This window comes from Paenibacillus sp. JT22N7, from assembly GCF_059383875.1.
This window is the reverse complement of sequence record NZ_JBXENY010000001.1, coordinates 1-230,686: the sequence shown is the minus strand read 5'-3', so window position 1 is coordinate 230,686 and position 230,686 is coordinate 1. Positions and strand designations below refer to the sequence as shown.

The following is a 230,686-nucleotide window of genomic DNA, read 5'->3' as shown; positions in this document are numbered from 1 at the left end:
AGGTTAGCCTATATTTTTCAAATAACATTGTTGCTGATTCCAAATTGACCTCCCACACACACTCATCGAAGGAGCATTCAATTGGAACCTCAATGTTAATTGTGGCAAGAGTTCTTGAAAGATGTAGCATCTCTAAATCAGACTCAATTTTCGCTTTAATACTTTTCGGTAAAAGGTTTAAATTACTTAGTATGCCGTCGATTGACTCATATTCGCTCAGTAATTTAAGTGCGGTTTTTTCCCCTATTCCCTTCACCCCGGGGTAATTATCACTTGTATCCCCTGTAAGACCCTTCATTTCGATGACCTGAAAAGGATGAATGCCTTTATCAACCTTCAGGAAATCTAAATCATAAACCGCATAGTTGGATCTGCCCTTCTTCATGATTATTACATGAATGCGCTCATCCACCAGCTGGAGCATGTCTTGATCACCTGTAAGAACATAAACATGTCCAAGATCACTAAAACGTTTCGATACCGTCCCGATGCAATCATCTGCTTCGTAGCCCTCAAGTCCAATGTTTGGAATTTGAAGAGCAGCAACTACATCCTTTACCAAAGAGAACTGTGGAATTAAATCTTCAGGTGCGCTTGGCCTGTTTGCTTTATAATTTGAATACAAGTCAGATCGAAAAGTTTTACTTCCCATATCCCAACAGCATACGACATGCGTCGGCTGAAATTGATTTACCGCATCAAAGAAATACTGAAAAAAACCAAAGATGGCATTTGTGGGAGTTCCATCTTCCAAACGCCTAGCGCTATACGATTGAGCAAAATAAGCTCTGAAAAGAAGAGCCATTCCGTCAACAATTAGAACTTTATTTTCGTTCATTATATATGCTCATCCTTTTCGTCTAATATCAACTTTAATATGCCTACTTTCTAGGCTTTCTCTTCTACGTTGTTGAACGTTGATGCACACGCGCTTCACCGCGAATGAAACGGCCAATGCGCTCCGCTGCCTCAAGCAGCCGCGCCTCATCCACCACAAGCGCCAGACGCACATATCCTTCGCCCTCGCTGCCAAATGCTTCGCCTGGAATGACCGCCACACCCGTCTGTTCCAGCAGTTCACGGGCAATCAGACGCGAGGTCCAAGGCCCATCCGGATGCGTCCACTCCATAGCCGGCAGCGCTGCCCAAATAAACATCGTCGCTTTAGGCTTCTCCACCTGCCAGCCTCCTGCACGAAGCGCTTCGATGAAAACATCGCGGCGGCGCTCATACAGCTGTCCTACTTTAGGAGGAGCCGCCTTGGACATCGCTTCTTTAAGCGCCGCAACGCCTGCTTCCTGCACAGCAGCAAAGATGCCATAATCAATATTATCCTTCAGCTCGCGCAGTGCGCCAACCGCTTCCCGGTTGCCTGTCACAAAGCCGATGCGGCAGCCTGCCATATTAAAGCTCTTTGATAAAGAGTGAATTTCAATCGCGCGCTCCATCGCCCCATCGGCAGCAAGAATGCTAGGCGGCTCAAAGCCGTCAAACGCCATTTCAGAATAGGCGGCATCGTTTATTACGAGCACATCGTATTTGCGAGCTTTGTCCAGCACCTTGTCAAACAGCGCCATATCGGCTACAGCAGATACCGGATTCCCTGGATAATTGAGCAAAATAAACCTAGCACGGCGCCATTCCTCTTCCGTAATAGCCTCCACATCCGGCAAAAATCCACCCGCTGCCGTGAGCGGATAAAAAATCGGCTTTACGCCGGCAATCGCAAGCGACCCTGCATATATCGGATAGCCCGGGTTCGGCAGCAGCACCTCATCGCCCGAGTTGCAGACCGCCATCGCCAAATGAGCCAGCCCATCCTGCGAGCCCATTAAAGAAAGCATTTCCGACTCGGCATCTACTTGCACGCCAAAGCGAAACGCCATCCATTCTGCTGCTGTGCTGCGAAAAGCGTCGCTTCCCCGCGTGCCCATATAGCCATACTGATTCGGGCGAAGCGCAGCGTCGCCAAGTGCCTGCATAACAGCATCTGAAGGCGGCTTGTCCGGACTGCCGATATCTAAATCAATGACATCCATGCCTGAAGCTCTAGCCTGCTTCTTCCACTGAATGACCTCGGCAAAAATAGAAGAGCCCAGCTCGTCCAGCCGATTGGAACGCCACTTTCCTGTTGTCATCCTACGCTCACCCATTCCATTCCTGAACATATTGCTCTTCTTTAAAACCAACTGTCGCTTTCGTGCCATCCGTCGCAATCGGACGTTTGATCAGCATGCCGTTCGAAGCCAGCAAGGCAAGCTGCTCGTCTTCGTTCAAGGAAGCAAGCTTGTCCTTGAGTCCAAGCTCGCGATATACGTCGCCGGAGGTATTAAAAAACTTCTTCAGCTCCAATCCGCTGAGCTTGACCAGCTCTTTAAGCTGCTCCGCTGTCGGCGTCTCCTCCACAATATGCTTAAGCTCCAGCTTATGGCCTTTCGCCTGCAGCGATTTCACCGCATTGCGGCATGTTCCGCATTTGGGATATTGATAGACGGTAATCGTCCCCGCTTGCCATGTATTTGCACTCATTCACGTTCTCCTCCATTGCTTAAACCAATCATATAATAGAGTAACTTAGCCGCATCCTGTTTCACTTATTTGTTTATTTATTTGTTTATCTATTTGTTTCTTTCTTTATTTATTTATTAAGTTGCTTCTGGCTCGCTTTCTTGCTTTTGCTCCAGCAATTGCTTCAACAGCTTGAGCTGCTCTGGCAGTTCAGCGCGCCACTCCATCCATTGCCCCGTCATCGGGTGCGTCAGGCCCAGCATCTCCGCATGCAGAGCTTGCCTGCCGGCTGCCTGCTCCCACGCTGCGCAAAGCTCGCCTGCTTCTGGCGGCAGCCCATACATCGCATCGCCGATCAACGGGCAGCCGATATATTTCATATGCACGCGAATTTGATGCGTGCGTCCCGTCTCCAGCCGCAGCCGTACGAGCGAAGCAGCGCCATCTCCGTACTCCGCCGCAATCTCATAATGAGTGACCGAGAGATAGCCATCCGGCGTCACAATACGGACATGCGGCGAATCTGGATCACGGTCAATCGGCTCATTAATCGTACCTGCCCGCTCGGGCGGAACACCATATACGAAAGCCGCATAACGCTTCGTAATGGCATCTGCTTGGAGCTGGTCGGATAATTGCTGGTGGATATACGGACTCTTCGCAACGACAACAAGTCCAGAGGTATCCTCATCCAAGCGATTTACCGGACGGAAACGCACCTTCTCGCCCCGTTCCCGCCAATGGTTCACCACGCCATTGGCAAGCGTTCCCGTGTAATGCCCATGTGTTGGATGTACGACAATACCCGGCGGCTTATTGAGAATGAGCAAATGCTCATCCTCAAACACAATTTGGAGCGGGATCGGCTCCGGCAAAATATCTTCCGACGTCTCTTTCTCCATCCGAATGCGGATGATATCCCCTTCAACAACCGTCGCGGTCGTGTAAACACGCTGCTCATTGACCGTAATTCCATGCTCAGTCAGCTTAACCCGCGACAGAAGGCTGCGCGATACGCCAAGCCTTCGCTCCACCAGGGCGCGCACGGACATCCCCGCATCCTCCGCCCGCACGACGACTATCAGCGGCTTATAATAATTAGCATCTATATCCATTATTCCATCGGTATTCATCAAATCGCCCGCATCCATTATTTTTTCCGTTTCCGGAATACTTCCTTGCTTCTAACATATTCTGTATCCGGCACGCCGAGCTTGGCGTTCGCCACCCGTGCAGCTGCAAAAAAGAAATCCGAGAGGCGGTTCAAATATTTCGTCACCTCGGGGTTAGCCGGATGATCAGCAGCCAGCGTCACGACGCGGCGCTCAGCCCGGCGGCATACGGTGCGGCATACGTGCAGCAGCGAAGAAAGCGGACTTCCCCCTGGCAAAATAAACCGAGTAATTTCCGGCGCCTCCGTAATGTATACATCAATAATCTGCTCCAGCCGTTCTGCCGGTTCCGGCGTCACTTTAAGCGGCGCTCCCGGCCTTGCATAAGCAAGGTCAGATCCGCAGTCGAACAGCTCCTGCTGAATATCGACCAGCAGCGCTGCCATCTCCGCAAGCTGCTCATGCTGTGCAGCCTCCGCAGCCGCCTGCCCAACGAAGCAGTTCAGCTCATCAATCGTGCCATAGGCTTCCACTCGAATATCATCCTTGCGGACACGCCCTCCAATTAATGCCGTTTCTCCACTATCTCCCGTACGCGTATATAATCTCATGGCTCAGCATTGCCCCTCTCATTACACTTCCGTCTGCTTTTAAAAAGCTACTATACACTATACCATAAACGGCCATTCCTGCCGAAGCATTCCCTGAGAATCTGCCCGTGTCCAGCACAAAAAAGCGGCATTCCAGCTCAAACTGGAATACCGCCATTGCTCAAAAATAGCCGTGTAAAAATGCTGCAGAACACAGCTCTTCGAATTTCACGCTTAGCCCTGCTTCAGCTTGTGCACAAAGCCGCCAATGCGATCCAGCGCTTCGGCCAAATTTGAAACCGAGGTTGCATAGGAGCAGCGCAAATACCCTTCGCCGCCGAGGCCAAACACATCGCCCGGAACAGCGGCTACGCCGCCTTCCTCAAGCAGGCGTTCGGCAAATTTCTCGGATGAAAGCCCCATCGCCTTAACCGAGGGGAACGCATAAAACGCGCCCTCCGGCTCATGGCATTCCAGCCCGATATCGCGGAAGCCCTTCACAACAAGGCGGCGACGCTGGTTATAAGCATCAACCATCCGGTCTTTCTCTTCCAATCCTCGCGTCAACGCTTCTACACCAGCATATTGCGCCATGGCTGGAGCACACATGACCGTATATTGGTGAATTTTCAGCATTGCGGCGATGAGATCAGGATGTCCGCAAGCGTAGCCAAGCCGCCAGCCCGTCATCGCGAACGCCTTCGAGAAGCCGCTGACGAGAATGGTGCGGTCCCGCATACCCGGCATCGCCGAGAAGCTGCAATGCTTCGTTCCGTAAGTAAGCTCGGCATAAATCTCATCCGAGATGACAATGAGATCGTTATCCTCGACCACTTTGGCAATCGGAAGCCAATCCTCATAAGTCATAATGCCGCCCGTCGGATTGCTCGGATAACATAAAATTAACACCTTGGAACGCGGAGTAATAGCAGCCTGCAGCGATTCAGCCTTAAGCTTGAACTTGTCTTCAGCAAAAGTCTCAATACCTACAGGAACACCGCCGCCAAGCGCAGTTATAGGAGAATAGGAAATATAGCAAGGTTCCGGGATTAAAATTTCATCGCCTGGCACAATTAACGCCCGGAGCGCCAAATCAATCGCTTCACTGCCGCCAACGGTGACGAGAATTTCATTTGCTGGATCGTACGGTGTCTGGAACTGATCATTCAAATATTGGCCGATCGCTTCGCGCAGAGCAGGCAGGCCCGCATTTGACGTATACTGCGTCTTGCCTCTTTCCAGCGAATAAACAGCCGCTTCACGAACATGCCATGGCGTAATAAAATCCGGCTCGCCAACACCAAGCGTAATGACATCTTTGCGGGTATTGACCAAATCAAAAAAACGACGAATACCCGATGGTTTAATATTTTGGACAGAAGGGGTCAAATAGTCCGTCATCGCTTGACGCTTCACCTTCGTCCGTACCAGCTCTTCCTCTTCTTTAATCATCACATTCACCTCTTACGGCGAAATCATCAAACGATCGTCACCCTCATGCTCCTCGAAGATAATTCCATCCTGTTTATATTTTTTCAAAATAAAGTTCGTCTTTGTCGACAATACAGCATCGATTGGGGACAGCTTATTCGATACGAAGGAGGCAACCTCCTTCAAGTTTTTCCCTTCGATCTCAACGAGCAGATCATAGGCTCCGGACATCAAATATACGGATTTCACTTCCGGATATAAGTAAATGCGCTCGGCTATGCCTTCGAAGCCACGTCCCCGCTCAGGTGTAATTTGCACCTCAATCAGCGCCGTTACCTTCTCGTCATCTACCTTGCTCCAGTTCACAATAGTCGCGTATTTGACAATAATATGATTATGTTCAAGCTCGGCTATTGCCTGCTTTACTTCCTCAGCGGGAGCACCTAGCAAAGTGGCGATTAATTCCGCGTCACGTCTGGCGTCTTCCTTGAGCAGCTCCAATACTTTGAGTTGCAATTCGTTCATCATATACTCCTTCCAGCAAACCTGAAGTTATTACCCTTCATATTACAACGAATCCGGGCTTCCTGCAAAGAAAAAAACAAAAGACCCCGAAGGGTCTTTACATGTAGTAGGGCTGATGGGAATTTTGCTGGTTGTGCTGTTGCTGCTGTTGCACCATATGGCCGTATCCTGCTTGCATCGCATGCGACTGGCTGCCCATACGCTGCTGCAAAAACTGCGATGTTTTTTGCTGGGTTTGCTGGTACTCCTTCAACTGCTTGTCGATCTCCTGTCTGAGCACAGGCGATGCGGTGTTGTACATATTTTGCGACTGCATCACTTGATATAGCTCGCCCTGCATTTTCAGCGTGCTGTTCAGCAGGTTCGTAAACATTTGGCGGATGGATGGACAGGCAGCCTCTGTGGCCGCCGTCGCGTATTCGCGGGTTACCCGTTTCAAGTCGCTAAGTACCGTGTAGGCCAGATCCTCTTCTGGCAAAAACGATTGCGCATATTGCTGTTGCATCTCTTTTTCCTCCTTATGTCTGCTTGCCAAATATGCTTATTGCTGAGGCTGGGTCGGCGCCATGCTTTGATGCTGCTGAAGCATGTGCATCAATGTCTGATAATGCTGCTGATGCGTATTGAGCATTTGCGAGCATGCCTGACGAAGCTGCTGGGTGCTTGCACCTACAGATACGGCTGAGCATTGCTTAATCAGCAAATCCTCGTTGGACATCGAATCGGCTATATACTCGAGTTCTTTCGCGGTCATTGGCTGTAACATCGAATTTCCTCCTCCTTAACTTTTCTATGATTGAATACATGTTCGCGAGCGAAGTTCATAGCTCCGCTCGGCTGACCGAATGTCAACCCTTACGTATTATGGATCAGTCTCCCACTAATTATGTATGGGTAGACCACCTTAATTTACAACGCCGTCCACTAGGCTTATCTTCGTGCTTGTCCACAACGTCGTTTAATCACGCAAAAGGGCCTATCCCCTCTTCGCAAGGTCAATAGGCACTTTCACCTTCATCATATAGCTTACGGAAGACAGAACGAACCTTTAAGGCAAATGAACGGTTTTCACATGGTCAAAATGTAAAAATACCGAAGCGCCGCTCGCGGTGGACAGCTCAAGCATGCTTTGATCAATCGCTTTAAGAACGCCCGTTTTATTTGAGTTTTCTCCCAAATCGAGCACGACGAATTCACCCATCAGCTTGCGCAGCTGCTGATCGAACGTTCGCGACAAAGTGACGGGGGATGGCCTTAATGGAAACTGCTCGGGAGTCAGCTTGTATGGCGTGACATCGGGGTTGTAGGGAATTAAATATTTCAGATGGTGCAAAGACACCATAACCGTGTGGTAAATCGGGGAATAAAACACGAAATAATCATTCATAACTGTCGTAACGTAGCCATGGATCGATTGATTCCCGGTAATGTACAGCTCGGAAAACATCCCTTTGGCATTCATCAAAATTTTGCGGTAGGATACCGTTTCATTGTAGGCTTCAAAGGGCAGCTCCGGCACCTCGAATGGGTCATACTTGTGATTGGACAGACGCAGCTGCTGCAAATGAATGAGCGGAACATAAATAAATTGCAAACCCGTATGCAGCACTAAAATATCTTGCCCGAATTCAATCAGCTTGCCGCGAATAGCCGCGACCTTTCCCGATATGTCCAGCTCTACTTGCTGGTCAAGCAGCGGATGGCGATTTTTCATAGTGTCTCTCTCCTTTCTGCCGACTTTTTCAAATGAATACCGGGCTTCGGCATCAAGTGCCTGACCCGGCATTCCACTAGCGCCTAATGCATGGTGATGTTCCCACTAAACGCTAATTTCTTTTGCCTGAGCGGTTTCCGTTTTTGTTTCCGCTTTTATTGTTGTTTTTGCGGTTTTTGTTTCCTCCGCTGTTCGATCCACCTGTACGGTTTTTATTTCCTCCGTTGTTCGTTCCACCTGTGCGGTTCTTGTTTCCTCCGCTGTTCGATCCACCTGTGCGGTTTTTATTTCCTCCGTTGTTCGATCCGCCTGTGCGGTTATTATTTCCTCCCGAACGGTCGCCACGGGATGTGTTTTGTCCAAGCAGCTTAATTGTTTTAATGTGGAACAATTGAATTTGAACAACTTCACGGTTTACGACCAGCAGCAAGGATGTGCTGCCAACTTCGGCGATAAAGCCTTCGATTTTCTCCGGGCCGCCCCAGTTGATTTGCACAAATTTTTGGTTGAGCGCACGGATTACGCCGATGAAGCTGGAAGCATGAATATATTGGGGAGTGCGGCCTTTGCTTTTGTCGCTAGGGAAATCCGTAATGCTCTTCACATGGCTCGTGCTCACATAAACAATGCCTTCCTTTGTCCAAAGCACTAGATAGTCATTTTTCACGGCAACGAGCGTACCTTGGAGGGATTCTGGACCACCACGGTTGATTTTCACATATTGTCCAACGAGGCCGTCAAGAAATGATTTAGTACCATTTTCTTTGGAGCTTTTGTGTTTGTTGCTTTTGTGTTTGTTGCATTTGTGTTGATTGCTTTTATGGTGTTGGTTCATGTTGCCCGAGTTGCGATCCTGTTCTCCACCTACAAAGTTGCTGCAATAATTCATAGTAAAATCCCTCCAAATGTTTAATGAGCTGTGCTAGATTTACATACAATCTTAAAAGTTATTGACCCTGTCCCTGCTTGCTGTTTCCACCTTGGCCTGAGTAGCGAGCATCCCTCCAGTGCTTGATGCCGTTCATCTGTCATGGGAGACGATTTATAATACATTTATATGTATCCCTCATATAAGAGGTACTAGATTAATAACTATTTATTTAAGGCATAAGCATATAACTAGAAAAGTTTCATAGAGTCGCTGCTCCAGCAGTAGCAAAACACCCCGCGGCAGAATAAGGTAAATCAGCAAAAGCCTATCTGAGGACGATAGGCTGATCTGCCCGCAGGAGGTGGAAGCCCTATGTCAACCCAAACGCTGCCGATTCGTGAAATTACGATTGAACCTGATCATTTGCAGGAACTGCAGGAGGATTCCTGGAGCCATACGTTCCAGCCCGTTCAGCTAGAGATGAATGGAATATCTAGAGAAGCCACTTTTGGCTATCGCGGCGGTCATACGAGGAACTATTTTAAAAAATCCTATGAAGTCAGAACGACAACCGGCTTGACGCTGCATTGGAACGCCGAGTTTGATGATCCTTCGATGATTCGCAATGCGCTGTCCTTCCAGTTTTTCAATCAGATTGGCGTGCCATCGCCGCGTACCCGGCACATTTGGCTCGTCATTAATGGCGCCCCTCAAGGCGTCTATTTAGAGATTGAATCCGTTGATCCCAGATTTTTTCGCAGAAGAGGCATTGGCTGCCGCGCCATTATATATGCGGTCAATGACAGCGCAAACTTCAGCCTGATTGATCCCATTACGGAGCGACGGAAGGAGTCTCTTTTTGACGGCTATGAACTCGTATCCGGACTTGCGGCCTCCGAGCTGCGCCTAATCCGCTTCGTCAGCGGCATTAACCGCAAGCACACATCCCGCCTGCAATGGAGCACTTGGACGTCAAGGCGCCTAGATGTCGATCAATATTTGCTCTGGCTCGCGGGAGCTGTGCTTACGGGAAACTATGATGGCTTCGATCAGAACTACGCGCTTTATGTACATGGGAAAACGGGAAAATACCGGATGATGCCTTGGGATTATGAAGGAACATGGGGAAGAAATTGCTACGGCAAGCCATGTGGAAGTGATCTGGTGCGGGTGGAAGGCTATAATACGCTGACGGACAAACTGCTGGCCATTCCGGCCTATAAACGCAAATACCGCTCCATCCTGCTCCGGCTGCTGCAAACAGCATTTACGGAGGAACAGGTGGAGCGGACGGTGCGCGCGATGTACAGCAAGCTGACGCCAGCCATTCAAGAGGATTACACGCGAAAAAGCAGCTTTGATACGTATTTGAGCGAGCCCAACTTCATATTGAATTATGTGAAGGAGAGACGCGCTCTTATTAGAAAGGCTTTAAAAAGCTGGAAGCTCACGAAGAAGACAGCTGATGTTGATGTTGCCGCCCTTAAAGTTAAAATTCATTAAAGCCGCTTTTAAAATAGCTCCATGCTTAAGTAACGCTCGCCTGTATCGGGAGCAATACAGAGCACTCTGCTGCCGGCTCCAAGGCGGCGAGCCACCTGAAAAGCCGCCCAAACGGCAGCTCCTGAAGAAGGGCCGAGCAGCAAGCCTTCCTGACGGGCCAGCGCCTTCATCATAGCGATTGCATCGTCATCCGTCGCCTGAATGATTTCATCATAGACGGAAACATTCAGTATAGCCGGCACAAAGCCGGGACTTGTGCCCACCAGCTTATGCGGCCCAGGCACTCCCCCGGACAATACGGGCGAACCCATAGGCTCAACGACGGCAATATGTAAATTCGGAAGCGCGGCTTTCAGCGTCTCACCGGTTCCTGTAATGGTGCCGCCTGTTCCTGAGCAGGCAACAAAAGCATCGAGCCGCCCTTCCATCTGCTGCAATATCTCTATTGCTGTCGTACCCCGATGGGCATCGGGGTTTGCTTTATTTTCAAACTGATTCGGAATAAAGCTGCCTGGAATACTCTGCGCCAGCTCCTCCGCCTTGGCAATCGCACCAGGCATTCGCTCGGCTGCAGGCGTCAATACCACTTCCGCGCCATAGGCACGAAGCAGCTTAATGCGCTCCTGGGACATATTGTCCGGCATAATCAAAATGAGCTTATAGCCTTTAGCCGCCGCCCCCATGGCCAGTCCAATGCCCGTGTTTCCGCTAGTTGGCTCTATAATCGTGGAGCCCGGCTTAATATGGCCGCTAAGCTCTCCAGCTTGAATAAGGGAAGCTGCCGCCCGATCCTTAACGCTGCCGCTCGGATTAAAATATTCCAGCTTTACGAAAACATCTCCGCAGCCTTCCTCCGCCAAACGGTTCAGCTTCACAACAGGCGTTTCACCTACTAAATCAATAATGCTTGATACGATTTTTGGCATAACTGTTAAACCCCCTGTTTCCCATGAATCATGATGTCTCTTGTTCCAACAATGGACGCATCATCCACCAGCCAATAACAGGTACCGAGCCGACTACGAACAGCAGCCAGACGACCGCAAGCGGAGAATGATTTTGCGTCAGCACGACCAAATAGCCGCTAAGCCCAAGCACCCGTCCAAGCGTCAGACCCGCTTCGCGCAAGACGATATATTCCTCGCGTTCTCCACCGCCGGACTGCGATTCCCCAATTAAATCAAATACTCTTGAAGTCATCGGTATAATGTAGAGCGGCATAAATATGGACGTCCCAATACCGAATAACAATAAATTCGTAAAATTCACCTCGTAAAATAGTGGCAATATGACAAGGCCATTCATGACAGTCCCAACTAGCATCGCCCGCTTGCGATTGCGCGGGGACAGCCGCTTGCCGACCAGCCAGAAGCTGATTAGGGCAACGAAAGAGGTTATGAGCGTAAAGCTGCCCAGCTTGGCCTCATTTTGCGTGGCGATATAGACGGTCAAGCCGACTAAAAAAAGAAACACACCTTCCCGTACGCCTTGAGCTACGACAGCTGGTAGCATTCTACGCCATGGATTGCCGGGAATGGCAAGCTGCTGAAAGCCATGCGTCCAGCTGTATCGCCTGCCGTCCTGCTTGCGTTTCTTCAACCAGAAGCTCAGCACAACCGAAATGGCCAGTATGACAAGCGATGCCGTAAAAATAATCTGATAGCCGCGCTCGCCGCTCATCGAGGTAATGAGCAAGCCCGATACCCACGGCGCCAAAATCCCCGCACCAGAGCCAAGCAGCCCAGACCAGCCGTTGAAGCGGTCGCGATTGTCCGGCTCGGTAATTTCAAAATAAATGACATCAAATGCGACCCAAAATAAGCCCAGCGCTAACCCATTCAATAGGCCCAGCGGAATAATATAGCTCGCCGCCAGCTTGCCCAGCATGAGCACCGTGAAATAAAAAGCCCCCGACAGCACGATGCCTGTGCGGAGACTGTTCATTTTATTATATTCTTTAACCCATTTTCCCGCCAGCCAAAAGGTAATGCCGCATGTTAAATACTGGCTCATCGTAAACCAGCCGACCAGCATATAGGAGGAACTGGCTTTCCATAAGTAGATGGGCACGAATGTTCCTGAGAGCGCAAGCGCGATGCCGAATAACGCTTGAACAGCCAGAAGCAATATAGCCTGGCGATCCAATACGCCGCCTGTAGGCGCTCTTCCCAGCATGGCTGGGCGGCCGAATGGTCCCAATTGCATCGACGTTTTCATGCGTGTTTTTGCCCCAGTACTGAATTCACCTTTGTTCTGTTTCATTTTCGTACCCCTTCCCCGGCTGCCGGCTGAATAGGCTAGCTAGCTTGCTTACTCGCCCGGCATGCTGCCCCTGCTTTTGTTTAGGTGCTATATAAGGTTCCCTACATGCGTCAGGTACATGCCGCTCATTTTGCTGGCATTTATAGGCTGGAGGTACAAGCGTAAACGGCTGTCGCTGTCCTCTGGCGGCAAAGCTACCGTTTCGCGGGTGAAATATAAGCCGTTTATAAGGGGGAAACTTATACCTGCTTATATTTCGAAAAAAAAGCCGGAGCAAGCGCAGTGACCTCGACGAATCAGGTCAAAACCGCGTTGTCCGGCTGCTTGATATTAATCTTCGGAAGCGAGTGCTTTCAGCATTCCTTCTCGGTCATTGCCGCTTAGCTGAGTAGCGGTATGGAAGCATGATGGGCACACATATAGCTTGAGTTCAAATGGCGGCTGCAGCAGAGGCTGTCCCAGTGCCGGATGCAGCGTTGGCTCGAAGGAGCCTGCCGCTATAGCCATTTTGCCTGCTTCCAGCATATATTCACGGCAGGAAGGACATTCTGGCGCCTCCTCCTGCTCATTAATGATTTGCTGCACTTTGCCTTGCGCCCCAATCCAGTCGCGATGCGTTCTGCGGAAGCCGTCATCTGCCTCATCCCAATCGCTGCCCGCTTGCTGACCGCTGCCGTCTTCTTGCTCCCACTCCGGCTCTTCTTCATCATCCTCATCGCGGTCATTATCGACGCCGAATTGCAGCGTACGATAGCCATCCAACTCATTTTCACAATGCGGACAATGCTTTTCGGGACCGATTTCTTCATCCCATACAATTTCCGTCAAACACCATGGACATACCACTTGCTCTTCCATCCTTGATTGCCCCCCATTTAATTGTTGATTACGTAATAAACCCCGATGCTAAAAAACACAACGGCGAGCGCCAGCAATGTTCCCCATAAATATTTCATGTCGATCCTCCTGCATTCTAGCTCACAATGGCACCGCCAATGACATACGAAAGTGAAACGGAAATAATCATAGCAATCAAGCCAACAGCCCGGTTGTCCCGCTCGATTTCATCATCGATACGAAATACCGGCGTTAAAAACTCAAATAGGAAATAAGCGCCTAGCAAAATAAGGAAACCAAATGCGCCCCAAATCATGCTTTGGTAAATGGAGTCATTCGCTTCAATTGAAAATCTAAAAATATTGCATATCCCGAAAATTTTACCGCCCGTCGCCATTGCGACAGCAACGTTGCCGTTTTTAATTTCTTTCCAGCAGTTGTAACGGGTAACGAGTTCGAACACCCATAAAAAAACGAGAAGCGAGAGAACCACAATGGATATATAAAGCAGCATTGCCAAATAGGAATTGCCAAGCAGCACATCGACCTCATTGCTCATGCGTTACCCTCCTTTAACCGATTTGCGAAAATGATGCAGCGGCTGCGCCTTGCAGGCCGCAGCCAGCTAATTTAGTTCAGCTCAGCAACCGTAACGCCGGCTCCGCCTTCACCATAGTTGCCCAAGCGGTATTTTTTCACATGGCTGTGCTTGCGCAAATATTGCTGTATGCCTGATCGCAGCACGCCTGTTCCGTGTCCGTGAATAATATAAACCTGACCGATGCCGGAGAGGAAGGATTCATCGAGAAATTGATCGACCTCCATGAGTGCCTCCTCTAAGTTCGAGCCTCTGAGGTCAAGCTCCATCTTCACATTTTCATCTCTGGAGCGTTTCACGCTGGCTGCCTGCTTCGGCTGCTGCTTAAGCGGAGCAGCTGGCTTGATCAGCTCCATATCGGCAATGGCTACCTTCATCTTCATAATGCCGAGCTGAACGGTCGCATCCGCCCCATGCACCTCGATGATAAGCCCTTTCTGATTCAAGCTGTAGACCATAACCTCGTCTCCGGCTTCTATTTTGCGAACTGCCTTCTGTTGCCCGGCATTAGAAGGACGATTTTGCTTCTTGTGCAGCTCAGGCACCGCTTCATCCAGCTTTCGGCGGGCTTCAATGAGCTTATGCTCCTTGACAGAAGCGCCTTCCTCCAACGCCAGCTTGCGCAGCTCCGAAATAATTTTCTCGGCCTCTAGGCGTGCTTTTGCCACTGCCTCGCGCGCTTCCTCCTGGGCCTTCTCAAGCATTTTGTCGCGCTGCTCCTCGAACTTGCGCAGCTCCGCCTCATGCCGTCCACGCTGCTTCTCCATATCCTGTCTTAGCGACTGCGCCGTCTGGCGATCGCTTTCCGCATTCAAACGGTCAGCTTCGAGCGACGCGATCATATTTTCAACACGCTGATCCTCTTCGCTCACTTCACCGCGCGCATGATCGATGATCGTTTTGCTTAGGCCAAGCCGCTCTGCAATCGCAAAAGCGTTGCTTCGGCCTGGAACACCTACAAGCAAACGGTACGTTGGGCTTAGCGTAGCAATATCAAATTCCATGCTAGCGTTGATGACACCTTTGCGGTTGTATGCGTAAGCTTTGAGCTCGCTGTAGTGGGTCGTTGCAATAATACGGCTGCCCATGCTATGAATATGCTCCAGCATCGCAATGGCTAGAGCCGAGCCTTCAGCCGGGTCGGTGCCTGCGCCAAGCTCATCGAGCAGGACGAGGCTTTTTGCCGTCATAGATTTCAAAATGCGAATAATATTGACTAAATGGCTGGAAAACGTACTAAGGCTCTGCTCAATGCTTTGCTCGTCACCGATATCGGCATAAATAGCGTCAAATACGCAAAGCTGGCTGCCGTCCTCTACCGGAACAAACAAGCCGGACATGCTCATCAGGCTGAGCAAGCCTACTGTTTTGAGCGAGACGGTTTTACCGCCTGTATTCGGTCCCGTTACGATAATGGCTGTGTACGTATTTCCAAGCTCGACATCAATCGGAACGATTTTGTCCGCCGCAATGAGCGGGTGGCGCCCTCTTTTGATTTTCAGAAAGCCTCGATCATTCATGCGTGGCAGCGTCGCCTTCATCTCATGCCCAAGACGCGCCTTGGCAAAAGCAAAATCCAGCTTGCCAAGCAGCTCCTGGTTATACAATAAATCCTCAACATGTTCGGCCGCTTTCGCGGTCAGCATTTGCAAAATTTTCTCAATTTCACGCAGCTCTGCCGCTCTCAGCTCACGCAGCTTGTTGTTCATGACAACCGTTGCTTCCGGCTCAATAAACAGCGTAGCCCCCGAGCCAGACTGGTCATGCACTATGCCGCCAAAATGCGAGCGGTACTCCTGCTTCACCGGAATGACATAACGGTCGCTGCGCAGCGTAATAATAGCGTCCTGGAGCATTTTCTGCACCGAGGAAGAACGGATCATTTGCTCCAGCTTCTCGCGGATGCGCGATTCGCCTCCACGAAGCTCCCTGCGTATAGAAGCGAGCTGGACGCTCGCGCTGTCCATAACCTCTCCTTGATCATCAATGCAATCAAAAATCGAATCCTCAAGCTCCTTGTGCTCGCTGAGCTGGTCAGACGTTTCATGCAGCAAAGGAATTGGATCATCATCATGCAGATTTTCCAAATGACGCTTAACCCGCCTAGCCCCTCTGGACGTCGACGCAATTTCCATAAGCTCCACCGGGTTCAACGTTCCACCGATACGCGATCTGTGAAGCGAGCTGCTGATGTTGGTAATGCCGCCAAATGGCGGATTGCCCTTAAGACGGTCGGCCTTATAAGCCTCGTCCGTCGCTTGAAGCATCAGCTTAACCGTTTCCAAATCGGAGCTTGGAGCAAGCTTCTCCGCTTCGGCCTTGCCAAGCGAAGTCGCTGCGTGCTGTGTCAATTTATGTATAATTTTGTGAAATTCAAGTGTTGTTAATATTTTACTATCCAAGCGTAACACTCCTCTCGCCCTTATATTATAGCCGAATCGGCGCTTTGATGCACGACATGACGTTACCTTCCATACATGTTCCGGCGAAAACTGGCTACAATACGAAGGAATCACAATATCCAGCCTGGTCGACATGCAAAATCCGTTGATTTTTCACAGGCCGTAGTGAAGGATTTCAAATCAATTGAGGAGGTTGAATACATGAGCTTTTTAGGCCATGTTGTTCGGTTCATCGTAGCAGCTCTTGTGTTAATGCTTGTGGGCTTGATTGTGCCGCAGTTCAGCGTGGGCGGTTTTTGGAGCGCTTTAATGCTGGCTATCGTCATTGCCGTGCTGGGCTGGATTATCGAAGCGATTTTCGGCAAAAAGGTTACGCCATTTGGACGGGGCATCGTCGGCTTCATCGCCAGCGTCGTCGTCATCTGGATTGCCCAATTTATCGTCAGCGGCGTTTCGGTTACTTGGCTCGGTGCCATTCTGGCTGCGCTCGTGATCGGGATTATCGACTTGTTCATTCCCGTCAGCACGCCATATGAAGCCGGACGCTCCGATCACGACCGCCGCAGCAGCGACCATTAAAGCCTTAATCGTGATGCGTCGTTAGCGGAAGCCGTATGCTTGTCAGCCCTTGCCCGTCGCTCTCTAAAGCGATGGCCAAGGGCTTTTTCATCAAGCCATTCAACAATTTGTCACCTTCTGATGCTGTCAGTTTGGGGAAATTGGGTTACAATAAAAGCGATGCGGAAAATAATTCCGTGTCATAAAGCGTGTAAGCAGAAAGGGAGCCGAACAAGATGAAAAAGTGGATTTATCTTGCTGCCGTGATGTGCTTCGTTGCAATCATTGCCGCATGCGGGACAAGCGGAGGAGCAAGCGAAGCGGGCGGCGTTATAGATACAGATGCCAGTGCAGCGGAAGTCATTGTCAAAGCAAAGAGCTGGGAATTTGAGCAAACCGAATATAAGATCAAGCAGGGCGAGGCCGTTAACCTTAAGCTTGAATCAACGGATGGCGTCCATGGCATCCAAGTTACCAAAACCGATATTACGATTCCAAATAATAAATCCAAAACCATCTCGCTGAAAGCTGGCGAATATACCATCGTATGCAACGTGCCTTGTGGTACAGGCCATACTAAAATGCAAGCAAAGCTTATTGTTGAATAAATTTGCTTGGATTGGTGCTTGTTGCATCCAGCCGCCATGCGCTCATCATAATGAGAGTGCTGGCGGTTTTTGTTGTTTATGATGAATTATAATAAAATGCGGCTGTTTTTTTAAACGATAACGTTTCTAACCATTCGGTCTAGCAGCGTCAAGTAAGAAACTAGTAATTTATACTTAATTATTGTCGGTTTTATGATCGAGAAGCGTCTGTTTTAAAGCATCGATCTGGCCAATAATAGAAATCGGATCGAAATAAAAATACGTCTTATAATCAACAGGAATCAGATTTCCATTTTTCACGGCAGGAAGACTTTTCCAAATTTGTCCATCTGTCAATTCCTTGAACTGCTCCTCCGTTGTTTCTGTGTAGGTCGATAAGAAAATATAATCTGTATTCGCGAGCTCAGCCAGCTTTTCTTCCGATATTTCCACGTACTGTGCTCCATTGTCCATGACGTTCTCCTGCACCCAATCTGGCGCCTTGAACTTCAGAGCATTGTAAATCACTTCTCCACCGCGGCCATAATTATCGCCCAAAACCGCTAGCGTCTTTCCATCTACCTCAAGCAGAACAGCTGTCGATCCTGGCTTAACAACGTCCTTCAGCTGATTTCTTGCTTTTTCGGCGTTGTGCTCATATTTTTCCAGCCATGCATCCGCTTCTTTGCTTTTGTTCAGCAGCTCTCCCATTTGCTTCACTTCTTCACGAACATTTTTTGTAGAGCCGTACTCGATAAATAGCGTTGGCGCAATCTGAGAAAATTTATCGTAATGATCGGCGAGTGTATCATTAATAACGATGAGATCAGGCTCCATTTCAAGCACTTTCTCTGGTGAAGCTGGGGAGCCGATGTCCATTATTGCGGCTTCCTGCTCCTTCAGGAAGGGACTGCCCATCCACCACTCTTTGCTGCCTCCAATAGGCTGAATGCCAAGAGCAAGCAGTGTACCATGATAGTAACCGGCAATAACTCGCTTCGGATGAAGAGGGACCTCAACATCTCCCTTGATAGTCTTGACGGTTTTTGTCGCAGCTTCATCCGTTTGTGTGCTGTTGTCTCTTGGCAATTCTGAGGCGGCAGTTGATGAGGCCGTCGTATTAGATGTACTTGGGGTATTCGAAATGGAATTACCGCCACACGCGCTAAGTATGAACATGACGCAGATGAGCGTACCGATAGATGGGAAAATTTTTTTTGCCAAAACCAACATTGAAACAGCCTCCTAATTGAAATTGATTATCATTCGATCAAATGATAACAATTCTCGGCAGCTAACGTCCATATACAAACATGACGAAAAATTAGTCCGAATGTGCGGAAAATAACCTTACAATCTCCTCGAGCTGATATTCCAGAGACAGCGTGTCATAACCATAAAACATCTCGCGATTCGGCGTATAGATGCGGCCGTTCCGGACGGCTTCAAGTTTACCCCACGCCCCATTATTCATCCAGGCCCGCTTATTCGGAAGCCCTTGCGAGCCGTAGTCGAATAAAATGATATGATCTGCGGAAAATGCCAGCAGCTCCTCTGAAGTGAGTGCTTTGTTTGGAATATTCCTGTCTATCAGCTCGCGGCTAACGCTTGCAGGAGGCTTCAATCCTAGCTCCCCGTATAGAAGAATGCCTCCCATGCTCGTGGAACGGCCATAAATGTAGAGCTTGTCTGACACGATCTTCATTATCGCTACAGTCTCGTCGCGTCCGATGAAAGAAGTCATTTTTCTTCTCCCTTCAACTATTTTCTGCTCGAATCGGGCTACCCAAGCTTCTCCCTCGCTCCGCTTCCCGACCGCCTCTGCCAGCAGGAAGAACGGCCCGCGCCAATTGTCGTCCAAATCAGGTATTTCGCACACAGAGCTAATTTCCCTTAGCCGTTCTGAATATGCGGTCTGCTCCCCGGCCAAAATGAGGTCGGGCCCAGCCTGAGCCAGCTTGCGCAATGTTTCTTTGCCCATGTGTCCCACCACCTCAAGAGCAGTCAAATCCATACCCTTGGCATGGGCTTCCTTCATCCATGGTTCAATTAGGCCGATTGCAGGAATGACACCTAGCGTCAACATGCATGAGGTCACGTAGGACGACAATGCTGCATATATTTTAGGCTTGGATCGGTAGGATGAAGGCGCCAGCCCAGTCATTTGTTTAAACTTGCGGCTAAAATAATATTCGCTTTGAAAACCGACCAACTTTGCAATCTCGCCTATACTCCTCAGAGGAGAAAGCTGCAGCAGCTGTTGGGATTTTCGAATTCTCATCCGGCACAAATAATCCAAAAAGCTTTGGCCTGTTTCCTGCTTGAACACACGCGAAAAATATTCAGGGCTAATGCCAATCATTGCCGCAAGCCGATCTCGCGTTAGCTTCTCCTCATAATGATTACGAATATATTGAATGGCGTTATCTATCCAACGACTCCCATCTTCTTCATCTTTCAGAACCGATTGTTCATTAAACACTAAGCTCAGCAATTGATAAAATATAAGCTGGCTTCTAAGCGGGTTATGCAAGCTTTTCAGGGAGGTCGCTTCATGCAGTTCTGCTCCTAGCTGTAAAGCACGCTCTGGGGCAAGGAGCGGCATCTCCCCGCCAATCCAATGCGCAACAGCTGCGCGGCCGTATACACTTTCGCTCTCTAAGCTGCCTGCATCATCAATTGGGGCAATCGCGATAAAGGTTATCCGGTCCAGCAGCAGCGTCTCCTCATAAGGATTGTTGACATGCATGCCACTACCCGCTGGCCAATAGAAAGCCGTTCCAGCCTTGAGAAAAATTTTTTTGCCGCCCATATGTATCTCACCGCGCCCCTCGCGAACGAGCAGCAGCATGTCCGTGCTGGCAACATTCCATTCCATAGGTGATTGAGGCGCATAAGTAAAGGCAACGATTTCTTGAAAAACAAACGTTGCCGAGGAAGCGACGCTAACGCTCCCGACGCTCAGCTGCCCTTGTACGGAAAGGGCTGTTCGATTCCGCAGCTCAGCCTTGACTCTCAATACTTCCTCGCTGCTCAGCACTCCCAGATATTTCTCCGTTCGATGCTTCCTCCGTCCGAATTCGTCGCGGTAGGTTGAAACGATCCGAAAGTACTCGTAAGTTTTTCCGTTTTTGCTAATCGTTTGTTTTTTAAGAAACATAGTAAGGCTCCTTGCGCTCTATAATTTAGGGACTAACTGAGGGACTAACTTTACTTTATCATATTCGATGCACTTCTAATTCATCGCGATGTATTCACGGCTTTTACGATAATGGACTGAAATATCATTTTTCTTTTGCTACCCTGTAAGAAAAATTGATAACTGCCGCACTTTCCCTTCCCGCTTCCCTTTGATAAGATGGTCATTATAGCTAAAAGTTAGCGCTTACGAAGTTTTTCTCGCAAAAGCCGAAGGGAGAGATACGATGAGCCTTTTAAATGGGCGTGTGGCAATTGTAAGCGGCGCAGGCAGTGGGCTCGGAAGGGCCGCTTCTCTATCGTTTGCAAAAGAAGGCGCAGAGGTCGTGTTGCTGGGCCGGCGATTGAACAAGCTCCAAGAAACCTTTGAGGCGATTAAAGAGGCTACCGGACGGGAAGCGCTTGTTATACCTACAGATGTCACCGATGAACAGCAAATTAAGCAAGCGGTTATACTAGCTGTCGGCAAGTGGGGCAAAATTGACATTTTGCTCAATAATGCTGCCGTGCTGGAGTCTGGACATGTTATTGAGTTGACTTCTGAAAACTGGCATACGCAGGTTGCTACTAATTTGACAGGACCCTTTTATTTATCAAGAGCTGTCATTCCATATATGCGTGCAGAACGCTATGGTCGCATTATTAATATAACATCGGGCCTTTCCTGGAACGGTGCCGGAGGTTATGGCGCTTACAGCGCGGCCAAAGCCGGGCTTGAATCGCTAACCCGGACACTTGCTGATGAAGAACATGAATATGGCATTCTCATTAATTTGTACAACCCTGGCACGCTTCGCACCGAAATGCATGCCACGGGCAAGGACCCGGCAGTCGTCACACCAGATTTGCTGCGTCTCGCAAGCCTGCCCCGCGGCGGTCCAACAGGCAGTACGGTCAGCTATGGCTAATCGGGCGAGCCGATATATATCAAAATCCCTTGAATGAAACACGGGCAATTGGCTCGCTGCTTTATTCAAGGGATTTTTTTGCGCCTCCTCAGCGCAGCAATATGCGAAAAAATCCGTTTATCATCGCAGTTCCGGGGGACCGGGCGAGATAAACGGATTTTTTGAGTAAAGCTAGCTTTGCTCGATTAGTTCAATCCATTCATTGTATTCGTTTTGCAGCAAGGAGTATTCGTGCGCCAGCTTGCCATGCTCGATCGTAAGCTTCTCGTGCTCTGCCCGCAGCTGCTCTGTCGATTGGACGGCTTCAGACCACTCCAGCTCAAGCTGCTGCCTGCGTTGATCAACTTGCTCACTCAGCTGGGCTGCCGCAGCGGCTTGCGCCAAAGCGGCCTCCAGCTGCCCCTTCAGATGCTCCTCGCCAGCTTGTCGCTCGGACTCTTCCGCAATCATCCGGTTTAATTCATCTGTCAATTGCTCAGAACGCTTGCGTTCTTGCTCCATTTGCTCATCCAGTTCCTGCTGTTTGTGTAGTAAAATGTCGAGCTGCTGAGCCGCGATACGCTCACGTGCCGCAATCAATTCAAGCTGCTCCGTAAGCTCCTGCTCGTGCCGAGCCAGCTGTCCCAGCTTTTCATCCAGCTCCAGCTCGTGGAACTCTGCCCGCTCTACTTTCTCCTGAAGCTCCTGCAGCTTGCTTTGCCATGAAGCCTGCTCATCCTTATGCTGCTGTTCCACTTTCAGCTCGCGTTCACGGTATTGCTCGTCGAACTGCTGCTTCTGCTGCTCAATTAACCTAGCATATTCAGCCTGCTTCTCATGAAGCTGCGATCTTAGCTCCGAGCAATCACGTTCCAGCTGCTCCGACTGCTCCATTTGTTCAAGCTTCAACAGCTCCAGCTGATCGGCAAAATCCTGCTTGAGCTGGTTCGCTGCATCATCCCGCTGCTGCTCCAGCATAGCAAGCTGCCGCTGATGCTCCTGTGCCAGCTCCGCATGAACAGCTTCGCTTTCCCGCTGCTTCGCTTCGAGTGCTTGCTCCAGCTCACGAAGCTTAAGCGTAAGCTCTCCTCGAGCTGCTTCGCCCTCACGCTGCTTGGCCTCCAGTGCTTGCTTCTGCTCACGAAGCTGCAGCTCCAGCGCTTCACGCTCTTCTTCGAACTGAATTTCTTGCTCCAGCTGTTTTTCTTCCGCATTCTTTTTCCATTCTTCATGAAGCTGGACTTGGGCCGCAAGCTGTTGTTCAAATGCTGTAAGCCGCTCCTGATACTGCTGCTCCTGCTCGTTTCTAGCCTGCTCATAGTGAGCTTGATGATCTTGCTGCAGCTGCTGAAGCTTGCTAAGCTCTTCCTGCAGCTCCATAACACGCAGTTCAGCCTCATCCGCTTTAGCCGCTTCATTCGCCAAATACTTAGCCTGCTCAGCGATTTGCGCTTCGGCTTCCTTCAATCTATTGCCTAGCTGCGCACGCGTTTCGGCATGCTGCTCATTAATGACATGCAGCTCGTCCAGCTGCTGGCGAATTTCGCCAAGCTCGGCGTCACGCTCCTGGCGCTCCTGCTCTAGTACTGCAAGGGAGGAGCGCAACGCTTCTTCCTGCTCCATAGCTTGCAATAAGTGGTCATCTGCCACGGAAATACGCTGTTCAAGCGCAGCTTTTTCCTTGACAGCTGCTTCTTGAAGCTCGGCAACAGCTGTTTGCAGCTTAGCCCGCTCTTCTTCCCAATTTTTATATCGCAAAGCGAGGTCAGCCTTCAAGGCTTGCTCCTGCTCCGTTAACTCTTTCATATGTGCGGAAACCAGCTTCTCGACATTAGCCGATGCTTCTGCAAGCAAGCGCTGCTCATGCTCGTCAAGCTGCTGCTGCTGCTGTTCAGCCGTATTAGACAGCTCCAGCTTCCATTCCTCTTCACGCTGTTCAAGCTTCGCCTGCCAGCCCTGCTCAAGCTGCTTCACACGCTCAGCTAGCTGATGTGCAGCAAGCTCAATCGCTTGGGCTTTAGCTGCACGCTCCGCTGACAATGCCGCTTCCGCTTCTTCAAGCAGCTCTGCCGCAGTTGCCTGCTCGCGTTGCAGTTCTACTTGAGCTGAAGCTTTCAGCTCCGCTAGCTTCGCTGCCGCTTCCGCACGTTCACGTTCGACGAGAGCTTGCGCGGCCGCCTCGGCTTCGGCGAGCTTCGCAGCTGCTTCCGCTTGCTCGCGTGCAAGTCCCTCTTCTGCGGCGCTTTTCGCTTCTACAAGCTTCAATGCTGCATCAGCCTGCTCACGCTCCATTCGCTCCTGTAAAGCTTTCTCGACTTCAGCAAGCTTAGCCGCCGCTTCCGCACGTTCGCGCTCCAGCTGCTCTTGTGCAGATGCTTCTGCCTCTGTCAACAGCTCAGTCGCTGCTGCGCGCTCTTGCTCCAGCGCCTCTTCCGCTGCTGCTTTCGCTTCCAGCAGCTTCGCTTCGGCTTCTAACCGTTCGCTCACCACACGCTCCTCGGCAGCATGTACTGCCGCTTCTGCTGCTGCCAGCTTGGCTGCCGCTTCCTCACGCTCGCGCTTCAGCATCTCTTCCGCTGCGCTCTGCGCCTCTGCGAGCTTCGCAGCAGCGGCTTCGCGCTCCCGCGCAACCTCTCTTGCCGCGATGCTTCTTGCTTCGGTTGCTTTTGCTTCGGCTTCTGCCAGTTTAGCGGCTGCTTCGGCACGTTCACGCTCCAACTGCCCCTGCGCAGACGCTTCCGCCTCCGTCAACAGCTCCGTCGCTGCCGCGCGTTCCTGCTCCAGCTCCGCTTTTGCTTCCAGCAGCTTGGCTTCCGCCTCTGCCTGCTCGCGTTCCAGCTCCGCCTTCGCAGCCGCTTCGGCCGCCGCTAAGCCTGCTGCCGCTTCCGCGCGCGCCTCTGCAAGCGCTGCTGCCGCTCCGCTCCGCAATTCCGCCTGCTTCACGGCGGCTGCCTCGCGCTCCTGCGCAAGCTGCTCCTCGGCGATCAATTCCGCCTCGATCAGCTTTTCCTCTACTTCCGCTATTTTCGCTGCAGTCTCGGAAATTTTCGCTTCCGCTTCGGTCAGCTTCGCCGCCGCTTCAGCTCTCTCGCGCGCAAGCTTCGCATCTGCTCCACTCTGCGCTTCCGCGAGGCTCGCTGCCGCTGCTTCACGCTCACGAACAAGCTGCTCCTGTGCAGACGCTTCCGCTTCGGTCAGCTTTTCAACCACTTCCGCGAGCCGCTCTGCCGCTTCGGCACGCTCGCGCTCCAACTGCTCCTCGGCGATAATTTCCGCCTCGATCAGCTTTTCGGCTGCTTCCGCACGCTCACGCTCAAGTGCCTCATCCGCTGCACTCTTCGCCTCCGCCAGCTTTGCTTCTGCTTCCGCACGCTCCCGCGCAAGCGCCTCATCCGCTGCACTCTTCGCCTCCGCCAGCTTTGCTTCTGCTTCCGCACGCTCCAGTTTAAGCGCCTCATCCGCCGCACTCTTCGCCTCTGCCAGCTTCGCTTCTGCTTCCGCTCGTTCCCGCGCAAGCGCCTCATCCGCCGCACTTTTCACATCCGCCAGCTTTGCTTCTAATACGCCAAGCTTCGCTTCCGCTTCCGCACGCTCTCGCTCAAGCGCCTCATCCGCCGCACTCTTCGTCTCCGCCAGCTTCGCCTCTAATACGTCAAGCTTCGCTTTTGCTTCTGCACGCTCACGCTCCAACAGCTCTTCCGCAACGATTTCCGCTTCGATCAGCTTTTCGGCTGCTTCCGCCAGCTTCGCAGCCGCCTCAACGCGCTCGCGCGCCACTTGCTCCTCGGCAGCTGCCTCGGCTTCCGCAAGCTTTTCCGCTGCACTGGCCTGCTCACGCGCAAGCGCGCCTTCTAGCGTAAGCTTCTGGGCAGCAAGCGTCTCCGATGCTTCCTCGCGCTGACGCGCAAGCGCTTCCGATGCTTCCTGCTGCTGCGCTGCAAGCCGCTCATCCGCTTCTGCCAGCATATCCTTCAGCTGATTTTCCGCTACTGCGAGCGCATGCATCAGTTCCTCGGCAGCTTTCTTCTTCGCCTGCTCCAGCTCGGATTCAAAAACCTCCTGCAGCTCCTGCAGATCGATTTCCGCCTTTACCTGCAAAGCCTGATACTCCTCGCGCAAGCTTGCCATCATCCCTTGGAGCTCTCCAAGCTGCTCGGCAAGCACTAGCCGCTTCGCCTCAGCGTCATGCAGCGACTCATTATCGCGGCGCAGGCGGAACACTTCCTCGGTCATCTGCACAGCTGCGAGCACTGCAATTCTTGGCAGGTCCAGCTGTGGATAACCTTTGGCAATTTTGTTCATGCTATCATCTATCATTCCGGCAATACGCCGCATATATTCTGAGTTGGAATGGCCCTTCAAACGATATTGATGCCCATATATATCAACGGTTACTACAGTTTGCTCAGTATCCATAAAACATTATCCTCCTATAGGTGTTTCTCGCTCCCTTATCAATCAGCAGGATTGTTTCCCCAATCCTTATATATAGAAGAACATATCACATAGAGTCTTATATTATAGTTGCATTATATCAAGGTGAAACGGCTGTCGCTATCCTTTGGCGGCGCGGCGCGTTTCATTCCGAGAAATATAGAGAAGGGATGGACACATCATATCCTTTCCTATATTTTAAGGTGAAACGGCTGTCGCTATCCTTTGGCGGCGCGGCGCGTTTCATTCCGAGAAATATAGAGAAGGGATGGACACATCATATCCTTTCCTATATTTCAAGGTGAAACGGCTGTCGCTATCCTTTGGCGGCGCGGCGCGTTTCATTCCGAGAAATATAGAGAAAGGATGGACACATCATATACCTTCTCTATATTTCAAAAATAACTGTAAACGACTGCTTCTGTCTCAGACATAAAGCTTGACCCATCTTTATAGTTCAACCCAAAATGCAGCACTGACTCCCAAGCAGATCTCTATCCATGTTTCGACTAACAAAAAGAACAAGTTTTGATGACAAAACGACACGGTCTTCCACTCTGGAAAAAACGCCCAAAAGCCTGCTCCAGCTTAAAAAACAAAGCAAAAAGCCGTATCGATAGTCCACAAGGAACTATTTCGATACGGCGTGGAAGGTTTCCTGCCTATTTTCTTAATTCTGCTTTAAAAGATTGTTCTAATCCAGCAACGACCTTGCCATGCAGCTCGGTCACTTCTTCATCGGTCAGCGTGCGTTCTGCATGACGGTATACAAGAGAGAGCGCTACGCTCTTTTTGCCTGCTCCCAGCTTCTCGCCTGTGAACACGTCGAACACGCGTACGGACTCAAGCAGCTCGCCAGCCGTTTGCCATGCGAGGGCAGTCAGTTCGCCTGCAGGCACTTCCATATCCAGCACGACAGCAATATCACGCTGCATCGCAGGATAACGCGGCAGCGCCTTGTAGACGATTTCGTCGCCAGCCAGCTGATAAAGCGGTGCAAGCTCGATTTCCAGCACATACGTATCTGCCAGGTCGCTCTCGAGCTGCAGCGTTGGGTGAAGCTGACCAACGTAGCCGATCACTTCTGTGCCATGCTCAGTTTCCAGTTGAACAGCTGCCGTTCTTCCCGGGTGAAAATGCTCCGGCTGCGCCGCGGCATAACTCACCTTATCGGCAATGCCGAGTACAGCAAATACAGTTTCCAGAACTCCCTTTGCATCATAAAAATCAACAGCAGAAGCTTTGCGGTTCCACTGCGGCTCTACACGGTTTCCAGTCAGCAATGCCGCAAAGCGATGCTTCTCCTGAGGAAGACGCGTCAGCTTCTCTTCTTCTGTGTGGAATACGCTGCCGATTTCAAAAATGACAGCCGATTCATTTTTGCGATTGCGGTTATAGGCTGCTGTTTCCAGCAATTGCGCGATCAGCGTCGTCCGCAGCACGCTGCGCTCCTCGCTCATCGGCATCGACAGCTTCACAGCCTTCGTCGCTTCACCCGACAAGGCAGGGAACAGCTGTGTCCGTTCAGGTCCTGTGAACGAATAGCTGATGACTTCATGCAGGCCAGCATCCGTCAGACGCTTGCGCAGCTCGCGGCGAATCGCTTGCGGCTTCGTCAGCGCCCCTGGCGTTACATCTCCGAAAATCGGTGTAGTCGGAATGTTGTCATATCCGTAAAGGCGGGCAACCTCCTCAATCAAATCTACATCATACGAAATGTCGCCTCGGCGCGATGGCACTTCCACTTGGAATACGTCATCTTCACTAACGCTATAGCCGAAGCTTAGACGATTCAGAATCGTTTGCACTTCAAGGCTGGAAAGCGAGGTGCCTAGGTAGCGGTTGATTTTAGCCAAAGCTACTTCAACGACCTGCTGCTTCGCCGGAGCTGTCGTCACTTCCACGATGCCCTCCGTAGCGAGTCCGCCTGCAAGCTCCGTAATCAAGGCAGCTGCGCGGTTCAACGCCGGAATAACGCGGCCCGGGTCCACTTCCTTCTCGAAGCGAATGCTGGATTCTGAGCGAAGGCCGAATTGGCGCGATGTTTTGCGAACCGTTCCACCATCAAATCTGGCCGATTCCAGCAAAATATTAACCGTATCGCCCGTTACCTCCGAATTGGCTCCACCCATAACGCCCGCAAGCGCGATTGGCTTCTCGCCGTCTGTAATGACGAGCATTTGCGGCCCAAGGCGGCGCTCTTGGTCATCTAGCGTAAGCATCGTTTCGCCTTCATGCGCCAAACGCACGTCGATTCGTCCGCTTTTCACTTGATCTGCGTCAAAGGCGTGAAGCGGCTGGCCATACTCCAGCAGAACAAAGTTCGTTACGTCAACGACGTTGTTGATTGGACGAATACCTGCGGCAATAAGGCGATTTTGCAGCCACAGCGGAGACTCGCCAATTTTCACGCCTTTAATGTAACGCGCACTGTAGTGGAAGCACTGCTCAGGAGCGCTGATCGTCACTTGTACATGGCTGTCTGTACGCTCGGAAGCATGAGCAATTTCCGGCTCAGGAATACGCACCTCGCGTCCAGTCAATGCGCCAATTTCATACGCCGTGCCGATTACGCTGAGGCAATCCGAACGGTTCGGCGTCAAATCCAGCTCCAGCACCTCATCGTTCAGCCCAAGCACGTCAGCGATTGGCGTTCCGATTACCGTATGCGGCGGCAATACGAGAATGCCTTCCTGCTGCTCCTTCGGCAGCAGCTTGTCATTAATGCCAAGCTCTTTCGCCGAGCAGATCATGCCCTGCGATTCTACGCCGCGCAGCTTTGCGCGCTTAATATGCAAATCGCCCGGCAGCTTTGCTCCAACGGTAGCGACTGGAACGAGCTGTCCCGCATCGACATTTTTGGCTCCGCAGACGATTTGCAGTTCTTCGCCTGTGCCTACATCTACTTTGCACACGTTCAGCTTATCCGCATCCGGATGCTTCTCGCGCGATTTGACATAGCCGACAACGACGCCTGTCACTCCCTTGTTGCGGGATTCCACCTCGTCGATCTCAATGCCTCCGCGCGTCATTTTTTCGGCAAGTTCTGCGCCCGTAAAGCCAGATAAATCAACATATTCATTCAACCATTGATACGAAATTTTCATCGCTTTGCTCCCCTTCCTTTCCTGCTACATTTTCGCGAATTGTTGTAAAAACCGAAGATCGTTCGTATAGAAATGACGAATATCGTCAATGCCGTATTTCAGCAGCGCAATTCGCTCTACACCCATGCCGAAGGCGAATCCGCTCACTTCGTTCGGATCGTAGCCGCCCATCTCCAGTACGCGCGGGTGCACCATGCCGCAGCCGAGAATTTCCAGCCAGCCCGTCTGCTTGCACATCCGGCAGCCATGTCCGCCGCATTGCGCACAGCTTACGTCAACCTCCGCGCTTGGCTCCGTGAATGGGAAGAAGCTTGGACGAAGACGGATTTGCGTTTGCGAGCCGAACATTTGCTGGGCAAATTGCAGCAGCGTGCCTTTCAGATCGCTCATGCGAATGTTAGGCGCAATGACAAGACCTTCAATTTGATTGAACTGGAAGGAATGCGTCGCATCGTCATCATCGCGGCGGTATACTTTGCCTGGACAAATAACTTTGATCGGCTTGCCTTTCATCGCTTGCATCGTTCTCACTTGAACCGGGGATGTTTGCGTACGCATCAAAATATCGTCGGTAATGTAAAACGAATCCTGCATATCGCGCGCCGGATGGTTTTTCGGCAGGTTCAATGCCTCGAAGTTGTAATAATCCGTCTCTACTTCTGGGCCTTCCGCAATCGTATAGCCGAGCCCGATGAAAATATTTTCAATTTCCTGGGCTACCTTGTTTAGCGGATGTACGGCTCCAGTTGGCAATGCTTTACCCGGCAGCGTCACATCGATCGTCTCGCCGCGCAAGCGCGCTTCCGTCTCCGCTTGCTGGAATACCGCCTGCTTCTCTTCAATAACGGCTTCAATCGCCGTACGCACGTCATTGCCGACTTGGCCGATAATCGGACGCTCCTCGGCGCTAAGTCCGCCCATGCCGCGCAAAATTTCGGTTAGTGCGCCTTTTTTCCCTAAATATTTTACCCGCAGGTCGTTAAGCACTTGCGGATTGTCTACCTGCTGCAGCTCCTGCAGCGCTTCGCCGCGCAAAGCCTCCAAACGTTCCTTCATCTGATGCTCGCCTCCTCATTCTTTTGAACAAACAAAAAAGGCCCCTTCTTCCCGCAAGGGACGAAAGAACCGTGGTACCACCCTAATTCGAACAATCTGCTTATTCCCTCTCTGTACGGACAGGGATAGCACTAGCTTGCTCCTCAATCCCGTTAACGGCGGGAACCGAAACATTCCTACTTGCGGGCATGCAGCACCTGCTGGCGCCACGCCGGGTTCAGAAGTCTGCTCAGGAGTGAACTTCAGACAGCCTGTTTTCACGAAAGACGCTCTCAATCTATGGCGACTTCTCCCTGTGTGAAGGCACTGCTTACTTTTCTCCGTCTCAGCATTTCAACTCATATGGATACAATATCTTTTACATTATAAGCAAATGAATGGCGCGATGCAATAACTGGCACGCAATTTGCCCGAGTTAAGCTCCCGAAATCGGATTTTTGCCTTTGGTAAAGCTGACGCTATCCGCCTTCCATATGCCATTCACCTTGATTATTTTAGTGCCTCGCATAATGAATTCCGTTTCCCAAGCATCATGGCCAATGTCCAGCGATTGAAGAAAGCTTCCTGTTGTTTTGGTTCTATAGCTGCCAGACGTTACTGGATCTTTAAACGTATAATTATACTCCAGGCCTTTATTTTGAATGATGACATTAATGAGTCGGTCGGTAAAATAAGGCTTGAAATAAGTGCGAATCTGCTTCACGGATGATACATCGGCTGCTTCGTTTAATTTATCAGACAGCTGCTTCAGGCGGGCTGCCGATGCTTTTTCAGCGGCCAAAAGCTTAACCGGCTCCACATATACAACAAGCTGCTTCCCTTCGAATGTAATCGTTGCGACTTGGCCATATGAATTCCAGTCTACACTTGCACCCAGCATTTGGCTGACGAACCGCAGAGGAACATAGGTCGTGTTGTTGATTAATTGCGCCGGTACGTCGAGCTCCGTTTCAGCTTGATTGACAAGCACCTTTTTTGAGTTAATCGTAAGAAGCATTTCAATACCGTCTTTTTGGATTTCAATCGTTTGAAGCTTCTGGCTCCACTCTACAGCAGCCCCCATATTTTGTGCAACATCGCGCAGCGGAATAAGCATCCGGTTGTCCTTCAATTTTCCATTCGTAAGCTCTATAGGCCGATCAGCCGCAAAAACAGGCGCCGAAAGGGCTGGAAGAGCCAGCAGTGCCGCTGCCATTAAGCCCAACGCGAATTTTTTCAACATCATCATAACCTCCGTCATCAAAAAGTAGCGGTTGTCTTATCTCTGTAAATTATTTAGACGTGGAGCATCTAAAAAAGTTACTTAGCTAGCAAAAAAGCGCCATCTTTGAAAGATGGCGCCGCCTGCTTCAAGCAGCCGCTATTCTAATAAAGTCTGCTTGACAAATTGATTGAATTTCCTGAACTGCTCGATTTCGCGCTCATGTGTCACTTTGAAATCCGATGCTTTTTTCGAGCGGCTTTTCAGCGTAATTTCCAGCCCTTCAAGCTGCAAATAATAGCGGGTGCCGATATGATAATGACGACCTTCATAGAGACAGGATGCTCCGAGATAGTTTTGCAGCCATTCAGCTTTATCCGGCTGCTTGTCCCAGTTGTCCGTCAGCCAAGCATACAAATCAGGCTGGAAACTGGCGAGCATGCCGCTGTATCCGCCGCCACCCAATTGCATTACTTCAAGTACATGAGGATTGTTCGCTACAAATATGTTAAGCGGAGTGCCTTCCGCTGCCTTGATTTTCGCTTTAATTTGCTCTAGATTGTTGCTGCATTCCTTCATAAAAGTAAATCTGCCCGTATCTGCACACCATTTGACAAGCTCTGGCGACAATAGGCGGTGATAAGGAATTGGACATTCATAAAGCCCAAAGGTCACATCAGGGAACGTCTCCAAAATCGTTTGCGCACGTTTTTTCCAAGCTTCTTCATCTTCATCCTCGGCAGCCAGACGGTTCGTTACGAGTACGAAGGCATCCACGCCCGTTGCTGAAATTTGCCTAATCTCCTCAAGCTGCTGCTGAAAGGACTCCGAAATGTGGCCTGAAGCCACGACAGGCACTCTTTCCGCCGTCTTTTCCTGCACGAAGCGCGCTACCGCTACCCTTTCCTCCAAAGAGAGATGAAGCATTTCACTGGACAAGCAAACCGCAAACAACCCATGCACACCATTGTCTATGTACCAATTAATCAGCTGTTCCAGAGCCGGATAATCAACCTCATTATCCTTGGTAAACGGTGTAAGCATAACGGGCCAGACGCCTTTCGGTGCTTGCTTCACTTGCATTTAAACCCCGCCCTTCACATTTTGATCCCCTACATGTTACAACAGATATATAGGCTTTGAAACCGCTTTAACTTATTTGCACTGATATTTAAACAACACCTCTGAAAATATATTATTTTTAAACAAAGGCTATGTTAAATTCTAATGTTGATTTATGACCATAAGAAAACCGCCTTTGCGAAAAGGCGGTTAATTGAGCTAACGTCTCCCGTTTAGCGTAATCACCTTAAGTGACAAGGTCATCTTACCGTCTGGTAAACGAGACCTATGGCTCCAGAATCAAAGGTCTTGTTTTCGATTAGCTTAAGATTGATCTTCTCCTTGAGACCTTGGAATAACGGCAATCCCTTACCGATCAGGACGGGAGAAACCGTAATTTTATATTCATCAATTAAATCAAGCTGCATAAGGTGGTGTGCGAACCTAGGGCTACCGAGGATGACCATATCCTTGCCTGGCTGCTGTTTGAGGTTATTGATCTCTTCCTCGACATCTTCTTTCACGAGTCTGGAATTATTCCATTCGACTTTCTCCAGCGTCGTGGAAAAAACGATTTTGGCTGTCTTTTCGATCCACTCGGCATGATTCCGTTCATGCTGCGAAGCTGATGGGTTCGAAGGCACAGATGGCCAGTAACTGTGCATCATCTGATAAGTCCCACGCCCCCAAATGACAGTGTCGGCAGTATTCAGAATTTCTTTCGCGTGTTTCTCCAAATCAGCATCGTAGGAAACCCAGCCAATGTCCATTTCACCATTCGGCCCTTCTACAAAACCGTCAAGCGATGTGTGCAGAAATAGAACGAGTTTTCTCATTTTCAGTTCTCCTTTGTTCATGAGGGATATCTACATTATACATTTACTACATTATTAAGGTTTAACAAAGCCTAAACAAAAGCAACGAAAAACAGCTCCGTCCATCTTTACGATGAGCAAGGAGCTGTTTTTAGACTCGCCTATTGTTGAATAATGGCTTCGGCCTCTATTTCGACCAATAATAGCGGATCAATGAGTGCTTTGACTTCTACCATCGTGGATGCTGGTTGAATCGTGCGGAAAAACTCGCCATGCGCCTTGCCGATTTCTTCCCATTTTGAAATGTCGGTAACGAACATTCTTGTCCGCACAACATCGGACATGCTCGCCCCTAGTTCAGCCAAAGCTTTCTCGATCGTTTGCAGCACAAACCGAGCTTGCTCGTATGGATCTCCTTTGCCTACTACTTCGCCATCTTTCATCGCCGTCGTTCCTGCGACCTCAATCCGGTTGCCAACACGAATGGCGCGGCAGTAGCCGACAAGCGGCTCCCATGGAGAACCTGTAAATACCTGTTTTCTGCTCAACCTGCTCACTCTCCCCACATTATCATTTGTGCTTCCTTTTAATCGTTGTCTTCATGCTAACTGTCGCTTAAAGGCTCCGTTGCTATTTCCACACAAGTTCCTTGGTCCCGCTCGCTCTTTACACGAAGCGTCCAGCCCATCTGCTTTGCTCGTTCACGCATCATGCGAATGCCATAGCGGCCTTTCGCCTCCAACTGCTCGGCGTCTGCCCCTCGCCCTGTATCCGCTACGATACAATGAAAGCTGCCCAGTGCTCCGCCTTCAAGCGGATAACAGGCGATGCTCACATGCGCCTCATGTGTATGCTTGCGAATATTCATCAGCGCCTCGCGCACAATTGCCATCAGCTCGACCTTCTCTTTGTCCGACAGCGCATGCTCAGACAATTGCCAATTAACTTCAGCAGTATAGCCCCCAGCTTCCCGCAGCTCCTCGGCAAGGGAATGAATGGCTGCTCGCCAAGGCCCTTCAGCAGGACTTGCAGCTGTTGACGATTTCAAGTTGGCAATGGACTGGCGAACATCCTCATACACGTGCCGGACTGTTCCACGAATTTGTTCAGTCGTCTGACGAACACCCTCCGGTGTATGGGCGTGCTCCAAGCTATCCAGCTTCACGGAAAGCAGAAACAACGACTGCGAAATGCCATCATGCAGCTCACGCGCCAGCTTCTCGCGCTGCTCAAATGAAGATTTCGACAGCCGTTCGCGCTGCAGCGCATCCTGCATTAGCTCTAAACGCTTGAACAAACCGCGCAGCAGCGTCAGTGTAACTAGAAACACGAGCACAGGAGCAAGCACATTGCCCAAATCCATTGAAATGTATGGCAGCAGGAACGCATGCCGGACATATTCCCAAAGCCCAATTATAAGTGTTGGAATCCACAAGATCAACCATTTCAACCATCGATATGACACTCGCTACCGCTCCCAGCTTGCATTAATAGTTTTCAAAATCGATGCTTTCTTCCACCTTTTCCCCACTCTTATCGACCACATGCAGCTCGGCCGTCCATTTCCCGGGGAATGGGATGTCCATTTGCTCTGCATGGTACGACGTTCTCACAAAACCAGGAAACGATTCATACGACTTATCCTCAAAAATCGCCAGCGGCACCTCAAGTGGCGCAAGCTGCTGTCTGTCACGCGAATGCAGCACCAGCTTTACTTCAGAAGGCTCTCCCAGCTGCTCCGGCAGCCATATTTTCACCTCGAATTGATTCGTTCCTGGCTCATTAGGCGTTATATTAACGGTAAAATGTCGCGTTTCCCCCATCTTATGAAATCGGACTGGCGTATTGTCTGGTAGTGGGCTCATATAGGTGAACACGCCGACAATGAGCGTGATCGCCAGCATTAAGCCTGCATCCACTTTCAGCATCAAGCCGTGTGGCAGCTCCCCCCGCCGAACACGGGCCCGAAGCAAAGCGCCTGTGACGATGACGAGCGCGACCAGCGCGATTTTCACAATTAGCCATATGCCCCAGCTTGTATAAAATAAATAGGACAGGCTTGGCAGCAGCAACAGCGTAATCGCCGCACCCGTAATGATAAGCAGCGCCATGGATATCCAAGCTGCTGTCGTGAAGCGTTCTGCAAACCGCCCTGCTTCCTTCCGATCAACAAACCATAAGCCCAGCAAAATCATCAAGCCCCCGCTCCATACAGCCGCACAAGCGAGATGGATAAAATCAAGCACGATGCCCAAATTCATATTCGACTGCAGCGCCGCCACATGGCCGCTCCAGCTCTCAATAGCAAGCAGCAGCAGCGCCCAGATGAGCTTGAACGTATCGCTTGCTTTGATAACAGCAAAGCCAAGAAGCGACAAGATAAGCAGCGCAAGCCAGGCTTGGCCGGTATTCGTTTCGGTGAACAGCCTCAACCATTCCGGCCCTCCGCCTCCGTAGCCTTCCATCAAGCTTCTCGCATTGGCGAATACATACAATAGGGAAGCCAGCAGCAGCGCCCGCATCATTGGCAGGCTCCATTGCTGCATTCGTTTGCGCTGTTCATCGCTTCCTGAGCGAATGCCACTGAACCACAGCATCATTCCGGCCGCCATCAGCAGCGCGGTGTAATACACAATTCTTGCTGTATAAAATAAGGCTGTGCTGACACTGAGTCCACTGTCGTGGCCGTGATCCATATTTTCCATCTGGTCATGTCCAACCTGCTCATGCGGATTAAAGCTTGCTGCCAGTGTTGGGAAAGCACCAGAAATCTGCTTAGGCTCTAAGATTCGAGCTGCATGTGCATCGGCTGGCATGAGGCCAACTAACAGCACAGCGCTAAACAGAAGCAAAGCCAGCACCGCATACAAAGATAATATTCTGACAGGTGAATGCGGTACAAGCTGTTTGCTCCGGGAGATTAATTTTAAAATCATGCTGCAATTCCCTTCCTTCAGTTATCCTCTTGTAACAGTTTACCTTACAAGACAGCAAAGGACAATTCACAAGGCACAGCTGAAACATTGTATAACCTACCCTTGGAGCGTGCATCATGAAGGAGAAGGAACGGCATCATATATGTACAATCAACTACGTACAGGAGGAGGAAATGCCTACATGGTGTTTAACAGCAGCTACACAATCGCTGATTTGAATCATAATGAGGATGCCCTTGCAGAAATAAAACAATTAGAGCAGCGGCTGTCCGACCAAACCGGAGCAGCCATTACTCTAATTGCTTATAACTATGAGCATGATATTACGGCTGAACGTACCGATTAATCATTTCAACTAGCAGATCGTTTAGCGGCTTCACCTCGTATTCCCCGGCAGCAGGCTCCAAGTGGCCGCCGCCTATTCCGCTGTCATCTGTCAGAAACAAGTACGTCCCTCCCGTCGCCACCGCCATAAAGCGCAGCAAATATTCCGTTTGTACATCTACACCGCTGGAGGCGACGGGAATTATACGGATGCCCTCGGCCGCTGCCGTTTGGATCAGCTCCTGAATTTCATTAACTACTTTAGTGTTATAATGCGGCGGAGCATCCAATACGAGGAACAACAGCCTTGCCCTCGCCTGGTCGCTCCAGTCATGTCCATGAATGGCATCGCGCAGCGCCGCATCCACCGCTTCGGGATAATCGCCGCCGCCATCAGCCTTTTCCGCTGCCAATTTCCGGACCACCTGATCGACATCCTTCGTAAACGGAAACGACTTCACCGTATAATCATCAAATTTATCCTTATAAAAGTTGGCACTGAGCCTTATATCCAATTGCTGGCCATGCTGCTCGCCTACCCTGCCGATTACATCCTTCAGCTCGGCCTCCAAATAGCGCAGCTCATCCTCCATTGAGCCTGTCGTATCCACAACAAACATAATATCGACTGAATTGGCGAGCTCAGCTTCGCCTCCAAAATCAACCTTGAGCGTGCCTTGCTCCGGCAGGCTAATCTGGTCTATGCTCTTTTGGTACTGGCCTGCCTGCACCTCGACTTTATAATGGCTTTGCTTATCGTTTTGTTCTTTGTTAAAAAGTCCGGCAAATAAATAAGCTTTTCCATCCGTATTTGTACGCGCTTCCCATTCTTGCTCGCGCTGATTGTCACTTAGCTTCACAACAGCATCGGATACTGCACGCCCGCCTGATGTCACAACGACCTCAAGACGGTTAAAAGCGTGAAACGACCAATAGCGGGCATTGTCATCGCCCTCTTTGCTATTGAGTAAATTGCCGAAGCGCTGCCATGCGGCCAAATCATCCCATTCACCAGCTGTAAGCTGTCCTGCCTTCACTTCCGCCTGTTGCGAAGTATAACGCCTGTCTCCACTTTCTCTGCGTTCACTTTCAGGAGCAGGCTCCGTTGTTTCTCCTTTGCTTGGTGCTTGGTCCCCTCCGCTGTCTTCAGCATTTTTAGTTACAGTATCTTCCGTTGTGTTATCTCCTGTTGCTGTATCCCCCGGTTTCGTGGAATTACTCCGATCAGAGCCGTTATTCATGCTGCCAGAGCAAGCTGCTGCCAGCATGAAAGCGATAATGATGACCATTGTGCGAATTAAGATGAGTTTATTTGTATTTTGCATCTTAAATCCCCCTTCTATCTTTTTCCATTAGACGATTGCGGGGCAATGATTGTTGCATAAAAGCATATTCAACATTAAAATGATTAACAGGCTGCAGCGCTGGCTTGTCCAGACCATATGCGGCGTTTTTCTTAGGAGGATAAACGGATGGAAACGATAGCGTTAACCAATATTGAAATGACCTATCAGCAGGGGACTCGTCAGCTTACTTTTACAAATGCCGACTTATTTTTAGTGACAGACTTTGGCTCGGCTTTGTGGTACGTCGATGCGAACGGCATTGCAGATGCCGATGTATTGAAATGGTTCAATCAAAGCGAGGACATCCGAATTGAGCTGCGCGTCACCTCATTGGACAATCGCAAATTCGAAGGTACCGCTTATTTCCACCCCAATGAGAAGCATTATGCGGCAGCGATTCGCGGCGAAGGCGAATTGCGTCTTATAAATAACGAACAATAATCGTGGAAATATTGAAAAAAGGAGGAATTAACTGACATGTCTATTACTACACGTCTGGTTCAAAATCAGGAAGACCGGAATGCCGTATTTGAAGTACGGCGCAGCGTATTTGTTGACGAGCAGGGCGTCCCTGCTGCCAATGAATATGATGAATTTGAAGATACGGCCCAGCACCTGCTTGCCCTCAGCGATCAAGTGCCAGTAGGAGCAGGAAGAATACGAGTAGTGGGCGGTGCAGCCAAGCTGGAGCGCATTTGCATTTTGGCAGACTACCGCAAGCTTGGCATTGGTAAAATCATCGTCGAAGCGATGGAGCAAGCAGCCGCAGCCCAAGGACTTACCGCCGCCAAGCTAAATGCCCAAACCCATGCAGAAGGCTTCTACAGCAAACTGGGCTATCGCACGGTTTCGGAGATTTTTTTGGAGGAAGGCATGCCTCATGTCACGATGACCAAGCAGCTTGTACAGCAGGCCTAAAGCCCGTCAATCCAATACAAAAAGCCCTGGACAGCCGCCTTCCAACATGGACGGACTTTCCAGGGCTTTTCAATTGTATAGCTGCTGTAAGGCAGCTATTATTTGCTATGCGATAATTCTGGCGTTGTCATACGGTCATAGAAATCAACCGCTTTATCCTTGTCCTCGGAATCGCGAAGCGCCATTGCCGAACGCGGATGCTCGTCCAAAATACCAGTAATCATATAAGGAATAATGTAGCCCCACTCTTCCTTCTCACGAAGCGGAATCATGTATTTCTCAATCATATCGAGTACTGGGCGTGTTTTGTATCTTGGGTTTTGCAGTTGGGATACGAGCAGTTCTGTGTTGCAGTTGCCTGCTGCGCGGCCCATGCCATATACGGACGAATCAAGCAGCTCGACGCCGCCCTCAGCAGCAATAAGCGTATTAGCGAATGCTAGCTGCAAATTGTTGTGCATATGCGCGCCCAGACGTTTGTTTGGAAGATACTTGCGGAACTTTTCCGTCAAGTAGCTTACATCATTCGGCTTCAGGCTGCCGTAGGAATCGACGATGTACACAACATCAACAACGCTGTCATTGATCAATTCGAACGCTTCCAGCAGTTGGTTTTCCATTACATTCGACAAGGCCATAATGTTCAGCGTCGTCTCATAGCCACGGTCACTGAATAGTTTAACCAGCTCAAGACCCTTGTCCACATCTTTCGCATAACAAGCGACACGGATAAGATCAAGCAAGCTTTCGCTGCGTGGCAAAATATCGTTCTCGTCTACACGGCCTACGTCAACGAGTGCAGACAGCTTCGTAGTTCCTTTGTTAGGAATAACGGTTCTCAGAAACTCGTCATCCAGAAAACGCCAAGGACCGGCACTTTCTGCGCCTTTGAGCAGCTTTGGCGAGTTTTTATAGCCAATTTCCATATAATCAACGCCAGCATCGTTCAGGCTTTTGTACAAGTGCTGGACAAACTCTACGCTGAAATCCCAGTTGTTTACTAATCCGCCATCGCGAATAGTGCAATCGACGATTTTACAATGACTTGTTTTTGAATTCATGTAAAGGCTCCTTCTGACTGTACGTCGCTAATCTTTAACATCCATCATACTTGAAATGCCTATGAAACGCAAAAGAAATTTGCCCGTTTCTGACGTCATAAATCAGCCTTTTTAAGCACCAAGCAACTCTTCTGCTTTCGCCTGAAAACGTTCATGAAATTGCTTGACCGCCCGGATATCCATCTGCTGTCCATTGATCCGGTTGTAAACTTGCTCATCCGTCGTCGCCAGCACATCCAAAAACTGAGACACAATTTGAGCTGTTACCGTTTCCGGGTGCTCCTTCACCAGCTTTTGATAGCTCGCCTTGACCTCGCTGAGCAGCCGATACGTTTCCATATCGAATATGGGCGTATTATTGAGGCCATAAATATACATCGATAAGTAGCTGTTTAAATAAAGCTGCTCGATTTCCGGGCGCTCTGCTGAGTTTGGGTACGTCTTAATATAGTTTTCCGACAAAACGGCGCGATTAGCCAGCTTGTCCCACGTTATGATCAGTCCGGCATCCTTCGCTGATACCTCATTGGATTCTACCGCCCGCAAAAAAATATAATCGTTCATCTGCTGTGATACGTAATTTTTGTAAACCTTTTGCAATTCAAAATCAATGATCGGATAAATGGTGCCCTCTACCATAATCAGCTTGTAGCCGCCCATCAGCTTCGTAATAACAAGCTGCTTCACAGCGGCATCCTGAATTTCGGCGGCGTTGGAAGCCGTAATCGGCCATTGCTGCTGGAGCAGCACCTCCTGCACATTATTTTCAAAAAAAGCGTCCTGCGTTCGTTCTAGATCATTGTTATAATACGCATTCAGCTCGCGTATCATCGTATCCGCCCGCTCCTGTCCCGCTTTCGACATATTTTCGTTCAGGAATGAGACTATTTCGAACGGCTCCTTCGCATTTTGCACCGTCTGGCGGTATTGCTCCAGCAAATTGTCTTTCTCTTGGGGGACACCTTGAACAACTGGCGAAACCTGAGCCCCAGCATGGGAATCCCGTCGTTCCTCTGTATTTTTATTGTTGCCGCTGCAGCCTGCAATGAATAACGCAAAAATAAGAACCAAAATATTCCATCTATAGTTACGACTACGCACGTCGTTATTCACCTCAATCGTCATGTTCACCTGGCCCTCTCACCCTAATAGTATATGCCACATTATCGTCAATATCCAATAGACGCATGAACAGAGCGGAAGTTACGGCAAAAAAGCGCGGAAGCAGGCCTCCGCGCAAACTTTTTTTAAAACACATCCGTATCCTTAACTTATCTTCAAAATATCTCCTGATCTTACAGCGCTTTGACCTGATTATCCTCATGCTGGGCTTCGGCCGAATAATGCCCTGACTTCACAACCTTTGTTGTCAAATACTTCTCATTGTAGACCGAGGTTTGGCCCCAAAGCGGAACACGGCGGGCAATGTGCATGCCAGCATCACGAAGCGCCTCCACTTTGCGCGGGTTGTTCGTAATAATCGATACGGGCTGCGAGCGAAGCAGCTTCAAGACTGCAATGGATTCGCTGTAATCGCGAGCGTCCTCGGCAAAGCCCAGCTCCAAGTTCGCATCAACCGTATCCAGTCCTTCTTCTTGAAGCAGGTAAGCCATTGCCTTGCTGAACAAGCCAATGCCACGGCCTTCATGATTGGCCAAATAAAATAAGGCACCCGTTCCATGCTCGGTAATCATTCGCATCGACTGCTTAAGCTGAAAGCCGCAATCACAGCGTTGGCTGCCAAAAATATCGCCCGTATGGCAAATGCTGTGCATGCGAATCAGCGCATCTTCGCCTTCGGCAAAATCGCCATAGACGAGCACGCTGGATTGCTGAAGCTCCGCATAATGCCCATTTGCCAGCTCGCTGTATAGATCTGCTTCGTCCTGCGCGCTATTTTTCTCACGCTTCAGCCAGCTGTACCACTGGAAAATCTTCGTCTCGCCATCAAGCTCAACCGGGAGCTGAATCGGTCCGACAACGTGGATATCGTATGAATCGCCTTCAATTGTTTTTATTTTGTCATTTATAATAGAACGAATGGATGGTTTAATCATTAGTGTGCACCTTCTTCATCTGTTTTTGATATAATAGGTTGAAAGGCTAAGCTTCATCTGCTATACATGCACCTTGCCTTATTAACAATCATAGGGGAACAAATTTTCGCTTACCATTAGTAACTAATTATATATTCGAAATTCCATTACGTCAAGTTATGAGCGTTCAAAAAGTTTGCTTGTATATAAATACTATTAAAGCTATACTTAATAGCAAGTTATAATGAGGTGATCTACATGGAGAAATCCGGGCTTTGTCCGCGCCTGCACAAAGGGATGGACATTATAAGCAAACGATGGACCGGCTTGATCATTTATCAGTTGCTGTCCGGGCCGCAGCGCTTCAGCTGCATTCAAGGCGCCCTTCCCATTAGCGGCAGACTGCTGTCTGAGCGGCTTAAGGATCTTGAAGTTGAGGGCATTGTAAGCCGCGCCGTCTTTCCAGACATTCCAGTTCGCATTGAATATTCGCTCACTGAAAAGGGACACGCACTGGAGCCGGTCATTCGCGAATTGCAGCAATGGTCATCCAATTGGGTAGCGCCTATGTCCATATCCAAGTAAAAGGTTAACGAAGCAGCCTCGGCCCTCCATCGGGCCGGGGTTGTTTTGTGTTTTCGGAGTGGGGGACGCTTCGCGGAATTATAGCAATCTACTATTAACGTCTAGTACCCTCTATCAGTAGGCCACATATAAATATATTATTCGTATCTCCCCATGATAATTGTCCTCATATGCGTTATCACTAGAAAGGAGGAAACCCGATTGCTTACTGTCTTCATTATTTGCTCATCAGGCCTGTCCCTCTATTTCATTCTTAAGCCTCCTCCACCGATTAAACAGCCTACTATTCTAACACTATCCTCTACGGCAACAGATAATCGCTATGACAGCATTAGCATAGAAACCGCTCAGCATACTGCCGCTGCCGCAAATGAATAACCCTTTGCTGCTTCACTATGAATTTAATCAAGAATTCGAGGTGATTAACATTTGATCTCGCTACCTTCCATTATCGTGTCCCTGTTTGCTTTCCTTTTCACTATTTTGCTCATTTTGTGGCGACCCAGAGGGCTGAATGAAGCCATTCCTGCTACGTTTGGCGCCATTCTCGTCCTATTGAGCGGAGTCGTCTCGTTGTCGGACCTAGCGCATATTAGCGCCACTGTAAGCGGAGCTGCCATCACTATTATGGCAACGATCGTCATGGCTATCGTGCTAGAAAGCTTCGGCTTTTTCATCTGGGCAGCCGAAGGGCTTGCTATTCGAGCACGAGGCTCAGGACTCAGGTTGTTCTGGTATGTAAACCTGATGTGTTTTCTGATGACGCTATTTTTCAACAATGACGGCAGCATTCTTATCACAACCCCGATTTTGCTCATTATGCTGCATCACATGGGACTGAAAAACCACCAAAAAATTCCATACCTACTCTCAGGAGCATTAATCGCTACCGCCTCCAGCGCTCCCATCGGAGTCAGCAATATTGTAAATCTGATTGCGCTGAAAATCGTCGGCATGGATTTGTACATGCATACCGTCATGATGTTTATCCCCGCTACACTAGGTCTGCTGCTGCTCACCTTGCTGCTGTTCCTCTACTTTTACCATCAGCTTCCCCGGGAAGTACCCCATACGATTTCAATCGTCCCTATTCACTCTGGCTACCATCCTTTACTCACTCCTGCCGGAAGCAAGCCTGCACAGCCCAAATACAGCAGCCGCTTTATGAAATCGATTCTGCTTTTCGTCTTCTCCGTTCGGCTCAGCTTATTTGCTGCATCCTATTTGCACATCCCCGTTGAGTGGGTCGCTGTTTTCGGCTCCTTGCTGCTCCTTTGTTGGCGCTGGATTTACCTGAAAATGCCACCGAACGACATTTTGCGTAAAATCCCCTGGCATATACTCATATTCGCCTTCGCCATGTATATCATTATTTATGGCCTGCACAACATTGGCCTGACGCAAGGACTCGTTCAGGTGTTCGAGCCGCTCGTTACTGGCAGCCTGATGAATGCAAGCATTTTAATCGGAGGGCTCGTCTCCGCCATGTCTACACTCGTCAACAATCATCCCGCACTCATGATCGGCACGATCACGCTTACTGAAATGAACCTCGACCCGCTTACCCTCAAAATCGCCTACCTCGCCAGCGTCATTGGGAGCGATATTGGCTCACTCATTTTACCGATAGGCACGCTAGCCTCACTCATTTGGATGAATCTTGTGCAGAAATCCAAAGTAAAAATCAGTTGGATGGATTATGTCAAAGTAACGCTTGTCATCATTCCGCCTGTGCTGCTGTTTACCCTCACTCTTCTTGCTCTATGGGTTGGCTGGATTTTCCCAATGCACTAGCTCACAACAACGTATACATGAGCGGTCAGTCTACAAATAGGTGTTTTCTGATAAATCCGCAGCTATTTCTATGGCAAACGGGCGCTGCCACCAAATGACGGCAGCGCCCGTTTGCCTATAAGGCAGCAGTACTATTTATTTTATTTACTACTAAAAGGTTTACAATTGAGGAATAACGGTTTAATATATATCCCTAGCCGAATTCTAGCACTCTAATATTAAATCGCTTAATTTTTCAATTGAAAAAGCGGGGGAACCAACAACGTGGTTGAAGCGAAAGCTTGAATCGCAAGGGGTGAATCCGGTGCATCGCGCACTGGTAGGGCAGCTCACTGGCCCGAATCCGACAGCTAACTCCGTAAGCGAACGTGAGGAGAGATGAATATGATTGTCCTTCATGCGCCGGACGCTCCGCCTAAGGCGAAGCACGCAATGAAGCTTACGGTCAAACGCATTGAGCTGTTTGTCATTCCAGCACTCAATGTAGACGCCGCCGGAAACCGTGCCTGCTTGCGGGTAACGACGGACAAAGGCATTGGCTTTGGCGAAACATTTGTCGACGAGATGGAGCGCCCTAACGATTGGGGCCTGTGGTGCAGCGCGCTGAGCAGCTTTATCGGCACCTTGTCTATTACAGGACGATCGCTTCGGAGCGAGCAAGCCGATCATCACAGTGTGTACAACCTATTCGATCATGCGATTCATCATCTCAAAAGCTGGACCGCAGACATTGAACCGGACGACAACGCTTCTGAGGAACCTATTTTACTTAGCCGCTCCTTATTCTACCTTTCAATTTTTTAGCCTATTTTGGGTCACCATAATGCAAAGGAACCTTCCCCGCCATGTTTCAGCTGGCAGGAAAGGTTCCTTTTTTTCTATCGGCTGCTTGTCCTTTCAAAGTGAAACGGCTTTCGCCGTCCTCTGGCGGCGCGGCGCGTTTCAGTCCGAGAAATATAGAGAAAGGATGGGAAAATCATATACTTTCCTATATTTTAAATAAAATCGGTCATCGAATGGACATTCAGCTCGCCCGGCGACGCAGCGCTGAAAGCCTGATCTCCTTGCGGATTTCGCGCGTAAAACGTAATCGTACGCGGTTCGTTCGGCAGCAGATCGAAATAGTTGTCGCTGAAAACACCTTCGATCGACGCAGAAAGTCGAACCTGCTTGGCCAGCGTATCCGTCTCCAGCACATAAGCGGTGCCGCCGCTGCCTTGAACCTCGCTGATCTTTATGGCCGGAGCCGCAAGCTCAAGCTCATTCATCGGCCTGAAATAATGCTCCTTTTCCTCCACGAGCAGTCCACCCTGCTTTAGCTTCGCCACAAGAACGACTTCACCTGGCTGAATGCCTTCGGAAAGCAGCGCTTCCAGCTCTAAGGAGCAGGCGATATGGCCGTTGTTTGGCTGAAGCGATACCGGAACGGCAAACTGCTTCAGCACCTCGCCCGTGAATGAACGCAGCTCAAGCGCAAGCTCGCCGATGAAAGGTTCATTTTGATCTGACAATACATAACAATCGACGCGGCCGCTGCTCGCGCAGTCAAACGACAGCATGATGTCGCGGAAGCTGCGTGCCGCATAATATTGCAGCGCCTTCCAGCGCCCGTAATAGTCCATTCCCGCCCATGAGGCGACAGGCCAGCAATCGTTCATTTGCCAATACAGGGACCCCATGCAAAATGGCTTTTTCCGCCGATGGGCTTCAATCGCTGTCTTCATCGCTTCCGCCTGCAAAACCTGGCTCAAATAAAGAAATGCCGGGAAATCCTTCGGCTGGCGCAAATACATATCCATATATTCCTTGATCAACTGGTTGCCGCGCGCGTTTTTCTGATGCGCCAGCATTACCTCCGATTCAATGGCCATGTCCGCTTCTTCCGCATACTGCTGCACCGTTTGCAGCTCAGGAAACGATTGGAAGCCGTATTCGCTCATGAATCGGCCGACGTGGACGTTGTATTTTTCAAAAGGCTCTACGTTATGCCAGACGCCCCAATAGTGAATATCGCCGCTCTTCGACAAGTTGAAAGCATGCTGCTCACCGTCTCCCGTCAGCCCCCGCATCGGTGAAGAAGGCCAATACGCAATACCATTGCCAAGCCCCGCGACCGCCTGCGGCAATATCCGGTGGAAAATCGCCTCATAATCAGCCCACAGCTGCTCGCGCTGCTCAGGCGTATAGTCGCGCTTCCAGCCCCAGCCCATATTTTCATCATAATGCGACCAGGCCGTATCGATTTCATTGTTGCCGCACCATATGGCGATACATGGGTGATTGCGCAGACGCCGAACGTTTTCCTCCGCCTCCAGACGCACATTTTCCAGAAAAGCCTCATCTCCGGGATACATGCTGCAAGCGAACATGAAGTCCTGCCAAACGAGCAATCCGTACTCATCGCACAGCTCATAGAAGGCATCCGCCTCATAAATGCCGCCGCCCCACACCCGGAGCATATTCATATTGGATAACGCAGCACTCGCAATTTCATGACGGTAACGCTCATAGGTCACGTCAGGCAGGAAGCTGTCATTCGGAATATGATTGGCTCCTTTCGCGAACACCGGAACCCCATTCAGCTCGATATAAAAGGCATGTCCCTGCTCGTCCTGATCGGTTACCAGCCTCACTGCCCGCAAACCCGTCGTTACACTGCGGCTGCTTACGGGCTGCTCGACCCCATCCTTTGTTTGCATAAGCTGCGCTTCAAAATGATACAGCTCCGGCTTGCCGAGGCCTCGGCACCACCAAAGCCGCGGCTGCGCAATAGATGCCGCCAGCTCCACCGTCTGCAAGCCCGCCGCCAGCTGAACCTGCTGCTCCCAGACCCTGCCGTCGGCATTTACCCGCAGCACCCCTTGCCAAGCTTGCTCGCATTCCACTTCTGCTGCAATCCTTAGGCTCGCATGGGCTGCGGTGATTTCCTGCTGCTCGATATACAGATCTGTCAGTCGCACCTCTGACCAGGCAACGAGCCTCACTTCCTTCCATATGCCGCTCGTCACAAATCGCGGGCCCCAGTCCCAGCCATAATGATACGGAGCTTTGCGGGCAAAAACACTGATTTTCTTGTCGCCAAGTCCACCAAGCTCTGACTGGTCATTCGCCGCCGGAAGCGGATAGCCCAGCTTCTCAAGCTTCGGCAAATCCTCGTTAACAGGCGAACGAAACTTGACTGTAATCACATTGCCTTCCGGCTGCAAAACCGGCTTCACATTCATTTTCCAGATGCGGAACATATTATCTGCCGACAGCATATGCTTGCCGTTGACGTACACATCAGCATACGTATCAAGTCCAGTGAATACCAACTCCAGATGCGATTGTGCCAGCATTTCCGGCGTTACCCCGAACGTGGTCTCGTACTCCCAATCCTGCTTATCGATCCACTGCAGCCCATGCTCATTCGTACCGTAAAAAGGGGGGGCTACTTTCTCCTGCCGCAGAAGATCCATGTGCACGTTTCCCGGCACAATCGCGGGCAGCCACTCCTTCTCGCCACAAGCTCTAAAGCTCCAATCGGATAAAACGCTGTTCGCTTCGTTCATCGTGTCCTCCACTATCGTTATATAAGTTTAAATAAAATGTAATTCAGCCTTGTCAGCGTTGAGAGCTGACACTTCCAGAGTCTCGTATTGCAGCGGCTGTCCGTCTGCCTGCTGCATGGCGACCGTGACCGCTTCACCCGGCAGCAGGTCAAAATAATTATCGCTGAAGCGAACGTTGCCCTGCTTCACATCGAGTTTCACAAGTCGCGCTGCTCCGCCCGAAGCGGCTACTGTAACCGTCTGCTCCTGCTTATTAAACGTTGCAGCAAGGGTGCTCTGCGGCAAGCTCAGCTCCAGATGGTCGCGCAAATAATAATAATTGTCCGGCGCGTCCCACTGCGGGGCAGACAGCTTCACGATAACCCGCTCCGGCATAGCACCGTTTAGCACTTCAAGCTCCGTCAGCTCGCCAATTTGAACCGCCTTGTTCGGCGGCAGGCTGACGTCAAAGCTCTGCTCATACCTCAAGCTGCCATCAAGCGCATAACACTGGAACAGCACCTTGCCCTCATACGCTTCCAGCCGGTCATTGACCGCCCATACGCGAAGCGGCTGTCCTGGCTCATAATCGAGCGACAGAAGGAGCGGATGATAGAACTTTTTCGCATAATAAAAAGAAGCCTTCGGCAGCAGCTCATAGTCAATCAGCGACCAGCTCGTACCCGGCCAGCTGTCATTATGCTGCCAGACAAGCGATCCGCTCGTGCGGTGCTTATTGCGCCTGTAATGCTCAATGCCATATTTTAAGCCTTCCGCCTGCGTGAGCATGGAGAAGTTCATATATTCTTCAATATTTTGCGGAATGCCCGTATAGCCTTCCATGAGCAAAATGCCCTTCTGATGGTTCGTATCCTTGTTGCGATGAGCCATCTCTACGCTGCCCCAATAAAATTCGCCTTCCGGGATATAGCGCTCCAGCGTATAGCGGTTAGCAGATGCGTGCATGCCAAACTCGCTGCTGAACAGGGTGAAATCTTTTTTATAATTTTTGAACGTGACGCCTTCAATGCTGTAATCAAGCAGCGGCGCCTCGCCGAATTTTCGCGGGTACACCGAACCATGCCATACTTGCCAATTGTGGCGGTCACCGACATCAGGATCGTTGGCATCATTGCCGCCATAAGGCGACGACGGCCAATACGGCCTGCTGCTGTCATACTGCTCCAGCACTTCCGGCAGCAGCTCATGGTAAATGCTCTCGCCATAGAAGGGACAAGTAATATCCCCGCCAGCCGACTTCATGTCATACAGCCAGTCAATTTCGTTGTTGCCGCACCATAAAGCAAGCGACGGATGATTGCGCAGACGCTTTACATTATCGATTGCTTCCTGCTTCACATTTTCCATGAAATTACGGTTGAAATCTGGAAATAGCGCGTTCGCAAAGGCAAAATCCTGCCAGACGAGCACACCAAGACGGTCGCATTCTTCGTAAAAAATATCCTTCTCATAGATGCCGCCAGCCCAAATGCGCAGCATATTCATATTGGAATTGACAGCCAGCTCGATTAGATCGGTGTAGCGCTTGTCCTTCACCGCTCCAATAAAGCTGTCTGCCGGAATCCAGTTGGAGCCTTTGGCGAACAGCTTGACGCCGTTCAGCAGGAAGGCAAAAGCAGGCTTTCCAGCTTCATCCTCCAACTGCAGCTCAATCGTCCGAATGCCGCAGGGCTTGCGATAGCTGTCAACCTGCTCACCGTCCGCATGCAGCTGCACCTCAAGTTCATACAAATACGGCTCGCCAAGATCATGCGACCACCACAGCTGCGGCTGCTTTACTGCCAGCTCTGCCGCTGTCTCGCTTCCTCCTTTTACGGAAAGCGCTGCGGATGCCGCAATCTCTCCCTCTCTCGTAAACAGCCTGATTTCAGCAGTCAGCTGCGCCTGCTTGTGATAGGCAACCGTATCGACTGCTACCTTCAGAACCGCTTCTTCCTTGCCAGCCGATAACGTTTGAACGAATACGCTGCCCAGCTTAGCTGCGCGCCTGCGCTCCAGACGAACGCTGCCCCAAATACCGACAGTGACCATTCTTGGCCCCCAGTCCCAGCCGAAGTTCATCGCCGCTTTGCGCAGCCATGGACGTTCCTTCGTATAGGAGGACCACTGGAACTGCTCCTTATCCTGATGATGCAGATGCAGCGGGTCAAAACGGACGGCAATGGCGTTTTTGCCCGGGCGCACAACCTTCGTCACATCAAAAGCATAAATGCGGTGCATATTTTCCGCTGTCCCTATTTCCAGTCCATTGACGAATATCGTTGCAAAGGTATCCAAGCCTTCAAAAATCAGCTCATGCCGCTCCCCTTGGCCCTCATGGACCTCATAGTCGAACTGCGCACGATACCACCACTCCTTCTGCTCGATCCAGCGGCATTTGATGTCGTTATGCCCAAAATAGGGATGCTCAATAATCCGCCGATCAATCAGTGTGGAATGCACATCTCCGGGAACCTTCGCCGTCATCCAAAAACGGTCGTCAAGTCCAGGTGCCGCCACCTGAAGAGGAGGCTTCTCCCCTACTTCAAAATGCTGCAATCGCCACTCCGTTATTTTCATATGGCTCTCCTCCTCCAATTTATCTCTATATGTGTGTTGAAAAAGAATACGTTAAGCGCGAAGAAGACCCGCCTCCAATCGCTTGCGATTTTTCAGCCGGGCCTTCTCCGCGCTATGACTTTTTCGCCGCACTTTTTAATATTTTCGTGAAGCTATACTTACTTGTTCAGCTTCGCTTCTGCATCTTTCCCTTTATCGAGCAGCGTTTGATAAGCCTCTTCCAATGTTGCTTGGCCAAACATAACCGCTTCCATTTCGGATTTGTAGGTTTTTACGAAGTCCTCCGCACCTGCAGGAGCTGGATAGAAAGGCAATGCTTTCGGTTTTGCCGCTTCAAGCAGCTCTTTAGCAAACAAGTCTCCGGACGCAAGCGTCGGCTCGAGCTCTTTGAACACCTCTTCGTTGATTGGAATACCGCGTGTCAAGCCGAGTGTCTTGCCGGATTCTTTGTCGGCCACGAACCACTTAATGAACGCTTTCGCCTGCTCCTTGCTAGCCGAGCCTTCGCTCACAGACAAGAAAATCGTCGATTGCGCCCAGCCGCCTCCAGCTTCGCCGATCGGAATGCTGTTCACCCCAAGCTTGCCAGGGAGCAATGATTCAATGACACTTGCCGAGCCGACAGATGCGGTTCTCAGCATAACTTTGCCTGAAGCCATCGAATCGAGCTGCGGATCATTTTCCTTAAAGGAAAGCTGCTGGTCCGCCGCAGGCACGATGCCATCTTTGCGGAAGTCCGCATAAATTTGCTGGAACTTCATCCAAGTATCTTTATCGAGATTAAACGTTGTACCATCTTTGAAGATCGGCCCTTTGCCTTGGGAGGTTTGGTAATATTGATAAAATTCCCAAATGTTCGTCATGTCGTCAATGCCGTATTGGCCCTTCGGCAGCTTCTCATGCGCTTCTTTCGCATAGGCGAAGAAGTCGTCCCATGACCAATTGTTCGTCGGAAGCTTGACACCCGCCGCTTCCAGCGCCTCTTTATTGTAGACGATGCCTTGTCCGTTATAGCTGAGAGGAATGCCGTACACCTTGCCGCCAATTTTAATATTTTCCAATACCTGCGGATCAACGACACCTGTCAAATCGATATCGGACAGATCAGCTAGCAGGCCGCGTTTCGCATAGCCTTGAATGTAAGCCGCATCCATTTGCAGCACGTCTGGCAGCGTGTTCGATGCCGCGAGCGTCGGCAGCTTTTCCCAATAACCGTCCCAAGCTGTATACTCAGGCGCAAACGTCACGTTCGGGTTCTTGGACGTATACAGCTCCAAATCCTTAAGCGTGGCATCATGCCTTGCCTGCGAGCCCCACCACATCACCTTCAGCTTTGCCGCAGCATCCGCATTTCCAGCAGACGAAGCCGCTGGTGCAGTGCTTGCTGTAGCTGAGCTGCCGCCGCTGTTAGAGCCACAGCCGGAAAGAACGAGGGGAACCGAAATCAGAGTAACGGGAAGCCATTTCAACCATTTTCTTTGTGTTTTCATACGTAGAACACTCCCTCTTTTATATAAATATAGTGATGCCGCTAGTTAAAACCCTTTTGACGCTTTACCCTTTGATGCCCGTAGTCGCGATACCCTCTACGAAATGCTTTTGGGCGACGAAGAACAAAATCGCTGACGGGACGACAGACAATAGAGACATCGCAAGCAATTGCCCCCACTGGACCTCGAATTGGTCAATGAACATCCGCAGCGCGAGGCCAACCGTAAATTTCTCGACTGAGCTGAGGTAAAGCAGCTGCGAGAAGAAGTCATCCCAGCTCCACAGGAAGGTGAAAATCCCTACGGTGACGAGCGCCGGCTTAATAAGCGGAGCGATGATGCGAAAGAAAATGCCGTATACCGATGCGCCATCAATTTGCGCCGCTTCATCAAGCTCACGCGGAATGCCCCGCACGAACTGGACGACCAGGAAGACGAAGAAGGCGCCGCCGCCGAAGAAATGCGGGAGGACAAGCGGAACGTAACTGTCAGTGAACCCTAGCTTGTTGAACAATATATATTGCGGCACGACGGTTACCTGAGCCGGCAGCATCATCGTGAGCAGCAATATCGAAAACCAGAAGTTGCGAAGCTTGAAGTTCAAACGTCCAAAACCGTAGCCAACGAGCGCAGCTGTAGCAACGCCGCCTATGACATTCCACACTTCCATCATTAAGGTGTTGGCGAAGAAAGTGGCAAAGGTGAACTGTGGCGAGAAATTCCAGCCATTCGTATAGTTTTCCCACATGAAAACGGTTGGCCATAGCGACGGCTCCCCAAGCTCAGCCGTGCTTTTGAAAGATGCCCCGACCCACCAAATCACCGGATAAAGCATAAGCAGCGAGAACGGGAGCAAAATCAAATGGCTGCGAAATGCAGCTAGCTTTTCTGATCTCATTTGGATTTCCCCCCATCCGATTCGTAAAATACCCAATATTTCGATACTAGGAAGTTAATTGCCGTAAAGGCCGCGATAATGACGAGCAATATCCAGGCAAGTGCTGATGCATAACCCATCTCATACTGCTTGAATGCCTTCTCGTATAGGAACAGCACGTACATATAGGTCCCGTTCGCCGGGCCGCCCTGTGTTATGACGAATGCCGAGGTAAACATTTGGAAGGCATTGATAATGCCCAGCACGAGGTTGAAGAACATAACAGGCGAGAGCATCGGAATCGTAATTTTGAAAAACTGGCGAAGCTTGCTCGCTCCATCGACGGAAGCCGATTCATAAAGGTCTTTCGGAATTTGCTTAAGGCCGGCTAGAAAAATAACCATCGTTGATCCAAATTGCCAAGCGTTCAGCAAGATCAATGTACCTAGTGCCGTATCTGGATTAGATATCCAGCCAATTCCTTCAATGCCGAACCAGCTAAGCACATGATTGACGTAGCCATCTAGGCCGAACATGTTTCTCCACAATGCAGATACCGCGATGCTGCCGCCGATTAGCGATGGAAAATAAATCGCCGTCCGGTACCAGTTGAGGCCTCTTACCTTCTTGTTAAGTAAAAGCGCAACCATTAGCGAGAAAAACAGTTTAATCGGAACGGCAAGCAAAACGAAGGTAAAGGTGACCGTTAGCGATTTTACAAACAGCCGATCTTTCGTAAAGATGCTCTCGTAATTATCCGTTCCGGTCCACGTTGGTGAATCCAGCAGCGAATAATCGGTGAAAGACAAGTAGAACGATTGTAAAATCGGCCACAGCGTCAGCAGCAGAAAGCCGATCAGCCAAGGGGAGATAAATACGTAGCCAGCAATATCGTGCCCCGTAATTTTCCAGCGGCTTTGTTTTTTATTAAGCATGGCAAGACCTCTTTTCAGCGCGGGATAAATGGTCGAACTTTGTTGAACCCTGTATATCGTAAACCAATAGTAGTATGAAAGCGTAAACATTGTCAACCTAAATTTTTGTTATTGTTATGTTTACAATAAATAATAAAAGTTTACTTAAAGCGTTTACAACAATAACAAATAGAAAAACTCAGTCTATTGCACAAAAAAGACGGTTATGCGAGAATCGTTCCCCGCCAACCGTCTTACTGAAGCTATTTTCGCTTTGCTGAGCTATAACTAAAAACCTAACAAATACATTTCTACTTATTTACAGGATCGCCTACACTCTCCCGTATAATTAAATCGCTTTGCAGCAAAATTTTCGCATAGGGCATATGCCCATTTTCCAGCCGCCATTGCAGAAGTTCAACGGCCTTAATGCCAAGCGCCTCTTTCTCTGCATTTACCGTCGTAATGATTGGCGTTTCGCCTAATATTTCAAGATTGTTGTCAAAGCCCGTTAAGGAGCATTGCTCGGGAACCTGCTTGCCAAGCTGCTGCAATGCGTTCATTGCGAGCAGGGCAATTTGGTCATTCGCACATACGAATGCAGTTGGAAAATGGCTCGCCTCCAGCTCTTTGAGACTGGCTTGCAGCAAATTCAGATTATGCGCATCCAACGTCGGTTTTACTTTAAGCAAGCCCTCGCTTGGCACATAGTCAAGCCGGCTCTCGTCCATAACCGAGCGGAAGCCGCTCCAGCGGTCAATAAAGCTGCGGGAATAGCCAAGCTCCCCGATAAATTGAATCCGGGTGTGGCCTTTGCCGAGCAAAAACTTGACCAGCTTGCGAATAATATCATAGTTGTTCATAAAGATGCTGTCGCATTCCAGCAGCTCATCCTCATGGTCAACTAAAATAAACGGAATCGCCTTGTTGCGCAGCTCAACCAGCATCGGCGTGGCGATCAAACCAACACCAATAATGCCCATTAAGCCTTCAGGCTTCATGACGAGGTTGAAATTTCGCGGCGAATCATCGGAAATGAGGACGGAGCCAAGCCCCTTCGCCTCCAAGCATTTGGAAATGCCGTCAAGCACTTTGCCCCAATAGCCCGATTCCTGATTTTGGCTGCGAATATTCGGAATGAGAATGCCGACGATTTGATGCTCTTCCTCGTCCGTCTGCTTGCTGCTTACCGTTTTTTTGGCGCTTTTCTGATTCATGTAGCCGAGCTGCGAGGCCATTTCAAATATTTTGCTGCGCGTAACGGCGCTAATGCCCGATTTTCCCGATAAAGCTTTGGATACCGCATATTTGGATACGCCTACCCGATCCGCTATTTCCTGCATCGTAATCTTTTTTTGCTTCCCCACGGCCAATCACTCCAAGTCCAAACAGCTGTAGTCAACTCGTATTTTGTAAACCAAACAATTTATTGTTTATCATAACAAATCCACTCCTCCCTGTACACAAGCTAAAATATTGGAATATTTTACTATTCAGTGGCTGCGGCGGCTGGGCGATCGATCGCCTTATCCGACTCGCCCGCATTGCGGCTCGCTTCCTCGCGGTTGCTCTGCATTTCTTCGACCGATTTTGTTTTCAGACGAGCGGCACCTTCATAGCTGCGTACCGGAATGGCAAGGCCATTTTCCAGACGTTTTTTTGCGGCAGCAATCGCCTCTCCATATTGCGGAAGCCATGGCTCCTGGGCAACAAGCATTTCATCGACCATTTGCCAAATCTCATTTGGATTGCACACCGCTCCGACCAGCGGGTCCATCATCATCGCTTGGCGCAGCAGCTTGTCATCGCCCTGAATGGCCGCTTCTACGGCCAGACGCTGAACGGAAATGCTGACATTGCAAACAGCCGCGCAGCCGAGCGGCAAATCGCCAACATGCGGCATGCTGATGCCGTTGCGATCCGCGTAGCCCGGCGCTTCGATAATGGCATCATCCGGCAAATTGGAAATAACGCCATTGTTGACGACGTTGAAGTGGCCTCGGTACACCCGTCCCGTCTCCAGCCCCTCGATAATATACGAGCCATGCTCCTGGCCGCGATGCTCCTTGGTGTACGCTTTCGGTTCTTCCTTCATCCAGTTCGGGAAGTCCGTCTCAAACCAGTTGCGCCCTTCCGTACATACGCGCAAGTAGCCGCCCGTTTCTCCGTTAATCCACGTTCCAAGGTCGATCCAGTCGCGAATTTCCTCCGGACGTTTGCGGTACCAAGGCACATATTCGCTCAAATGGCCGTTTGATTCTGTGCTGTAATAGCCGAAGCGGCGCAGCATATCGATACGGACCTTCTCTGTTTTGCTGAATTCCGGATGCTGTTCAAATGCCTCCAGCAGCTTGCCTGTCATATCCTCGCCATTATGTTTAATTTGCACATACCACGTCTGATGGTTGATTCCTGCACAAATAATGTCTACTTCTTCACGCGGCAGGCCCAATACTTCGGCAATTTGCGCATGTCCGCCTTGAACGCCATGGCACAGGCCAATCGTCCGTACGCCGCCATATTTATTGCATGCCCATGTAAGCATCGCCATTGGGTTAGCATAGTTCATCAGCAAGCAGTTCGGCTCCGCCACCTCGCGAATATCTTTGCAAATATTCATCATTTCGGCAATGCCCCGCTGTCCATACATGATGCCGCCTGCACAAATGGTATCGCCCACGCATTGGTCAATGCCGTATTTGAGCGGGATGTCGACATCGGTCTGAAAAGCTTCCAGGCCACCGACACGAATCGTTACAAAAATGTAACGTGCATCCTTCAATGCTTCCCGGCGATCGGTCGTAGGCTCGATTTCAATCGCAAGGCCATTTTCATGAATATCCCGTTGGCAAAGCTGGGTAACCATATCGAGATTTTGCGGATTAATATCCTGAAACGCAACTTTGATGTTGTTGAACTCTGGAACGGTCAGCAAATCACGCAGCAATCCCCTAGTAAAACCAATACTTCCTGCTCCAATAAACGCAACTTTAAATGACATTGATTAACGCCTCCAATGGCTTGCAATATAGTAGTGAACAATACGCTAATTGTAGCACCAGCAACGTGGAGGCGTTTGCACAATTGTAACTTCTATTTTGCTTTCTTGTATAAAATCCTAACTATATAAGATGAATGATCGACTAGATAAGTACGCCATCTCAGCGCTCCACTTCCTTGCGCACAGCGCGGCGATAAGCGAGCGGCGTCTCATTCGTATATTTTTTGAAAAGGGTACTGAAATATTGGCTGCTGTTGACGCCGACATAATGGCAAATATCGCTGACCGGAATATCGGTCTGCTCCAGCAGCATCCTCCCCTTCTCCATCCGAAAACGCATCACATAATCCATAACCGAGCAGCCCGTTCCCGCTTTAAATATGCGGTGAAAATACCCCGGATGCAGCCTTACAGCCGCCGCAATATCCTTGACCTGAATGTCGCGGTCATAATTTTGCTGAATATAGGCGATGCTCTCTCCCACATAAAACTCCGCCGCATCATGCGACTGGCTTGAGGTTTCCTGTGCCAGCCTGCCGATCTGCACGAGCAGCTGCGTCAGCTGAAGCGCTGTGAGAAGCTGCTCCGCGCGCCGCTTGCCGTCCAGCTCCAGCACGAGTGCCTTCAGCATTTGATACACATTGCTCGGATCGTAAAGCAGCAAATAATCATGCTTCACTGCGAACAGCTCCGCGAGCGCACGGTCAGTCTCCGCCAGCCGCTTAAGGGAAGGTAGCCCCACACCGGTATGGCTAAAAATAAATTCAACATTGAGCATCCGGCATGCCGTGCCCTGAGCGACGTGAAGACGGTGGGCGACCATCGAGTCGATGACGATGAAATGCCCTTTTTCCATCGGAATGGATTTATTGAGCAGCTCTACCGTACAATCGCCCGATATCACATACATAATTTCCACTGCGCTATGCTGATGATAAGCCATTTCGAAGCCATTCCACTCCTTAAAATAATAGGCTACCACTCGCGGATACTGCTCGGCCTGCATCAATTGCCCCTGAAAAATGCCTCGTCTTTCCACTTCATCGTCCCTCCTCTAATTGAACGCCTTCCAAGCTGCTACAGCAGCCTGCCGTTATCTTTAGCGAACCACAGCCGCATCGTCAACATGCTGAGCACAATAGACGTCAGCGACGATGAAGCCGACATCGCAAAGACGATTAAAATTTGATAACGCACCGCCTCAATCGGGTCTGCCCCGGCGACGATCATCCCTGTCATCATGCCTGGCAGCTGCACGAGGCCGACCGTCTTCATACCGTCCAGCGTCGGAATGAGACTGGAGCGCACGGCCCGGCGCACCGCTTGGCGAATCGCCTGCTTCGTCGTCGCTCCAAGCGCCAGCAGCGTCTCAATCTCGCCCCGCGACGCTTCAAGCTCGCGTTTCATATGGTTCAAATAGAGGCCGCATACAATCATGGAGCTGCCGATAATCATCCCGCTGACCGGAATAATAAACCGTGGCTCAGCCTCAATAATGCGGAGCGAGAGCAGGAGTGCGAGCGTTACCATCTCCGTGCCTGCCAATGCCAGCGCAATGCGCAGCCGAATGCCCTTAACCGGCAATGCGCGGGAGCCGGCATTCCACGACGCCACCGTAATCATTGAAATAATAATGAGCACAATAAAAATCGGATGATTCGCTTCAAAAATAAAATGAAGCAAAAAACCGATAAACAGCAGCTGTACAGCGGAGCGGATCGTGCCAGTAATGATTTCCTTCTCTAAGCCAAGCTTCTGCTTCATCGAGATAAATGTCGTTATGGCGACGAATACTAGCGTGCAGGCGAGCGCAATATTATTCATGCTGGTCATCCCTCTGCTCTGGCGCATGCTGACTGTCTAAAAAGCTGCGCGCCTGCTCCGACCCGGGATTGGTGAAAAAAGCTTCCGTAGCGCTTTGCTCCAGCAGCCTGCCCTCCGCCATTAACCAGATACGCTCGCTTACTTGCCGCGCCTGCTCCAGATCATGGGTAATCCAGATGAACGCCGTGCCTTCCTCTGAGCACCATTCGCTTAGAAACAGCTCCACCTGCCGCTTGCTTTTCGGATCAAGCGATGACGTCGTCTCATCAAGCAGCAGCAGCGGCGAACGGAGCAATAAGGCCCGCGCGAGCGCCGTACGCTGCTTCTCGCCGCCGGATAAGCTTTCCGCCTCCTTGCTCCATTCGATATGCCCAAGGCCAACGCCCTCCATGCAGCGCCTTGCCAGCTCTTCCTCGAAGGGCTTCCCTTGCAGCTCGCTGACCGCGCGCAAGTTGTGCTCGACCGATCCCGGCAGCATAATCGGCGTCTGTGCCACGTAACACACGCTGCGCCGCCACTCCTCGGGTCTCCACTCGATGCTTGTCCGTCCTTGGAGCATAAGCTCTCCCGCATCCAGCTCACCTAGCAGCGATACGATGCGCAGCAGCGTGCTTTTGCCCTGACCGGATGTGCCTAGCAGCGCAATACGCTCCCCAGCCTGCACCTGCGCTGTAATCCCTTCAAAAAGCCATTCGGGATTTTTTCTATATTTTGATACGTTATTCAATGTCAATAACGGGGCCACCTGTCTCTCTCCTTCATCCGTAACCTGCATTCCACCATTATACTCTGCTCCCCGCCTGCTCGAAAGAGGACAGCCTGACAGCAGTTGGGAACAGCAGCTCCGCTGTATCCGCTCTCATAGGCAATTGTGTCTTTTTCGCGACTATCCTTCGGGTATTGTGACAAGAAACAGTGGTTTTATTATTGACAACAATGGGGATCGCATGTAATGATAATGATAATTGTTATCAGTAATGAATTAAAAGATAAAGATGAGGTGTTGAGCCATGGCATTTCAGCAACCATATAGCATTTTGATTGTTGATGATGAGGAGCATATCCGCAAGCTGCTCAAGTTATTTTTGAAAAAAGAAGGCTGGATCGTCGAAGAAGCTTCGGACGGCATCAACGGCTTGTTCAAGGCGATGCAATACAATTATTCGATGATTTTACTCGATCGTAATTTGCCGGGAATGGACGGGCTTGAATTTTGCCGCGAGCTTAAGAAGAAAAAATCGACGCCCGTCATTATGCTTTCCGCCTGTGGCGAAGAGGATGACCGGCTCGACGGCTTCCAAGCCGGCTCCGACGATTATGTCGTTAAGCCATTCAGCCCGCGCGAGTTGATGTACCGCATTAAGGCGATCATCCGCCGCACCTCGGAGTTTGCTTATCGCGCCTTGCAGCGCAAGCAGACGCCCGATCTCACGCTGCCAGGACTCGTCTTCGATTATGATTCGCGGCAAGTCATTGCCGGAAACAGCAAGGTGAAGCTGACGTTCCGCGAATATGAGCTGCTGCGCTTTATGGCAGCCAACATCAATCAGCCCATTTCCCGCGAGGATTTAATGCGGCGAATTTGGGGCTATCAATCGCTCGGCGATTACCGGACGATCGATACGCATGTGAAGCGGATCAGAGAGAAGCTGAACCGCGTCCACCCCGAATCTGCCTCCTTGATTCAGACGGTATGGGGCATTGGCTATTGCCTGATGAATCCTGCGGCAGAGACCATTTAAGCGGGCGGCTGAAGCAGGCAGGCAAAACATCCCCTCCTAATGGCATGCTTTTGCCTGCCTGTTGTGGCACGCCGCTCCCCGGCTTTGACCCTCCCCGCTTCCAAGTAAAGCAAAAGCTCCGCTTGCGCCAATCAGCGCAAGCGGAGCTTTTTTAATAACCATGCTTATTACAATTACTTAGCCAACTGCTCCCGTACTTGCTCAGTCGCTTGGATCATGTTGCGCAGCGATGCCACAGTCTCATCTACACCACGTGTTTTAAGTCCGCAGTCCGGGTTAATCCAGAACAATTCTGGCTCAAGCACGTTCAGAGCGCGTTTGATCATCGATGTCATTTCCTCTACCTCCGGCACGCGAGGGCTGTGAATATCGTATACGCCAAGGCCAATACCCAGCTCATACGTGTGCTCCTCGAAGCTGTGAATCAGCTCGCCATGGCTGCGGGACGTTTCGATGGAAATAACGTCGGCATCCAGCGCGCGAATGGAATCAATGATGTCATGGAACTCGCAATAGCACATATGCGTGTGAATTTGCGTCGTATCCTTAACGTCAGAAGTGGACAAGCGGAAGGCAAGCACAGCCCAGTTCAAATAGTGCTCCCAATCTTCACGTTTTAGCGGCAAGCCTTCACGAAGGGCAGGCTCATCCACCTGAATCATTTCAATGCCCGCTTCCTCCAGCGCCTTCACTTCTTCTGCCAAGGCAAGCGCGATTTGGTAAGCAACCTGCTCACGAGTCAAGTCGCTGCGAACGAACGACCAGTTCAAAATCGTAATCGGGCCCGTCAGCATGCCTTTCACCGGTTTAGAAGTCAGCGACTGCGCATAAACGGTTTCTTCGACAGTCATCGGCTTGCTGAACTGCACATCGCCGTAAATGACTGGCGGTTTTACGCAGCGCGAGCCATAGGATTGCACCCAGCCATTTTTCGTGAAAGCAAAGCCTTCCAGCTTCTCTCCGAAAAACTCAACCATATCCGTACGCTCAAACTCTCCATGAACGAGAACATCAAGGCCGATCTCTTCCTGCAGCTTGATCCAATGCTGAATTTGCTCCTTAATGAATACGCGGTATTGCTCCTCGCCCAAATCACCACGACGCCATTGCCGTCTCGCTTGGCGAACTTCCGCCGTTTGTGGGAAGCTGCCGATTGTCGTTGTCGGCAGGAATGGCAGCTGCCAGCGTTCCTTCTGGCTCACTTGGCGCTCTGCAAATACCGCTTTGCGCTCCGATGGCTGCGCATCAATGCTCGCTACAGCGGCATGGACGCTCGCACGGCCACGGGACGGCGATGCGGCAAGTGCAGCCAAAGCTGCTGCATTGCGATCAAACGCCTCTTTTACCGCTGCTTCTCCTTCATTCAGCGCAGTTGCCAGAACGGCAATTTCCTCCAGCTTCTCATTGGCATACGCCAGTGCGCCTGCAAGCTCTGCCGGCAGTGCCGTTTCAAGAGCCGCTGACACAGGTACATGCAGCAGGCTGCAAGAGGAGCTTACAATCAGTCGGTCGTTTGGCACGACTTTAGCAATACGGGCAAGCAGCGCTTTGCGCTCCTGAAGATCCGCCCGCCAAATGTTGCGGCCGTCAATAACGCCTGCACCCAGCACTTTGTCCTGCGGGAAGCCGATTGACTCCAGCTGCTGCAGGTTCTTTTCAGCGCCAGCTGTGAAGTCCAGACCTAAGCCCTGTACAGGCAAAGCCGCAATTGCAGCATAATGCTGAACCGATTCAAAATACGTTTGCAGCAGCAAATTGAGCTTAGGTGCCGCTTCATGAAGCTGGGCATAAATGCTTTGCACAAGCGCCAAATCTGCTTCGGAAACGTCTGTTACAAGCGAAGGCTCATCCATTTGCACCCATTGTACGCCTTCTTGCTCCAACTCGCGCAGCACCTGTGCATACAGCGGAACATACTGAGCAGCAACTGTAGCAAGCTCAGAAGCGGCATAGCCTTTAGACAGCTTGAGGAATGTATAAGGTCCAACAATGACTGGTTTGCCTTCGATGCCCAGCTTTTCCTTTGCTTCGCGGTAAGCGATCAACGGACGGTTCTCGGTCAGCGCCGGCGTAATGCCTTTCAGCTCAGGAACGATGTAGTGATAGTTCGTATTGAACCATTTCGTCATCTCGGATGCCGAAGCGGTTTTGTTGCCTCGCGCCATTGCATAATAGGTCATTACCGATACGGGGCTGCCTGTATAGCCAAAGCGCTCAGGCACGACGCCAAACATCGCAGCTGTATCAAGGATATGGTCATAATACGAAAAATCATTTACCGGAATGAGATCAATGCCGGCCTGTTTTTGCAATTGGAGATGGTTTAGACGAATCGTCTCCAGCTGCTTCAAGAAAGCCGCTTCCGCAAGCTTGCCGCTCCAGAATGCCTCCAGAGCTTTTTTCCATTCTCTGTTTTCACCGATACGCGGATATCCCAAACTGCTGCTTTTTACTTGACTCATTGTTATTGCCTCCTGTTTTTCATTATTCATCCTTGTGGATGGATGTTATAATCCTTTGTTATTTCATCAACAAACTCAGATATATACTTATGGCAGTGCGAGCGAATTTCTTCGCGGCGGCCTTTCCCTATACATCCAATTTGCTGCCAGCCAGAAACTGCAAAAAGGGACGTCCTACCCTGTACAGAAATGTGGGTAAAGACGCCCCTCGTTTCAACAAACGATGGCTGCCATCTTTAACACCTCCCTATCTCCCGTAGGTACTGCAGTGTATAGAATAAGGCAGGTCTCCTGGCTCCAGCATCATCATCGCTGCGCTCGCCTTCCCGGCATCATGCCAGTGGCTTTATTGCGCAAAACTCCGCTGTTACAGTGGCGGGACCGCGCCGGTATTGCACCGGACTTCCCTTTTAAGCTCAAGACGTTACGCAAGAGCACCCTATTCCTCGCTATTTAGTTGGTCGATCTTTATTTATACAAGGTGAAACGGAGAAATATAGAGATAGGATGGAAAAATCATATCCTTTCCTATATTTCAAGCAACATGTATAAATATACGAATTTTTGCGTTTTTATACAACAAAAGATTTTACAGCCGCTTTAAATTGCGCGAGCGTACGCGGCGCCTGCTGTTCTCCTCGCAGCTCAGGCGGCAGTGCCTCCCAAGCTTCCAGCACCATTGGCAGCGTGAGTCCAAGGCTTCTGAGACGCTCGCCTTCGCGAAATACCGTCTCCGGCGTACCCTCCAATATACAGCGGCCCTCATTCATGATGAAAATCCAATCCGCCCAAGCATAGGCCATATTCATGTCATGCGTCGCCATAACCGGCGTTATGCCGCTGGCATGAATGCGGTCCAGCTCAGCCATCAGCCGCTGCTCCGATATCGGATCGAGATAAGCAGCCGGCTCATCAAGCAGCACTAACTCCGGCTCCAGGGCCAGTACGCCGGCAAGAGCGACTCGCTTCTTTTGCCCAAGGCTGAGATGATGCAGCGGCTTATGCGCCAGTTCCTGCAAGTTCAGCTGCTGAACGATGCGCGCCGTACGTCTGTCAATTTCCACTTCTTGAAGCCCCGCATTGCGCAGCCCATAGGAAATATCCTCATAAGCGGTATTCAAAATGAGCTGATGCTCCGGGTCCTGAAAAACAAGGCCGACGCGCCGTCTCAAGCTGGCAAGCTCTCTGGGCTTGTAAGAAAGCGGCTCGCCGCGCCAGCTGACAAAACCGGATTCCGGACGATTAATGCCAATAAGCTGCAAGAAGAGCGTCGACTTGCCCGAGCCATTATGCCCGCACAGCGCTATCTTCTTGTTCGCCGGAATACGCAGCTCTAGCCCGTTTAAAGCGGTCTTGTCCGTTCCGGGATAAGCATAGCTCACTTGGTTCATTTCCATAATGGTTGATGCCCGATCGTTATCCGCCAGCTTATTCACCTCCATACCGAAGCCATAGCTCTGCTGCCAGCAAAATCGTTAAGCCGAGCCCCGCTTCCGCCCAATATCGGAGGCGAACCGTCCGCTTTACACTAGGCGCAAGACGGATTTCATTCGTAAATCCTCTTGCCATAAGCCCATTCGAGAGCCCCTTGTATCGATGCATCGTTTTGACGAAGAGCCGCACAGCAATCGCCGCCGTACCCTGCAATTTGCCTTTAAAACCGTGTTGACCGCCGCGTGCACGCTGCGCGACCAGCATAGCCCCCGCCGTATCCAGCAGCAGAAAGATGAAGCGATACATAATAATCATGAGCTCCAGTACAATTTGCGGCATTTTCAACCGCTTCAGCACTTGCAGCAGATCCGGGAAGGGGGTCGTCAAGGTGATAAAAAACATACATGCCAGGCAAGCAAGAATACGCGTAAAAATATGTCCGGCCAGCCCTAACGATGCCTCTGGCACATACAGGCTAAGCGGCTCCCATGAAACGAGCATCCAGCCTGCTTTCGCTGCCGCTAAGCTTCCCGCTTCGCTGCTGCTATTGCTGAATTCAATGAGCAGCGCGGGCAAGCTGAGAATGAACAGCAGGCAAGAGGAGAAAAGCAGCGCCGCATAAAGCTTAGCGGGCACTTTCGCATAGCCGACCGTCCACAGTGCAAGCCATCCGAAAATGACAAGCTGTACGAGCGGATGAGCGATATAGGCAAGCAGCAGCAGAAGGGCTGCAAGCCCGCATTTCCAAATGGCGGGTAAATCCCGCAGCTTATTGGAATAAGAAATCGTATCAATCCATTTCATCATTGCTGCTTTGATTTCCCCGACTTCCCTTTAAAAAGGCCAATCACATAGCCGATTACGCCAGCGCCAATCGCAGCTTGCAGCGCGAACAGCATGCTTTCCGTTTCTCCCGGCACCTCAGTCAGCGGAGACGCCCAAGGCTCATAATGGGGCGCAATCGTCTGGATCATTTCCTCCGCCGCGCCATCTGCGCCGCCAAACTCGGCGTTAATGAATATTAAAGGCGCAACGGCAAGCAAAACAACAATGGCTAATATCCAAATATTTTTGGCACTGCGGCTCATTACACGCGATCCCCTTTCATTCTCCGCTTCAAAATAGACAGCTCGTCCGTATTAAAAGATTGCAGCCAGTTCCAGATCAATACCGTCAGCAAGCCTTCGCTAATAGCAAGCGGAACCTGGGTAATCCCAAAAATACCGCCAAATTTCATAAAGGATGCGAGAATGCCGCCCTCAACCGCCGGAAAAGCAACAGCCAGTTGAATCGAAGTAACGATATAAGTGGCCAGATCGGCAACAGCGGCAGCAGAAAAAATCGCCACGCCTTGCTTGCTGCCTGAACGCATCAGCAGCCGATAGACGGCATAGCCAGCAGCGGGACCTGCAACCGCCATTGAAAAAGCATTCGCCCCAAGCGTCGTCAGCCCGCCATGTGCAAGCAGCACCGCTTGAAACAGCAATACCATAGAACCTAATACGCTCATGGGCAGCGGCCCGAACATAACCGTTCCAAGCCCCGTTCCCGTCGGGTGCGAGCTGCTGCCTGTAACGGAAGGAATCTTAAGCGCGGACAGCACGAAGGTGAAAGCTGCCGCCAAGCCCAGCATCAGCTTAAGCTCTGGTGCTTCCTTTGTAATTTTCCGAATGGCGCGTACACCCAGGATGAAAAAAGGAATAAAGGCCACCCACCAAAAAATCGCCCACCCCACAGGCAAAAACCCTTCCATAATGTGCATCGCATAAGCGGATTGCGGCTCATTCACCAGTAAAAAAAGCGTGAAGCCAATAACCAGCAAAGCGGTGCTAACTGCTGTCTTTCTTTTTAACTTGACCATTCGTTTCAATACCCTCCCCAATGAGTTCATGCCTAAAGACAACAAAAAATGACCGCTTTCCCTTCGCTGGGAAAACGGCCATGTGTACGCAGAAATAGACGGTTGCGCCAGCAAACAGACTGGTAGCAATCGCTTTCGTTCGTACACCTATCCTTTCCGCGAAGGCACTGTGGTGCTGGAACGAGGTAGGTCTCCTGGCTAGCGGATCATTATTTTCCTTCGTCTTCCCTGGCTGCCCTAAAGCTTAGGCCAAGTGACTCCTGCTGGTGAAGGAAAACTCCCCGATTACAGTGGCGGGACCGCTCGGGATTTGCACCCGATTCCCTGTTACCCTTTGACGTGCGCAAAGGCACCTCGTTCCATGTCAATCATTTTTCAAAATCCTTGTATTCATTGGTCATTTTGTAGTTTGATCTTATCACAAAAAATTCAGGCTGTCCCCTATAAATGTAAATGGCTACCTTCCTGTTAGAAGAAGGACAAAATAACGCCCACGACAAAACCGCATAATGCGCCGTTGACGCGAATCCACTGCAAATCGTTGCCGACCTTTTCCTCCAGCATGGAGACGAGCGCCTTGTCATCCATCCGGTCGAGATTATCCCGAACGAGCGCACCGATGCGATAGTGATTATTTTCAATAAGTCGAACGAGATAGCCGCGAATGCCATCTTCCCAATTGGCGAGCATTTCCTGCTTGCCATTCAAATAATCCGTTGCAAAACGGTATCCCTGCACAATGGCGCGCCCTCCGCTGCGATGCTGCTCCTCCAGCTTGTCCAGCACGAGCTGTCTCAGCTCCTCCAGACGCAAATGGATGAAGCGCTCCGTTTCAACGCTGTCCACCCCCTGTTCAATGAGCTGCTTCAGCTTGAGCATCAGCTCTTCGTTATCGGCAAGCTTCTCCGCCTGGGCTCTCACCTCAAGCAGCAGCTTCTGCCGATGCGGGCTTCCAGGATGGGAAAGCTCCTGCATCGTAGAGAGCAGCATGTTCTGGATCAAACCGCCGAGCTTCTCCTCGTTCATAAAGCCGACGAAAGCTTGCAGTGCAAACCCCATGAAGCCGCCTACCTTAAGCTCCTCCAGCTTTTTGAAGGCGAGCTTGCCGAGCATTTCCTCGGTTTCACGCTTGCGAATCCAATGGCCTACATGCTCCAGGCCGTAATCCAGCGCCCGTTCATCCCAACGCTCATGGACGAAACGATCCGCCAGCTTGCGCACGATTGGCGTAAAATCCTGCTTTTTCACATAATCCGCCAAAAATCCATGCAGCACACCGCTAACCCGCTCCAAAGGCAAGCGCTCCACTGCCGACTGGGCAAAATCAACCGCTGCCAGCCTGAACTTGCGCTTGCCAATCAGCCGAGTCGCCGCCGATGCTGCCCCTGCGAACAGTTGAAAGCCAGACAGCTTGCGGGTAATGCTTTCTTTATTCAGCAGTTCATTTTCCATAGCGCTGATGAGCGAGTTCACGATTTTCGCCCGGTTTTTGAGCAGCAAGGACGTATGCGGAATGGGAATGCCCATCGGATGGCGGAACAGCGCCGTCACCGCAAACCAGTCGGCAATTCCGCCGACCAGACCCGCTTCAAAGCCGCTTTCCAGTAGATGCGTCCACGTGTTGTCTGGCAGCCACCATCTCGTAGTAATAAAGCCTGCCCCCATAACGGCAAGCGAAATACCTGCTATATATCTTGATTTCATCGTTGTCCTCCTAATCGCGGGCCCCAGCGCCCTCCTGTTGCATATTGCCCTATTATACCAGATAATGAGGTGGCAAGCGTAAACGGCTGTGCCTGCCTTCGGCAGCACAAGCTCGTTTCGCGTAGAAATATAAGCGTTATAATAATAACAATATTTATGCATCCTTATATTTCAAGCGTAAACGGCTGTGCCTGCCTTCGGCAGCACAAGCTCGTTTCGCGTAGAAATATAAGCGTTGCAATAAGAATCAAACTTATTGATCTTATATTTCAAGAGCAAACGGCGTTGTCGGGTATTGGCGACAACTGCTCGTTTCGCGTAGAAATATAAGCGTTATAATAATAACAATATTTATGCATCCTTATATTTCAAGCGTAAACGGCTGTGCCAGCTTCGGCAGCAACAGCTCAACTTTCAACTACACCATTGTTTCGTTACATATAAAGGAGATTACCTGCGTGCTCAAACTACGAACCATTTTTCTAAAAATGACTCCGCCGCAAATTCTTACGCTTGGCTTTCTCGCGATTATTGCGGCGGGTACCCTATTGCTTTCTCTGCCTCTGGCTTCGTCTACCCATCAGGCAACGCCGCTCATTGACGCATTATTCACTGCCACATCCGCTGTTTGCGTAACGGGACTTGTCGTCGTCGATACCGGCATCCACTATTCAACCTTTGGCGAGCTCGTCATTCTCGTGCTTATGCAGGTTGGCGGACTCGGCTTTATGACGATGTCTACGCTGTTCGCCCTTGCCCTGCGCAAACGGATATCGCTGCGCGAGCGGCTGCTGCTGCAGGAATCCATGAATCAATCTTCGCTGGAAGGGATCGTCCGCTTCATACGGCGCGTGCTCATTTATGCTTTTGCCATCGAAGGAATAGGCGCCCTTGTTCTGGCACTGCGCTGGTCAACGGAAATGCCTTTCGGCAAGGCGCTGTATTTCGGCATGTTCCATAGCGTGTCGATGTTCACCAACGCCGGATTTGATGTTATGGGACCGATGAACGGTCCGTTCAGCAGCTTTGTCAATCACGTCAACGATCCCATTATTAATGTGATCGTTATTGCTCTCATTTTTCTCGGCGGGATCGGCTTTATCGTACTGGCGGAAATGTGGGATTACCCAAAAACGCGCAAGCTGTCTTTTCACTCCAAGGTTGTGCTGTATGCGACAGGCATTTTGTTTGTCGCAGGTGCTGCCGTTATTTTTATTTTCGAGTTTACAAATACCAAAACACTAGAGCCGCTTAGCATAAGCGGCAAGCTGTACAGCTCGTTGTTCCAAAGCATATCGCCGCGCTCGGGCGGCGCAAATACGCTGGATATTGCTTCTCTGCGCCATGCGACGCAGTTTCTCATTATTTTGCTCATGTTCATCGGCGCATCTCCGGGCTCTGCGGGCGGCGGCATTAAGGTGACGACGTTTGCGATTCTCATCGGTGCGGTGTTTGCAATGATTCGCGGCCGCGAGGATGTCGTCTTTTTCCGCAGAAGGCTCGCAAAGGACCGGGTGTACAAAGCGCTGACGATTACGATTGCCTCGCTGGCGGCGATTATTTTATTTACGATGATTTTATCTACTACCGAGGATGTCGATTTCCTCGTTCTGCTATTTGAAGTAACGTCCGCTTTCGGTACAACCGGATTGTCGCTTGGCTTAACGCCGCATTTGACGGTGATCGGCAAGGTGCTGATTATTATTATGATGTTCGCTGGACGGCTCGGCCCGCTGACGCTGGCGTTCACACTCGTTCCTGCTCAGGAGAAGAAGGAGCTGTATCGCTATCCGGAAGGGAAAATTATGATCGGATAACATGCGGCGAGGAAAAATCATTTTATAAGGAAAGGGCAGTTCATGAAAAAGAGGCTTGTTTCGAAAAAAATCAAAACGCTGTTGCTTTGCGTCTTAGCATTTGCCGCAGCGGTACTGTGCTGGTTTTCCTATGAAATTTGGTCATTTAGTATGAAGGATGAAGCGAAGCCTGCTGATGCGATCCTTGTGCTGGGCACGGCGGTCTGGGGCGATCAGCCATCCCCTGTGCTGCGGGAACGCCTGAATCATGCTATAAAGCTGTACGAGCAAGGCTTTGCCGAGTATATTATTTTTACCGGAGGACGCGGGTCTGCGAATGAGCTTGCAGAGTCAGAAGTATCACGGAGCTATGCGATTGAAAAAGGCGTGAAGCCTGAGCATATTTTGATCGAAGTCCAATCTCTTATTACAGAGGAAAATTTCGAATATTCGCTAGTCGTTGCGAAGCCATATGAGCTAGGAACCTTCATCATTGTCAGCGATCCGCTTCATATGAAGCGCGCACTCATGATGGCCAGCGAGCTGGGAATGACGGCATACTCTTCGCCAACTACGACCTCCGCATATAGCAGCATGCGCACGAAACTGCCCTTTTTCTTCCGCGAGCTGTTTTATTATACAGGCTATCGAATTATATATGCTCTGAGCTAGCTGAATGCCTTCAGCCCTCAGAGTATTTTTTTGCGCTGAAAAACTAGTATTATACATTTTTGGCATGCGAATTCCGATAAAAAAGGATAGGATTATTTTACTAAGATGCTGTAAGGGAGATTGCTGGAATGCCTGATAAGTTGAAGAACATGTTAAAGCTGCTGCAGGAGCTATGGTTTATGCCTTTCGTCGTCTATACCGCCGGACTTGTGTATGTACAAGGCTCTTTTCAACCTTATTTCGGTGATATGTTCATTTTCAAAGATATTTTAACATTTTATCCTGTTTCTCAAAGCCTGTATTGGATAAACGGCATTTATATTTCCTTCTTTTTATCAATTCCTGTTGTAACAATAGCTGTACTTGCATCCCGCAAGGATCGGAGAAAGCCTCGTAGGGCACCTAATCGGTCAAATGTGAGGATTAGACGTTTTCGGTATTTCGTTTTACGAAATCGTATGCATCCCTTATTATTATTAATTCATGGCCTTTTATTTCTTAGTTTTATTATTACTATGATAGTTTTTCAAATTTTAACCTTGGATAAAGATTCAAATCTACCGCTGGCCGTGCAGAATATATTCTTCTATGGCGCTTTTTTTCTTATTTTTTATTTTTCGTATCAAACCGCTTCCTATTTCAAAATGAATGCACCGGCAACAAAGATAAGCATCATTTTCGTTACAGCTATCATATTGATTTTCTCCATATACCTAAGCGGCATCCATGCGCAATATATTAATATTTCAAAATACGAAGCTCAGAAGAGTACAATTGAAATGTCCAGAGTCTCATTGGATAATGAAACGCTGACACTCATTAAAATGGATATTTCAGCTGATTATTATATCGGATACCATACAGGTACTAATCGAACTATTTTTATAGCAAAAGATAATATTAATAAAATCGAAAATTTTCAAGCCTCCTATGCAGGAAAAAAACAGCTCGCTGATCCTTCTGCTTTAAACGATGAAGAGGATGTTATTATTAAAACGTTGCAAAGCTATTATGATTTTAAGATTCATTCGGAGAAACTCACGAAATCATGTACGCAATCATGCCTCATTCGACGCCTTTAAGAAACTGCAATCAAATGCCTACTTACGCAATGCATCAGATTCCATTCGGTTAAAATATTTGCAGAATAACCCCTATCGTGGCAAGGAGGAGGAAGACTATTTTGGTGTGGACATCTCCTTGCCAGAGCGGATTAAAGGGGACGCGGCCTTAAGAGCCGTCTATGTCAAAGAATATTGGAAAGACGATATTTTCTATATAAAATATACGCTGCAAAACGTCGCTGATTTGGATAAAAACGCGTGGATCATTATTAAAGATGAGGAAGTATTTTTTGACTTTCAATAAAGGAGCTCAAACGAATCGAGTGTAGCGCGGACGGGTACTGATGAAGGCTGTAGTAACAACAGAAAAGCAAATAGAAATTTGGCGGACACAGCAGCAGCTATTTGTTGCAGATAAAGGGGAATGAGCAGGTTCGCGGACTCAGCAGCCGCTAATCACCCCCTTTATGATCATTTATAGCGAGAAAAACCGCATTAACGGCTTTCCTGTCCGCTTGCCCGCCAAAATCGCCTGAAAATGGGCAAATAGCTGCTGCTGAGTCCGCCTAGACCAAGTGTAAACGGCTGGCACCGTCCTCTGGCGGCAAAGCTACCGTTTCGCGGGTGAAATAGAAGGCAGCCGATTGTCATTCTCCTTGCTCATGACAATCGGCTGCCTTTTTCAATTTTAAGTTAAGCGCTTTACCAAACATGAAAAAATGCTCCTATGAGCTAATGTTTTCGACCTCGACGGAGACGACATTTTTATAGCGCCGAAGATCCTCGTAGACAGAGGTTGTCGGGTGCAATTCCCGCGATGACAGCACGAGCTGAATTTCTTTGCGGCCGTCGCCAATATCTTTGATTTTCGTATGCTTGATCTGGTGCTCCGATCGAATTTTCGTCATCAAGCCGTCCAGCTCAGCCGAACGGTCAAACGTCATGCAGACCGATAGGTCGCGCTCGCGCAGCTTTCTCGGTCCTAATGCCCGAACCACGAACGGCACCAGATTGACTGCCATGATGATGAAGCCTACGGCAGTGAACGCTTCTTTATAGAAGCCTGCTCCTGCCGCAATCCCAAGCGCCGACGCCGACCAGACCATTGCAGCTGTCGTCAGGCCGGAGATGACATCGTTATTTCTTCTCAGGATGACGCCTGCGCCGATAAAACCGATGCCGCTCACAATTTGTGCCGCCAGCCGCATCGGGTCCATGTTAGTCATGCCTGGATGGGCAAGCTCAGTCGACGCTTCGATCGACACCATCGTAATTAAGCAGCTTGCGACCGCGATCACCATGCTCGTCTTGATGCCAAGCGGCTTGTGCCGAAGCTGGCGGTCTACACCGATCAGCAGCCCAAGCAGCAAAGCCGCCCCCAATTTAAGTACAAACAATATTGTAATCACCCCTTCTGGGGGAGCATCTTCCTGAAGCGCGATAGTCAATCAGTTAGCTGCAACTCCATATATACGGTTACTGCCCGTTTGCCCCATTCCCATCGCTTGGAGACAAACGGATATGAAACGTCCGATCATAAGGTGTCAGCACGTTGACGACCAGCGTCTGGCAATCTGCCGGGAATGCAGCCCCGCGGATCGATTTGGCCCAATGCTCGTGCGCACCGCCCTCCATCTCAATCCAGTCGCCGCCAGCTGTAAATTTTACAGTGCCTGCTTTCCAAAATTGCGTACCTGTCTCGGCAGGAGCCAATTCGCCGCCAGCGAATTGCCCTTCCTTCCCGAATACGAAGGAAATTTGGGTTAGCAGCACATCCGGCTTGTCGCATTGAACACGCAGCTGCCAGCCATCATACGTTTCCGTCAACTCAATTCGCACATCATGCTGCTGCAAATGTGTTACCTCACGCAGCTGATGCGGCAGCAAATACCATGGGCTGACGGAATGGCTTGCTATTTCAGGCAAACGATCAGTTGAGATCGGCCCGTAGTAGCCTTTTGATTCCGTACCCGTCAGAACATAGCCGGATTCGAGCTGCTCCAAATGGTTCATCTTGATGAACCCCGGATCAAACGAGCTGCTGACCTGCACACCAAGCAGCCGTGCCGCCCCATGTCGAAGCGCGAAAAACGAATTCGTCTCCGTCATGACCGTAACGCTCGTTTCCCCATCCCGCTGCCGGGCAACCGGAGCGCCGAAATCAGGATGCAGACGGCTGTGATAAATCCGCCCGCCATGTCCAGCCGACTCCATCTGACTTAAATAATGCTGCCGATTAAATTGCCCGTTGATGACAACCCGGTAATGATCTGGCAGACTGCCGCTTTTCACACGTAGCTCTCTCAGCTCCGGATGAAGCAAAAATCCGAGCAAAACATTGTTTGGGATTGGTCCCGGATGGTTAAGCGCTGCGATTCCCAGCTCAGCCAAGGCAGCGAATAAAGCATTCTGATCGCGCTGTGCCATAAGGCAGGAAGCGAGTGTATAGCCGGACATATCGAATGCTTGACCAAAGTCCTGGCGTCCAGAATAATCCGTGACGACTTCTCCGTCAGGATGGATCAGATAGGCCATCATTCGCAGATTGCGGCGAACCGGCTCCAAGAGCTCAGGCCGGCCAAGCAGCTCGGCCGCATGGAACAGCATAATGTCGCTGACGCCGTTATAAATGCCGTTGCTGCGTTCCGTCCATTCCCCATCCTCCGTGCAATCCATGCCTTCAGCCAGCCATTGGTCGGCACGAGCTACAAGCTCGGCATTGCCCGTCAGCCTGTGCAAGAAGGCAAGCGCCGCTGTCAGCACCCAACGATGGTTCGGCGTATGGCAGCCACCGGTCAGCAGCGCAGGTACAGACCGTTCTAGAAACTTTCTAATGTCCGCTCGAACACGCTCAAGCTCCGCCCATTCATGCTGCACCAGCAGTTCATGCAATTGAGCAAGTCCAACGACCGCGAACGCGGTATCGGGAGGTGAATGCATATTGGTCCAACCCGGCGATATCGTCCCGTCCTCATGCTGTTCGCGGACCGTGAAGGCCGCCGCCAGCTCCAAACGCCGCAGCAGCTTTTCGTCATGATAAAAGTTGGAGCTTTCATCAACAAGTGAGCATGCCCATATCGCCATAAACGTTGGCGTTCCCATGTGGGTCGGCCAAGCAACCCCGTTGTCCGGATCGGCTACACCGCCGTAGAAGCGGCTGCCGCTGTCCATTATTTGATTATCGATTCCTTGCTTGACCCAGCCATCGTTGACGGCAACCAGCTTCTCATGCATGTTCATCTTCCTTCCTCATTCTCCGTTGATCCGCTAAGCGTATGCCTAATCATAGCCAGCTCCGCCTCAATTCGCTCAGGTATTTCTTCGTACAGCGTTTCCCACGGAACGAACAACGGCTCACGCTCCGCAAGCTCGTAAGGAACGAACTCAAACGATGGCGTGAACCGATGATACGCCTGCTGATAGGCTCGAACTAGCACATTCGTCTCTTCATCATACTGCCCCAGCGCCTTGTACCACTCCGGCAATGTAAGACCATCCAGCCCGGCATCGCGGTCTGTAGCAGTGCGCACGTTCGGCAGCAGCTCGAAAATAATCGGCAGAGGCGAGAAAGCGTGCTTTCCAGGCTGCGAGTACAGGCTTGCTGTTTTCCCCTCCAGATTGGAGCGGTCAGGCAGCAGCGCCTTCATGTATTTGCCGTGAAAGCTCGCTTCCGCATCCACTACGGCGCCGTCCTTGCCTACATAAATCCATACATGCTCCAGCTCGTACAGATGCTGAATGTCATAATCCCAATAAATCGCGAATTCGATCACATAATCGACAATAGCATCCAGCCGTTCAAATTTACGCCGAAACGACGGCGATTGCTCTCCTTCGCGCAGGACGGAAACACCGACCCGCACCGGATAAAACGGCTCTTTTTGATCAAAAAAAAGCCGTGGGGCATAGGACGCCAGATGCTTAATGTCCATCATCCTACACCTCGCGCTCGGACAGCTTGGCAAGCAGCAGCTCATGGCTCTGTTCGATTTCCTCCGGTGTACATGCCGCTTTTAGCTCATACACCTTCACAGGAGCTGCTGCGATAATAGGCAGGAAACGATCGAAATAGCTCATGTCGCCGCTGTGTACATACGGACACCAGTGATCCGACAATCCAACCGTCTCATGAATGTGAATGCCGACTACATGGTCCTTAATGGCTTCCATATCCCGCGCATTATCGTACAAGCCCATACGCTCCATCATCATGCCGTGGCCAAAATCATACCACAAGCCGACCGGTGCACCCTTCAGCCGGTCAAAAACCGATTTCGCCTCGCGCAGCGTCGGCATCTGATAGCAGCGCGAACGCGTTTCGATGCCAATCGATACGTCCCAGCCCTTAGCCGCGATCTGGTCGCAAATATCATCCAGACTATCGCCTATGCGCTGCAGGTAATGTTCCGACAACGATTCCCTGCGCTCCAGCATCTCGTTCCACAGCTTTAAGTAAGCAGAGGATTCCGGGCCTTGGTCGTGGTAAATTTTTTTGAGCTCGTTATCGATGTTATAGTCGAACGGCACCTCGCCCGGATGCACGACAACCGCCTTCGCTCCATAGCGATTCGCATATTCCGCCGAACGGATCAGCAGCTCGATTGCACGCTGCCGCTTTTCCTCGTCTTCAAAGCCGAGCAGCACAGAATCGGTACCATAGTCGGGGTCCGCAACATGCGGAAACGTATTGTGGACGCTCGACACTCCAATTTCTCCCCGTTCAATCATGGGCTCAATCGTCGACAGCAACTCCTGCGTGACGTTATAGTTCAGCTCAACGTAGCGAAAGCCGAGCTCCCGAATTTCATCGATCATGCTGCTGCCGACGTTGTGACGTTTAATATTCCAGCATGTCGAGAACGAATATTGGCCTTTGTCGTTTCCCATAAGCTCCTCCTGAAAGATAGATTCGGTTAACCTTTGACCGCACCGAGCATAACGCCACTAACGAAATACCGTTGAAGCCACGGATAGACAATCATAATTGGCACAGTTGCGAAAATAACGCTCGCCGCCTTCAAGCTTTCCGGCTGCAGCTTTGCCTGTCCATTTGCGCCTTCCATTACCAGCAGCTCGCTGACCATGTTGTTTTGAACCAGCTGATAAAGCTTCAATTGCAGCGGATACATCTCTGGACTCGTAATATACATGAGCGTATCCGTAAAACCGTTCCAGCGGCCTACTGCATAAAACAAGCTCAGCGTAGCAATAACGGGCAGCGACAGCGGCACGATAATGCTAACCAAAGTGCGGAGGTACGAGCTTCCGTCAATCTCTGCTGACTCCTCCAGCGAATCGGGAATATTTTGAAAAAACGTGATCAAAATAATCAAATAAAACGGACTAACGAGACCTGGCAGCATAAGCGCCCATATCGAGTCAAGCAAGCCCAAATTGCGTACGAGCATATACTCTGGAATAAGTCCGCCGCTGAAAAACATCGTAATGATAATAATGAACATCACCAGTTTGCGGCCTTTTAATTTCGTTTTAGCAAGCGGGTAAGCCGCCGCAATCGTCATTATCATGCACATGATTGTAAATAAAACCGTCAGCATAACGGTAAAACCGAGTGACCGGATCATCGACGCATCTGAAAATACCTTCTTGTAGGCATCCCAGTTGATTTCGACAGGAATAAGGCTGACCTCACCAGACATGATGGAACGTGTTGAGCTGAGCGAGATAGCGATTATATGAAGAAACGGAGCCAAACATAGCAGCACGAATAATAAAATGGCGATCGTATTGACAATATCAAATGATCGGCTGGCCTGTTGATCTCTCATGTCTTATCGCTCCTTTCCAATTTTCATAGAAAATAAAAGTTTATATTTTAAATAATGCTTTGGTCCGCCAGTTTTTTGGATAAGTAGTTGGCGCCTAAGACGAACACAAGTCCGACAACTGCCTGGAACAAGCCGACGACCGTAGCAAGCGTATATTGTCCAGATTCAATGCCGATACGGTATACGAAGGTGCTGAGCACGTCCGAATAATCACGTACAGCGGTATTTCCGATAATATAAGGACGTTCAAATCCGATGGCGATCATATTGCCCACGTTAATAATGAGAAGCGTAACAATCGTTGGTTTTAAGGATGGCAGCGTAATGCTCCAAATTTTTCTCAGTCTGCCTGCTCCGTCAACGTCAGCCGCCTCGAACAATTCCCTATTGATGCCTGTAAGAGCCGCCAAATAAATGATCGTCCCCCAGCCGGCACTTTGCCAAACTCCGACGATTAAATACGTAATTAACCAATCGCTTTTGTCCGTAAGAAAAGGAATCGCTTCAAAGCCTAACGAAGTTACGAAATTGTTAACCATACCGGATTGCGTACCAAACACTTGGTAGACGATCCCGCCGATAATAACCCACGAAATGAAATGCGGAATGTATAAAATCGTTTGCGAAATCTTTTTGAACCAAGCTGATTTGAGCTCATATAGCATAATGGCGATAAACAAAGGAGCCGGGAAAGAAAAAAGCAGATCCAAAAAATTAAGCATGAGCGTATTGCGCAGTGTCTTGTAAAAGTCCGACATGGCGAATACTTCCTTGAAAGCATCAAGCCCGATCCATTCAGAACCATTAATCCCTTGGAAAAAGTTAAAATCCTTAAACGCAATAATAATGCCGTACATCGGTCCGTATTTGAAAACCAAGAAATAGGTAACCGGTAAAATAAGCAGCATATATAATTGCCAGTATCTGCGTAAATACACGCGCATGTTCAATATTATCCACTCCTATCTGCTTACGATTAAGCCCGGAGACGGGACTTAAGAAATATCGATCGTCTCCGAGCTGCTTAATGCAGGCGTTATTTTTATTTCATGGCCTCATAAGCTTTTGTGCGTTCATCCAAAATCGCTTGACCGCCGTTTGCCATATAATCCTTCATGATCGATTCGAATGTGCTTTCGAATTGATCCGGCTTCACCATCGTTGCTTTAACGACAATTTCATTGAACTTGTCACGCAGCGCCGAACCATATTTGGCTTGGGCTTCGATCGGATGGTCGAATAAGACCGGCTTGATCGTATCAGATCTGGAAATCGTCAGTGCTTTGCGAGTCTCTTCTTGGAATTGCTCAGGCATGCCTAGTACATAAGCCTCTACGTTTTTCTCCGTATCACCCAACTGTTTGCCGTTGGAGATAATGGCCATGTCACCCCAGTTGTATACGCGATTTTTGATATCATCAGGAGCATCGGCTTTAGCTACCGGGATACCGTCTTGAAGATCATAGTTTTCGCCAGCTACACCATTTTGAATGTTAAGCAGGTTGTCTCCCGAAGCCATCCAATCCAGGTACTTAATTGCCTCTACTGCATTTTTGCTGCTTTTCGGGATCATAAGGTACAGACCAACTGGCGCATATTCCGGCTTCGGATGCTTGCCCTCGGAGTTCGAGTAAACATCAACAGAGGAAAGCTTAGCGTCAGGAATGTTCGTTTGCAGGGTCGAGTACAAACCATCTGGATAGAACGGGTTCATATCGTCTTCACTGAAGAAACCGACCAAGCCTTTAGCTGCGTCTTCGTTCAGCTTTTTCTTGTCTTCATCAAGGCTGAAGTCTTTGCTCATTAGCCCTTCATTGTAGAGCTTGTTCATGAATTGCAAAGCGTCTTTAAAGCCAGGAAGCAAGATCGGGAAGTCATTGGATCCGAGCTGCTGTGTCAGCGTGTAGCGCTGTTCTTCAGTAACAGGCTGGATGAAGGACCACAGAAGCGGCTCATATTGAGCAGATGCTAGCGCCATTCCGAGCGGAATAACTTTGCCGCCAGTTTGACCCGGATCTTTTTCTTTAAACGCTTTCAAAGTCGTGTAAAGCTCATCTGTCGTTTGCGGCACAGGCAGGCCTAGCTTATCGAGCCAGTCTTGACGGACGAAAGATGAATATTTCCCTAAATGCGCACGTTTCGCTGGCAGTGCGAATTGCTGACCTTGATAATTACCATAAGCTAACGTATCGTCGCCTAGAAATTTTTTGAGGTTCGGGCCGTATTGATCAAGCAGCTCGCCAAGGTCAGTCAAACCGCCTTGCTGCGCATAACGATAAAACGTACCCGAATCATAAGTGAATACGATATCCGGAACATCGCTTCCGCTCGCCATTAGAACGTTAAGCTTCTGTACTTCCTCTGACCGTGGAATCGGTACAAATTGCACGTCAACGTTATTTGGCTTCCCGAAGTTATCCTGAACATATGTCGTCAAATAGTTTTTTGTAATAGTCGAACCAGAAGGAGAATTGCCACGATCGAATACTTCCACCTTAAGTGTTACTGGCTTACCGGAGGCTGCTTCGCCACCTGTCGTTTTGTTTCCAGTTTCATTGTTGCTGCCGCATGCACCAAGAAGCATAGTACCTGCAAGCGTAAGTGCTAGCAAAACGCTGGTTTTCTTTTTCCCCTTCACAACTTTCATCATTTGATTCAACCCCTCTTTCTTTTTCGTTAATTTGTTTCCTGTACTCGATTATGAACCGAAGAATGAAGCATGTTTGAACGCGCTTTCAATCGTCGCTTGCAAACCGTGATTAGGAAGTGGCCTCAGTATGACACGGCTTGTAGTGCGCTTGCAATAAACCAGTTTCGGCGCGGCAAACCGTTAAGCCGAACCCTTGCCCAGCAAGGCTTTTGGCGATTAGAATAGATCATTTTCCCGACATAAACCGTTTTCCATCAACGCCGAAAAAGCCCGTCATAAAGCCATTTCCGCAGGTAAACTATATTCCGGCTAAACAAATAGAGCAGCAGTCCGAACATCTTTCCTTGTTCGGACTGCCGCTTCAACAAACAACTTTTCAATTCGCATGAACATACATGTGAAAGAACTAAAACCCTATTGCTTCGCACACCTTAGTTCAAAACAGAAGGCCGCATTTTGAGCTTTCGGAATTCGCCTGGCGTTACACCGGTTATCCGTTTGAATACCCGTCCGAAGGTGATCGAATTGGCGTAGCCAACCTGAAGAGCAATTCCTTGAACGGTCTCATCAGTATTCGCCAGCAGACGCTCAGCCTGCTGTATTCGAAGCTGCACAAGAAAATCGACGAACTTCATATCGTACTCCAGCTTAAACAGATAGCTTGCATACTTGCCCGATATTTGAAAGCGGTCACTCAAATGATTGAGCGAAAGGTCTGGATCGGCAAAGTTTTCCTGAATGTAGGCTCTCATATCCGTTATCATCGTCTTGTAGCTTTTCGTCTCGCTCATCGCCACATATGCATCGAATAGATCAGCCAAATACTCTAGCAGCTGCTCCTTCATTTCTGCCAAAGTCGAGGCAGTCTTTAGCTTGGCAAGCAATACAGATGAGCGATCGCCTTCCAGAAATTCATTCAGTGATTCCGACAAATCCTTCAGCTCACGGCTGAGCATTTGCATAAATATTTGCATGAGCGAATGAATATCTTCATCCTTGAGCGTATCCGTATTGAGCCGCTTGAATAATTGCTCAAACGTATTGCGCCAGCTCTCATTCGTCTGCCTAAATTCCTGCACACAATCGGTACACATTTGAATGTAATGAAACGTACCGTACTGTTTGCCCTGCGGAATATCGCCGCTGAACGTAACCGCCTCGCGTCCGATGCAGAGCTGATATTCCATACCGGAGAGGGCATCGCGGTAAGATTGTCCGATACGGCTCCATTCGTCAACGATTGAACCAATTCCAATCGACAGCATGAAACGCAAATGCTCGCCTACCCACTGCTGTGCAACGATTGCAGAAGTTCGAAGCTGATCCAGCATTCGGGATTCGTCATCCGAAACCGCAAACACAAAGGCGATGAGATCCGGCGCCAGCCATTCTCCCCAGCCCTGCAAGCCTTCGTTGTGAGCCAGCTCTTGCATAACATTGCCGAGCGCAAATTTCAGAACATTTTGCTCGTTAAGCGTATTTTCGGACTGAAAATCATCATAACGGTTGAGCTTCACAACCATTACGGCATACCGTCCGGCGCTCGGCAGCAAATCCAGCTTGCGCATCCGCTCATTAGTTTGCCCATTTTGTTCCCCGCTAATAAGCTCATTAAAAAGCTGCCTGCGCTGAAGCATCACACTTTCACGCTGCTTCTTTTCGTGATCCAACGACTGCACGATTAAATTTTCAAGCGCACGGTCAATCATCGTCAGATCATCTGTCAGAACCGCTCCCCCGTCGCCGCTCCGCAGCTGCAGCGCCTGAATGCGATTCATCATTAACCGGATCGGCTTGTAGTTTCGGCGCGTTACCCAAATGATATAGATAATAGCCGCTACGAATGTCAAAATAGCCATAACGACCCATGCATAGGATACGACCGATACCCAGCCGAGCAAATGACCGTCCTGAATCCCACTCTCGAAAGTCCAGCCAAGAGAGTCCGAAGTGACTGTCGTCAGAATGCTGCCGCCTCCTGATTCATCTGAGCCATTGTTGACGGGATAAATAGGCTTATTAGCTCCATCGGTAATTCGCATGAATGAAACCTGATGGCTTGTCATGCTGCCGATCATTTGTTCAACTGCATACAAATCGACATTAATGACCAATATGCCTTCCTTTCCGAACGGGAACGGCGTCCGCTTATGCATCGTAATGACCCTGACGGGCTTTAGCCGGTCATATTCCCGATACTCCCGGCTTGCCGACCATCCTTGGTAATCAAGATTTTTTTTCGCTTGCTGAATAAAATCACGATCGCCAAAATCCGGCAGTTCGGTCTGCCCGCTCGCTGTAAGCACCATATCGTCGGATTCCCTATAAAGATAGGCCGATTCGATAAAGTCGTTTTCTTCTACAAGTGAACGCAAACTATGAACGACGCCGTATCTGTCGCTCGTTTCGGAGGAGCCGTTTAAAAACGCAGTGTAGCTTTTATTTTTGACGGCTTCGTTCATCGCGTTAAACTCCGCTCCACGTATAGCGCGTTCGACGCTTTCCACCACATAGCCGGTGGTGATGTTGTCTGCCTTGGCAGTCTCGGACCGTGATATCTCATTAAGTGCAATGAACGATAAAAAAATAATCATTGACACCGTAAGCACCAAAATTGGAAAATATGATACAAGCAACCGGAAGTACCAGTTGTTTAGCTTAAGCATGTTAAACCCCCTACAATGACAATAATTTTTGTAAGCGTTACCATTTCAACGCAATTAGAACAAGTTAAGCGGTATACTTTGTTAATCTATTGTAGCACAGCCCCTCTAGAATCGAAACACTTCATGACAGCCAAAATAGTGGTTATCGTATAGCCTCAGGAAAAGATGTTCATCGAGTTGGCTCATGCTCGTCGTCTCACCAAAAAGAGGAGCAGCGGCTGACGAAACGTCGACCACTGCTCCTCTCGGTCATTAAGGTCACGATGTGTGGTTAATTATAGCCTCAATTACCTTATCCCATTCGCCATAATGAATTTCATGCCCCGAGCCCTCCAAAGTTAACAGGATTGAGTCAGATATCACAGCAGCAAGTGAAACTCCATGTTCATATGGAATAATCGGGTCCTCAGTGCCATGTATAATGAGCGCAGGGACATCGATTTCAGCCGTTCTGGACAGATAGGAAAAATCACCTGTCAACACGCCATGATTGTTTATACTCGCCATATTGCTGCTTCTTTCTACCTCTAGTTTAGCCAATTCATAAATGCGATCCTCATCAAGTGGATGCTTGGAGCCCGCTAAAACTTTCCACTTGCTGACTGCAAAAGCAATCACCGCTTCATCATTAGACCAGTCGATCTCTTCGGAATTAGCGAAAAACTGCGCGACCTTCTCTTCCATTGGAGGAAGACCCTCTGCAAAATTGGACGTTGCAATAAGCGAGACGGTTAGCACTCGTTCGCGATGGCGCAGAGCGAGAATTTGCGTTAGCATGCCTCCCATCGACATCCCGACAATATGTGCTTGCTTTATGCTGTAAGCATCAAGAATACCAACCGCATCATCCGTCATATCTTCAAACGTATACGCTGGCTGACCAAGCTCATAAACGGTAGAACGCCCAACGTCACGGTTATCATAACGAATAACAAAACGTCCAGCCGCTGCAAGACGCTGACAAAATTCATCTTCCCACCATACCATTGATGCTTGGGCTCCCATAATGAGTAATAGAGCTGGATCAGCGGGATCTCCAAAGCTTTCCGTACATATTTTAACACCGTTTATACTTAACAGCTGTTCACTCATCGTCTCATTCCTCCATTACTAAAAATATAAAAAAACACAGGCCAGCTGCCTGTGCTTTCAGTAATCGAGAATAGGAGCAGCGGCAGACGAATCGTCAGTCACTACTCGCATATAACTAAATAAGGTTACCATGAGGTAAACCATTCTTCGATTACTTCGCACAGAACATAGCCGTAACACGTCTATTCCATTCGTTGTGCAGAGCCAAAAATCGAAAAATTAGTTTAACACACGTAACCCTCCCGTTCCTATAGATTGGGGTTATTTTACCATGCGCATTTTTTATCTGTCAAATGATAAGCACTGCTGGGCTTCTCGGATTGTATGGTTAAGTTATATTGTGCAAAGCGTTAACAGCCTCTTGTTTGTCTCGTAAAAATAGTACCTGCTTGCCGTTATTGCATTCATAAATAAAATCCTTCAAGCTTTTGCTGTCATAAGTATCAAAATCTCCAACGATGGCCAGCTTCACCTTGTAGTTCACATATTTCTGCAAAATCTCTCCAGCCAGCTTAGTTTTGAGCTCGAAGAAATCCTCCGTTATGTTTGCTTTTTGAAGGATGATTTTATGGCATTCGTGATTGTAATTAACAGAAGCCATTAAATCCAGCGCATCCTGAACATCGCGGATGATCACGTCAGAGCTTTCTATAACGGCAACCTTGGAACTGTCTTGTTGGTCGATTGTTATGTTCATTTTTCATTCGCCTCCCCTATTTAGTGTAACACCACCTTCCTTCAAAAAAAAGCTAAACGTCCACGCTTGACTTGGTTAGCCCTTCTGTCTTTTGGCATCGATTGTTTTCTTGTATAATGATAATCAATCGGATGACTGAGAATACATGCTTTTACAGAGGGAGGATATATATGCACCATTCATCGCCATCCATAGATCGAAGAATCCACAAGTCGAAGGCAGCTCTAAAGCAGGCGCTGCTCGAAAACATGCTCCGTAAATCGTTCGAGGATATTTCCATTACCGATATCGTGAAGGCTGCCGATTTGAATCGTGGCACGTTTTATAAACATTATGCGATCAAAGAAGAGCTGCTTGATGATATTTTGGCCGATGTGATGACTGATCTTATCCAGTCCTACCGTTCTCCATATTTGCATTATCAAAATTTCGACATACAGAGCTTAAGTGCTTCAGCCATCAAAATTTTTGATCACGTGCTTGCCAATGCTACTGTTTATACATTATTGGTAACAACGAGCATTTTGGCGAACTTCCGCAACACCGTTTACGAAACGCTCAAAAGGTTGTATTTGGATGATGTTACTGAAATGTCTCCAAACCCGAAAATTGATAAAGAGCTGCTTGCCTGTTATCAGGCTAATGCTGTCTTTGGCCTCATTGCCGAATGGGTGCAGAGCCATTTTAAATACAGCTCCTCTTATATGGCAGAGCAGTTATTAGAATTTACGCGATTAAACCGCTCTCATGAAGTTTACCGTTCGAATCTCGGCCAAGCCTAGACTCTGGCCGCCTGCATTGGGGCAATAAACAGATGCCTAAACATCCGGCAAAATAAAAAAAAGAGCCCGGCTATCGCCAGAAGCTCTCATCATTCTATACCTTGTTAGTTGCTGATCCAACCGCCATCGACAGGCAGTTCTATACCCGTTACGAACTTGGATTCGTCCGAAGCCAAATACAAGTACGCATAGGCAATATCCAGCGATTCGCCGGCATGTGGATGCAAAGGCGCCAGGTTCTTGTAATGCTCGCCCATTTCAACCTGCGATTTAATGCCAGCTTTCTCGACCATCCCCGTAAATACCGCTCCCGGATGAACGGAATTGACACGAATGTTATCTTTGGCAAACCATTGTGCCGTATGTTTAGTCAGTGAGCGTACCGCACCTTTGGATGCACTGTATGCCGCACCCTGCGCATCAGCAATTCCGCCGATAATCGCTGCAATGGACGACGTATTCACAATCGACCCTCGTCCATTTTTTTGCATATGCGGAATGACTGCTTTCATGCCAAGCCATACGCCTGAAGTGTTAATGGACATCACTTTATCCCAATCCGCCAGTTCAGCTTCCAAAACGCCCTTGGCGATATGAATGCCTGCATTGTTAACGAGAATATCGATTTTTCCGTATTTGGTAATCGTTGCTTCTACAACCGCGTTCCACGATTCTGGACTGGATACGTCCAGCTTCAATGCGATTGCATCTCCGCCATTTTCCACAATTTCGCTCACTTTAGCCTGCAGCACGTCCTCGGCTACATCCGTTACGACAACCTTTGCACCTTCTTTGGCAAATAATTGTGCTCCAGCAAGCCCCATGCCGCTGGCCGCCCCTGTAATAATGGCTACTTTACCTGTCAATCTACCCATTCTGATCATCCTTTCTATCTGACAACTATAGTATAAGGAGGATTTAGAGCGTTCTCAATCGGCAAATGAAAGCGCTTTTGTACGTTTAGCAACGGATTAAAACCGTTCTGTATGTTAATCTTTAATAACGAACAAATGAGGGCCAAAGTGTTGATCTTTTTAAAAAATAGTCCTGTCCATGACCGCTTAAGGAGTCCAGCAACGAAAATAAAAAGCGCCCGGAATTCCGGACGCCATTCATTTATAATCTACTTTATTCTATTGCTTGTGATGCGAAACGGACTTTAGTCTCGCGGGTTTTAGAAAGAAGCCTGCTTGACTGGGTCCCGTTCACTGCCCAGATCAAGCGTCCGTGCAGTTGAAGTATGAATTTCGCTTATAAGCTCTGGATTGTTCAACAGCTGCACGCCATATGAAGGAATCATTTCTTTAATTTTCGGTTCCCATGCTTTCATATGCTGCGGGAAGCATTTCCCCATCAGCTCAAGCATAACGGAAACAGCGGTTGAAGCACCCGGAGATGCGCCGAGCAAGGCAGCTATCGAGCCATCAGCGGCATTAATGACTTCCGTACCAAACTGCAGCGTTCCTTTGCCGGCAGCTGTATCTTTAATGACTTGCACACGCTGGCCAGCTATTACTAGCTCCCAATCTTCGCTTTTGGCGTTCGGGACAAATTGGCGTAAAGCTTCCATGCGCTGTTCTTTCGATTGCATAACTTCCTTGATCAAATATTGGGTCAATGACATATTTTTCACGCCTGCTGCCATCATCGTGACCAAATTATCCGTTTTTACAGAAGCTAGCAAGTCCATCATCGAGCCGTTTTTCAAAAACTTTGGCGAGAAACCGGCAAAAGGTCCAAAAAACAACGATTCCTTCTTGTCGATAAATCTAGTGTCCAGATGGGGAACCGACATCGGTGGCGCGCCAACTGGAGCTTGACCGTAAACTTTTGCATGATGCTGCGCGACAATTTCCGGTTTTTTACACACCATAAATATGCCGCTTACCGGGAATCCTCCAATGCCTCTTCCTTCAGGAATACCGGATTTTTGCAGTAAATGCAGGCTTCCGCCCCCGCCGCCGATAAAGACGAATTTCGCATTCCGGCGCTCAACAGAGCCATTATCTACATTGCGTACTTTCAATTCCCACGAGCCGTCGCCAGCACGTTTAATATCATCCACATTATGCTTGTATTTGATATCGACATTTTTACTCTTCAAGTGGGTAAACAACATGCGCGTTAAAGCGCCAAAGTTAACATCCGTACCGGATTCGATTCTTGTAGCCGCTATAGGCCCATTCAAGGTCCGGTCCTTCATAATAAGCGGAATCCATTCCAGCAGCTTACCCGGATCTTCGGAATACTCCATTCCTTCAAACAGAGGATTGTTAGACAACGCTTCAAAACGCTTTTTCAAAAACGATACATCTTTATCCCCTTGTACTAAGCTCATATGAGGTAAAGGCGTAATAAAATCCCGCGGATTGCGGATTAAATTGCTGTCCACAAGATAAGACCAAAACTGCTTGGAAACCTGATACTCTTCATTTACTTTTATAGCTTTGCTAATGTCTACGGAGCCGTCTGCTTTCTCAACGGTGTAGTTAAGCTCGCACAAGGAAGAATGCCCTGTTCCTGCATTATTCCATTCATTAGAGCTTTCTTCTCCTGCGCTTGCAAGCCGCTCAATTACTGTGATTTCCCAGTCCGGTACTAATTCCTTCAGCAGTGACCCCAAAGTCGCACTCATAATACCGGCACCAATTAAGATAACGTCTGTTTTGGTTTGTCTGTTGCTCATTTCTACCGTCCTTACACTAATATTTGAAGAAAAAATGTAGGCTTTCCTGCCTGCTTAGACTGCTATGCGGGCTAATCAAACACCTTTTCTGATTCACGTATTTCCTGATCAAAGCTAGCCTTATTATTAAAGTGTTAAGATATTTACTATTATAAAGCCTTTACAATTCATTCACAAGAATAGGGAATAGGTTACAATCCTATCGCCTCGTTGCTATATCGTCAGTTTTGGATATCCGATCATCCCCAATAAGTTTTACTCTCAAACAACTTGAAAAAAAAGCGATTTCAACAGCAAAAATCAGCCTGAGAGCAGAAAACATACATTCTCAGGGGAGAAAGGAATATCAAACTTCATTTGAACATTACTACTATCATATCACAAAAGTCACTCCCTGTTAGCACTGATTTTGAACATGGCTGTAACGTTGCAAAACGAACCTTTGTTGATGCTTAAGGTGCGGCTTCCTGCATGAATGCCCTCCAACTTGATTAGGCTTTCCGTAGCTCTGTCTTTCGTTGGCGTGCATCCCGGTAAGCATATCTCCGATACGCTCAAATAATTGGTTAATCATTAGTCTGATTTAGGTATTTTAGACAAGCTGTAATTCTTCTATAAATGAACGAAGTGTATTCGTTAATAACGAATCTTTTCGACGAATAAATACAGTCGTAACTATCGCGAATTAGAAAACTTCGATACCGAAGAATTAGTATCGTTTTAATCATACTCGCAAGCATGATTTTTGGAGTCATCTATCTATTATTCATCCGGGCTACCGACGAGATTAGGGGCGATTTATACCCGATTTCTCAGAAACAAGACTCCATGCAAGGTCTCAGTATAAATTCATCTCGAACGCCGGATGAAGTTCCTGTTTCTCATAAAGTGGTATACCTCACGTTTGATGATGGGCCAAGCAAATATACAAATGAGATTCTGGATATTCTAAAAGATTATCAGGCGAGAGCAACTTTCTTCATGATTGGAACACAGTTGGATGGGCACAAGAACGAAGTTCAGCGAATTGTCATCGAAGGCAGCTATCCTGGACTACATAGTATGTCGCATGACTTCAACATATTATATAAGAGTGGTAGTTCAACTCATTTTATTGAGGAATTTCAAAGAGAACAGCAGTTAGTGGAAGACATTGTAGGTTTCGCCCCGAATCTGATTCGAGCCCCATATGGGAGTGAGCCACAGATCGATGAAGAGTTTCGCGGGGACATATCCGCATCCGGTTTTCGAATGTGGGATTGGACCGTGGATTCTATGGATTGGAGTTCCTCCAAGAGGCGGGCTATGAGTTTAACGTGTACGATCCCAACAATCCCTTTATAGCCAATTTTAGCGGTGACTCACGTTTGTAATGAACAAGTTAATGCTAATTGAACAAACAGAGGCCTATTAAAAAATAAGCAACCGCCAACAGCAGCTCCATAAGAGAGTCGCTATGGCGGTTACTTTTTTAAAATATAGGAAAGTATATGATTTTGCCATACTTTCTCTATATTTCTCGAACTGAAACGCCGCGCGCCGCCAGAGGACGGCGAGAGCCGTTTCACCTTGATCCACAGTACAAAGGCTAGCGGTTCATCCAACCGCCATCTACGCAGAGGACGTGGCCGTTCATATAGTTTGATGCAGCGGAGGCGAGGAAAATCGCCGGCCCCATCATGTCTTCGGATTCGCCCCAGCGAGCGGCTGGGATACGGTCGAGAATTTGCTTGCTGCGTACCGGGTCCTCGCGAAGCGCCTCGGTGTTGTCCGTGCTCATGTAGCCCGGAGCAATCGCGTTCACCTGCACATTTTTTGAAGCCCACTCGTTGCCAAGCGCCTTGGTCAAACCAGCAACCGCATGCTTGCTCGCAGTGTAGCCTGGCACATTGATGCCTCCTTGGAAGGACAGCATCGACGCGATGTTGATGATTTTGCCTGAGCCCTGCTCAATCATATGGCGGCCAGCCAGCTGGCTGAGCACATAGACCGAGTTCAGATTGACGTCAAGCACCGCTTGCCAATCCTCAAAGCTGTGATCAGCTGCAGGCGTGCGGCGGATAATGCCCGCGTTATTGACCAAGATGTCGAGGCGTCCAAGTCCTGCAAGCGTCTGATCGATAATGCCCGGCAGCAGGCTGCGGTCAGATACGTCCGCTTGAATCGATACCGTTTTGCGGCCAAGCGCCTGAATTTCCTTCTCTACGTCTGCAGGAGGCGTGCTGTTCGTAACCAGCGCAATATCTGCTCCCGCTCTCGCCAAGCCTATAGCAATCGCCGCGCCCAGACCACGTCCGGCGCCTGTCACAATCGCAGTTTTTCCTGTTAAATCGAAAAAGCTCATCTTTACACCATCCTTATCTATCCTTTAAAATCAGGCCTTTTCAATTCGCACGCCCTGCTGCTCGTATTTGGCAGCGACAGCCGGATCAATGTGCGAATCGGTAATGATCGTATGGACATCCTTCAATTCGGCAAACGTAAGCAGCGCACCCTTGTCGAACTTGCTGTGGTCAGCTACGCAATAAATATCGCGCGAGCATTCCATATAAACCTGCTTGAGCTTGGCCAGTTCCTCGGTGAAAATCGTCAGCCCATACTCCAGATGAATACCCGTCGTCGATAAAAACAGCTTATGAACATTCAGCCGCTTGACCCACTCCTGCCAGTCCGTACCGATGAGCAAATTTTGAAAACGGTATCCGCCCGGAATGACGAGGCGGATCTGTTCCTTCGCCGTCAGCTCGCGAATAATAAGCAAGTCGTTGGTCAGTACAGTCAGCGGCATGTTTTTGAGCCGCCGCGCGATTTCAAGCGTCGTGCTGCCAGCATCCAGCGCGATAATATCATTTTCAGCAATATGGGTTAACGCCTGCTCGGCGATTGCCGCCTTCTCTTGCTGATGCTTGCTGTTCGGATATTGCAAAGGCAGCAAGCTCTCATCATCTGGAGGAAGCACCGCTCCGCCATGCATGCGCTTGAGCAGTCCCTTCTCCTCCAGCCGCTCCAAATCCTCGCGTACCGTCTTTTCCGTCACCTTGAAACGCTCGCTCAGCTCGGATACTTTGACGCTGCCCTTCTCCTCCAGCTGAATAATAATTTGTCGATGACGTTCAGCGGCAAGCATGTTACTTAAGCTCTTCCATTTTTACAGCATCCATATCCGTGAACGTGTAGTTCTCGCCTGCCATCGACCAGCAGAACGTATAGTTGCTAGTGCCTACGCCCGAGTGGATTGACCATGGCGGCGAAATAATCGCCTGCTCATTGGCAACGACCAGATGTCTCGTCTCCGAAGGCTCGCCCATCATATGGAATACGCGTGCATCTTGGTTCACATCGAAGTAGAGGTAAGCTTCCATACGACGGTCATGCACGTGCGAAGGCATCGTGTTCCAAACGCTTCCTGTTTTGAGGCTTGTTACGCCCAGCATTAATTGACAGCTTTGAATGCCATCGCCATGGATATACTTGTACAATACGCGCTCGTTGGATGTTTCCAGGGAACCCAGGTGAGTCGGATTCGCTTCTTCCATCGTCATTTTGCGAGTCGGATATTCCGCATGCGCCAGTGCTGAACAGAAATACAGCTTCGCTGGATTCGCTTTGTCCTTGCTTGCCAGCTGCACATCGCGCTTGCCTTTACCTACATATAAAACATCAAGACGGCTAAGCTCGTACGACTCGCCATCAACCGTAATAACAGCATCGCCGCCAATGTTCAGGAAGCCAATTTCGCGGCGCTCCAGAAAATATTCAGTTTTCAGCGTATCTCCCGCTTCGAGTGCCAGCTTCTCGTTCACAGGGAACGCGCCGCCAACAACCATGCGGTCATAGTGCGTGTAAACCGAAGTAAGGCGATCCTGCTCAAACAGGCTTTCGATCAAAAATTCTTGACGAAGACGCTCCGTCGTATATTGCTTAACATCCGTTGGGTTAGTGGTGTGGCGAATTTCCATAGTAATTGTTCCTCCTCAAGGATAATAAAATAAATGGGGTCAGGCGCACCTGAATAGGTTTGAAAATGTTCGTTTTAATAATAACACACTTTTTCAAACTTAAACAATACAAATTACCTTATTTTTCGTTTATATCTATTTGTGGGGGCGCAGCCATACTATTCAAAAACGCCCTTTTTTATGTTAGGGTATATATCATCAAAGATCGCCTATAGGAGCGGAGCGAGTTGCATGCATGCTTTATTTCGCAATGAAAAAATACAAATGGTCGGCATCGCGCTTGCAACAGCTATAGGCGCCGAATTTAGAATTACTCCATTTAGCGGGGATTTTTACCGCATTGGCCTTGGCGTCAGCATCTTTTTATTTTTCCTGCTGCAATTTCGCCATCTTTCGTTTGTGAAAACAGGCTTTCTGGCCGGCATTGCCGCTGTCATTTTCCAATCCGTGGAGTGGCTGCTCTACACGCATTCCACATCCATTTTGGCGAGCCTGCAAAATAATGCTCCCGCCGCCCTGTACTATACGTTCTTTGCCTGGTGTATCGGCAAGCTGCTCGGACGGTCCAAGGAAATTCAGCCGCTGGCGCTGGGCGCATTCGTTACGCTTGTGGATTTTTCCTCCAATTTGCTGGAGCTTTTGTTTCGAAATATTTTTCTCGGCACAGCGCCCTATCACTTCAATGAACTGGCTCTGCTGCTCATTACGGCCGTCATACGCAGCTATTTTGTCATCGGGCTTTACAACAGCATGGCCATCCAGCAGTTCAAGATGCTCCATGCCGAGCAGGAGAAACGTATGGAGCAAATGCTGAATGTCGGTTCCAGCTTGTATGGAGAAGCATTTTACCTGCGGAAATCGATGGATAATATTGAAGGCATTACAGCGAGCAGCTTCGAGCTGTACGACAAGCTGCGGCAGGAGCAGCCCGAGCTTGGCAAGCAGGCGCTCGTCGTCACCCAGCAAATTCATGAGGTTAAAAAAGATACACAACGTATTCTCGCCGGGCTGCTGAAGCTGTTCCATAATGAGACGCTTACCCAGATGAGCCTTGAAGAGGTTGTGCATTATGTGAGGAAAGGCAATGTGGAATATAGCGAAATGCTGGGGAAACAGATTGTTTTCAAGCAGCAGGTGGCGCTAGATATGATTACGCCTCATTATATTGCGCTGCTCACGATTCTGAACAACTTGGTGGCAAATGCCGTTGAAGCCATTGAATATAGCGGCTCCATTGACATTGAAATCAGCCAGCACAGCGGCAAGCTGATCATGATCGTTGCCGATTCCGGCAAAGGCATACCGCCTGAGGAGTCCGAGCTTGTGTTCGAGCCGGGCTTTACGACCAAATTTGATCAAACGGGAATTGCAGCCACCGGCATTGGATTGTCCCATGTGCGAGATATTATTTGTTCATTTAAGGGTTCGATTCGTGCAGAGCAGCTGGATGATAGGCCGGGCACCGCTTTTATCGCCGAGTTGTCGCTTGCTGCGCTAAACCATCCGGATACAACGCCAAACTTGAAGGAGGCCCTCCATGTCCATTAGCTTCGTAATCGTAGATGATGATGCCGTCAGCAGACGGATGCTGCACAATATAATAGAGCAATCTGGCTTAGGCGAAGTATTGGGTACAGCTGGAGGGGGAGTCGAGGCCGTAATGCTTATCGATGAGCTAAAGCCCGATGTTGTGCTGATCGATCTGCTCATGCCCGATCAGGACGGCATTACGACGATCGACCAGCTCCGGGCTATCCGCTACAGCGGCAAATTTATTATGATCTCGCAAATCGATAACAAGGATATGGTTGGAAAAGCCTATCGCAGCGGCATTGAATTTTTCATCCATAAGCCCATCAATCGCGTTGAAGTGCAAGCTGTTTTACATAAGATGAATGAAAGCTGGAAATATGAGCGTTATGTAACGGAAATGAAGCAGTCGCTCGCCAAGCTCGATATTATCGAGCGCCAGCCAGCCGTGCAGGAGCGCAGCATCCGCGAAGCTGCCCGCCAAATTTTAATGGACATGGGCATTATTAGTGAAGCCGGAAGCCGTGATATGATTGCCGCCGTCGAACATTTGGCCGCGCAGCCGCAGCCTGCTGCTTTCCCTTCATTAAAGGGATTATATGAGGCAGTGGCGCGTACCAGCAAGCAAAGCCAAAGCGACATTGACAAGGAAAGCAAAGCCATAGAGCAGCGAATGCGCCGCGCTGTCATGACGGCGCTAACGAATATCGCCTCTATCGGGCTGACGGATTACAGCAATCCGAAGTTCGAGCATTATGCCCCGTTATATTTTGACTTTAAGGATGTCCGGCTCAAAATGAAAATGATGGACGAGGAAGCTGCGCCCGATAAAGGCAAAGTCAACATCAAGAAGTTTCTTCAAGTGTTCTTTATGGAAGCGATGGAAAAAATAAAGCAAGCGTAAGCGGTCAGGCTACCCCTTTTTTATCCAAAAAGAATAGGGAAAGCCGATAAGAGACCAATAGCAGCAAACAGCTCACCGCTAGAAGGACTGCACTCCCTACAGCTGGAAAATTTAGCGTATTCGCGCTGCTGGACACACCTCCCAAAGCCAAGAGAAAAGTCACAGGCAGGGCAACCGCTACCATGCCGACTAGTTGACTTGCTCTAAAACCAAACCAGTAATAGATCGGATAATAAAGCGAAGCATAAACAGCAATAATGAAAAAAATGATTGGAATAAAAGAAGCTGCATACACCATTTCCCTTCCTACTATTGTTATATTGATGGCGTATACGGAAACGCTCGCGACAATTCCTATGAGTGCAAATAAAAGGACAGCTGCATATTTCGCCTGCACGATCGATTTACTGCTGACAGGCAGGCTGGCAATGACGATCATGCTTTTATTTTTGGCATCCAAGGTAGCGGAAAAGGTCATGAGCATAATAGCAGAAAGCGCAGCTACCAAAATGAAGGAAGCATAGTTATACAGCATGAAGCCGAATAAATACAAATAGAGCAGCACAAACAAAAAGTAATAGCGCAAAATAAATAAATCCTTACGTAACAGCAGCAGCATGGCCTTTTTCCCCCTTAGCGGTAAAATACATAATATCCTCCAGCGCAGGCCGGCTAAGCTGCGCACCACCACCCACCATGGCAGCTATTTCATGGCCCCTATCTGTCAGCCCCTCGAATCCGACCAGCGATTTCCGAATGCCGATAAAAGCCGCTTTGACGCCTGGAGCTTCAAGCAAGCTTGATGGTCCTTTCACAAGCACATACCGCTCCTGAATTTGCTCCTTCGACTCGTTAAAGACCAGCCTGCCGCGATGTAGAAACGCTATATAATCCGCAACCCGGTCCAGATCGGTCGTAATATGGGTCGAAAATAAGATCGACTTCCGCTCATCCAGCATGATTTCGGCCAATAAATCCAGCAGCTCGCGCCTAAAAACCGGATCAAGCCCCGCTGTCGGCTCATCCATAATGAGCAGATCCGCCTGATGGGATAGTGCGAAGGCTAGAGCCAGCTTCATTTTCATCCCCTTGGAAAGACTGCGTATTTTCATTTTGGGCGACAGCTCAAAGCGCTCAAGCAACCGGGAAAAAGCGTGATCGTCCCATTTTTTATAAAACGGGGCAATAATATTTTTCATCGACTGGATCGATAAATGCTCGTAATAATGGCATTCATCGGATACGAAGCCGATACGCTGCTTTATTTCCGCCTCCTTCAAGCTTTGAGACTGTCCAAAAATCGTGATTTCCCCCTTATCCGGCCGGGTAATGCCCATAATCATTTTAATTAATGTCGTTTTGCCTGCTCCATTCGGGCCAATCAGCCCGGTTATGTACCCCTGCTTGAATGTGCTGGACAGGGGCTCGATGCCGAACATTTTATACTGCTTGGATATTTCGGTCAGTTTAATGATGTCGCTCATGTGTCCAAATCTCCTTCCTCATATAGCAGCTGCATATGCTGCTGAATTTCACTCAGGCTCAAGCAGAGCGCCTTCCCCTCCTTAATGACCGCCAGCATTTGCTGCTCCAGCAGCTTCATTCGCTGCTCTCTAACAAAATCGGCGTTTATGCCCGTTACGAATGAGCCTTTGCCAACGACAGAGTCAATAAGCCCTTCCTTCTCCAATTCCTCATAAGCCCGCTTCGTCGTAATGACGCTGATCTGCAAATCCTTAGCTAGCTGCCTAATGGAGGGCAGCGATTGTCCTGAGCCAAGTTTCCCGCTTAAAATCTGATTGCGAATTTGCTGGGTAATTTGAACATAGATCGGATCATTCGAAGCGTTGGATAAAATAATGTTCATTTCCATCACCATGCTTAGCTGTTTAATGTATATATAGTATATATACACTATATGATCCGTATATGTCAATAACGCTTGGCTATACTAAGCTTCGAGCAAATTTGGGGTCTTTTTCTGTTTTAGCGAATAGCTGCTCCCACTTGCGTAACCTTATCTGACAGAGTTTATGGCGAAATCGTAAATGTAAAACGCTTACAAATATCTCCGACGTTATTTTCTGTCGGATTTTATTATTTTTTATAGTCGGATCTTTAAAATAGGTGGCAGAAGGTCAATAAGTCTAACATTAATGGAAATGGGGTTTTCATTTATGAAGAAAATCGGATCACTTTTAATTACCGGCCTGCTTGCTCTTACCCTTAGCGCATGCGGCAGCAGCAACGAAAAAACACCATCCGCTTCGGACGGCACGGGTTCTTCGAATGAGGTTGTGACGTACACCATTGGAACTGACGCTACATTCCCTCCTTTCGAATACCAGCAGGATGGCAAATATGTCGGCATCGACATCGATATCATTCATGCCATTGGGGAGCTGGAAGGCTTTAAGGTTGATTTGAAGCCTATGAACTTTAAAGGCATTATCCCGGCGATTTCTGCCAAACAGCTCGACGCTGCCATTGCCGGCATCAGTATTACGGATGAGCGCAAGCAGGTTGTGAACCTGTCCGATACGTATTTCGAAGCAGGCTTGTCGCTGGTCGTACGTTCGGATAATGATACGATTACGAAGCCAGAGGATTTGAAAGGCAAAGTCATTGCGATTAAAAAAGGGACGGCCGGCTCTAAAAAAGCCGAGGAATTAGCGAAGGAATACAACATTACCCTCAATTATTTTGACGATAGTCCGGCGATGTTCCAAGAGGTTGTAAACAAAAATGCCGATGCTACCATTGAAGATTACCCCGTTATCTCTTATAAACTGGCTGTTGATCCAAACGCCAATTTGAAAATCGTTGGCGAAAGGCTGACTGGCGACCATTATGGCATCGCAGTGAGCAAAGACAACGAAGAACTGCTGCAAAAAATCAATGACGGCATCAAGAAGCTGAAGGAAAGCGGCAAATACGATGAAATCATTAACAAATATATAGGAACGTCTGCAAAATAAAGACGAAGACATCCTGTGAAATGAAGGAGCTGTGAATTTCATGATGTCCTCGTGGCAAGTTATTGTGGATGCGATGCCCTTGCTGTTGCAAGGGTTATGGATAACGGTCAAAATTGTTGTCATCTCGCTGCTGATTGCATTCGTAATCGGATTAATTACGGGATTGATGAATACATCATCGAGTAAAATTTTAAAGTTTATTGCAACGCTTTATATCGATATTATTCGCGGTACGCCGCTGCTCGTCCAAGTGTTTTTCATTTATTTCGCCTTGCCGGCATTTCTCGACATCCGTATTCCTGCGGAGACAGCCGGGATCATCGCAATCAGCGCCAATGCCGGTGCTTATATTGCGGAAATTTTCCGCGCCGGCATTTCGTCGATTGATAAAGGGCAGCGGGAAGCCGCCCGCTCCCTCGGTCTCAGCCAGGTGCAGACGATGCGCCTCGTCATTTTGCCGCAGGCGTTCCGCCGCATGATTCCCGCTTTCGTCAATCAGTGTACGATCAGCATCAAGGATACGTCGCTATTATCCGTAATCGGAATTAGGGAGCTGACCCAAAGCGGTGAAATTATCATTTCTACCAACTACCGCGCTTTTGAAATATGGGGAACGGTTGGCGTCTTGTATTTCATCATTATTTACGGTATTTCACGCCTGTCCCGTGTGCTTGAAAGGAGGCTGAGCCTGAAATGATTATTGTAGAAGGTTTGCAGAAAAAGTTTGGCGACAATGAGGTGCTTCGGGATATATCCACCACTATTACCGAGAAGGAAGTCGTCTGCATTATCGGCCCTTCCGGTTCAGGCAAAAGCACCTTCCTGCGTTGTCTTAATTTGCTAGAGGAAGTGACATCCGGCGTTGTAACCATCGGCGACGTGACCGTCACGGCTCCAAAGACGAATATTGACAAGCTGCGGCAAAATGTCGGCATGGTGTTCCAGCAGTTCAATCTATTTCCGCATTTGACGGTGCTGGAGAACATTATGCTGGCGCCTAAGCATATTAAGAAGGTGGGCAAGGAGACGAATGAAAAGCAGGCATTAGCGCTGCTGGATAAAGTCGGTCTTGCCGCCAAAAAGGATGAATACCCCGCCCGCTTGTCCGGCGGACAGCAGCAGCGTGTCGCTATCGCTCGTGCGCTGGCGATGAACCCGCGGGTCATGCTGTTCGACGAGCCAACCTCGGCACTCGATCCAGAAATGGTCGGCGAGGTGCTTCAAGTGATGAAGGATTTGGCTCATGAAGGGATTACGATGGTAGTTGTGACGCATGAAATGGGCTTCGCCCGCGAAGTTGCAGACCGCGTTATTTTCATGGATGGCGGGTATATTGTCGAGCAGGGTCCGCCCGCTGCTATTTTCGATACACCCCAGCATGAGCGTACGCAAGCTTTTCTGAGCAAGGTGCTAGGCTAAAATATGGACTGCCAAGAACAAAGAAGCTTTCGTTCCTATATTGACGGGGAGCGAGAGCTTCTTTGTTTTATTCCATACGGCTATCCTTATCGTCAGCCCGAATACGTTATACTAGCGTTGCAAGAGCCTCCGGTGTGAAAGCTTGAAGCTCATTCAATCGGCCTTCGCGTATTTTCACAGCCCATTCCGGATCGCCCAACAGTGCGCGCCCAACCCCAATGACCCGCGTGTCATTCGAACACGCCAATTAATATTAGATGCTTTCATGTGGCAGTTAAATCATACGGACTTTCATACGATGACCATTATGGACATTGCAAAAAAAGCGACGATTAATCGGGCGACGTTTTATGCCCATTTAATGGAGCCAGGAAGGCAGACAGGAAGCCCCATCCGCCTTAGCCCGCAAAATCGTTCCATTAATCATTGGCGGGATTTCTCAATTACATGTAGTAGAAGAGCTATAACCCCCATCGACGGGCGCTAGCTTGCAGCTGACAGCTTAACGACGACAATATCCGGGCGATTGAACAAGCGCTGGGGAACGACGCTGTTGCCAAGCCCTCTGCTGACCAGCATATTCGTATGGCCGTTTACATATTGGCCCGCATCGTACACGGGCAGTAAACCCTGCCCCGGAGCGACAAGTCCGCCAATAAACGGCAGCCTGACTTGCCCGCCATGGGCATGGCCCGAGAAGGTCAGATCGATACCTTCACGAACATAGACGTCAAACAGTTCAGGACGATGGGACAGCAGTATCGTGTAAAGCCCTTCTTCTGCTTGCTTTCCCGCCTCCGCTTTCGTTGCGGCACCCGCACTCTCTTTCCCGGCTATGTTGGCAAAGTCTTCAATAGCTGTTTGAATATTTTGCTCCGCCGCCTCTGCATCATGTCCAGCAAACGATGAAAATTTCGGATCATCGATGCCTAGCAATCGGATTTCTCCAGCTCCGGTCACAGCCCCAGTCTCAGCCCCGCTCCCTGCTCCACTTCCAGTTAAATTACTACTTCCAACAGGGATGCTTTCCGCCTCATTCCGCAGGACATGAACGCCAAGCTCCAGCAGCTTTTTCTCCAGTACCGGATAACGTGCGTAAGCATATTCATGATTGCCCGTCACATAATACACAGGGGCCAGCTTCACGATTTCTGCCATTAGCTCAAGGCTTTCCGCCTCGCCTCCACGCCTGCTATCAATTAAATCGCCTGTAACGACGATGATGTTCGGCTGCTGATTTTCCACCTTGCGAACGAGCCGCTGCTGCTTATCACCAAATCTTTTGCCATGCACATCGGATAACTGCACAATGGTAAAGTCCTTCAGCCCCTGCGGCAGCTTCGCTGACGAAAGCTGAAATGACGACACCGTCAAAGCATTATTTTGAAAATAAAGAAAAACGATGATAGCAGCTACAGCGGCTATGAATACCCCTACTCTTTTGAGCAACTTGCGCATAAGCTCCTCCTCTTCTTTTTATGTTCCTCTATGATTTCCTGCTCTTTCCTCCTGTCTATTATACCTGTTTCTATTGCTGAACCAAGGTTAAACGGCTGTCGCCCTCCTTTTTGCGGCGCGGCGCGTTTTAGTCCGAGAAATATAAGCCCATTATAAGGATGAAACTTATAAATGCTTATATTAAAAAATAAGCGGGACGCCGCATGCGCCCCGCTCTTATTCGATTGCCTTATACGTTAACCTTTTTCACGGCTTCGCTCATCTCATGCGTCTGCTGCCGAAGCAGACTCGACGTTTGCGCCACCTTCTGGAACATGACCGACTGCTCGCTGGTCAAGCGGTAAATCTCATCAGAGCGTTCCGAAACGCCCGATGCAATATGCGCAATCGCATGGACGGACGCCGCAGCCTCCTCAGACCCTGCTGTCATCTCCTCCGCCGATGCGGATACCTCTTGAATGCGCTGCGTCACGGTGCGGAAGGCGTCCACCACATGGGTAAAAGCTTGCTCCGCTTCCGCCGTAATCGCTACGCCTTGGCCAATCTCTTTGGCGGTAACGCCCATCTTCGTGCCGATGTGCTGGGATTCCTGCTGAATGCCAAGCAGCAAATCCGATATCATCTGCACCGATAAGCTTGAAGCCTCCGCCAGCTTCCGCACTTCATCGGCTACAACAGCGAAGCCTTTGCCATGCTCGCCTGCATGGGCTGCTTCAATCGAAGCATTCAGCGCCAGCAGCTTCGTCTGGGTAGCAAAATCCCGTACCGCTTGCAGCGCCCCGCCTATTTCCTGCGAGTAGCCGCTAAGCACATCGACCATTGCAGCGACATCTCCGGCTACCGCGGAAATGTTCTCCATCTGATTTTTCATCTGGGTCATGCTTTCTTTGCCAGATTGCGCTGTGGCCAGCGCGCTTGTCGCCGCATCCGAAACGGCGGTCGAGGACTCAGATACGCTAGTGATTCCTTTAGCGATTTCCTCCATCGCATTCGCGCTGTCGCTTGCGCCTTGCTTCTGCGTATGTGCGCCCTGCCGGATATGCTGGACGGAATGGTCAACCGTCTTGCTCATGACCAGCATCTCCTCCGCATTGCGACTGAATTGCTCTGTCGAATCAACTAAAATATTCGTCGTTGCCGCAACACCTGCAACCATATCGCTAATGATTTTATTCAAGTTGCCGGACATGTGAATCATCGCTTTAAACGTACTGCCGATTTCGTCCTCGCTTCTGAGATGGTACGCCGTCAAAATCTGATTGGCCTGCGCCAGCTCGCCATGCGCCATTTTATCGACACTGGCCTTCAATACTTTCAGCGGTCTGAGCCCCTTTACGACAAAGCGCAATACGATCGCAATGGCCGCAACCGTTATGAACAGCAGCAGGACATAAAAGGGAATGCTCGACTTAATAATATCCGATTCAATATCGCTAACAACGGATACAGCCGTATCAATGCCAATGACGCCAATCAATGCGCCGCTGCTGTCCAATAAGGGAGCGTACGAGGAAATATATTTGCCGTACTCCTCATTTTCAATAATCGGCGAGCTTGCTGTGCTTCCTTGCAGCAGTTTCTGAACCGCATCGCCCGGCATATCGGTCACTTCATTGATCGGCGATGCCTTATCCGCATCCTTCATGCCGTCCACCATAATAAGCGGCGTGCCCTTGTCATCGATTTTCACGAAATACACATACATGGCGCCGATGCGCACGCGAAAATCATCAAGCTCATCACGTATGGTCAAAAATAAATCATTTTCCTTCGGTTCTTTGGCAAACTCAGCATAAGCAGCTGTATCCAGCTGGTTGACGTAGCTCTGAGCAATCTGGATGTTATAGCTGGAAATGGCCTCCTGTGCAGCTGACTTCATGTTCGCCAGCTGCAGCAATACGCTGCCGGCAGAGATAATAACAATGACTAGCGTAACTACCGCAACAATGCGTGCCACTAAACGTTTCCTGAAAAATCCGATCATCCGATCCTCTTCCTCCCGCATCAAACCCAGCCTTTTTTACTAGTCCGCTACCCAAATCTAACATGCTTCAAGCACTATGTATGTTGAAAATATTAAACGAATATGTCGAAATTCGCAAGAAATTATTGGGCCACCGCTTGCAATCACTTACGAAATAAGAGGTGAATGGAAGGCAGGGTCGTGCTCCCTGTTTCAGGGGCTTGCTTCGAGTACAAAGACACAAAGATAGACTTGGTGGACACAGCAGCCGCTATTTCCACAAAATCACGGGTTTAGGCACTGTCTGCGGACTCAGGAGCAGCTAATGTGCTGCCAAAAGCCATTTTGATGGGATAAGGAGGGCCATAACGGATTTCCTGTCCGCTTACGGCCTGAAATCGAATAAAAAGCCAAAATAGCGGAACCTCAGTCCTCAAAAAAACAGTGAGCATTCTCGAGCTGCGCGCCATCAGTAACAGTGACCTCAGAACAGTGACCTCAGAACAGTGACCTCAGAACAGTGACCTCAGAACAGTGACCTCAGAACAGTGACCTCAGTAACAATGACCTCTGCCACGGAGCTCTCAGCCAAAATCGCATGCTGCGGTTCCCACCCTCGAAACGGTAAGATGAGACTTGCCTCGAATAAGAGTTACGCAAGGAGCAGCATGCCAACTCTAGTTACCTATCCAGCCAAGAAAAAAGGCGGAGCCCCATAGCCCCGCCTTCTACCTCTGCATTTCCTTGCTTACGCCTTCTCCACTTGAAAAACAAACTTCCATTTAGCAGCGTTGCCGGAGTATCGGCCTCTGTTTTCCACGACCTTTACATCAAGCGTATGCTTCTTGCCCGACGTCACCGTTGAAGCCTTGAAAGACTTATTGGCTGTGCCGACATCCGGAATTTTGTCCTGCTCGATTGCCGTTGCCTCCAGCTTCACGAGCTCGCTTGGCTTTAGTGTAAGCTTGATGCTGTCTCCAGCGGCTACGGCCTTTCCATTGATCAAAACCTGCGTCTCCCACTCATTCCCCACAGAATCGTTCGACACCAAATCCTCACTAACGAAGGTGACCTTAATCGTCACCGTCTTCGCAGCTGCCGCAAGCGGCTGCACAGCAATTGCAGTAAGCAGCGCGACCATGAGCAGCACGCGCAAGCTTTTGACCAGCATGCTGAAGTTCCTCCTTTCATTTTTTATGAATTTTCCTTTTATGCCATTATTAATCAGGCATATATTCTATAACGGCAGCTTGCAGCAGTTGTATAAGATCGGCATTCATATATTCGTATTCATCGGGAATGTGCAGGCAAATGACCCGCTTCTCGCTTATCGCATGGGGAAACTTCTCCTGCATACGGCGCAAATGCTTTTTCTCCATGACAAAAATAACGTCAGCCCAGCCGAGGTGGCCTTCGGTCACTCGCACTCTAGCCTGCGGCTCTGTTCCGGCAGAACGCACCTCATGTCCATCTACACCATTCAGCACCGTTTCAGCTGTCAAGCTGCGCCATTTGTTCCGGCTGCATATAAATAATAGCTTGCTCATCCTACAGCTCGATGCTCGTGTAATGCTCCACGACCGGAAACGGCTCATAATAATGATGCAGCAGCCGCTTCCACTCCTGATATTCCGCGGAACCGCGGAAGCCCTCTGTATGATCCTCCAGCGTCTCCCATTTCACGAGCAGCAGGTATTTATTTTGCTCCTCCAGGCAGCGCTGCAGCTCATGATGCACGCAGCCTTTCATGCTGGAAATGATTTGCGAAGCTTCCTTGAAGCTGGCCTCGAACGAATCTGCGAGCCCTGCCTTGACCTGTAAAATAGCAACCTCCAAAATCATAAGTGCACGGTCCTCCCGCTGCATTTTCAACCTGCTTTTATTATTTTGCCGAAATAAATTGAACGACACCAATAGACATCAACATCAAAAACATAACAACAACAAAACCTATAGCGAACTTCAGTCCGCCAGGCAAGCTTTGCCGTTTTCCGTGCTCCTGCTCTAACTTCTCCAGCCGCAGCTTAATTTCATCCAGCTCTCTTTCCTTATTCTCCTCCATCATGCGCCACCTCTTCCTCCTAGTAGATATCCTTATTCTACCACAAAAGGAATCGCCATCTTCCCTAGCTCCTATCCAGCAGCTGCTTTAAGCGGCCGGGAAAATCCGTAATAATGCCGTCCACCTGCTTGTCTAGCAAGGCTAGAAAATCTTGCTCTTCATTCACGGTATAAGGATAGACAGCGATATTGGCCTTTGCGGCTTCCGCCGTATCCTCGGCGTCAATGCTGCTGTAATGCGGATGCAGCGAAAATACTTCGCAGCCCATCAGCCCGGCATAAGCTGCTGGCGCAATTAATGCCGCCCCATAAAGCAGACCGATCCGCAGCTCCGGCATCCGCGCTTTCAGCCGTGCCAGCAGTTTATGATCGAAGGAGGAAACAATCGTGCGCTCCATGCGTCCAGGCTCCTGCAAAAAAGCGTCCAGCGCTTCATCCAGCGCGCCGTTATAGGAGTCCTTCGCTTCTACATTAATTTCAATAGGCTTCGGAAGCAGCGCATAAACCTCCTCCAGCAGCGGTGCCCTTTGCCCGCTAAACGCTGCGGCAAATTTGCTGCCCGCATCCGCCTTGCTGATCGCCTCATAATTCATGCTGCGGATCAGGCCAGTCTGCGTCGTCGTCCGATCCAGCGTCGCATCATGGCAGACGACCAGCTTATTATCAGCTGAAAGATGAATGTCCAGCTCGACCATATCACAGCCTTGATCGGCAGCTAATTGAAAGGATGCGAGCGTATTTTCCGGGGCTTCGCCCGCTGCTCCCCGATGCCCAATAATAAGCGGACGCTTCGCTGTTTCTTTGTTGTTTCCGGCTTCTCCTGCTTGCTGCTTATTCATCCTTCCACTATCCTCTCTACTACGTATTAGGGCAAATATAAGCATTTATAAGCTTCACACTTATAATGGGCTTATATTTCGCCCTCGAAACGAAAGCTTTGCCGCCAGTGGACGGCTTGAGCCGTTTACGCTTGCTATTATAGCAAATTTATGAAATGGGCTGCATCTGCGCATAGGCGCAACGATGCAGCCCATTTCATTTTTTAATGCGGGACTGTCATCCTCTGGCTGCTTTCTTTATAATGGAACTAAAAAAAGAAGGTGCGCAATTATAAGCTCCAGTGAAAAATATGGCGTATTCGGCTACCGCTTTCAGGAGCCCGCCGTACAGCCTATCTACCAGCTCTATGCGACTGGCTATGAGAAAATGGACAGCCTTCTGTATGAATGGGACGGCATGAAGCGAACGGACGGGCCGCTTTATTTATTTCAATATACCGTTTCAGGCTGCGGCCAGCTGGAGCTGGATGAACAGCGATTCTCCGTCCCGGCAGGAACGGCCTTTATGGTGGAAATACCGGGTAAGCATCGCTATTTTGCACGGGATAATGGAAATGGCAGCATTGGTGACGGCGGAAATGACGACGAGAACGGCACCCCATGGGAGTTTTATTTTGTGCTGTTCCGGCAGCAGCATCTTGGCGAGCTATGGTCAGCTATGTTAGATTCGCTTGGCCCGCTCCCGACTTTTCCGCTGGATTCTCCGGTTATTCGCATGCTCCAGCTCATTTATGCCGAGGCCAAGCATGGCCGGATTGAAGATGTTCATCAGGCTTCCTCGCTTGTGTATCAGTTTATGATGGAGCTGAGCCGCAGCCGTTCTGCCGAGCGCAGGCAGCGCAGCAGCTGGCCCGATAAGGTGCAGCGGGCGGCTGCATATATGGAGCAGCATTATACTAGGCCGGAAAGCCTCGATGAAATTGCGGCTGCCGCCGGATCGTCGAAATACCATCTGACACGCACCTTTGCCGAAGCGACCGGCATGACGCTGCTCGCCTATATGACGCGGCTGCGCATGGAGAAGGCTACCCAGCTGCTTCGGCAATCGCCCCTGTCTGTTCATGAGGTTGCGCTTGCGGTCGGCTACACGAGCGGCAGCTATTTCAGCAAGGTGTTCCGCAGCTGGACGGGCTTCCCGCCCAGCGAGTTTCGCGAAGCGCAGGAGCTGCCGGCCACGTGGCGGTTTATGTTCGACTGAAACCGCAATATTTTACATGGATACGCAATACTTTATGCTGGAAACCTATCGTTCTCTCGCTTACCATGGAAGAATAGAACCGCAATATAAGCGACGAAGGGGACGATATCGATGTTGAAGCATCACGAACTGGCTGTTACGCCGCCGATGGGCTGGAATAGCTGGGATTGTTATGGCGCAAGTGTGAAGGAAGAGGAAGTACGGGCCAATGCTCGTTATATGGCGGAGCATTTGAAGCCTTTTGGCTGGGAATATGTCGTGGTGGATATTCAGTGGTATGAGCCCGGAGCCTATTCCTCCTCGTACCGCCCTTTCGTGCCGCTGGAAATGGACGAATATTCCCGCTTGCTGCCCGCCGTTAACCGGTTCCCATCCGCTGCGGAGGGACAAGGCTTTAAACCGCTTGCCGAATATGTACACAGTCTTGGACTGAAATTCGGCATTCATATTATGCGGGGCATTCCGCGCCAAGCCGCCCATGCCGACACGAAAATTCTCGGCACCGACGCAACTGCCCGCTCGATTTCACAAGCCGGTGACGGCAGCATTTGTCCGTGGAATACCGACATGTATGGCGTCAATACGAACAAGGATGGCGCCCAGCAGTATTACAACTCGCTGTTTGAGCTGTATGCTTCATGGGGCGTAGATTTTGTAAAAGTCGATGATATCGCTGCTTCGAGGCTGTATGGCATCCGGGCTGATGAAATCAGCATGATTCGCCAGGCGATTGATGGTTGCGGACGTCCGATGGTGCTCAGTCTCTCCCCTGGCCCGGCTCCAGTCGAGCACGCTGAGGAGCTGACAGCTGGCGCCAATATGTGGCGGATTACGGACGACTATTGGGATTTATGGCATCTGCTGTACGAAATGTTCGAGCGTTGTGAAAAATGGGCTCCCCATGTCGGCCCTGGCCACTGGCCGGATTGCGATATGCTGCCGCTCGGCCATCTTGGTATTCGCTCCGTTGACGGCGGCGGCGCTGACCGCTGGACGCGCTTTACCCGCGACGAGCAGGTAACGATGATGTCGCTATGGTCTATTTTCCGCTCACCGCTCATGTTCGGCGGGGAAATGAACGATAATGACGAATGGACGCTGTCGCTGCTCACGAACAAGGAAGTGCTCGCGCTGCACCAAAACAGCCGCGATGCCCGCCAAGTTTACCGCGATAGCGCAGACCGCATCGTATGGACCGCAGGCTCCGCTGAAGGCGACGGCCACACCTTTGTTGCTCTGTTCAATGCAGGCGATGAAGCGGCTGTCGTATCGGTATCGCTAAACCAGCTTGGGCTTAACGGTACGCGCAGCGTACGGGATGTATGGCAACAGCAGGATCTAGGAAGCTGCGCGGATTCGCTTTCCTATCAGCTTGCTCCCCATGCCTCCCTTCTGCTGAAGCTCTCCATCTAATAACAAGAAGAAGTCCCCTTCGTGACCAGCCGATCACGAGGGGGACTCTTTCATTTATGAATAGACGGTTATGCTAGCCTTGGTGATACAGCCAACGGCTGCAGGCTCTGCTTTCTATTAGATACCGCCATTGTCGAGATAAGCCTGCATTTGCTTCTTGAGCTCTTCACGGATGGTATCCAGTCCGAGTGCGCGAAGCTCCTTGTTCAATTTCTCGGCGGATTGCTTCCAGTTCGGATCAAGCCCGTGCCTGAAAATTTGCACCGCTTGGTCGAACTTCGGCTGCACTTTGGCAATTTCTGTTTTGACCGAATCGGAATTGAAGGTAAAACCCGACAGCGGGATACGGAAATAGCTGTCATTGCTGCCTTGATAGTTCAAGTAGTCGAGCGTAAGCGCGTCATTATCTGAGCCTACGCGGGACAGGATCGGATTCCATGTCAATTCATATTTAGGGAAAATGTAATTCGTTGAGCCTTCTGTCAGGCTGTATTGCTTCTCGCCTTCCGCTTTCCAGTGTGTTCCCTCGATGCCAAGCTCGAACAGGTCATGATTTTCCTGGCTGGAAAAAATCCAGTCGATAAATTTCATCGTGCGGTCTGGGTCCTGTGCCGTAATGGGAATGACCAGATCGTTCCATGCTTTGTAATCGGTAGGAATACAGCCTGCTTTTTTGTCTGCTGCGCAGGACAAGTAGACGAACGGCTCGACGTCTGCGCCAGGAACCGCTTTCTGCAGCTCTTGTCTAACACTTGGAATATCGTTAATCGTGCCTTCAAACGAAGCGGCTTTTCCCGCCTTGAACAGCGCGATGGCATCCTTCTCGCTAAGTGAATCCTTCTGGACATAGGGATTGAATGCAACGTACTTGTCATAAGCCTGATAGATATTGTCTGGATTGTTGAATGGCTCCGGGAAGCTCGCATATTCAGACGCAGGATCGCCGATTGTCGTAACGCCAACGACAGTTTTGCCATCCTCGGACAACGCGACGTTGAAGTCGGCGCCTGTTCCCGTAATGCCGAGTCCGTTGACCGCCCAGTTGGCTCCGCGGAACGTCTGTGAATTCGTTTCGACCTCGAACATTTTGAAGAAGCCGCGCGCTCCTTTAAGCGCCAGAGGGATCATGCTGCCTTCATTTTTTCTGACATTGTCCAAATAAACCTTGTAATCGTCGTAGCTTGCAATCGGGTCCATGCCATATTTTTCACGCAAGTCTTTACGAACCATAACAGCTTCAATATCGGTGTAATATTGCGTAAGCGGAATGGCATAAATATGGCCATCTATTTTATTGCTGGCGAGAAACTCCTCCGAGAATGCAGCTTTCAGGCCAGGGTAATCGTCATTGTTAAAATATTTATCCAGCTCCGTATACAGCCCTTGGCTGACATGCTGGCTCAGGTTCTGCCATGGCGCGTCGAAGGCCAAATCGACCTGCTCGCCAGTAGACATTTTCAGCTTCATCTTCTGTTTATGGTCGTCACCTGTGTTAAATTCGAACTCAAGCTTCGTATTCAGCGTATCCTTCGTTCGGTTCTCGAACTCCGTCAGCACGCTGCCTAAATCCGTCGGCTTGTCGCCGAACAGCATAACCTTTAAAGTAATCGGTTTCAAAGCAGTGTTTGTCGAAGCTCCTCCGCTCTCTGCTGCACTGGAAGCGGCCGGTGTGTTTGTGCCACCGCTGTTGTTCGAGCAAGCTGAAACCAAAGCGACGATGGTCAGCATCAGGAAAAATGATTTAAACACCTGTTTCATGTTTTTTCCTCCCTTTTATGTGTGTAAAGTATATACTAAATCGCCTTTTGAAAGCGAGTTCAGCCAGTCACAAGCTAGCCTTTGACGGCGCCTACCATCAAGCCTTTGACAAAATATTTTTGCAGGAAGGGATAGAGGAAAATAATCGGGCCAATCGTGACGACCGTCGTCGCAAGCCGCGTCGTATAAGTCGGTGTCGCAAAGCCGGGAATATTGACCTTGGAAGATATGGCATTGGCAAACTCCACATTGCTCATAATCCGCATAATTAAATATTGCAGCGGGAACAAGTCCTCCTTGGAAATATAGAGCATCGCCTCAAACCATTTGTTCCAGAACGCCAGCGCATAGAACAGGCCAACCGTTGCAATCGCAGGCAGCGAGATCGGCAAAATGATACGGAATAAAATATAAAGATCGTTTGCGCCATCGATTTTGGCTGATTCAGCAAGCGACTCGTCTATCGATTTGAAGAAGTTGCGCATAAGGAACATATTCCAGGGACTTACGAGCGCTGGAATAATGAGCACCCATATGGAGTTTGCCATGCCTAAATATTTTGTAATAAGCAAATAGTTGGCGACAAGCCCGCCATGGAACAGCATCGTAAAGTAGACGTAGAAGTTAATGCCATTGCGGTATTTGAGCGTCTTGATGGACAGCGGATAAGCGAGGGCGCACGTAACGAGCATCGCAAGCGCTGTACCGACAATCGTTACAAACAGCGTGACCCCATACGCTTTATAAATCGTTGCATCTTTAAAAATCAGCTCATACGCCTTAAGCGAAAATTCCTTCGGCCACAGGCCGTAGCCATCGCGGAGCAAGGACGTCTCCGTCGTCATCGAGCTGCTGATGACCATGAGAAACGGCACGATGCAATAGAGGGCGAATAGGGATATGAGTACATAAATGGACAGCTTCACTATGCGGTCCGCTGCGCTTTCTTTGATCATGTGAGGCACCTCCTGTGCGGCAACGTGTATTTTTAAAATAAAGCGGAATCCGGGCTGAACTTTCTGGCGATTTGATTCGCGGTCAGCACAAGAATAAAACCAACCATCGATTGGAAAACGCCTACGGAAGCCGCCATGCTCATATCTCCCAGATCCATAAGCGCCCGGTATACGTACGTATCAATGACGTCTGTTGTCGGGTAAAGAATCGGATTTCGTCCGACAATCGCGAAGATCATGCCGAAGTCGCCGTAGAAAATTCCGCCCATGGCAAGCAGCAGCATTAATATAATCGTTGGCTTGAGCAGGGGGAGCGTAATAAATCTTATTTTTTTCCACCGGCCTGCTCCGTCAATTGAAGCGGATTCATAAATATCCGGATTAATGCCAGATATCGTCGCCATATAGACAATTGAGCCAAAGCCTGCACCCTGCCAAAGCTTGATCAGCACAAGAATAGCTGGCCAATAGGCGGCTTCGTTAAAGAAGGAAATTTCTGCGATGCCGAATGCGCCTAATATTTTATTGATGAAGCCATTTTCACTGGATAGCAGCGCCACGATAAACATCGAAATCACGGTCCAGGATAAAAAATAAGGCAGCGTTACAATCGTTTGCGTAATGCGCTTGAACCATTTTCCGCCTAGCTCGGAGAGCATAATGGCGATAGCGACGGAAGCGAGCGTGCCAATTCCGATAAACAGCGTGTTCAGAAACAGCGTGTTCACCATCACCTTAATCGTGTCGCTGGATTCAAAGAAGAAGCTGAAATTTTTCAAGCCGACAAATTCGCTTTTGAATAGTCCCAGCCTTGGATTAAAATCCTGGAAGGCAATGACGATTCCGCCTATGGGCAAATACGAGAAGATAAATACGACTAGCAGTCCCGGCAATGTAAGCAAGTAAAGCAGGCCGTTTTTATGAAGTTCACTAAAAAAGGAGTCCTTCTTTTGCTGCCCGGCTGCTTTGCTGCCCGTTTTTTGTAATGCTGCTTCTCTCACATGTAGACCTCCTTAACGCTGCTTGCGTTTTCTTGTGCCCTCATCATGGCAGAAACAGCAGGCGCCCAGCTAGAATAAGATGTTCCGATATCCGCAATTTCATCGCTCGCACACGCTATAAAATGTTACTTTTTCACTGAAAAGCTGCTTTTTTCGCACAAGCAAAAACGACTTTGTCGTCCTTCTGGGACGTGTGAAGAGCTTTGCCTTAGAATTTTAAGCGGATATAAGGATGAAACTTATAATTTCTTAGAATTAAAAAAAACCGCCCCTTACAGCGGAGCGGCCGTTTTTCTCAGCATGATAGAACCTTTCACAGTGTTGTTTCATCTTCCTTAACATCCTTCAGCATCGTGTCCAGCATGTACGCCTTGCGATAATGAACGGGCGATTTGCCCGTATGCTTCTTGAATGAGGCATAAAAATAATTCGTATTCGTCATCCCGACCAGCTCTCCGACCTTTCCGGCAGATAAATCGGTAGACAGCAGCAGCTCCTTCGCCTTGTCGAAGCGGAAATCGGCAATATACTGCGAAATTGTTTTGCCTGTAAAATCTTTAAACACTTTTCTCGCATAGTTTGTCGATAATCCCACGGCTTCCGCCAAGCCCTCTACCGACAAATTCGGATCGGCATAGCCTGAGCGCACCTGCTCCTCAATAAGCGATACCGCCTTCACATTCGTCTGCGACGAGCTGTGGTCGCGCTGGCTCATCACTCGCCTGCATGCCGCTGCAAACTCCGTTATCATATGCTCCAGCGTCTCCTGCTTCTGAATCGTTTCCGGAAGCGACAGCATCCCGCTCTGCAGCAGCTCGGCTTCGCTGACCATCCCTCTGCTGGTCCGCACCGCCATAACCGTCAATTGATACACATACAGCATAATTTCATCATATTGATAGGTGCGGATTTCCGCAAAAAACTGCTCAACCGCCTGCTGGAATTTCGCCTTATCCCCCAGCTTCATCTGATCGGTAATATGCTTCTCCAGCGCTAAAGGATAATCATGCTCCGCAGCGGCATGGATAGCGGCCTCTCCTTGCTCGGCAATAATAGTGCCATAGCCGCAAATCAGACGATAGCGCGACGAATGGTAGGCCTGATTCCAAGAAAGCGGAATCGCCTTAAGCGTTTGCACAACTGGCCCAATCGCAATCGTAACCGACAGCTTCAAATACTGCGCAACCTTGGACTGAATATCTGCCATCCGCTGCTCAACCTCGGCAGTACCGCCTAGCTCGCCATCCTTCCAGCTCAGAAGCAGCACGATCGTATCGTCATTATCGTCCATAGCCTCGCGCTGCATCGGCGACGTTATAATTTCCTCCGCTATATTGGAGATCGCGTATTTGAATAAGGAAATATCCGCCAAATCAAATTGCTGCAGCCGCTTGTCGTATTCATCAAGGCGAATGACGCATATTTGGAAGCAAACCGCAGCATGCAAATGCAGCCCAAGCTCGGTCAGTTTTTTATCGCCTGCCAGGCCCGTGTAGCCTCCTTGAATAACGGAGCGCAGCACCTCCTTGCGTTTGGCGGGCAAATAGCCCGATACGTCAAGCTGCAGATCCGTTACCTTCCCCTCCAAATAGGAAAAGGATTTCGTCAGCAGCTCATACTCATTAAGCTGGGAGCCATCTTTAAGTCCAACCTGCAGCGATGAGCCTACCCGCTTCATAATCGTATTGAGCGGCATATAAATCATGCGAATGGAAAAAAGTGCCGTGGCCGCGGCGATTAGGACAAAAATAGCGGTCATCCAGACGATAAACTGCTTTAAGTGATTGACCTTCAGCAGCAGGCTTTCATTTTCCGCAATGCCAATAAAGCTCCAGCCTAGACGATCCGACTTAAAATAAGAAACGAAGACGCTTTGATTATTAATCGTATCGCTCAGTTGGCCGCTTTCCGCTGTAGAATCCAATATGGTACGAATATAAGGCTCCTCATTTAAATTTTTATTCACCATGCTTGGATTGCTGTGGGAAATGACCGTTCCCTTATCATTAATAATGACCGACTGAATCGAGCTGCCGCTGCCGCTTCCCTTCGTTGCCAGCTGCTGCAGCATCTGTTGATCCAAATTTACGACAAGCGCGCCATCAATAATCGAATTGCGGGCGAATTGGGAATAAACAATCGTAATCCAGTTCTTCTCATAAGACTTTGCTAACTCGGTATACTTTTCATTCCGCGGAATAAATACGCCTTTTTTATAAAAATCCTTCTCCTTCAGCATCGCCGTCAACCTTTTATCATAAAAATCTGCAATTGGCGTAATCGGCTTCTCCGACGAGAAAACGCTATCATTATTCAGGTTGTAAATATAAATCGAATCGATTAATGGGTTCGCTTCCTTCATCTCGGACAGCAGCGTATTAATTTGCTTCATCTCTATATAAGTGAAGGAACCGCCATACATCGCGTTATAAACGACCTGGTTGTCATAGTTTTTGGCAAAATAGTTATAGGTCGAGGTAAGCAAAATATCAGCCGTATTATAAGACTGCTCGGTCATCCGAATGACCGACTGGTTGACGTCCTCCGTCAAATTATCCGAAACCTTATCGATAATGACATAAGCAAATACCCCAATGAGAATAAATCCGACAGCTACATACGAAAAGATCATTTTCAGCAGCAGCTTCCGCTTCATGATAAAGCTCTTTACATTGTTCATTGCCTGAACTCCCCCACGTTTGTATAATCTGCTGACGCTCTGTTTATATTTTGCTGTTTTCTGATAATACCATGAAGTCGCCGGAGCGAATACCTTCAGACGAGTATTCCTTGTGTCTGCGCTACTATAAATATTAATGATTTGGTTACTATTTGAAGAACAACCCCACGATATCCGTCTTGTGACGGACCGCTCAGCAAATATGCAGCTGCGTATTGTGTTTTTATTTACTTAAGTGTATATTTATACATAACAAGACTTATACGGAGGTTAGACGATGCCTAATTTGAAAAACAACGATACAGCTGCCTTGCTGGCAGCGGCCAAAAAATCAGTGCTGTTCACAGCAAGCAGACCCGAGGTCGTGATGGAGCGCGGGGAAGGCATGTACTTATGGGATACGGAAGGTAAAAAATACCTCGATTTCAGCAGTGGCTGGGCGGTCACCAGCTTGGGACATTCGCCTAAAGCTTTGCAGGAGGCCATTGCCAAGCAAGCAGGACAGCTCGTGCATGCAAGCCCCGCATTCTATAACAAACCAATGGTTGAGTTCGCGGAGCTGCTGACAAGCGTGTCCGGCTTTGATAAAGCCTATTTCACCAGCAGCGGCGCCGAAGCGAACGAAACCGCGATTAAACTCGCCCGCAAGCATGGCGCCCTAAATTTAAACGGCGCTTATGAAATTATTACTTTGACGAACAGCTTTCATGGTAGAACGCTCGCCATGATGTCGGCAACGGGCAAAGCGCATTGGGAAAGCCTTTATGCCCCTAAAGTTCCAGGCTTCAAGCATGTGCCTATTAATGATTTTGACGCGTGCTTCGCTGAGATTAACGACCGCACCTGTGCCATTATGCTGGAGCTCGTTCAAGGGGAGGGCGGCGTCCATTCGGTGGATGTGCCTTATCTGCAGGCGCTGCGCAAGGCATGCGATATTTATGGCATTTTGCTGATTTTCGACGAGGTTCAGACCGGTATTGGCCGGACAGGAAAAATGTTTGCCCATGAGCATTATGGCGTTAAACCAGACGTCATGACGCTGGCGAAAGGAATTGGCGGCGGCTTTCCGTTATCCGCAACGCTAACGATGAAGCAGCACGATCTTTTTGAGCCTGGCGATCAAGGTGGAACATATACGGGTGGACCGCTTGCGATGGCAGCAGGCCAGGCGGTCGTAGAGGAGATTATTCGTCTGGATTTGGCCACCAATGCGAAGCTGATGGGTGATTTAATGACAGAGAAGCTGGTTGAGTTGTCCCGCGAGTATGCGATCACCGATATTCGCGGCAAAGGCTTGCTGCTCGCCTTCACTGTGCAGGAAGGCATAGCGCCACAGCTTGCGGCTTGCTGCATGGAGGATGGATTGATTATTAATGCGCTTAACGCTTCCACGGTACGGATTACCCCCGCACTCACGGTAACCGAAGCAGAAACGGACGAAATGTTCGAGCTGCTGGAGCGTGCCATGAGCAAGCTAGGACTAAAAACTGTACAGAAAGTAGCGGCCAACGCCTAGCCGACAAGAAGAAGCCGACAGCTGCCCAATAGCTGTCGGCTTCTTTCTCATCGTCTTATGAAGGCTCATAACGGAAATAATCAAAGTCTGCATGCAGCCTCGTGCCGTTTAAATCCTGCACGCACATCCCTGCCAGCGTCCCCGTAAAGCCAAGCTTGCCCTCATATTCATCCGACAGCTGCCCTAAATCCAGCCTTTCACCCACGGCCATCCATTGTTCACCATCTTCCGAGCAATAGAAATGAACCTCATCATCGTGGATAACCGCCTTCAAATAACAGCTCTCCCAGCCTTCCGCCACTACGGTTGCGCCCTCTGGCTCTTCATAATGCCCTTGCTTGCTAGTCACCAGCGCAATATGCTTGCCAAGTTTCTCATCGCGGCTTATCCGCAAATAAAAATAATCGTCCACATCATAATACAGCGTCAAGCCAGCCATTTGGTTAAAATGTTCCGGCTCAAACCGCACGCAGGTTTCGATCTCGCAGTCATAATGCTGGAGCCTGCGGGCAACCAAGCTTTGCTGATGCAGCGAATAAAGGGATTCCCGCCCGTATAGCCGCAGAAATCCGGGCTGCTCCTTCAAGCTCAGCCAGCTCTCATCAGCCGGAACCCTCAATGTGCTGAAATGCAAATTCAGCTGCGGCGCATGGAAGTGATCAACAGCCGCTTCTGGCTCGAAAGGATGCTCCTTAAGTCCAGCCGCCTTGACCTCTACCTGCGGCAATCGTCCGCCGCCGGCAAGCCGCAGCCAGCCCTCATCGGTCCATTCCACCTTCTGCAGCGCGGTTTCCCGTCCAAGTGGACTGAGCATTCTCCCTTTCAATGGCCTCGCGCATAGATGAGCAATATACCAGTCGCCATGCTGCGTCTCAACAAGCGCGCCATGTCCGGCCTTCAATAGCGGATGCTCAGGATCGTTAACGGTTGTCAGAAGGGGATAATGGGGGTCGGCTTCATACGGCCCTTCAACTGTTCGCGATCTGGCAAGCGTTCCCGCATGGTTATAACCCGTGCCGCCTTCGGCGCAAAGCATATAATAATAACCATCCTTCTTGTACACGTTAGGCCCTTCCGTCAAGCCGATGTCCGTGCCGCTGAATACATGGCGAACTTCGCCAACAAGCTTTCCCTGCTCAGGGGAAAACTCCTGCATCACGATTCCTGCGAAGTGGCTTTTTCCTGGACGGAAATCCCATTTCATATTAAACAGCCATTTGCGGCCGTCGTCATCATGCAGCATAGCGGGATCAAAGCCGCTGCTGTTCAAATAGATCGGCTCCGACCATGGGCCTAAAATATCGCTGGCAGTTACTAAATAATTATGAAGATCCTTAAATGGCCCCTTGCGAGCAACTACATCGGTAATAAGCAAATAAAAGGTGCCGTTATCATAGGTTAAATTCGGTGCCCATATGCCACCTGAGCTTGGCTTGCCTCTTAGATCCAGCTGCGATACTCGGGTTAAAGGGTGCGTTAGCAACCGCCAGTTGATGAGATCCTTCGAATGATGAATTTGCACCCCGGGAAACCATTCAAACGTCGATGTGGCGATATAATAATCATCCTCAACCCTAATAATAGACGGATCGGGATTAAAGCCCTTCAGTATTGGATTAATGATCATTCGTTCTCCTCCTGTGTATAGAAGTCCTGTTAACGCCTCTAGTATAGCGTCTTTATCTGAGCAGCCAAGCTGCAAAAACGAATGAATTCGACTAAAACTCCCACACATGCCGCAATGAATGTTAACGATTTGTTAGAAATATGCTCTTCTATAATAAAAAATCGGCGTACTGGAATCTATGGAAGACTCCAGCACGCCGATGCGGCTAAACCTGACGATTAAAATTTAAAATAGTTTTTCGCATTGTAGTAGCTAATGTTGCGGACAATGTCGCCAAGCAGCTCGCGGTCATCCGGCACTTCGCCGTTCTCCACCCACTCGCCGAGCAAATTGCACAAAATCCGGCGGAAATACTCATGCCGGGTATACGACAGGAAGCTGCGGGAATCGGTCAGCATGCCGACAAACCGGCTCAGCAGACCGAAGTTCGCGAGCGCCTTCATTTGTACGACCATGCCGTCCCGTGTATCATTGAACCACCAAGCGGAGCCCAGCTGGATTTTGCCCGGGATGCCGTCGCCTTGAAAGCTGCCGATAATCGAGCCAAGCACTTCATTGTCCATGGCATTAAGCGAATACAAAATCGTGCGCGGCAGCGCCTCATCCTTCGCCAGCTCATCAAGCAGCTTAACGAGCGGATACGCAAGCGGACTGTCACCGATAGAATCATAGCCGGTGTCCGGTCCAAGGCGATTAAACATCGCCGTATTATTGTTGCGCGCGGCATTAATATGAAATTGCATCGCCCAGTCATGCTTCGCATACAGCTTTCCGAGGAAAACAAGCGTATACGTTTTGTATTTTTTCTCATCCTCAAGGCTTACACGATTTCCGGCAAGAGCGCTAGCAAAAATCGCCGCTGCCTCATCCTTCGTCGTCTCTCCGTAAGGCACATAATCAAGCGCATGATCCGAAACGCGGCAGCCGGCCTCGTGGAAGAAGGAAACCCTTGCTTCCAGCGCAGCTAACAGCGCCTCATAGCTGTCCAGCTTTTGGCCCGCGGCCTGCTCCAGCTTCGCGATCCATTCCAAGAAACCAGCGCGGTTAATTTCCAGCGCCTTATCTGGACGGAACGAAGGCAGTACCGCTACCGGAAAGTCCGGCAGCTCCTTAATTTTCAAATGATATTCCAGCGAATCCGCAGGATCATCCGTCGTGCAGACGACCTCAACCTTGGAGTTTACGATGAGATCGCGGGCCTTGAAGCCATCTCCCGCCAGCTTCGCATTTACTTTTTCCCAAATCGCCGGCGCATTGCGCTCATTAATCACTTCATCGACGCCGAAGAAGCGCTGCAGCTCCAGATGCGACCAATGGTAAAGCGGATTGCCAATCGCCTGCGGAACCGTCCTTGCAAAAGCGAGGAAGCGGTCATAATCGCTGACGCCTTCGCCACCCGTGACATATTTTTCTTCAATTCCGTTCGAGCGCATCGCCCGCCACTTGTAATGATCGCCATACAGCCAAGCTTCCGACAAATTCGAGAAGCTGATGTTGTCGTAAATTTGCTGCGGGCTCAAATGGCAATGATAATCGATAATCGGCATGTCCTTTGCATAGTTATGGTACAAATCCCGCGCCGTTTCATTTGCTAGCAAAAAATTGTCGTCCAGAAACTTAGCCAAGTTAGTCCCTCCTGAATTTAACTAGTTCGTCCACCTTCACAGCGAGTCCCGTCTGAATCGATTTATTAGCAGCAATACCTGTCAAAATCGAACGGGCACCGTCTACATGATTCGCCGCGCGATTGAACTTATCCTCTACTGGCGTGCCAAAAATATCGTTGAGCAGTACGGGATCGCCGCCGCCATGGCCGCCAATTCCTTCTTCCACTTCCACATTGTAAGGAGCGCCAAACATTGGATAAACGATAATGCGCTTGCCTTTCAGCGCGCCCTCTTGCGATTTTTCGCCGCCGGAATTAACATAGGATTGCTCGACAATTTCCATCTCAATCCGGCCCTTCGTGCCGTTGAACGCAATGCGGTAGCCTTCCCATGGCAGATAAGCATTAAGCGAATAAGTCAGAATCGCATTATTTTTGTAGCGTACCATTACGCCCATCGTATCTTCGATGTTAATGCCGTCGCTGAATACGCTTTGGTCGCGGCGGTAGCCGTCTTCATGCTCGGCATCCAAATACATTGCCTTGAGGTTTTCATTGCTGTCCATATGCAGCGCAAACGGATCTTCCTTCGCATTGGGGTGGCCTGTTGCACGGTCGTAAAACTTCGTTTCGCCACGCTCTTCGGCATTTTCCTTACCATAAAACAGCAGATCGCCGAAAGCAAAGACGGTATCCGGCTGCGAGCCGATCCAGAAGTTCACCAAGTCGAAGTGATGCGTCGATTTGTGGACAAGCAGGCCGCCGCTGTTGCGCTTGTCACGGTGCCAGCGACGGAAATAATCCGCGCCATGCTGCGTATTGAGCAGCCATTCAAAATGCACCGAATTGACTTTGCCAATTGTGCCGTTCTCAATCAGCTCTCTGGCTTTCGTATGATGCGGCGCATAGCGGTAGTTGAACGTTACGCGAACATTTTTCCCTGTGCGCTCAACAGCATCAATAATATCTTGGCATTTCTTCTCATCTACGGTCATCGGCTTCTCGGTAATGACGTCGCAGCCAAGCTCCAGCGCCCGAATAATATACGTATGATGCGTGCGGTCTACGCTGGTCACAATAACGGAATCCGGCTTCTCAATCTCGATCATTTCCTCGAATTGCTCTGCTTTATATGTGTTAACGGAATGATAATTATATTTATCGGTTAAACGATGGTTGGCATGGTCAAGTCTCGTTTGGTTCGTATCACAAAATGCAAGCAGCTCCGACGTATCTCTGAAATCGGTTGCAATTGCAGCGTAGAAAAACTCAGCTCTTCCTCCCGTTCCTACCAATACGTACTTTTTCTTTTGTGTCATTGCGGCTCACCCTTTGTCTGATTTTTTTGAAATATAAGAATTTATAAGTTTCACACGTATAAATAGGCTTATATTTCTCGGACTGAAACGCGCCGCGCCGCTAAAGGACGGCGACAGCCGTTTCACCTTGATTGTTTAATACGCTTTCATTTTATCGCATATAAGTGTTATAATTCTCCTCATATAGTGCTTAATTCACGAAATATGCCGCATATTTTGCGTTTTATACGAAAGGAGCTTTAAAGGCTATGATTGAAAAAACGCCCGCTTCCTTTGATTATGGGAATTTAGCGGATTTGTATATTGAATATATGAAGCGCTCCGAGCCCTTCACAATGCCCAATGATCATTTTCATGACTATTATGAAATTTATTATTTGCTCAGCGGCAAACGGATTTATTTCGTCCATGACCGTTCTTATCCGGTGGAGCAGGGCGACTTGATCTTCATTTCCCGCCAAGTCGTTCACAAAACGCTGTACGCAGGCGAAGCCTCTCATGAACGGGTCATCATCCACTTCGATCACCATTTCCCAGATACCTTCACGCCTGAGCTTCGCGAGCTGCTGCTGTCGCCGTTCGAGCAGCATATTCATGTGCTGCGGCTGCCTCGTCAGGAACAGCTGGTGATGGAGCAGCTCATTCGCAGACTGCTGGAGGAAATTCAGCAATGCCCTCCCGGCTATGAGCTTTATCCGCCAATCGCGGTTACCGAGCTGCTGCTGCATGCGGCCCGTTATTTGCAAAAGCACGAATTCGTCCCGCTCTCCCATGCCACGCCGATGCATGCAAAAATTACCGAAATCGTGCGTTACATTAATCACCACTTCAGCGAAGAGATTAGGCTGAGCGCCATTGCCGAGCAGTTCTATATCAGCTCCTATTATTTAAGCCGCATCTTTAAGGAAATTACCGGCTTCTCCTTCTCCACCTACTTGACGATTACCCGCATCAAAGAAGCCCAGCGCCTGCTGCGCGAAACCGACCAGTCGATTACGGAAATTGCCGCCGCCACCGGCTTCGACAACTTCTCCCACTTCGGCAAAACGTTCAAAAAAGTAACGCGCCTCTCACCGCGGGATTATCGCAAGCATTTGTAGCCTCTTGAACAGATAAATATGTAATATTTCAGTTGTATAATAGATTGTGTCCTGCAAGAAAGCTACTTGATAAATGGCCTTCTTGCAGGACACTTTTACATGACAAATAATGCTTATTTGACTTACTTAGTGTGCCTTCTTTTAAATTCAATCACTCTACTGTGTATAATGTTTACTTAACTCTTCTTTTATATTGAAAGTGTTCTCTGGTCTTCCATATTTACAGAGCAGTTCAGCAGCTTTTACAAATGTATAAGTCCAAGATTCACCCTTACTATGGGTAAGCTGTTTTAATGTATTTGCATAGCATGTACTATGCATGTAGGCTAATTCAAGCTGTTCTTTTCTGAAATCGCCAGTCCTTAAGAACAATTTCAGTTCTACTTCCGAACTAATTTCTCCTATTTTTTCCACAGCTTCCTCTATTACTTCTACTGGTAAAATGGATAGTAACGATGCATAATTGTAAAATGCGAAACTATAATCTTCAAGGGGATCGGTCATTTTCATTCTAACGATCTTCCATATCCCGTTTTTACTTACCCAATCACTTACCATAGCCCGAATGTTTTGAATATCATTTTCCTCACTGAACGCCCACAAATTGAATGCACTTTTAACGTCATCGTCTGAATATTCGAGCAGCACCGATAGGTCCATATGAGCAAAAATATATTTTTGAGCCCACTCACCCTTTTTTATACCATTATTATTTAATTGTGCTGCAATCAACAAACCATCTTTGTAGTTTGATAAAATAGACGTAACTTTTTCATTATCACTATCTTCTTTTATCAATGCTTTAAACATTTCATTTATAAAAATTGTCATCTGCCTATTAAATTTCGTGAGATCTTGATGCTGATCAAGAACAAATTTTAATATTTTCATGTTTTTCTCGACCTGCTCTGGAGCTATATCCAGCCACAATTGATGAAAAAACTCTTCCCGATTCAAATCAGTTACTAGCTCCCCGTATACCGTTCCCCCCTCGTCATCGCTGTCCAAAATCGCAGTATAAAATTTCTGAAGCTGCTCGTTGGACACCTTTAAAGAAGGTACAGCATATTGAAAATAAGTATCGAAATGCACAGAAGAGCAAATTAGTTTATTTTTGTTCGACAAAAATTTATTTACACTTGAATTCCCGAGAGCGGGAAATAACTTGTTTAATAAGGAAATATAAGACGGAAATTGTATGTATAGCTTCTCACGTTGCTCTTTGAGAATGACTTCATCTTTTTGCTCACCTAGGAATACGCTTGAGTTTTTATAAATGAACGCAAATAATTCAGGATTATCAATCTTAATCGCTAATAAGGTTAGAAGATCCTTCGGGTTCGTTTCTTTTTTTAACATGGGCATATGAACCATCGCGATATTCGCAACCCTCTCCATATTCCTTGGCGTGAACTGAAAGTGATTAGCAATTCCCCCTAAAAAATCGATGTAATCATTTTCAACTTCAATTGTATAATCGTTTATTATCTTCATCATTGACGTTTGAAAAGCTTTAATCATCAGGTAGGAATCAACTCTTGGCAGGTAAAGCGGCACATGAATAAACTTTGAAATATATTCAAGCCCTACCTTTTCCTCATAGTCTTTAGAATAGAGCTGGGATAACGATTTCGCTACGTGCTTCTCATCCATAGCAAGAACATAGGTGATATTAGGAAAATCAGCTATAAGCCGTACTAATTTAAAGATGATTTGAATCTCCTTATTATCTAGACGATCTATATCATCTATGAAAACCACCATAGGCATTCGAGCCGCTTTCAGCAAATCAATAATATGTTCCCTCATGCCTTGAGCATCTTCAAAATCTTTGGAAAGTTCAGGATTGCTCATATAATCTTTAAAATTCACAATAAACCCCGGTGGTCTTATGCTGATCGTTGTCAAAAATTTCAAATACTTTTTTAACCCATAAATAAGCTTTTGCTGGGAATTAGATTGACGATTTTCCAGATGCGATATTAACAGCTTTAAAAACTCAGGAATGATATTATTTTGATCCTTCCCCATATACCAAGGATGGAAACGAATAATCTTCTCTTTACTAATATGCTGCTTTTCAATCAAATCAATAATAGAGGATTTTCCTGACCCCCATGGCCCATATAGCCCAATAGTCAAAGCATGATCCGTAGGAATAGCCATACGATCTATGAGGATCGCTGCCAAATCTTTCGCAAACTTCTCACGACCCAAGCTGTCAGTTCCACCAATGCCTAATGAAGGACTAGAATGAAATTGGTACTTCTGTGCTTTGTCTGCAGCATCAGTCTCGGGCTCATCTTTTTTGGCAAGCAGCTTTTTGATCGTCAAAATGATTGCATATAAAGAAATGGCTATTACATTCACATCATATAGATCAGACCAAACTCCCCCGGAAAATAGTCTGTTCTGATCATTAAATCCATAATCCAAGATGATTGAGATTAACACTGCCGGCAGCAGTTTCCGACGTATAGTTTTGAATAAAAATAGCCTGACATGCTGCTTAAATTCAAAATAAACAATGGCTAACCAAATGGCTCCATACATAATGACAACAAGCTGGATAACGTGATTTGTTGGGGTGGTATTTAATATGGGCTTAAACGCTAAGCGGATGCATAAGAGGACCGCATATGATATCGATGTGCTAAACAAAATAAAGAAACCAAGTTTAGAAAGGTTAGTTTTTCCTTTTCCAAAATAATCTTTTAATCTTTTGACCACACTAACATCTTCTTTCATTTCCTCATATACCCCTCTCATATAACTTCCTTAATCATACAAATGTTATTTTTCTAAAGCAACGATCCTTACATAAAATAAAAACATTCCGTTTCTAGGATGTATTTTTAGGCATAATTATTGCAGGTTATCAACGAAAAAATTTACGTCGCAATCTTATACACACAAAGTCACTTAATTAGACTAATAAATTTGAAATCTCTATGATAAATTTACTGTGATGTCTCAATTTTGTATACTAGGTTGGGAGAAGTGATGAGATGATTAAAATTGGTAAAATTAGCTACTGGCATGTACATGCTTGGGATTATACGAAGGAAGCGCAGGCGCATCCGGGTACAGAAATTACAGCGGTATGGGATGAGCTTCCAGAGCGCGGCCAAGCGGCGGCTGACAAGCTAGGCGTTCCCTTCTACAGCAACTTGGACGAGATGCTCGCAAGCGACATTGATGCAGTAATCGTAGACGCTCCGTCCAACATCCACCGTGACGTTATCATTGCGGCGGCTCGCGCTGGCAAGCATATTTTTACGGAGAAGGTTATCGCTCCTACGCTTAAAGAAGTGAATGAAGTCATTGAAGCAGTATCCGCAAACAATGTGAAGCTTACCGTTTCCCTGCCAAGGCTGAATGCTGGCTACACGCTGGCGATTCAGGACATTTTGGCGCAAGGGCTGCTGGGCAAGGTTACGCTTGTCCGTGTTAGATTGTCGCATGATGGCGCTACGAAAAACTGGCTGCCTGAGCATTTTTACAATTTGGAGCAATGCGGCGGCGGCGCTTTGATCGATCTGGGCTGCCACCCGATGTATTTGACTCGCTTGTTCCTCGGTGAGCAGCCTGTTGAAGCATCTGCCCAATACGGCTATGTAACAGGAAAAGAAGTAGAAGACAACGCTGTTGTACTGCTAAAAACAGCATCCGGCGCTGTCGGTATCGTTGAAGCAGGCTTCGTCAACGCTTTTTCGCCTTTCACCATTGAAATCCATGGCACGCAAGGCACATTGATGTACGGCACACCAGATGACCGCCTGCTGCTGCGCACGAACTTGAACGGAGAAGACGCTGCGAAGGAGTGGCAGGAGCAGACGCTGCCAGACTCACGCCCAGGCGCTTTCAACCAATTTGCCGATCATATTGTGAACAATACAAAAGCTGAGGAAAATGTACAGCTTGCTGTTGAATTAACGAAGCTGGTTGAAGCGGCGAACCGCTCCGTGCGTGAAGGAAAATCGATTCGTATCGATGAGTTGGCGCAATAATAGACTACTGGATTATTTTTCAACAAAAACGGCTTGAAGGGAGGTTTGGCGCGATTGCAACCTTTTCCATATGAAGTGATGCGTGAGCGCCAGGATGCGCTCGAGAGGCTTGATCTTCGCATCCGCTGGGGCTATTACGATATTCATGTGCTGCGTTTTCACCTGACCCAGTTTCTTCCCGGCAAAATCGTCAACTTTCACAAGCATGCCGAGTTCGAGTTTCATTTTATACCGCAGGGCAAGGGGACCGTTATTCTGGTCGATATGCCGTATGCGCTGAACGAAGGCATGTTTTATTTGACTGGACCTGATGTGCTGCATTATCAGGAGGCAAGCCCGGATGACATTATGGATGAGCTGTGCCTGCATGTCGATATTATCGATCGCAGATTGCAGCCCGGCCCTTCCCCTGTTACGGAGGCGGATGATTGGGAAATTGCCGAGGCCGATGATTGCATCAGCAAGCTTCGCACGCTGCCGCTGTTTCCGGCCGATGATGTGCATCAGGCTATGCCTCTGTTTCTGGAAGCTTATGAAGCTTGCTCGCGGCATTATACGGGCAGCTATACGACAATTAGACAAAATGTCATTCAAATATTGCTGCGGGCAGTGCGCGCTTATGACACGGTGAAGGAGCCGGAGCAGGCCCACTTACCCACCCGGGATATGAAGGCTTACCGCTATCGTCTCGCGATGGAATATATACAGGCCAACTACTCTGGCGAGGTCACGCTTGAGGACGTGGCCGACAAGCTGAATTTAAGCTCGCGGCATATTCAGCGGGTGTTCAAGGAGGCCGGGGACGGCCAGTCCTTCAGTGCCACACTCGAAAACATGCGCCTCAAGGCGGTATGCCATGCGCTTGCCGAAAGCACGCAGTCGATTGAAAAAATCGCCCAGCAAACGGGTTTTGCCAATGCCAACTATTTGCATGCGGTATTTCGCAAACGTTTTGATATGACCCCTTCTGAATACCGCGCGCAGCAGATGACCATCATGTAGTAAAGGATGATACTCCCCATGTCCAAGACGCTAAAAATCGGAATTATCGGCAGCGGCGGCATCGCAGGCGCCCATGCCAGAGCGTATAAGCAAATGCTTGGCGTAGAAGTTGCCGCTGTCGCGGATATTATTCCCGGCCGCGCCGGGCAATTTATCGAGCACTGGGAACTGCCCCATGCGGCGGCCTATGAGGACTACCGTCAGCTGCTCGACACGGAGCTAGATGGCGTCAGCATTTGCACGCCAAATGTGGCCCATTTTCAAACGACGGTTGATGCGCTAAATGCAGGCAAGCATGTTATGCTGGAAAAACCGATGTCGGTCACGCTTGAAGAAGCGGTGACGATGGCGGAGACAGCGCTCAAAACGGGCAATATGCTCAACATCGGTTTCCAGCCGCGCTATGACCCGAATATGGCGATCATTCGCGACCTTATCTCGTCCGGCGAGCTGGGCAAAGTGTATTATGTAGAAACGGGAGGCGGACGCCGCCGCGGCATGCCAGGCGGAACCTTTATCCGCAAGGATATTGCCGGAGCTGGCGCGATGGCCGACATCGGCTGCTATTCGCTCGACATGGCGATGAATGCGCTCGGCTATCCGAAGCCGCTGACGGTATCGGCGTTTACGTCTAACCATTTTGGCACGAACCCGCTGTACCATAAGGAAGCGGATAAGTTTGACGTCGAGGATTTCGGCGTGGCAATGATTCGTTTCGAAGGCGATATTGTGCTTAATTTCAAAATCTCTTGGGCGATGCATATGGACTCGCTCGGCGCTGCCCTCTTTCTCGGTACTAATGCCGGACTCAAGGTTACGCCTTCCGGCTCCGGCCCTTGGAGCGGCGTATTCGATGGCAGTGTAGGCTCCATCACGATGTTCCATGATGTACAAGGACATCATACAGAAAGCCCGATTCCGGTTATTCAGCACCAAACGGATTTATTCCATGCCAAGGTGTGGGATTTTGCCGAAGCGGTGCGCGACGGAAGACCGGCTCCTATCCCGGGCAGCCAAATCGTGCGCAATCAAGCCGTTATTGATGGCATTATCCGTTCTGCTCAGACGAAAAAGGAAGTCGATATCTTTTTGCCTTCCCCGTTTGCGTAAAAGGCTATTTAAAGGCAGCTCCGCTGCGTAAAAGATTTGGTTTTCGATCGCTGTTGCTTCTCAAATCCAAACCTTTCACTCCGGTCGCCTTTTGAAGACTTTTAAAACAATTGCTGAAGTACTTCAAATTCAAACCAAAATTCAAGGAGGATTTTATTATGTCTAAAACTCATCGTATTGCGATTATCGGCTGCGGCGGTATCGCGGGTGGCAAGCATTTGCCAAGCCTTAGCACCATTAAAAGCGTGCAAATCGTCGCTTTCTGCGACATTGAAGAGCATCGCGCACAGGAGGCTGCCGCGAAGTATGGTGCGGAAGGCGCTCGCGTATACACCGACTACACTGAGCTGTTGAAGGACGAAACCATTGAAATCGTTCACGTCTGTACGCCAAATGATTCCCATGCCGTCATCGCAATCGCTGCGCTGGAAGCTGGCAAGCATGTTATGTGCGAGAAGCCAATGGCGAAAACAGCAGCAGATGCGAAGCTTATGATGGAAACCGCTCGCCGTACTGGCAAAAAATTGACGATCGGCTACAATAACCGTTTCCGTCCAGACAGCCAGCAGCTGAAGAAAATTTGTGAAAATGGCGAGCTGGGCGAAGTGTATTACGCGAAAGCACATGCGATCCGTCGCCGCGCTGTACCAACATGGGGCGTATTCCTTGATGAAGAAAAACAAGGCGGCGGCCCGCTAATCGATATCGGTACTCACGCGCTGGATTTGACGCTGTGGATGATGGACAACTACAAGCCGAAGGTTGTGCTTGGAACGGCATACCACAAGCTGTCGCAGCGTGAAAATGCAGCCAACGCTTGGGGCCCTTGGGACCCTGCCAAGTTTACCGTTGAAGATTCCGCTTTCGGCATGATCGTCATGGAAAACGGCGCGACGATTTCCCTTGAGTCCAGCTGGGCGCTGAACACACTGGATATTGACGAAGCAAAATGCTCGCTGTCCGGTACAGAAGGCGGAGCAGACATGAAAGGCGGACTGCGAATCAATGGCGAAAATCACAGCCGTCTTTACACGACCGACATTGAGCTGAAATCCGGAGGCGTCGCTTTCTTTGACGGTGCAGATTCCGGCCGCGACTCCGATTTGGAAATGAGAATGTGGCTGAAAGCGATTGAAGACGACACTGATCCGGTTGTAACGCCAGAGCAAGCCTATGTCGTGTCGCAAATTTTGGAAGCCATTTATGAGTCCGCTCGCACAGGAAAAGCCGTTTATTTGTAATAGCTAGCTGCTTCATGAAGCTAAACCTAAAAATCAAGCCTGCTCCCTATCCGAACGCGGAAGGAGCAGGCTTTTTTTCACTAAACAATTACAGTTCTGCTCATCGATCATGTTATTATAGAACTATACTCCGTTTTCAAGGAGGAGCGAGCTCAAGCTTTTTATCGGCGTTTTATGTACGCTTGCAGGGCTTGGGGCCATCATTGCTTATTTGCTTTAGGGGATATTTGCTAAACAAGCATACAAATTTAACCGATCCGAAGGAAGCTTAGCAGCTCGGAGAGGTAGCAGATAGGGGAATTCCGTTGCAGGGCTACCAGGAAAAAAGAGATCTCGAACGCACCGCTGTCCGCATTTTCATCAATCTCTACAACCATAATTATGCCGACAAGCTCCGGCTGCTCTATCAGCGCGAACGACCGGATGCCGTGCTTCAGCATCGGAACCAACACATGATCGGCGTTGAAATTACCCATCTGTTCTATGATTCCGAGGAAGCGAAAAGGCTGCTGGGCCGCTCCCAATCGCGCAATCTCAATCAAGAGGTTGTCGAAATGCTGATCGCCGAGCTGAATAAACGCATCCAGACGAAGGAAATGAAAATAAACAATTACGCGACTGCTTATCCAATCGCCTTAATTATTCGAAATGCTTCCCCCGCCTTCGGCATGTCCGACATTTTGCGTGCCAAGGAGCTCATTTATAAGCCGCAAGGCCGCTTTACCCATGTATGGTTTTTATCTCGCGATGGATCAGACGAGTGGTTGATGAAGGATTTGCAGCAGCTGTAGGCCTAAGCCTTAGAGCTGTCCTGCCCTTACACTCACATTCATAGCCGCGCCAATTTTACTATAGGCATAAATGGACCAATCCCCGCTCATGCCATCAGCCTCTAATTGTTCAAAGGTATGCGTAATTTGCTCGCCTTTGCGGATAGGCTTAGCCGTCACAGTCTCTTCTTCATTCCGTTTAATATTCAAATAAATCGTAGAGTCCCCTTTGTTTTCTACGGAAATGCTCAAAACCTTGCCGTCCGCCGGCATCGTTGTAAGCGACCCCGTATAGGCGCTTTGACCACTCTGATTAGTTAGGGCAATCAGTTCTTTTTTGTAAGATATTGCGCTTGCCGCCTGATCCACACTCTCCGTCATTTGAATGCTTGCTGCTGTCGAGGCTGCATTTGCTTTTGCAGTTGCAGTTATAGTTGGTACGGGATCAGCAGGAACAGCAACTTGCGCATTGCGATTGCCAAAGCCAAAAAAAGCAATCAGGATAATAAGTACAGCTATACTGAAAAGAATCAACGTTTTATTTTTCATATCATCGTAATCCTCCAAACATATATTAAAAAAACTACGCCCCTCTTACGACCGTCACACCTCGATCTGCTCATACAACTGCCGCGAGAGCACAGAGGGTTGAATGTTCAGCTCAGCCAGCTGCTCCTTTAGTTTGCGATAGACGCGATGCACTTGATGGTGCTCGCCCATGAACAAATAGGCGTGCATCGCACAGCGATAAGCTTCTTCTTCATACGGCGATTGAATAATTGCGCGCTCCGCAGCCTCAGCTGCCTTTTTCCCATTTTTTTGAGCGAGATATTGGGATGAAAGCTTAAGCAGCCACTCCATTGAAAAATGCTCCAGCCGCTGATGCCATTCTACAGCCCAATCATAATCCTCTTGGGCAAGCAGCTCTTGCCCATACATCTGCAACGTCTGCTCCATCTGCACAATAGATGTCTCTGCAGGAGGCTGCAGCTCTAAAGAAGCGGATATAAAAGCAAATACATCCGCCTTAATCCTTTTCATATCCAGACGATATTGCTCGTTTTTATAGCTGACCATCTGTTCAATGCCGATTTGCCGCAAGCCTTTCCGCAGCAGGCTGACACAAGTGTGCAAATAGATTTTAGCTTTCTCGTACGGTTCGTCAGCCCAGAGGCTTGCAATGATGCGATCACGGTGAACGCCCGACGTCATATGACCATGCAGCAGCAAATAAGCAAACAGTTCTTTCTCCTTGGCCGTCCGCCACGTCAGCTGCATGCCGTTTGCAGATTGGACATGAAATACACCGAGCATATGTACGATAAGTTCTTCCTTGCAGCCAGCTACCAGATCAAGTGCAGCGGATTGCACCCTCACGCCCTTGTCCCTTGTCAGTCGTTCAATGGTTCGGGACAAACGCTCCATTTCAATCGGCTTCAGCAAATAATCAATCGCCTCGTGTTCAAAAGCCGCTACAGCGTAATGATCGTAAGCGGTTGTAAAAACAATAGCTGCATCGGGATCAGCCTCATTTATGTAGGCGGCCAGCTCCAAGCCGCTCATTTCCGGCATTTCTATATCCAGAAACCAAATATGCGGCCGCTTGTGCCGAAGCGCTTCCAGCGCCTCAAAGCCGTTGATGTATCGTCCCGCGACGGTCACTTTCTCGGTGCGAGCAAGAAAAATTTCCAAAATGTTTAACGCATGAAGCTCATCATCTACCAAATACGCCTGCAGCACCGCGATACTCCTCTCCTTCCACTACTGGAATGGAAACATAATCGTTACCTTTGTACCTGCGCCTGGCTCACTGGTAATGGCAGGCTCTTGTCCACTCAGATGCTTCAGCCGCCGCTGTACATTTTGCAAACCGATGCCCTGCCCTCCAGCCCTTTTATTCAATAAGGCTTGTGCCTGCTGCTGTGGCATGCCAACGCCATCGTCCTCGACTACAACCTGCACCATGTCCTCAAGCCTTCGAATCGACAGGCGTACGGTTCCCCCGCTAATTTTTTTGGACACCCCATGGCGAATCGCATTTTCCACCAGCGGTTCAATGAGAAGCGGCATAATTTTGCAGGAATGGAGCGTGTCATCTACATCAAATTCCACTTGAAGCCGGCTGCCAAATCGCTCCCGTTCAATTTCTACATAAGCCCGGACAAGCTCCATTTCTTTGCTGAGCGGAATCGTTTCCTCCGAATTATCCAGATGAAAAAGAATGCGCAAATAACGGCTGAAGCTGCCCAGCAGCTCGCCTGCTCTCGGACCATCTGTAAAGCATAATGACATAATCGTGCCCAAGGCATTATACAAAAAATGCGGCTTGATCTGCGATCGCAGAAACGCCATTTCATTGCCCGCTGCTTCCTTGACCAGCCGTTTCATCCCAAGCAGCGTATGTACACGTACGAGAATTTCTCCCGCATCGAGCGGGCGCGTAATAAAATCATTTCCACCCGCTCTCAGACATGCTTCAACATCTGCGGGCGTGCTGCGCATATTAATAAATAAAACCGGGAGCTCGGCTTGGGTAAAGTCATTTCGAATTCGTTTGCACAGCACATAGCCTGTTGCAGGCGGAAGCAGCGCATCCACAATAACCAAATCTGGCTGCCGCTGCCGCTCCAGAAGCTTTTGCGCCTCCGTATCGGAGCCCGCGAACATCATCTGAAAGCCTTCTGTAGAAAGCAATGTACTCAAATGCTCCATATCTGCGAGATCTGCGGTAGCAATAAGTATCACTGCCGAAGCTCCACCATGGCTGCGTTCCCCATGCCATTCATGTTTGGCTCGGGCAGCGGCAACCTCTGAAAGGGCCTTCCCATCTACTATTTTTGCAGATTTCAGTTCGATTTGAATGTATTCCTCCGCATCATGAATGAGAAGCGTCCCACCCATTAAGCGGATAAGCTCTGAGGCAAAAGACAATCCTGCCGCAACACTGCTTGACTCCTTTGCAGAAAAACCCTCCTCCATCCTATCGCCTATTGGCTCCGCTAAGCGAGGCTTGTACCTTAGAATGATTCGCACGTTTTCATCCTGCTTTAAACACTCGAATATAAGCTCCCTATGGCTCCGCCGGCCAATCATGTGATAAACGATGCTGTATAGCACCTGCTGCAGCCTGCTCTCGTCGGCCATAATATAGCGGGCTTCGGGCTCGATTTTCCGCATGAGGACGATCCCATTTCCATTAGCTAGAAAGCCAAGCACCTCAACAACGACTGAGATGGAGGACATGAGATCAACCGTGCCCATTGCCACCTTCATGCTGCCATCTTTAAAGCGCGACATGTCGATCAAATCATTTACGTGATTCGACATTCGGTGGGCTGTATTGCGTATGAGCTGCAGCTTCTCACGTATGCCAATCTCGTCCGTCTGACGCAGCGGCGACCCCAGAAGCGATTTCGATAAATGAAGGATGCTGTGCAGCGGCGAGTTCAACTCATGGGAGGTTAGCAGTAAAAACTCATCCTTAGCCTTATCTGCCAGCTGTAATTGATGAGTAAGCTGTTGCATGGAATCATAAGCGCTGACATATTGATAAACGATCAGCATGGCAAAAGCACCGAGAAGCAGCAGAGTCGCTCCATTGAGCAAAATTTGGCTTATCGGGTTCCATACCACTACGATCGCCAGTGCGCTGTTGATAAGCATCATCCATACGCATGTAATAAGCAATTGAAACTGCGCTTTGCTGATGCTCCCATATTCGCCCCGCACATACTGGGACAGGAGCATGACAGAGGCCGCTACATAGGTAAACAGAATAACTAAATAAATACTGTCTTGAGCATACGAATAAATGTGAAACGGCAGTAGCACAATCAAAGTCACATATAGAGCTAATAAAGCACTTGCAGCCTGCAGCCATCTCCGAATCATTAGCCGTGCTGCAATTCGCGATACAATAACAAATACAATAGCAGGTACGCTATACACCGCGATATACTTCAGCTTGAAGGCAGCCTCAAAGGGCATTTCCGGAAAAAACTGCAGCAGCAGCCGCTCCCCATTTGTAAATACAATGAGTGCGAAACCAATAAAGAACAGCCCATACAGCAATTGAAGCCCATCTCGATGCAGACGAAAGTACAAATAAAAAAACAAAAGCCCCAAAATCAGGACAATTCCTATCGTTAATAACTCAAGCCCAGACTGCAGGGTCGTTCTCGCTTCGATACGCTGACTAAGGCCCAGATCAATGGCACCGTTAATACCGCCGCTATGAAAATCAAAATTAGCCACTTGCAGCACAATTTCAATCTCCGTACCCTCCGAGTGAAAATACACCGTATAAGGCACATTGCGCGGTTGGTAGGTTTCAACAGAACTCCCTGGCTGGCCAGATCGCCCGAGCAGCTGTCCATTGACATACATCGCATCGGAAAAACGAACATAACGTTTGGCTATCGCCAGCGGCTCATTCGGCGGCACATTTCGCACAAGCAGCCGGTACGTTCCATAGCCTTTCCCAGTCATTAAATCACCATTATTATGCTGCGCTTCGTTCCAGTTGCCTGGCACATGAATGATAACGGGCCTCGCCTTTGCTTGCCTAATTTCCTCTGGCGACAACAGCTGATTCGGATAAAACGCCCACTCCCCATCCAAGGAAACGACTCGCTTATCCAGCCATTCCACGCTAGGCAAAGTTAAAATGCCCTGCTTCGCCGTGAGCGTCTCGCGGCCGCCTATCATTTGCTGCAATAAAACGAGCGCGAGGAGCAGCGTCATGATGCCAAGTCCCAGTAGAAAGCGATCTGTTCTGATGTGGCGCACCTCAGCCCCCCTTGCTTGCGATAATCGTTTATTTTTACGGTCATAGGTTAACTTCATAGCGTTCGTATCTATTTAAGGCTGTGCTTCCTTTATTTTCTCATTCTCGAATTTCCCTGTCTATCCTTTAAAACATCCGCCGCCGCTGATTACAGCTTGCACAACGATGAAATCCCGCCTGCCCCTGAGTTGGTGAGGACAAAAGGCGTGGAGAACAGACTCCTAAAACATAGATGCCGCCTGAAAAGCTTCAAACGCCCAATTGAAATCTCAAGTTATCAAGTTCTCTACAATTTCGCCATTACACCTCCAATATAATAAATCCCTCTTAACAATCACTTAAAACTCGCGTGAAAACTTGAAAAAGGGAAGCTGAACATCCTAACTAAAACTAAGTATTTGACTAGGATGTGTATGCAAACCAGAGTTGGCCTGCTGCTGCTTGCTTAGTGTTTACTTAATGCTTACTTCTTGCTTATTCAAGACAAACCTCGTATACCGAGTTAAGGCTGGGGACAGCCGGATAGGTGCGTTGCTGAGATTACTATTACTGAAACCACTGTGGCTGAGACCCCGCAGTTCGGGAACGCTCCCTTTTTTTGGCGGACTGAGGTTCCGCTATTCTGGCTTTTGCTCCGATTTCAGGCCGTAAGCGGACAGGAAATCCGTTATCGTCCTCATTATCCCGTCAAATTGGCTGTTGGCAGCGCATTAGCTGCTCCTGAGTCCGCGGACTGTTCCATAACCCGTGATTTTGTTGAAATAGCGGCTGCTGTGTCCGCCAAGTCCATCATTGGGCAGGGAGTATACCGGAGTCGGTTGCGATACTGCGGCGGGAATGCGTTTGACGCTAAAATCAATCAGCATCTGGCTCACTTACGTTCACATACACGCCCTAATCACATAAAAAAACGATGGAGCAAACGGCAGCACGCCGTTTAACTCCATCGCTTTAATGGTGATCCTATTTAGCTGGATGTCTCCATACCTGTGCTAAATCACTTTCATTTACTAGTCTCTCTTGCCTTATAAGCTAGCTTTCCCGCGAAAATATTTCTTCACAACCTCATACGCCAGCTTTGGCCTGCGATAGCGGTCCACAATGCCTTTGCTGTTCTGCGTACCAGCGCGGGCGAGCAGCCAGCCCGTGCCTTCGGTTACCCGGCAATCGCAAAACTGCCAGATGAACATGCCGGACATGTACTCCCGAGAGGTGTACGCCTGCAAATTCGCTTCTATAATATCCGCCTGGCGCTCCTCCGTGCCGCGTACCCGGTTCGGGTCGCGCAAGCCATAATGGCCGTCTCCGCCGAACTCGCTCATAATCATCGGCTTGCCCGCACCGCCTGCGGCATCGGCCCAGCCTCGCGCCGCATCGCACAGCTCGCCTGGATCTTCATCGCCGTACCAGCCCGGATACAAATTACATGACACAATGTCCGCCAGGTCAAAGCAAATTTCCTTCTCGCGGTGATGGGAGGCAAACGTTAGCGGCCTGCTGCTGTCCATGGCCCGAATTTGCTCCAGCTGCCGTTTGTAGTGAATGCGTCCTTCCTCCAAGTCGCTGGCGCATTCATTCAGAATTGCCCAAATGACAATCGAGGGATGATTATAATGCTGCTCCACCATCTCTCGATTAACCTGCTCGCACTGCCAAATAAAATTTGGATTGCGCATTTGCTCAATCGACAAGCCGCGGGCATGATTTTCTTCCCATACGAGCACGCCGTGCTCATCGCATAAATCGAGGAACCGCTCATCATTCGGATAATGGCTCGTACGCACCGCATTAGCGCCCATATCCAGCATCAACTGCAAATCCTGTGCCATGAGCGGCAGCGGGAATGATGACCCCGTCAGCGGATGATCCTCATGGCGATTAAATCCTTGAAGTACGATATCCTCGCCGTTCAGCTGAATGCGTCCACGCTCCGTCGTAACCGTACGGAAGCCGACGCGTTCCACCAAATCATCGACAGGAGCCGTTTGCCCTTCAATTTGCAGCAAAACCTGCAGCAAATACAAAGCCGGATTTTCCTGCGACCAAGACTGCACCTGATCAATGCTGAAAACGCCGCCTACTGTGACCGTCTCTCCCGGCTGCAAGCTTACACTGCCAAGCTCCAGCGTCTGCCCTGCAATCGTTGCCGTCAGCTTAGCAGTCAGCTGCACCTGCGTATGCTTCTTCGATAGCGCCGGATAACGGATGCAAGCGCGAATGTCTGCCTGCCAGCTGCCAGCACTTTGCTGCTCTGCTTCCGATTCGGATTCTATTTCCATTTCTATATCTGATCCTATTTCTGATCCTATCTTTGTTTTTGTTTCTGTTTTTGCATTTACCCCTTTCAATGGGGTAAATGATAGGCGCTCAACAAACAGCTCCTGAATTTCCTCCAGCATGACAGGACGAATAATTCCGCCGTATGTATAATAATCGTTTGGAACGTGGAGCGACGACGCTTCGCTAAAAGAATTATCCACGAGCACGGCAAGCTCATGTGTGCCCGCTTCAACATCGCGAATGACGGCATCGAATGCCGTATACGCATTATAATGGCGGGCAACCGGCTTCCCGTCAAAAAACACATTAGCTGTATGGCTGACGCCTTTAAAAACAAGGCGAAGCGACGTCCTTTTTTCCACGGTCACCTTCGTGCGGTAAACGCCTCTGCCACTGTATGTCAGCAGCTCCGGATGGGTTTCCCAGCAGCCCGGAACGGCTAGCTTATATCGATATTCCAATGCTTCCAGCTGAATTTCCCCATCCGGCACCGTAACAAAATCCCACATACCGCCGAGCTCTCTTACTTTTCGAATCGTATTGGTCTGAAATAATCTGGACATGCTTTGCCTCCCCAATATGGCTTTAACGCCCCTATTGTAAACGCTACTATTTTATCACTATTTCCGTTTTTTGCAAGGTGCCTCATTAACAGAAAAAGCAGTCTCCCTCTCCAAAAAACGGTCGTTTAATAGGCGTGCTTGCTTTAACTAGGGGACTAGCTAACGTGCTATTTTCTAAAACGCTAAGCTGCCATTCAGCGGAGCTTCAGCTTCTATTCAGCTTTCTAGCCGATACGTAAATCGTGGGCCTGCCGGCAGTGATAATGATAAAGGAGAATGGAATATGTCTGTATCCATTAATACGTATTATAAAAATTCGTTGCAGCAGCCATCGTTGCTTGATCAATCCAGCACAGCAGCCAAGCAATCCCAGCTTCAAAGCGATGATAAAAAGAAATCAGCCGACTCCCTGCAGCTCAGCCAAGAAATGCTGGGTTATATGAGCGGTTATCAGCAGCAATATGCCCGTACAACAGAAATATACAGCCCAGACTCCAGCGTAAGCGAGTTAACGACTGAACAGAAAAAATCCATTCTGGTCCATTTGCAGTGGCAGTTGCATGCATCTCTTGCCTTCCAACAGGGCGATGATGGTTCGACACTCGGGACGGATACAGACGGCGGCCCATTAGGACTGATGAATGATGCGTTGTCCGGCATCGACCTGTCCACAGCTACCGATGAGGAAATTACGAATTCGACGAAATGAAGCAAACCATGAATGCTAATAGGCCGGCTCCTCCACAGGGGCCTCCGCCTGCCCCTTCTGAGGAAGCTTTTTCAGCGAAAGAGCTGACGACCGAGCAAATCCGCTCCTTGCTGACGGATTTACAAACTCAGCTTGGGAATATCGATCTAACCGATGAGAATGAGGACGACGAAAATAGCAATGATCATACAGATGGTATATTGTTCACCGCTATTAAAAATGCCGTGTCTGAAGTGGATATATCTAGCGCTACGGATGAGGAGATTTTGAATCTGCTTGATACGATTACGGAACTATTGGAAAGCAATCGCCCAGAGCCGCCACCGCTTCCAGACAGGTCTGAGTTAATTAAAGCAAGCTGCAAGTGAAATCACGGAAGCAAGCGTTGGATTGCCTCCCATGCTTAGATCGCTGAGCGGTGTGCTGCCTCCCTTTGCATGGCAAATAGCTGCTGATGCGGATGTAGATCTGGATGCCGATGAGTGGTCAGGCGATTCTACTACGGAGATTGATCTTCGTGCGGATTATAGACAGCAATTGATTCAAGAACTCCAAACCCAGCTAAGCAAGTTCAGCTCATAATAAATGAATCAGGCATAAGCCTGCATTGAACGGCAAGGCCCACACATGCTTAACCAAATGATCCTCTAGTGAACGGAAGTCATACCGGGGATCGTTAAAAGAATGAGTGTAAATAGCAAATACACGAGTCCCCGTACAGTGAACACTTCTAAAATGTCCAGCATGCGGGTACTCGTGTATGATACAAACACATTTACTATTCTTTTCATCCTATCAACTGCTCATAAGTGCGGTTTTAAGCTTCGCTTAGCGCCTTTGCGGCATAGCGATTTTCAGGAATCGGCAGCTCCAAATTGCCACGCAGCGTATCATGCTCATACTCCGTTCGGTAGATGCCCCGCTCCTGCAAAATCGGCACGACTAGATCAACGAAGTCATCCAGCCCTTTAGGCACGGAGGAATGGATAATGAAGCCATCGGCGCCCTCTTCCTCATGCCAGCGCTGAATTAAATCAGCGATTTTCTCCGGCGTACCGATAAAGTCGGTGCGCGGCGTTGCTGCGCTGAGCGCGACCTGACGCAGCGTCAAGCCGTGCTCCCGAGCTTTGCTCTTGATTTTGTCTGTGCCGCTGCGGAAGCTGTTGCTGCCGAGATCGCCAATGTCCGGGAACGGCTCATCGAGCGGAAATTGCGAGAAGTCGAAATGCTCGAAAAACCGGCCCAAAAATTGCAGCGCCTTATCAATCGATACGAGACTTGCAAGCTCCTCGTATTTGCGATCTGCTTCTTCCTGTGTGCGTCCGATAATCGGAGAAATGCCAGGGAAAATGCCAATTTCATCGGCCGACCGACCGTACGCTGCCGCTCTAGTTTTCACATCGAGATAAAAGGCTTTTGCTTCCTCCAACGATTCATGCCCCGTAAATACAGCATCGGCGCTTTTCGCTGCCAAATTGCGTCCATCCTCCGAGGACCCCGCTTGAAATACAACCGGATGGCCCTGCTTCGAGCGGGCGATATTAAGCGGCCCCTGCACGGAGAAAAACTCGCCTTTATGATTCAGACGATGCAGCTTCTCCGGATCAAAAAATACGCCCGACTCCTTATTCCGCACAAAAGCATCATCTTCCCACGAATCCCAGAGGCCGCGTGTTACCTCCAAATATTCCTCGGCAATGCGGTAGCGCTGCGGATGCGTCGGATGATCCGCTTTGCTGTAGTTTTTCGCCGAGCCTTCAAGCGGAGAGGTTACGACATTCCAGCCGCCGCGCCCGCCGCTAATATGATCGAGCGAAGCAAACTGCCGCGCTACGGTGAACGGCTCGCTGTAGGACGTCGACAGTGTGCCGACCAAGCCGATCTTCGACGTGACCGCCGCGAGCGCGGAAAGAATCGTCAGCGGCTCAAAGCGATTCAAGAAATGAGGCAGCGAATGCTCGGTAATATAGAGTCCATCGGCAATAAATACAAGATCGAACTTGCCTGCTTCCGCCTTCTGTGCCTGCTGCTTGTAAAATTCAAAATTAACGCTAGCATCCGTCACCGCATCCTGATGTCTCCAAGCCCCAACGTGACCGCCAACCCCATGTACAATCGCACCTAATTTGATTTTTTTACGCTTAGCCATAACCGATTCCTCCTCCGGATTTTTATGAAGACAATAATGCCGTTTCCTGAAGCTGCAGCTTGTAGCATTTCACCAAAACATCGCCATTGTACATTTCCTTGTCCTTCGCCCGTTCAAAGCCAAGCTTCTCATAAAGCTTGATCGCCGATGCCATTAAATCCGAGGTGTGCAAATGCAGCGTGGAAGCTCCTAGTGCGAGCGAGCGGCGAATGCTTTCCTTGATCAGCTCAGTCGCAACGCCAAGCCCTCGGGCCTCCGGCGCTACCCCAAGCAAACGGATAATCGGCGACTCAATTTCCAGCTCTGGACGCCCATAGGCGATAGCCGAAGAAGTGAACAGCAGCACGCTGCCGACGATTTCCCCATTAACCTCCGCAATAATGCGCGCCTGAGGACCTTCCTTATCAACCGATTCAATAATAGACGCCTTATAATCTAACCAGCGATCTGGTGACATAACAGCCTCGTACTGCGAATAAGCAGCTACGACGATACGCAAAATCGCCTCGCGGTCTTCCGCCACCGCATCCCGAACTTCAACTTTGATTTTCGCCACACTATACACACCTTTCGCATGATTTTTATCGGAATTATAGGTTAAAAAAGAGCTTTGACCGCTACATCTATAAGGCGACGTCTACTCGCTCCTGAGTTATTCCGTACGTTTATTGTTCATTCGCTTCGCCGAACGATTCCAAATAACGGCTTGCGAGATTGGCAAAATAAGCAGCAGTCAGCGGCAGCGCCTGCTCATCAATATCGAAGGCCGGATGATGCCATTCCTGCGGGCCCGCTGTTCCCATGAAAAAAAACAATCCCGGCACTTGCTTCTGATAATAGGCAAAGTCCTCGCCCGCAGAAGACGGAAGCGGCTCTACGACATTCAGCAGCGAATCGTGAGCTGCTGCGATTGCGGCTTCTACTAAAGCAGCGTCATTTTGAACCGCTGGCGGCCCTTTAATCCAGCGTACCGCCGCAGTTGCGCCGAACGCAGCCGCTACATTTTCCGCCACCTGCTTGAAGCGCTCCAGCACATGCTGCCTCACCTGCTCGTCAAAGGTGCGAATCGTCCCGTCGAAGACGGCCTTTTCCGCTATGACATTCCAGGCAGTGCCGCTTTGAATGCGCGTCACGCTAATGACCGCGCTGAGCAGCGGGCTGACATTTCGGCTGACGATCGATTGCAGCGCCGTCACAATATGCGCCGCCGTCACAATTGGATCGATGCTTGCCTCTGGCACAGCGGCATGGCTGCCCTTGCCTGTCACCTCAACAACAAAGCCATCGGCTGCTGCCATTATCGGTCCCGGCTTAATCCCAACCGTCCCGACGGGCAGATCCGGCTTATTATGAATCCCATAAATCGCCCCCACACCTTCAAGCGCGCCGCTTGCAATGACCGCCTGCGCGCCCGTCGCCTTTTCCTCAGATGGTTGAAAAATAAGGCGCACCGTTCCCGCCAGCGTCTCCTCGCGCTGCTTCAGCAGCAAGGCTGCACCGATGAGCGAAGCGGTATGATAATCATGCCCGCAAGCATGCATTTTCCCTGCGGCCTGTGAAGCATAAGACAGCCCTGTCTCCTCTTGAATCGGCAGCGCATCAATATCAGCCCGCAAAGCAAGTACAGGCCCGCTGTGTTTGCCGCCTACTTCGGCAACTACACCCGTTTTCAGTCCATAATCGACGATGCGAATGCCCGCTTCCGTGAGCCATTGTTGAATCGCCTTCGTTGTAGCAAACTCTTCATTTGATAATTCGGGATGCTGGTGCAGCTGGCGCCGTATTTCAATTAGCTTTGCGCCTAGCTGCTGCGTCCTCTCAGCCGCCTGTGTATCTGCCATGCTAAAGTCCTCCCTTCGGCCTTGCGCTTTTACTCCAGCCTATTCATGCTGCCTGCCCTGCTATTCAACTTTCACAGTAACTGCTCTAATTCATAAAGTGTCTAGCTTTCTACAGCAAGCTCAGCGAATGCTTCAGATAACAGCTCATAGGAACGAATTCTAGCTTCAAAATCCTTCACCGCTGTCGTGACAATAAATTCATTAACGTGATGCTTCTGCTGCCATTCCAGCAGCCGCCTCCGAACGGTCTCCTTCGAGCCTTTCGTAATTTCCGCTTCCTTCACTTCAACGGTATAGGTCTGGCCCGATTGCCTGCCGAATTCTTCCGCCTGTTCGACGGTTCCGACCGTCAGCGTCTTGCCGTTTTCCAAATGAATTTTGACGTTTTTATGGTCAGAGGCCAGATGCGCCGCTTCCTCATCGGTATTTGCAGCAATGAGCGACAACGCCAAAATCGCCTGCGGCTGCTTGCCTTTATCCGAGCGGAACTCCGCATGATAGGCAGTTAGCGCCTCTTCCGCAACAGCCGCATCGCTATTAATAAATTGGGCAAACACATACGGATAACCCGCTTCCGCTGCCAGCTTCGCACTAGCCACACTGGCGCCAAGCACGAAAATCTCGGCCGGCTGCTCAGGCACAGGAGAAGCCTGAAGGCCAGCAAGCGCATGATCCGCAGGCAGCGTATTTTGCACAAAATGCTCTAATTCCACCAGCTTATCCTGCAAGGACTGCTCCTGTGAAATGCCTTTCTGCAAAGCCTGCGTGGAACGGGGCAGCCCGCCTGGCGCCCGGCCAATGCCCAAATCTACGCGTCCTGGAGCAAGTGTCGCCAGCAAATTAAAGTTTTCCGCTACTTTATAAGGGCTATAATGCTGCAGCATTATCCCGCCTGAGCCGATGCGAATGCTTTTTGTTTGAGCAAGCAAAAACGAGATCAGCACCTCAGGGGAGGAGCCTGCAACTTGCGCCGAATCATGATGCTCGGATACCCAGAAGCGGTTGTAGCCGAGCTGCTCCGCCTTTTTCACCAGTGTAAGTGTATTTTGAAAAGCCTCTGCCGGGGTGCTCCCTGGAAAAACAGGGCTTTGGTCTAAAATGCTAAGCTTAATCGCCATATTCATTCTCTCCCATCGTCGATTGCCTCGTAACGCTCGTTTATATGCTGTAGCTAGGTTCCGGCGCGATACGCTTCAGAAACTGCTTCGTTCTCTCTTCCTTCGGCTTGCCAAATAGCTCGCTCGGCTTGCCTTCCTCGACGATGACGCCGCCATCCATAAAGACGACATGGTTTGCGACATCGCGGGCGAAGCCCATTTCATGCGTGACGACGATCATCGTAATGCCTTCTCCAGCGATTTTGCGAATGACGTCAAGCACCTCGCCCACAAGCTCCGGGTCAAGCGCCGACGTCGGCTCATCGAATAAAATCACTTCCGGGTTCAGCGCAAGAGCCCGGGCGATGCCTACCCGCTGCTGCTGCCCGCCGGACAGCTCGCTTGGGTAGGCGTCAAGCTTCGCCGCAAGCCCTACCTTCTCGAGCATTTGCGTGCTGCGCCGCCTTGCTTCATCTTTGGGCAGCTTTTGCACAATGAGCAGCCCTTCCATCACATTTTCCAGCGCCGTCTTATGCTTGAATAAATTGTAATGCTGGAACACCATTGCGGAGCGCTGGCGCAGGTTATGAATATCTTTTTTCCCAGCTGCCTTAAAGTCCAGCTCGAATTCGCCAATGCGGATTTGCCCATTATCGGGCTTCTCCAAATAATTGATGCAGCGCAGCAAGGTTGTTTTACCCGAACCGCTTGGGCCCAAAATAACAACGACCTCGCCTTTTTCCACCGTCAAATCGATGGATTGAAGCACCTGATTTTTCCCGAACGACTTGGAAATTTGCTTCAGTTCAATCATGCTACGCCACCTCGATTGTATTTATTAATTCTCCGCTCCAGCCAAGCTGTTGCCTGCTCGATTAATATCGTCATGCCCCAGAACAGCACCGCAGCTGCAATGTAGGCCTCAAGAAACTTCCAATTGGTCGCCGCGACAATTTGCGCCTGGGCGTTGATTTCAACGACAGATACGGTAAAAGCAAGCGTTGAACCGTGCAGCATGCCGATCAAATTGTTGGATAAATTCGGCAAGCAGACGGCGAGCGCCTGCGGTAGTACGATGCGGCGCAGTGCCTGCGGCGTCGTCATCCCAATGGAATAGGCAGCCTCCATCTGTCCGCGGTTCACCGCAAGAATGCCTGCGCGCACAACCTCCGACATGTAGGCGCCTGCTGTAATCGAGAAAGAAATATAAGCAAAGCCGATTAACGGAATGACCGTTGAATTAAAGCCAAGTCCCAGTGCGCTAGCCAACCCATCGATGATGATCGGAAGGCCGAAATAGATCAGCAGCAAATGCATAAGCATCGGCGTGCCGCGAATGAATAGCACATAAGCGCTAGCCAGCGGATATAAGACGGGAATCCGATAAATCCGAATGAGGGCAACAGCAGTACCAATAATGAAACCGACGAGCACGGAGACGATCGTAATATAAAGCGTATTCGGCAGCGCCTTGAACAAGCTGAGAAAGGCCGTCCATATAAATCCGGGGTCTAGTGACATCAAGCTCAGCCTCCTTTCTCCAAGCGCGTAATGAGCGTCCGCTTCCACAGCCTTCTTTTTCCATAACGCACGACCGGTTCAGCCACTTGCTTCTCATGACGCAGCAGCCTGCGCTCCAAATAATGGAAGGTCCGTTCCAAAGCAGTGCTGATTACAAAATAAATGAGCGACAAAGCGATATAGGTTTCAATAAAATGCTGGGTCGCCGAGGCGAGCGTCTGCGACTTGCCTGTCATTTCCATCGCTCCCAGCGTGAACGCCAGCGATGTATCCTTCAAGTTGCCGATGACGAGATTCGCTAATATCGGTATCGATATCGCCAGCGCCTGCGGCAGCACAATACGGGTAAACGCCTGATAGCCGCTCATGCCAATCGCATAAGCCGCCTCTACCTGACCACGATCCACCCCATTGACCGCTGCCCGAATCGCCTCGGATATAAAAGCGCCACTGTGGAGAGCATAAGCCAAAATAACGAAAACGAGCACATTGGCCCGCGATACATCAATATGAACGAGCTTGAGCAATTCCGGGAGGCCGTAATAAATGAGAAAGAGCTGAATCAATATCGGCGTTCCACGGAAAAAGGATACATATACCTGCGAAGCACGCTGCAATACGGGAATTTTGTAGAGCCGGGGCAGCGCAATGATAAAACCAACGACGAGCCCCAGCAAAATGGATGCAGCCACAATAAACAAGGTAATATGCAGGTAAGACAGCAATTTGGGTAAGAAATCCAGCAAGTAATGAATATCAAATTTTCTGCCCATATGTTTCCCTCCGTCTTACACCCTTGACCAGCAAGTTAGTAGCACCATTTATTTTTTTACAACTTCATCAAGCGGTTTTGTATAATCTTCGCCAAGCCACTCGATGCTCAGCTTCGAAAGCGTTCCGTCAGCTTTAACCTCTTTAATTGCGGCATCCAGTTTGTCAGCCAGCTCCTGGCTGTCTTTACGGAGCACGAACAGCACATCGGACTGAATAAGCGGGTCGCCTACCGTCTTCATCGCAGGATTGCCATCCGTATCAGGGTAGAAAGGAAGCGAGAAGTCGGTAGCTAGCGTTGCATCTACGCGTCCGCTTTTGAGCAAAGCAATACGGTCATTGGCTGCACCGCTGGAGTAAACAATTTCATAAGGATTGTTATGCTCCTTGTTGTATTGCTCTAGGAAAAAGGCCTGGTTGCTCGTTGGCGATGTAAATATTTTTTTGCCTGTCAGATCGTCGATCGAATTAATCGTTGTGTTGTCTCTATACACCGCTATTTTCGAAAGGAAAATGCTATACGGCTCTTTATTAAAAAGGAATTTAGCTTCACGCTCCGGGTTTTTCTCCATTTGGTGAGCGACAAAATCAATTTTTTTCGTCTCCAAGCTTAGCAGCAAGCTGGAAAATTCTTGCGTTTGGAATTCAAACTCATATTCCGGCAGGCGTTTATCCAGCTCTCTAACGAGCTCAACGTCGAAGCCTGTCAGCTTGCCATCCTCATCGATAAAGCATACATTCGGAAACTGGGTGCCCGTGCCGACAATAATTTTCTTCACTTCCTGAGCTGGGCTCGCGCTTGCTCCCGCACCGCTGTCCGCCGTTTCTTTCGTGCCATTATTTGCAGCTCCGCACGCCGTCAGCGTAAAGGACAAAACAAGCAGCGTAGCTAAAAAAGTTCTTTTTTTCATAAAAATCGTTCCCCCATGTCATGATCATTTTTATAATACCTATAATTCCTACCTACTAAGTAAGAATTGTTCTATCACTAATTTATCATCCGCTCATCAAACCGTCAATGCCCCGGATAATAGGGTTTTTCTATTCTCTTATCTAAACATTCGATAGGTCTGCATCTAGGCAGCTGTTTCTAATATTGCATTTGCTCGTTTTAGGTCCGGCTGACGAAAGGCAGCGCTTTGACAAGCTTCACCAAGCTATCGAAAAAAGGGCTGCTCTCGCCGTTCAGCATAATCAGGTTCGTATCGAGCGACAAGCCCTCCACTTCTGGAATCGTAATCGGAAAAAGCTGTCCCGCCTGAACCTCGTCATAGGCAGACAGACTTGGCAGGAAGCAGATCCCCAGCTTTTGCAGCACGAGCCGCTTCGCGGTTTCCAAATTATCTGTGTGGCAGGACATTTCCGGCGGTTCATTGAGCGATTCAAAAACCCGCTGCAGCCTTACCCAGTCAAGCGCCCCACATTCAAAAAACACAAGCGGCTGGTTGCCTATCGCCCTCAGCGTAATTTGCTTCTCCTTCAGAAAGGGGTGGCCTTCGTACACATGCAGCCGAATCGCATCATCGAGCAGCTTAACCGAGCGCAAGCCGGGATGAGTCGTTTGACGGACAAAGCCGATATCGACCTCTTTGTTCAGCACCATCTCCACAATATCATCCGTCTTGGCAGTCACCGTCTTGAAGCGAATGCCGGGATGCTTCTCCTTCAGCGCTGGCAGCAGCCTCGGCACCAAATAGTTTGCCGTCGACACGGTACAGCCAATTCTCAGCTGGGCGGGCATCTCCTGCTTCAGATGCAGCTGCTTGCGCCCCTTTTCCAGCGTCTGCAAAATTTGCTGAGCGTAAGGAAGGAATCGCTTGCCTTCCTCGGTCAATTGAATTTGCTTGCCCATCCGGTCAAATAGCTTGCAATCAAGCTCCCGCTCCAGCGACTGAATTCTCGCCGTTACGGACGGCTGGGAAAGAAACAGGCTTTCCGCTGCCTTATTGAAGCTGCCGTAATAAATGACATAGACGAATGCTTCTATATTTTCGATATTCACCGGAAGAGCCTCCTCGCAAAATACAACTTAACCAACTTGTTAACTTGGAATTATGTTGTGATAATGGTAATCCACATCTACCTAGGTGTCAATGGGCGAAGGAGAAAAAATTAGGTACAGAAAAAAAGCCCCCACAGCTGGACCATTTTAAATGGCCAATCTATGGGGACCATACGTTAGTCCAGTAGGGAGGAGATTTGAATGCTCGCGACTTTCTTATTTACGATATGGAAATTCATGACATCCACATAGTTGGCCGGCGAATAGCGGTAATCATCCTCTTCATCGGACACCTCTCCTCCAAGCAGGTTCCCTTCGGGATAGGCTTCTTGCAGCTTCTCGATACTGTCGCCGACTTTGATATTGCGGACCGTCGTATAATTAGAATCGGTTATCTTGATATTGAAAATCTTGAACTGCTTCCCTTCCGCTGAATCAATAGTTTTAATGACAACGCCTGGATAGGTGTACTGTTTCTCCGTGAATCCAATCAGGTTATCCATATTCGTGCCATCTCCCGCGGCATAGGTGTGGGACTTGATCGCTGTGGCTTTGCCCAGCATGCCTTCAAGCTTAGCATCGTCTACGATGTCAGAGAGGGCAATGGTATGGTCATTATGCACAAAAGACAGCTCTTTCAGAACCACATTGCCTTCTTTCTTAATGGTGCCTTCCTTAATAACCTTCGAATTGGAGCCGGATGCTTCACTTGCTGCCGGAGAAGCTGGGTCGACGGCAGTAGTCCCCGCCTGGTTCTCCTGGCATGCTGCCAGTAGTGTCATTGCCAATACCGTTGTCAACGCTATGGTTGCTGATTTCTTCATTTTTTTCATCATTATCCCTCCAAGAGTTATTGTCTACGTCTTATGAGGTCATTATAGGAAAACCATTTAGTATTGTCATAGCAGTCTTGTAACATTCTTGTAACTTCACCTTTCACAACGAAGGCAGAACGATGGACACGGTGGTTCCAACACTCACTTTGCTCTCAATAACGATATATCCGCCGAACTTTTCGGCAATTTCCTTGCAAATGGACAGTCCTAACCCTGAACCCTTGGCCACATTGGAATTTTCCGCCCGGTAGAATCTTTCCTGAACCCGTGCTATATCCTCCATGAAAATCCCAATTCCCTGGTCAGTGATTTGGACGACCGCTTCCTGCTGCCGGATGAAGGTCTCTACCCGGATATGAGTGTCGGTATTCGAATACTTGATGGCGTTATCGAGAATATTCGCAATGGCATGTGATAGCAATATCGTATTGGCATATACAAAAGCCGCTTTAGCCAGCTTTACTTCCACTGTCATTCGTTTCTGCTCCGCTCTGGGTCTCAGGTCGGCAACCACTCGCTCCGTCAGATCCGATATATTTATTTTTTCGATACCTATCTCTTTGGGGCCAGCTTTGTCGAATCTGGCCAACATTAACAACTCATTGATGAGCGCGGTGAGCCGTTCCGATTCATTGACAAGATGGTAATAGATCTTCTGCAAATCTTTGTCCTCATTCTCACCCTCATATAAATACTGGGAAAATCCCCGGATTGCGGCGAGCGGTGTTTTCAGCTCATGAGATACGTTAGAGACAAACTGCTTCTGATATTGAATATAATCGTTCAGTTGAATGCCCATCTGGTTCAATCCTGCCGCAAGCATTCCCAGCTCATCTTTTCTGTTCAGATGGACTTGCTCAAATTGCTGCTTGGAGAATTGTTCTGTAGCCGCCAGCAGATATTTAATCGGTCTGGTCGTTGTACGGGCAATATATAGGCTTGAGAACGTCATCAAAATTAGGAATCCGCCTGCGCCCATAAATAAGATGGAACGGATTCGATTCATAATATCGTAAAAATAAGAGAGGTCTTCCACAAACTCGAACACAAACACATTTTGATAATATTTATCCTGAATGGGAATTGAGAAATAGAGCCTTTTATCTTCAGTAACCGAATACGAATAATTTCCTTGCAGCGCACTTTCTATATTTTTCTTGAAAATGACAGGCGTCCCGTCGTTGACGATAATGCCATTCTCCGCGTGTCCCAAAAGATTCAACTGGCTGTCATAAATCCGCACTTCCTTGCCCGTAGCCTTTAACGTTTCCAGAGCCGTTCTGAATACGTCTGGGGTTTGCCCCTGATCTGACGGTTCTTCATCATATTTAGCGAGTATTTCCCGGAATGACAGTTCGCTCAAATCAGCCTTTTCAATCATTTGCTTCTCAATGGTTACGAAGCTATAATAATCAATCGCTTTATCCACCGATATAATGATGACGGCAAAGGATAATATAGAGAAAAATAAATAATTCAACAAGAGCCGGGTTGCATATTTCAGGCGGAATCACCGCCAAGCTGATAGCCGAATCCATAGACCGTCTTTACATATTTCGGCTTTTCGGCATCGTCCTCCAGCTTTCTTCTGAGCCTCATGATTGTCATATCTACGCTGCGGCTGTCACCCAAATAATCGTATCCCCATACGATTTCCAGAAGCTCATCTCTTGTGTAAATTTTATTGGGCCTTCTCAATAATGTCTCTAGAATTTTGAATTCTTTGGCCGTCAGAGAAATCGGCTCACCATTCTTCAGCACGACTCGGGTCTCCAGATTAAACGCCAGTTCCCCGTAATTGATTGGTTGTTCTTCATTCGGTTTGTTCATAGGGTTAGGTTCATATCGTCTTAGCACCACTTTAATACGGGCAATGAGTTCGCGGTTATCGAAAGGCTTGGTCATGTAATCCTCTGCTCCAAGCTCAAGCCCCAATACTTTATCGATGGTTTCATTCTTGGCCGATAACATAATAACAGGAACCACTTGCTTCTTCGTAATCTCTTTGCACAGATCATAACCGGAGTAGTCCGGCAGCATCAAATCCAACAGCACCAAATCCGGCTGGAACGCATCCAGCTCTTGAAGGCCAATCCGGCCATTCTCTGCGGTTTTCACCTGAAAATTCTCCCGTAGAAGTACAAGCTCGACCAAGTCTCTAATAGCCGCCTCATCATCGATCACCAGAATTTTTCTCACTTGATCCCTCCTCCTGTAAAAACATTTAGGAAACAGTCCGGTTTATAATAGTTTAGCAAATCCATAATAACGCAGGCTGCTATTATAGAGTAGTTTAGAGCAAGGTGCAAAATTCATGAACAATTAGGTAGTTTTCTGTGGATGCAAGAAAAACGGACACCTCGCTGGTGTCCGTCATTGGAGTATACCATGATTCGATGACAACGGAAGGCCCTGAGCTTCAGGTCTATCCTTCCAACTCCTCTGGGCTCATCGTCAGGCCGCTCTCATCCGGAACGGCCATGTCCAGCAGTTCACTGGTGGTGACAAAACGATATCCTTCTGCAGCCAGTTCTTCCACCAGCACCCGAACCGCTTCTATGGTCTGGGAGCGGTCCCCGTACCCGTCATGGAACAGCAAGATACTGCCGGGCGCGACCGCCTGCCGTGTATGCTCCAGAATATAATCGACGCCTGGAGTTTCCCAGTCCTTGGCCGCTCCATTTACCGTACCTCTTGCCCCGTAACCTTCCGGATAAGGACATCCGTTCGCTGCAATTCCCCACTAGCTTCCTCCAACGTCAGTTTGGTAAGGTCTGGATGGGAATAAGTATGGTTCCCGAGCTCGTGGCCCTCCTGATGCACAGCAGCCGCCATTTCTGGGTGCGCTTCCATCTCCTGGCCAATCATAAAAAAAGTTGCTCGTCCTCCCACACTGCGGAAAATATCAAGCAATTGGCTCGTATATACCGGATTCGGACCATCATCAAATGTGAAGGCCACTGCCTTTTCCCTTACAGAAATCTGATGTATCATTGATAATTTGACCATGAAATAACCGTCTCCTCTTCACAATTATAACTTGTCCACTCTCCATCATTTTGCCAGAAACAGAACCATTTCGCATCCTCATTTGGAAGTATTCCAATATTGGAGCCTAAACCCAAAATCTGATTCAGTTGTGGGTTTGACATATAGAGGCGAAGCGTAGCTGCTCAAAACCACAATTCAACGTTCACCGTATTCGCAAATAAAAAGTAAAAACTTTTCCTCAACTTAACTACCCATGACTTGTATATAGGCTTTCTAAATAAAAAAACGGCTCAGATTGTAATGAAACATTCCGTGCCGTTTTGACTATCCACCTCAAACGATGCCGCCGACAGCTGTCGCGTCTCCTGCAAATCCGCACATTCCCTCTTCCTAAGAACCAGGCAACTTACGAATCCTGTGAATTCATGAGTCTGAGTGAGAAAATTGGATCATTTCGAGGAATTAAAAAAAGTATCGTTAAGAATCGCTTTAGCTTTCTTTAGGTTGTGGGAATCCAACTTATTAAGCATCACCATGATTTCGTTCATTTCCTCGGTATCTGATAAAGTACGAAGGGTCTTGTCATTGTCTATCTCTTCTTTTGTGCGCGCAGCTCTCTGACTCGGTGCGATTGATTCCTCTTTTGTCTCCGAATAAACCCATGATGTATGCAACGTTTCGCTAAGGGCATTGACGAGAAAGCTTAATTCATCTTCGTTATACCGTTGCAAGAAACGATTGACTCCGATATCAATTTGATGATGCAGGGCTTCATGCAGACGATAAATCTCTTTGCCCAGTGATGTGGTACGGAACAGAACTTCTTTTTTGTTATCCGGAAGGTATTCAAAACGGATGATTTGTTTATCAACCAGTTTTCTCGTAATTTTAGAAATACTCCCTTTGGAATAACCGTACTGCTTTGAAATCGTTATGCCATTTACAGGCTCAAGCTTTCCAATCGCATCCAACACATGCAGCATCATGACTGTCATTTCTTTTACCAACTCTGCAACAGCAGGATTAGGGCTATTTTGGATCAGCCACTGTTTCTCTTCATCATCTTCCGCTTGGTATCTAAGCTGTATGTCTTTCACAACTTCCAACAATCCCTTGATTAGACGATCTTTATTTTGCACTTCCAAATGGTTGATCATTCATTTCTCCTCCGATGATTAGCTTAATACCAGTATAGCAGTGGATAGTCCAAAATTAAAGTTTCCTGGAAACAATATTGACAAAGGAGGGAGTTGCATCTATTATTGTTTCTAGGAAACCAAAATGATAATGGAGGAATATATATGAACGTTGACGTACTCATCGCCGGAGCCGGCCCGACCGGCTCCACGCTAGCGGCCGACCTTCTGCGGCGCGGCCTTCGTGTCCGACTGGTCGACAAAGCACCACATGCCTTCAAGGGCTCCCGTGCCAAGGGGGTCCAGCCGCGAACTCTGGAGGTGTTCGAAGACCTCGGCATTCTGGGTGAGGCTCTCGCGGAAGGCAGCCCTTACCCGCTCGCGGGTCTTCATTTCGGACCCATCACTGTGCCGTGGCGGATGCAGCAGCGGAACAGGCCGACACCCAACGTGCCGTATCCGAACATCCTGCTGCTGCAGCAGCACCGCACCGATGCCATCTTGCACCGCCTGCTCGATCGCCTCGGGCTGGGCATCGAGTTCGACACAGCAGTGGTGGGTTTCGAACAAGATGCCGATGGAGTGACGACGACTCTCTCAACGGGAGAGAAGGTCCGCAGCAGGTATCTGGTCGGGGCCGACGGCGGCTCGAGCACGGTCCGCAAGGCCTCTGGAATTCGGTTTATCGGAGAGACCGCCGACTCCGACCGTACGCTTATCATCGACTGCATGATCGACGGACTGTCACGCAACCGGTGGCATATGTGGCCACGGACGCACGGCAAGTTTGTCGGAGCATGCCCGCTGCCCCACTCCGACCAGTTCCAGGTCATGATCCGGCTGACACCAGACGAGACGCCTGACCTCGACGAAGCCGCCCTGGCCGCCCAGTTCCATAAGCTCACCGGTTTCCGGCTCCACAGCATCACCTGGACCTCGGTGTTCCGGCCAAACGTCCGGCTCGCCGAGCACTACCGGGCGGGCAACGTCTTTCTCGCAGGCGATGCCGCCCACGTCCACACCCCAGCTGGTGCGCAGGGCCTCAACACTGGTGTGCAGGACGCCTACAATCTCGGCTGGAAACTCGCTCAGGTCATCGCCGGCGCTCCCGACAGCCTCCTCGACAGCTATGAGGCTGAGCGTCAGCCCGTTGCAGCACGCGTCCTCGGCAAGTCCAGCGAGTTGTACTCCCGGCTTGACCAGCAACGTCTCTCGACCCTCAAGCGCGGAGACGAGGAGCGGCAGCTCGGACTTTCATACCATCGCGGACCGCTCGCCCCTGCCGACGCGCCAGCCACCAAAACCCTGCATGTCGGTGATCGTGCACCGGACGCGCCCTGCAACGGCCCCGGCGGGATACGACGTCTGTTCGACGTCTATCAGGGACCACACTTTACCATGCTGGCCTTCGGCGTGAACGCCGCCAAGGCACTTCCCGAGTTGAGCTGGCCAAACGGCGGCGCCGATTTGCACCGTTACACCGTCAATAGCAGCCGCGAAGTCGATCACAATGGCCTCAACGACACCGACGTCAAGCTGACCAGCATCTACGGCGTTACTGGCGACGCGTTGGTTCTAATCCGGCCAGACGGTTACATCGGAAGCATCATCACAACCGACTGGTTCGCAGCCTTCGACAACTTGACTAGGACAATTACTTAGCCACTGTCAAGTGCAGCCCACTCCGACTGATATTTATGTAGGACATTGGCGAAGTAAGCCGAGAGCGTTAGAGCCGCCTGCCATCGGCGGCCATCTCACGTGTGAAGCTGCGTGGCGACGAAATGCCGAGAAATGAATGGACGATCCATAGAAGGTGCGTCCGATTCGAGCCTTTCATCACCTATTCGTCGGAACTGAAATTATTGCATATAAAAATTGACATATCTATATAATTAGATATAATGATGCTATGGAAACCATGATGATCTTTAAAGCTTTGTCTAATGACACCCGTGTGAAAATTTTGGAATGGTTAAAAAAGCCGGATGAAAATTTTGGACCGCAATTGTATTTACCAACGGATGCTGACTTTAAAGGAGGGATTTGTGTAGGAAGCATTCAGGAAAAAACGGGATTGGCACAATCGGTGATTTCCAGCTATTTAATGATCATGAAGAAAGCTGAACTTTTAGAATCAAGGCGATTTGGACAGTGGACCTATTATCGGAGAAATGAAGAAACCATTCGTAAATTTGCCGACTATATCAAGAATAAAATGTAGGTAGCCACAATTATAGGGTTACCTGCTTATTTTTTGATTCTATATATCTACAATTATAGATATATAGAAATAAGAAAAAAGATTGTGTTATAAGGAGAAAAGAATCATGAACAGAATCAGTCCACTATTTTTTATTGCACTAGGTATATTTGGCATTATAAATACCGAACTTGGTGTAGTCGGAATTTTGCCAATGGTCATGGAGAAGTATAACGTTACCGCAGGACTAGCTGGAATGCTTGTTAGTTCGTTTGCACTTATTATTGCCCTTTTTGGTCCATGGATGACGCTGTTCCTGTCAAGATTAAATCGTAAAACTACATTGATTGGCATTCTGATTATTTTTGCCGCTTCCAATTTGATGTCAGTTTTTGCTCCGAATTTTTATATGCTTATGGCTCTCCGAATGATTCCAGCTTTCTTTCATCCGGTTTATTTCTCCATTGCTTTTGTACTAGCCACTGAATTATCAGTAAAGGAGGAAGCCGCGAAGGCTAGTGCAAAGGTATTTCTTGGGGTAAGCATGGGCATGGTGCTCGGAATCCCGCTCACTTCCTATATTGCCAATCAATTTTCACTTGGTACCTCATTTTTATTTTCTGCCCTTGTGAATGTCGTTGCGTGTGTTGGAATAGGAGTAATGGTTCCAACCATGTCGGGGAAGGAGAAAACCTCTTTTGGAAGACAGCTTGCGATATTACGAAAACCCGCTTTATGGTTAAATAGCGGTGCTGCTTGCTTCATATTTGCTGCTATGTTTTCTGTATATAGTTATTTTGCGGAATATTTAGGACAGAGGTCTGACATGAGTGGGAAACTTATTAGCGTGATGCTTGTGATTTTCGGAATTAGCGGTGTGGCAGGAAATTGGTATGCTGGAAAGCTATTAAGCCATCGTATGTTGAAAACAGTGCTGCTTTATCCTGTCGCTTTAGGAATATGCTATTTACTTCTTTATTATGTGGAAATACCCCTTATTCTCATAAGTGGGATTATCATTGTGTGGGGAGCTGTTCATACTAGTGGACTTATTGTAAGTCAAATTTGGCTGACATCGGAAGCTTCAGAAGCCCCGGAATTTGCTAACAGTTTATATGTGTCTTTTTCAAACCTAGGCGTCACGATGGGTGCGGCTATAGGTGGTTGGTTTATATCACGATTGGGAGTAGGAGAAGTCGTTTGGAGCGGTTTACTTTTTGTAGTATTGTCCCTTTTGTGTATCGTCGTAAAAATAATGTATTTTGGCTTAAATGCTAAGCCAAATGTGAAATCTATGGTTACGGAAGAAGATTGACGGGACTCGTTTCTTAGTCACACCTAAAGAGGATGGCAAGTAGTGCGGGAAGTGTACAACTTATATGGAAATTCACCTAATACACCCAAAATGAATTTTATTAACACCAATACCGTGCAGTTTAGCTCAACTGGCAGAGAGCCTTATTGGCAGCGATGAAGTCTTTAAACTCTTATATGGATCAAACTAGTTCACTTGGGAATGAGCTTCCCAACCAAAGAGCCAATAGACAATTACCTGTTCGCTCCTTTGGTGAGTTCCGCTTTACCACTATTTGTGATACGGTTCTCCGCACTGTCTGTAACGGCAAGTTTTAGAGCCATCTTTCGCGGGATGGCTCTTTATTTAGAATATTGAACTTAACTATTTGTTGAATAACTATGTGACCTACATTTTAAATTAACGGATAGGCTTATATTCCCCATCAAAATTAAAAAAATAACCGTTGTTTATACGGATATATCCGAAAATACAATGGTCTCTATCCCTATATAAAACACCGGAGCCGTTTTTATTGTCTTGGTTACCTTCTGCAACCCTAATTCTGTCGTCCTCACAAGCTATAACAATTCCGATATGATCGTGAGAGTGATCGCTTAAAAGCTTCTCATAAATAACGATATCCCCACGCTCTGGATTAAATCCATCTTGTTTATCTCGATAGAAAAACCCCGTTTCAGGCAGTTGGGCCCAATCCAACCATGCGCCAACTCCAGCTAATCGATACATGCGATTCGGATAGCGAATGGGCAGTCGTATCCCCACCGCCATACAGCAGTAGTAAACGAATGCAGCACACCAATTCCCTTCCAGCACTTTATAGATATCCGTGTCCGGCCAATACTTGCAAATTTCCCGGTAGCGTTCATCCTCCGGGATGCCAATAATATTTTGCCCTGCAAAAATTTCCGAAAAATCTGCCAGCCTAAGTCGTCTGTCTTCCGCATTAGTCTCTATCGTTTCCGTGTCGACGTTAGCTTCCGCCCCTGCATACTCATCAGGAATCCCCAGTTCTATAAACACATTTTGCAGTCTATGTATAACCGCCTTGGATGAATAGTTACCTGTATGCTGAAAGTACATCTGCAATAATATAGCATCTTTAATTATTTCCTCGTATGGGTCCTGCGTTCGATGTATAGCTTCTTGATAAAAGATCGCTCGAAGAATGACATGCTGCTCTTCGTCAGAAAAGAGCTGTGTGCTGCGCAGTATAGGTCTTACCGCATCTGCACTGTTTGGACCAAGGAAGTTTTTAATGCCGGTTCTATAGAAATAATAACCGTGAAGCAACCCGGCGATCCCGGCGATTTCCGGATCTTGTCCTCTTCTCATAGCAAGCATCGAAGCGAAATTTGATACCCCATAAAGATGTACCCCGGTTTTATTTTTATAGCCAGTCTCCCCTATATTTAAGAGCATTTCTTGAATAAGACCACGAACACTTTCAATCCGCTTAACCTTCTTCTCTCCAATCAAAATTTCGCCCCCTGCCCTTCAATCATGCTGACTCAAGAAAAATAATTAAAAAACTTGCCCCTACTTATCATTAATTATAGCTAATTTCCCAACAAAAAACGGCACGGGAATGTAACGAACCATTCCCGTGCCGTATTAACGTCTGAATAGGCTATTTAATAACGCCTTTTTTCAAAATAATGTTCGCATACAGCGCCTGCTCGCCAGTTGCCACAATCGCATAAGCCTTCTTCGCCCGCTCATAAAAAGCAAAGCGTTCCACTTCCTCAGGCTTCTCGCGTACTGGCGTGTGCTGCTCAATGATGAGCTGATACTGCTCCCAGATTGGCGTTTGGACGGTATCGCCAGGAACAACCTGCATGAGCGCCGCCGGACGCTCCACATATTGATCCAGTGGAAACAGCGGCAATATCGCTTCCAGCAGCTCAGGAATGCCGTGGCCGTCTGCCCGAACAACGCGCTGCGCGTGGCTCATGACGGGGAAATTGCCGTCGGCCAGCACGATTTCGTCGCTGTGTCCCATTTCCATTAATATTTTCAGAAGCTCCGGTGAAATCAATTTGGATATGCCATGCAGCACCTCAAACACTTCCTTAAGTAAGATTAAAATTTAAGACTTCGCCTGCAAAGCGACTAACCGCAGGTAAGCCTCGTAAGCCCGCTCCCATACTTGCTGCTCCGCTTGCGCCGGCTCATAGGTATCCACCTCGAACGATGCCGCCGACAGCTGCCGCGCCTCCTGCAAATCCGCACATTCCCCTTGGGCAATGAGCTGAACGAGCATATTGCCGATGGCGCTCGCTTCGACCGGGCCTGCCCATACCGAGCGGCCAATTGCATTCGCCGTAAAGCGGCAGAGCAGCTTGTTCTGTATACCGCCGCCAACCATGTGCAGGCCCGAATAAGCCTCTCCGGTCAGCTGCTCCATTTGCGCCAGCGCGTAACGGTATTTCAGCGCCAGACTTTCGAGAATGCATCTCGCTATTTCGCCCCGCGACTGCGGCACAAGCTGCCCTGTCTCCTCGCAATACTGCTGCACATTTCGAATCATGCCCGAAGGGCTGTAAAAACGCAGATCATCCGGATGGATCAGGCTGCGGAAAGGTTCCGCCTGCTCCGCTTCGGCCGCAAGCTGTGCGAATGACAGCTCTTGCCCTTGCGCCTCCCATTCACGGTGGCATTCCTGCAAAATCCACAGGCCCATAATGTTTTTGAGCAGCTGGTAGGTTCCGCCGACTCCGCCTTCATTGGAAAAATCGAGCGCAAGCGCTTCTGGCGTCAGCAGCGGACGCGCTAGCTCAGTGCCGAGCAGCGACCAAGTGCCGCACACCAAATAGGCAAAAGCTTTCCCGCCTGCCGCTGGCACAGCAGCAACCGCTGATTCCGTATCATGCGTGCCTACGGCAATCGCTTCAATCGGCGGTACAGCCAGCTCTTCGCATACTTCCGCTGTTAGCGGCCCAATGCGCTGTCCCGGATGAATCGGCGCAAGGAACAGCTTCGCTGGAATGCCGAGCTGCTGCATAAGCGGCTCATTCCACTGCTGCCGCTCTGGATGAAACAGCTGCGTCGTAGTCGCCATCGTAAATTCGCATACCTTCTTGCCCGTCAAAAAATAAACGAGCAAATCCGGCGTCAGCAGCAGCGTCTCGGCGGCCGCCAGCTTCGGCGAGCCTGCCTTGCTCATCGCATACAGCTGATAAATCGTATTAAAGGGCATAAACTGGAGCCCGCCCTGCTGGTATTGCTCCTCGCGGCTCAGCAGCTGCTCCACCTCTTCGACCAAGCCTTCTGTCTGCGGGTCTCGGTAATGATAGGGATTGCCCAGCAGCTCGCCTTGCGAATCCAGCAGTCCAAAGTCCACTCCCCATGTATCCACGCCAAAGGTGGACGGCTGATAGCCCTGTTGGAACGCTTTGCGAATGGCAACCTTCATCTCCTGCAGCAGTCGCAAAATATCCCAGTGCAGATGCTGCCCTACTTGTACCGCATAGTTGGGAAAACGATGAAGCTCAGTCACCTCAAGCTTGCGGCCGCCCTCTGCACTTGCAGCAAGCTTGCCGATCAGCGCCCTGCCGCTGCTTGCGCCCAGATCAAAGGCAAGGACCGTCGCCGCCATTTTCGCTGCATTTGCCATCCCTGCATTCCTCCTCTTCCTAGCGGATTCAACGCAAAACTACTGCATTTTTTGCAGCAGCTGGATGCGGTAGGCCTCGCTCTCCAGCGATGCGATTTCTTCAAATTCTTCCTTCGTCAGCACTTTTGGCTCCTTAATCGCTTTGGCGATCAGGAAAATTTTTGCGCTTTCTTCTACCACTTCCGTACGATAATAGGCTTCGCGCAGATTGCGCCCTGTCGTTACGAGTCCATGATTGCCTAGCAATATTGAGCTCGCAGCATTTACTTTTTCAACTAGCGCATCTGCAAGCTTGTCTGTAGTAGGCAGTACATACGGAATATATACCGTCTTGCCTACTAGCGCCGCCTGATCGGGGAACATAATCGGCAGCTCCTGCTCCACAAGTGTAAAGGCGATGCAATAAGGCGGGTGCGTATGCACGATCGCTCCGATGTTCGAATTCGCACGGTAAGCATAAAGATGCATCAGCACCTCAGAAGACGGACGGAAGCCTGTATCCGTTACAGCTCCCGTCTCAATATCGACCTCTACCCACTGCTCCGGCTCAATTTCATCAAGGGCAAAACCGCTTGGGGACAAATACATTTTGCCCTCATGCTTCGCGCTAATGTTGCCGCCTGGGCCAACTACCAAACGGTTCGCGACCGTCTTTTTTGCGTATTTACATAGTTCCTCTCTAATTTCCAAGCTGCTCAATTCTCTCTTCCTCCTCTATGTTATTGAACCCATGAAGCTGCCGCCCCAAAAAATTGGAACGGCAGCTTGTCAAATGGTTATTATTTATACAACGGCCCAAAGTTGTCGCAAGCCCGGTAATCTGCGCTTTCCGCATTGCTCGTGCCGAACAGGCCCCAAGCGCGTGGACGGAACAGCTTTTCTTCTGCCACATTGTGCATATTGACTGGAATACGCAGCATCGACGCAAGTGTAATCAAATCCGCGCCAATATGCCCGTAGCTGATAGAGCCGTGATTCGCACCCCATTGGTCCATCACTTCATAAACGCTGCGGAACGCGCCGCTGCCTGTCAAAATCGGAGCGAACCACGTCGTCGGCCAAGTCGGATCTGTCCGCTTGTCGAGCACATCATGCACGTCTTCTGGCAGATCAACCGAATAACCTTCGGCAATTTGTAGAACGGGGCCAATGCCCTTCACCAAATTGATCCGGGACATCGTCATCGGCATGCCCCCGCGTGTCAAATAGTCGGAGGAATAACCGCCGCCGCGGAAATATTCAACTGATGCCGGACGCCACGACGTTGCCTTCAGGCAATCCGCCGCCTCCTGCTCGGAAATTTCCCAATGCGGCTTAAGTGCTGGCTTGCCAGCAAGCTGCTGCTCACCCGTGCCGTCAAGCGTCGCCGAGCCGGAGTTGATCAGGTGCAAAATGCCGCCCGCTGCGTGCCCTTCCAGCTTATGTCCCGTTACGCGCTGCACCGAATCTGGACTCCAATATGTCCGCACATCGGCGAAAATTTGCGCCGTATTCGTCAGCAAATTACCGAACAGCATCGCAACGCCGTTCAAGCTGTCATTTTCCGTTGCTACCATGTAAGGTGCGCGGATGCCGTTCCAGTCGAACGAGGAGTTAAGCAGCGTTTCCATAAAATCGCCATTTGGAAAATGATCCGTCCATTGGCGCTGCCCTTGGAAGCCGGATACGATCGCATTGTGGCCCATCGCCTCTTCCCCGAAGCCAAGCTCCGCAAGACGCGGGTTGCCGACCATCAGGTCACGGGCAATCATCGTCATTTTCACAACGGTTTCCCAATCCTTGTCCTTCTGCTCTCTGGAGGTCTGGATTTGCGCTGGGTTGTTGTCTGCGCCCTCCGGGCAGTTTTCCTTCACCCATGCCAGCGCGCGGGCAAATTCTTCGCCATCATAAATTTCCTCTTCGAAGCGGCGGACGAATTCCGACATATCCACATACTCGGTACGCATGCCCAAATATTCCTGGAAAAAAGCATCGCTTACGATCGAGCCCGCGATTCCCATCGATACGGAGCCCATCGACAAATACGATTTGCCGCGCATGTAAGCTACAACAAGTCCCGCTTTCGCGAAGCCCAGCAGCTTGCCTTTCACATCTTCAGGAATGCTCGTGTCGCCTGAGTCCTGTACTTCCTCGCCATAAATACCGAATGCCGGAAGACCCTTCTGTGCATAGCCGGACAGTACAGCCGCCAAATATACAGCGCCTGGGCGCTCTGTGCCGTTAAAGCCCCATACCGCTTTCGGAATGGACGGGTCCATATCCATCGTCTCGGTGCCATAACACCAGCATGGCGTTACGGTGATGGATACGCCTACGCGCTCGCGGGAAAATTTGTCCGCGCAAGCTGCCGCTTCCGCTACACCGCCGATACAGCTGTCCGCAATGACGCATTCAACTGGCTCGCCGTTCGGATAACGCAAATGCTCGCCAATGAGCGCAGCTACCGATTTTGCCATATTCATCGTCTGTTCTTCGAGCGATTCGCGAACGCCTTTACGGCGTCCATCGATCGTAGGACGAATACCTATTTTAGGGAAACCGCTTTCAAAACGATGCTTTTCTTGTGTCACTATTATCCCTCCAATTCAAGCGTAAACGGCTTTTGCCGTCCTCTGGCGGCAAAGCTTCCGTTTCGCGATGAAATATAAGAAATTATAAGAGTGAAACTTATAATTTCTTATATTTTAAAATAAAGTGCATAACCAGCTGTTTGAGTTAGTATAGAGTTACCGATAACTCTAATTTATCAAGCTTGAGGGTTGCTGTCAATGGCTCACTTTTGTAAGATGGTAAGATAGCAAACGAGTGGGACGAAATAGATAAGGAGCAAGCCGCATGGTTACGATTTACGATATCGCTCAGCGATCCGGCGTTTCAGCGATGACCGTATCGCGAGTTATCAATAACACAGGCAGAATAAGCGACAAAACGCGGGCAAAGGTTAAGAAAGTGATGGAGGAAATGCACTATGTGCCGAACCAGATGGCGAGAAGTCTGGTGCTTCAGCATACCCGCCTGCTGTTTTTGCTTATAGCCGATATTACGAATCCGTTTTATACGACGCTGTCACGCGGAGCAGAAGATGCCGCTACGAAAAATGGCTACAAGCTGCTGTTCGGCAACAGCGATGAAAATTTGGCCAAGGAATCGGATTATATCCATACGATTTTGACGACGCGGGTCGACGGCGTGATGATGGCGCCGACCGGCGACCCATCCTTGTCCAATCTGGAGTCGCTGCTCCATCATCAGACTCCGTTCGTGCTGATTGACCGCGAAGTACCGGGCATTGAATGCGACATCGTCCTTGGGGACAGCAAGGAAGGCGCCCGCCAGCTCGTCGATCATCTTGTCGGGCTGGGGCATACGCGGATTATGATGGTGAACGGCTCGCTTTCCAGCTCCAGCGCCCGCCTTCGCCTGCAAGGCTACAGAGAGGCGCTCCAGCTTAATGGACTGGAATATGAGCCGGAATATTTATTCGAGACCAGCTTTGGCCCGCAAAATGATCTGTCCGCCATGAATGCCTGGATCGACAGCATAAACCCGCTGCCGACCGCCATCATTGCCGGAAACAACGTCATCGCCATAGAACTCATACGCCTGCTTCAGCAGCGCGGACTGCGTATTCCGGACGATATTTCCATCGTATGCTTTGACGATTTTGGCCCCTATGCGGACATTAATCCGTTTATTACCGTTGTCGCCCAGCAAGCCTACCAGTTCGGCTATCTCGGCATGCAAATGCTCATTGACCGCATCCAGAATGGCAGCGCCTCCGGTCCGTGGCGGAAAGTCGTGCTGCCTGCGGAGCTCATCGCAAGAAGCTCCGTCAAGCAGCTCTAACGTGATCATTAGGCAATGAGAGCACATAGAAAAAAGGCCAACCAAGAATTTCTGGTTGGCCTAATCATTCGACTCGACTCGATGATGGACTTGGCGGACTCAGCAGCAGCTAATGCGCTGCCAACAGCCATTTTGACGGGATAATGAGGGCAATAACGGATTTCCTGTCCGCTTACAGCCCGAAATTGTAGAAAAAGCCCAAATAGCGGAACCTCAGTCCTTCAAAAAATTTTGGAGCGTCCGAGCAACATGTCTTCAGCAAGAGTAGTCTCTGCCAGAGTGGCCTCAGCCATAGCGGTCTCTGCAACAGCAGTCACTGCAACAGCGCTCTCTGCAACAGTGCTCTCTGCAACAGTGCTCTCTGCAACAGTGCTCTCTGCAACAGCGGCCTCAACTACAGCAGTCTCTGCAACAATTGACTGCTGTGCTCCCCCCTGCCTTAAATCATCTGAAGAGATTGGCCCCGCATAAGGGTTAAGTAAGAAGCAGCAGCAGGCCGACTCTCGTTTGCCTATATGCTCTAATCTTGAGCTCTATTTAGTGTTTTTTCTTTTTTTACGATGGTCTGCTCGTATCTTTCGATCTTATCATCCATGCGTTCAAGCACCTTCTTCATATCTTCCATTCGTGCTCTAAGCAGCTTGCGCTGATCGATTAGGAGCTCTTTTCTGGCCTCTTGTGTCTCATCACCCTGTTGAAACAGCCCAACGTACTCAATCAATACCTCAACAGGAAGACCGGCGCCTCGCATACACTTAACAAATTCAACCCACCGGCAATCTTCTTCGGTGTAGTCCCTGAGCCCGCTTTTATTGCGGTTCACTCGTGGAATAAGCCCAATTCGTTCATAGTAGCGAAGCGTATCCTGTGACAAATCATATTTTTCACTTACTTCTGCTATAAACATGCTCGTGTCACCACCACATTTAAAATAAAGAACGCCCAGGGACTGGTCGGGGCGTTCTTGTCCTATCTTCCTATTATACGGCGCCAATGACCGGATGAGGAACATACGGCTCCTCCAGCGACGCAACTTCTTCAGCTGTAAGCTTAATGGAGAGCGCTGCTGCCGCATCCTCGAGATGGGATATTTTCGAAGCGCCGACAATCGGACCTGTTACCGGTTCCTTTTGCGCTACCCAGGCAAGTGCGATTTGAGCACGAGGAACGCCGCGTTTTTCAGCGATTGCTGCAACGCGCTCCACAATCAATCGATCCGTATCCGCAGTCGCATCGTATTTCGATTTCTGCACTTGATCGGTTTCGGAGCGGTGCGTCGTTTCCGACCAATCACGCGTCAATCTTCCTGATGCCAGCGGACTGTAAGGAATGACACCGATTTTTTCTTCCTTGCAAAGCGGCAGCATCTCCCTTTCCTCTTCACGGTAGATGAGATTCATATGATTTTGCATGGACACAAATTTGGTCCATCCATTTTTCTCAGCTGTATACAGCGCCTTCTGGAACTGCCATGCATACATAGCGGAAGCGCCAATGTATCTTGCTTTTCCAGCCTTCACGACATCATGCAAAGCTTCCATCGTTTCTTCAATAGGCGTATTATAGTCCCAGCGATGAATTTGATAAAGGTCTACATAATCCGTTCCCAATCGCTTAAGGCTCTTGTCTATTTCGCTCATAATGGCTTTCCGGGAAAGCCCCGCACCATTCGGCCCTTCATGCATGCGGAAATGCACTTTGGTTGCGAGCACAATTTCATCACGGTTCGCATAATCCTTTAGAGCCCGTCCAACGATTTCCTCGCTTGTTCCATCTGCATACACATTTGCTGTATCAAAAAAATTAATTCCCAGCTCCAGCGCTTTTTTTATAATAGGACGACTGCGCTCTTCATCAAGCACCCATGGATGAACCCAACGTTCTGCTACACCAAAGCTCATACAGCCAAGACAAAGCCGAGATACATCCAAGCCCGTATTACCAAGTTTCACATATTCCATTAGAACGTTCCTCGCTTTCGGTTAAGTACGATTGCCTTCGAATGTAGTTTACCCTCTGGAGTTAACTCCAAGTCAAGCGATCAAATGACATGTATAAAAAAAAGCTGATCGGCAAATGACGCCGACCAACTTTTTTTCAATGCTCATTCATCTCGAATAACGAATAGTACACCGATAAAAATGAATATCGTACCTATCCAGAAAGACAAACCAATTTGCTCGCCTAGCAATAACCATCCTAGAAAAGTGCCGACAATAGGTTGGAAAAAGAAAAACAATCCGCCACTTGAAGCATTGAGCATTTGCAGTCCACGATTCCACAATAAAAAGGCGCATGCTGTCGAAATAACCCCCAAGTACAAAAGGCCGCCCCAAATCGATGGATGCATCATGGCTTGAAAATCAAGCTCAGGCAACCGGCTTATTGTAAAAGGTGTAAGTAAAACAATGGCTACTAGTGTTGTATAGCACGTTATGACAATTTGTGAGTATTGCCCGGGTACCCGTTTAATAAGAACAGACATAAGCGCCCATGTAAGTGCTGCTATAAGCAGGGATACCCCACCTAGTTGAATAGATGGATCAATTTCGGATTTTCCGACAATAATGCCGACACCGATGGATGCTAAAATAATGGAGATTGCTTTTTTAAACGTTATTTTTTCTTTTAAGAGAATACGTGCAAATAGTACCATGAATGCAGGTGTCGTTGACGTAATAATCGCACCCATTTGTGCTGTAGAAAGCATCGTACCCACTTCTTGAGTCAGGATGGAAATTGTATTTCCAATAAGTCCAATTAGGAGTATTAACAGCATGTCTCGTCTTTCAATACGCCAGGATTGTTTGGTTACAACGCCAATAATCAGCAATGCAAAAAAAGCAATGACATAGCGAATCCATACTAATTCAAGTGGTGGCACAATGTCTACCACATGCTTGACTACAACATACATCCCGCCCCAAATGCTGGCAGCGAGCGCTAAATACAAAGAACCTAACCAAGTGTTTTTCATTGAGTACCCTCCGTTTATCCAGAACATTCCTGCCCTTAACGGAGTTGTAGTTTTCTACCGTTAAGGGAGAATAACTACAGGTACATCATTTTCAAATAGTGGCGACCACATCATTCATCTTCAGCTCACTTTCAAAAGAATAGTTTTATTTTACACGAATTTTGTTGCAGCGAACACACGTAAACAAAATTAAAAAATAGTCGGCACCATACCTCCATCCATACGGATGGGAGAGCCTTTAAATGCGGATGCATAAGGACTGCATACAAATGCAGCTAGTCTGCCTATTTCAACAGGCCTGATAAATCGCTGTATTTCCGATTGAGGCAGGTTTGCAGCCATAAATTTTTTCTCTTTTTCTGAAAAAGCCATGTCTTCATCGGAGTACATGCCCTCGATGATTTGATGCACTTTTTCAGAAAGTGTCGGTCCGGGCATAATCGTATTGACTGTAACCTCTGTTCCTATCGTTAATTTAGATAAGCTTTTTGCCAAGGATAACAGCATGGACTTTGTCATTCCATACTGTGGCATTAGTCCAGATGGCATCATGGCTTCTTCACTTGCAATAAAAATAATGCGGCCATCATTATTTTTCAACATTTTAGGCAAATAAAATTTTGTTAAGCCGTTTGCGGCAAGAACATTCGTACGGAAATATTTTTCCCATACGTCGTCGTCGACATCCTCATATTTCATGATTTCATATATGCCCGTATTATTAACCAGAATATCAATTTCGGGATATTTTTCAAATAAAGCTTCCCTTTGCCCACTATCCACAATATCAGCTGCAGCATTTTGAGGAGAGGTAGCAGGAAATTCCGACTTTATTTCGCGTACTGTTTGTTCTACCTCATCATGATTTCGTCCATTAATAAGGACATGAACGCCTTCTTTGGCAAGTTCCATGGCAATGGCTTTGCCTATGCCTTTCGTTGATCCTGTAACTAAAGCTGTTTTATTGGTTAATCCCATTTCCATCATACATTTCTCCGTTTCATTTACTTAACGTATTGGCAAGATTATTAGCAGTCATTTATCCAACAGTCCATTGCTCGGAATAGTACTTATATTACCTTGTCCGGCCTGCTCAGTAACTAGCCTGTTGCGCCAAAGGTCTTGTTTCATACGCCAAATCATAAAACGCAGTACATCGTTGCCGTCCATCTTATAGCGAGTTTGCACCTAACTGTTTCTTGCGCCAATTGGAGGGCGTATCTCCTTCCCAATGTCGAAAGGCGCGGTAGAACGAGTTCTGGTCCTCATAGCCAATCAAGAAAGCCACTTCTTTAATAACGAGCGAGGGGTTTGCCAAGTACTGTCGTGCCTGCTCATGTCTAGCTTGTGTCAATAGATGCTTGAAGCTCGTGTTTTCTTCAGTAAGCCGGCGCTGCAGCGTACGATCGCTCATGCTTATTTCCTTCGCCACTGCCTGAATGTCGACCTGCCCTCCTGTGAGGCTGCGTTTTATGATCCATTTGACCGTATCGGCCATTGAACGGCTGCGCTGCTGGTCATTGAGCGATCGGTCCAAAGCAGGCGTCAGAATTTCCAGCAGCTCTTCGTTGTATGTGACAAAAGGGAGCTCCAGATCGCTTCGATGCAGTATCAATCGGTTGCCTTTTGCCCCTATCTGTACCGGGCATCCGAAATAAGCTTCAAGGGCTTGTAAATCGCCCATTGGGTGTGAAAATTCGACGAACTTCGCCGTCAAAGGCTGGCCCGTGCCCCGGCGCCCAAGCTCCAGAAGAAAGGCCAGCGTAATACCAACCAGCATCGAAGGGCCAGGTTGTTCGGTATTCAGCCATCCTAGTTCGATTGTACAGTGCTCGCCCTCCTCCGTAATCTGTAAGCTTTCTGGGGGACATAGCTGTTTGTAGCGGACCATGCGGTTCAGAGCGTCACGGTAATTACGAGCGTGGTAAGTGGCTAAGACAGTTGGTGGATACTTCGCTGTGTCAAAGACAGTCGCAAGCTTGATGATCCCTATGGCGGTTTCACCAATAAGTTCGGAATAAGCCTGCCAAATCGCGTAATATTGGGCGGTAGTGACTGCTGGCTCAGTAATAATGGTGAGCGGCAGCCGTGCTTTGCGAGCTGCGTCGTGGGCGGCGATCCCTAGTTGACGCAATCCTTCCCAAAATCCAGGCGGGATTTTAATGCGATCTGCGAAATGAGCCTTCATCTATGTGACACTCCTTTTGCTGCTTATTCATTCTATCTTAAGTACATTTAACAACATTTAAGTCTGATCAGTCTAATTTGCCCGTTTCGCAGACAAATAGATAAAAACCTTCAGCACTTCGCGGGTAGGCGCGAAACTGAAGGCTTTTCACTCTAAAATGGATACGCTACTGGGATGAAGGTAAATGAGGGAACAGGGCAAAATTAATTTAATTCTGTCATTGCAGGCTTAGCCAGCGGCAGCGTAATTTGCACTTCCGTGCCTTCGCCATGTCGACTAACGATATGTAGAGTACCATGATGGGCCTCAATAATTCTGGAGCTGATCATCAGCCCAAGGCCCGTGCCTTTTTCCTTTGTCGTAATAAAGGGCTGCCCGATTTTCCCGATAATGGAGTCGGTCATTCCGATCCCCTCATCGCGAATCGTCAAGCAAACGCTATCAGGAAAGTTTGAGCGAATCGCAATCGTAACGCGACCGCCGTCAGGCATTGCCTCGATCGCATTTTTGATGACATTAATGAATACCTGCTTGAGCTGATTGGCATCTGCATGAATGATCATTAAGCAGTCTTCCACCTGCGTCTCAATATCCACGTTCGTCATTATCGCCTGTGTTTCCAGCACCGAAATAACGCCGCGCAAAATATGTACCAAATTCTCATCGTTGAATCTGGTAAAATGCGGCTTCGCCAAAGTCATAAATTCATTTACGATTAAATTAATTCGATCCAGCTCGTTGGACATAATATCGAGATAGGAGCCATAACCTTCGTTTTTGGTTTTGAGCAATTGCGTGAAACCTTTGAGCGCCGTTAGCGGATTGCGAATTTCATGGGCAACGCCCGCAGCAAGCTGGCCAATAACCGACAGCTTCTCGGAACGCACCAGCATATCCTCAGATCGCTTGCGATCGGTCAAATCCCGGATTACCGTTAAAATAACCCGCTTGCCCATATAGTTGTTAATGCGGATGCTCGACATTTCAACATCTATCGTCTGCCCATCCCTGCAAATAATTTGCCGCTCCTCAAACTGGCTCGGCTCTTCATCAAACATAATCAGATCCATCTTCCTAAGCGAATCCTCATGATGGTCAGAATGAATATATTCAAATACCGAATGTCCAATTACTTCGTTTTTGTCATCGGCCTGAACGAGCTTGATTGCCGAATTGTTGGCGTAAATAATTTTCCCATGGTCGCTAAGCACAATCGGCTCGGGCAGCAGCTTCATGACACGCTGGTACATCTCGGCACTTTCCCGCAAGGAACGCTCAAGTGCAACCGATGAGGTCACATCCTTGGCTGAGCCTAGCATCGCCGTTCTGCCTTTGTACATAATGAGCGAGAGATTGACTTCCAAATAGACGAAGCCGCCATCCTTCTTCTTGCCGCGTACGGTAACGGTATAGCGGGGCTCACGCTTTTTGATCAAAATTTCCGCCACCTGCCGCTTAATGGTGAACAGCTCAATCGCATCAATGTAGTCGGCGGTACGCAGCGTAACAAATTCCTCTCTCGTGTAGCCGAGCATGGCGGACATATACGAGTTAATATAAACGATTTTACGATCCTGCCTCACAAAAACGCCGGCTAGCACATTTTGCGTCAGGTGGCTGTATAGCTGCTCCGTCTCCCGAAGCGCCTTCTCGGTCTGCTTGCGTTTCGTAATATCCCGCTCAATAGCAACGATTCCGGTCGTCTTGCCGCTGCTGTCGCGAACAGCGGATAAGGTAATGCTCACATGCAGATGCTTGCCGTTCTTGCACAGCTTTGGGTATTCTGCTGCGGCTACCTTCTTGCCCTCAATCACCTGATCGTACAGCCTGGCAAACTCCTTATAGAGATGGGCCGGGCCAACGGGGAGCTTCCTGCCTACCAGCTCCTCCTTCGTCCAGCCGTACATCTGCTCAAAAGCTGGATTGACATCCAGCACGATACGCTGCAAATCGACAATAACAATACCATCTGTTGTCTCTTCCCAAATGGAGTTCATATAGGTATGATACAAGTCCGCACTTACATAGTCGCTCATCCGAACCCTCCACTTTCAGCCCTATTCCGTCCTCATGAGTTGTAAATTCAACATGGGTTGTTAACTTCCCTGCTAGCGCATCCAGATTTATTGGAAAATAAATATATTCATCCCTGTAAGACGTTAACTCTTTTATAAAAAATTAGAAATCCGCGACAGGTTTCACGACACGTATTACGCAGCTTGGCGGGAAGCTTGGCGAGCAGCACTGCGTGTGTATAGCAGCGAACTGATGACCGTGCCCAGCACAATAACGGACATGCCCCATAAAATATGATTGAACGCCTCAGATTTAGCCAGCTGTGCCTGCCATACAATGGCGGTGCCTATCAAGGCGGCAGTCAAAGCGCCACTGAAAAACTGGGCAAGCTGGAATAATCCCATTCCCGCTCCAATTTCCTTTTGCGGCAGCAGCCTCGACATTTCATTAGACACGCTGCTCGTTAAGGCAGAGAAACTAACACTAAGCAGCATATAGATAATGAGAATTGCCCAATAGGAATGTACAGCGCTGAATGCGAGCGCGAGCGATCCGGCAAATAGGCCGACCGGAGCCAGACGGATAAAGAAACGATTGCCAAGCCGGTCAATGGTACTACCAATATATCTTGAGGCAACCATCGTTGCCAGCGAGCCGGGAAATACGATTAAGCCGGACTGGGCAGGCGTTAAATGATACACGCCAGCGAGCACCTGTGGAACGAGAAATAATGCAGCAAAGTTGTTCATGTACGAAGTAACGCCCAGCATGCCGAGCAGCATGTAAGGCTTATTGCGGAACAAATCCGGCTGGACGAAGGGGTCCTTCGCCTTGTGGATTCGCCACCAGAACAAGGCAACCGCAACCACCCCGACAATTAAGGCGATCAGGCTTTTGCTCGTCAAGGCGAGCAGGAGACCTGTCGTTCCAATGCCAATTAGCAGCGCGCCCGCTACGTCGAACGAGCCGCTTTTGCGGCTTTCAGCCGGAATCATTTTATAGAACATCGGAATGAGCAAAATCATAATAGCAGTAACCGCAAATAAATAATGCCAGCCCAAATATTCGACGATCACACCGCCGATAACCGGGCCCAGTCCAAGCCCTAGCGAGGTTGCGGACATAATAAGCGCCATCGCCCGGCCGCGGCGGTCAGCGGGAATAAACCGTGTAACGAGCACGATGCCAAGCGCGGCAATCGCTCCTGCTCCCGTTGCTTGAATAAGACGCGCAGCCATTAGCAGTATAAAGCTGTTGCTGAAAAAGCCTAAAATCGATGCCACGCCAAGGGAAGAAAGCGCAATGAGAAACAATAGCTTCATCGGTATAAAATCCGAAAGCCTGCTGTACGTAATCGAAGCAATCGCGAACATAATCGAATAACCCGTTACGATCCATGAGGTCGCAATCGCTGTGAGGGAAAATTGCTTCTCCACATCCGGCAGCGCCAGATTAAACATCATTGTATTCATAACGACCAACGTTAAAGCAAAGCTAAGTATTAAAATGACCAGACCTTCTTTTTTAAGGCCCGCTTCTCCGTTATTCATGCTGCTTCAAAACTCCTCATCCACTGCTTTATTTTTTATATATAGTAACATTTACGTAGTAGGTTATGCTATTTATTTTTTTGGCATGTAGAAAGATGGAAAAAGAGAAGCAACGACCGCAGCCGAGGATAGCCCTCTGCTGCGGTCGTTGCCTTGATTAAAAGTATTTTCTTGCTGGCCAGCTATCAGCCGATACCCGCTTAGTTATGTTTTACGCCTTTGCATACATGAGCTCGACAAGCGTACGCACCATAACGCCTGTGCCGCCTTTCGGCTCCAGCGTCTTCGCCGACTCGCGGAACGACACGCCCGCAATATCGAGATGAACCCATGGCAGATCCTCAGCGAATGCGCCGATGAACAAGCCGCCCGTAATGGTGCCCGCTTCACGGCCGCCGCTGTTTTTCAAATCTGCCGCTTCACTCCGAATTTGCTTCTTGTATTCCGGATAAGCCGGAAGCTGCCATACTCGCTCGCCAGCACGCTCAGATGCCTCACGCACCTGCTGCATGAGCCCATCATGATTCGTCACCGCTCCCGTCGCTTGCGAGCCGAGCGCTACCGACACCGCTCCTGTCAGCGTCGCGACATCAATCAGCTTCGTTGCCCCGCGGCGAATCGCTGTCGTGAGTCCGTCGCCAAGCACCAGCCTGCCTTCGGCATCCGTATTCACCACTTCCACCGTCAGGCCGTTCATCATCGTAATGACATCGCCCGGCTTCAGTGCGCGATCCGATGGCATATTTTCCGCCGATGGAATGACCGCAATAATGTTCACCGCCGGCTTAAGCTCGCCAACAGCCTGCATTGCGCCAAGCACTGCCGCTGCGCCGCCCATATCGGCAATCATCTCCTCCATGCCAGGCGCCCGCTTGAGCGAAATGCCGCCTGTATCAAAGGTGATGCCTTTGCCAATTAAGCCCCAAGCCGCTTGCTCGCCTGGCGCACCCTTATAATGCAGCACAATCATACGCGGCGGGTTGATGCTGCCTTGACCGACCCCAAGCAAGCCGCCCATGCCCTGCTCGGCTGCTGTCCACTCATCAATAATTTCAATGTCAAAATCATACTGGCGGGCAAGCTCCTCGGCATAAGTAGCCAGACCTTCAGGCACGAGCTTATTGCCCGCTATATTCGTCAAATCACGGGCGCTGATTACGCCATCGGCACAGGCAACGCCGCGTGTAATTCCAGCGATCCATTGCTCGCTGGAATTAGATGCAGCACCTTGCGCTTCATTTCCTGCGATGGAGAAATACACTTTACCGATCGCATAACGCGTCTTCGCTTCGCGTTTCTCTGGCAGGCGGTCATGCACCGCCAGCTTCAGCCCTTCAGTAAGCGCCTGAGCCGCTTGCTGCTGGGAAAGCCCTTCTGCTTCCACCGCAGATAGCGGCAGCAAAACATGTATGGACTGCGCCTTTATGCGCTTCAAGGCTTTGGCCGCTGTTGCAGCCGCTAGACGCAAGCCGTCTGCGCCGGATTGCTCCTCATAGCCAACCACTATTACATGCTCGGCAGCAGGATACAAGCCAAGCGTCTGAATGACGTGAGCCTGCTCCGCCTCTCCCTTGAACAGCCCTTTGAGAGACAGGCTGCGAATAGCCTGGTCAATTTGCGGCAGCAGCCATTCGGCTGAAGCATCGCTAAGCTCACGCGGGCTAATGAAACGAACGACTGCATCTATTGGTTCAGCACCTGGCGTTCCATATGTAAATAATGTACTCATGGTCAATCATTCCTCTCCTTTTAGCGCCTCCCGCCATAAAGATGAAAAAAAATCGGGGGGCATACCCCCGATTTTAATCATTTATTCCGCTAATGGCAAATAAATAATGAATGATGTGCCGCTTCCTACGACGCTTTCGACGCGAATAGAGCCGCCATGATTGCGGATGATCCGATAACTGACGGATAAGCCAAGGCCTGTCCCTTCTTCCTTGGTCGTAAAAAAAGGATCAAATAATCGAGCTAATGTCGCCTTATCCATTCCCTTCCCATTATCCTTCATCGTAATCTCCACATAAGAGCCATCAGCTCTCGTTGACAGCTCAATAATGCCGATATCATCGCTTTCCCGCTCCGCTACCGCATCGAGCGAATTTTTCACAATGTTGAGAATGACCTGCTTAATCTGCTTCATGTCGATCGAAGCGACGAGCGCATATTCATCCCCTTCGAGCTGCAGCTCGATCTGGCAATTGCGCATAAGCGCCTCGCTCTCCGTAAGCAGCGCAACTTCTTTAAGTAGTAAATTAATGGAAAACGCTTTCTTTAATGGAGCTGACGGCTTGGACGAGTTTAGAAACTCGTAAATAATATCATTCGCACGATCAATTTCGGCTAAAATGATTCGGGCATATTCCTCCTTGCCCATTTGCAGCAAATACGGGCGCAGCAGCTGGATAAATCCGCGTATCGACGTCAGCGGATTGCGAATTTCATGTGCGATGGCAGCCGCAATTCGGCCAAGCATGGCTAGCTTGTCATTTTGTAATGCCGTTTGTTCAATCTGCTTATACTCCGACACATCTTTGACGCTGAATAGAAAATCACCTTCAAGCTGATCGCCGTAGGTGACCGTTACGAGCAAATGATTGCCATCCCTATCCTGAAACTCATAACTCCGCATGCGCCTAAGCAGCATTTCCTTGTACAGCCTTAAAATCATTTTCCGGGTATACCGGCTAAGCTGCGGATGCCGCAAAATTTCAGGCAAATTGCAGCCCACCAGCGTTTTGCGGGGAATGTCTAGGTGCTTCGCCATTTGCAAATTAATGAATGACAAAATGCCTTCACTGTCAAACAATGCGATGCCGCTGTCCATATGCTGCAGCACATTTTCATACTTATTTTTGACCATTTCAAATGAACGATTGGAACGGAGCAGCATTTCCCTCATTTCCGTAAACTTCTGATCATTGGTTTGATTCGCCAGCAAATGAAAACGATAAGCAACCATAAATTCGATTAAAAAAATGAACGAACGATTGTACAATTTGACTGCTTCTTCCGAGTCCACATTCGATACTAATGTCTGCATGCAATCCTCATGGATCGCAATGACATCATCAAGTTGGATTCCCGTTAACTCTTTGCCTAGCTCTGCTGCTTGATAAAGAGAGCTTTCCTTATCACTTCGTATGTATTCGGCAAGTGCCGGGAAATAACGCTTTCGCATCATCTGCATCCTCTACTCCCCCCCGGCAGCATCAATGGACAACGCTAATTCAAGCTATACTCATCATAGATTTTGGATGTCCTTCATGTCAATGAGAATATTTGTCGAAAAATGGTATTTTTACAACGAATTGGACGAATCCTAAGCTGACCGCTGCCAGCCGTATGTATTTTCCACGTTTGTTCGATAGTTAAAATGAAGCTGACCGTCCCAAATGGTCTTCCATTTATTTTTATCGCCAGCCTTCCCCCCGTTACTTTTATCTTTATTTTTGCCCGAATCCTTGTTTTCACCATCTTTATGGTTATTGTTTCTGCCATCTTTTTTATTATTACCACTGTTTTTGTCTTTATTTTCGTTTTTGTTTCCCTGGTTATTTTCTTGCTTATCGTTATTTTCTTGTCCGTTTTTATGCTTGTTCTTGTCTTTGTCCTTGTCCTTATCCTTATTCTTATCTTTGTCCTTGTCGTGATGCCCGCTTTTTCCGTTATCCTCCTGTTTGGCTGGCGTCTCTTGGACAGTCGCCCCAGTAGTTGATGTAGGCTTCGTCGATACCGTCTCATCAGGCTTCGGAGAGGCCGCGCCATCCGTCACTGAGCTTATAAGAACAGGCGCAGAAGTCGGAGAGGCTGCAGGCTTAGCAGGCGCATTGTCCACAACCGGAGCGGAGGATTGCACAGCTTCTTGCTTTGCTTCCGCCTCAAGCAAGCTTCTCAGGCTTTCTTTGGTCGTTTTATCGGCATGCTTCATAATCGTTTTCACTCCGCCAAGCGGCTCGGTTATCCTGCTGATGGAATGCTGCTGGAAATTTTCCAGCTCAAGATCATAACCTTCATCCTTGGCCATCAAATAAACCGCCATCTTGCCCGACGACAGCCCGTACGCTTCCGCTGCATCCCGCAGCTCTACCGGCGCAGACAGCGTCATAATTTCTACAGCTGCCTGCATATATCCGTCCGCCACCATATCTGTCAAAGCCTTATTAAGCTTAGTCGAAAATAATACGTCCATCTGCGGGTCATCACCGCCAACGACTACGCTCGTCACTACAATATCCTGCATCTTATCGTCAAAATAGTGCATGCCCGCAATTTTTTGCATAATAGCCGATGTGACCAGCGCAAGCGATTTATTTTTGTAGGACACTCCAGCGATGACCTGCTTGCCCGCCTCATTGAACGCATGCAGCTCCTGCACCTGCTCGCGGCTGTCAATGCCGATTTCAATGCTTGGATTGATGTCCATGCTGAAATAAGCGACTACTGGATGCTTGCCGCTCTGAACATACAGCAGCACAGGCAAAATAAGCAGTACGATAGCCGCAGCCACTCCGGTTCTCCACAGCAGCGCTTTTGGCCTCCTGCGCCTCGCCCTCTCCTCATGCTGAATCACAATTTCATCGCCAACTTTAACGTTGCGAGGAAGCACGGAATTGATGAATCTGCCATCCGCCGTCAGCACAATTGCCCTATTTTTTTGTATCTGCATTACGACGCCACGGTTCATCATTCTGCCTCCTTGCTCGCTTCTCGCTGCCAATCATCCAGGTCCAGGTAATCTTTCAAAAACGGGTACGTGCCCCGTAAAATACATGCAATAGCAATCATATATTTACGATTGCGTTCAATCGTCTTGCGGGACAAGCCGCTCGCCTCCGTCAATGCTTTGACCGGCAGCTTGCCTGTCAGCTTTAATTGGCCAAACATCGCCGCATCCTCTGCTAATATCGCTGCTGTTCGCATCAGCATTTTGCGTGAATCCGCATGCTTCGGCGACGCGTCGACCAGTTCAGCGAACGATACGCCAAATTTCAGCAGTTCCTGATTAAATTCGCCCATCTCCAGCCGGCGTTCATCCGCCGTACTGTTCAATTCATATGCAGCCAGCGCCTGCTTCAGCTCAACAGGATTGTAAAGCTGCTCCTCATCGTCTAAACGCTCGAACGTGCTATATGGAACCGAGGATAGATGACGCTGCTCACGGCGCACATAGTCAATTAGACGGCGTCTGATGACCGTCTCGGCAAAACCAAGAAACGATCTCCCGGATTCCGGCGAAAATTGGCTAATGGCCTCGTTAAAGGCGATTAAGGCCACGCTATATTCATCATCCCTGCTCGCATTGACATAACGTTTGCAGAAGCGGCTTGTCACTTTTGCAATGTATGGCTTATAGCTTGCAATGAACCTCTCCCGCAGCAGCTCGTCTCCTTGCTGAATTTGCAGAACCGTCTGCTCCGGCGTCAGGGATTGCATGGATTTCGTATTTTTTAATAATGATTCCTTCGCTTTCGTTTCTACGGTGTCGGTGGGCACGGTTTTCCGCAAGAAACGCTTGAATAATACAAGTAGCAACCGTTCCACCTCTCATTCATAGGTTTCGGTCAATCTGTGTCGCTTGAGGGGGTAGGCCCCGAAATTTATGAGAAAAATGAAAAAGCCCCCAAACGGAGGCCACATTTCATAAAATGATTCATTTTAGACTGATGTTCGCCGCTCTTTAAGCTTATTGCGCCGGCTGCTTAAAATAACCAGACGCTTCTTTAATTCACCTTGCCATGCGATGTCGTTAATTTGGTTCGCAAAGCTGAGCAAATCAAGTGATATGTCAATTTGGCTCAGTACGACATCCATCGGATCTTCACTTTCATGATTTACGCAATTTTCCCGAAGGTCCTTGCCTTCTTGCTCCACATACTCCTGAAAATCAACCTCAGCGGCGCCGTCTCCATGTGCGTATTCAGCCAATATTTCATACTCATTTTCTACCAAGTGGTGAATCTCCACACGGTTGCATACCGGGCAGAACAAAATAGGCACGTTATGGATATGTGTCCGAAAATGCTTTAATGTCCCTTTGGTACCAATCATACTAGCTCCACAACAAAAACTCATCGACGACGACCTCCTTAGCTGTTGCCAGTTCGCAGCAAGCACGTTTCGTTTGACATAAACTTATTCGCTTTACACACGTACAATTCCTGCTTTTTTCGTAATAGAAAAGCCCATGCCAATATTTGGCACGGGCTCTTTGTCTTAGCTTCTGCTAAAGAGAAGCAAATTTGGATTAAACAGACAGCGTTTGCTGACCTGGCTTCCAGTTCATTGGGCAAAGTCCGCCGGATTGCAAAGCTTGCAATACGCGAAGCGTTTCGTCTACGCTGCGGCCAACATCGTTATGGTTAACGACTTGGTACTTCACTTCGCCTTCTGGATCGATGATGAACAGACCGCGAAGCGCGATACCTTCTTCTTCAATCAGAACGCCATAATCTTTAGCAATTTTTTTCGTAATATCAGCAGCAAGAGGGAACTCAAGCTTGCCAAGACCATTATCGTTAACGGATGTATTAATCCATGCTTTGTGGCTGTGCTGGCTGTCTACGCTCACACCAAGAATTTCAGTATTAAGCTTCTTGAACTCATCAGCAGCAAGGCTCAAAGCTGTAATTTCAGTTGGGCAAACAAAAGTGAAGTCAAGTGGATAGAAGAACAAAACCAACCATTTGCCTTTGTAGTCTGCAAGGGATGCTTTGCCGAAACCGGAACCATCACCGATTGCTGTTTCTGCTGTGAAATCTGGAGCTGGGTAACCTACCAAACGTTCTGCCATAATTTGAAATCCTCCTTGAGTTTTAATGATGAGCATGTATCGATGCGTGAACATCGGTGACTATCGCTATCTATTGATAAATATTATCACTAGATTATATTGAAGTCAAGATTGTATTCAATATTTTTTTATAATTATTATAATTAAGATTTTTTCAGCGCTGCAATGATCAAATCGCCCATTGCCGATGTGCCGATAGCTTTGCTCTTGTCTACCGCGATATCGCCTGTACGGTGTCCTGCATCCAGCACTTCTTTAACAGCATCTTCAATCGCTTGCGCTGCATCGTGGTAGCCGAAAGTCAGACGGAACATCAGTGCAACCGACAAAATCGTTGCGATTGGGTTCGAGATGCCTTGTCCAGCAATGTCAGGAGCGGAACCGTGTACCGGCTCGTAAAGGCCGAAGCTGCCTTCGCCTAGGGAAGCGGAGGAAAGCATGCCGATGGAACCTGTCAGCATCGCTGCTTCATCGCTCAAAATATCGCCAAACATATTTTCCGTTACGATAACGTCAAAGCTCGATGGACGGCGCAGCAATTGCATTGCGCAGTTGTCGACAAGCACATGCTCCAGCTCAACCTCTGGGTATTCAGGAGCAATCCGGTTAACGACTTCGCGCCACAGGCGGGAAGTTTCCAGCACGTTTGCTTTATCTACGGAAGCCAGACGCTTGCTGCGAGTCATCGCAATATCAAACGCTTGGCGAACGATACGCTCAATCTCTTGTACATTGTATACGCAAGTATCAACCGCTTCTTCGCCGCCAGCACCTTCACGACGGAATTTCTCGCCGAAGTAAATGCCGCCTGTCAGCTCGCGCACAACGATCAGGTCAGTGCCTTCCAGCACTTCTGGTTTAAGCGTAGAAGCTTCCTTCAAGCAGTCAAATACAGTTGCCGGACGAATGTTGGAGAACAGGCCCAGCGCTTTGCGAATGCCGAGAAGGCCAGTCTCAGGGCGAAGCTCCTTCGAGTTGTTGTCCCATTTCGGACCGCCAACAGCACCGAGCAATACAGCGTCAGCATTTTTACAAAGATCAAGCGTCTCTTGCGGCAATGGTGTTCCTTTTTGATCGATTGCAATACCGCCGAACAGGCCGTGCTCGGTTTCGAACTGATAGCCGTAAAGCTCTTCTACTTTTTTCAATACTTTAAGCGCTTCGCCTACGACCTCTGGACCAATACCGTCGCCGGCAACTACTGCAATTTTTTTAACTTCTGACATTGTTGTGTAACACTCCTTATTTTTGAGCTCGGATGAGCTATTCTCATTCTGTTATCATTTGTACCATATTTCAGAGCTGAAAACAAAGATATAAAATCTATGGTCTTTATAGGCAATGCTTATAAAGGCTATTGAATACGCATATGGCTCGGCAGAACGTAATAAAGGAGGAGCTTCCGCTCCCCCTAAGCTAACTAAATCAAGCTCATTTTATCGCGACGTCCTGGCGATTTGCGTTTCTCAATTAGGCGGTTGAGCGCATCGATGTAGGCGCGTGCGCTCGCTTCCAAAATATCGGTGCTAAGGCCGCGGCCCTGCGCAGATACTTCATTTTGGTTCAGTACAACATGCACCTCGCCAAGCGCATCCTTGCCTTGGGATACCGATTTAATCGAATAATCCTCAAGCTCTACAGCTTCAGAAGTCACTTTATCGATCGCATTGTAAATCGCGTCAACCGAGCCATTGCCTTCCGCTGTTCCTTCGCTAACGCTTCCATCCGCTTGGCGGATAATAACCGAAGCGCTAGGCGTCGATTGGTTGCCGTAGCTCACTTGAATTGTCTCAAGCGTAAATACTTCCGGCGTGTCCACGAGCTTTTCTTCCAGAAAGGCACGAATATCTTCGTCGGTGACATTCTTTTTGCGGTCAGCCAAGTTTTTGAACTTGGCGAAGGCCACGTTAACCGCTTCTTCATCCAGCTCATAGCCCATGTCGATCAGCTTCTCGCGGAATGCGTGACGACCGGAGTGCTTGCCAAGTACGAGCGAAGACTCTTTCAAACCGATGGTATCGGGCGAAATGATTTCATACGTCGTTTTTTCCTTGAGCATGCCGTCCTGATGAATGCCGGACTCATGCGCGAAGGCGTTGGCGCCCACAATCGCTTTATTGCCTGGCACCACCATGCCTGTCAGCTTGCTGACCAGGCGGCTCGTCTTGGCAATTTCTTTCAGGTTCAGCGTCGTCGTTGCGCCGAAATAATCGGCACGCGTCGCAAGCGCAAGGGCAATTTCCTCGATTGCCGTGTTTCCGGCGCGTTCGCCGATACCGTTAATCGTACCCTCTACTTGATCTGCGCCGTTAAGTATAGCAGACAGTGCATTGGCTGTTGCCATGCCCAGATCATCATGGCAATGCGCGCTGAGCTGGATCGTTTCGATGTTCGGAACGTTTTGCTTCAGCGTTTTGAAGATGTTGCCGAATTCCTGCGGATTCAAATAACCGACGGTATCCGGAATATTAACGACTGTCGCTCCCGCGCGAATCGCCATATCCGTTACTTCGCAAAGGAAATCAAGCTCTGTGCGCCCAGCATCTTCAGGCGAGAATTCGACTTTATCAAAATATTTCTTCGCATAACGAATAGCGCGCTCTGCTGTTTCCAGCACTTGCTCCTTCTCCATCCGCAGCTTGTGCTTGCGGTGAATTGGGCTTGTCGCCAGGAATAGATGGATGCACGGGTCCTGCGCGCCTTTAAGCGCTTCACGCACCGCGTCAATATCCTGCTCGCGCGAGCGCGACAGGCCGATAATCGTTGCATTTTTGATAGCTGTCGCTACCGCATTAACCGCTGCCAAATCGCCGGGAGATGCCGCAGGAAAACCAGCTTCAATCCGATCCACACCCAGCTTTTCCAGTTGGAGGGCGATTTCCACCTTTTCCTTCGTGTTCAGGTTGACGCCTGGAGACTGCTCCCCATCACGCAATGTTGTGTCAAAAATATAAATTTTACGCATTTCCTTGCACCTCCGGGAACAGAATGATCCCGGTACGCACGGACAGCTCTAAGACTGCGCCTGCGCGCAGCTCATCCGCCGGTGAACCGGGATTATTTCTTCATCGCTTCATGCTATGGGGGCGCATCTCCGCAAGGTTAAACACCTATTTGAAGATACGCCCTAGTTAAAAAATATTACTTCTTGATCCAGTGCATAAGCTCACGAAGCTGTTTGCCTGTTTGCTCGATTGGATGAGCTGCCTCGTTGCGGCGAGTAGCGTTCATCATCGCTTGTCCTGATTTGTTTTCCAGGATGAAATCGCGAGCGAAACGGCCGGATTGGATATCTTCCAATACGCGCTTCATTTCTTTTTTCGTTTCAGCTGTTACAATGCGAGGACCCGTTACATAGTCGCCGTATTCAGCTGTGTTGGAGATGGAATCGCGCATCGAGGAGATGCCGCCTTCGTACATCATGTCAACGATCAGCTTCAGCTCGTGCAAGCACTCGAAGTAAGCCATTTCTGGAGCATAGCCAGCTTCAACAAGCGTTTCAAAACCAGCTTGTACAAGCGCGGATGCGCCGCCGCAAAGAACTGCTTGCTCACCGAAAAGATCGGTTTCTGTTTCTTCTTTGAAAGTTGTTTCGATAACGCCTGCACGAGTACAGCCGATACCTTTAGCATAAGCAAGACCGATTGCTTTTGCGTTGCCGGAAGCATCTTGCTCGATTGCGATCAAGCCCGGTACGCCAAAGCCTTCTTCATACGTACGGCGAACCATGTGGCCTGGCGATTTAGGAGCAACCAGGAATACGTCTGTATCTTTGCTTGGCTTGATTTGGCCAAAGTGAATGTTGAAGCCGTGGGAGAACATCAGAGCCGCGCCTTTTTTCAGGTTCGGTGCGATTTCCTCGTTGTATACTTGTGCTTGTGTTTCGTCAGGCAGCAGGATTTGAACAACGTCTGCTACTTTAGTTGCTTCAGCAACGGTCAATACTTCGAAACCGTCTTTTTTAGCTGTGTCAGCGGATTTACCAGGGCGAAGACCGATGATAACTTTAAGTCCGCTGTCGCGAAGGTTTTGCGCTTGTGCGTGACCTTGGCTTCCGTAACCGATTACTGCGATCGTTTTACCTTGAAGTACGCTTTGATCAGCGTCTTTTTCATAATACAATGTAACTGCCATGTGAATAATTGCCTCCTTTATTTTGACCCTTTTGAACGGGTGTTTAAGTAGAGAATGACGCGAATAGCCGCGGTTCTCCGCTTAAACTCCCGCTCAAAGCGGGGTAAATCCATATTTTCAAGGTGAGACGGCTGTCGCCGTCCTTTGGCGGCGCGGCGCGTTTCAGTCCGAGAAATATAGAGAAAGTATGACGAAATCATATACTTTCCTATATTTCAAGCAAAAACGACTTCGTCGTCCTTCTGGAACGTGCGAAGAGCTTTGCCCTAGAATTCTAAGCGGATATAAGGATGAAACTTATACTTTCTTAGAATTCGAAAAAAAGCTTGCGATCGAACGTTAGCGGCTGTTGCCGCGGTTCAGCGCCGTTACACCGGTACGGGACAGCTCGCGAATACCATAGGGCGTCAGCAATTCAACCATTGCGTCGATTTTCTCGGTATCGCCAACAACCTGTACCATAACGGAATGAGTGCCGATGTCTACAACTGCTGCGCGGAATGTTTCGACTACGCCGAAAATTTCCGGACGCACCGCTGGCTCGGCGCTTACTTTAATAAGCGCCAGCTCGCGGGCAACAATAGGGTTCGAGCTAAGATGAATGACTTTGATTACATCAATAAGCTTATAAAGCTGCTTCGTAATCTGCTCAAGCGTCTGCTCATCGCCTGTTGTGACGATGACCATGCGGGACAGGCCAACCTCTTCGCTCGTCCCCACTGTGATGCTCTCAATATTGAAGCCGCGGCGGCCGAACAAACCGGACACACGCTGCAAAACGCCAGGCTGGTCGTTAACGATTACTGCGATTGTATGTTTCTTCATTCCGCATCCCCCATGATCATTTCGTCGATCGTGCTACCTTGTGCGACCATCGGGTATACATTTTCTTCTTTGCGAACGACAAACTCTACAACTGCAGGACCAGGGTGATTCATTGCCTCTTCCCATACTGCTTTTGCTTCTTCCTTGTTCGTCGCGCGGAAGCCTTTCACACCATATGCTTCCGCCAGCTTCACAAAGTCCGGGCTGCCCGAAAGGTCAATGTGGCTGTAGCGATTATCGTAAATCAGCTCCTGCCACTGGCGCACCATTCCCAGCACCTGATTGTTCAAAATAACAACCTTGACCGGAATGTTGTTGATTGCACAAATCGCCAGCTCCTGCGCACACATCTGCATGCCGCCATCGCCGTTGATTGAAATAACAAGGCGGTCAGGGTTCGCCATTTGAGCGCCGATTGCCGATGGGAAACCAAAGCCCATCGTTCCAAGTCCGCCAGAGGTTACCCACGAGCGCGGCTTGTTGAACTTGTAAAACTGCGCTGCCCACATTTGATGCTGGCCAACGTCTGTCGTTACAATGGCATCGCCATTCGTCGTCTCATGCAGCATTTCCACGACCCATTGCGGCTTCAGCTCATCTTCCGAATCCTTGTATCTGAACGGATATTGCGCTTTCGAAGCCAGCAGCTCCGCACGCCATGCATCTGCTTTATCTGCACGCTTGGCTTGCAAATTCGCAATTTGCAGCACCGTCTTCACATCGCCTACAATCGGAATGTCAGTTGGCACGTTTTTGCCGATTTCGGCAGGATCGATATCGATATGAATGATCTTCGCATGCGGTGCAAACCCAGACAGCTTGCCCGTTACTCGGTCATCAAACCGCGCGCCGATATTGATCAGCAAATCTGCCTTCTGAATCGATTTGTTCGCTGTATACGTGCCGTGCATACCCGGCATGCCGAGGAACAAGTCATCTCCGCTTGGGAATGCCCCAAGACCGAGCAGCGTTGTCGTAATCGGAATATCGGTTTTCTTCACGAATTCATGCAGCTCTTCATGCGCGCCGGAGTAAATAACGCCGCCGCCTGCAAGAATTAGCGGACGCTCCGCTTCCGTGATCGCTTTAATCATTTTGTCCACCTGCAGCTTGTTCGGCGATACAGTTGGGTTATATCCGCGAATGCTGACTTCCGTTACCGGCTTGAACAGCGTTTTGTTAGCGGAAATGTCTTTCGGTATATCAATTAGAACAGGTCCCTTGCGTCCTGTATTAGCAATATGGAATGCTTCATGAATCGTACGGGCCAAATCATTGACATCCCGTACCAGATAGCTGTGCTTCGTAATTGGCATTGTAATGCCTGTAATATCAGCTTCTTGGAACGCATCGGTTCCAATCAGGCTCGAGATGACATTACCGGTAATGACAACCAACGGAACCGAATCCATAAAAGCGGTAGCAATACCCGTTACCAGGTTGGTCGCACCAGGGCCGGAGGTTGCAATACAAACCCCTACTTTGCCGCTTGCGCGAGCATAACCATCGGCTGCGTGAATTGCGCCTTGCTCATGGCGGGTAAGCACGTGGTTGAAATCAGAGAAACCGTGCATCGCATCGTAAATGTACAACACTGCGCCACCCGGATACCCGAATACGCAATCGACGCCTTCCAGCACCAAGCTGCGAAGTAAAATTTCAGAACCCGTAATTACTTCTGGCTGCCTCAGCTTCTCCATTAATTCTTCTTTTGACTTCAGTGTTGCATTTTGCGTGACCATCGGTCATCCTCCTCTCGAAAACAACAAAAAAACCTTTCGCTCCTCCTGCTTCTAGAAGAAGCATCGAGGGACGAAAGGTTTAACTTCCGTGGTACCACCCAAATTCGTTACACATCTTGCGATGTATAACCTCCACAGGTAAGAACGTGTGCGCACTGACCGTCCATACCTTTAGCACTGTAACGCGTGCCCTGCGATTTTCCCTAATAACCACTTGACGTGCTTTTCAGGAAAACAGCTCCGAGGTGAGCTCGTAGAAAAGGGGTTTTGGCGATGGTTGCAGCTGATCCATCCGCTCTCTGAACAAAAGAGCCCTTAACACTTCGTCCTCATCATTGCTGATGACATATGTTTGAATAAGACTTTCTTTATTATAAGCTGACATCATTCGTTAGTCAAGAAGAAACCGCAACAGCATTTTAGCAAAAATAGGGCGCGCGGCAAAGCCCCGCTTCATATATTAGAATAGCCAGCATTCGGCAAACTCATGCAGTCAGGAATGATCCTAATGATACGAGAGCGCAACGCCCGTACCGACGATGAAGAAATCATCAGGCTCATCAAGTCAGAGCTTATGCCACTCTCATGGACGACTCATCAACATGATGCCACAGTTATACGCGAGCTGCCCCTGCGCCTTCGCCGCGGCGTAACCTATGTTGCGGCAGCAGGAAAAACAGCCACGCCCTATGGCTTTATTCATTTTGAAAAAGCCCACGACATTTTGATGTTCTCCATGCTTGCCGTACACCCCGAGCATCGCAACCGCCATTGCGGCACAAAGCTGATGGCAGCAGCCGAAGCCTATGGCTTGGCAGCTTCCTGTACGATGGGCCGCCTGTTCGTCGATCAAATCAACGACAAGGCCCGCCATTTTTATACGAAGCTCGGATATCAAGCGATTCGATATTATCCCGAGCTTCGCTGCTACGAAATGATTAAAGGGCTTAGTTGAGGCTGAAATCAGCAGCCCTATGCCGCTAAATACTTAGTAGTAGCCGCCGTAGTTGTAGCCTTGGTTCTGACAGCATTGGCCTCCGCCGTAGCCGCCACCATATCCGCCTCCGTAACCACCGCCATATCCTCCACCGTAGCCGCCTCCATAGCCGCCTCCATAGCCGCCTCCATAGCCGCCGCCGAAGCCAGCTCCGAAGAATGGAAGCGTACCGATTGCCAGCAAATCAAACAAAACTAGGGGCAGCAGCGCTTTTGTTTTGACCGACTTGCCCTTGTCCTTGCCAATTGGTGCAAGCGTCAGCTTGTTGCCCTGGATGCGAACGAGCTTGCCCGTGACGACAGAGCCGTCCTTGCGCACTGCATAGATGGATTTGCCCGCGAGCTTACGCGCCTGCTCTTTGGTAATGTTACCCATGCAAAATCCCTCCTTTCCCGTTGTGCTTTAGTTTATTCAGGAAAGAGGTAGCCGCCTGTTTGTTTGTCCTCTGCTGCCGGAATTGGACGCTAAAATGTACGCCACTCCAGTCGGAACCAGAAATGAAAAAAGTCATAGAAATCATAATGAGGCTGCCCCCTAAGGGACAGCCTCATCTATAACGCTTCAGTTACTAAGCGTTGATTTTTTGTTTAGCCACGCCAGCAAGGGAGTTGAACGAAGCAATATCGTTAACAGCCAAGTCAGCAAGGATTTTGCGGTTTACTTCAACGCCAGCAAGTTTCAAACCGTACATGAATTTGCTGTACGACAGTCCGTTGATACGAGCTGCTGCATTGATACGAACGATCCACAGTCTGCGGATGTCACGTTTTTTGTTGCGACGGTCGCGGTAAGCATACATTAAGGACTTGCCTACTTGCTCCTTCGCTGTTTTAAACAGGCGATGCTTCGAACCGAAATAACCTTTTGCCAGTTTCAAAATTCTTTTGCGACGACGAGTGCGGACAAATCCGCCTTTAACTCTTGCCATGAGTGTTGACCTCCTGAAAGTTTCTAATTAGTATTTATTGCAAAATGTGCTTATTTAAGATTGTTAAGACCTTGTTGCAGGCGTTTAACGTCGCCAGCAGCCATCAGTGGTTGACCAGCAAGAACGCGCTTCTGGCGTCCGGATTTGTGGGAAAGCAAGTGGTTTTTGTAAGCTTTATAACGCTTTACTTTACCAGTACCCGTAATTTTGAAACGGTCTTTCAGACTGCTGTGTGTTTTCATTTTAGGCATGTCAATTATCCTCCCTTAAATTAAGTGTTGCTTTTTGGTGCCAAAATCATAATCATGCTCCGGCCTTCCAGCTTAGGAGCGCGTTCTACGCTGCATATTTCGGCAACCTCTTGAGCGAGACGATCCAAGATCTTTTGACCAAGCGACGCGTGCGCAATTTCACGACCGCGGAACCGGACAGAAGCTTTAACTTTATCGCCTTCACCCAAAAACTTTACAACATTGCGGTATTTCGTTTGATAATCGTGCTCATCAATGTTTGCACGGAACCAAACTTCCTTAAGATCAACGATCTTTTGGTTTTTCCGGGCTTCTTTTTCTTTCTTTTGCTGCTCATAGCGGAATTTTCCGTAATCCATAATCCGGCATACCGGCGGTTTAGCCGTCGGCGCTACGTTCACCAGATCCAGGTTTAAGTCTATGGCCATTTGCAAGGCATCACGAATGGGTTTAATACCGATTTGCTCGCCTTCCGCACCAACTAAACGTACTTCTCTGGCCCGGATTTCATCATTGATTTGATGTTCTCTGCTAATAACGTGCCACCTCCAAAAGAGTATACTTGCATAATAAAAGGGATACAGGCTCAATTGAACCCGCATCCCATAACCGTTGTTTGCTGCTATTCCCTACATCCCACAAGGAGACACAAAAGATAAGCTTAGTCGATTATCGCAAACCGGTCAGCGCGAGCCGAAAGGTGAGAAGCGGGTGCTTCTGCTTGTGCGTTACAGTATTTCATAAATTGTTTCCTAAACACTACCGACTTACTATATCACAACCGAAAGTTCAGTGTCAACACTTTTTAAATCAAAATGTGGATAACCGCGCGCAGCAGACGAAATCATTGTTCAAGAGCAGCTAAAGCTGAAACAATGATCCGTCGGCGTCGCGGCAGCTTATTCACAAATTCATCTTTAAAGCTGCTTGCTCTGTACTTCCTCCAATCGGATGACGCGAGTATGCTGCGTATGGCTCCACTTCTTGTTGTTTTGTGTAAAGAAGGCATGAACCGTAATTGGCCACCATGACAGGGTGAAAAGCAAAAACGTCGGAATGCGCAGGTACAGCTTCCAGTTGACTTTAGCCAAATGCATAGACAACGGAATTTGAATGAAAATGTAAAGCATATAAGGGATAGACACCCAAATCGGCAGCATATTGTACACGGATGTTACCCGTTCTCCTCCCGACAGGAAGATGTCGCCCCAAACGATAGCGGCTATACAGAAGCCCGCGAGATAATTGTAAGCATTAAAGACATACAACGCAGCGTCGATCTTCGTCCAGCTGCGATCCTTGATGCCCTGCCACAACAGCGGCAGCATATGCTTGCGCGTTACATCAAAATGGCCTTGCATCCAGCGCAGGCGCTGGCGGGCAGAAGCTTGAAACGTAATCGGCTTTTCGTCGAATACTTTAGCTTCAAAGTTGAATTTCGGGTAAATGCCCCGCTTAATGCAGCGAACGGTAAATTCCAAATCCTCGACAAGGCTCGTAGCTCCCCAGCCCATTTCCTGCAGCAGCTTGGAATCGAACACCATGCCCGTACCACCGAGGAAGTTCGCAAGCCCCAGGTTCGTACGTGGCAGCTGCCATAGACGGTTACAGAACCAATAGTTGATTGCATTCGCCGAGCTGACCCAAGAGTCATTCGGGTTTTTCGTATCCAGATAACCTTGTACAACCTGGAAGCCATTGCACAGATCATTGTTCATATATTGCAGGAAGTCCGTTGCCACGAGATTGTCAGCATCGAAAATCGCAACGCCATCATAGCTGCGCGGCATTTGCCACAGCTCTTTAAGCATCCATTCCACCGCGAAGCCTTTACCGCGTTGGTTCGGATTTTCTCTTACGCAGGCATATACGCCGTCATAGCTTTTTACAACATCGACTGTTCCGTCGGTGCAGTTGTCGCAGATGACGAAAATATCGTACAGCTCGCGCGGGTATTTCATTTTTTGCAAATTCTCGATTAAAGCTCCAACTACTTGCTCTTCGTTATGAGCGGCGATTAGCAAAGCGAAAGACTTTTGCGGCTTATGCGACAAATCCTCTTTTTTGCGATGCCATCCAAAAAACGTCAGAAACAATTGATACAGGCCAAGCACTGCAAATAAAATTTGCACAACAAACATAATCGAATTGAACATTTAGGTACTGCCCCCTTGAGACCCCTTTTTTTGATTTGCCAAATTGATTGGCGCAGCCGACCAAGCATGCGTTCATCGTTCAGGCGGTTATTTTATATCTCTCTTGTTTACGGGCGCTTTTCTGAAAGCGTCCCTGACCTTACTTGATTCTCCACACATTGCTTCCTTTTGTCAAAAGCTCAATTGAGCGTTTTCCAGCCGGAAAAGCGCTACCATGGTTAACCAATGACTGCATTACCTCCTTTTGCGGCGCGTCACCCTTATTTTCATCCATTTGCTGAATTTTTAGCACTTCTGTCCTTACTTACGATAAAAAACGCGAAAATGTTTCCGTTAAATTTATCTCATAATGTGACTGACTGGTGAACGCCCCTGTGCGGATTGCCGCTCGCATTCCGCGAGAAGCCCATCAAAAATTGCATCCCAAGACTTGCGAAGACTGAACAATCTTGCGCTAATGCCCAAACTTCTTCTACGTTCCTCATCCTCGTGCAGAAGCGCAAGTGCAGCAGCAAAGCTTGCCGGACTTCCCGCCTCGCATAACACTCCGTTTAGTCCGTGGGAGACGGAATCAAGCACGCCGCCCTTGTTCGCACAAAGGACAGGTGTGCCGCATGCCATCGCCTCAAGCACAACATTGCCGAACGTTTCCGTCGCCGACGGAAAGAGGAAAAGATCAGCAGCAGCGTACCACCTCTGCAGCTCCTCTGACGTTTGAAAGCCAAGGAAGGTTGCAGCTACGCCGCTTCTTGCGCATTGCTGCTGCAGCGCCTCTGACGAAGGACCGTCACCAGCCAGCACCAGCTTAACCTGTGCATTTGTTTGTTTTTGGAATAAGGAGAAAGCCTCAATTGCTGTTTCGACATCTTTCTCTGGAGCAAGCCTTCCTGCATAAAAAACGACAAAACATTCATGTTTTATGCCATGCTGCGCCAGCAATTGCTCCCGGTTAACCCCGGGATGAAACAAGCTTGTGTCTATACCCCGGCTCCACACCGAAAGCCGCTCCGCACCCCATCCTTTCCTAGTCAAGTCCTGCAGTGTAGATGTGGAAGGCACAAAAATCTTTTTACAGTCATGATGAAACCATTCCATATACCTACTTAACATCTTTACCATCCATTGCAAATTATAAAACGGCAAATATTGATCAAAATTGGTGTGATACGATGCGATCAGTGGAATTTGATGCTTGCGGGCATAATGAATGCCACATAAGCCAAGGTTGAATGGGGTAGCTACATGGATGAGGGTGGGATTAAATTCATGCAGGGCATGGCGGAGATGCAGCGGATTCGGCAGCGCCAGACGGCACTCGGGGTATAGAAAAAACGGCAGGCTGGCAAAACGTTCTACAGAGCTTGCCTGCATAGCAGCCTTGGAGTCAAATATCGAGCGCTCCGGCGCCAGCACCAGACACTCCACCCCCCTGCGCTGCAAATAGGCTTTCCAGCGGCCAAGCGAACGGGCAACGCCATTTCGTTCAGGCTCATAGGTATCGGTAAAAAGCGCGAGTCTCATTCATACGCCTCCTTCGCCTTTACTCTTGAATGCTATCGGCTATTATTGTAAGGAAGGTATGTTATCGGGTAATCAACACAGTATGAACGGAACATTAATCTGGATTTTTACAAATTGTATGCGTACAGGGGCTCAAAACATGGTACTATCTTTAGAGTGGAAAACCGCCACACTTATACAGGAGGATTTGAATGAAACAATTGTTAGGATGGCTGAGAGTGCGCGAGCAGCAGCTCATTGTCTGGGCGAATAGCCGGCGTGGACATAAGCGCCTGCACCGCTGGCTTGGAAAATGGCTCAGCGTCATTACACATATGGGTGGTGCGACGTTTACCCTGACCAGTTCTCTGCTATTTGCTTTGATCGCTCCATCACCATGGAACGCAACAGGCTGGCAATGCTTCATAACCGTCGTCATTAGCCATTTCCCCGTTTTTGTGGTCAAACGCTGGTTCAAAAGGCTGCGCCCGTATCAAGCGCTGGAGGGGTTGACCACCAGTCGCAAGCCGCTTGTCGATTCGTCATTCCCATCTGGACATACGACAGCGATATTCGCCTGGCTCATCCCAATTGTGCTTACGAGCGGCGTCCTGCTGGTTATTACCGTCCCAATTGCTGCGGTTATAGGCGTTTCGGTAGGCTGGTCGAGGATGTACTTGGGGCTGCATTATCCTTCCGACGTTATTGTCGGCGCATTTATAGGCACGGTCACGGCATTCGCCGTACAATACAGCTGGGTTACTACCATGTAACCTAGCTGTATTTGGCTTTTGCCCGTTTTTTTACTGCGGGGATCGTTGATTAATGGTTTGAAAGGCTAGTCTTCTGTTTCTTCGTCCTGATCGCTTTGCTCCGCTTCACGCTGGGCATTCGCCAGCTTGTTTTCGCGGAATTTCGCCAGCGCCGCTGAGCCGATTACAGCTTCCAGACGGTAGATCGGCTGGCCCTTGTCCATAAATTTCATCTCATATTCAGTAAATACAAGCTCCTCGCGCGGCTCATCCTTATGCAAATGCAAGGAAATGTTCCGAAGCTGAAGCTCCATCTCCGTAAAGCTGTTCAATGAGAACTCAAACAGCGACATCGAATCGGTCTTAAAATGAATTTCTCCGCGCTCGTTCAGCAATTGACCATACTTCGCCAGAAAACGCGGATGCGTCAGCCTGCGGCGGGCATGCTTCGCTTTTGGCCAAGGATCGCTGAAATTCAGATGAATGCGCTCAAGCTCGCCCGGCTCAAACATCGTCTCGATCTGCTCGATATTCGCGCGCAGCAGCGCCAAATTAGGCGGATGGCTAACTCCCTGCTCTGCCCAAATCGCATGTGCCTTCTCGCCTGCACGGCGAATCAGCTCATCATACATATCTACGCCAATAAAATTAATATGCGGATTGCGCGCGCTCATATGGCTGATGAAACGGCCCTTGCCCATGCCAAGCTCCACATAAATCGGGTTATCATTGCCGAAAAAATCGCGCCATTTCCCTTTAAGCGGGGCAGCATCCAAAACAACAAGCTCAGGCTGTGCCTCCAGGCTTTCACGAATTCCTTTTCTTCCTCTTAATCGCATTGTATTTGAATCCTCCATTTAATTGCGGGCGCGCCCGAATTGTGGGCAACTCCCGCATATAAGCTAGTCCTTATTGTGCCTAAGATCGCCCTTCTTGTAAAGCCGATAGCCAAAAAAAAGAACCGCAGGGTGGCCGCCCCCGCGGTTCTTCTACTAATTATAGAGCAGCTCAGATCAGCAAGCGATAATCAATCGGAGCACTGGATTTATCGATTTCATAAGTTTCTTCCAGCGCTTCATTCAACTTCTTGCGCGCAGATACTTCAACATGATGATTATTGTGGAATCTGACACCGCTCAGCGCCATCAGCTCTTTAACTGTCAATTCTACCGTTACTTTCTCATCGCCATGTGGAATTCTAGTTTGCTGGCTCATTAGACATCACCTCATCGTTTAATATAACTCATTATTTCCAGACAAACGACATTGTATGACAATCGCTACGAATTAGCTATGTTAGGTTTTTTTGTTGCCATTTCACACTTTTAATATAACAGATCATGTAAGGTATAGCAAGCCTATTTTCTGTTTTCTCAAAAATAATTTCCAGTTTTCCGCATAGTGGAAACGTTTACATTCAGCCTATAATCGGGCGTGGCTTTCCGCCTGTTTTTTCGTTAAAATAGAGGGAGCGAATAAATGGCGGTCAAAAAGAATCTGCACTGCGTGAAAGGTTTGGCTTATGAAGCAGCTTTCCTGCGGAAAGCTTAAGTATATGCTTCTCCGATTCAAACCTTTCACTCCGCTCCGATTTTTTCACCACCCTTTTTATAAGAGAAGGAGAACGGAATGAATTCATTAAAAGCAACAGCATTAGAATCAGCCAATGAACCCCAGCTATGGGGCGATAAAAGATTTCATACATGGAACTACGAGATGCGCGAGCAATTCGGGGGCAAAGTGTTCAAGGTCATGCTAGATGCCGGATTTACTTGTCCGAACCGCGATGGATCCATTGCCAAGGGCGGCTGCACCTTCTGCAGCGCGCGCGGATCAGGCGACTTTGCCGGGAGCCGGCGGGATGATCTCATTACCCAGTTCAACAACATTCGCGACCGCCAGCATCAAAAATGGCCCGATGCCCAGTATATCGGCTACTTTCAGGCCTATACGAACACTTACGCACCCGTAGAGGAGCTTCGCGAATATTACGAAGTGATTTTACAGCAGCCTGGCGTTGTCGGCCTGTCGATTGCAACCCGCCCCGACTGTCTGCCGGACGATGTCGTCGATTATTTGGCGGAGCTCAATGAGCGCACCTACCTCTGGATCGAAATGGGACTTCAGACGGTGCATGAATCGACCTCAGAGCTGATTAACCGGGCGCATGATACCGCCTGCTATGTTGACGCGGTAAAACGCTTGCGTGCGCGCGGCATCCGCGTCTGCGCCCATATTATTTATGGACTGCCGCAGGAAACGCATGAAATGATGCTGGACACCGGACGCGCCGTTGCCGCCATGGATGTACAGGGCATCAAAATCCATCTGCTCCATCTCATGCGCAAGACGCCAATGGTTCGCCAATATGAGGCTGGACTGCTGCGCTTTCTGGAGAAGGACGAATACGTCAAGCTCATTGGCGACACGCTGGAGTTTTTGCCGCCAGAGATGATCGTCCATCGCCTCACTGGAGATGCGCCGCGCGACCTGCTCATCGGCCCAATGTGGAGCCTCAAGAAATGGGAAGTGCTCAATGCAATTGATGATGAGCTGCGTAAGCGTGGCACTTGGCAAGGAAAGCTGTGGGTGAACAGCTAGCATGGGATTTTTATCGGTTCTCAGCATGGCGCATCGCTGGATGGCCGAACGGGCACAGCCCGGTGATGCCGTCATCGATGCCACGTCAGGCGGCGGCGTTGACACGCTAGCCCTCGCCCGTCTCGTCGGCGAACGCGGCAGCGTATTCGCCTTCGACATCCAGCAGGCGGCGCTCGACCGGACGCGGGAGCGGCTGGATGCAATACGTGCAAGCGGCAAGGAAAAGCTCGCGGAGACGCAGCTTTTGCTCCAAAGCCACGAGCATATGGCGGATGGCCTGCCAACCGCACTGCATGGCAATATTGCCGGAGTGATGTTTAATCTCGGCTTTTTGCCTGGTGGCGATGAGTCGCTTATTACGCAGCCATCGACTACAATTGCCGCGCTGGAAGCAGCGCTTGCCCTGCTTCGTCCGGGCGGCATCATTACATGCGTCGTCTATCCCGGTCATCCGGGCGGCGCAGAGGAAGCGGCTGCCGTGCAGCAATGGGTTGAAGCACTGCCTGATGAGGCTGCCTCCACTATGCTGTACCGTCAGCTGCATAAGAAAGCTGCACCGTATTTGCTTGGCGTAGAGAAAAAAGCCAAATGAAAAGCTTAAACTACTTAACTTAGGGAGAGATACTGTAATGACTAAACCATATCCACTGCAATTTCAACCAGAGATGAAGGAACGTATTTGGGGAGGCCGTGCGCTTGAGCAGTTTGGGCTTACGCTGCCGGAAGGCTCGATTGGCGAAGGCTGGATGATCGGCGACCATCCGAATGGCACGACGAAGGTTATTAATGGCGAGCTTGCTGGCAAAGGCCTCGACGAAATTCGCGAAGCTTATGGCCGCGAGTGGTTCGGCACGAAAGGCTTCTCCGAAAAAAATGGCCGCTTCCCGCTTCTCATCAAGCTGCTCGATTGCAATGATGACCTGTCGATTCAGGTTCACCCGACCGACACGTACGAAGGATTGCCTGAAGGCGAGCTTGGCAAAACCGAAATGTGGTACATCCTTGATGCCAAGCCAGGCGCAACGATTATTTACGGCTTGAAGGACGGCGTAGACCGCGGCGCTATGGAAGCTGCAATTGCTGAAGGACGCATTATGGATACGCTGCAAGAGGTTCCCGTTCAAGCAGGCGACGCCTTTTACATACCGGCAGGAACCGTCCATGCGCTGTGCGCTGGCGTAGTCGTTGCCGAAATTCAGCAAAACTCCGATACGACTTACCGCCTGTATGATTATGACCGTCTTGGTCTTGATGGCGAGCTGCGCGATCTGCATATCGAGGACTCGCTGAACGTCATTGCTTATGACGGCGCTGGAGCAAGCCGCATGACTACCGAAGGCGTTGCTGATGGCCAGTGGCTGACCATTGCCTCATCTCCTTATTTTATTGTGGAAAAAGGAATCATCCGCTCCGCAGCAGCTTATGAAACGCCTGCTACAAGCTTCGTCATCCTGATCGTTGCCGAAGGCAGCGGCAAGCTGAAATGGGCAGATGGCGAGCTCGCACTCGCTGCAGGCCAAGCTTACTTGCTTCCAGCAAGCCTTGGCGGCTATGAGCTGGACGGCAGCCTGACCGTCATTCGCAGCGTTGTGCCTGCGTAAGGATTTTTTCAGGGGCAAGGACATAAAGGAATAGACAACAGGGATGCGAGCAAATCGCGTCCCTGATTTATTTGTATAGGGCATATCGGAGCATGCGTTCACATTCCTTGATCATGTATAATTTATAGGGAGACTCGCTTTACATATAAGAGAGGTGTTACCTATTCACTTAGGAGAAAATAAACATATGTACGCTGAACTGCATGCCTTTATAAAACATGGCGGATTTATCGAAATACCCGAAAATGGACATTTAACCTTTCATGAGCTGCTAATTGCCTGCCAAGCAAGCGCAAGAAGCGAGCAATGTACGGTATTAAATTTTGAATTTCGCCACTTCGACTTGTCCCTAATCTATGTTCATGACCAATATTATGGCTCGCTTATCGACTTTAAGAGGCTGGCCCGAATCAAGAACTCTCATAAAATAGCAAAACTAGGCGACATTTATTTTTGGCATGATTTTGAGCGTTATGCGGCCCAGCATCGTTTAGCTATCCGCACATGCACACAAACCAAAAACAGCAGAAAAGCCATACTCGACAGCGGCTTGCGCCTCATTTTTCATTATTCCAAAGCCCATGATGATTTCCTCATAAGCGAAATAACAAGCAGATTTGGGAACAAACGAATGATTAATTCTACGCTCTCGCCCTCCTCTTATATGGAGATGGAGAGTATCGATTTTTCGATCAATGCTTATTTGAAGCACAAAGGTTTGTTCAACCTTCCCGCCCATAAAAATAGCGGCTTCCATGATTTATTGATGAAATGCAGCAGCAAGGAATGCCACAGCGCCATAACCGGCACCATTTTAGGCTTTGAGTTTAAGTACTGGCTTTTGGAAATTTTTTATGATGACCATTTGGCATTGATCGGGGAAAATCTTAAATTTATAAACCGCAGCTCATGCAGCAGCAAAGAGGAAATAATAAAGGAATATGAGATTCATTTTTGGGAAAGCTTTAAGCTTTATGCCCAGCAAAATGACCTGCAGATCATCGAAATTTGCAAGGACCACGATATGATTATTGCCTTTTTAAATACGGGAGCTAATTTGCATTTTCAGTATGAGGAGGAATTTGGCGACTACTTGATTAGCGTGATTGAAGGGGACGGAACCCCATTCCGCGAGTCCTATAGACGAATTTACAACCACTAGCTGAGCGATCGGAGGCATTTAACATGTACGAGCTGAAAACGAAGGAAACCGACAACAGCGTCATCGCATTTATTGAAGAAGTCGAAAATATTAAAAAACGGGAAGACGCATATAAGCTGCTCGACCTTTTCACCGAAACTACAGGGCTTCCCGCAAAAATGTGGGGGCCCAGCATTATCGGCTTCGGGTCGTATCACTACCAATATGAATCAGGGCATGCCGGGGATGCACCTCTAGTTGGCTTTTCCCCAAGAAAAGCCAAGATCAGCCTGTATTTTGCCACAGGCGACACGCATCGAGAGGTACTGCTGCTACAGCTCGGAAAACATACAGCGGGCAAGGCATGCGTCTACATCAATAAAGTGGCCGACATAGATACGGACGTCTTAAAGGCGTTGATCCACCAGTCCATCCAGTTTCTTAAAGAGACGTATCCGAATTCTTAGAAATAGCGAATCACCATTACCAGGTGCGAGTTTTGTTGATTTCGATCTTTTTCGAAAAAGCCTGCTCCAAGTCTATATCCAGCTTGTTTGCAAGGTCACAAATATTCCACACGATATCGTACATTTCCAGGCCCAAACGGTCTTTGATTTCTTCCTTCTTCTCATGGTCGGGGTGGTAGGAAAGATGCAGCAGCTCTTTAACCGTCTCCCCTACCTCCGTAACTAAATAAAGCGCCCTTTGCTCAATCGTTGATTCGTCAAACCCATGAGTAATGCTGAATTCCTTCACATGCTTTTGCATTTCAGATAATTGCATGACTGTACCTGCCTTTGTTGTCTAAAATTATTTTTTTAACGGGAAGCCATTAATTTCAAGATGGGCTTTAAACAAATCTTGAACGGATGGCAGCTGCTCCTTGGAAGGCCACTGCTCATGCCCCCATAATCCGGCCTGCTTGAACGCCCGCGGGCAGTGGATGAAACATTCCTCGACTTCAACGACAACGGCAAGGCCGCTCGTCTTGCCATTCCAATCCATGCTGCTGATAAATGCAACATTACGCGTAATGCTCGCACGTCCATTCACCCGCATCACTTCATCAAGCCCCGGAATAATAAAAATCATGCCGATTTGCGGATTTTCAATCACATTCAGCAAGGAGTCCATTCTTCTATTGCCCGGACGATCCGGGAATGCGATTTGCTTCTCATTAAGCACCTTAACAAAGCCGGCCTCATCCCCGCGCGGGGAAACATCGCCTATACCAGCCGCATTCGAGGTCGCTAGAAAAAAGAGCGGCGACATCGACAAGTAATTGGCGGCATGCGAATCGATAATGGAAATCGTTTTTTTCACGACAGCTTCGGAAGGCTCGGTCATCATGCTTCTCAGCTCTTCCGCGGTCGTCACTTTATCTTCCTGCCACAATAAATGGGTCATGCAGGTCTACCTCCTCGTTTTTGATTGCTTTGCTATATAGCATGCATACCCTAGTCAATCGTTCAACTTAATCGGCTTGCTTATTCGCCGCTTGGCCCGATAGCCGCTCCGTTGTATCCGTCTCCAGCCCGGCCAGACGTTTTGTGAAAGTCGCCCTCCAGCTGCTGGACAGCTCTGGCGCGGCAAGCAGCCGCTCCATGCCCTCCTGATTCGTTTTCTCCACATGCATAATTTGATTCGCGTAAGAAATCGACAACGCTGCAGGATGCTTGCTTATGCATATTAAAGAGTCCGAAGGCGAAACGACACCTTCCTTGAGCACTCGAAAATAATACCCGGTATAGCCGGTCTGCTGCACCTGCAGCGGAAGCTCGGGCAAGCCGTATTTGACGGACAGCTTGAAGCAGGGCTGACGAGGCTGGCTTACCTGCACAATCGCCGTCCCAAGCTGGAACGTATCGCCAATATGGATATCCTCCTCAACGATGCCCTGCGTCGTGAGATTTTCGCCAAAGGCGCCGAAGTTCATCGGCAAGCCCTGCGTCTCCCAATAGGCATAATGCTCAAAAGGATACACGCACACCGCCTTATCCTCCCCGCCATGATGGACCAAATCCGCTTGGCCGTCTCCCTCGAAGCAGACGGCAGTAAGCTTAACAGCATCCTGGACAGGATGCTTATGAATGCCCGTTAAAACCTCTTTCTTCAAATAGGGTACCTGCTGAGGCATCCCAATATTGATCGATTTAATTGAACCCGCTACCACTATGCTTCCCTCCTGTCTGCTGATCAGACGCCGCCCTTTCGACCATCCAGCCAGCCTTCATTCCACCTGTAGCCATCGATATCTATCGCTTTATCATATAAAATGCATAATCCAGTCCTTCTATTATGGACGGTTCAGCACATAATTTCCAGCAAAAATACGCAAGTGCCGAAGCTCCAATCGGCTTATTCCATTAATGGAATGGCCGGCGATGCTTGGCTCCACCAGCTCGGGATACGCAGCAGCAAGCACTGCGGAAGAGGCATTCAACTCATTAATTGTACTCTATCCATACACCTCGGATGCGCCTACATGATTGTATGACCCTACACTTAATGTCTATAAGAATAACGATAATCATCACAAGGAGGCGGCTTCCGCTGCCAGATGGCTACTGGACACGGAAGCAGCCTCCTTGTGTTTCTGCTGTTTATGCCGGACTTGCTGCCGAGCTACATAATTTGCTCACCGAAAACAGAACCGATCAGCTCGACTGCTGTATGAGCTGTTTTGTTGCGGTAATCGAGTACCGGATTCACCTCAACAAACTCCGCGGATACAAGCCGCTTCGATTCGGCCAGCATCTCCATCGCAAGATGGCTTTCCCGATAGCTGACTCCGCCGATAATTGGCGTACCGACACCCGGGGCATCATTCGGGTCAAGACCGTCCAAATCGAAGCTCAAATGGACGCCATCTGCTGCCGCAAGCCGCTCAAGCGCTTCCTCCATTACCTGGTCCATGCCTCGCCGATCAATATCATGCATCGTATAGACGCGGACGCCAAGCTTGCGCAGCAAAGCCTTCTCGCCCGGATCAATCGAGCGGGCCCCGATAATGACGACATCCTCCGGACGGATCGGCTCGCGTTTGCCAGTGCCTCCCACTCCAAGCAGGCGCCGACTGCCATAACCGAGACTAACCGCCAGCGACATGCCGTGAATATTGCCCGACGGCGTAGTATCCGCTGTGTTGGCATCACAATGCGCATCGAACCATAACACGCCAAGGCGCGGAATATGGCGCTGCACCCCTTTTATCGTGCCGATGGCTATGCTGTGGTCGCCGCCCAAAATAAGCGGAAACCGCCCTTTCCCCAGCTCCTCGGCCGTTTTGTCCGCCAGCTTGCTATTGACTCTAACGAGCTCATCTACATATTTCAGCTTCTCGCCTGGTTCGGGACGCGATGCAGGGCGGCGCACAGCCACATCGCCCAAATCATGCACCATATAGCCGAGCTGCTCCAGCTTCTGCTCAATACCCGCGCAGCGAATGGCACTTGGGCCCATATCGACGCCGCGGCGGTCTGCCCCCAGATCAATCGGGACACCGATAATTGAAATATCCGTTTGGCTAATCGGCAGCATAAGCCATCCTCCTTTACCTGCTGGGCTTGATTATCACCTGCTTCAGCTATTTACAGCTGCTCCGAAATCAGCTTAAGCTGTGTAAATTGCAGCAAATAATCCGGCCCCCCGGCTTTGGAATCCGTTCCCGACATATTGAAGCCGCCGAAAGGATGGACACCGACGATGGCTCCTGTACATTTTCGATTAAAATAAAGATTGCCGACATGGAACTGCTCGCGCGCCAGCTCCAGCTTAACGCGGTTCGTCGAAAATACCGCACCTGTGAGTCCATATTCCGTGTTGTTGGCAATCTCAAGCGCCTCTTCATAAGATGAAGCTTTGCAGAAGCCGAGCACCGGGCCAAAAACCTCCTCCTGCATCAGTACAGCATCAGGCTTGAGATCAGCAATAATCGTAGGCTGAATGAAATAGCCATCGCCTTCCGCCTTTTGCCCTCCGGTCACAAGCCTCCCTTCCTTGCTGCCCGTTTCGATATATTCGCAAATTTTGCGGTACGCATTCGAATCAATGACTGGCCCTGTATAGTTGCTAAAGTCCACCGTATTGCCGACGGTCAGCGCCTCCGTCAGCTCGGTGCAGCGTTTTAATACCGCGTCATAGACAGCCTCGTGGACGATGGCCCGGGAGCAGGCGGAGCATTTTTGCCCGGAAAAGCTGAATGCCGAAGCGACAATCGCCTGCGCCGCTGCTTCCAGATCCGCTTCGCTATCAACAACGATGGCATCTTTGCCGCCCAGCTCGCCGACAAACCGTTTTAGCCAAACTTGGCCCGGCGATGTTTTGGCAGACAGCTCGAATATTCGCAGTCCGACTTCCCGAGAACCCGTGAAGGAAATGAAGCGCGTCAGCGGATGCGTCACGAGCAAATCGCCAATTTCCGCGCCGCTCCCCGGTAAAAACTGGACGACGCCAGCCGGCATGCCCGCCTGCTCCAGCACCTCGACGAACTTGTACGCGATCACAGGCGTTGTGCTTGCCGGCTTCAGCACTACCGTGTTGCCCGCCACTACCGCCGCCGTCGTCATGCCCGCCATAATCGCCAGCGGAAAGTTCCACGGCGGAATGACGACACCGACGCCAAGCGGAATATATTGCAGATCGTTATCTTCGCCGCGCCGAACGACCAGCTTTTTCGCTACCGTTTCACTCATCTCCAGCATTTGCCGCGCATAATATTCGAGAAAATCAATCGCTTCCGCCGTATCAGCATCTGCTTCCCCGCGCGTCTTGCCCGCCTCAATCATGAGCCAGGCGTTAAACTCATGCTTGCGGCGGCGCAAAATTGCTGCTGCCTTAAACAGCAATCTCGCCCGATGCGCCACAGGCACCTTGGACCACGACTTAAACGTCTCATAGGCGCTTGCGATCGCCTGCTCTGCTTGCTCTGCATTTGCCTTCGATACCCGCCCCACGACCTCGCTCGTGCTGGAAGGATTGATGGAGCTTTGCATTTCCTCTGTCATGACCCTGCTGCCGCCGATAATAAGCGGATAAACATGGCCCAGCTGCTGCTGCACTTGGCTAATTGCTGCTGCAAGCGCCTCGCTGTTCGCCTCGATCGTAAAATCGGTAAATGGCTCCGGTACATAAGTAATCATAGGAAAGCTCCACCCTTCTCCTCTTAAAATAGATGATTTGGATAAGTCGGGTCACATCGCTTGAAAAACATCCGCTATACGCTGAGCCGCCCATGCCAGCTCGTCTTCGGAAATGATCAGCGGCGGCGCAAGCCGGATTACCTTTTCATGCGTTTCCTTGCATAGCAGGCCGGCTTCCTTTAGCTTCTCACAGTAGGGCCGCGCCGCTCCTTTCAGCTCGATCGCAATAAAAAGCCCCCTGCCGCGCACCTCCACAATGTCGTGATGCTTGATTTCGCGCAGCTTGGTAAGCAGCCGCTCGCCCAGTGTCAGCGATCTTTCCGCGAGGCGCTCATCCTCGGTTACACGGAGCGCTGCGACTGCTACGGCGCTCGCCAGCGGATTGCCGCCAAAAGTTGAGCCATGCGAGCCCGGCTCAAACACGCCCAAAATGCTGCTGTCCGCCGCTACCGCTGACACAGGCAGCACGCCGCCGCCAAGCGCTTTGCCCATAATGTAAACATCCGGCGTGACCGCTTCCCAATCACAGGCGAAGCGCTTGCCCGTACGGCCAAACCCCGTCTGAATCTCGTCTGCCATCAGCAGCACCTGATGCTGATGGCACAAAGCGGCAGCCTGGCGCAAATAACCTTCCGGCGGAATAATGATGCCAGCTTCCCCTTGAATCGGCTCGACGAGAAACGCAGCCGTATTCGGGGTAATGGCCGCTTCCAGCGCCGCAATATCGCCATAGGGAATAATGGTGAAGCCCGGTGTAAACGGGCCAAAGTCTTCCCGATACGAAAGCTCGGAAGAGAAAGACGTAACGGTCAGCGTCCGACCGTGAAAATTGCCGGCGCACACAATAATGTCCGCTTGGCCCGACGGAATGCCCTTTACCCGGTAGCCATATCTGCGGGCCGCCTTCACCGCCGTCTCTACCGCTTCCACACCGGTATTCATCGGCAGCAGCATATTTTTGCCCGTTAAATCTGTCAGCAGCGCAAGCAATTCCCCAAACGGCTCATTATAAAAAGCTCGCGACGTCAGCGTGACCAGATCCGCTTGGTTCTTCAAAGCTTCTATAATTCGCGGATGCCGATGCCCTTGATTGAGCGCCGAATACCCGCTGAGCATATCCATGTAACGCTTTCCATCCGGGTCCTCGACCCACACGCCTTCCGCCTTGGCGATGACAATCGGCAGCGGATGATAGTTATGCGCGCCAAGCCGCTCGGTCTGCTCAATCGTATTAGCCTGCTCCTTCATGACCATCCCTCTTTCCAGCCTGATGGCTATTTCTTTCTCAGCTCAGCCTATCGTTTGAACATGGATTTGAGCACAAAAGAGACATTTTCCGGCCGTTCGGCCAGCCGCCGCATAAAGTAGCCATACCAATCTGTTCCGTACGGCACATAGACCCGCACCTTGTAGCCCTCTTCAACGAGCTGCTGCTGGAGCGCTGTGCGAATGCCGTACAGCATTTGAAATTCAAACCGCGTCATCGGTATTGCCTGCTCCTTGACATAACCCTTTACCCATTCAATAATCGCATCATCATGGGTTGCGACAGCGGCATAATGGCCGTTTTCCAGCTGTTTTTTAATGAGATGGATAAAATTGTGATCTACATCCGCTTTGTCAGGGAAAGCGACCTCTGGCGGCTCTTTGTAGGCGCCTTTTACCAATCGGTAGTTCGGCTTCAAAATGCTCAGCCGCTCCATATCCGCTTCGGTTTTGAATAAATAAGCCTGCAGGACAATGCCGATATGATGGCCGAACTCTGCGCGCAGCTGCTCATACATTTGGATCGACGGCTCATTGCGGGCGTAATCCTCCATATCGATGCGCACGAAGCTATCCAGCCGTTTCGCCTCCGATACGATCATTCGCATATGGCTAAGGCATAGCGGATAAGAAATATCCAGCCCGAGCTGCGTCAGCTTCACGGAAACGTTGGCGGCGGCCCCGGCGCTCGCAATAGCTTGCAGCCCTTTCACAACCTCTTCGGCGGATTCCTTCGCTTCCTGCTCGCTTCGGGTAAATTCGCCAAGATGGTCAAGCGTCACGACGAGGCCGCTCTCGTTAAGCGCGGCTACCTTCTTCATCGCTGCGGCAAGCGTCTCTCCCGCTACGAAGCGTTCTGCGCCAAGGCGAAGCCCAAAGCGCTGCGCCATCCGATTGGCTAATCGGTTTTTGGACAAATACAACAGCATGTCACGCATGACCGCCATGCGTTCCCCTCCTTCTAGGCAATGTCCTGCCGCTTCTTTCTTGAATGGCAGCAGGCTCCGACTGTGGCATAGGCGAAATGTGCTTATGAAATAAGGTATGAATGCAGACAGGCAATAAATCCATCATTACAACAAAAGCTTGATGAACATCCTTGTTTTTCCGTTATTCGAAAAATCTTTCCGGATATAATAAAAAACTCGGAGCTGTGCCGAGCATAACGAAGCTTATTGGTGTGTATTGAAAATGTTGTATTAGACTGGATTGAAAATAGAAACAGCGGTAGCCTTGATTCGCTTCTGCTGCCAGAGGTAGAGTATAGTAGGAGTAGTTTAAAATATATTACAGGAGGCTACGCTCATGTCACAGGAGATTTGGATTAACCTGCCGGTCAAAGATGTTGAGAGGTCAACTACCTTTTTCAATGAGATTGGATTCCATGCGGCGAGCGTTGGTAACGAGAGAGCCAAGCTTGCCATAGGCCAAACAACGATTTTGCTGTTCCCGGATGCGGCGTTTGAGAAATTTACAGGTTCAAAAAAAGCAGATACTTCCCAAAGCGCAGAAGTCATATTTTCCATTGGCGCTAAAAGCAGAGACGAAGTAGATGCCTTTATTCAAAAAGTAGAGTTAGCTGGAGGAAGCATCTTTAGCAAGCCTAGTGAAAATGACGGCTGGATGTACGGCGCAGCATTTGCCGACCTGGACGGTCACCGCTGGAACCTGCTGTACATGGATGAAAGCAAAATGCCAAAAAGCTAATAGGGAAACGCCGGTCACCTGCTTAAGGTCACCGGCGTTTTTTTGCACCGCATATAGACCGACTTCCGATCACTGCGGCGAGTCTAATGTAGTGTAGTGCTTATAAAAATTCAGTGGGCCCATCACCGTAAACTGGAAGTTCCTTAGTTTCCAATTTACAAGGCAATGGGCTATTTATGTTCTATACTAAGGCAGTGTACGATACGTCGTTTATAAGGCATCGTCATCAGCTAACTCATCCGCTTGGCGTTCGTAATCTTCTAAATTAGCTGGGATCTTTAATCTTACTTTATCGCCATTAAGGATTACTCCCATTTTGCTCGCGTGTTTGAACGGATCATACGGTTCGTTGTTTTTAAGGCATGAGTATAAAACTTGGGCTATCTTACCGCATACATGACCTATTGCTTTTCTCTTCGCCATCCCTCGATCAACTAATCGTTTATAGTAAACACGAAAACTATTTTCACTTATTTTTGGAGATATTAACAGTAAAGTCATTAAGAATAGAACTCTACGAGTATCTCTAACACCCTCGTATGTCTGCCTACTTTTAAAAACAGATGTGCCCGAGATTTTATTCTCAGCGGCTACACCAAGGTATTTTTTAAGCTCTAAATATGTTGAGAAGCGTTCAATATCACCAATAGCGCCGATAAATGTACAGGCCATAGATTCACTCATGATAGGGAATGACATAAGTATTTTTGTATAAGGATGCGGTTTGTATCCTTTTTCTTTATCACCATAAAGCAGGGAGGAAATCTGTTTATCCATGCTTTTTATCGCTTCATCTATACGCAAAGCTTCTTCAATTAGCCACGTTTGCCGTTCAGCTAGGTGTGGAATGTTCAAGGCTAATGTGTTGGGTAACAATTCCGCCAAGGTCGTAGAGGCTTTCGTAGCAGTAGTTTTTGCACCAATAGTTATTAGAGTTTGCCTAAGTTCATCCTGAGTTACCTTGGCCATTTCCTGCGATGTAGGATACTTCAGAGCCAATTTGAGGACACTTAACGCCCCGGTTTTTTTAAAAGCTCGTTTAAGTTCAGGATTGGTTACAGAAAATAATTGCTGGACTTGATTCTTACGTCTCGTTAATTGAGTAGTAAGTAACCAGCGATCCCTAGTTAATGTGCGGTACAAAACCTGCTCTGCACTTGCAGGACGAACAATTCGCACCGAACGCATATCAGGATGAAGGGTTTTGTGCCATCCCATATAGGTCATGATTCTAGCATTAATTTCATCGGATTTTTCATTAAGTCCTAGCTGGCGTTCACGAAAATCTTTTACAGCTTTATTTTCAACCTGATATATAGAATAGCCTCGATCTAATAAAACTCGAACTACAAGATATGAATAATGTCCACCAGTTGGCTCCAGTAATATAAAGAAATCCTGGGGTTTATACCCGAATTGTGCCTGAATATCTTCTAAAGCATGGATAAACTTTGTAATTCCTTGGCTATTTGAGTTGAACTTCATTGTTTTACTGCGTTTCCATTCCTTCTCACTGCGGAACTTTTCAAAAGGAATGCAAGCAGCAACATGGAAATCCGAACCGATATCAATTCCAACATAGAAGGGATAGAAGGCTCTAGAGTTTTCTTGACCTTCATTAATGCTCATATCCGTAAGCATAAAATTATCCAACTTATGATCACCTATTCGAATCATTTGCACCAGATTAACCAAGTTTTCTTAAGAGCTCCGTAATGGGCCCAATGTAGCATGTCAGGTTTTAGATTCGGTGCTGTACCCAAAATAAACTGAGAGGTCGAGAATCCGCCTCAATAACTTTAAAGGGCTTCTGTTAAGTTCTTTCGACATAAGGAAACAATTTCCTTATTTCTCTGTTAAGTTCTTTGTTAATCTACGCAAAAAAACCTGTCATTTCGACAGGTTGAATAATCATCAAATGTGCAGCGCCAAAAACTTGGAGCGCCTCATTTCTGTTAAAGAAGTCCAGGAGGATGTCCTGCCGGCTCCAAACCTATTCTGGGCGGTTGTTCCCTGAGAGGTCACTGCACAATTATATATACGCCTATTAGGGGGCTAATTCCTTCTAAATATCGTACCAGTTACCACAAATACTTTATAGAAGTCTTTCTAAGCTCCACATTAGACTCAGAGGTTAACTGGTACTAATATATTTTAGCATGTTGCTCAAAAGTAATAAAAGCCAATATATTGTACTAACGTATCCGTTAGCGGAATGACATTTCTTAATCAGCGAGAGCACGTTTTATGATCGCTTTTGCTTCAGCAACCAACTTTTCATCTTTATAATCAATTGCCTGCATCATGATCAAAATGGGAATGTATATGGCTATTAATCGAGCTAATATCTTCGTTTCTTCATCGACATCCCCATATTCTTTGAAAAAGTCTGAACGTGCATCCGGAGGCAAAAAGCTATACGCGACATTCAAGTCGCAAGCAGGATGTCCGATATTGATATCGCCCCAGTCGATAATCCCTGAAACTATTCCATTCTCGTCTACCAGCATATTTTTAAAATGAAGGTCTCCATGGAGGAATACGTTTTTGGGGTTCACTTTTTCAGTCCCAAGCTGTTCCAAATAGTTCGATAATTCACGATACTCTTCTTCACTAAAATGAAGGGCAAGGTTGGAAATGAATCTATGCAACTTTTCTTTACGCATTGCAATATCAATCAAATTTCTGTGGTCATGTTGAACTCCATTTTCTTGGGCAATTTGCACAGGGAATGCATGTAAGCTTTTTAAAAATTGCGCGAGCGTTGTTGCTGATAACGCACGTTGCTTGTCAGTTAATCCGATTGGAAACTTTCCTGATAAATAGGGGTAGCCTAGGAAAGGCGCAGGATAATTATAATCCCCTTCCCCAAAAAATAGCGGTATCGAATATGCAATGGAACAATAATCTTTAAGCTTAGGTAGTACCTTTCCTTCCATCCTTAAACTATTAATTGCAACTTCTCTTCTTGGAAAGCGAAATACATATTCGGCCCCAACAAGAAAAACAGTATTATCCCAGCCGTATCCTAGTTTTTGTACGCTTTGTGAAGCTAACTGTGGAAACTGACTGCTTATTAATTTATGAGCTAATTCTTCTGATACTTCCCATTCCGCATCCCATTGATTCGTACTTCCCATACCCATTTATCGACTCCCTCACGAAAATAGAAAATAGGCTCGACTAGCCTGTTCCATTTACAACATCATATCATTAATTTTTTCTTCTGTTCGAGAACAACCTTACCGTCTGTTCCTCTATCCTTCCCGTTAGTTCAATAAAAAGGACGCTCCCGCGCCTTCGCTTGGGCTACGTCCTCCTCATTATATCCATTTCCAATTACTAATTAAAGAACGTACGCGGGTAGCATGTAGTGCTTAAACAGGGGACTTATCTTAGCCTAAGCACTAAGAAAATACTTTATTTACTTTTGACAATTGGAAAAAGAGGGCTAGATAACCGGCGAGCAAACGCCACCTTCCCTCAAATAACGGATTAGCGGACTCAGCCGCCAATCGTCGTCGTTATTTCGTGAGCACCTTGTATAACCTGCTTGCTGAGAAAATCCAGACGCTCCTCTGTCAGCTGGTCCGTCGTGACGCCGACCCCAAGAGCTCCCACAACTTTTCGCCCGAAGCCGATAATTGGAGCTGCAATCGCCGCCGTACCTTCCGTAAGCTCTGCATAGCTAACTGCATATCCCGCCTTCTTGATGCCGGGCAAAGCCGACAACAGCTGCTTGCGCTTCTCTTGGTCATCCACCAGCCGAATCAAAATCGCTTCCGCTTCAGCCAGTTTCATATTGGCCAACATCACTTTATTCGGCGCGCCAATATGCATCGCAATCCGCTCGCCCAAGCTTTCTACAACCCGGAGCTTCACCTTACCGTCTACTTTATCGATTCCCATCGAAAACTTGCCGTAAGGGATGCTTAAGAAAACCGTTTCTTTCACTTCAGCCGCCAGACGTTCCATTATCGGCCTAGCTGCCGTGCGCAAATCCATCTGCTCGACCTGCTGCAAGCCGACTTCCATCCACTTTGGCCCCGGCCGATAACGTTTCGTCTCCGGAAGCTGAACAACGAGCTCATGCCTTACCAATGTACTAATTAGTCTATGCGTCGTACTTAGCGGCAAGCCTACCCGCTCCGAAATATCTGATATCGCCCAGCCAATGCGGCTGTTGTCCGACATGAGCAGCTGAATAATTTGCATCGCGCGATCAATAGATTGAACCAATAGTATCCCTCATTCAACAGTCTCTGATCTTTTCTTCTCAAAACCTAACATACAATAATCGTTTTACGATTAATATAGGTGTCAGCATTTTGTTTGTCAATAAAAAAACAGCAGTTCACGTCACTTTACGTGACATGAACTGCATATTTACGCGGTTACCGCATCATTATGCAGCTTTAGCATGTACGGCTTTGGCGTCGGCTTGCTGCTGCCAGCCTCCATGGCATAGAGGACAACGAGCAGCGTATGCGTATTTTTCTGGATCGAGCCGTCCGCAAAATAGGCTTCCAGATCAAATGGCAGCCGCTCGATAACGGCATGCTTATGCAGCTCCTTCTCCGACATGCCGAGCGCCGCAAACGAATCCGACACCTTCTCCGGCCGCTCGACGAGGCTGCGCATATGGCTTCCCCATACGGCTTTGTCCATCGTGAATTCCCACCATGTTTTGCGCGGCTTGTATTTGTGGTTGAGGAAATAGTCATATTTCATCAGCCCCATAATGACGTCCATATCCGGCCTAGCTTCGCCAGCCAATTGCTGCTCATGCTGATAGCTGTTCAGGAACGACCACAGCCGGGAAAATAAATCCTCCAGCTGATGCCCGATTTTCTGCCAGCCCCGCTCCTCCCAATAGTCGCCAAAGTCCTGGAAGAAATCGAACGGCGACGGGAAAACCTGCTCCACCAAATACATGAGCGTACGGTCCATCCGGTGCGCATTCCAATATTTCTCCAGCACATCCTCTACCCGCTTCATGCGCACAATGTCGCCGAAAGGCATCAGGTCATTGCCGAGCATTTCGTAAGGCGCACGGTCCATGTAGATGTAGCCCCATTTGTCAGCGTCATTGCGCAGCCCGGTGCCGCGCAGCATTTTCAGGAATCCGAGCTGCATTTCTTCAGGCCCGAGCGCAAACACATCGTTGAAGGTGCCTTTGAATGTATCGTAGTTTTCGAGCGGCAATCCGGCGATTAAGTCGAGATGCTGGTCGATTTTGCCCGATTCCTTCACCTTCGTCACCGTCCGCACAAGCTTGGACCAGTTCTGTCTGCGCTGAACCGCCTCATTCGTCGGATCATTCGTCGACTGCACGCCAATTTCGAAGCGGAACACACCTGGAGGCGCATGCTCAGCCAAATAGTCGAGCACCTCAGGGCGCATAATATCTGCCGTAATTTCAAATTGGAAGACGCAGCCGTTATGATTTTCGATCAAAAATTGAAAAATTTCCAGCGCGTAATCCCGCTTAATATTAAACGTCCGATCGACGAATTTAATCAGCTTCGCTCCGGCATCAATCAAATACAAAATATCCGCCTTCGTCCGCTCCTTGTCAAAATAACGCACGCCTACCTCAATACTGGAGAGGCAGAACTGGCAGCTGAACGGACAGCCCCGGCTCGTCTCAAAATAAACGACGCGGCTGGCCAAATGCGGCACATCCTCGGCAAACCGATGCGGCGACGGCAGCGTAGCCAGATCCAGCTTCGGACGACCCGGATTAACCAGCGCCTCAATATAGCCCTCGCGCTGCTTACGATAGGCGAGCCCGAATACCATATGGTACTTGCCCGCGCCCTCGATCTCGGTCAGCAGATGATGGAACGTCTCCTCGCCTTCGCCGACGACGATAAAATCAACCTCGGGAATGCGCTCCATCCAATGATCGGTGTCGTAGCTTACTTCCGGTCCGCCGAGTATGATTTTCACCTGCGGGCTGACCTTGCGCAGCATATTGATGACCGTGATCGTCTCTTCAATGTTCCAAATGTAGCAGGAGAAGCCGACTACATCCGGCTGGCGGGAGTAAATATCCGATACAATGTTCATAACGGGATCTTTAATCGTGTATTCGGCAATATCAATATCGAATTGCTCGCCGCTGTAGGCTTTCAGGCAGCGCAGCGCTAGCGATGTGTGAATAAATTTTGCGTTTAATGTGGAAAGTACAACCTTCATCTCGTTACCTCGCTCATTGTTTTGTCACTATTGTCTATCATTGTACTACAGATGAGGGTTCCCGCACAAAAGAAAAGGCTGCCGGTGGTCGCTTACGCTCCCGCCAACAGCCCGATCATTTAGCTGTGAAGATTAAGATGAAGGAATTAAATAATAAGTGCTAGTCTTTCATGCTAATATAAAGCTGGTCTTTCAGCTGCATATCGAGAACCGGGAAGCGAACCTTCCACTTGTTGTCGCCAAGCGCTGTCACTTCATTTTCTGCAAAGCCGCGCGGCTGGAAGCCGAACGTACGATCGAAGGAGATGATAACTTGAATCGTCTCGCCCGGAAGCATGCGGTTCAGCTCATGGCCAAGGTTAATGGCCCAGCTGCGAATATCGTTAGCGGAAGAGCCGCCATAATAGGTGTAAAAGCGCGGATCAATATCAGCCGTCAGCACGATCCAGCCCTGCGAATCCCGCTTCACTTCCCAATTGCTGAAGCTTGCTGTGCCATCGCCTGTCGATACGGAGCCAAATTCTTTCTTCATCAGCGCTGTGATCGTTTCCATCGAAGCGCCTTTCAGCGTATCTGGCAAAATCGCCGGCAGAAACTTCACATCCTCCTGCGGGCTTTCCGGCAGCAATCCCATCAAGAGACTTGCATGGGCAACCGATACAGCAAAGTTCAGGTCGGCCTGCGATGTATAGCCAGCGGTCGTAATGCCGACCAGATCGCCATATTCATCGAACAGCGCTCCGCCGGAGCTGCCGTGGTCGATTGGCGCACTTGTCTGGATATAAGTGAGGCCATCTTCGTATGAAATGTTACTTACCAGACCGTCAGATACCGTGTTTTGGATACCGAGCGGACTGCCGATGGCTACGACTTTATCGCCTTTCTCAGGAACCGTATAGCCTACGCTCACTGGCTCCAAATACAGCGACTCATCCGTCTGAATGATCGCAAGGTCTGAGCTTGGGCGGTTGACAACAACGCCTTGAACCTTGTATTCATCGCCATAGATCGACGTAATCGTTGCCGAGCTCGCATCCTCAATGACGTGATTGTTAGTCAAAATCCAACGATCGCCGATAACGACGCCGCTGCCAAGCGCCTTATTCGTTGTGATCAGCACGACGCTTTCGTCGTTTTGCTCAACGATTTCCTTAGGCGTCAGCTTTGTACGGTCATCCTCAGGCGTTTCCTCGTACTCCTCGTAAGCTTCTGCCCACTGCTGTTCTATGGAAGTAATGCGAACGGCTTGCGCCGCGTTATCCCATTTCACTTTGGCGCCAAGCGCTTCGGCTACGAAACGGGCCGGCACGAAGGTGGTGCCATTTTTCACGGCTGGGGCTGCATCAAGCTTAACGGTCTTCCCGTCGACAACCGCTTCTTTCTTGCCTACGGTCAGCGATACCGTCGTTGTGTTTTTGCGTACGATAATCGTCTGCGTCTTCTCCACCCAAGTGATGGAAGCGCCCAGCGCCGTGAAAATCTGACGCATCGGCACGAACGTCACGCCGTTTTTTACATAAGGGGCAGCCGGAAGCGAAAGCTTGCTCCCGTCAATATAGACTTTAATAGCCTGCGTCGTGGACGCTGCTGTCGTAACAGCGCTTGCAGCAGAAGCCGTCGAAGTCGTTCCAGCCAGCGGCGACAGCAGCAAGCCAGTAACGAGCAACGGGGCTAGCAGCGTTTTTGCTAGTTTTGTTTTCACGTATGTAGTTCCTCCAAATTTTTGTCGATTACCTGGGGCGTTTTTAATGATAGATTGAGTCCCGTCCGCAAATGATAGAGACACCAAAAGAAAGGCGGAACCTAGCCAAACAGATACTCTCATGGTACCATTTTCTGTTGTTGGTTGTCTATTGGAATGGGAGTGGGGACTCGAGAGATTTAGAGGTGGCAAAACAGTAAAACACTTTAAATAGAATTTATAATGCTCATAGTACTCAACCTATGATGAATTAAAGTTTAAAACTCATTAAGGATACGCTACTCAAAAAACAAAATAAGAAAGCATCGTCTTGTGGCATAAAGTCTGTTTTTGGCAGACTCCATTAACACTTTGCCCCCTACAAATTTTATAATATTTCTTTACAAATTCCCGTTTTTAAATTCGTAATTTTTGCGGTAAACTTCAACTAAAAGATGTTCCTCTCTTTGGGAAATGTACTCTCAACAAATAATAATCCACCAAAAGCATGGGTAATTTTTTTGCTTTTCACTTTCGTTATTCATGCTAGATTCAATTAGCGTATATCGTACTAGCGCATATCCATAAAATATGGACATGCGCTAGTACATTTAGCGATTGATCCTCTCAAAACATTGAGCCTTATTCCATTAATAATTCTTCGTTTTGGGCCTTTATTATTTGCAAGGATTGGTTCATTTGCTCCATATTAAAGCTTCCTTCTCGATTATAGGACAAAAATATTAGTTTTAACCAAAAAGCGTTTTCTTCTGCATAACTAGTGAGGGCGTTTCTAATATTATCTTCTGTAAGACTCTTAACAATAATTTTAGGTGGAGCTGCTGGAATATATTCCTTTCCCTCTTTATTCATATACCACTGTAGATTAAGAGGGGTACTTACTACTACACTATAGTTAATACCATCCTCTAATTCCACAAAAACATCAATATTATCATTATGAATATCCTCTATTTCATTTAATGGTACAGGATAATAAATTTTTATTATCTCCATGCTCTAACCTCATTATTTATAAATTTTTTTAATAATATCAATTACTGTTTGTTCATTGTGTTTATTTGCCTTTGCTAAAATCTGCATTGACCCATTTTCCATTCTAAAAAATACGCGAGCACCCTCATCTCCTCTTAAATAATTTATATTTTTAATCAAGTATTTATTACCTAATCCTGGATTAGTATTTCCCGCTAGAAACTTCGCAATAAGATCATCAGCTTCTTTTTGAACTCTAGGGTCCTTTCCCATTTCCTTGGCCGCTTTAATAAGTCTTGCTTCAGCTTTAATCAAACTTGATGCACGCGGCCCTACACGCCCAATACTTCCGATACCACCAACCATACCATCAACTACAGCATTTAAAGTATCTTCCTTACTCCCTGCTTTTTCAAACATTTTTTCTAGTTGAGCTTTAGCCCAATTCGCTACACCCTCTTTATTTTTTTTATTATGATTACCCGTTGCTAAATCAAATAAATACTTAAACTGATTATTGTTGAAATTGTCTGGATCAAACGAATATTGTGTTTCTTGACCCATGATACTTCTAATTTTCCACCAAGCATCAGTATTATGCCCTTCGTTACTTGCTATTTGAAGATAAATATCTAGCTCCATACTATTAATTTTATTTCCAGTCGGATCGTTATAAATTAACGGATTATTATGTACATACGTATATAAGTTTAAACTTAACGGGTTTGTAATTTCCCCCTCATACGTATCCTGATTGATAAAGCGCTCATACAGGATAGAAATGACGATACCTTACTAATAGAAATATCGCCACTCCATTAAATTATACAGCATTTTCCTTTGTTGTTACTGGTAAACGATACTCCGTCTTATTCTTCATCATCTTAAACACGATATTAACCAGCTTGCGCATCACGCATACAATAGCTTGTCCTTTCGTCTTGCCTCCCGCCTGTTTTTTGAGATAGTAATCCAACAATATTGGATTGCGCGGGGTTTGATTTCGCTTGGATACAACCAATTGGCGGCAAGCAAGCTGAAAAAACAATTCGTGAAGGGTTCGGTTGCCCTGACTCGTCTTCACATGCTTCACCTTACCTCCTGAGCCTACATCGACAGGAGCAACACCTGCGAACCTTGCAAGCTGATTGGCTGACGAGAAGCGATGTATGTCCCCTATTTCAGCAACCAAGCTTGCCGCGCTGACCAAATCAATACCCGTCATGCTCTCCAGCTTGTAGCCTAATCCCTCCATCAACGGCTTTAGTTCTCGCTCCGTTTGCATTATCTCTTTCTTATGGAAGCGAATTTCTTTCACCAAGCTTCTGACAATGAAATCTCGCTTATCTTGAAATTCATTCCTCTGCTGCCCGTCACTTTGGACAAGTGCCAAAATGGTAGCCGCTTTTTTCGTGGAACAAGCATAGTTGCTCAACCTCTGTAAGAAATAGGTTAGCTCCTCCAAAGAAATGTCCTCCAAGTGCAGAGGCGATGGGAAACGGTGAAAAAAGCCTAATGACGTTTTGCCATCCAACTCCGTAAAAAATTTGCGGTAGGTCGGATAATGATGCTGCAACTGTGCATGGAGTTTCTTAATCGAAAACGACAATCCCTTCGTGCTGGCTTTACGCCGCGATACCAATTGTTGAATCGCCCAATAATGGTCTAGGGGCTTCGCAATCGGAAGGCGATCCAATTCCTCCATTAATACCGTCGCTATACATTGCGCATCCCACGCATCCGATTTGACGACCGTTAGCTGACTCTTCCGTTTGGCGCTAGACAGCTTGCTGCTCACTTCTCTAACGGCAAACGACTTTCTGTCCAGAAATACAGCCAATGTCCTGCCAAAATTATTGGTATCTTCTAAACTGATTATGATTTGGCTCAGTCCCGATTTCACACGATGCTTCTCCATGATTTTCAACAGCTTTGGAAATTCCGAAGGTTTATTCGGAAACGTGTATTCAAATACCTTCTGGCGAAAAAAGTCCATACCTACAGCCGTATGCTGGTGCTTATGCGGATCAATGCCCACGTATAAATAATCCAGTCTCTCCTTCAAACACATCCATCCTTTGTATGTAAAATAATGCACTTGAGTGACTGCTAGAGAGCAGCTTGCAACCTCCCATTTCGAGCGTTAATCCGTTAGATTCGCAATGATACCTAAGCAATGCCGCCCTGTAGCAGTCACTCAAATACGTTTGATTTTAAATGACACAGACTCTTAAAGAGAGGTTTGCAACCTGAGAACAAGCGTTCACCGCTATTTTACACGATGCGCAACGATACTATAGCAATATCCATCTCTTCTTCAATCTGTTTCTTTCTCACGATGTGGCATTCATTTCATACGCAAGAAAAGCTTTCGTTAATCGTAACTGCAATAATTGCAAACGTAATTGAACTTCTGACTGATGTAAAGCGTCTAAAACTTCTTCTACTGAACACTTTTCAAACTGTTCTCCATATCGAAAAATATGATCGAATATGGCGCTTTGACAATGCTCTAACGTCTCCAAACGTTTATAGAAGCAATCTTCCTGTTCCACATAGCTGTTATAGGTCTTCATGGCTTCGTCCATGTCGTCACCGCCTATAGAATGGCTTGGTGAAGCCCTACAGCTTCAATATCGGCATAACGGTAGATGCCACTATAGAACGCTCTGCGGTCAAGAATACGCTTGATCTGCATTTTGGTAAACGCTTTGCCTTGCTGCGTTTTGTAATGTTCAAGATTCATTTGATACGCCAGTTGAGAAAGCGACCAATGCGGGAATAACTCGCGCAACTCAAACACGCGCTCCACAACAACCGCCTGTTCTGTATCAACCTCCAACACCTTTGAACCACGTTTCGCCTTATATCCGAAAGGCTTGCGACCTCCCGCATACCCGCCTAATCTGGCTTTCTGGCTGCGTCCCTTTCCGAGTTTCATCGCAATTTCCAACCGCTGGTACGCATCCAACAACTCCAGCAATCCATTCACCAAAAAATCATTGGGATTGGCTTTGTAGATGGAATAAGTGGGCTGTTCAATGGCTTTAACATCCACCTTGAACTTCTTAAACTCCCGATGAATCAACACTTTGACAATATCGCTGCGCCACAAGCGATTCGTATTCAGTACGATCACATAATCAACAGCATGGGTTGCCACCATCGCCAGCATGTCTTGAAAACCTTGGCGATTGACTTCCATCGCCTCTTCATCTACTTTTGCACCGCTGATTCCTTCATCCATAAATACATGAAGCAACTCCCAGCCCTGTTCTTTGCAATAGCATTCAATCTCTTCCTGTTGGTACGCCAACGAATACCCTTCTTTCGCTTGCCCCTGTGTGCTTACCCGTATATATCCAATGACATTCATCCTGTTTCCTCCCCTTCCGTAACAATAATCTGAATTATCGTTACGCTTATGACTACCACATCTTCATTATAGTACGGTTAAGACTACCATTCAATGATTTCCTCTGAAAAACATGGTATTATTTATTTCATAATGACGAAGGGGAAGCGCTATGAAAATAAAAATCCGACTACGAGAAATTTTGGAGGAACGGAACGTTTCGCAACGGGAACTTGCCCGAATGATGGGAATACGCCACCCGACAATTAATCACCTATGTTCCGACTCCGTAGACCGAGTCTACATCCGTACACTGGAACAAATCTGCGAAGCCCTGAATATTAAAATCCATGAACTCATTGTGGAGGAAACCGAATAGACTATCGCTCGGCTGTTTCATTTCAGGTTGCCTCGGCGGGTGAATGTGTTCCTCCCCTGCCGTAAATAGTGATTCATATTAATGATTTAAACTATCCCCCGATGGTGGGCTATCGTGGTTCTATACTTTTCTCCGCATCGGGGATTGTTTTTTCTTTGTTTTCAAGTACAATAAGAGCTATGTTATTAATATTTCATCCAACATACGGGACTTTTTATCGTTATCGGCAAAATAACGTGTCCGTCTGTGAGGATGTGTCTTTACTGGTTAATTGCCAGCGGTTTCAGACAGTTCCCTGCGGGAATTGTCATTTTTTTTGCTAACGCTTTTCGGCTGGCGAACGTGGATGATGAATACAGTCCTCTATGTGTCGCTTCGTCAAGCATATGTTGCAAGCATTGGAAACCGAGAATGGTTTCGATTTTGGATATATTAGCTTTGTTTTCCTGCAACCACGCTGTATCTATTGCGCTTTGCGTTGAGGGATATTCGATCTGACTTAGCGCTTTTGCCGTCATATAATCAAATAACGGTTTGCCGAGCAATTCAGCGGCATTTTTAGTCGATGAAAACTTCTTCATATCGCTATCGCTTGGTCTGATTTCAAGACGCAGAATACCTTTTGACTGCTCAACAACTTCAGGCAGTACTTTTTCTTTTTGTACCTGTCGCTGCTTATCATAGAAGATAATTCTGCTGCTCTTATTGGAAAACTCAACCGTCTGATCTTGGTTGTAGCTTCTTGTATTCTTAAACGCTAGCTTTTGCTTGCTTAGCATTCGTATGTACTCACTAACATCTTTGCCAACTTGAAAGTTCCAACATATATCTGCTCGGCTTATCGACCATGCCGAATGGGGAATACTAATCGAAAAGAGTTGTTGAATACGTTGCTGAACGCTCTCAAAGAAGCTAGGAATGTCATGTTCGGCAATAAGGGTTACATTGTTGCCATACAACAACTTTGGTATGGAGACTTGAATGGACAATGTCTGACTGCCATCAAGATACTTGATATATGACAATTGCTCATCATATATTTCATATCTCGTTTGGAGTACGCCCGTTTCCTTGTTTAGAAATGTAACTGACTTACAGTTCTTCATGCTTAATAATGCATCTGAATCAAGGTAAATCGGCTTTGCTTTTATCACAACCGTATCAAACATTCATTTCCTTCTTTCTATTTTCTGTATGGATTAATATTCTGGATCAAATTAGCTATGTTATAAGAAAAGAACATTTGCCTATCTCATCCTCACCTCCCTTCCGTTTTTCTTGTCTTACGCTTTCATCCACAGCAAATCATGCTTTTTCAGGAGCTTAAACAATTCGTTATGAAAGCTTTCTTCCTCTTCGTCCCATACCGAAAATCCTGTAATACCCATGAAATACATCATGGAACGCAACGCCTCAGTACGCTTATCGTGCTTCCTCTCCCATTGCAGTTGCTGCTCAGCATCCAGATTATTGGGAGCAGATTCATCTAACAGGTTTGAAGTCCTTTCCAGTATTTCATATGCTTTATTGCCCTGTTCAACAGCATAGAGTTCATTGTACAACGTACCTTGAAGCGTAAGGATAATCCTCTCTATCTTTAATTCATCGTACATCATTCGTTTATCTTCCTCATAAGGATCAATTAACCTTGTGTATTCATGTTCTTTTCCATCCATATCCGTAAAATAGTCAGGTATTTCAAACGAGTCACGTTTAGAAATTCGATTTAAATAATCCAATCTCAGCTCGATCTCTTCTATTTTCGATAACTCTTTTTGAAAGTATTCTGCTTCCAGATTGAATAGCTTAGACAGCGCTTCTAGCTTGGCTTTTGGAATGGGTCTACGCTTACTCAGCCAGTCCGTAACTGTTGATGGTGTAATCCCCAGCTTCTCCGCTAATTTCTTATATGTTCCGTTGTACAGCCTTACGATGTATTCTAAACCAATCATAAATACCCTCCCCAAATGACGTGACGATACGTCTTAACACAATATAGCACTGACGTTTCAATACGTCAATAGGGGATTAGTAAATATTTTAAGCAAAAAAAGAAACCACATGGAGTTGTTACACTCTCATGTGGTAAAGATATTATTGGAATAACTCTAATGCCTCTTCAAGAAATTCATCTTTATTGTTCTCAATTTTTGTTTCGATAATATTTATGCATTGGTTTCTTGTTTCTTCTGAAATTCTATCTACAATAGAAGCCAATAACTGAAACGAATGTCGGCTAACCTCAAAACTTGAACTATCTAACAAATTTGTTAACAATTCAGCATGCAAGCAATAATCGAGATTCTCTAAAGCATATAATAAAGTCCCTCTGCTTCCTTCAGTTTTTGGATTTGTTAATAATTCTATTATAGGCTTTACCACAATATTATCTCCAATATCAGATAATGCAATTGCAATTGAATTTCTTAACATTTTGTTTTCAGTGCTTCCTAAATGTTTTAATAATATGGGTAAATATGCTCTATTTCTCATTTCACCAATATTTTCAACCATTGAAATAGCCATTTCAATGTTTCCTTCACATATATATTGATCTAGGTTCTTTAAATCCAAAATATCAACTCCTTTATTTAACTCTTGGCTTACCAATTGATACCCAGTAATCATATACTGCTTTTGCCTCATTGGAATCATCTATATCATTACCACCGAACTCTTTTTTCCCTTGCCTATGCCACCAATTTTGAAAATCTTTATCATTATAACCATACCATTTATCTCTGGACGATTTAGAACCACCTCTAAGCTCTCTCCCTTTTTTTATAGCTAGCATAGCTGTAATACCTTGCTTAGCTAACTTTTGTCCCCAAAGAAAACCACTAATAAAATCAGGGAAACCTCTATTAATTTGATCTTCCATGTAGTTTGTGAGATGCCTGTCTCTCAATCTTAACTGTGTTTCCCGATCAAGGCTATAGTAGTAATCATTATCTCCTGCTAGCCATCTAATATAAGAGTAGTCATCAGTATACAAACTCCAATAGTTACCTGAATAAAAAGAATACATGCCGTTACTACTGGAACCTAATTTACCTACAACAAAACCATTTTCGATAATTGGCCTACCTGCAAACTTACTATCTTCACCCAAATAAAGACTATCGTCTGAACGACAAGCCCCCGCTTGAGCCCAGTTGCCATTTTGTGAAACACAGTAATTTCCTGATGGGTCAGCATACATTAATGGACTATTAAGAACGTAAGTATAGAGGTTGAGGGACAATGGATTTTCAATCTCCCCTTCATACGTATCCTCATTTATAAACCGTCCTATACTCGGATCATAATACCTTGCACGGAGATAGTAAAGTCCGCTTTCCTCATCATATACTTCTCCCGTATACTTAAAGGGATTCGGCATCCCTTCTGTCTGCGAAAGCATATTTCCCCAGATGTCATAATCATAAGAGTTTATGGTTTTTCCGCTGTCATTAGTAATTTTCACTACATCTCCATGACCATTATACGAATAGTATCCTTCTTTTCCTGATACATAGTCTTGTCGATACAGCAACTCGTTGCCCCAGACATTTCGAGCCTTTACGTTACCACTTCCATCGAGCTCTTCAATGATATGACCATTTAGATAAACGTATCGAGTTAATTTCCCATCTACTTTCTTCGTTGCCCGGAGACCATCACCGTAATACGAATAGATAGCTTGTTTACCATTTGAAGAGGAGTACGTTTTAAGCATGTTCAAGGCGTTATAAGTATACGTCGTCGTGTCCTCTGTTAATTCAGGTGAATTTCCACTCACCGTCAAACGATTACCTCGATCATCGTACGTATACATACGTTGGCCTTCTGCGGTGTTCTCCTCCTTGATTCGATTAAGCGCATCATAACTGAATGCCTGAGTCGAGCCATTTCGATTAATGCTGGTAATGTTACTAAAACCATCATATCCAAACGTTTCATTCCAGTTGGATACGTTCCCAGGCGAAGCTTGAGTGTATGATTTCAATTCTCCAAAACTATTTGTTTTTCTTTGCTGCGTTACACCATTGGGATACGTCAATGTATTTGTATACTCATTTTGACCTACCGTATAGTTATATCCTACCGTGCCCATATCCGGTGTCGTTACTGTCAACAAACGGTCCAAGATATCATAAGTATAAGTTACTTTTTGATTATCTGGATACTTCAATGCAGTCATGCGATCAAATCCATCATATTCAATTCCATATTGTCGACCTGCCACCGTTTGACTGCTCAGACGTTTCCACAAATCATATTGATAACCTAGCGTTTCTCCTTCTTTTGTAATTGTAGCCAATGGAAGACGCGTAGCCGAATCATAGTTATATTGCTCCCAGTAGGTCTCTGTTCCAGCCGAATCTTTTACTGTTAATCGATTGAGCTCATCATATGGCGTATACGAATATTGATGTTTTTGCAGCATTTCGTCGGTACGTGTATCCAATAGTCCCGTATTCGTATACTGGAAGCTTTCTTTTTTCCCTTCTGCATTCGTCTTCGTCAATTGCCAACCAACTTCGTTATATTCGCTTTGCTTTTGCAGCTTATCATTCGTATAAGTAGCAATAAGCTGGCCCATGCGATTATACACATAACGATTGACCTGATTGTTGTTATCCTTCAAATAGATCAGATTTCCATTCGTATCATAGCTGTACTGTGTCGTTTGCGTAACACCATCTGCAATGACTTGACTCTGTGATAAGGCTCCAAGCGGAGTGTATGTGTTTAACACCGTTCTCGTCTTTGTTCCAGCTTTCTCCACTTGCTTTATTGTTCTACCCAAACGATCCTGGTAATTCCAGGCTTCTTTCCCATCCGGACTAACTACTTTAGTCGTGTTTTGCAAATAATACGATGAGCCATCCAGCTTGGCCGCAGCGTTCGAAAAATAAGTATTCGTTACTTGACCCAATGGGTCCGTTACTCTTCTAACTTCACCATTACGATCATAGGTATATTTTACTTCTTTTTCAGTCACCCCAAACGGTAATGTGCTTTTCAATACCTTACCTGTCAGATTCGTTTTATTCACAACAAGCACACGAGAACTGTTCCCTACGACTTGCTCTTGTCTTTCAACATCGCCATAAGGGGTATAATACGTATTCAATTTCTCTCCATCTGGCTTTGTTTGCACAACAAGGCGCTGAGCGTCATTATAAGAATAGCTCGTCGTTCGAACAGCTCCAGGATTCGCCGCAGATGGAGTATAACTTTCGGTCGCCAACCGGCCGCTCAGATCGTAGCTATACGTAACTAGACTGCCATCGGGGAAAGTCTGCTTCTTTAGCTGATCCTTGTTATCATACTCATAATGCACAACTAGCGGAGTAGGCGTCTTTCCTTTTCCTAAAGTGACATTCGTTGTTTCTTTAATCACATGCAGGTTGCTGGCATCATATTGCAGATCCACAATTGTTTCTGTAGGCTGCTGGTCGTACTGACTGCCTGACCCGGTCGTCCGAATACGTGTTGGCTGCTTGACACTGTTATAATTTAAATATTCCATAATCGTTTGATCCTGGCGGGCAACCGCTTGTGCAGCAGGATCCCGATAAGTTCCCACCTGCGTTGTACGCAATAACGTTCCATCTGCATTATAATCGTACGCTATTTCCGTTTTCGTTAATCCATCTGCTGCTGTCTGCTTCTGAGAACTAATTTGATGAAAAGGACCACCATACGTTATTTCTGTTTTGTTCCCATACGGATCTTCTTGATAGATGACATAGCCGTAATTATCATATTCCGTACGGTAAAGCGTTGCATATTTGTCCAAATTATTGGGCAAGGTGCGCGTATTGCCATACCACAAAAATGTGTTAATATCCGCCGGTTTATTATCTAGTCCAAATTGTTTAGTTAAATACGGCTTCGTCTTCCCCGCATCATATTGATAACTTTGCATCTCTTGTCCAGAGACACCATACTTCGTATCTCCCTCCTCCTGAAACAATCCATTATCATAATAGAAAGGTACCTTCATTTCATAATTCGCAACGAATGATCCCTTACCTATTGGACGATAGCTATAACTCAGTCCTTCACTATACTCTAAGAAGTCTAAACTAATGGACACCTCTGCCTCAGGCTGACGAAATTTATTGCTATTTTTCAAGCGAAAATTTTCTACAATGCCTCCTGTTTTCGGAGTGGACCAAATTTCTTGCGCAACCGATCCTTTTAATGCAACATATTGGGTAAGCGCCTTTTTCTCACCGGCTTGATTAGTATAGCTATAATACACATTCGTTACCGGGTGATAGCCAATATAGGTTAGGTTCCATGGATCCAAGTACAATCGCATCGTCCCTCTTCGCTCTTCTCTTTTATACCCATTTGTTTCCATAAACCAATCCCAATTGTATTGACGATATTTAAATTTGGTTTCTAATCCACTGGAATCAGTAGCCTTTTCTAATAGCAGATAATAGATTTCACCATGAACCGCATTATCACGTTGAATAATAGGGCTTGCTTCCGCACCGTCTAAAAAATCCAAAACGGGTTGACCATTTTGAGTGTAATAGAAATAATCGTCCTCAAAGTTGAAATCCGCTCTAGTTGTAAGATCGGGAGTAAGATAGGTATACGACTTTAAGGTTTTGCTAGCTAACAAATCAACTACACTATTCAGCTTATAATATAAAATGCTTCTTGGCTTCTCATCGTTTCGATACTGATCGTAGCTTCCGAATACATATGTTCTAGCCTGAAGGACAGGATTATCAGAAGTAATGTTATATTTCATCTTATGGGTCACATTCCCTTGCGGGTCAGTTACCGTAAATCCCTGTATGCCATAAGGCTGAATGCTATAAGGCCCATCCGTCTGAATCTTTCGTCCAATGGAGTCTGTAATAATGATTCGATTAGCCGAATATTGATAGTCATACGTAATTTGGTCGCCATAACGATTGCTTTTAGATAATATTTGCCCATCGCTATTAAATTTATAAGTGATTTTATCATCTACAACCAAGCTGTAACCCGTTCCATTATGGAAATAGGTCACATTGCTATATGGATTGTTATAAGGGGTCTTTATATTATTTCTGAACTCATATGAAGATCCATCGTCCAGATCGAACGTAATTGTATCGGTTGTAGAATAAGTAGCACGGTTGTAATAATTAACATTAGTGCTGGTTAAAGTAGAGCCTATTGTCGCACTAACGCTTCCCTCTGTCATTTTAGGAATATTCAAAGACCAGCCTGTTGCAATAAAGCCTAAATCATCGCCATAACCGTAATCATAGTAGCTAGGATATGGAAAATTGCCCAAACAATCTGGAGCTCCAGCCGCATATAAAGAATTATCAGGATGACAGCTTGGATAGCCTATATCTCCATCTAAACTTGGCTGCATAATTTTTGCACTCATTGAACTATAGCTGCGTACTAAGGTGAAATCCAAGCCATTTCTGCCTGGCAAATATAAATCGACATCTTTTTGATTACTTGTCTTATAAATAGGGTCAACGTTTCCATCTGTATTTGATTGATACTTAAATTCGCTATTCTTCTCAGTGAAACGATAGCTATTTCCTGTGCTTGCAATAGCTACTTTACCGCTTGCTTTAGCCTGAATGCTGCTATAAGTGGATTGTGTCACACTCTCGTGCTGCTCTACGATTGCTTCCAATTTCGGATTTCCGTCCGCTTCGATAAAAGGAGCTTCCACAGGTGTATTCTGTGAAGCCAGTACTTCCTCACGATTGTGGTCATAATCGTACTGTTGCATCGTTAGAGGCGTAAGCTCTCTTAATAAAGCACGTTGTTCCTCCGAAAGTTTTATAATCAGCGCTGGAAGCTCTTTTCCATTCCAGTCTAATACTTCGAAAAATTGTTCGGTATCCAAAAGCGGTGTCAATTCGGTATAGAAGTAAACCGCCATCTTTTTCATATCGGCCGTATACTGCTGAGTAATCGTTTCTACTTGCTCCTCTGAAAAAATACCCCATTTTTTCTCATATACCGACTCGTCGACAGAGAGTTCCCCATCAAGCAAAGGATTAACATCAGGAACATAGACGGATTCTTCTACCGTTACTGCAGCTTCACCGGTTTCCAAATTAGCATAGGCAACTGGATTTCCCATGTCTGCGAAAATAGATAATAGCAAGCTAATGACTAATAAATAACTTATGACCTTCTTCAAGTTGACCGATCTCCTCTATTTATCTAGTAAAATAATAAAATCATCGATATAAAAGCTGCTCGTTGCATTGTTGCTTTCTACGTATAAAGAAAGATTTTTTGCGGCAATATCGCTATATTTATAAGTTCCGTTAATGATGACCCATTCGCCATCTGTTACCGTTGCTGCACTAACATTTTCGTAGAAATGCGTGCCGTTTGGAGATTCACGATGGATAGTAAACAACAAATCTGATGGTGCTGTACCTGAAACTAATCTTACAGCTGCCTTGATTTGATATTTAGTATCTGGTTTAATCAGGCTTGTTAGATCAAGAAGCGGACCTTGCCACTGAGCGGTTCGATTGGTTACCTTCATGCTTCTAACTCCATTTTTTGCGGTATCTCCTGAGATTTGAAGCGTTACTCCTTCTCCTTGAGCCGTCCAGCCCTGCAACGTTTCATCTTCAAAATCATGACTGACGACAGGCGGGGCTTCTACATATTTCTCTACTTTGAACTCATCTAAATAAAAACTTGCAGTCGCATTAGAGCTTTCCATATATATAATTAAATTTGCTATTGAACCAGTAAAGGTATATTTCCCTTCAAAAACAACCCATCCATCTGTTGTCACGTGACTTGCACTGATATTATCGTAGTGGGAAGCACCATTTCCGTCTCCCCTGTTCATTGTAAGTAAAATATCAGAAGAGGTTGTTCCTTGAGGAAGAAGGAGTTTGCCCGAGATCGTATAAGTCACACCCGGCTTCATATAACTGGTTAAGTCAAGAGCAGGACCTTGCCAATTCGCATTGCGATTTGTTATTTTCAGACTGTGGCTTCCCTCGCTTGCTGCCTCATCTGTATTCGTTACCAATACTCCATCTCCCTGAGGGAACCAGCCTTGTGTAGTTCCATCCTCAAAATTATGAATAAGCGGTGCCGGCCCCTCCGTGTATGCTTCTAAGCTAACATTATCAATAAAAAATGAAACATTAGGACTAGCACTCTCCAAATATAAATACATACTCGTTGCCGGTTCATTTAATTGATAAATGCCCTCAAGCGTGACCCATCCTCCAGAAGTAACCATTTTGGTACTAATATTATCGTAGTAGCTATTACCATCTGGCATTGTTCGATGAATGGTCATCATCACTTGAGATGCAGCTGCACCTTGTGGAAGACGTACAAATGCTTTAATTTGATAACTCTTTTGTGCCACTATATTATTTTTCACATTAAGAATAGGGCCATGCCATGTAGCATTTCGATTGGAAACTTTCAAGCTTTTGTTTCCCCCATGCGCTGCCTCTAAGGAAGTATTGAGTATTACCCCTTCCCCTTGCGGTAGCCAGCCCTGCACATTGTCACCTTCAAAATCAAAGTACAAATTACCAGATGGAATAGTAGGTGGTACAGTCGTATCATCTATTCCTGATTTAATAAAGGTCTTGGATAATGTATTGCCATTAGCATCATATTTAAAAGTGTATGAGCCTTTTTTTGTATCCAATTTAATTAATCTACCATTTGCATCATAATTATATTCACTTGCATGTTTAATATTATTGATGACCAACTGCGATACTTCGGACACATTTCCTAGTTGATCTGCTGCCCTAGCATATATAATCGTGTTGTAATCAATATGCAGCTCTTTCGTATACGGCTGCCAATTGCCATTCCCAATTCGAAACTGCTTCTTTATTGAATCAGAAGAGTATTTAATAGTCACTGTATAATCATAGGCAGGCTCAGTCGGACTAATAGAAATAACGGGTTTAGTTGGAGGATCGTTGTCAATATTAGAAATCTGTATGGTTTTTATTGACATTAGACCTGCTTTGTTTTTAGCATATATGGTATATGTTCCATTCTCATAAACTTGGAATCTATTATACAAACTTGAAATTGGAGTTCCATTACCCGCCTGAGACATGTACTCAGCACTGTAATTACCTAAAGTATATTTTTGCTCTAATAAGCCCAGCGGATCTGTAATGTTTGTTGTAATCGTTACAGATTGAGCAAGTGCTGTCGTGTTAACACTTAATGCAATTTGAGGCGGGATTGAATTTTGAAAATAGCCTATACCTGATACATGCCCAAATTTATCTGCACCAACCGCTTCAATTCCTTCTGTTGTTGCTAAAGGGACTGTGTAGTGCTGCCACGCTCCTGAAGCGATACGGTATTTTTTATGAATCGCATTGTCAGGAAATACAATAGTAACTAAATCGCCACTCTTAGAAAGAGTCGGTGTAGCTACGGTGCCAGCTACAAGACTGTTTATGTTTACCTCATATATTTTTTGAATCGAACCTGTATTTCTGTACTGTGTCCAAGTAACAACTAAAATAGGCTGAGGTATTGAATAACTATCAATAACGGTTTTTATAGTAACGTTATCAATAGACATAATATAGACATCATAAACCTCAACTTCTTGCTTCGTATTCACCAGCGTATTGCTCCGTTGTACTCCATCAACATTAACGTTTATCCAGTCTTGATTATGACTAACACTAAAAAATTTTCCTTCGTAAACTACAGAGGTAGCAGCAAATGCGGCTTTTGGTGTAGATAATACAGATAAAATCAATAATGCACATAACATTAGGATACTTGGTGTTTTAAAAAATCTACTCATTGTCTCAGTTCCCTTTCAGCTAACTATAGTAAAACGCTGCTTTATCCACATAAAAAATCCCCGCAGCATCTGCTTCATTGGCTCTTAGTAAGAAATGCAGCTTTGCAAAACTAGCTTGGTTAGGCGTTTGCCCTTGATTTTCTAGCAACATATACTGCCCATTTGTTAATACAGCATCGGTTATATTGCTTGAAATAAAGTTTCCAGAAAAATCGTAGAAATCGATATATAATTGCAGCTTTGAGTTATAAAGCATCTCCACATTTACATGACCTGACACTTTATAGGATAGATTCGGTTTAACGATGAAGGTTTGAGAGATGCTATAAAATTCATTTTTAGGAATCCAAGAGCCCGCAACCTTCTGTGACTTACTCCCTTGATAAATTAGGGTGTGACTATTATTTGCTAACAGGCTCAGCTTTTTAATCAAGTTCCCATTTAAATCATATTTATAAAAGGTGTTTAATCGTTTTTCATTTTTAGCTTGGGTCGAATAATGAAGTAAACCTGAACTAGAGTAAATATTCATTTGCCCATCAGGCTGGAATTGATTTTTAATTACCTGATTAACCTCAATTGAACTTACAGGCTTCACAAGCTTCCAATCCTGAGCAACATTTTCCCCGAATTTTTCCCGTTCAAAATTTGCATTTCGCAAGAGGTTAGATTCCTTACTAAATCTCATGTCATCTACGAAGAATGTGCCCGCTCCGTCTGAAGCTTGTGAACGGATAATAGCGTAAATTCGAACAAACACTGCATTTTGCGGCACTACCCCCATATTAGAAACATGAATATATTCGCCAAAGGTCGTAACAGGGAGCTCGATGATATTAGCCGAAACAAATGAATTAGTAGTTGAAAAATCTAAATATAGCTGTACTTTGGCATGATGAATTTGATCAACTTTAAATCGTCCGCTTACTGAATAGGCTTCACCAGGCGTGACTTTTAAAACTTGACTAATACCTACATACTGATTATTAGCTAAGGTAGAAGTCGTAATTTTTTGTGCATAAAGCCCATCCGATACTTGATCTGTAACAAGCTCAAAAGTAGAATGGGCACTGCTTGTATATAACCAGCTGTCTGCATTCATGCCCGAATTATTATTTACCTGATTTAGTAATTCAAAGCTTCCATTGTTCAATTGATTTTCTTCAGCTGTATATTCAAAATTTATGTTATCAATATAAACAACACCTGAAGCATTATCACTTTGTGCTCTAATCATCACATGCAGGGTCACACTTGTCGCTGATTCAGGTATTTCACCAAAACCAGATATTGTCGCATAGCCTCCAGAAGTAATATTTTCTAAATCTACTATTTTCGCACCCACATAACGGCTTCCATTCATAAAGTCCGCATAAATCTGGACTTTGGCATTTGTTAAAGAACCAACTAAAATTCGGCTATTCACATTAAACAATTGTTTTGGGGAAACATTAATCACTTGGTATATACTGCTGAATTCATTTTTCTTTAGATTAGATACCGCTATTTTTTGAAGCTTTTTTCCAATTGATGACGGGTTATCCACTAATGAAAATTGAGATGTACTCGAAGAAAATTGGGACCATGAATTTGCTAGATTATTACCTGGTGTAGATTGTTTAAAATCTGAATTCACAACTAAATTTTTATCAGTTGTATATGCTAATTTGATAGAATCTACATATATGGTGCCCGCTCCATTACTTCCTGTAGATCGAATTAATGCGTAAATCCTCATTATGGTAGCTTTGTCAGGAACTTCATCATGACCGGATAGAGTAACAAAACCATTTGTACTTATTTGTGGAAGTTCGAGTACAGTTGAAGAAAGATAGGCATCAGGGCTATAAAAATCAGCATGGAGTTCAGCTTTAGCATTCGACAAGGATTCGATGTTAAATCTTCCACTCAATACAAATGGAGTGTTCGGAACTACTTCAACAATCTGATCCACAGAAACTGCATTACCTATAGCTAGATTAGATACCGTTATTTTTTGAGCCTTTGAGCCGCCTATCCCTTGATTACTAACTACACTAAAATCCGCAGCACCATAAATACCCCAATTTTTAGCCCTTCCATTTTGCTCCATCAATTCAAAATCTGAATTTATAATAAGGTTTTCATTATTATGCGCTAATAATGCCTCTTTAGATGAATTTGATAAATTCGCAAATGTCTTTGGAGTAAGTGTTGCTATAATTGAAATTAAAAGCAGTAAAGTGATAGTTATTTTTTTATAAGACAGATTGTCAAGCCAAGTGCGACACTTCAACCTGAAAAGCTTCGTGTGCGGTTTTCCATCCTAGACACTTTCGAGGACGGTTATTAATAAGGAACAAAGCGCACGCTA

The 230,686-nt window shown here is 48.3% G+C and carries 201 protein-coding genes, 2 pseudogenes and 3 riboswitches (1 of these 206 cut by a window edge); of the genes and pseudogenes, 48 read left to right on the top strand and 155 right to left on the bottom strand.

Features of this window, described 5'->3' with window-relative positions:
* From AC50Y5_RS01015 to AC50Y5_RS00965, 11 genes are all read right to left on the bottom strand, one after another.
* Positions 1 to 838, bottom strand: the 5' portion of a protein-coding gene (locus tag AC50Y5_RS01015; RefSeq protein ID WP_494857860.1) for a 5'-3' exonuclease. 23 nt of this gene lie to the left of the window's left edge; 838 of the gene's 861 nt are visible here — the first part of the coding sequence; its start codon is at positions 836 to 838; the stop codon falls past the left edge of the window.
* 64 nt (positions 839 to 902) lie between these two features.
* Complete coding sequence (locus AC50Y5_RS01010; RefSeq protein WP_494857858.1) at positions 903 to 2,138, bottom strand: aminotransferase class I/II-fold pyridoxal phosphate-dependent enzyme; 1,236 nt, start codon at positions 2,136 to 2,138, stop codon at positions 903 to 905.
* 7 nt (positions 2,139 to 2,145) lie between these two features.
* Entirely contained in the window at positions 2,146 to 2,529 is a 384-nt protein-coding gene (locus AC50Y5_RS01005) for an arsenate reductase family protein (RefSeq protein ID WP_494857856.1), read from the bottom strand.
* 116 nt (positions 2,530 to 2,645) lie between these two features.
* Positions 2,646 to 3,641, bottom strand: a complete 996-nt coding sequence (locus AC50Y5_RS01000) for an RluA family pseudouridine synthase (RefSeq protein ID WP_494858755.1) — start codon at positions 3,639 to 3,641, stop codon at positions 2,646 to 2,648.
* Positions 3,642 to 3,658: 17 nt separating this feature from the next.
* Positions 3,659 to 4,231 (bottom strand): cob(I)yrinic acid a,c-diamide adenosyltransferase, encoded by a 573-nt coding sequence (locus AC50Y5_RS00995; protein WP_056034420.1) that lies wholly within the window; start codon positions 4,229 to 4,231, stop codon positions 3,659 to 3,661.
* Between the two features lie 213 nt (positions 4,232 to 4,444).
* The gene (locus AC50Y5_RS00990; protein ID WP_056034417.1) at positions 4,445 to 5,662 is read right to left on the bottom strand and encodes an aminotransferase class I/II-fold pyridoxal phosphate-dependent enzyme; all 1,218 of its coding nucleotides are present in this window, start codon (positions 5,660 to 5,662) and stop codon (positions 4,445 to 4,447) included.
* Between the two features lie 12 nt (positions 5,663 to 5,674).
* Positions 5,675 to 6,166, bottom strand: a complete 492-nt coding sequence (locus AC50Y5_RS00985) for an Lrp/AsnC family transcriptional regulator (RefSeq protein ID WP_056034414.1) — start codon at positions 6,164 to 6,166, stop codon at positions 5,675 to 5,677.
* Positions 6,167 to 6,263: 97 nt separating this feature from the next.
* A complete protein-coding gene (locus AC50Y5_RS00980; RefSeq protein WP_056034411.1) occupies positions 6,264 to 6,671 on the bottom strand; it encodes a spore coat protein in 408 nt (135 codons plus the stop codon).
* A gap of 36 nt (positions 6,672 to 6,707) precedes the next feature.
* The gene (locus tag AC50Y5_RS00975) at positions 6,708 to 6,932 is read right to left on the bottom strand and encodes a hypothetical protein (protein ID WP_056034407.1); all 225 of its coding nucleotides are present in this window, start codon (positions 6,930 to 6,932) and stop codon (positions 6,708 to 6,710) included.
* Between the two features lie 282 nt (positions 6,933 to 7,214).
* Positions 7,215 to 7,880 carry a hypothetical protein gene (locus tag AC50Y5_RS00970; protein WP_056034405.1) on the bottom strand — a complete coding sequence of 222 codons (666 nt, stop codon included), beginning with the start codon at positions 7,878 to 7,880 and terminating at the stop codon, positions 7,215 to 7,217.
* Between the two features lie 112 nt (positions 7,881 to 7,992).
* Entirely contained in the window at positions 7,993 to 8,769 is a 777-nt protein-coding gene (locus AC50Y5_RS00965; protein WP_494857848.1) for a DUF6897 domain-containing protein, read from the bottom strand.
* A gap of 354 nt (positions 8,770 to 9,123) precedes the next feature.
* Between AC50Y5_RS00965 and AC50Y5_RS00960 the strand changes: the two genes are divergently transcribed.
* Positions 9,124 to 10,254: a CotH kinase family protein gene (locus AC50Y5_RS00960; RefSeq protein WP_056034396.1), complete on the top strand. Its 1,131-nt coding sequence runs from the start codon at positions 9,124 to 9,126 to the stop codon at positions 10,252 to 10,254.
* A gap of 8 nt (positions 10,255 to 10,262) precedes the next feature.
* Here AC50Y5_RS00960 and cysK read toward each other — a convergent pair whose 3' ends face one another.
* From cysK to AC50Y5_RS00935, 5 genes are all read right to left on the bottom strand, one after another.
* Complete coding sequence (cysK, locus tag AC50Y5_RS00955) at positions 10,263 to 11,180, bottom strand: cysteine synthase A (RefSeq protein ID WP_494857846.1); 918 nt, start codon at positions 11,178 to 11,180, stop codon at positions 10,263 to 10,265.
* A gap of 28 nt (positions 11,181 to 11,208) precedes the next feature.
* Positions 11,209 to 12,516, bottom strand: a complete 1,308-nt coding sequence (locus AC50Y5_RS00950; RefSeq protein WP_494857844.1) for an MFS transporter — start codon at positions 12,514 to 12,516, stop codon at positions 11,209 to 11,211.
* Between the two features lie 330 nt (positions 12,517 to 12,846).
* The gene (locus tag AC50Y5_RS00945) at positions 12,847 to 13,374 is read right to left on the bottom strand and encodes a hypothetical protein (RefSeq protein ID WP_056034390.1); all 528 of its coding nucleotides are present in this window, start codon (positions 13,372 to 13,374) and stop codon (positions 12,847 to 12,849) included.
* A gap of 115 nt (positions 13,375 to 13,489) precedes the next feature.
* On the bottom strand, positions 13,490 to 13,912 hold the full coding sequence (locus AC50Y5_RS00940) for a DUF350 domain-containing protein (RefSeq protein ID WP_056034386.1): 423 nt from the start codon (positions 13,910 to 13,912) through the stop codon (positions 13,490 to 13,492).
* Between the two features lie 71 nt (positions 13,913 to 13,983).
* Positions 13,984 to 16,353, bottom strand: a complete 2,370-nt coding sequence (locus AC50Y5_RS00935; RefSeq protein ID WP_494857842.1) for an endonuclease MutS2 — start codon at positions 16,351 to 16,353, stop codon at positions 13,984 to 13,986.
* 201 nt (positions 16,354 to 16,554) lie between these two features.
* Here AC50Y5_RS00935 and AC50Y5_RS00930 point away from each other — a divergent pair, with 201 nt between their 5' ends.
* Both AC50Y5_RS00930 and AC50Y5_RS00925 read left to right on the top strand, forming a co-directional pair.
* Positions 16,555 to 16,932, top strand: a complete 378-nt coding sequence (locus AC50Y5_RS00930; protein WP_056034380.1) for a phage holin family protein — start codon at positions 16,555 to 16,557, stop codon at positions 16,930 to 16,932.
* A gap of 215 nt (positions 16,933 to 17,147) precedes the next feature.
* Positions 17,148 to 17,519, top strand: coding sequence for a cupredoxin domain-containing protein (locus AC50Y5_RS00925; protein WP_056034378.1), 372 nt, complete (start codon positions 17,148 to 17,150; stop codon positions 17,517 to 17,519).
* Positions 17,520 to 17,693: 174 nt separating this feature from the next.
* On the opposite strand, the gene AC50Y5_RS00920 is transcribed toward AC50Y5_RS00925, so the two are convergent.
* Both AC50Y5_RS00920 and AC50Y5_RS00915 read right to left on the bottom strand, forming a co-directional pair.
* Positions 17,694 to 18,731 (bottom strand): ABC transporter substrate-binding protein, encoded by a 1,038-nt coding sequence (locus AC50Y5_RS00920; RefSeq protein WP_494857840.1) that lies wholly within the window; start codon positions 18,729 to 18,731, stop codon positions 17,694 to 17,696.
* A 91-nt stretch (positions 18,732 to 18,822) separates the two neighbouring features.
* A complete protein-coding gene (locus AC50Y5_RS00915) occupies positions 18,823 to 20,658 on the bottom strand; it encodes a helix-turn-helix domain-containing protein (protein WP_494857838.1) in 1,836 nt (611 codons plus the stop codon).
* 265 nt (positions 20,659 to 20,923) lie between these two features.
* On the opposite strand from AC50Y5_RS00915, the gene AC50Y5_RS00910 reads away from it, so the two are divergent.
* Complete coding sequence (locus AC50Y5_RS00910) at positions 20,924 to 21,604, top strand: SDR family NAD(P)-dependent oxidoreductase (protein ID WP_056034370.1); 681 nt, start codon at positions 20,924 to 20,926, stop codon at positions 21,602 to 21,604.
* A 171-nt stretch (positions 21,605 to 21,775) separates the two neighbouring features.
* Here the strand turns inward: AC50Y5_RS00910 and AC50Y5_RS00905 are convergent, their stop codons facing one another.
* The 9 genes from AC50Y5_RS00905 to AC50Y5_RS00865 form a co-directional block, all read right to left on the bottom strand.
* On the bottom strand, positions 21,776 to 25,999 hold the full coding sequence (locus AC50Y5_RS00905) for a hypothetical protein (protein ID WP_494857834.1): 4,224 nt from the start codon (positions 25,997 to 25,999) through the stop codon (positions 21,776 to 21,778).
* A gap of 680 nt (positions 26,000 to 26,679) precedes the next feature.
* Complete coding sequence (gene pheT, locus AC50Y5_RS00900; protein ID WP_494857830.1) at positions 26,680 to 29,124, bottom strand: phenylalanine--tRNA ligase subunit beta; 2,445 nt, start codon at positions 29,122 to 29,124, stop codon at positions 26,680 to 26,682.
* Positions 29,125 to 29,148: 24 nt separating this feature from the next.
* The gene (gene pheS / locus AC50Y5_RS00895; RefSeq protein WP_494857828.1) at positions 29,149 to 30,180 is read right to left on the bottom strand and encodes a phenylalanine--tRNA ligase subunit alpha; all 1,032 of its coding nucleotides are present in this window, start codon (positions 30,178 to 30,180) and stop codon (positions 29,149 to 29,151) included.
* 415 nt (positions 30,181 to 30,595) lie between these two features.
* Entirely contained in the window at positions 30,596 to 31,408 is an 813-nt protein-coding gene (locus tag AC50Y5_RS00890; protein ID WP_494857826.1) for a copper amine oxidase N-terminal domain-containing protein, read from the bottom strand.
* Between the two features lie 132 nt (positions 31,409 to 31,540).
* Positions 31,541 to 32,464, bottom strand: a complete 924-nt coding sequence (locus AC50Y5_RS00885) for a dihydrodipicolinate synthase family protein (RefSeq protein WP_494857824.1) — start codon at positions 32,462 to 32,464, stop codon at positions 31,541 to 31,543.
* Between the two features lie 239 nt (positions 32,465 to 32,703).
* Entirely contained in the window at positions 32,704 to 33,279 is a 576-nt protein-coding gene (locus AC50Y5_RS00880) for a dihydrofolate reductase family protein (RefSeq protein ID WP_494857822.1), read from the bottom strand.
* A gap of 140 nt (positions 33,280 to 33,419) precedes the next feature.
* Positions 33,420 to 33,806, bottom strand: coding sequence for a RidA family protein (locus tag AC50Y5_RS00875; RefSeq protein ID WP_056034351.1), 387 nt, complete (start codon positions 33,804 to 33,806; stop codon positions 33,420 to 33,422).
* A gap of 56 nt (positions 33,807 to 33,862) precedes the next feature.
* Positions 33,863 to 34,723: a sensor histidine kinase gene (locus AC50Y5_RS00870; RefSeq protein WP_056034349.1), complete on the bottom strand. Its 861-nt coding sequence runs from the start codon at positions 34,721 to 34,723 to the stop codon at positions 33,863 to 33,865.
* 22 nt (positions 34,724 to 34,745) lie between these two features.
* A complete protein-coding gene (locus tag AC50Y5_RS00865) occupies positions 34,746 to 36,194 on the bottom strand; it encodes a copper resistance D family protein (RefSeq protein WP_494857820.1) in 1,449 nt (482 codons plus the stop codon).
* 142 nt (positions 36,195 to 36,336) lie between these two features.
* Between AC50Y5_RS00865 and AC50Y5_RS00860 the strand changes: the two genes are divergently transcribed.
* A complete protein-coding gene (locus tag AC50Y5_RS00860) occupies positions 36,337 to 36,540 on the top strand; it encodes a hypothetical protein (RefSeq protein ID WP_155973100.1) in 204 nt (67 codons plus the stop codon).
* On the opposite strand, the gene AC50Y5_RS00855 is transcribed toward AC50Y5_RS00860, so the two are convergent.
* On the bottom strand, positions 36,518 to 37,843 hold the full coding sequence (locus AC50Y5_RS00855) for a VWA domain-containing protein (protein WP_056034343.1): 1,326 nt from the start codon (positions 37,841 to 37,843) through the stop codon (positions 36,518 to 36,520). The two genes, AC50Y5_RS00860 and AC50Y5_RS00855, sit on opposite strands and share 23 nt — an antisense overlap.
* A 147-nt stretch (positions 37,844 to 37,990) precedes the next feature.
* Between AC50Y5_RS00855 and AC50Y5_RS00850 the strand changes: the two genes are divergently transcribed.
* Both AC50Y5_RS00850 and AC50Y5_RS00845 read left to right on the top strand, forming a co-directional pair.
* A complete protein-coding gene (locus AC50Y5_RS00850; RefSeq protein WP_056034340.1) occupies positions 37,991 to 38,305 on the top strand; it encodes a hypothetical protein in 315 nt (104 codons plus the stop codon).
* A gap of 42 nt (positions 38,306 to 38,347) precedes the next feature.
* A complete protein-coding gene (locus AC50Y5_RS00845; RefSeq protein WP_235533138.1) occupies positions 38,348 to 38,782 on the top strand; it encodes a GNAT family N-acetyltransferase in 435 nt (144 codons plus the stop codon).
* Between the two features lie 98 nt (positions 38,783 to 38,880).
* On the opposite strand, the gene AC50Y5_RS00840 is transcribed toward AC50Y5_RS00845, so the two are convergent.
* The 3 genes from AC50Y5_RS00840 to AC50Y5_RS00830 all read right to left on the bottom strand — a co-directional run bounded on the left by AC50Y5_RS00840 (position 38,881) and on the right by AC50Y5_RS00830 (position 41,900).
* On the bottom strand, positions 38,881 to 39,843 hold the full coding sequence (locus AC50Y5_RS00840; protein WP_046233068.1) for an aldolase catalytic domain-containing protein: 963 nt from the start codon (positions 39,841 to 39,843) through the stop codon (positions 38,881 to 38,883).
* 111 nt (positions 39,844 to 39,954) lie between these two features.
* On the bottom strand, positions 39,955 to 40,974 hold the full coding sequence (locus AC50Y5_RS00835) for a hypothetical protein (protein ID WP_494857812.1): 1,020 nt from the start codon (positions 40,972 to 40,974) through the stop codon (positions 39,955 to 39,957).
* A gap of 164 nt (positions 40,975 to 41,138) precedes the next feature.
* Entirely contained in the window at positions 41,139 to 41,900 is a 762-nt protein-coding gene (locus AC50Y5_RS00830; RefSeq protein ID WP_056034333.1) for a GTP cyclohydrolase II, read from the bottom strand.
* 237 nt (positions 41,901 to 42,137) lie between these two features.
* Between AC50Y5_RS00830 and AC50Y5_RS00825 the strand changes: the two genes are divergently transcribed.
* The 3 genes from AC50Y5_RS00825 (at position 42,138) to AC50Y5_RS00815 (ending at position 45,062) form a co-directional block, all read left to right on the top strand.
* On the top strand, positions 42,138 to 42,464 hold the full coding sequence (locus AC50Y5_RS00825; RefSeq protein ID WP_494857811.1) for a winged helix-turn-helix transcriptional regulator: 327 nt from the start codon (positions 42,138 to 42,140) through the stop codon (positions 42,462 to 42,464).
* A 429-nt stretch (positions 42,465 to 42,893) separates the two neighbouring features.
* The gene (locus AC50Y5_RS00820) at positions 42,894 to 44,258 is read left to right on the top strand and encodes an arsenic transporter (protein WP_056034327.1); all 1,365 of its coding nucleotides are present in this window, start codon (positions 42,894 to 42,896) and stop codon (positions 44,256 to 44,258) included.
* A 214-nt stretch (positions 44,259 to 44,472) separates the two neighbouring features.
* A riboswitch (cyclic di-AMP (ydaO/yuaA leader) is annotated at positions 44,473 to 44,638 on the top strand.
* A 4-nt stretch (positions 44,639 to 44,642) separates the two neighbouring features.
* Entirely contained in the window at positions 44,643 to 45,062 is a 420-nt protein-coding gene (locus tag AC50Y5_RS00815) for a hypothetical protein (protein ID WP_494857809.1), read from the top strand.
* Positions 45,063 to 45,253: 191 nt separating this feature from the next.
* Here AC50Y5_RS00815 and AC50Y5_RS00810 read toward each other — a convergent pair whose 3' ends face one another.
* The 10 genes from AC50Y5_RS00810 to AC50Y5_RS00765 form a co-directional block, all read right to left on the bottom strand.
* Positions 45,254 to 47,809 carry a beta-mannosidase gene (locus AC50Y5_RS00810; protein ID WP_494857807.1) on the bottom strand — a complete coding sequence of 852 codons (2,556 nt, stop codon included), beginning with the start codon at positions 47,807 to 47,809 and terminating at the stop codon, positions 45,254 to 45,256.
* 27 nt (positions 47,810 to 47,836) lie between these two features.
* Positions 47,837 to 50,368 carry a beta-mannosidase gene (locus AC50Y5_RS00805; RefSeq protein ID WP_494857805.1) on the bottom strand — a complete coding sequence of 844 codons (2,532 nt, stop codon included), beginning with the start codon at positions 50,366 to 50,368 and terminating at the stop codon, positions 47,837 to 47,839.
* Positions 50,369 to 50,526: 158 nt separating this feature from the next.
* Entirely contained in the window at positions 50,527 to 51,858 is a 1,332-nt protein-coding gene (locus AC50Y5_RS00800; RefSeq protein ID WP_056043437.1) for an ABC transporter substrate-binding protein, read from the bottom strand.
* 64 nt (positions 51,859 to 51,922) lie between these two features.
* Entirely contained in the window at positions 51,923 to 52,756 is an 834-nt protein-coding gene (locus tag AC50Y5_RS00795; protein ID WP_056043433.1) for a carbohydrate ABC transporter permease, read from the bottom strand.
* Entirely contained in the window at positions 52,753 to 53,670 is a 918-nt protein-coding gene (locus AC50Y5_RS00790) for a carbohydrate ABC transporter permease (RefSeq protein WP_056043430.1), read from the bottom strand. The genes AC50Y5_RS00795 and AC50Y5_RS00790 overlap by 4 nt, the downstream gene beginning before the upstream one ends.
* A gap of 290 nt (positions 53,671 to 53,960) precedes the next feature.
* Complete coding sequence (locus AC50Y5_RS00785) at positions 53,961 to 55,016, bottom strand: substrate-binding domain-containing protein (protein WP_081419170.1); 1,056 nt, start codon at positions 55,014 to 55,016, stop codon at positions 53,961 to 53,963.
* Positions 55,017 to 55,138: 122 nt separating this feature from the next.
* The gene (locus tag AC50Y5_RS00780; RefSeq protein WP_494857801.1) at positions 55,139 to 56,650 is read right to left on the bottom strand and encodes an alpha-glucosidase/alpha-galactosidase; all 1,512 of its coding nucleotides are present in this window, start codon (positions 56,648 to 56,650) and stop codon (positions 55,139 to 55,141) included.
* 160 nt (positions 56,651 to 56,810) lie between these two features.
* Complete coding sequence (locus tag AC50Y5_RS00775; RefSeq protein ID WP_056043427.1) at positions 56,811 to 57,689, bottom strand: AraC family transcriptional regulator; 879 nt, start codon at positions 57,687 to 57,689, stop codon at positions 56,811 to 56,813.
* 38 nt (positions 57,690 to 57,727) lie between these two features.
* On the bottom strand, positions 57,728 to 58,474 hold the full coding sequence (locus tag AC50Y5_RS00770) for an ABC transporter permease (RefSeq protein WP_494857799.1): 747 nt from the start codon (positions 58,472 to 58,474) through the stop codon (positions 57,728 to 57,730).
* On the bottom strand, positions 58,467 to 59,207 hold the full coding sequence (locus AC50Y5_RS00765) for an ABC transporter ATP-binding protein (protein WP_494857797.1): 741 nt from the start codon (positions 59,205 to 59,207) through the stop codon (positions 58,467 to 58,469). The genes AC50Y5_RS00770 and AC50Y5_RS00765 overlap by 8 nt, the downstream gene beginning before the upstream one ends.
* 277 nt (positions 59,208 to 59,484) lie before the next feature.
* Here AC50Y5_RS00765 and AC50Y5_RS00760 point away from each other — a divergent pair, with 277 nt between their 5' ends.
* A complete protein-coding gene (locus AC50Y5_RS00760; protein ID WP_099519319.1) occupies positions 59,485 to 60,216 on the top strand; it encodes a response regulator transcription factor in 732 nt (243 codons plus the stop codon).
* 173 nt (positions 60,217 to 60,389) lie between these two features.
* On the opposite strand, the gene metE is transcribed toward AC50Y5_RS00760, so the two are convergent.
* The 6 genes from metE to AC50Y5_RS00730 form a co-directional block, all read right to left on the bottom strand.
* Positions 60,390 to 62,678: a 5-methyltetrahydropteroyltriglutamate--homocysteine S-methyltransferase gene (metE, locus tag AC50Y5_RS00755; protein WP_494857794.1), complete on the bottom strand. Its 2,289-nt coding sequence runs from the start codon at positions 62,676 to 62,678 to the stop codon at positions 60,390 to 60,392.
* Between the two features lie 264 nt (positions 62,679 to 62,942).
* A riboswitch (cobalamin riboswitch) is annotated at positions 62,943 to 63,135 on the bottom strand.
* 115 nt (positions 63,136 to 63,250) lie between these two features.
* Complete coding sequence (locus tag AC50Y5_RS00750) at positions 63,251 to 64,120, bottom strand: energy-coupling factor ABC transporter ATP-binding protein (RefSeq protein WP_081419169.1); 870 nt, start codon at positions 64,118 to 64,120, stop codon at positions 63,251 to 63,253.
* Positions 64,107 to 64,919 (bottom strand): cobalt ECF transporter T component CbiQ, encoded by an 813-nt coding sequence (gene cbiQ / locus AC50Y5_RS00745; protein ID WP_494857792.1) that lies wholly within the window; start codon positions 64,917 to 64,919, stop codon positions 64,107 to 64,109. Before cbiQ ends, AC50Y5_RS00750 begins: the two co-directional genes overlap by 14 nt.
* Complete coding sequence (locus tag AC50Y5_RS00740; RefSeq protein ID WP_056043411.1) at positions 64,916 to 65,200, bottom strand: energy-coupling factor ABC transporter substrate-binding protein; 285 nt, start codon at positions 65,198 to 65,200, stop codon at positions 64,916 to 64,918. Before AC50Y5_RS00740 ends, cbiQ begins: the two co-directional genes overlap by 4 nt.
* Entirely contained in the window at positions 65,200 to 65,973 is a 774-nt protein-coding gene (locus AC50Y5_RS00735; protein ID WP_494857789.1) for an energy-coupling factor ABC transporter permease, read from the bottom strand. Before AC50Y5_RS00735 ends, AC50Y5_RS00740 begins: the two co-directional genes overlap by 1 nt.
* Before the next feature lie 167 nt (positions 65,974 to 66,140).
* A riboswitch (cobalamin riboswitch) is annotated at positions 66,141 to 66,345 on the bottom strand.
* A 96-nt stretch (positions 66,346 to 66,441) separates the two neighbouring features.
* Entirely contained in the window at positions 66,442 to 67,677 is a 1,236-nt protein-coding gene (locus AC50Y5_RS00730) for a DUF445 domain-containing protein (protein ID WP_056043405.1), read from the bottom strand.
* A gap of 488 nt (positions 67,678 to 68,165) precedes the next feature.
* Here AC50Y5_RS00730 and AC50Y5_RS00725 point away from each other — a divergent pair, with 488 nt between their 5' ends.
* The 4 genes from AC50Y5_RS00725 to AC50Y5_RS00710 all read left to right on the top strand — a co-directional run bounded on the left by AC50Y5_RS00725 (position 68,166) and on the right by AC50Y5_RS00710 (position 71,513).
* A complete protein-coding gene (locus AC50Y5_RS00725) occupies positions 68,166 to 69,494 on the top strand; it encodes a TrkH family potassium uptake protein (RefSeq protein WP_494858752.1) in 1,329 nt (442 codons plus the stop codon).
* A gap of 42 nt (positions 69,495 to 69,536) precedes the next feature.
* Positions 69,537 to 70,145: a YdcF family protein gene (locus tag AC50Y5_RS00720; protein ID WP_494857787.1), complete on the top strand. Its 609-nt coding sequence runs from the start codon at positions 69,537 to 69,539 to the stop codon at positions 70,143 to 70,145.
* A gap of 128 nt (positions 70,146 to 70,273) precedes the next feature.
* Entirely contained in the window at positions 70,274 to 71,227 is a 954-nt protein-coding gene (locus AC50Y5_RS00715; RefSeq protein ID WP_494857785.1) for a hypothetical protein, read from the top strand.
* A 106-nt stretch (positions 71,228 to 71,333) separates the two neighbouring features.
* A complete protein-coding gene (locus AC50Y5_RS00710; RefSeq protein ID WP_494857783.1) occupies positions 71,334 to 71,513 on the top strand; it encodes a hypothetical protein in 180 nt (59 codons plus the stop codon).
* Between the two features lie 421 nt (positions 71,514 to 71,934).
* Here the strand turns inward: AC50Y5_RS00710 and AC50Y5_RS00705 are convergent, their stop codons facing one another.
* The 10 genes from AC50Y5_RS00705 to AC50Y5_RS00660 form a co-directional block, all read right to left on the bottom strand.
* Positions 71,935 to 72,615 carry an MgtC/SapB family protein gene (locus AC50Y5_RS00705; RefSeq protein WP_494858750.1) on the bottom strand — a complete coding sequence of 227 codons (681 nt, stop codon included), beginning with the start codon at positions 72,613 to 72,615 and terminating at the stop codon, positions 71,935 to 71,937.
* A gap of 70 nt (positions 72,616 to 72,685) precedes the next feature.
* Positions 72,686 to 74,449: a hypothetical protein gene (locus AC50Y5_RS00700; protein WP_494857781.1), complete on the bottom strand. Its 1,764-nt coding sequence runs from the start codon at positions 74,447 to 74,449 to the stop codon at positions 72,686 to 72,688.
* Positions 74,446 to 75,144 carry a hypothetical protein gene (locus AC50Y5_RS00695; RefSeq protein WP_494857779.1) on the bottom strand — a complete coding sequence of 233 codons (699 nt, stop codon included), beginning with the start codon at positions 75,142 to 75,144 and terminating at the stop codon, positions 74,446 to 74,448. The genes AC50Y5_RS00700 and AC50Y5_RS00695 overlap by 4 nt, the downstream gene beginning before the upstream one ends.
* A gap of 1 nt (position 75,145) precedes the next feature.
* The gene (locus AC50Y5_RS00690) at positions 75,146 to 76,096 is read right to left on the bottom strand and encodes a sugar phosphate isomerase/epimerase family protein (RefSeq protein WP_056043395.1); all 951 of its coding nucleotides are present in this window, start codon (positions 76,094 to 76,096) and stop codon (positions 75,146 to 75,148) included.
* A 26-nt stretch (positions 76,097 to 76,122) separates the two neighbouring features.
* Positions 76,123 to 76,998 (bottom strand): carbohydrate ABC transporter permease, encoded by an 876-nt coding sequence (locus AC50Y5_RS00685; protein WP_056043392.1) that lies wholly within the window; start codon positions 76,996 to 76,998, stop codon positions 76,123 to 76,125.
* Between the two features lie 47 nt (positions 76,999 to 77,045).
* Positions 77,046 to 77,942 carry an ABC transporter permease gene (locus tag AC50Y5_RS00680; protein ID WP_056044036.1) on the bottom strand — a complete coding sequence of 299 codons (897 nt, stop codon included), beginning with the start codon at positions 77,940 to 77,942 and terminating at the stop codon, positions 77,046 to 77,048.
* Positions 77,943 to 78,040: 98 nt separating this feature from the next.
* Positions 78,041 to 79,645, bottom strand: coding sequence for an extracellular solute-binding protein (locus tag AC50Y5_RS00675; RefSeq protein ID WP_494858744.1), 1,605 nt, complete (start codon positions 79,643 to 79,645; stop codon positions 78,041 to 78,043).
* 434 nt (positions 79,646 to 80,079) lie between these two features.
* Positions 80,080 to 82,314: a helix-turn-helix domain-containing protein gene (locus AC50Y5_RS00670; protein WP_056043386.1), complete on the bottom strand. Its 2,235-nt coding sequence runs from the start codon at positions 82,312 to 82,314 to the stop codon at positions 80,080 to 80,082.
* Between the two features lie 258 nt (positions 82,315 to 82,572).
* On the bottom strand, positions 82,573 to 83,406 hold the full coding sequence (gene mle / locus AC50Y5_RS00665) for an alpha/beta fold macrolide esterase (protein WP_056043383.1): 834 nt from the start codon (positions 83,404 to 83,406) through the stop codon (positions 82,573 to 82,575).
* 328 nt (positions 83,407 to 83,734) lie between these two features.
* Entirely contained in the window at positions 83,735 to 84,103 is a 369-nt protein-coding gene (locus tag AC50Y5_RS00660; protein ID WP_056043380.1) for a DUF4180 domain-containing protein, read from the bottom strand.
* Between the two features lie 170 nt (positions 84,104 to 84,273).
* On the opposite strand from AC50Y5_RS00660, the gene AC50Y5_RS00655 reads away from it, so the two are divergent.
* Complete coding sequence (locus tag AC50Y5_RS00655) at positions 84,274 to 84,885, top strand: TetR/AcrR family transcriptional regulator (RefSeq protein ID WP_056043378.1); 612 nt, start codon at positions 84,274 to 84,276, stop codon at positions 84,883 to 84,885.
* Positions 84,886 to 84,989: 104 nt separating this feature from the next.
* On the opposite strand, the gene AC50Y5_RS00650 is transcribed toward AC50Y5_RS00655, so the two are convergent.
* Positions 84,990 to 85,760 carry an SDR family NAD(P)-dependent oxidoreductase gene (locus AC50Y5_RS00650; RefSeq protein WP_056043375.1) on the bottom strand — a complete coding sequence of 257 codons (771 nt, stop codon included), beginning with the start codon at positions 85,758 to 85,760 and terminating at the stop codon, positions 84,990 to 84,992.
* A gap of 299 nt (positions 85,761 to 86,059) precedes the next feature.
* Positions 86,060 to 87,592 (bottom strand): malate:quinone oxidoreductase, encoded by a 1,533-nt coding sequence (locus AC50Y5_RS00645; protein WP_494858742.1) that lies wholly within the window; start codon positions 87,590 to 87,592, stop codon positions 86,060 to 86,062.
* A 717-nt stretch (positions 87,593 to 88,309) separates the two neighbouring features.
* Between AC50Y5_RS00645 and AC50Y5_RS00640 the strand changes: the two genes are divergently transcribed.
* Positions 88,310 to 88,915, top strand: coding sequence for a polysaccharide deacetylase family protein (locus AC50Y5_RS00640; RefSeq protein WP_494857775.1), 606 nt, complete (start codon positions 88,310 to 88,312; stop codon positions 88,913 to 88,915).
* Positions 88,916 to 89,159: 244 nt separating this feature from the next.
* Here the strand turns inward: AC50Y5_RS00640 and kduD are convergent, their stop codons facing one another.
* The 3 genes from kduD to kduI are packed head-to-tail and all read right to left on the bottom strand — an operon-like array spanning position 89,160 to position 91,530.
* Complete coding sequence (gene kduD, locus AC50Y5_RS00635; protein ID WP_056043364.1) at positions 89,160 to 89,915, bottom strand: 2-dehydro-3-deoxy-D-gluconate 5-dehydrogenase KduD; 756 nt, start codon at positions 89,913 to 89,915, stop codon at positions 89,160 to 89,162.
* 30 nt (positions 89,916 to 89,945) lie between these two features.
* On the bottom strand, positions 89,946 to 90,698 hold the full coding sequence (locus AC50Y5_RS00630) for a DeoR/GlpR family DNA-binding transcription regulator (protein WP_056043362.1): 753 nt from the start codon (positions 90,696 to 90,698) through the stop codon (positions 89,946 to 89,948).
* A 1-nt stretch (position 90,699) separates the two neighbouring features.
* Positions 90,700 to 91,530: a 5-dehydro-4-deoxy-D-glucuronate isomerase gene (gene kduI / locus AC50Y5_RS00625; protein ID WP_056043359.1), complete on the bottom strand. Its 831-nt coding sequence runs from the start codon at positions 91,528 to 91,530 to the stop codon at positions 90,700 to 90,702.
* A 231-nt stretch (positions 91,531 to 91,761) separates the two neighbouring features.
* Here kduI and AC50Y5_RS00620 point away from each other — a divergent pair, with 231 nt between their 5' ends.
* Entirely contained in the window at positions 91,762 to 93,078 is a 1,317-nt protein-coding gene (locus tag AC50Y5_RS00620) for an ATP-binding protein (RefSeq protein WP_494857772.1), read from the top strand.
* A complete protein-coding gene (locus AC50Y5_RS00615; protein WP_494857770.1) occupies positions 93,068 to 93,964 on the top strand; it encodes a response regulator in 897 nt (298 codons plus the stop codon). The genes AC50Y5_RS00620 and AC50Y5_RS00615 overlap by 11 nt, the downstream gene beginning before the upstream one ends.
* Before the next feature lie 4 nt (positions 93,965 to 93,968).
* Here AC50Y5_RS00615 and AC50Y5_RS00610 read toward each other — a convergent pair whose 3' ends face one another.
* The 3 genes from AC50Y5_RS00610 to AC50Y5_RS00600 are packed head-to-tail and all read right to left on the bottom strand — an operon-like array spanning position 93,969 to position 95,831.
* Positions 93,969 to 94,583, bottom strand: a complete 615-nt coding sequence (locus AC50Y5_RS00610; protein WP_494857768.1) for an ABC-2 transporter permease — start codon at positions 94,581 to 94,583, stop codon at positions 93,969 to 93,971.
* Positions 94,564 to 95,448, bottom strand: coding sequence for an ABC transporter ATP-binding protein (locus tag AC50Y5_RS00605; RefSeq protein ID WP_494857766.1), 885 nt, complete (start codon positions 95,446 to 95,448; stop codon positions 94,564 to 94,566). Before AC50Y5_RS00605 ends, AC50Y5_RS00610 begins: the two co-directional genes overlap by 20 nt.
* Positions 95,445 to 95,831, bottom strand: a complete 387-nt coding sequence (locus AC50Y5_RS00600) for a GntR family transcriptional regulator (RefSeq protein WP_494857764.1) — start codon at positions 95,829 to 95,831, stop codon at positions 95,445 to 95,447. Before AC50Y5_RS00600 ends, AC50Y5_RS00605 begins: the two co-directional genes overlap by 4 nt.
* 310 nt (positions 95,832 to 96,141) lie before the next feature.
* Here AC50Y5_RS00600 and AC50Y5_RS00595 point away from each other — a divergent pair, with 310 nt between their 5' ends.
* The 3 genes from AC50Y5_RS00595 to AC50Y5_RS00585 are packed head-to-tail and all read left to right on the top strand — an operon-like array spanning position 96,142 to position 98,361.
* Positions 96,142 to 96,942 carry a transporter substrate-binding domain-containing protein gene (locus AC50Y5_RS00595; protein WP_494857762.1) on the top strand — a complete coding sequence of 267 codons (801 nt, stop codon included), beginning with the start codon at positions 96,142 to 96,144 and terminating at the stop codon, positions 96,940 to 96,942.
* Positions 96,943 to 96,982: 40 nt separating this feature from the next.
* Positions 96,983 to 97,639: an amino acid ABC transporter permease gene (locus tag AC50Y5_RS00590; protein ID WP_056043344.1), complete on the top strand. Its 657-nt coding sequence runs from the start codon at positions 96,983 to 96,985 to the stop codon at positions 97,637 to 97,639.
* On the top strand, positions 97,636 to 98,361 hold the full coding sequence (locus AC50Y5_RS00585; protein WP_056043340.1) for an amino acid ABC transporter ATP-binding protein: 726 nt from the start codon (positions 97,636 to 97,638) through the stop codon (positions 98,359 to 98,361). The genes AC50Y5_RS00590 and AC50Y5_RS00585 overlap by 4 nt, the downstream gene beginning before the upstream one ends.
* A 483-nt stretch (positions 98,362 to 98,844) precedes the next feature.
* Here AC50Y5_RS00585 and AC50Y5_RS00580 read toward each other — a convergent pair whose 3' ends face one another.
* The 7 genes from AC50Y5_RS00580 to AC50Y5_RS00550 form a co-directional block, all read right to left on the bottom strand.
* On the bottom strand, positions 98,845 to 99,819 hold the full coding sequence (locus AC50Y5_RS00580; protein ID WP_494857759.1) for a metallophosphoesterase: 975 nt from the start codon (positions 99,817 to 99,819) through the stop codon (positions 98,845 to 98,847).
* Between the two features lie 229 nt (positions 99,820 to 100,048).
* Positions 100,049 to 101,803: a methyl-accepting chemotaxis protein gene (locus tag AC50Y5_RS00575; protein ID WP_494857757.1), complete on the bottom strand. Its 1,755-nt coding sequence runs from the start codon at positions 101,801 to 101,803 to the stop codon at positions 100,049 to 100,051.
* 727 nt (positions 101,804 to 102,530) lie between these two features.
* Entirely contained in the window at positions 102,531 to 102,953 is a 423-nt protein-coding gene (locus AC50Y5_RS00570) for a hypothetical protein (RefSeq protein ID WP_056043334.1), read from the bottom strand.
* Between the two features lie 49 nt (positions 102,954 to 103,002).
* Positions 103,003 to 103,329 carry a low molecular weight protein tyrosine phosphatase family protein gene (locus AC50Y5_RS00565; protein WP_155973638.1) on the bottom strand — a complete coding sequence of 109 codons (327 nt, stop codon included), beginning with the start codon at positions 103,327 to 103,329 and terminating at the stop codon, positions 103,003 to 103,005.
* Between the two features lies 1 nt (position 103,330).
* Complete coding sequence (locus AC50Y5_RS00560; RefSeq protein ID WP_494857747.1) at positions 103,331 to 103,624, bottom strand: antibiotic biosynthesis monooxygenase family protein; 294 nt, start codon at positions 103,622 to 103,624, stop codon at positions 103,331 to 103,333.
* 40 nt (positions 103,625 to 103,664) lie between these two features.
* Positions 103,665 to 103,847, bottom strand: a complete 183-nt coding sequence (locus AC50Y5_RS00555) for a hypothetical protein (protein ID WP_056043325.1) — start codon at positions 103,845 to 103,847, stop codon at positions 103,665 to 103,667.
* Between the two features lie 61 nt (positions 103,848 to 103,908).
* Positions 103,909 to 104,682: a glycerophosphodiester phosphodiesterase gene (locus AC50Y5_RS00550; protein ID WP_494857745.1), complete on the bottom strand. Its 774-nt coding sequence runs from the start codon at positions 104,680 to 104,682 to the stop codon at positions 103,909 to 103,911.
* A 184-nt stretch (positions 104,683 to 104,866) separates the two neighbouring features.
* Between AC50Y5_RS00550 and AC50Y5_RS00545 the strand changes: the two genes are divergently transcribed.
* Entirely contained in the window at positions 104,867 to 105,880 is a 1,014-nt protein-coding gene (locus AC50Y5_RS00545) for a helix-turn-helix domain-containing protein (protein WP_056043317.1), read from the top strand.
* A gap of 114 nt (positions 105,881 to 105,994) precedes the next feature.
* A complete protein-coding gene (locus AC50Y5_RS00540; protein WP_056044025.1) occupies positions 105,995 to 107,293 on the top strand; it encodes a glycoside hydrolase family 27 protein in 1,299 nt (432 codons plus the stop codon).
* A 117-nt stretch (positions 107,294 to 107,410) separates the two neighbouring features.
* On the opposite strand, the gene AC50Y5_RS00535 is transcribed toward AC50Y5_RS00540, so the two are convergent.
* The 4 genes from AC50Y5_RS00535 to AC50Y5_RS00520 form a co-directional block, all read right to left on the bottom strand.
* Positions 107,411 to 109,051 carry an ABC transporter substrate-binding protein gene (locus AC50Y5_RS00535; RefSeq protein ID WP_494857743.1) on the bottom strand — a complete coding sequence of 547 codons (1,641 nt, stop codon included), beginning with the start codon at positions 109,049 to 109,051 and terminating at the stop codon, positions 107,411 to 107,413.
* Positions 109,052 to 109,125: 74 nt separating this feature from the next.
* Positions 109,126 to 110,007 (bottom strand): carbohydrate ABC transporter permease, encoded by an 882-nt coding sequence (locus AC50Y5_RS00530; RefSeq protein ID WP_494857741.1) that lies wholly within the window; start codon positions 110,005 to 110,007, stop codon positions 109,126 to 109,128.
* Positions 110,008 to 110,039: 32 nt separating this feature from the next.
* Positions 110,040 to 111,008 carry an ABC transporter permease gene (locus tag AC50Y5_RS00525; RefSeq protein WP_056043308.1) on the bottom strand — a complete coding sequence of 323 codons (969 nt, stop codon included), beginning with the start codon at positions 111,006 to 111,008 and terminating at the stop codon, positions 110,040 to 110,042.
* A 313-nt stretch (positions 111,009 to 111,321) separates the two neighbouring features.
* Positions 111,322 to 113,688 carry a helix-turn-helix domain-containing protein gene (locus AC50Y5_RS00520; protein WP_494857738.1) on the bottom strand — a complete coding sequence of 789 codons (2,367 nt, stop codon included), beginning with the start codon at positions 113,686 to 113,688 and terminating at the stop codon, positions 111,322 to 111,324.
* Positions 113,689 to 113,965: 277 nt separating this feature from the next.
* Here AC50Y5_RS00520 and AC50Y5_RS00515 point away from each other — a divergent pair, with 277 nt between their 5' ends.
* Positions 113,966 to 115,204, top strand: a complete 1,239-nt coding sequence (locus tag AC50Y5_RS00515) for an aspartate aminotransferase family protein (RefSeq protein ID WP_494857736.1) — start codon at positions 113,966 to 113,968, stop codon at positions 115,202 to 115,204.
* Between the two features lie 55 nt (positions 115,205 to 115,259).
* Here AC50Y5_RS00515 and AC50Y5_RS00510 read toward each other — a convergent pair whose 3' ends face one another.
* From AC50Y5_RS00510 to AC50Y5_RS00500, 3 genes are all read right to left on the bottom strand, one after another.
* A complete protein-coding gene (locus tag AC50Y5_RS00510; protein ID WP_494857734.1) occupies positions 115,260 to 116,831 on the bottom strand; it encodes a glycoside hydrolase family 43 protein in 1,572 nt (523 codons plus the stop codon).
* 218 nt (positions 116,832 to 117,049) lie between these two features.
* Entirely contained in the window at positions 117,050 to 118,456 is a 1,407-nt protein-coding gene (gene uxaC, locus AC50Y5_RS00505) for a glucuronate isomerase (protein WP_494857732.1), read from the bottom strand.
* A 1-nt stretch (position 118,457) separates the two neighbouring features.
* Complete coding sequence (locus AC50Y5_RS00500) at positions 118,458 to 119,756, bottom strand: Gfo/Idh/MocA family oxidoreductase (protein ID WP_056043293.1); 1,299 nt, start codon at positions 119,754 to 119,756, stop codon at positions 118,458 to 118,460.
* A gap of 248 nt (positions 119,757 to 120,004) precedes the next feature.
* On the opposite strand from AC50Y5_RS00500, the gene AC50Y5_RS00495 reads away from it, so the two are divergent.
* Entirely contained in the window at positions 120,005 to 120,856 is an 852-nt protein-coding gene (locus AC50Y5_RS00495; protein WP_056043291.1) for an AraC family transcriptional regulator, read from the top strand.
* 156 nt (positions 120,857 to 121,012) lie between these two features.
* On the opposite strand, the gene AC50Y5_RS00490 is transcribed toward AC50Y5_RS00495, so the two are convergent.
* Positions 121,013 to 123,604 (bottom strand): KAP family P-loop NTPase fold protein, encoded by a 2,592-nt coding sequence (locus AC50Y5_RS00490; protein ID WP_494857729.1) that lies wholly within the window; start codon positions 123,602 to 123,604, stop codon positions 121,013 to 121,015.
* Between the two features lie 260 nt (positions 123,605 to 123,864).
* On the opposite strand from AC50Y5_RS00490, the gene AC50Y5_RS00485 reads away from it, so the two are divergent.
* The 5 genes from AC50Y5_RS00485 (at position 123,865) to AC50Y5_RS00465 (ending at position 129,010) form a co-directional block, all read left to right on the top strand.
* Entirely contained in the window at positions 123,865 to 124,866 is a 1,002-nt protein-coding gene (locus AC50Y5_RS00485; protein WP_056043285.1) for a Gfo/Idh/MocA family protein, read from the top strand.
* Positions 124,867 to 124,920: 54 nt separating this feature from the next.
* Entirely contained in the window at positions 124,921 to 125,868 is a 948-nt protein-coding gene (locus AC50Y5_RS00480; RefSeq protein WP_235533348.1) for an AraC family transcriptional regulator, read from the top strand.
* Positions 125,869 to 125,886: 18 nt separating this feature from the next.
* Entirely contained in the window at positions 125,887 to 126,978 is a 1,092-nt protein-coding gene (locus AC50Y5_RS00475) for a Gfo/Idh/MocA family protein (RefSeq protein WP_056043283.1), read from the top strand.
* Between the two features lie 158 nt (positions 126,979 to 127,136).
* On the top strand, positions 127,137 to 128,219 hold the full coding sequence (locus AC50Y5_RS00470) for a Gfo/Idh/MocA family protein (protein WP_056043280.1): 1,083 nt from the start codon (positions 127,137 to 127,139) through the stop codon (positions 128,217 to 128,219).
* Between the two features lie 305 nt (positions 128,220 to 128,524).
* Complete coding sequence (locus tag AC50Y5_RS00465; RefSeq protein ID WP_494857725.1) at positions 128,525 to 129,010, top strand: hypothetical protein; 486 nt, start codon at positions 128,525 to 128,527, stop codon at positions 129,008 to 129,010.
* A 9-nt stretch (positions 129,011 to 129,019) separates the two neighbouring features.
* Here AC50Y5_RS00465 and AC50Y5_RS00460 read toward each other — a convergent pair whose 3' ends face one another.
* The 4 genes from AC50Y5_RS00460 to AC50Y5_RS00445 form a co-directional block, all read right to left on the bottom strand.
* Positions 129,020 to 129,538 carry a hypothetical protein gene (locus AC50Y5_RS00460; RefSeq protein WP_494857723.1) on the bottom strand — a complete coding sequence of 173 codons (519 nt, stop codon included), beginning with the start codon at positions 129,536 to 129,538 and terminating at the stop codon, positions 129,020 to 129,022.
* A 54-nt stretch (positions 129,539 to 129,592) separates the two neighbouring features.
* Complete coding sequence (locus AC50Y5_RS00455) at positions 129,593 to 130,729, bottom strand: response regulator (RefSeq protein WP_494857721.1); 1,137 nt, start codon at positions 130,727 to 130,729, stop codon at positions 129,593 to 129,595.
* 21 nt (positions 130,730 to 130,750) lie between these two features.
* Positions 130,751 to 133,777: a histidine kinase gene (locus tag AC50Y5_RS00450; RefSeq protein WP_494857719.1), complete on the bottom strand. Its 3,027-nt coding sequence runs from the start codon at positions 133,775 to 133,777 to the stop codon at positions 130,751 to 130,753.
* 1,023 nt (positions 133,778 to 134,800) lie between these two features.
* Entirely contained in the window at positions 134,801 to 136,618 is a 1,818-nt protein-coding gene (locus tag AC50Y5_RS00445) for a glycoside hydrolase family 2 protein (RefSeq protein ID WP_494857717.1), read from the bottom strand.
* 283 nt (positions 136,619 to 136,901) lie between these two features.
* Between AC50Y5_RS00445 and AC50Y5_RS00440 the strand changes: the two genes are divergently transcribed.
* From AC50Y5_RS00440 to AC50Y5_RS00430, 3 genes are read left to right on the top strand one after another with little or no spacing between them, the layout of a single operon-like run.
* The gene (locus AC50Y5_RS00440; protein ID WP_494857715.1) at positions 136,902 to 137,327 is read left to right on the top strand and encodes a hypothetical protein; all 426 of its coding nucleotides are present in this window, start codon (positions 136,902 to 136,904) and stop codon (positions 137,325 to 137,327) included.
* 8 nt (positions 137,328 to 137,335) lie between these two features.
* Positions 137,336 to 137,695: a hypothetical protein gene (locus AC50Y5_RS00435; RefSeq protein WP_494857713.1), complete on the top strand. Its 360-nt coding sequence runs from the start codon at positions 137,336 to 137,338 to the stop codon at positions 137,693 to 137,695.
* 31 nt (positions 137,696 to 137,726) lie between these two features.
* Complete coding sequence (locus AC50Y5_RS00430; RefSeq protein WP_494857711.1) at positions 137,727 to 137,909, top strand: hypothetical protein; 183 nt, start codon at positions 137,727 to 137,729, stop codon at positions 137,907 to 137,909.
* 65 nt (positions 137,910 to 137,974) lie between these two features.
* On the opposite strand, the gene AC50Y5_RS00425 is transcribed toward AC50Y5_RS00430, so the two are convergent.
* The 15 genes and pseudogenes from AC50Y5_RS00425 to AC50Y5_RS00355 all read right to left on the bottom strand — a co-directional run bounded on the left by AC50Y5_RS00425 (position 137,975) and on the right by AC50Y5_RS00355 (position 151,692).
* Positions 137,975 to 138,118 carry a hypothetical protein gene (locus AC50Y5_RS00425; RefSeq protein WP_494857709.1) on the bottom strand — a complete coding sequence of 48 codons (144 nt, stop codon included), beginning with the start codon at positions 138,116 to 138,118 and terminating at the stop codon, positions 137,975 to 137,977.
* Between the two features lie 26 nt (positions 138,119 to 138,144).
* The gene (locus AC50Y5_RS00420) at positions 138,145 to 139,476 is read right to left on the bottom strand and encodes an LLM class flavin-dependent oxidoreductase (protein WP_056043263.1); all 1,332 of its coding nucleotides are present in this window, start codon (positions 139,474 to 139,476) and stop codon (positions 138,145 to 138,147) included.
* A 22-nt stretch (positions 139,477 to 139,498) separates the two neighbouring features.
* Positions 139,499 to 140,032, bottom strand: a complete 534-nt coding sequence (locus tag AC50Y5_RS00415) for a GNAT family N-acetyltransferase (RefSeq protein WP_235533347.1) — start codon at positions 140,030 to 140,032, stop codon at positions 139,499 to 139,501.
* 109 nt (positions 140,033 to 140,141) lie between these two features.
* Positions 140,142 to 141,317, bottom strand: coding sequence for an amidohydrolase (locus AC50Y5_RS00410; RefSeq protein ID WP_056043261.1), 1,176 nt, complete (start codon positions 141,315 to 141,317; stop codon positions 140,142 to 140,144).
* Between the two features lie 101 nt (positions 141,318 to 141,418).
* Positions 141,419 to 142,435 carry an LLM class flavin-dependent oxidoreductase gene (locus tag AC50Y5_RS00405; protein WP_494857706.1) on the bottom strand — a complete coding sequence of 339 codons (1,017 nt, stop codon included), beginning with the start codon at positions 142,433 to 142,435 and terminating at the stop codon, positions 141,419 to 141,421.
* A 40-nt stretch (positions 142,436 to 142,475) separates the two neighbouring features.
* Positions 142,476 to 143,228 carry an amino acid ABC transporter ATP-binding protein gene (locus AC50Y5_RS00400; protein ID WP_099519254.1) on the bottom strand — a complete coding sequence of 251 codons (753 nt, stop codon included), beginning with the start codon at positions 143,226 to 143,228 and terminating at the stop codon, positions 142,476 to 142,478.
* Positions 143,225 to 143,935 (bottom strand): amino acid ABC transporter permease, encoded by a 711-nt coding sequence (locus tag AC50Y5_RS00395; protein ID WP_056043252.1) that lies wholly within the window; start codon positions 143,933 to 143,935, stop codon positions 143,225 to 143,227. Before AC50Y5_RS00395 ends, AC50Y5_RS00400 begins: the two co-directional genes overlap by 4 nt.
* Positions 143,936 to 143,940: 5 nt before the next feature.
* Entirely contained in the window at positions 143,941 to 144,708 is a 768-nt protein-coding gene (locus AC50Y5_RS00390; RefSeq protein WP_056043249.1) for an amino acid ABC transporter permease, read from the bottom strand.
* A gap of 48 nt (positions 144,709 to 144,756) precedes the next feature.
* The gene (locus AC50Y5_RS00385) at positions 144,757 to 145,617 is read right to left on the bottom strand and encodes a transporter substrate-binding domain-containing protein (RefSeq protein ID WP_056043246.1); all 861 of its coding nucleotides are present in this window, start codon (positions 145,615 to 145,617) and stop codon (positions 144,757 to 144,759) included.
* 200 nt (positions 145,618 to 145,817) lie between these two features.
* Positions 145,818 to 146,708, bottom strand: a complete 891-nt coding sequence (locus AC50Y5_RS00380) for a LysR family transcriptional regulator (protein WP_494857702.1) — start codon at positions 146,706 to 146,708, stop codon at positions 145,818 to 145,820.
* A gap of 176 nt (positions 146,709 to 146,884) precedes the next feature.
* Positions 146,885 to 147,544: a hypothetical protein gene (locus AC50Y5_RS00375; RefSeq protein ID WP_235533346.1), complete on the bottom strand. Its 660-nt coding sequence runs from the start codon at positions 147,542 to 147,544 to the stop codon at positions 146,885 to 146,887.
* A 100-nt stretch (positions 147,545 to 147,644) separates the two neighbouring features.
* Complete coding sequence (locus AC50Y5_RS00370; protein ID WP_235533345.1) at positions 147,645 to 149,024, bottom strand: sensor histidine kinase; 1,380 nt, start codon at positions 149,022 to 149,024, stop codon at positions 147,645 to 147,647.
* Positions 149,025 to 149,044: 20 nt separating this feature from the next.
* Positions 149,045 to 149,743 carry a response regulator transcription factor gene (locus AC50Y5_RS00365; RefSeq protein ID WP_494857699.1) on the bottom strand — a complete coding sequence of 233 codons (699 nt, stop codon included), beginning with the start codon at positions 149,741 to 149,743 and terminating at the stop codon, positions 149,045 to 149,047.
* Positions 149,744 to 149,969: 226 nt separating this feature from the next.
* A pseudogene (locus tag AC50Y5_RS00360) lies at positions 149,970 to 150,553 on the bottom strand (polysaccharide deacetylase family protein).
* Between the two features lie 431 nt (positions 150,554 to 150,984).
* Entirely contained in the window at positions 150,985 to 151,692 is a 708-nt protein-coding gene (locus AC50Y5_RS00355) for a MarR family transcriptional regulator (protein ID WP_494857697.1), read from the bottom strand.
* 144 nt (positions 151,693 to 151,836) lie between these two features.
* On the opposite strand from AC50Y5_RS00355, the gene AC50Y5_RS00350 reads away from it, so the two are divergent.
* The 3 genes from AC50Y5_RS00350 (at position 151,837) to AC50Y5_RS00340 (ending at position 155,189) form a co-directional block, all read left to right on the top strand.
* Positions 151,837 to 153,333, top strand: coding sequence for an FAD-dependent monooxygenase (locus AC50Y5_RS00350; RefSeq protein WP_494857695.1), 1,497 nt, complete (start codon positions 151,837 to 151,839; stop codon positions 153,331 to 153,333).
* Positions 153,334 to 153,583: 250 nt separating this feature from the next.
* The gene (locus tag AC50Y5_RS00345) at positions 153,584 to 153,895 is read left to right on the top strand and encodes an ArsR/SmtB family transcription factor (RefSeq protein ID WP_056043224.1); all 312 of its coding nucleotides are present in this window, start codon (positions 153,584 to 153,586) and stop codon (positions 153,893 to 153,895) included.
* Positions 153,896 to 154,001: 106 nt separating this feature from the next.
* Positions 154,002 to 155,189 carry an MFS transporter gene (locus AC50Y5_RS00340; protein WP_494857693.1) on the top strand — a complete coding sequence of 396 codons (1,188 nt, stop codon included), beginning with the start codon at positions 154,002 to 154,004 and terminating at the stop codon, positions 155,187 to 155,189.
* A gap of 399 nt (positions 155,190 to 155,588) precedes the next feature.
* Here AC50Y5_RS00340 and AC50Y5_RS00335 read toward each other — a convergent pair whose 3' ends face one another.
* The 5 genes from AC50Y5_RS00335 to AC50Y5_RS00315 form a co-directional block, all read right to left on the bottom strand.
* The gene (locus tag AC50Y5_RS00335) at positions 155,589 to 156,668 is read right to left on the bottom strand and encodes a CHAP domain-containing protein (RefSeq protein ID WP_494857691.1); all 1,080 of its coding nucleotides are present in this window, start codon (positions 156,666 to 156,668) and stop codon (positions 155,589 to 155,591) included.
* A gap of 151 nt (positions 156,669 to 156,819) precedes the next feature.
* Complete coding sequence (fucU, locus tag AC50Y5_RS00330) at positions 156,820 to 157,248, bottom strand: L-fucose mutarotase (RefSeq protein ID WP_056043218.1); 429 nt, start codon at positions 157,246 to 157,248, stop codon at positions 156,820 to 156,822.
* Between the two features lie 30 nt (positions 157,249 to 157,278).
* Positions 157,279 to 158,805, bottom strand: coding sequence for a rhamnulokinase (locus AC50Y5_RS00325; RefSeq protein WP_494857686.1), 1,527 nt, complete (start codon positions 158,803 to 158,805; stop codon positions 157,279 to 157,281).
* Positions 158,806 to 158,844: 39 nt separating this feature from the next.
* Positions 158,845 to 159,504, bottom strand: coding sequence for a class II aldolase/adducin family protein (locus AC50Y5_RS00320; RefSeq protein WP_056043212.1), 660 nt, complete (start codon positions 159,502 to 159,504; stop codon positions 158,845 to 158,847).
* An 80-nt stretch (positions 159,505 to 159,584) separates the two neighbouring features.
* On the bottom strand, positions 159,585 to 161,375 hold the full coding sequence (locus tag AC50Y5_RS00315) for an L-fucose isomerase (protein ID WP_494857683.1): 1,791 nt from the start codon (positions 161,373 to 161,375) through the stop codon (positions 159,585 to 159,587).
* A 265-nt stretch (positions 161,376 to 161,640) separates the two neighbouring features.
* Here AC50Y5_RS00315 and AC50Y5_RS00310 point away from each other — a divergent pair, with 265 nt between their 5' ends.
* Entirely contained in the window at positions 161,641 to 162,651 is a 1,011-nt protein-coding gene (locus AC50Y5_RS00310; RefSeq protein WP_494857681.1) for a LacI family DNA-binding transcriptional regulator, read from the top strand.
* A gap of 15 nt (positions 162,652 to 162,666) precedes the next feature.
* The gene (locus AC50Y5_RS00305) at positions 162,667 to 162,795 is read left to right on the top strand and encodes a hypothetical protein (RefSeq protein ID WP_494857678.1); all 129 of its coding nucleotides are present in this window, start codon (positions 162,667 to 162,669) and stop codon (positions 162,793 to 162,795) included.
* A gap of 376 nt (positions 162,796 to 163,171) precedes the next feature.
* Here AC50Y5_RS00305 and AC50Y5_RS00300 read toward each other — a convergent pair whose 3' ends face one another.
* The 18 genes from AC50Y5_RS00300 to ilvB all read right to left on the bottom strand — a co-directional run bounded on the left by AC50Y5_RS00300 (position 163,172) and on the right by ilvB (position 184,876).
* Positions 163,172 to 163,558 carry a MerR family transcriptional regulator gene (locus tag AC50Y5_RS00300; protein ID WP_494857676.1) on the bottom strand — a complete coding sequence of 129 codons (387 nt, stop codon included), beginning with the start codon at positions 163,556 to 163,558 and terminating at the stop codon, positions 163,172 to 163,174.
* Between the two features lie 73 nt (positions 163,559 to 163,631).
* On the bottom strand, positions 163,632 to 164,612 hold the full coding sequence (locus AC50Y5_RS00295; protein WP_494857674.1) for an aldo/keto reductase: 981 nt from the start codon (positions 164,610 to 164,612) through the stop codon (positions 163,632 to 163,634).
* A 143-nt stretch (positions 164,613 to 164,755) separates the two neighbouring features.
* On the bottom strand, positions 164,756 to 165,628 hold the full coding sequence (locus AC50Y5_RS00290) for a DMT family transporter (RefSeq protein WP_494857672.1): 873 nt from the start codon (positions 165,626 to 165,628) through the stop codon (positions 164,756 to 164,758).
* A 189-nt stretch (positions 165,629 to 165,817) separates the two neighbouring features.
* A complete protein-coding gene (locus AC50Y5_RS00285) occupies positions 165,818 to 166,612 on the bottom strand; it encodes an SDR family NAD(P)-dependent oxidoreductase (RefSeq protein ID WP_494858740.1) in 795 nt (264 codons plus the stop codon).
* Between the two features lie 187 nt (positions 166,613 to 166,799).
* Positions 166,800 to 167,816 (bottom strand): AraC family transcriptional regulator, encoded by a 1,017-nt coding sequence (locus AC50Y5_RS00280; RefSeq protein WP_494857670.1) that lies wholly within the window; start codon positions 167,814 to 167,816, stop codon positions 166,800 to 166,802.
* Positions 167,817 to 168,019: 203 nt separating this feature from the next.
* A complete protein-coding gene (locus AC50Y5_RS00275) occupies positions 168,020 to 169,852 on the bottom strand; it encodes a PAS domain S-box protein (protein ID WP_494857668.1) in 1,833 nt (610 codons plus the stop codon).
* 174 nt (positions 169,853 to 170,026) lie between these two features.
* On the bottom strand, positions 170,027 to 171,382 hold the full coding sequence (locus AC50Y5_RS00270) for an MFS transporter (protein WP_494857666.1): 1,356 nt from the start codon (positions 171,380 to 171,382) through the stop codon (positions 170,027 to 170,029).
* A 211-nt stretch (positions 171,383 to 171,593) separates the two neighbouring features.
* Positions 171,594 to 173,111 carry a leucyl aminopeptidase gene (locus tag AC50Y5_RS00265; RefSeq protein WP_494858738.1) on the bottom strand — a complete coding sequence of 506 codons (1,518 nt, stop codon included), beginning with the start codon at positions 173,109 to 173,111 and terminating at the stop codon, positions 171,594 to 171,596.
* 81 nt (positions 173,112 to 173,192) lie between these two features.
* Positions 173,193 to 174,572 carry an ATP-binding protein gene (locus AC50Y5_RS00260; RefSeq protein ID WP_056043177.1) on the bottom strand — a complete coding sequence of 460 codons (1,380 nt, stop codon included), beginning with the start codon at positions 174,570 to 174,572 and terminating at the stop codon, positions 173,193 to 173,195.
* 132 nt (positions 174,573 to 174,704) lie between these two features.
* Positions 174,705 to 176,072, bottom strand: coding sequence for an anti-sigma factor domain-containing protein (locus AC50Y5_RS00255; protein WP_494857663.1), 1,368 nt, complete (start codon positions 176,070 to 176,072; stop codon positions 174,705 to 174,707).
* On the bottom strand, positions 176,069 to 176,917 hold the full coding sequence (gene sigI / locus AC50Y5_RS00250; protein ID WP_235533342.1) for an RNA polymerase sigma factor SigI: 849 nt from the start codon (positions 176,915 to 176,917) through the stop codon (positions 176,069 to 176,071). Before sigI ends, AC50Y5_RS00255 begins: the two co-directional genes overlap by 4 nt.
* Before the next feature lie 123 nt (positions 176,918 to 177,040).
* Entirely contained in the window at positions 177,041 to 177,457 is a 417-nt protein-coding gene (locus AC50Y5_RS00245) for a hypothetical protein (protein WP_056043172.1), read from the bottom strand.
* A 172-nt stretch (positions 177,458 to 177,629) separates the two neighbouring features.
* On the bottom strand, positions 177,630 to 178,175 hold the full coding sequence (locus AC50Y5_RS00240; protein ID WP_056043169.1) for a peroxiredoxin: 546 nt from the start codon (positions 178,173 to 178,175) through the stop codon (positions 177,630 to 177,632).
* Positions 178,176 to 178,318: 143 nt separating this feature from the next.
* Positions 178,319 to 179,401 (bottom strand): 3-isopropylmalate dehydrogenase, encoded by a 1,083-nt coding sequence (leuB, locus tag AC50Y5_RS00235; RefSeq protein WP_494857660.1) that lies wholly within the window; start codon positions 179,399 to 179,401, stop codon positions 178,319 to 178,321.
* A gap of 194 nt (positions 179,402 to 179,595) precedes the next feature.
* Complete coding sequence (locus AC50Y5_RS00230) at positions 179,596 to 181,140, bottom strand: 2-isopropylmalate synthase (RefSeq protein WP_056043163.1); 1,545 nt, start codon at positions 181,138 to 181,140, stop codon at positions 179,596 to 179,598.
* Between the two features lie 176 nt (positions 181,141 to 181,316).
* Positions 181,317 to 182,309, bottom strand: coding sequence for a ketol-acid reductoisomerase (gene ilvC, locus AC50Y5_RS00225; protein ID WP_056043160.1), 993 nt, complete (start codon positions 182,307 to 182,309; stop codon positions 181,317 to 181,319).
* Positions 182,310 to 182,648: 339 nt separating this feature from the next.
* Positions 182,649 to 183,134 (bottom strand): acetolactate synthase small subunit, encoded by a 486-nt coding sequence (gene ilvN / locus AC50Y5_RS00220; protein ID WP_056043157.1) that lies wholly within the window; start codon positions 183,132 to 183,134, stop codon positions 182,649 to 182,651.
* Positions 183,131 to 184,876 (bottom strand): biosynthetic-type acetolactate synthase large subunit, encoded by a 1,746-nt coding sequence (gene ilvB / locus AC50Y5_RS00215; protein WP_056043153.1) that lies wholly within the window; start codon positions 184,874 to 184,876, stop codon positions 183,131 to 183,133. The genes ilvN and ilvB overlap by 4 nt, the downstream gene beginning before the upstream one ends.
* A 508-nt stretch (positions 184,877 to 185,384) precedes the next feature.
* Here ilvB and AC50Y5_RS00210 point away from each other — a divergent pair.
* Positions 185,385 to 185,831 carry a GNAT family N-acetyltransferase gene (locus tag AC50Y5_RS00210; RefSeq protein WP_056043150.1) on the top strand — a complete coding sequence of 149 codons (447 nt, stop codon included), beginning with the start codon at positions 185,385 to 185,387 and terminating at the stop codon, positions 185,829 to 185,831.
* A 33-nt stretch (positions 185,832 to 185,864) separates the two neighbouring features.
* Here the strand turns inward: AC50Y5_RS00210 and AC50Y5_RS00205 are convergent, their stop codons facing one another.
* The 6 genes from AC50Y5_RS00205 to AC50Y5_RS00180 form a co-directional block, all read right to left on the bottom strand.
* Entirely contained in the window at positions 185,865 to 186,248 is a 384-nt protein-coding gene (locus AC50Y5_RS00205; RefSeq protein ID WP_494857653.1) for a hypothetical protein, read from the bottom strand.
* Positions 186,249 to 186,441: 193 nt separating this feature from the next.
* On the bottom strand, positions 186,442 to 186,801 hold the full coding sequence (rplT, locus tag AC50Y5_RS00200) for a 50S ribosomal protein L20 (RefSeq protein WP_046232964.1): 360 nt from the start codon (positions 186,799 to 186,801) through the stop codon (positions 186,442 to 186,444).
* 50 nt (positions 186,802 to 186,851) lie between these two features.
* Positions 186,852 to 187,052 carry a 50S ribosomal protein L35 gene (rpmI, locus tag AC50Y5_RS00195; RefSeq protein ID WP_046232963.1) on the bottom strand — a complete coding sequence of 67 codons (201 nt, stop codon included), beginning with the start codon at positions 187,050 to 187,052 and terminating at the stop codon, positions 186,852 to 186,854.
* Between the two features lie 20 nt (positions 187,053 to 187,072).
* Positions 187,073 to 187,654, bottom strand: a complete 582-nt coding sequence (infC, locus tag AC50Y5_RS00190; protein WP_081419163.1) for a translation initiation factor IF-3 — start codon at positions 187,652 to 187,654, stop codon at positions 187,073 to 187,075.
* Positions 187,655 to 187,969: 315 nt separating this feature from the next.
* Complete coding sequence (locus AC50Y5_RS00185; RefSeq protein ID WP_056043145.1) at positions 187,970 to 189,208, bottom strand: glycosyltransferase family 2 protein; 1,239 nt, start codon at positions 189,206 to 189,208, stop codon at positions 187,970 to 187,972.
* 339 nt (positions 189,209 to 189,547) lie between these two features.
* Positions 189,548 to 190,729 carry a glycosyltransferase family 4 protein gene (locus tag AC50Y5_RS00180; protein ID WP_494857648.1) on the bottom strand — a complete coding sequence of 394 codons (1,182 nt, stop codon included), beginning with the start codon at positions 190,727 to 190,729 and terminating at the stop codon, positions 189,548 to 189,550.
* Between the two features lie 191 nt (positions 190,730 to 190,920).
* Between AC50Y5_RS00180 and AC50Y5_RS00175 the strand changes: the two genes are divergently transcribed.
* Complete coding sequence (locus AC50Y5_RS00175; RefSeq protein ID WP_494857646.1) at positions 190,921 to 191,481, top strand: phosphatase PAP2 family protein; 561 nt, start codon at positions 190,921 to 190,923, stop codon at positions 191,479 to 191,481.
* A 65-nt stretch (positions 191,482 to 191,546) separates the two neighbouring features.
* On the opposite strand, the gene trmB is transcribed toward AC50Y5_RS00175, so the two are convergent.
* Both trmB and AC50Y5_RS00165 read right to left on the bottom strand, forming a co-directional pair.
* Entirely contained in the window at positions 191,547 to 192,299 is a 753-nt protein-coding gene (trmB, locus tag AC50Y5_RS00170; RefSeq protein WP_056043137.1) for a tRNA (guanosine(46)-N7)-methyltransferase TrmB, read from the bottom strand.
* 169 nt (positions 192,300 to 192,468) lie between these two features.
* Positions 192,469 to 192,675, bottom strand: a complete 207-nt coding sequence (locus AC50Y5_RS00165) for a hypothetical protein (RefSeq protein WP_056043134.1) — start codon at positions 192,673 to 192,675, stop codon at positions 192,469 to 192,471.
* Between the two features lie 414 nt (positions 192,676 to 193,089).
* On the opposite strand from AC50Y5_RS00165, the gene mnmL reads away from it, so the two are divergent.
* The 5 genes from mnmL (at position 193,090) to AC50Y5_RS00140 (ending at position 197,270) form a co-directional block, all read left to right on the top strand.
* Positions 193,090 to 194,061, top strand: a complete 972-nt coding sequence (gene mnmL, locus AC50Y5_RS00160; RefSeq protein WP_056043131.1) for a tRNA modification radical SAM protein MnmL/YtqA — start codon at positions 193,090 to 193,092, stop codon at positions 194,059 to 194,061.
* Between the two features lies 1 nt (position 194,062).
* Positions 194,063 to 194,653, top strand: a complete 591-nt coding sequence (mnmM, locus tag AC50Y5_RS00155; RefSeq protein ID WP_056043128.1) for a tRNA 5-(aminomethyl)-2-thiouridylate-methyltransferase MnmM — start codon at positions 194,063 to 194,065, stop codon at positions 194,651 to 194,653.
* Positions 194,654 to 194,690: 37 nt separating this feature from the next.
* Entirely contained in the window at positions 194,691 to 195,662 is a 972-nt protein-coding gene (locus AC50Y5_RS00150) for a type I phosphomannose isomerase catalytic subunit (protein ID WP_430158667.1), read from the top strand.
* A gap of 187 nt (positions 195,663 to 195,849) precedes the next feature.
* On the top strand, positions 195,850 to 196,824 hold the full coding sequence (locus AC50Y5_RS00145; protein WP_494857643.1) for a hypothetical protein: 975 nt from the start codon (positions 195,850 to 195,852) through the stop codon (positions 196,822 to 196,824).
* Positions 196,825 to 196,847: 23 nt separating this feature from the next.
* Positions 196,848 to 197,270, top strand: coding sequence for a DUF1801 domain-containing protein (locus AC50Y5_RS00140; protein ID WP_494857641.1), 423 nt, complete (start codon positions 196,848 to 196,850; stop codon positions 197,268 to 197,270).
* Positions 197,271 to 197,286: 16 nt separating this feature from the next.
* Here the strand turns inward: AC50Y5_RS00140 and AC50Y5_RS00135 are convergent, their stop codons facing one another.
* The 8 genes from AC50Y5_RS00135 to AC50Y5_RS00100 all read right to left on the bottom strand — a co-directional run bounded on the left by AC50Y5_RS00135 (position 197,287) and on the right by AC50Y5_RS00100 (position 204,157).
* Positions 197,287 to 197,586, bottom strand: a complete 300-nt coding sequence (locus AC50Y5_RS00135) for a MazG nucleotide pyrophosphohydrolase domain-containing protein (protein WP_494857639.1) — start codon at positions 197,584 to 197,586, stop codon at positions 197,287 to 197,289.
* Between the two features lie 27 nt (positions 197,587 to 197,613).
* Entirely contained in the window at positions 197,614 to 198,210 is a 597-nt protein-coding gene (locus AC50Y5_RS00130) for an MSMEG_1061 family FMN-dependent PPOX-type flavoprotein (protein ID WP_494857637.1), read from the bottom strand.
* Positions 198,211 to 198,277: 67 nt separating this feature from the next.
* On the bottom strand, positions 198,278 to 198,976 hold the full coding sequence (locus AC50Y5_RS00125) for an MOSC domain-containing protein (RefSeq protein ID WP_494857635.1): 699 nt from the start codon (positions 198,974 to 198,976) through the stop codon (positions 198,278 to 198,280).
* A gap of 123 nt (positions 198,977 to 199,099) precedes the next feature.
* Complete coding sequence (locus AC50Y5_RS00120) at positions 199,100 to 199,246, bottom strand: hypothetical protein (protein WP_155973632.1); 147 nt, start codon at positions 199,244 to 199,246, stop codon at positions 199,100 to 199,102.
* A gap of 182 nt (positions 199,247 to 199,428) precedes the next feature.
* Positions 199,429 to 200,343, bottom strand: a complete 915-nt coding sequence (gene rocF / locus AC50Y5_RS00115; protein WP_494857633.1) for an arginase — start codon at positions 200,341 to 200,343, stop codon at positions 199,429 to 199,431.
* A 50-nt stretch (positions 200,344 to 200,393) separates the two neighbouring features.
* A complete protein-coding gene (pruA, locus tag AC50Y5_RS00110) occupies positions 200,394 to 201,944 on the bottom strand; it encodes an L-glutamate gamma-semialdehyde dehydrogenase (RefSeq protein WP_494857631.1) in 1,551 nt (516 codons plus the stop codon).
* Between the two features lie 51 nt (positions 201,945 to 201,995).
* Positions 201,996 to 203,192 (bottom strand): ornithine--oxo-acid transaminase, encoded by a 1,197-nt coding sequence (locus AC50Y5_RS00105; protein WP_056043107.1) that lies wholly within the window; start codon positions 203,190 to 203,192, stop codon positions 201,996 to 201,998.
* Between the two features lie 47 nt (positions 203,193 to 203,239).
* A complete protein-coding gene (locus AC50Y5_RS00100) occupies positions 203,240 to 204,157 on the bottom strand; it encodes a proline dehydrogenase family protein (protein WP_056043105.1) in 918 nt (305 codons plus the stop codon).
* 358 nt (positions 204,158 to 204,515) lie between these two features.
* Here AC50Y5_RS00100 and AC50Y5_RS00095 point away from each other — a divergent pair, with 358 nt between their 5' ends.
* Complete coding sequence (locus tag AC50Y5_RS00095; protein ID WP_056043101.1) at positions 204,516 to 204,917, top strand: VOC family protein; 402 nt, start codon at positions 204,516 to 204,518, stop codon at positions 204,915 to 204,917.
* Between the two features lie 210 nt (positions 204,918 to 205,127).
* On the opposite strand, the gene AC50Y5_RS00090 is transcribed toward AC50Y5_RS00095, so the two are convergent.
* The 10 genes from AC50Y5_RS00090 to AC50Y5_RS00045 form a co-directional block, all read right to left on the bottom strand.
* Positions 205,128 to 206,585 carry an IS110 family transposase gene (locus tag AC50Y5_RS00090; protein WP_063892707.1) on the bottom strand — a complete coding sequence of 486 codons (1,458 nt, stop codon included), beginning with the start codon at positions 206,583 to 206,585 and terminating at the stop codon, positions 205,128 to 205,130.
* Positions 206,586 to 207,142: 557 nt separating this feature from the next.
* On the bottom strand, positions 207,143 to 208,057 hold the full coding sequence (locus AC50Y5_RS00085) for a phosphotransferase (protein WP_430164622.1): 915 nt from the start codon (positions 208,055 to 208,057) through the stop codon (positions 207,143 to 207,145).
* A gap of 364 nt (positions 208,058 to 208,421) precedes the next feature.
* Complete coding sequence (locus tag AC50Y5_RS00080) at positions 208,422 to 209,156, bottom strand: IclR family transcriptional regulator (RefSeq protein ID WP_494857628.1); 735 nt, start codon at positions 209,154 to 209,156, stop codon at positions 208,422 to 208,424.
* Positions 209,157 to 209,303: 147 nt separating this feature from the next.
* Positions 209,304 to 211,118 carry a B12-binding domain-containing radical SAM protein gene (locus AC50Y5_RS00075; protein WP_056043096.1) on the bottom strand — a complete coding sequence of 605 codons (1,815 nt, stop codon included), beginning with the start codon at positions 211,116 to 211,118 and terminating at the stop codon, positions 209,304 to 209,306.
* Positions 211,119 to 211,278: 160 nt separating this feature from the next.
* On the bottom strand, positions 211,279 to 212,820 hold the full coding sequence (locus AC50Y5_RS00070; RefSeq protein WP_494857626.1) for a stalk domain-containing protein: 1,542 nt from the start codon (positions 212,818 to 212,820) through the stop codon (positions 211,279 to 211,281).
* A gap of 621 nt (positions 212,821 to 213,441) precedes the next feature.
* Entirely contained in the window at positions 213,442 to 213,816 is a 375-nt protein-coding gene (locus AC50Y5_RS00065) for a hypothetical protein (protein ID WP_494857624.1), read from the bottom strand.
* 12 nt (positions 213,817 to 213,828) lie between these two features.
* Positions 213,829 to 214,437 carry a hypothetical protein gene (locus AC50Y5_RS00060; protein ID WP_494857622.1) on the bottom strand — a complete coding sequence of 203 codons (609 nt, stop codon included), beginning with the start codon at positions 214,435 to 214,437 and terminating at the stop codon, positions 213,829 to 213,831.
* A 181-nt stretch (positions 214,438 to 214,618) separates the two neighbouring features.
* A complete protein-coding gene (locus tag AC50Y5_RS00055) occupies positions 214,619 to 215,860 on the bottom strand; it encodes an IS110 family RNA-guided transposase (protein WP_494857620.1) in 1,242 nt (413 codons plus the stop codon).
* A gap of 268 nt (positions 215,861 to 216,128) precedes the next feature.
* Positions 216,129 to 216,383: a hypothetical protein gene (locus AC50Y5_RS00050; protein WP_494857619.1), complete on the bottom strand. Its 255-nt coding sequence runs from the start codon at positions 216,381 to 216,383 to the stop codon at positions 216,129 to 216,131.
* Positions 216,384 to 216,394: 11 nt separating this feature from the next.
* The gene (locus AC50Y5_RS00045; RefSeq protein WP_494857617.1) at positions 216,395 to 217,171 is read right to left on the bottom strand and encodes a recombinase family protein; all 777 of its coding nucleotides are present in this window, start codon (positions 217,169 to 217,171) and stop codon (positions 216,395 to 216,397) included.
* A 151-nt stretch (positions 217,172 to 217,322) separates the two neighbouring features.
* Here AC50Y5_RS00045 and AC50Y5_RS00040 point away from each other — a divergent pair, with 151 nt between their 5' ends.
* Entirely contained in the window at positions 217,323 to 217,529 is a 207-nt protein-coding gene (locus AC50Y5_RS00040) for a helix-turn-helix domain-containing protein (protein ID WP_338552529.1), read from the top strand.
* A gap of 260 nt (positions 217,530 to 217,789) precedes the next feature.
* Here AC50Y5_RS00040 and AC50Y5_RS00035 read toward each other — a convergent pair whose 3' ends face one another.
* The 7 genes and pseudogenes from AC50Y5_RS00035 to AC50Y5_RS00005 form a co-directional block, all read right to left on the bottom strand.
* A complete protein-coding gene (locus AC50Y5_RS00035) occupies positions 217,790 to 218,698 on the bottom strand; it encodes a hypothetical protein (RefSeq protein WP_494857615.1) in 909 nt (302 codons plus the stop codon).
* A 114-nt stretch (positions 218,699 to 218,812) separates the two neighbouring features.
* Complete coding sequence (locus tag AC50Y5_RS00030; RefSeq protein WP_494857613.1) at positions 218,813 to 219,481, bottom strand: helix-turn-helix domain-containing protein; 669 nt, start codon at positions 219,479 to 219,481, stop codon at positions 218,813 to 218,815.
* A gap of 142 nt (positions 219,482 to 219,623) precedes the next feature.
* Positions 219,624 to 220,157 (bottom strand): HEAT repeat domain-containing protein, encoded by a 534-nt coding sequence (locus AC50Y5_RS00025; RefSeq protein ID WP_494857612.1) that lies wholly within the window; start codon positions 220,155 to 220,157, stop codon positions 219,624 to 219,626.
* Positions 220,117 to 225,699, bottom strand: coding sequence for an RHS repeat domain-containing protein (locus AC50Y5_RS00020; RefSeq protein ID WP_494857610.1), 5,583 nt, complete (start codon positions 225,697 to 225,699; stop codon positions 220,117 to 220,119). Before AC50Y5_RS00020 ends, AC50Y5_RS00025 begins: the two co-directional genes overlap by 41 nt.
* Positions 225,700 to 225,714: 15 nt before the next feature.
* Positions 225,715 to 228,333 (bottom strand): carbohydrate binding domain-containing protein, encoded by a 2,619-nt coding sequence (locus AC50Y5_RS00015; RefSeq protein ID WP_494857608.1) that lies wholly within the window; start codon positions 228,331 to 228,333, stop codon positions 225,715 to 225,717.
* 19 nt (positions 228,334 to 228,352) lie between these two features.
* Positions 228,353 to 230,608, bottom strand: a complete 2,256-nt coding sequence (locus AC50Y5_RS00010; protein ID WP_494857606.1) for a hypothetical protein — start codon at positions 230,606 to 230,608, stop codon at positions 228,353 to 228,355.
* Positions 230,586 to 230,686 (bottom strand): annotated as a pseudogene (locus AC50Y5_RS00005) (IS30 family transposase); the annotation flags it as partial. The pseudogene AC50Y5_RS00005 and the gene AC50Y5_RS00010, both read right to left, overlap by 23 nt.

Excerpts from the sequence above, each read along its gene's own strand:
- AC50Y5_RS01010 (WP_494857858.1), bottom strand. The coding sequence starts at position 2,138 with ATGACAACAGGAAAGTGGCGTTCCAATCGGCTGGACGAGCTGGGCTCT.
- AC50Y5_RS01005 (WP_494857856.1), bottom strand. The coding sequence starts at position 2,529 with ATGAGTGCAAATACATGGCAAGCGGGGACGATTACCGTCTATCAATAT.
- AC50Y5_RS01000 (WP_494858755.1), bottom strand. The coding sequence starts at position 3,641 with ATGAATACCGATGGAATAATGGATATAGATGCTAATTATTATAAGCCG.
- AC50Y5_RS00995 (WP_056034420.1), bottom strand. The coding sequence starts at position 4,231 with ATGAGATTATATACGCGTACGGGAGATAGTGGAGAAACGGCATTAATT.
- AC50Y5_RS00990 (WP_056034417.1), bottom strand. The coding sequence starts at position 5,662 with ATGATTAAAGAAGAGGAAGAGCTGGTACGGACGAAGGTGAAGCGTCAA.
- AC50Y5_RS00985 (WP_056034414.1), bottom strand. The coding sequence starts at position 6,166 with ATGAACGAATTGCAACTCAAAGTATTGGAGCTGCTCAAGGAAGACGCC.
- AC50Y5_RS00980 (WP_056034411.1), bottom strand. The coding sequence starts at position 6,671 with ATGCAACAGCAATATGCGCAATCGTTTTTGCCAGAAGAGGATCTGGCC.
- AC50Y5_RS00975 (WP_056034407.1), bottom strand. The coding sequence starts at position 6,932 with ATGTTACAGCCAATGACCGCGAAAGAACTCGAGTATATAGCCGATTCG.
- AC50Y5_RS00970 (WP_056034405.1), bottom strand. The coding sequence starts at position 7,880 with ATGAAAAATCGCCATCCGCTGCTTGACCAGCAAGTAGAGCTGGACATA.
- AC50Y5_RS00965 (WP_494857848.1), bottom strand. The coding sequence starts at position 8,769 with ATGAATTATTGCAGCAACTTTGTAGGTGGAGAACAGGATCGCAACTCG.
- AC50Y5_RS00960 (WP_056034396.1), top strand. The coding sequence starts at position 9,124 with ATGTCAACCCAAACGCTGCCGATTCGTGAAATTACGATTGAACCTGAT.
- cysK (WP_494857846.1), bottom strand. The coding sequence starts at position 11,180 with ATGCCAAAAATCGTATCAAGCATTATTGATTTAGTAGGTGAAACGCCT.
- AC50Y5_RS00950 (WP_494857844.1), bottom strand. The coding sequence starts at position 12,516 with ATGAAACAGAACAAAGGTGAATTCAGTACTGGGGCAAAAACACGCATG.
- AC50Y5_RS00945 (WP_056034390.1), bottom strand. The coding sequence starts at position 13,374 with ATGGAAGAGCAAGTGGTATGTCCATGGTGTTTGACGGAAATTGTATGG.
- AC50Y5_RS00940 (WP_056034386.1), bottom strand. The coding sequence starts at position 13,912 with ATGAGCAATGAGGTCGATGTGCTGCTTGGCAATTCCTATTTGGCAATG.
- AC50Y5_RS00930 (WP_056034380.1), top strand. The coding sequence starts at position 16,555 with ATGAGCTTTTTAGGCCATGTTGTTCGGTTCATCGTAGCAGCTCTTGTG.
- AC50Y5_RS00925 (WP_056034378.1), top strand. The coding sequence starts at position 17,148 with ATGAAAAAGTGGATTTATCTTGCTGCCGTGATGTGCTTCGTTGCAATC.
- AC50Y5_RS00920 (WP_494857840.1), bottom strand. The coding sequence starts at position 18,731 with ATGTTGGTTTTGGCAAAAAAAATTTTCCCATCTATCGGTACGCTCATC.
- AC50Y5_RS00915 (WP_494857838.1), bottom strand. The coding sequence starts at position 20,658 with ATGTTTCTTAAAAAACAAACGATTAGCAAAAACGGAAAAACTTACGAG.
- AC50Y5_RS00910 (WP_056034370.1), top strand. The coding sequence starts at position 20,924 with ATGAGCCTTTTAAATGGGCGTGTGGCAATTGTAAGCGGCGCAGGCAGT.
- AC50Y5_RS00905 (WP_494857834.1), bottom strand. The coding sequence starts at position 25,999 with ATGGATACTGAGCAAACTGTAGTAACCGTTGATATATATGGGCATCAA.
- pheT (WP_494857830.1), bottom strand. The coding sequence starts at position 29,124 with ATGAAAATTTCGTATCAATGGTTGAATGAATATGTTGATTTATCTGGC.
- pheS (WP_494857828.1), bottom strand. The coding sequence starts at position 30,180 with ATGAAGGAACGTTTGGAGGCTTTGCGCGGCGAAGCGCTGCAGGAGCTG.
- AC50Y5_RS00890 (WP_494857826.1), bottom strand. The coding sequence starts at position 31,408 with ATGATGATGTTGAAAAAATTCGCGTTGGGCTTAATGGCAGCGGCACTG.
- AC50Y5_RS00885 (WP_494857824.1), bottom strand. The coding sequence starts at position 32,464 with ATGCAAGTGAAGCAAGCACCGAAAGGCGTCTGGCCCGTTATGCTTACA.
- AC50Y5_RS00880 (WP_494857822.1), bottom strand. The coding sequence starts at position 33,279 with ATGAGAAAACTCGTTCTATTTCTGCACACATCGCTTGACGGTTTTGTA.
- AC50Y5_RS00865 (WP_494857820.1), bottom strand. The coding sequence starts at position 36,194 with ATGATTTTAAAATTAATCTCCCGGAGCAAACAGCTTGTACCGCATTCA.
- AC50Y5_RS00860 (WP_155973100.1), top strand. The coding sequence starts at position 36,337 with ATGTACAATCAACTACGTACAGGAGGAGGAAATGCCTACATGGTGTTT.
- AC50Y5_RS00855 (WP_056034343.1), bottom strand. The coding sequence starts at position 37,843 with ATGCAAAATACAAATAAACTCATCTTAATTCGCACAATGGTCATCATT.
- AC50Y5_RS00850 (WP_056034340.1), top strand. The coding sequence starts at position 37,991 with ATGGAAACGATAGCGTTAACCAATATTGAAATGACCTATCAGCAGGGG.
- AC50Y5_RS00840 (WP_046233068.1), bottom strand. The coding sequence starts at position 39,843 with ATGAATTCAAAAACAAGTCATTGTAAAATCGTCGATTGCACTATTCGC.
- AC50Y5_RS00830 (WP_056034333.1), bottom strand. The coding sequence starts at position 41,900 with ATGATTAAACCATCCATTCGTTCTATTATAAATGACAAAATAAAAACA.
- AC50Y5_RS00825 (WP_494857811.1), top strand. The coding sequence starts at position 42,138 with ATGGAGAAATCCGGGCTTTGTCCGCGCCTGCACAAAGGGATGGACATT.
- AC50Y5_RS00815 (WP_494857809.1), top strand. The coding sequence starts at position 44,643 with ATGATTGTCCTTCATGCGCCGGACGCTCCGCCTAAGGCGAAGCACGCA.
- AC50Y5_RS00810 (WP_494857807.1), bottom strand. The coding sequence starts at position 47,809 with ATGAACGAAGCGAACAGCGTTTTATCCGATTGGAGCTTTAGAGCTTGT.
- AC50Y5_RS00805 (WP_494857805.1), bottom strand. The coding sequence starts at position 50,368 with ATGAAAATAACGGAGTGGCGATTGCAGCATTTTGAAGTAGGGGAGAAG.
- AC50Y5_RS00800 (WP_056043437.1), bottom strand. The coding sequence starts at position 51,858 with ATGAAAACACAAAGAAAATGGTTGAAATGGCTTCCCGTTACTCTGATT.
- AC50Y5_RS00795 (WP_056043433.1), bottom strand. The coding sequence starts at position 52,756 with ATGAGATCAGAAAAGCTAGCTGCATTTCGCAGCCATTTGATTTTGCTC.
- AC50Y5_RS00790 (WP_056043430.1), bottom strand. The coding sequence starts at position 53,670 with ATGCTTAATAAAAAACAAAGCCGCTGGAAAATTACGGGGCACGATATT.
- AC50Y5_RS00780 (WP_494857801.1), bottom strand. The coding sequence starts at position 56,650 with ATGTCATTTAAAGTTGCGTTTATTGGAGCAGGAAGTATTGGTTTTACT.
- AC50Y5_RS00770 (WP_494857799.1), bottom strand. The coding sequence starts at position 58,474 with ATGAATAATATTGCGCTCGCCTGCACGCTAGTATTCGTCGCCATAACG.
- AC50Y5_RS00760 (WP_099519319.1), top strand. The coding sequence starts at position 59,485 with ATGGCATTTCAGCAACCATATAGCATTTTGATTGTTGATGATGAGGAG.
- metE (WP_494857794.1), bottom strand. The coding sequence starts at position 62,678 with ATGAGTCAAGTAAAAAGCAGCAGTTTGGGATATCCGCGTATCGGTGAA.
- AC50Y5_RS00750 (WP_081419169.1), bottom strand. The coding sequence starts at position 64,120 with ATGGAGGTGAATAAGCTGGCGGATAACGATCGGGCATCAACCATTATG.
- cbiQ (WP_494857792.1), bottom strand. The coding sequence starts at position 64,919 with ATGATGAAATGGATTGATACGATTTCTTATTCCAATAAGCTGCGGGAT.
- AC50Y5_RS00740 (WP_056043411.1), bottom strand. The coding sequence starts at position 65,200 with ATGAGCCGCAGTGCCAAAAATATTTGGATATTAGCCATTGTTGTTTTG.
- AC50Y5_RS00735 (WP_494857789.1), bottom strand. The coding sequence starts at position 65,973 with ATGGTCAAGTTAAAAAGAAAGACAGCAGTTAGCACCGCTTTGCTGGTT.
- AC50Y5_RS00730 (WP_056043405.1), bottom strand. The coding sequence starts at position 67,677 with ATGAAATCAAGATATATAGCAGGTATTTCGCTTGCCGTTATGGGGGCA.
- AC50Y5_RS00725 (WP_494858752.1), top strand. The coding sequence starts at position 68,166 with ATGACTCCGCCGCAAATTCTTACGCTTGGCTTTCTCGCGATTATTGCG.
- AC50Y5_RS00720 (WP_494857787.1), top strand. The coding sequence starts at position 69,537 with ATGAAAAAGAGGCTTGTTTCGAAAAAAATCAAAACGCTGTTGCTTTGC.
- AC50Y5_RS00715 (WP_494857785.1), top strand. The coding sequence starts at position 70,274 with ATGCCTGATAAGTTGAAGAACATGTTAAAGCTGCTGCAGGAGCTATGG.
- AC50Y5_RS00700 (WP_494857781.1), bottom strand. The coding sequence starts at position 74,449 with ATGAACATGCATGAGAAGCTGGTTGCCGTCAACGATGGCTGGGTCAAG.
- AC50Y5_RS00695 (WP_494857779.1), bottom strand. The coding sequence starts at position 75,144 with ATGATGGACATTAAGCATCTGGCGTCCTATGCCCCACGGCTTTTTTTT.
- AC50Y5_RS00690 (WP_056043395.1), bottom strand. The coding sequence starts at position 76,096 with ATGGGAAACGACAAAGGCCAATATTCGTTCTCGACATGCTGGAATATT.
- AC50Y5_RS00685 (WP_056043392.1), bottom strand. The coding sequence starts at position 76,998 with ATGAGAGATCAACAGGCCAGCCGATCATTTGATATTGTCAATACGATC.
- AC50Y5_RS00680 (WP_056044036.1), bottom strand. The coding sequence starts at position 77,942 with ATGCGCGTGTATTTACGCAGATACTGGCAATTATATATGCTGCTTATT.
- AC50Y5_RS00675 (WP_494858744.1), bottom strand. The coding sequence starts at position 79,645 with ATGAAAGTTGTGAAGGGGAAAAAGAAAACCAGCGTTTTGCTAGCACTT.
- AC50Y5_RS00670 (WP_056043386.1), bottom strand. The coding sequence starts at position 82,314 with ATGCTTAAGCTAAACAACTGGTACTTCCGGTTGCTTGTATCATATTTT.
- mle (WP_056043383.1), bottom strand. The coding sequence starts at position 83,406 with ATGAGTGAACAGCTGTTAAGTATAAACGGTGTTAAAATATGTACGGAA.
- AC50Y5_RS00660 (WP_056043380.1), bottom strand. The coding sequence starts at position 84,103 with ATGAACATAACAATCGACCAACAAGACAGTTCCAAGGTTGCCGTTATA.
- AC50Y5_RS00655 (WP_056043378.1), top strand. The coding sequence starts at position 84,274 with ATGCACCATTCATCGCCATCCATAGATCGAAGAATCCACAAGTCGAAG.
- AC50Y5_RS00650 (WP_056043375.1), bottom strand. The coding sequence starts at position 85,760 with ATGGGTAGATTGACAGGTAAAGTAGCCATTATTACAGGGGCGGCCAGC.
- AC50Y5_RS00640 (WP_494857775.1), top strand. The coding sequence starts at position 88,310 with ATGATTTTTGGAGTCATCTATCTATTATTCATCCGGGCTACCGACGAG.
- kduD (WP_056043364.1), bottom strand. The coding sequence starts at position 89,915 with ATGAGCTTTTTCGATTTAACAGGAAAAACTGCGATTGTGACAGGCGCC.
- AC50Y5_RS00630 (WP_056043362.1), bottom strand. The coding sequence starts at position 90,698 with ATGCTTGCCGCTGAACGTCATCGACAAATTATTATTCAGCTGGAGGAG.
- kduI (WP_056043359.1), bottom strand. The coding sequence starts at position 91,530 with ATGGAAATTCGCCACACCACTAACCCAACGGATGTTAAGCAATATACG.
- AC50Y5_RS00620 (WP_494857772.1), top strand. The coding sequence starts at position 91,762 with ATGCATGCTTTATTTCGCAATGAAAAAATACAAATGGTCGGCATCGCG.
- AC50Y5_RS00615 (WP_494857770.1), top strand. The coding sequence starts at position 93,068 with ATGTCCATTAGCTTCGTAATCGTAGATGATGATGCCGTCAGCAGACGG.
- AC50Y5_RS00610 (WP_494857768.1), bottom strand. The coding sequence starts at position 94,583 with ATGCTGCTGCTGTTACGTAAGGATTTATTTATTTTGCGCTATTACTTT.
- AC50Y5_RS00605 (WP_494857766.1), bottom strand. The coding sequence starts at position 95,448 with ATGAGCGACATCATTAAACTGACCGAAATATCCAAGCAGTATAAAATG.
- AC50Y5_RS00600 (WP_494857764.1), bottom strand. The coding sequence starts at position 95,831 with ATGAACATTATTTTATCCAACGCTTCGAATGATCCGATCTATGTTCAA.
- AC50Y5_RS00595 (WP_494857762.1), top strand. The coding sequence starts at position 96,142 with ATGAAGAAAATCGGATCACTTTTAATTACCGGCCTGCTTGCTCTTACC.
- AC50Y5_RS00590 (WP_056043344.1), top strand. The coding sequence starts at position 96,983 with ATGATGTCCTCGTGGCAAGTTATTGTGGATGCGATGCCCTTGCTGTTG.
- AC50Y5_RS00585 (WP_056043340.1), top strand. The coding sequence starts at position 97,636 with ATGATTATTGTAGAAGGTTTGCAGAAAAAGTTTGGCGACAATGAGGTG.
- AC50Y5_RS00580 (WP_494857759.1), bottom strand. The coding sequence starts at position 99,819 with ATGCGCAAGTTGCTCAAAAGAGTAGGGGTATTCATAGCCGCTGTAGCT.
- AC50Y5_RS00575 (WP_494857757.1), bottom strand. The coding sequence starts at position 101,803 with ATGATCGGATTTTTCAGGAAACGTTTAGTGGCACGCATTGTTGCGGTA.
- AC50Y5_RS00570 (WP_056043334.1), bottom strand. The coding sequence starts at position 102,953 with ATGCTGGTCAAAAGCTTGCGCGTGCTGCTCATGGTCGCGCTGCTTACT.
- AC50Y5_RS00565 (WP_155973638.1), bottom strand. The coding sequence starts at position 103,329 with ATGAGCAAGCTATTATTTATATGCAGCCGGAACAAATGGCGCAGCTTG.
- AC50Y5_RS00560 (WP_494857747.1), bottom strand. The coding sequence starts at position 103,624 with ATGATTTTGGAGGTTGCTATTTTACAGGTCAAGGCAGGGCTCGCAGAT.
- AC50Y5_RS00555 (WP_056043325.1), bottom strand. The coding sequence starts at position 103,847 with ATGATGGAGGAGAATAAGGAAAGAGAGCTGGATGAAATTAAGCTGCGG.
- AC50Y5_RS00550 (WP_494857745.1), bottom strand. The coding sequence starts at position 104,682 with ATGAATAAGCAGCAAGCAGGAGAAGCCGGAAACAACAAAGAAACAGCG.
- AC50Y5_RS00545 (WP_056043317.1), top strand. The coding sequence starts at position 104,867 with ATGCAGCCCATTTCATTTTTTAATGCGGGACTGTCATCCTCTGGCTGC.
- AC50Y5_RS00535 (WP_494857743.1), bottom strand. The coding sequence starts at position 109,051 with ATGAAACAGGTGTTTAAATCATTTTTCCTGATGCTGACCATCGTCGCT.
- AC50Y5_RS00530 (WP_494857741.1), bottom strand. The coding sequence starts at position 110,007 with ATGATCAAAGAAAGCGCAGCGGACCGCATAGTGAAGCTGTCCATTTAT.
- AC50Y5_RS00520 (WP_494857738.1), bottom strand. The coding sequence starts at position 113,688 with ATGAACAATGTAAAGAGCTTTATCATGAAGCGGAAGCTGCTGCTGAAA.
- AC50Y5_RS00515 (WP_494857736.1), top strand. The coding sequence starts at position 113,966 with ATGCCTAATTTGAAAAACAACGATACAGCTGCCTTGCTGGCAGCGGCC.
- AC50Y5_RS00510 (WP_494857734.1), bottom strand. The coding sequence starts at position 116,831 with ATGATCATTAATCCAATACTGAAGGGCTTTAATCCCGATCCGTCTATT.
- AC50Y5_RS00500 (WP_056043293.1), bottom strand. The coding sequence starts at position 119,756 with ATGACACAAAAGAAAAAGTACGTATTGGTAGGAACGGGAGGAAGAGCT.
- AC50Y5_RS00495 (WP_056043291.1), top strand. The coding sequence starts at position 120,005 with ATGATTGAAAAAACGCCCGCTTCCTTTGATTATGGGAATTTAGCGGAT.
- AC50Y5_RS00490 (WP_494857729.1), bottom strand. The coding sequence starts at position 123,604 with ATGAAAGAAGATGTTAGTGTGGTCAAAAGATTAAAAGATTATTTTGGA.
- AC50Y5_RS00485 (WP_056043285.1), top strand. The coding sequence starts at position 123,865 with ATGATTAAAATTGGTAAAATTAGCTACTGGCATGTACATGCTTGGGAT.
- AC50Y5_RS00475 (WP_056043283.1), top strand. The coding sequence starts at position 125,887 with ATGTCCAAGACGCTAAAAATCGGAATTATCGGCAGCGGCGGCATCGCA.
- AC50Y5_RS00470 (WP_056043280.1), top strand. The coding sequence starts at position 127,137 with ATGTCTAAAACTCATCGTATTGCGATTATCGGCTGCGGCGGTATCGCG.
- AC50Y5_RS00460 (WP_494857723.1), bottom strand. The coding sequence starts at position 129,538 with ATGAAAAATAAAACGTTGATTCTTTTCAGTATAGCTGTACTTATTATC.
- AC50Y5_RS00445 (WP_494857717.1), bottom strand. The coding sequence starts at position 136,618 with ATGTCCAGATTATTTCAGACCAATACGATTCGAAAAGTAAGAGAGCTC.
- AC50Y5_RS00440 (WP_494857715.1), top strand. The coding sequence starts at position 136,902 with ATGTCTGTATCCATTAATACGTATTATAAAAATTCGTTGCAGCAGCCA.
- AC50Y5_RS00435 (WP_494857713.1), top strand. The coding sequence starts at position 137,336 with ATGAATGCTAATAGGCCGGCTCCTCCACAGGGGCCTCCGCCTGCCCCT.
- AC50Y5_RS00430 (WP_494857711.1), top strand. The coding sequence starts at position 137,727 with ATGCTTAGATCGCTGAGCGGTGTGCTGCCTCCCTTTGCATGGCAAATA.
- AC50Y5_RS00425 (WP_494857709.1), bottom strand. The coding sequence starts at position 138,118 with ATGAAAAGAATAGTAAATGTGTTTGTATCATACACGAGTACCCGCATG.
- AC50Y5_RS00420 (WP_056043263.1), bottom strand. The coding sequence starts at position 139,476 with ATGGCTAAGCGTAAAAAAATCAAATTAGGTGCGATTGTACATGGGGTT.
- AC50Y5_RS00410 (WP_056043261.1), bottom strand. The coding sequence starts at position 141,317 with ATGGCAGATACACAGGCGGCTGAGAGGACGCAGCAGCTAGGCGCAAAG.
- AC50Y5_RS00405 (WP_494857706.1), bottom strand. The coding sequence starts at position 142,435 with ATGGCGATTAAGCTTAGCATTTTAGACCAAAGCCCTGTTTTTCCAGGG.
- AC50Y5_RS00400 (WP_099519254.1), bottom strand. The coding sequence starts at position 143,228 with ATGATTGAACTGAAGCAAATTTCCAAGTCGTTCGGGAAAAATCAGGTG.
- AC50Y5_RS00395 (WP_056043252.1), bottom strand. The coding sequence starts at position 143,935 with ATGTCACTAGACCCCGGATTTATATGGACGGCCTTTCTCAGCTTGTTC.
- AC50Y5_RS00390 (WP_056043249.1), bottom strand. The coding sequence starts at position 144,708 with ATGGGCAGAAAATTTGATATTCATTACTTGCTGGATTTCTTACCCAAA.
- AC50Y5_RS00385 (WP_056043246.1), bottom strand. The coding sequence starts at position 145,617 with ATGAAAAAAAGAACTTTTTTAGCTACGCTGCTTGTTTTGTCCTTTACG.
- AC50Y5_RS00375 (WP_235533346.1), bottom strand. The coding sequence starts at position 147,544 with ATGATGAAAAAAATGAAGAAATCAGCAACCATAGCGTTGACAACGGTA.
- AC50Y5_RS00355 (WP_494857697.1), bottom strand. The coding sequence starts at position 151,692 with ATGATCAACCATTTGGAAGTGCAAAATAAAGATCGTCTAATCAAGGGA.
- AC50Y5_RS00350 (WP_494857695.1), top strand. The coding sequence starts at position 151,837 with ATGAACGTTGACGTACTCATCGCCGGAGCCGGCCCGACCGGCTCCACG.
- AC50Y5_RS00345 (WP_056043224.1), top strand. The coding sequence starts at position 153,584 with ATGGAAACCATGATGATCTTTAAAGCTTTGTCTAATGACACCCGTGTG.
- AC50Y5_RS00340 (WP_494857693.1), top strand. The coding sequence starts at position 154,002 with ATGAACAGAATCAGTCCACTATTTTTTATTGCACTAGGTATATTTGGC.
- AC50Y5_RS00325 (WP_494857686.1), bottom strand. The coding sequence starts at position 158,805 with ATGGCAAATGCAGCGAAAATGGCGGCGACGGTCCTTGCCTTTGATCTG.
- AC50Y5_RS00310 (WP_494857681.1), top strand. The coding sequence starts at position 161,641 with ATGGTTACGATTTACGATATCGCTCAGCGATCCGGCGTTTCAGCGATG.
- AC50Y5_RS00305 (WP_494857678.1), top strand. The coding sequence starts at position 162,667 with ATGAGAGCACATAGAAAAAAGGCCAACCAAGAATTTCTGGTTGGCCTA.
- AC50Y5_RS00300 (WP_494857676.1), bottom strand. The coding sequence starts at position 163,558 with ATGTTTATAGCAGAAGTAAGTGAAAAATATGATTTGTCACAGGATACG.
- AC50Y5_RS00295 (WP_494857674.1), bottom strand. The coding sequence starts at position 164,612 with ATGGAATATGTGAAACTTGGTAATACGGGCTTGGATGTATCTCGGCTT.
- AC50Y5_RS00290 (WP_494857672.1), bottom strand. The coding sequence starts at position 165,628 with ATGAAAAACACTTGGTTAGGTTCTTTGTATTTAGCGCTCGCTGCCAGC.
- AC50Y5_RS00285 (WP_494858740.1), bottom strand. The coding sequence starts at position 166,612 with ATGGAAATGGGATTAACCAATAAAACAGCTTTAGTTACAGGATCAACG.
- AC50Y5_RS00280 (WP_494857670.1), bottom strand. The coding sequence starts at position 167,816 with ATGAAGGCTCATTTCGCAGATCGCATTAAAATCCCGCCTGGATTTTGG.
- AC50Y5_RS00275 (WP_494857668.1), bottom strand. The coding sequence starts at position 169,852 with ATGAGCGACTATGTAAGTGCGGACTTGTATCATACCTATATGAACTCC.
- AC50Y5_RS00270 (WP_494857666.1), bottom strand. The coding sequence starts at position 171,382 with ATGAATAACGGAGAAGCGGGCCTTAAAAAAGAAGGTCTGGTCATTTTA.
- AC50Y5_RS00265 (WP_494858738.1), bottom strand. The coding sequence starts at position 173,111 with ATGAGTACATTATTTACATATGGAACGCCAGGTGCTGAACCAATAGAT.
- AC50Y5_RS00260 (WP_056043177.1), bottom strand. The coding sequence starts at position 174,572 with ATGCAGATGATGCGAAAGCGTTATTTCCCGGCACTTGCCGAATACATA.
- AC50Y5_RS00255 (WP_494857663.1), bottom strand. The coding sequence starts at position 176,072 with ATGATGAACCGTGGCGTCGTAATGCAGATACAAAAAAATAGGGCAATT.
- AC50Y5_RS00245 (WP_056043172.1), bottom strand. The coding sequence starts at position 177,457 with ATGAGTTTTTGTTGTGGAGCTAGTATGATTGGTACCAAAGGGACATTA.
- AC50Y5_RS00240 (WP_056043169.1), bottom strand. The coding sequence starts at position 178,175 with ATGGCAGAACGTTTGGTAGGTTACCCAGCTCCAGATTTCACAGCAGAA.
- leuB (WP_494857660.1), bottom strand. The coding sequence starts at position 179,401 with ATGTCAGAAGTTAAAAAAATTGCAGTAGTTGCCGGCGACGGTATTGGT.
- AC50Y5_RS00230 (WP_056043163.1), bottom strand. The coding sequence starts at position 181,140 with ATGCGTAAAATTTATATTTTTGACACAACATTGCGTGATGGGGAGCAG.
- ilvC (WP_056043160.1), bottom strand. The coding sequence starts at position 182,309 with ATGGCAGTTACATTGTATTATGAAAAAGACGCTGATCAAAGCGTACTT.
- ilvN (WP_056043157.1), bottom strand. The coding sequence starts at position 183,134 with ATGAAGAAACATACAATCGCAGTAATCGTTAACGACCAGCCTGGCGTT.
- ilvB (WP_056043153.1), bottom strand. The coding sequence starts at position 184,876 with ATGGTCACGCAAAATGCAACACTGAAGTCAAAAGAAGAATTAATGGAG.
- AC50Y5_RS00210 (WP_056043150.1), top strand. The coding sequence starts at position 185,385 with ATGATACGAGAGCGCAACGCCCGTACCGACGATGAAGAAATCATCAGG.
- AC50Y5_RS00205 (WP_494857653.1), bottom strand. The coding sequence starts at position 186,248 with ATGGGTAACATTACCAAAGAGCAGGCGCGTAAGCTCGCGGGCAAATCC.
- rplT (WP_046232964.1), bottom strand. The coding sequence starts at position 186,801 with ATGGCAAGAGTTAAAGGCGGATTTGTCCGCACTCGTCGTCGCAAAAGA.
- rpmI (WP_046232963.1), bottom strand. The coding sequence starts at position 187,052 with ATGCCTAAAATGAAAACACACAGCAGTCTGAAAGACCGTTTCAAAATT.
- infC (WP_081419163.1), bottom strand. The coding sequence starts at position 187,654 with ATGCGGGTTCAATTGAGCCTGTATCCCTTTTATTATGCAAGTATACTC.
- AC50Y5_RS00185 (WP_056043145.1), bottom strand. The coding sequence starts at position 189,208 with ATGTTCAATTCGATTATGTTTGTTGTGCAAATTTTATTTGCAGTGCTT.
- AC50Y5_RS00180 (WP_494857648.1), bottom strand. The coding sequence starts at position 190,729 with ATGAGACTCGCGCTTTTTACCGATACCTATGAGCCTGAACGAAATGGC.
- AC50Y5_RS00175 (WP_494857646.1), top strand. The coding sequence starts at position 190,921 with ATGAAACAATTGTTAGGATGGCTGAGAGTGCGCGAGCAGCAGCTCATT.
- trmB (WP_056043137.1), bottom strand. The coding sequence starts at position 192,299 with ATGCGATTAAGAGGAAGAAAAGGAATTCGTGAAAGCCTGGAGGCACAG.
- AC50Y5_RS00165 (WP_056043134.1), bottom strand. The coding sequence starts at position 192,675 with ATGAGCCAGCAAACTAGAATTCCACATGGCGATGAGAAAGTAACGGTA.
- mnmL (WP_056043131.1), top strand. The coding sequence starts at position 193,090 with ATGAATTCATTAAAAGCAACAGCATTAGAATCAGCCAATGAACCCCAG.
- mnmM (WP_056043128.1), top strand. The coding sequence starts at position 194,063 with ATGGGATTTTTATCGGTTCTCAGCATGGCGCATCGCTGGATGGCCGAA.
- AC50Y5_RS00150 (WP_430158667.1), top strand. The coding sequence starts at position 194,691 with ATGACTAAACCATATCCACTGCAATTTCAACCAGAGATGAAGGAACGT.
- AC50Y5_RS00145 (WP_494857643.1), top strand. The coding sequence starts at position 195,850 with ATGTACGCTGAACTGCATGCCTTTATAAAACATGGCGGATTTATCGAA.
- AC50Y5_RS00140 (WP_494857641.1), top strand. The coding sequence starts at position 196,848 with ATGTACGAGCTGAAAACGAAGGAAACCGACAACAGCGTCATCGCATTT.
- AC50Y5_RS00135 (WP_494857639.1), bottom strand. The coding sequence starts at position 197,586 with ATGCAATTATCTGAAATGCAAAAGCATGTGAAGGAATTCAGCATTACT.
- AC50Y5_RS00130 (WP_494857637.1), bottom strand. The coding sequence starts at position 198,210 with ATGACCCATTTATTGTGGCAGGAAGATAAAGTGACGACCGCGGAAGAG.
- rocF (WP_494857633.1), bottom strand. The coding sequence starts at position 200,343 with ATGCTGCCGATTAGCCAAACGGATATTTCAATTATCGGTGTCCCGATT.
- pruA (WP_494857631.1), bottom strand. The coding sequence starts at position 201,944 with ATGATTACTTATGTACCGGAGCCATTTACCGATTTTACGATCGAGGCG.
- AC50Y5_RS00105 (WP_056043107.1), bottom strand. The coding sequence starts at position 203,192 with ATGAAGGAGCAGGCTAATACGATTGAGCAGACCGAGCGGCTTGGCGCG.
- AC50Y5_RS00100 (WP_056043105.1), bottom strand. The coding sequence starts at position 204,157 with ATGGCGGTCATGCGTGACATGCTGTTGTATTTGTCCAAAAACCGATTA.
- AC50Y5_RS00095 (WP_056043101.1), top strand. The coding sequence starts at position 204,516 with ATGTCACAGGAGATTTGGATTAACCTGCCGGTCAAAGATGTTGAGAGG.
- AC50Y5_RS00085 (WP_430164622.1), bottom strand. The coding sequence starts at position 208,057 with ATGGGAAGTACGAATCAATGGGATGCGGAATGGGAAGTATCAGAAGAA.
- AC50Y5_RS00075 (WP_056043096.1), bottom strand. The coding sequence starts at position 211,118 with ATGAAGGTTGTACTTTCCACATTAAACGCAAAATTTATTCACACATCG.
- AC50Y5_RS00065 (WP_494857624.1), bottom strand. The coding sequence starts at position 213,816 with ATGGAGATAATAAAAATTTATTATCCTGTACCATTAAATGAAATAGAG.
- AC50Y5_RS00060 (WP_494857622.1), bottom strand. The coding sequence starts at position 214,437 with ATGGAGCTAGATATTTATCTTCAAATAGCAAGTAACGAAGGGCATAAT.
- AC50Y5_RS00050 (WP_494857619.1), bottom strand. The coding sequence starts at position 216,383 with ATGGACGAAGCCATGAAGACCTATAACAGCTATGTGGAACAGGAAGAT.
- AC50Y5_RS00045 (WP_494857617.1), bottom strand. The coding sequence starts at position 217,171 with ATGAATGTCATTGGATATATACGGGTAAGCACACAGGGGCAAGCGAAA.
- AC50Y5_RS00040 (WP_338552529.1), top strand. The coding sequence starts at position 217,323 with ATGAAAATAAAAATCCGACTACGAGAAATTTTGGAGGAACGGAACGTT.
- AC50Y5_RS00035 (WP_494857615.1), bottom strand. The coding sequence starts at position 218,698 with ATGTTTGATACGGTTGTGATAAAAGCAAAGCCGATTTACCTTGATTCA.
- AC50Y5_RS00030 (WP_494857613.1), bottom strand. The coding sequence starts at position 219,481 with ATGATTGGTTTAGAATACATCGTAAGGCTGTACAACGGAACATATAAG.
- AC50Y5_RS00025 (WP_494857612.1), bottom strand. The coding sequence starts at position 220,157 with ATGATTACTGGGTATCAATTGGTAAGCCAAGAGTTAAATAAAGGAGTT.
- AC50Y5_RS00015 (WP_494857608.1), bottom strand. The coding sequence starts at position 228,333 with ATGAGTAGATTTTTTAAAACACCAAGTATCCTAATGTTATGTGCATTA.